Below are 230686 nucleotides of genomic sequence, written 5' to 3' on the forward strand. Positions count from 1 at the left end.
GAAAATCGCCTGATGTTCTGTGGCTACGATCCACGCGGTTTCAAGCTGTTTGTCTGGGTGTTGAGTGCAGTGCTGTGCGGCTTGGCGGGCGCGCTGTATGTGCCGCAAGTCGGGATTATCAACCCGAGTGAAATGTCGCCGACCAACTCCATCGAAGCGGCCGTTTGGGTGGCGCTGGGGGGGCGCGGCACGCTGATCGGCCCGCTGCTCGGCGCTGGTGTGGTCAACGGGATGAAGAGTTGGTTCACCGTGGCGTTTCCGGAGTACTGGCTGTTTTTCCTCGGCGCGCTGTTCATCGTCGTGACGTTGTACTTGCCCAAAGGCGTGATCGGGTTGCTGAAAAAGAGGGGTGAACAATGAGAATCACTGCGACGGCTGAATTCATGCTCGAACCGGCATTTTTCCCCGTAGAGCCCAACAAAGATGCAGGCAGCAGCCGCGATGCCATCGGCCTCGGCCAACGCGTCGGTCCCGGCCTGAATACCCGCCACGGCACCCTCCTGACCCTGGAAGACATCAGCGTCAGCTTCGATGGTTTCAAGGCGCTGAACGCTCTGAACCTGTACATCGGTGTCGGCGAATTGCGCTGCATCATCGGCCCCAACGGCGCGGGCAAGACCACGCTGATGGACGTGATCACCGGCAAGACCCGGCCCACTCACGGCAAAGCCTGGTTCGGTGAAACCCTCGATCTGACGCAGATGAGTGAAGTGCAGATTGCTCAGGCAGGTATTGGCCGCAAGTTCCAGAAGCCGACGGTGTTCGAGGCCTTGAGCGTGTTCGAAAACCTGGAGTTGGCGCAGAAGACCGACAAGTCGGTATGGGCCAGCCTGCGGGCTCGTCTCAGTGGCGAGCAGAAAGATCGCATCAGCGAAGTGCTGGAAACCATTCGCCTGACTGCCTCGGTCAATCGCCCGGCGGGTTTGTTGTCCCACGGTCAGAAACAGTTCCTGGAAATCGGCATGCTGCTGATGCAAGACCCACAACTGCTGCTGCTCGACGAACCGGTGGCGGGCATGACCGACGCCGAAACCGAATTCACTGCCGAGCTGTTCAAAAGCCTGGCGGGCAAGCATTCACTGATGGTGGTGGAACACGACATGGGCTTCGTCGGCTCGATTGCCGACCACGTCACCGTGTTGCACCAAGGCAGCGTGCTGGCCGAAGGGTCGCTGGAGCAGGTGCAGGCCGATGAGCGGGTGATCGAGGTGTATCTCGGCCGTTAGATTGCAAATACATTCCAATGTGGGAGCGGGCTTGCTCGCGAAGGCGGTGTGTCAGGCGACCCAAATGTTGAATGTGAATCCGTCTTCGCGAGCAAGCCCGCTCCCACAGGGGATTGAGGGGAATTTGAGAATGCTGCAAGTCGACAAGCTGCACCAGTACTACGGCGGTAGCCACATCCTGCGGGGCCTGACGTTTGAGGTGAAGGTCGGCGAAGTCACCTGCCTGCTCGGGCGCAATGGCGTGGGCAAGACCACCCTGCTCAAATGCCTGATGGGTTTGCTGCCGGCCAAGGAAGGCGCGGTGAACTGGGAAGGCAAACCGATCACCACGTTCAAGCCGCACCAACGGGTGCATGCTGGCATCGCTTACGTGCCTCAGGGCCGGGAAATCTTTGGCCGACTGACCGTGGAAGAAAACCTGCTGATGGGCCTCTCACGTTTTCCCGGCGCTGAAGCGAAGGAAGTCCCGGCGTTCATCTACGAGCTGTTCCCGGTGCTGCTGCAAATGAAACAACGGCGCGGTGGTGACTTGTCCGGGGGTCAGCAACAGCAGCTGGCGATCGGCAGAGCACTGGCCAGTCGTCCACGTTTGTTGATTCTCGATGAACCCACCGAAGGCATCCAGCCGTCGGTGATCAAGGAAATCGGCGCGGTGATCAAGCAGCTCGCGGCGCGCGGCGACATGGCGATTTTGCTGGTGGAGCAGTTCTATGATTTCGCCGCCGAACTGGCCGATCAGTACCTGGTCATGTCCCGGGGCGAGATCGTGCAGCAGGGTCGCGGTGAAAACATGGACGCCGAGGGTGTCCGTGGACTGGTTACGATCTAACCTGCAGCTTCCTGGCGATTAATTGAAATTATGAATTTACCTGCCCCTATCACGCTGTTCACCCCCAGCTGGCATGCCGAACTGGATCTGGGCTACGCCCGTTTCGGCGACAGCACGCGCCCGGTGCAGCGCCGCCACAAAGGCCCGCTGCGGGTGCAGAAGCATCTGTACGCCGAAGGCCCCGAGGTGTGTCAGCACATCATCGTCCACCCGCCGGGCGGGATTGCCGGTGGTGATCGGCTGGACATCTCGGCCAGCGTCGGCACGAACGCCTGGGCGCAAATCACCAGCCCCGGCGCCGCCAAGTGGTATCGCGCGGCAGGGCCGGCTTATCAGAAACTCGACCTGCGCGTGGCCGCCGGTGCTACGTTGGAATGGCTGCCGCAAGAGACGATTATCTTCAGCGACGCTCAGGCGGAACTCAGTACCCGCATCAACCTTGAGGGGGATGCGCGGTTGTTCTACTGGGACGTGGTGGCGCTGGGTCGCCCGGCCAGTGGCGAACGCTTTGACCTCGGGCATTTTCAGGCGCACCTGGATATCCGTCGCGACGGCCAGTTGCTCTGGCATGAACGCCAGCGCATTGTCGGCAATGATGGTTTGCTGGATTCGCCGATAGGGCTGGACGGCCAACCGGTGTTTGCGACGTTGCTGGTGACGGGTGAAATTGATAGCGAATTGCTGGAGAAGTGTCGCTCGCTGAGCAATGACGTGCGCGGAGATCTGACGCAATTGCCGGGGCTTTTGGTGGCTCGATGCCTGGCTGGTGAGGCGCTGTTGGCACGTGGTTGGCTGATTGATTTGTGGCGGTTGCTCAGGCCAGCATTGCTCGGCCGCGAAGCCGTTGCGCCCAGAATATGGAGCACCTGAACATGATCCACCCTGTTGAACCTGGGACCTGGAACCTGGAACCGTAGGAGCTGTCGAGTGAAACGAGGCTGCGATCTTTTGATCTTTGGCGGTGCCGAAAAAGATCAAGATCAAAAGATCGCAGCCTCGTTTCACTCGACAGCTCCTACACAGCTCCTACACAGCTCCTACATAGCGCCTGCATAGCGCCTGCAAAAGAGTGCAAGACCTTAGATTTTCATTCTGCCAAATATGGATTCCAAACGATGGACCTGACCCCACGCGAAAAAGACAAGCTGCTGATCTTCACCGCTGGCCTCGTGGCCGAGCGGCGTTTGGCTCGCGGCGTGAAGCTCAATTACCCGGAGGCCATGGCCTACATTTCCGCGGCGTTGCTCGAAGGCGCGCGTGACGGCCAGACCGTGGCCGAGCTGATGCATTTCGGCACCACCCTGCTCAGCCGCGAACAAGTGATGGAAGGCATCCCGGAAATGATCCCGGAGATCCAGGTCGAAGCGACGTTTCCCGACGGCACCAAACTGGTCACCGTTCACCAACCGATCGCCTGAGGTCGCGCCATGACTTACCACATCCGCGATGCGTTGCTCGCCGACCTGCCAGCGATCCGCGACATCTACAACGACGCCGTGCGGAGCACCACGGCGATCTGGAACGAACAGGCCGTGGACCTGGGCAACCGCCAGGCCTGGTTCAGCGCCCGGCAAGATCAGGGTTATCCGGTGCTGGTGATCGTCGACGGCGATAACAGCGTACTCGGCTACGCTTCATTCGGTGACTGGCGCCCGTTCGACGGGTTCCGCCACACGGTCGAGCACTCGGTGTACGTGCGCAACGATCAGCGGGGCAATGGCCTCGGGCCGCAACTGATGGAAGTGCTGATCGAACGCGCCAAAGGCTGCAACAAACACGTGATGGTCGCCGCCATAGAAAGCGGTAACGGCGCCTCGATCCGCCTGCACGACCGGGCCGGTTTTGTCGTCACCGGCCAAATGCCGCAGGTGGGCACCAAGTTCGGCCGCTGGCTGGACTTGACCTTCATGCAACTGATCCTCGACCCGGGCGCAATGCCGCCCGGTTCCCACAAGGAGTGATACCCCATGAACGCCGCCCAATTGCGCCGCGTCAATGTTGAAAGCTTTGCGCACTATCGTCAGGGACTGATTGATTTGCTGCTCGACGCCGTCGGCTATGGCGCCAGTGTCGGCTTCATGGCGGATCTGGATGCGATCCAGGCCCGAGCTTATTTCGATGAAGTCCAGGAGAACCTGAACAAAGGCAACGTGCTGCTCTGGGTGGTGGTCAAGGACGAACAGGTACAGGCCAGCGTGCAATTGACGTTGTGCCAGAAAGCCAATGGGCTGAATCGCGCCGAAGTGCAGAAATTGCTGGTGCGTGAACACGCCCGTCGTCGTGGTCTGGGCCAACAGATGATGCATGCGGTTGAGCTCGCGGCCCGCCAACACAAACGCGGCATGCTCTACCTCGACACCGAAGCCGGCTCCCCTGCCGAAGACTTCTACAAGGCTTTGGGTTACACCCGCGCCGGCGAAATCCCCGACTACGCCTGCGACCCGAACGGCCGCTACAAACCGACGGCCCTTTACTACAAGATTCTCCAAGGAGCCCATTGATGATTCCCGGTGAATACCAGATCCAGCCCGGCGACATCGAACTCAACGTCGGCCGCCGCACCCTCAGCCTGAAGGTGGCCAACAGCGGTGACCGGCCGATCCAGGTCGGCTCGCATTATCACTTCTTCGAAACCAACGACGCCCTGACCTTCGACCGCGCCGCCAGCCGCGGCATGCGCCTGAACATCCCCGCCGGCACCGCCGTACGCTTCGAGCCGGGGCAGAGCCGCGAGGTCGAGCTTGTCGAACTGGCGGGGTTGCGTCGGGTTTTTGGGTTTGCGGGAAGAGTCATGGGCGACCTCGATTAAAGATCAAAAGATCGCAGCCTCGCTTCGCTCGACAGCTCCTACAGGAAAACGCGATGAACAGGAAAACGCGATAGGCAGGGGAAACGCGATGAACAGGAAAATGCGATAGACAGGGGAAACGCGATAGACAGGAAAACACGATTCCCCTGTAGGAGCTGTCGAGCGGAGCGAGGCTGCGATAGCGAGCGACGCGAGCGGTCTCAAACACAATTGAATCCCAAGGCAAGCGCATGAAAATCTCAAGACAAGCCTACGCCGACATGTTCGGCCCCACCGTCGGTGACAAGGTCCGTCTGGCCGACACCGAGCTGTGGATCGAAGTGGAACAGGACTTCACCACCTACGGCGAAGAAGTGAAATTCGGCGGCGGCAAAGTCATTCGTGACGGCCAGGGCCAGAGCCAATTATTGGCCGCCGAAGTCGTCGACACCCTGATCACCAACGCCCTGATCATCGACCACTGGGGCATCGTCAAGGCCGACGTCGGCCTCAAGGACGGGCGCATCGCCGCAATCGGCAAGGCCGGCAACCCGGACATCCAACCCAACGTCACCATCGCCATCGGCGCCAGCACCGAAGTCATCGCCGGCGAAGGCATGATCCTCACCGCCGGCGGCATCGACACGCATATCCACTTCATCTGCCCGCAGCAGATCGAAGAAGCGTTGATGAGCGGCGTCACCACCATGATCGGCGGCGGTACTGGTCCGGCCACCGGCACCAACGCCACCACTTGCACCTCCGGGCCATGGCACCTGGCGCGCATGCTTCAGGCCGCCGATGCATTCCCGATGAACATCGGCTTCACCGGCAAGGGCAACGCCAGCCTGCCGGAGCCGTTGATCGAGCAGGTCAAGGCAGGTGCCATCGGCCTCAAGCTGCACGAAGACTGGGGCACCACCCCGGCGAGCATCGACAACTGCCTGAGCGTCGCCGACCAGTTCGACGTGCAGGTGGCGATCCACACCGACACCCTCAACGAGTCCGGCTTCGTCGAAACTACCCTCGCCGCCTTCAAGGGCCGCACCATCCATACCTATCACACCGAAGGTGCCGGCGGCGGCCATGCCCCGGACATCATCAAGGCCTGCGGTTTTGCCAACGTACTGCCGAGTTCGACCAACCCGACCCGACCGTTCACCCGCAACACCATCGACGAACACCTCGACATGCTGATGGTCTGCCACCACCTGGACCCGAGCATTGCCGAAGACGTGGCCTTCGCCGAAAGCCGCATCCGCCGCGAGACGATTGCCGCCGAAGACATCCTCCACGACCTCGGCGCCTTCTCGATGATCAGCTCCGACAGCCAGGCCATGGGCCGCGTAGGTGAGGTCATCACGCGCACCTGGCAGACCGCCGACAAAATGAAAAGGCAGCGTGGCCCGCTGCCCCAGGATGGCGAAGGCAACGACAACTTCCGGGCCAAACGCTACATCGCCAAATACACCATCAACCCGGCGATCACTCACGGCATCAGCCATGAAGTGGGATCGGTGGAAGTCGGCAAGTGGGCCGATCTGGTGCTTTGGCGTCCGGCGTTTTTCGGCGTCAAACCGACGCTGATCCTCAAGGGCGGCGCCATCGCGGCCAGCCTGATGGGCGATGCCAACGCCTCGATCCCGACCCCGCAACCGGTGCATTACCGCCCGATGTTCGCAAGCTACGGCGGCTCGTTGCATGCCACCAGCCTGACCTTCATCAGCCAGGCTGCGCAGGAGGCCGGGCTTGCCGAAGCCCTGGGTTTGAAGAAGAAAATCGCCGTGGTCAAAGGTTGCCGCGAGGTGCAGAAAACCGACTTGATCCACAACGACTACCTGCCGAATATCGATGTCGATCCGCAGACCTATCAGGTCAAGGCCGACGGCGTATTGCTGTGGTGCGAACCAGCGGACGTATTGCCGATGGCGCAGCGCTACTTCCTGTTCTGAATTTGCCTGCGTACGGCTCTGTAGCAGCTGTCGAGCGCAGGTTTCGTCAGTTGGTTTGTTTGGCGTTTATTGCCGCCATTTCCGGTCCATCCAGATGATCCAGCGCTTTATCCACCAGCAAATGCACGCCATCGGCCATGCGGCTGAGTGCCAGGGAACGGAGCGGCTTGAGCCTTGCACATGGTCGGCGAGGTCGGCGGCGATGGCACTGATGGACAGCAGGTCTTCCGAGGCGTTGGCCAGCAGTGATTCGGTGTTGACGCCCGGGCAGACGCTGAAGAACTGGCCCTTGCGTTTCGTTGGTTTTTTTTCGGTAGGTGGGAAGTGATGGTCGCAATGAAACACTGTTGGCCCATGCGAGTGAGTCATTGGCATCGGCGAGTGTGATGGCAAGTGAGTTTGCCGGGATGTTGGAAGGGGCGAGTCGCAACGCAATGTTGACGCTTCAGCAAGTCATCATGCTGAGTGAATGGGCGGTGAATCGGGCGCTGGATAATGTTGACGTTTCTCTGGGCACCTAAGCGCGAAACAGAAGTTTTGCAGACAAAAAAAGCCTCGATTCCCAAGGTCGAGGCTTTGTCCTTTTCAGTCTTTACTGACCGGGAGAAATTCCAAGCCGCTGCAATCCGGTACGTTCCATCGCTTGTCGGGTAAGCGTCAGAAGCCGTTGCCGGATCTGCTGGTCGATATCCTTCAGCGCCTGAGCGTAGGCATCGTCACTCAGAAGTCGACCATTGGCGAATTCGTTTTCGTCTCTGTCCAGCTCGCCGCAAAGCGTCTGGACCTGTTCCTCCAGAGCAGCCTTGGCTTCCAGATCCACCGTCTGACCCCGACGGTGCAACGCATCCTGCAACTCTGAGAGGGCGTCGATCGGTCTGGTCAAAACGTCGATTTCTTCACGGTTTTCAGACTCCAGCCAGGTTCGCCACAGCGGTTGGTCAAGAATCCGCTCCGCCAGCAAATCCGCCTCCTCCAGCGCCACGATCCGCTCGAACGCCGCGTCGATCATCGCTTTGCTGACCCCGGCGATAGTGCGGAACTGCATGCCCCGGGCCTGCCACGGCAGGTCGAGGCGCTCGGCCAGATCGGTCATATAAGCCAGATGCACCTCCACTTCGTCGACAGTGCCAGTGACATTCCCCAGATCATCGAGGCCGAGCAAGCGCTCGCCGGCCGCCACTCGTGCCACGATTGCGTGCCGGGCGATTGCCCCGAGTTCATCGAGCCGGGACTTGCCCAGCGCCAACTCCAGCAACTGCGCCTCGATCAGATCCGCGCGCTGCAAGGCATAGGCTTCCTGGATCAACACCTGCATGCCCATGGCATTGAACAATTGCGTGCCGCCATCCACGCATTGGGTGGGCGCAATGGCCTCGTTGAACAGCCTGACACGCAGATCACCGTCGCGGGCCATTGCTTCGATCATTCGCCAGACCTTGGCCGTCAGATCCACCTGATAGGCCCCTCCGGCCTTGAAGTCGGCGGACATCGTGAGCTTGCGTATTTCATCGAAAAACTTCAGCGAATCGAATTCATCCTCGACTTCATCCCAGGCTTGCTGCTTGAGCTGCCATTGCCGTTCGGTCAGGCCCGCGTACCAGTCCGCGCTGTCCACCGTGCCTCGGGGCGGATATTCACGCTCGGGATCCAGGCCGACCGACTCGATGTACATTTTGAGGGTCTCGAGGTCTTGCACCTCGATCCACTCGGGCTCGCGGCTGAGCAGCGTCCTGGCCAACAACTCGGCACGGAACGAACCGGGCGCGACTTTGGGGATGACGCTGATCCGGTTTTGGCGCAGATCGAGAAAAATATTGCGCGGCCGCGGCTGGGCGAACAGGCCGATGGGCCAACTGTCCAGGCTCGTACCATTGAGCAGCAATATTTGCAGGCGCGGCATCCGACTGATATCCGGGACGAGTTTCAGCGGGTTGTTGCGCAGCCCCAAGGATTGCAGGCGTGTCAGGTTTTTCAGACGACCCACTGCCTCGGCATCCAGTTCGATGCGATTGTCATTGAGGAACAGATTGGTCAGATGAGGCATGTCGCTGACCGCTGGCGGCACGGTGGTCAGCAGGTTGTCCTGCAGATTGAGGTACCTGACACGGCGGAACGATTTCAGAAAGGGCATCTGCTCGTCGCCAAGTTCGCCCGCGCGCAGGTTCAGGCTGGTGACGTGGTCGAAGTTGGCTTGCAGCTCAGGCAGGCTCGTCAGGTGTTGACGCAACATCGGGAAATTGTCCAGGTTCAATGCTTGTGGCAGTACCACACCCGGGGCCTCCACCCCGGCAGGGCCGGTTCGCTGCCAGCATTGTCGAATTGCCTTGTAGAGCCGCTCGCGCGCCTGCACCTCCAACCTTCCCGCTTTGCTGAAACGAAAAGAAGCGGTCGGTGACTCCACCCAATGTCGCAATGCCCGGTTCAATTGATTGAACTCGGTCTCCAGTACGTTCAGCCGCTGATGAACCGAACCGCCATTGTCCGTGAACCGCGTCAGCAACGTTTCGACCTGCTCGGGCGCGAAGCCCGGATACAGGGACTGCACCCGACGCCGCAACCCCATCCCGCGCGGCACTTGCTGCGCGTAGCCTTGCATGCCGCCGCGCAAGCGCATGACGGCCGGATCGTAAGCGGGTTTGAGGGCCGGGTTTTCCAACAGGATCGGTGCCAGTCGGTCACGGCTAAGCGGGTGAGCCTTGATCGTTTGTTCCAAACGGGCATCGTCATGAATCTGGAACCCCAGATCGACACGCGCGCGGTCGGGCAATGCGTGCAGCATGGCGGCATAAAACGAGTCGTCGCCGTGCAATTGCTGATCGAGCCCATCCCGCGCCTGATACTTTCCGTCCGGCCTTATCACCAGCACCTTGCGCTCTGATGCGCTCTGCGCACCGATGCTGCCGAGCAATGTACCCTGGGCGGAATACTCACGAAGTTCCAGACGCAGATCCGTGGACCAGCCCGGCAAGGTTTTGAGCGTGTGCAAGGCCAGGCGGTCGCTGTCGACGGTATGCAGCTCATCGAGGTAAAGCCCCTCATAAGCACGCGCCAGACGCACCTGGCGCTCAGCTTCCCGCGCCTGTTGCGCGAGTGTCAGGGGCACGCGCGGCTTTTCACTCAAGTGCTGCAAGTCGGAAGGTTGGGCATGCTGTAGAAGGTCTTCGGCCATGCCGGTCGTGAGCTGTGGATAGTCTCTTTTGAGCAATCGCACCGACGGATTGTCCGTGCGCTCGCGAAGTGCGTTCAGGTTGTCGAAAAGCCTTCTGCCGGACTTGCTCGCCTCTTTCGCCAGCAGCGCTCGTATAGCATCGATTCGCGCCTGACGTTCACCGGACAGCCATTGGCCAATCACCTCACGCAGCGCCTTCTCATCAAGAAAATCCACCACGCGCTCGGGCAGTTCTCCAGCGACAAGGTCTTGCTGCGTCACTTTTAACGTCTGCGCCGGTGGCGCATCCGCGTAGCCTCTCTTTGACCGATGCACCTGTCCCGTCCGCCCGTTCGAATATTTCGATGGCTTTGCCTTCGGGCCAACCTGGCAATTCAGTCATGAACCGCGGGACGAATGCGGCCCACTCCTCACCGATCCGACCATCGAGGATGAGTTGTTCACAGGCGGCCGCGTCGGCATGGGCCTTGAATCGCTTGAGCGTGTCGAGCAGCATGACCGGAGGGGTTTCGTGTTCCACATGCATCCGCCTGAGCACGTTCTCGTGCACGCCGCTAACGACCAGCGCTTGCTCGAGCTGCTCGTCGGAAAGCCCCTCTGTTGCCGCCCCCATGCGTTTGAGCAAGCGGTTTTTGTCCCACTCCAGCGGCTGATCGAGTTCAGTCTTCCACGCACCGGCACCGTTATGTTCCAGCATCGGCTGATAAGCATCGGCGCGGGTTGGGTGTTGCAGGTGATGCTGTCCGGTCGTCGGGTCCTGTTTCACGCTGTAGGTTTTGTCCTCCAGCCGCAGAAAGTACTGTTGCTGATGCGAGTACAGGCCGTGCTCGCTGATCGGTGCGTCCCCCGGCAGGGTCACGGCATGTTCATATGGGCCCAGTTGCGGGTTCCACAAGCGCTGTTTGCCGGCTACCTCCACCGGTTTCAGCCCTTCGACGAAGGGCGAAACCTTGATCGGTGTCGGCCCCCCGCTCGGCAAGACATGTCCGGCCCCCATCAGCGCCAATTGCGCGAAGTTGATCAATACGCCATTGAGGTACGCCGAGGCCTCTTCCTTGTCACCTTTGCTCCAGTCTTCGACGCCTTCGGCCAGTTCGGCGAGCATTTGCGCGACCATGACGCCAAGCATGGCTTCACCCAGGCCCGGCACCAGCACCGCGGCGAAATTGAAAATGTTCCAGCCGATCGACAGGTAGCTGGTCAAGCGCTTGAAGCGGGCTGTCGCATCCTCATCGTCGGTGGGCACGGCAATGTGGCGGGCGTCGGCGATGGCTTTACCACGCAGCTCGAAAAACAACGCCAGCCAGAGATCGCCGGTGATCAGAGTGGTGATCGGTTCGGCATTTGGACTTTCGACCGCCGTTTCACGCCACCACGGCCCCATGTCGAGCGGTTCGCGTTGGTGCCAGGTAAAGGTCGTGAGGCGTTCATTGATCCGGGCGAAAAAATGCCCTTTGTCCCTGTGGGCCACGAACCGGCTGAACCAGGCCTGGTACTCGGTATCGCGCAACTGGCCGATCAGCGTTTTCATGAACGCGGTCAGTGATGGATATTCCTTGAGTGGATGATCCGGGTCATCCGGCACATAAGCGATCACCGGGCCGGACAAACGGCTCTGCTGGTAGATCTCCTCGTTGCGCAGCATCTGGTCGGCCACACCTTGCGGGCCATTGGCAAAGAACGCCTGCAACAGCTTGTACTGCTCGTATTCGTGCCCCGGCAACACCGGAATGCGCCGCGACCAGTCGAGCCAGAACTTCAGGCTGTCGGAGGTCAACGCTTCAACAGCTCGCTTGACCTTTGAGGGCTCGCTGACCGCACTGAACAACACGATACCGGTCAGCCGGAAACCCATCAGCGATAGACGATGGCAGCGCAACGGCTGGTCGTACAGGCTGATATCGGCGCGGCTTTCCTGAATGTCTCGCAGCTTGACGTAAGCGTGAGCACTGATATCGCCCTTTAGCCGGGCGATCAGAGATGCCAAATGAAAAGCCGCTTTCTCGCTGGCAATCGAATCCCGCTGCAAGGTCTGCTGCGCCTTGCTGGTGTCGGGCAGCAGGATAGACTTGATGTGTTTCTGATACTGGCCGCCAATGTCCAGATCCCGGCACAGGGAGGCAAACCTTGACAGGGGAATTTCCGGCATCTGCGCAAGCCTGCCATGCGGGTCCTTGCGGTAAACGCTTGAACCGCTACGCCACGCGTCTTCAGCGGTTTCAGACGCCTCGAAGTTGTGCAATGCCGCTTCCAGCAACGTGGATTTGCGCACACGCGTGGCGCCGTTATCGATGACAAAGGCAATCTTGCTGGGCACTTCAAGTTCCACGCTCAGCTCGTTGGCTTTTGCGGTGGTGTTGAAGTTTGACTGCAATAGCGCGTCGAGCAACGGCTCGGCAAACGCATCGATGTCGTGCTGCAAGTGTCCCAGGGTCTTGTCCAGAACGCCTTGCAAGCGCCAGCGCTCGTCAATCAATTGCTTGAGGTAGTGGCGATCTGTTTCCCGCGCGCTGCCATACCATTCGGGTATTTGGGGTTGTAGGGTTTCAAGGGTTTTCAACCTCGTTGGCGAGGCGTTTTTGAGGGCGTCCGGTATCACGTCCAGAACGCGCTGGTAATGAATGCCGGTGTTGTCGGCGGGTGATGTTTCGGTGGTTCCTATCGAGTTGCTTCCATGCAAGTCAGTCATTGGTCGATCACTTTAAACCGAGGAAAAGAGCCAACAGCTTATTCGCCAGCGTCTGAAACAAAAGTCCAAATAGCTGCTTGGCAACACGCTGAAAGCGCCCGGACAGATCAAAAATCAAGGCGTTTTCGATACATACATACCGCCAGATTACCGGCTGTTTATGCCTGTGCATGAGCGGTCATGCTTTTCCCGTCAAAGAGGCTACTATTTCGACTCGCTGTCCTTCGACTCATGCTCAGGTAACCGCCATGCGTCTATCCGAATTCATCGTCTTACACATTGATCGCATCGTCGATGAGTGGGAGCAGTTCGCCAAAACCATCACCCCGGCCGCCGATGCCATGGACAGCCACGCGTTGCGTGACCATGCCAGGTCGATACTGCTGGCCGCGGCCCGGGACATGTGCAAACCCCAGACACCCACCGAACAAGCCGCCAAGGCACGCGGCGAAGGACCGGAGAAAACCCCGAGCCTGGACGAAGCCGGCGCCAGCCATGGTGAGCTGCGACATGCCGTGGGCTTCGACCTGGTGCAGATGACTAGCGAGTTTCGCCATTTGCGCGCGTGTGTGATCCGCCTGTGGGTCAATAGCCTGGACTCGCCGGACCTGGCCTATTTCCAGGACATGATCCGTTTCAACGAAGCCATCGACGAAGCCCTGGCCGAATCCACGGCGGCCTATGCCGAGCAGGTCAATCATTCCCGGGACATTTTTCTGGCAATTCTTGGCCATGACCTGCGCGCACCGCTTCAAGCGGTGAGCATGTCCACCGAAATACTGATGCGTAAAACCAACCTTGAGGGCGATGCATTGACCTGTGCGCTCCACATCAAGCGGGGCACCCGCCACATGGCGGCAATGGTCAGCGATTTGCTGGAGCTGGTCCGCAGTCGCCTGGGCAAGAGCCTGCCAATCGAACCGGCGCCCATGGATCTGGCCGATACGGCGCGTGAAGCGATTGCCCAGGCCTGCGCCGCTCATCCGCAATGCGATACGAGACTGAGCATCGAAGGCGACACCCAAGGTGTGTGGGATGGCCGAAGGCTCGATCAGATGCTGCAGAATCTGATCGGAAATGCCTTGCAACACGGTTCGAGCAACAACGCGGTCAAGCTGACCCTCAGGGGCGAAGCGGACAGCGTTCGGCTCACCGTACACAACGACGGTACGCCGATTCCACCCGAGGCGCTCCCCACGATTTTCGATCCGCTGGTACGCAGTGCCGACGAAGAACTCAACGGGTCGACCACCAGCCTGGGTCTGGGGCTGTTCATCGTCAAGGAAGTGGTCAAGGCCCATCAAGGGACGATCGACGTCAGCTCCAATGAGGCTGATGGCACGTTGTTTACCGTGGTGTTGCCCAGGAAGGTCTGACGGCGGTAGACCGCGTTATCGTTCTTCGCGAGCAAGCCCGCTCCCACATTTGATTTGTGTACGCCGCAAATCCCCTGTGGGAGCGGGCTTGCTCGCGAAAGCGACCTCTAGGGCAACACAAAAACACCAGAACGACTACTCGACCACCAACCGCCCCAACCGCTGCTTGAGCATTCGATTCTCCGCCCGCAGTTGCTGGACTTCTTCCAGAAGGTCGAGCGCCAGGGCGACGCCTTCCCATTCCAGCTCCAGGTCGCGCCGCAGCTTGGCAGCGCGCTTGGCCAGCAGCAGCTCATAATCGGTGAAGCGCCAATCCTTGGGTTGTGCTCCCTGAGGTTCGAGGATGCCGTGCTCGACGATCTCGATCACATGCACGTCCGAGAGTTCGGCCGCCTCACAGAATTCTGCCAGATCCAATAGAACGATCACGGGCTCGCTCATGATTGGCTCCTCCTTATCTCTATCTCGGAATCAAAAATTCTCTCGCGGATTGAAAGCGGCTTTTTTCGCCAGTTCCTCCCACAATTCTTTGACGTCATGGTCGAGTTTTTTCGGCATCACTGCCTTGAGCTGCACGAACAGGTAGCCGCGGTGACCATGCTTGTGCAGCAGGCCGTGGCCCTTGGCGCGCATGCGCTGGCCATTCTGGCTGCCGGCCGGAACCTTGAGGTTGATTTTGCCGGTGAGGGTCGGCACCGCCACTTCGGTACCCAATGCCAACTCCCACGGCGCCAGCGGCAAGGTGATGATCAGGTTCTCGTCTTCGACGTCGAATTTGGGGTGCGGCGCGAAACGGATGGTCAGGTACAAGTCGCCATTGGGTCCGCCACCGATGCCCGGAGCGCCCTGGCCCTTGAGGCGGATGCGCTCACCGTCGGTCACCCCGGCGGGGATCTTCACGTTCAGGCTTTTACTGGTGTTGCTGACATGCTGGCCGGCAGCGTTGTAATGCGGCACCTGGAAGCTGACTTTCTTCGATTCGGTCGAGAGGGTTTCTTCCAGAAAAACCGGTAATTCCATTTCCACGTCTTGCCCTCGACGTCCAGCGCTATGGCCCGACCGTCCACCACCACCGAAACCCGGACCCCGGTTGCCGAAGATCGAACTGAAAAAGTCCGAGAAATCGCCCGTGTCCTGACCACCCCCCCCGAAACCACCACGGCTCTGCCAACCCGGTGGGCCCTGAAAGGGCTGGCCGTGGTGGCCGTATTTGCGCAAGTCGTCGTATTCGGCGCGCTTGTCGGCGCTTTTCAGCGCTTCATAGGCTTCCGAAGCGTCCTTGAACTTGGCCTCGGCGTCCTTTTCCTTGCTGACGTCGGGGTGGTATTTGCGCGCCAGCTTTCGATAGGCGGCCTTGATCGCCTTATCGTCCGCGGTCGGCTCCACACCGAGAATCTTGTAATAGTCTTTGAAGTCCATCGAGGGAATCACCATCCATTATCGAAATCGCGCAGCCAGGCACAGCATGCTCTTGTTTGCAGCGTTTGGATTGACCGATCTCAAGGTTGTGACCGGGCAGCGCATCAGAAGTTTATCGGCAGCAGGGCGCGGTTCTTGCAGTCGCCCAAGGGGTTGCCAAGTCTATGCAGGGAAGTTTGGGGGTGATTGGCCATCTTTCAAGCGCTGAGCGCTGCGATTTAACGGATAGTCGGCCTTCGAATCTTCGCCGCACTGACATACACTGCGCGGCCGTTTTTTAACCGGAACTTGAAAGACATGAAAAACGCATCCCCAGCCCGTGCCTGTGGTATCGACTTCGGCACATCCAACTCCACCGTCGGCTGGTTGCGCCCCGGCATGGAAACGCTGATCGCGCTGGAGGACGACAAGATCACCCTGCCCTCGGTGGTCTTCTTCAATATGGAAGAACGCCGCCCGGTGTACGGCCGGCTGGCGCTGCACGAGTACCTGGAAGGCTACGAAGGCCGGCTGATGCGCTCGCTCAAGAGTCTGTTGGGTTCCAAACTGATCAAGCACGACACCAGCGTTCTTGGCACGGCGATGCCGTTCAAGGACCTGCTCGGGCTGTTCATCGGCCAGTTGAAGAAACGTGCCGAAGCCGCTGCCGGTCGGGAATTCGAGGAAGTGGTGCTGGGCCGTCCGGTGTTTTTCGTCGATGATGATGAAATGGCCGACCAGGAAGCGGAAAACACTCTGGTGGATGTAGCCCGCGCCATTGGTTTCAAGGATGTGTCTTTCCAGTACGAGCCGATTGCGGCGGCGTTCGACTATGAGTCGACCATCGAAAAAGAAGAGCTTGTCCTGATTGTGGACATCGGTGGTGGTACCTCGGACTTCTCGCTGGTGCGCCTGTCGCCTGAGCGCCGCAATCACGACAACCGTCACGACGACATTCTCGCCACCGGAGGCGTGCACATCGGCGGGACCGATTTCGACAAGCAGCTGAGTCTGCAAGGCCTGATGCCGCTGTTCGGCTACGGCAGCCGGATGAAGAGTGGCGCCTACATGCCCACCAGCCACCACATGAACCTGGCGACCTGGCACACCATCAACTCGGTGTACTCGCAGAAGTCGACCCTGGCCTTGGGCAGCATGCGTTACGACATCGAGGACACCGGCGGCATCGATCGCCTGTTCAAGCTGATCGACCAGCGCGCCGGGCATTGGCTGGCCATGGAAGTGGAAGAAACCAAGATCCAGCTGACCCACGCCGACAGCCGCCATGTACCACTGGATCGGATCGAGCCGGGTTTGAGTGTGGAACTGAGCCGGGCACTGTTCGAATCAGCCATTGATAGTCTGCTGGAGCGAGTGCGCAACAGCGTGACCCAATTGCTGGCGGACGCCAATGTGCGGGTCGATCAGGTGGACACCGTGTTCTTCACCGGCGGTTCGAGCGGAATTCCGGCGCTGCGCAACAGCGTCTCGGCGATGTTGCCGAATGCGCAGCATGTGGAAGGGAACATCTTCGGCAGTATCGGCAGTGGCTTGGCGATTGAAGCGGCCAAACGTTACGGCCCGATGGACTGACCTGAAAGACCGCGGCGCCTGCTTCGCGAGCAAGCCCGCTCCCACATTCGACCGCATTCCATCTGGAGGAACTCGGTCGAATGTGGGAGCGGGCTTGCTCGCGAAGGCGTCAGATCAGGCAATGCATTCGACCTGATCAAACCATCCCCGCCAGCTTCAATTCACTCTTCAGATACGCGTAATAAATCGGCCCCGCTACCACCCCCGGCAGGCCGAACGCGGCTTCGAACACCAGCATTGCCAGCAGCAACTCCCACGACTTGGCACTGATCTGCCCGCCGACGATGCGCGCGTTGAGGAAGTATTCCAGCTTGTGGATAACTATCAGATAACCCAGCGCCGCCACCGCCACCCAGATCGACAGCGACAAGCCGACGATGGTGATCAAGGTGTTGGAGATCAGGTTGCCGATCACCGGCAACAGGCCGAGCAGGAAAGTCAGCACGATCAGGGTTTTGGTCAGCGGCAGCTTGATCCCGAACATCGGCAAGACCACCGCGAGGAAAATCCCGGTGAAAAAGGTGTTGAGCAGGGAAATCTTGATCTGGGCGAAAACGATGTTGCGAAACGCCTGGACCAACAGGTGCAAACGGTCGAACAGCGCCGCGGCCAACGGTTTGCGCTTGGTCACATCCGGCGCTCGCTGCAAGGCAATGATCGCCCCCAGCACCATGCCGATCAGCAGCGTCACGAACATGTGCGCCGCGTCCTTGCCCACCAGTTGCAAGTCGCTGAGGTGCTTGCTCATCCACTCGCCGATGGCCACCCGGAACTCGGCGGCACTGGCCGGTAGATAAGCGTCGATGAATGGCGGCAACTGTCCGCGTGCGCGGTCGACCACGACCATGAATTTGTCGAGAGAAGCGCCAGGGTTTTCCGCCTCGTGCAGCAGAAAACTGATCGCACCGGCAAAGATCAGCGCCAGCACGCTGACCACCAATGTCCCCAGCAACGCCACCGCCAGCCAGCGCGCACGGCGGCCTTCGATCAGCCGCTGCAATTGCGGCGTGAGCATGTTGACCAGTTCGAACACCAACAACCCGGCCAGCAGGCTGGGCAGTAATCGCAGAGGGAGCACCAGCAGCAAACCACCAAAAATGATGACCCAGCTGATAAGCAACAAGACCTGACGCTGAGAAAACGCTGACATACAGCCTCAAAACGAACGACGTAAAAGGATTGGCAGTCTGCCAGCGATCCGGGGCGAGCACTAGGGATTGTGTCGGTCGACCTTACCGGCCCCTTCGCGAGCAAGCCCGCTCCCACACTGGATCTCCTGTGAACACACCTTCTGTGCACGCCTGAGAATAAATGTGGGAGCGGGCTTGCTCGCGAAGGGGCCAGCACAACCGCCACAAAGCCTCCTGAGCTGAGCGCGCTGCTTACTTGTTCTTCAGGCATTCGCTCATGAAGATTTTACGCGCATCACCCGTAAGGGCCTGGGCGGTCGCCGTGGCGTTGCAGGTTTTCATCTTTTCTTGCTGAGGGGTCATGGGCTTGGCGGCATCAGCGGCCGGCGCGGCTTTGAGGCAGGTGCTCATGAAGGCTTTGCGCTCATCGCCCTTGAGGCTTTTGGCGGTAGCCTCGGCATTGCAGGTGGTCATTTTGTTCTGTTGGGCAGTGGCGGCGAAACCCTGGGAGCAGAGCAGCAAACCGACCATCAACAACGGGGCACGCAACATCTTCATGGAGTGTTCTCCTTGTTACCGCACCGATGGATGCGGCCTCGTTTCGGAGTGTAGACAAAGCCTGTTACACGTTCACCTGCTATCGAGATGGCGGCGTCGATATTGCTCAGGCGTGCTCATTGCCGGCGTCTGATACAAAACCTGTGGGAGCGTGGCTTGCCCGCGAAGAACGAAAACGCGGTCCCATGCCATTCACACACCGGCCGCCTTCAACCGCGCTGCATGCTCGACAAACAACCGCACCGGCTCTGCGCCCTTGCCCACCAGCCCCAGCGATTGGTTGACGATATCGAAGTGATCCATCGGGTATTCATCACCGATCACCGTCCCCAAATGCGAGCTGTAACGCCCGACCATCCCGTCGCAATGCCCCGCTTCACGCACGAAGGTCCTGGCAAACAATCGGCAACTGCGGTTGGTGCCGTCGAACAGGTTGCACCCGCGATCGGTCTTGCCCGGTTGTAAAGTCCCGGACCAGGAGTAATAACGCACGCCATTGACCACTTCCGGGCCGTGCCCGCCCCAGGTTTCGGGCAGCCCCTGTGGATAACGCTGATTGAACAGCGCCACGCCCGCGGTGGTCAGGGATTGGTGCGAAGCCGGGATATCCACCGGCAGTCTTGGCCCGCGATAGCCGGTTTCCAGCAGGCACATCAGCGCGCTGATCAACCACAGTAAAAAGCTCAGGAGCCGGCCCTTGGCGCTGTCAGCCGGATAATGGGTGTGCAGATGGTCCGCCAGCTCCGAGCCATGATTCGGCCCGGCCACCGAGGTCACTGAAGCCACTTGATCCGGGCGTTTAGCCGCGGCGTAGCGGGCGGTCAGCGAGCCCTGGCTGTGGCCGATCAGGTTGACCTTCTCGGCCCCGGTTTCGCGCAGGATCTCCTCGATCCGTGCCAACAATTGCTCGCCGCGCACCTCGGTGGAGTTGAGCGGCGAGACCTGTACCGCAATCACAGTCGCCCCATCCCGGCGCAGCGCCGAAATGATTCCGTACCAATAGGGATAGAGCAGCAAACGGATAAACCCGAGCATCCCCGGGACCAATACCAATGGGTAACGCGTGGCGGAACCTTGCGACATGGATGAACATCCTTGTGATCGGTGAGATGAAGCAAGGCTGGATGCAAGGCGTCAGCCAAGCATCGTCACCCAAGATGGCAACTCAACGACCAGTCTATGACATCGCTTACTTCAACCCCACCACCCCTGCCACGATCAGCCCGACCGACACCAGCTTGAGCGCGGTCAGGCTTTCGCCCAGCAACGCAAAGCCCAGAAACACCGTGCCCAGTGAACCGATGGCGGTCCAGATCGGGTAGGCGATGCTCACCGGCAATTCGCGCATGGCCAACGTCAGGAAGTAAATTCCGCCTACCGCCGCCACAACGGTAATCACTGACGGCCAGAGCCGGGTGAAGCCTTCGGCGTACTTCATGCCCATGGCGAAGGTGACCTCGAACCCGGCGGCGATCAGCAAGAACAACCAGGCCATCTAGAATTCCCTGGCCAGCGCCAGCAAACGCTGCTCGGCCTCGGCCAGGGAGACCTGGAAGGTGCGCTCGGCGGACTCTTCACCCTCGGCGGCAACAACGGTGACGTCGGTGATGCCAATGAACCCCAATGCGGTGCGCAAAAACGGGTCGGCATGGTTCATCGTTTCAAGTTCACCGCCGGGGCCGAAGCCGAACCCGCCGCGACTGGTGACGATCAACGCCTTCTTGCCCTGCACCAGCGGTTCGTACTGCGCGATGCCGTTGTCCAGGGTGTGATTGAACGTCAGCCCGAGCCGCACGATCTGATCGACCCAGGCCTTGAGCCCGCTGGGCACGTTGAAGTTGTACATCGGGGTGGAAATCACCAACAGATCATGGCCTAGCAACTCCCCCACCAATTCATCGCTCAGTGCCAGATCGGCCTGCATCGACAGGGTTCGCGCCTCGGGTTCCGAGTGAAAAGCGGCCGCCACAAACGCTTCGTTGACGGCCGGAATCAACGCCCGACCAACTTCACGGCGAGTCAATTGCGACTGTGGGTTACGACCCTGCCAGGCCGAAAGAAACACCTCGGCCAGACGCCGCGAATGTGAACGGTCGCCACGGGGGCTGGCATGAATGGCAAGAATTCTGCTCATCTGAGTCTCCTGAAGGGCTAAACTGAAACGGCTTGCGGTTGCAGCTTGAAGCGCGTGACCGTCTATCTTCAAATGAACAAAAATCAGTCTGGATGAATCCATTTCATCCATGGAGTTTTAAAATGTTTGCCTCGTTGCCGCTGACCGCCCTGCGCGCCTTCGAATCCGCCTCGCGCCTGTTGAGTTTCAAGGCCGCCGCCGAAGAGCTCTCCGTGACGCCGACGGCGGTCTCGCACCAGATCCGCGCCCTGGAAAACTGGCTCGGCGTGCCGCTGTTCGAACGGTTGCCACGACAGGTGCGCCTCACCGAATGCGGCGAACGGCTGTTCCGCAGCCTGCACGGCGCCCTGCTGGAAGTGGCGCAAAGCGTCGATACCTTGCGCCCGCAACGCAGCGTCACGAACCTGACGATTTCCACCACAGCCGCCTTCGCCGCTCTCTGGCTGGTGCCTCGGCTGGGACGCTTTTACGCGCGCCATCCGAACATCAGCCTGCGCCTGGATACTCACTGCGAAGTGATCGATTTGCATCAGGACGCCAGCGTCGATCTGGTGGTGCGTTACAGCCTCGATGATTACCCGAACCTGTATGGTTTGTGCCTGTTCGACGAATGTTTCGGGGTCTATGGCTCGCCTGAACAAGTGGCCCTGGCGCCCAGTCGCGTACCGACCCTGATCAGCGTGCATTGGCACAACTCCAAGCTGTACGCCCATGGATGGGAGGCCTGGTGTGCGCAATCCGGCGAAACCTGGCTGACCGTGCAACCGACGGTTCGTGAGTACGACGAAGAACATTACGCCTTGCAAGCCGCCATCGCCGGACAAGGGCTGGTACTGGCGAGCAACATCCTGGTGTCGGAAAGTGTGGCCAACGGCTTGCTGCGGCCTTATCGAGGGGACATTCAGGTCGATGGGGCCGGATACAGCGCACTGTGCGTACCGGGACGTGAACGGCATCCGCCGGTGCGGGCATTTTTTGCGTGGTTGCAGGAGGAGACTCGATTGTCGGATCTATTGCCAAGATCGCAGCCTTCGGCAGCGCCGGCCAGAGCGCTTTCGCGAGCAAGCCCGCTCCCACATTAGACCGCGTTGCCTGTCTGAACGCGGTCTAATGTGGGAGCGGGCTTGCTCGCGAAGGCGTCATCGCAGACACCCAATTACTGGGTGGGCTTGACCGTCACCGGCGCCTTGCCCGCCTTCATCTGCTCCAGCAACGGCGCACACTGATTCGGCTCACCACCGCTGGGCGCTATCAGCGCCAGCAAGCCCGCCGCCGGCGCGGCAATCACGCCCAGCGCCACCATTCCGGCCCCCCGCAGCATCAGCGGCACCGGTTTGACGCCTGCATCCGGCTTGATGAATTTGCCCCGCACGTACAGCGGCGAGCGCAATGAAATCACGCGCCAGCCTTTCGATTCCGGGCTGATGGTCAGGTCCAGTTGCTCGGTTGCCATGTTCGCAGTGCCATCGACATAGACAATGGCAGTCTCGGTATCGAAAACAAAAAGCCGTGTCGTCGCCAGACCGCTTTTGATCTCAAAATCCGCCGCCGCACAGTTGATCCTCACCTCCCTGTCGCCAAAGATCTTGCCCACCACATAGTTGCCGACGTTGAGCCCCGCCAGCTCCATCAACTCGCGACTGATCGCGCCGTCGTTGATCAGCATCTTCAGATTGCCGTCGGCAGTACCCAGCAGTTTGGCTACCGAGTTGCCACGACCGCTAAGATCAGCGTCGCCATTAAGCTCACCAAAACTGGTTTTCATCCGTTCCAGAGTGGGGAACAGCTGCTTGAGCTTGAACTTGCGCGCCGTCAGTCTGGCCCGGCCTTCCAAAGGCTCGGTTCGCCCATTCAGACGAATCTGCGCATCCAGATTGCCGCCCGCCACGCCGAAACGCAGAGGCTCCAGATTGAGCACACCATCGGTCAGTACCACATGGGCGTAAAGATCGTTGAACGGCAGTCTTGCGCTGTGGACGATGCGCTTGCCGGTAAATTCCACATCGGCGTCCATGTCGCGCCAACGTTCAGTCCTGAACTCCTCAACCGGTAGCAGCTTGTCCGCTGGCTGCTTGCCTGCGCCGCCGCGGGCCTCTTGCCTGGCGTTGGAATCGGCACCGATCAAAGGGGCCAAGTCGGTAAACAGCAGTTGGTTGGACTCCAGCGCCCCGCTGAGTTTGGGCCTCGGCTGGCTGGCGACATAGGTCAGGTTACCGTGAATGTCACTTTCACCGATCGTGCCGTTGAAGTCCTCATAGCGGTACACCGCCCCGCCCGGCTCTTGCAGCTTGGCAATCAAGTGCCCGTCGGTGGTGTAAGGCGGAGTATCCGGCAGCGTCACGCCGATCAGCGGATAGAGATTGCCCAGGCTGGCACCGGCCAGTTTCAGGCGCAGATCCAGGGCACCGAGATTCAAGGGGTCGGTAAGCGTACCGGTCAGTTCGACGCGAGTGTCGGCGATCTTCATTTGCGCCTGAAGCGGGAATGGCTTGGAGGCGTCCTGTAAAGCCAGCAAACCGCCGGTCTTGCCCTCGCCCGCGAGATTCTGAGCGTGGTATTGGCCTTTGACCTTCCATGCGAAGGCGTAATCCTGCGGTGAACCACCCTTTTCAACGGTTTTTTTTGCCGCTTTGTCGCCAACAATGTCGCTGAACGGAATCGGTTTGCCCAACGGATCGATAAGCAGATCAAGCTGAGTCTTCAGCTTCTGGTCGTCGAGCATGACATGGCCCTTGTCGAAGCCGATGGCCCCGATGTCCAGCACCCAGTTCGAAGGCTCGGCGTTCGGGTCTTTGGGATCGAACTTGAACGTCCAGTTGGCGCGACCATCGGGCAGACGCTGCAGATTCGCATTGGGTTCACTCAGGTCGATACGCGGGATCACCACCCGCTGCGCCAGCAACGCCAGCGGCGAAATGCGCAGTTCAACGCGTTTGAGGGTGGCCATCTGCGGTTGTTTCGACCAGTCCGGATTGCCCAGGGTCAGGTCCTCAGCCACCACATGCGGCCACGGCACCCAGGCCCGCCAGCCGCCCTCGTCAGTCTCGCGCTGCCAGATCACCGCAAGATTGCCATTGATGGCGAACGAACGATGCAGTTCTTCGGACACTTTGGCGTTCAGGGGCGGCTTGATCCGGTTCCAGTCGAAGAACGCGATGATCAGCACCAGGACAGCCAGCAGGACAACGAGGCTGGCGAAGGTCCAGGCAAGAATTTTACGAGTGCGCGTCATTGCACAGGGCTCCTGAATACGACTGAGCGCCCCGACAGCGACGCACGGATGAAACGTTAGGCCAGAACCGGCCTGCCATAAAATTTAGGACTGGCAAATGGGGCGCAGGTTTAACCGAATAGGCACTTAACACTCAAATAATCGGCCGGGGACACTCTGCCTTCATCCGGCGTTACCGCATCCGCACTTTTGCGAGGCGAGAGTGGGTCGAAAATACCCACCTCAGTGCAGAAAAGCTCGCCGGAAACGCCCGTTCTAGAGCGCTGCGGCCGAACAATCAATTCTGTTGATTATTACCATTGCGTTTATGAACTTTTATATCGACTTATCGAGAGTAGCATTGATCTCGTACCCACTTTATCGCCCTCCCAAGGAGCAACCCATCATGAAACGCGAATTACTGCTTAGCCTGACCCTCTCGATGTTAGCCAGCACCGCTTTTGCTTTGCCGGCCGCCGATCAGGCCGCCCCCCAAGCCAAAGACAGCCACTCGGTGTTCAGCCAGACCGTTGCTGCCGATGGTTCCGACCGTACTCCACAAGGTCAAACTTTGGCTGAAGGTGGTTCCGACCGCACTCCACAGGGCCAAACGCTGGCCGCTGACGGTTCCGATCGCACTCCACAAGGCCAAACCCTGGCCGAAGGCGGTTCCGATCGCACCCCACAAGGCCAAACCCTGGCTGAAGGTGGTTCCGATCGCACTCCACAGGGGCAAACCCTGGCTGAAGGCGGTGGTGACCGTGTGATCGAACGCAACAGCGCTGTGAGCTAAGCCCATGGCGGCCCCGAAAAAAAGCCCAATCCCCGGATTGGGCTTTTGACTTTATAGACGCTGCATTTCCCCGCGTGATCTCCCGATAGTCGTTCGACGCCAGTGAAGCCGATTTGCTAGAGTGCGCCGCTGTCCTGTCCAGAAAACACCCTTGCGATGCTGCCCCGCGCCGAACAGAAACAACAGACCCGCAACGCCCTGATGGACGCTGCCCGCCACTTGATGGAAAGCGGCCGAGGATTCGGCAGCCTGAGCCTGCGAGAAGTGACCAGAACTGCCGGGATCGTACCCACCGGGTTCTACCGGCATTTCGCCGACATGGATGAACTGGGCCTGGTGCTGGTGAGCGAAGTCGGTCAGACCTTCCGTGAAACCATTCGCCTGGTGCGCCATAACGAGTTCGTCATGGGTGGCATTATCGATGCCTCGGTACGGATCTTTCTCGACGTGGTCACGGCCAATCGCTCGCAGTTCCTGTTTCTTGCCCGCGAACAGTACGGCGGCTCACTGCCGGTGCGCCAGGCCATTGGCCGTTTGCGCGAAGACATCAGCTCGGACCTGGCGGCGGACTTGTCGCTGATGCCGAAACTGCAGCATCTGGACCTCGCAGGTTTGAGCGTCATGGCTGATCTGATCGTCAAAAGCGTGTTCGCCACTTTGCCGGACATCATCGATCCACCGGCGCAGGCGTTACCGGAGCATCTGACGCCACAGGCGAAAATCACGCAGCAGCTGCGGTTTATCTTTATTGGCCTCAAACATTGGCAAGGCTTAGGCAGCACCGAATAATCCCTGTGGGAGCGGGCTTGCTCGCGAAGGCGTAGGTACATCCAGCATCTATGTGACTGGAAGACTGCCTTCGCGAGCAAGCCCGCTCCCACATGGCCCCTCTACTTCGCTGCAATTTGGTGCACTCGACAATAATTCGCACCAAGTTAATCCAGCTTCCCGCCCTCCCACTCCGCCCCGACAGGCATTTCCTACGCCTCACCCGATTGGCAAGCCCCTTGCTCTATCCCTGAGCATTGTCCATTGCTGGAAGCCTTCCGATGCTGGTGATTCATCGCAGAATCGACCCTCAACCCGTCTGGGCCGCCGAGTTGCACCTGACCTTCGAAGCCCGGAGCAAAAGCCGCTTGCGCTGTTTCAGTGCCGAGAATGAAGACGTCGGGTTGTTTCTGGAGCGCGGTCAGCCGCCGCTGTATGACGGCGAATGCCTACAGGCTGAAGACGGGCGCGTCGTTCGCGTCTGCGCTCGCCCCGAACACCTGCTGCACGTCACCTGCGCCAATGCCTTCGAGCTGACTCGCGCGGCCTATCACCTGGGCAACCGCCATGTAGCCCTGCAAGTCGGCGATGGCTGGCTGCGCCTGCTCGACGATTACGTGCTCAAGGCCATGCTCGAGCAACTGGGCGCCAATGCCGAGAACATCGAAGCGCCGTTCCAGCCGGAACACGGTGCCTACGGCGGCGGCCATCACCATTCGCGCCATGGTGACGAGGATTTCAACTATCCGCCGAAACTGCACCAGTTCGGCGTGCGTATATGAACCCGGCCTGGGCGCTGCTGCGTCTAGCCAGCCCGCAGCTGCCAATTGGCGGCTACAGCTATTCCCAGGGTCTGGAGATGGCTGTGGATAACGGCCGCGTGGACGATCCCGACAGCGCGCGGCGCTGGATCAGCGATCAGTTGCTGCTGAACCTGGCGCGCTTCGAAGCGCCGCTACTGCTCGCCCATTGCACCGCTGCGACCGAAGAAAACTGGGCCGAACTGCTGCAACGTTGCGAAGAACATCGCGCCAGCCGGGAAACCCGTGAGCTGCATCAGGAAAGTCGGCAAATGGGTTATTCGTTGAAGCAACTGCTCAACGGTTTACCGGAACTGGATGCGCCGGCCCGGGCCTTTCTCGACCAATGCCCTGAACCACATCTGGCCCTTGGCTGGGCGCTGGCGGCCCGCGCCTGGCAGATCAGCCCGCAAGATGCGCTGGCCGCCTGGCTCTGGAGCTGGCTGGAAAACCAATTGGCCGTGTTGATGAAAACCCTGCCCCTGGGCCAGCAAGCCGCCCAGCGCCTGACCAGCGAACTGCTGCCGCTGCTGCAACAGGCGCAGCAAGACGCCACCCGAATCAACCCCGAACACTCTGGCAGCGCTGCTTTTGGCCTGTCCCTGGCGTGCATGGCCCATGAGCGCCAGTACAGCCGTCTGTTCCGTTCCTAGGGCCTTTTATTTTGGAGAACCACATGAACACACAACCTCTGCGCGTCGGCATCGGCGGCCCGGTCGGTTCCGGCAAAACCGCCCTGACCCTGGCCCTGTGCCTGGCCCTGCGCGACCGCTACAACCTGGCCGTCGTGACCAACGACATCTACACCCGCGAAGACGCCGACTTCCTGGTGCGCAACGAAGCCTTGGCACCCGAGCGAATCATCGGCGTGGAGACCGGCGGCTGCCCGCACACGGCGATCCGCGAAGACGCCTCGATCAATCTGGAAGCGGTGGATCAACTGAACCGGCGCTTCCCGGGGCTGGACCTGATTCTGGTGGAGTCCGGTGGCGACAACCTCTCGGCGACCTTCAGCCCGGAACTGTCCGACCTGACTATTTACGTGATCGACGTCTCGGCCGGCGACAAGCTGCCGCGCAAGGGCGGGCCGGGGATCTGCAAATCCGATTTGCTGGTGATCAACAAGATCGACCTCGCGCCGCTGGTAGGCGCCTCGCTAGAGCTGATGGACAGCGACACCCAACGCATGCGCAACGGCAAACCGTTCGTCTTCAGCAACCAGAAAACCGGCCAGGGTCTGGAAGCGATCATCGCCTTCATCGAACGCCAGGGCTTGCTGACTGCGGCCTGATCACACTTATCAACAAGGAAGCTTATCCATGACACTGAAACGCATTCTGGGCGCCATGGCCCTGCTGCTGACCCCGGCCATAGCGCTCGCTCATCCGGGCCACGGCGACAATGGCTTGATCGCCGGTATCAGCCACCCGATGGGTGGTCTCGATCATTTGTTGGCGATGGTTGCCGTGGGGTTGTGGGCTGCGCAGCAGAAAGGTCCTGCACGCTGGGCACTGCCCTGCACGTTTGTGGGCACTATGCTGATCGGCGGACTGCTGGGCTTTGAAGGGCTGAACCTGCCGGCGCTGGAAAGCGGGATTGCAGCATCGGTATTGGCGTTGGGCCTGGCGGTGGCTTTGGCGGTGCGTCCGCCGTTGAGCGTGGCAGTGGCTGCGACCGCATTATTCGCGCTGTTTCATGGCGTGGCGCATGGCCTGGAATTGCCGGACATGTCCAGTCCTTGGGCGTATGCCGCAGGATTTGTGGTGGCGACGGCAGCGTTGCATGCCGCGGGTTATGCGCTGGTTCGCGTCTTGCCTCAGGCCGCCGCGCCACTGGTTCGACTGGCGGGTGCGGCTTCGGCGGCGACTGGGGGCTGGTTGTTGGCAGGCTGACCTTTTTATCGTCTGTTCCGGCCTCTTCGCGAGCAAGCCCGCTCCCACACTCGTCCTGCGTACCCAGATCGAGTGTGGGAGCGGGCTTGCTCGCGAAGACGGCCTGACAGACACCGCGTCTCTCAAGCCTGCCTCTCTGCTACCATGTCGCGCAATCGCCCCTGCCGTGACGACGCCAGCCAATGCCGCATGTTTCCCGCTCCGCTTCCCAGCCTGAATTGACCGCTTTGTTCGCCTCGGTGCAACAGCACTTTGAGAACGTGATCGTGCCGCTCTGGCAAGGCCCCGGCTGGAACGCCGACATGGCATTGCCGTATGAAGCGCTGGACGCCGAGCATCGGCCGCTGCCACCGCAGCGCTATCGGGCCATGGCTTGCGCGCGGCAGCTGTACCTGTTTTCCAGCCTGATCGGCCAAGTGCCTCAGGCCGAAGAACGTGCGGCGGCGCTGTTCCGCTCCTTGCAACAGCATTTCCACGATGCCGAGCATGGCGGCTGGTTCTACAGCATCGACCCGCAAGGTGCGCCGCTGGATCAGCGCAAAGACCTCTACACCCACGCCTTCATCCTGTTCGCCTGCGCCCATTACTGGGACAAGGTCCGCGAGCCGCTGGTGGAGTCGGTGCTCAACGCCACGCTGGAGGTGTTGGCGCAGCGCTTCGCCACAGGCGACGGCCTGTACGAAGCGAGCCTGGGCCGTGATTGGTCCGCGCTCAACGCCGGGCCGCTGCAAAATCCATTGATGCATTTGGCCGAAGCCTTCCTCGCCATTCTTTCGGTGCGCGAGGACGTTGCTGTGCAGAGTGCGCTTGTCGAGTTATGCACAGCCATGCAGAAGCGCTTTATCGATCCGCAACACGCGGTATTGATGGAAAAACCGCTGGGCGCTGTGGATAACTGGTTCGAGCCAGGCCATCAGTTCGAATGGTATTTCCTGCTGGAGTCCTCCGCGTTACTGCGCGGCTCCAAGCTGCATGCGTCGCTGGACCGCGCCTTTACGTTTACCGAGCAACGGGGCGTGGATCAGCACACAGGTGCTGTATGCGCGATGCTGGAACTGAACGATGCCCCTCGTGATGCTACCCAACGTATCTGGGCCCAGGCTGAATACCTGCGCGCCCTGACTTTGCGTCCGGGCAGCGAAGCCGCTGTGCAGTGCCAATTGCAGGCGCTGCAACAGCGCTTTTTGCATGCGGGCGGCTGGTATGAGTGTCGCGACGAGCAGGGCGAAGTGAGCCGCAAGGACATGCCTTCGACTACGCCTTATCACTTGGCGACCTGCTATCGCGGGTTGGTCGAGTATCTCGGCTGAGTTTTTTGTGGCGAGGGGGCTTGCCCCCGTTGGGCTGCGCAGCAGCCCTGATGATTTTTCAGTTGCATCGCAAGCGGCTGCTTCGCACCCGAACGGGGGCAAGCCCCCTCGCCACAATTAAGCCTTGCCACCCTTACGCTCAATCGCAAACCCGCTCCAGGTCTGGCTCACCGGCATCAGTTCAAGGCTGTTGATGTTGATATGGGCCGGGGCATTGAGCACCCAGAAAATGGTTTCGGCGATGTCTTGCGGCTGGATCGGCTCGGCCCCCGCATAAGTGGCGTTATAACGCTCCTGATCACCAGCGAAACGCACCAGCGAGAACTCGCTCTCGCACAAGCCCGGCTCGATATTGCTGACCCGCACGCCCGTCCCTTGCAGGTCACAGCGCAGGTTCAGGGAGAATTGTTTGACGAACGCCTTGCTCGCGCCATACACGTGGCTGCCCGGATACGGGTAGTTGCCGGCGATGGAACCGAGGTTGACGATGCTGGCGCCACGACCGTGAGCGATCAAACGCGGCAACAACAGGCGAGTGCTGTACATCAGCCCTTTGATGTTGGTGTCGACCATGGTGTCCCAATCATCAAGGTCGCACTTGGGAGCCGGGTCCACGCCCAAGGCCAGGCCGGCGTTGTTGATCAGCCCGCGCAGCTTGGCGAAGGACGGCGGCAGGTTGGCAATCGCTTCCTCCATGGCCTTGCGATCCCGTACGTCGAGCACCAGGCCATGAACCTCGGTCTGCTTCGACAACTCGGCACACAGGGCATTGAGGCGCTCTTCACGACGACCTGTCAGCACCAGTTTCCAGCCGGCTTCGGCAAAACGACGGGCGCAGGCTTCACCAAAACCGGAAGTCGCGCCGGTAATAAACAGGGTGTTGGACATCGTGTTCTCCTTGCTTCGGCTGATCGACAGCCCTTGGAATAGAAAATCAGTTGCCAGCATGCCCGGCCTTGTCCACAGCGGCAACCACCGCAAAAACCGTACAAAAAACAATCAACACCGGCAACGCCATATGGGCTGTGGCTTGCAGCCATGTACGCGCACCTTATCCACAGGCCGGTCCACAGTTTCCGGGGGCAAGTGCAAAAGCTGCAAGCCGCTGCCTATAAGGCTTTGCGGGCAGATTAGAAAGTTTTTTGCTTGACCCTCGAGTGCCTGCTGTGTAACCCCGGGCAATTTGCACGACCGGATGGTCAAACCGACGATGGCGCCAAGCCAGTAACTACGGCCCTCAGCCGACTCTTTCCAGAGTTTAACCACAGACTTATCCACAGGCTTGTCAACCTCAATTCATGCCAGGTTCGTGCCTAACAAAAAGGTTGACAAAGCCGGCTAGAGGTCCCGCAAAAACACCTGTTCAAAAAACAGTCACATCGCTACAAGCCACGGATTCAAAGGCTTACAGCCAGCTACTCCCACGTTATTCACAGCCAGCTCCACAGCAAACGGGGACAACTCAAAACCGTGATAAAACAGCAATTTGCAGCGGCTTTATGTCGCGCTTTGAGAGGTCGTGAATATTGTTTTCCACAATTTCCCTTTACCTCAAAGCGCCATCCTGTGTAGGAGCTGCCGAAGGCTGCGATCTTTTCCACAGACAACTCAAAGCAAGATCAAAAGATCGCAGCCTTCGGCAGCTCCTGCGGGGGATTCGGGCATAAAAAAACGCCCTGACGTTGAGTGCGTCAGAGCGTTTTTTGGGCTCTTCGGTTTAGTGGCCGCCGAGGTAGGCGTTACGCACCTCATCGTTCACCAGCAGCTCCTTGCCGGTGCCGCTGAGGCGGATCTCGCCGTTGACCATCACGTACGCCCGGTCTGACAACTTGAGAGCGTGGTTGGCGTTCTGCTCCACCAGGAAGATGGTCATGCCGGTGCTGGCCAGTTCCCGCAGGGTCGCGAAGATCTGTTTCACCACGATCGGCGCCAGCCCCAGGCTCGGCTCATCGAGCAGCAACAGCTTTGGCCGGCTCATGAGCGCCCGGGCGATGGCGAGCATTTGTTGCTCGCCGCCGGACATGGTCATCGCGCGTTGGGTGCGCCGCTCTTCGAGCCGTGGAAACAACTCGAACATGCGCTGCATGTCTTCCTTGGCGTACTTGTCACCGATTGGAATCGTACCCATCAACAGGTTTTCCTCGACGGTCATGTCAGGGAACACCCGCCGGCCTTCGGGCGATTGAGCGATACCGTTGGACGCGATGTAGTGGGACGATTTGTGCGTGATATCCACACCTTGATAGATAATTTGCCCGTCAGCGGCCCGTGGCTGGCCGAAGATCGACATCAGCAGGGTCGATTTGCCGGCGCCGTTGGAGCCGATCAGGCTGACGGTTTCACCTTCATTGATGTGCAACGAGACTTTTTTCAGGGCCTGGATCGGCCCGTAGAACACGTCCAGATTCTTGAGTTCGAGGATGGGTTTACTCATACCACTTCCTCTTCTTCGGCACCCAGGTAGGCGGCAATCACTTTCGGATCGTGTCGAATCGCTTCAGGCCCGCCCTCGGCGATGACAACGCCGTGGTCCAGCACCACGATGTGGTCGGAAATACTCATTACCATGCCCATGTCGTGTTCGATCAGCACCACGGTCAGATCGTGCTCGTCGCGCAGCAGCCGGATCATCGCGCTCAGCGCTTCGGTTTCCTGAGGGTTGAGGCCGGCGGCCGGTTCGTCGAGGCAGATGATCTGCGGCCGGGTACACATGGCCCGTGCGATCTCCAGACGGCGTTGCTGACCATAGGACAGCTCGCCGGCCAGGCGATTGGCGCAGTCCACCAGGTCCACCACTTCCAGCCAATAGAACGCATGGTCCAGCGCATCGCTTTCGGCTTTGCGGTAACCCTTGGTGTTGAGGATGCCCGAAAGCAGGTTGCGATTGACCCACATGTGCTGGGCCACCAGCAGGTTTTCCAGCACCGACATTTCCTTGAACAGGCGAATATTCTGGAAAGTCCGCGCCAGACCGGCACGGTTGATCAGGTGCGTGCCACCAAACATCTTGTAGTGGAGCCGGCTGATCAAGCTTTTTGGCGAAACGAAATCAACTGCCTTGAACGGTTCCCCGAGCATTTTGATGACGTCGGTTTTCATGCCATGGGCATTGAGCTCGATATGCCCACCGGACGCTTTATAGAAGCCGGTCAGGCAGTTGAACACCGTGGTCTTGCCCGCACCATTTGGACCGATCAACGCAAAAATCGAGTTGCGTTTGACTTGCAGGCTCACGTTATTGAGGGCTTTGATGCCGCCGAAGTGCATCATCAGATTTTCGACCGAGAGAACGATTTCTTCGCTCATGGCGCCACTCCTTTACGTGGGGTCACACCGGTACGGCTGATCCGGATCAAGCCGCGCGGTCGCCAGATCATCATCAACACCATCAGGATGCCGAACAGCAGCACGCGATATTCCGCGAAGCCACGCAGCAGTTCCGGGGCGACGGTCAGCACGAAGGCCGCGATCACCACGCCGATGGTCGAGCCCATACCGCCGAGCACCACGATGGCGAGGATCAGTGCCGATTCGAAGAAGGTGAATGAGGTCGGGTTGACGAATCCCTGATAGGTGGCGAAGAACACACCGGCCAGACCCGCCGTCGATGCGCCGATAGTGAACGCTGACAGCTTGACCAGTACGTGATTCAGGCCCATGGAGCGGCAGGCAATTTCGTCTTCGCGCAAGGCTTCCCACGCGCGACCGACCGGCATGCGGGTCAGACGGTGCTTGACGTACAGCACACCCAGTACCACCAGGAACAACACCGCGTAAATGAAGTAGTACTTCACGTCCGGGTTATAGGCGATGCCGAAGAACTCATGGAACGGAACACCTCCCTCCTTCGCTCTTTTGCCGAACTCCAGGCCGAAGAATGTTGGCAGCGGCGCGGCCATACCGTTCGGGCCGCCAGTCAGGGACAGCCAGTTATTGAGGATCAACCGGATGATTTCACCGAACCCCAGGGTCACGATCGCCAGGTAGTCACCGTGCAGACGCAGCACCGGGAAACCCAGAATGCACCCGGCTAACCCGGCAATGATTGCCGCCAGCGGCAGCACCGTCCAGAAACCCAGCCCCAGGTATTGATAACCGAGTGCCAGGCCGTAGGCACCAATGGCATAAAACGCCACGTAACCCAGGTCGAGCAGGCCGGCCAGGCCGACCACGATGTTCAGCCCCAGGCCCAGCAATACGTAGATCAGCCCGAGGATGACCACGCCCAGCAGGTAGGAGTTGGAGAAAAACGGGAACACCACGGCGATGACGATCATCACCGGAATGATCCAGCGCAACCGGGATTTGTAATCAGGCGGCAGAACATGAACCCCGGAGCCAGTGCTTTCAAAACCTTCAAGAATTGTCAGGCCCTTGGGGGTTTGCAGGAACAGGCTCAAGGCAAAGCGGCCGGCCATGACGATGGCGACAATCCATGCCACCCGGGTCGCTTCCAGATTGAAGCCGTAGCCGTCCAGGACCACGCCGACAATCGGGCCGAACACAATCAGGGCCACCAGGCCGGCAAGAATCGCGTCAACCAGGCTTGTTTTGAGATCAATGGTTTTTTTAGTGGTTGAAGACATCGCTTACACCTTCGACACAAGAGGACGGCCGAGCAGGCCTTGGGGCCGAAAGACCAGAACGAGAACGAGCAGCGAGAAGCTGAAAACGTCTTTGTAGTCCGAGTTGACCAATCCGGAGAACAGCGACTCGGAGATCCCGAGAATGATCCCGCCGAGCATCGCCCCAGGCAGCGAGCCGATCCCGCCAAGCACCGCAGCGGTGAACGCCTTGATGCCAATGATGAAGCCCGCGTAGAAGTCGAATGTGCCGTAGTTCATGGTGATCAGCACACCGGCCAGGGCGGCCATCGCGGCACCGATGATGAACACGTAGGAAATGACGCGATCGGTGTTGATCCCCAGGATCGAGGCCATCTTGCGGTCTTGCTGGGTGGCGCGGCACATCCGGCCGAGCTTGGTGTACTTGATGACGTAGGTCAGCAGGGCCATCCCGACAAACGCTGCAATCAGAATGAAGATTTTGGTGTAGGTGAGCTGGACGAAGCCGGTTCCGACTTCAACTCGCCATGCACCGGTCAGCAGTGTCGGTACGCCTTGTTGACGGGCGCCTTGGGAAATCTGTGCATAGTTTTGCAGGATCAGCGAAATACCGATGGCGCTGATCAGCGGTGCCAGTCGGGTGGAGTTGCGCAGCGGTTTGTAGGCGACGCGCTCGATGACCCAGCCATACACCGCCGTGACGATGATGGTGAAGACCAGTGTGCCAAGCATCAGCAGGGGGAAGGATTCAATACCGAAGTAAGCCAGCAGAGCCAGACTGATTGCCGCGAGGTAAGCGGAAATCATGTAAACCTCGCCGTGGGCGAAGTTGATCATGCCGATGATGCCATAGACCATTGTGTAGCCGATGGCGATCAGGCCATAGACCGACCCGAGGGTCAGGCCGTTGACCAGTTGCTGCAGGAAAATACCATCCATAACGCAATCTCACGCAGTGAGAACCTGCACACCAGTGATGTGCGGTTCTTCTAGGAAAAATACAGATTTACGTCGGAGTAATGTCAGCCACGATCAGCCTGGCCCCACTGATTCCGTGTGGGAGCAAGTCTGCTCGCGAAAACGGTTGAACAATCAACAAAGCCGCTGTCTGTCAGTCCGTCTTCGCGAGCAGGCTCGCTCCCACAGGGACTTGTGGGGTTCAACTGATCATGTCAGCCCTTACTTCTGTTTTTCCAGCTGGTGGTATTTGCCATCCTTGTCCCACTGGTAAACCACGTAGTCGGAGACTTTCAGGTCGCCCTTCTGGTCCCATTCCTTCTCGCCCATCACGGTTTTGACCTTGTTGGCTTTCAGCCATTTGGCCGCCGCTTCGCCATCATTCTTCTTGGCACCATTGAAGGCGGCAGCCAGGGCCTGGACCGAAGCATAGGCATACAGGGTGTAGCCTTCAGGCTCGGTGCCTTTCTTGCGGAACTCGTCCACTACAGTCTTGCTGTCTGGCAGCAGGCGTGGGTCGGCACCAAAGGTCATCAGCACGCCATCAACGAATTGCGGACCGCCAGCGGTGGTCACCAGTTCGTCGGTTACGATGCCGTCGTCGGACATGAACTTGACGTCTTTGAGGCCTTGCTCACGCAGTTGACGAACCAGAGGACCGGCTTCCGGGTGCAGGCCACCGAAGTAAACGACGTCGGCGCCAGCGCCGCGGATTTTGGTGACGATGGTGCTGAAGTCTTTTTCGCCACGGGTCAGGCCTTCATACAGCACTGGCGTTACACCGCGCTTGGCCAGTTGAGCCTTGGTGGCATCCGCCAGACCTTGGCCGTAGGTGTCCTTGTCGTGCAGGACCACCACTTTCTTGCCCTTGAGCACGTCGACGATGTAGTCGCCGGCCACGATGCCTTGCTGGTCGTCACGCCCGCACATACGGAACATCGCACTCAGGCCGCGTTCGGTAACAGCCGGGTTGGTGGAGCCTGGAGTGATCGCGATGATGCCGGCTTCGTCGTAGATCTCCGAGGCCGGGATGGTCGACGAGGAGCAGAAGTGACCGACTACGCCTGCGACTTTCTGGTTGGTCAGGTCCTTGGCGACCGTCACAGCCTGTTTTGGTTCGCAGGCGTCATCGCCTTTGACCAGTACGATTTTTTCCCCGTTGACGCCGCCCGCGGCGTTGACTGCATCAGCCGCTGCCTGCGCACCCTTCATGTACTGCTCGCCAAATGCGGCGTTGGCGCCTGTCATCGGCCCCGCCACACCAATTTTCACATCAGCCTGTGCAAACGCAGAAACACCCAACGCAGTTGCCACTGCGAGGGCCAGAAAGCCTTTCTTGTAAAACGTCTGGGACATGAGGTGGTGCTCCAAGGTTTTTTTTAGTTGGCACTGCGACTTCTCTGAATGCTCAGAGCAAGGGCCGTGCCATCGGTTTTTTATTCTGAAAAAAGTCGCTGCCTTATTGTTATTTCGACTGTTTCGGGCCCATTTTCATTGGGCGTGCAACCGTCTAAACCGCGGGAGGTAAAACCTTTTACATTTAAAGGTGCAACCCGTATGCGCCATCATTGCAACCGCAGCGCCAAACGATGTGCAACCAGCCTGTAACAGCCCGCGTCACCGAACTGCACACTGCTGGTGCGGGACTGCTACAACCCGCACCATTACAGGCTAGCCGCTTCGCTGAAAAGCGCCGCTTCCAGCAACATATTTCAACAATCAGATGACGATCCGCAGGCACTGGCCCGCGTGATACAACGAAAATCCGGCTTCATACAGGCAGCTTCGCAGCCCCGCACCCGCCAATGGCTGCATGGGCGCGAAGGGAATCGGCAGGGCTTGGGGATTTCCATTACACAAATAATCGGCAAAGGCTTTGCCGACCACTGTACCGGTGGTCACGCCTCGACCGTTGTAGCCGGTGACAGCCACCAGACCCGGTGCCGGCTCGAACAGGCGCATCAAATGATCGGGAGTGAAGGCGATACAACCGGTCCAGGTGCACTCCCACTCCACCGGCTTCAAGTATGGAAAGTAATGCTGCTGAACCCGGTCGGCCCAGGCTTTCAGGAACCAGGTCGGTTTCTGGTTGCCATTGCCGAGACTGCCGAGTAACAACCGCCCTTCGGCATCGCGACGGATGCTGCTGAGCACCTGCCGGGTGTCCCAGGAACCCTGGCCGCCGGGCAGAATCTGTTGCGCGGCGTCTTCGGTCAGCGGCACTGAGGCCACTTGATAGTAATAACCGGGGAAGAAATTGCGCCGCAGCTCTGTCCAGTCACCTTCGGTATAGGCGTTGGAGGCGATGACCACCTGCTCGGCCAGCACCGAACCCTGGGCGGTTTGCACCGACCAGCGCTGGCCCTGACGTTCGAGTCGGGTGACCGGGGAATGATCGAACAGCTGACCGCCGAGGCCGATGGCCGCGTTGGCCAGCCCCGTGGCGTAAGCCATCGGGTTGATCGTGCCGGCGCGCCGATCGAGCAAGGCGGCGGCGATCTTTTTAGTTCCGGTGGCTTGTTCGCAGGCTTGACCGGTTAACAGTTCCACCGGTGCACCGCGACGTTTCCATTGTTCTTCGCGACTGCGCAGATCCGCTTCGCCACGCGCGTTGTGCGCCATGTGCAGCGTGCCTTCGCGGCGTAACTGGCAATCGATGTTGTATTTGTCGACCAGGCTGAACACCAGCGACGGTGCCGCACCCAGCATGCGGTTGAGCTGACTGCCGACCGCCTCGCCGAAACCGGCTTCGATCTCATCCGGTGGAATCCACATCCCGGCATTGACCAGCCCGACGTTACGCCCCGAACCGCCATGCCCGGCGCGATGCGCTTCCAGCACACAGACACTTTTACCTTGTTCCAGCAGATGCACCGCCGCCGACAAACCGGTGAAACCGGCACCGATGACGCAGACATCCACCGTCACCTCGCCCTTGAGCGCCACGTTGTCGGGCCTTTGCGGCGTCAGTTTTTCCCACAGACACTCTTCGCGTAACGGCATTGCAAGCTCCTGTCGGAGCAGCTACAAGACGCAAGCTACAAGCTGCAAGCCAGTCTGCTTGAAGCTTGAAGCTTGTAGCTTGCCGCTGCTTAATCGAATGTAATCCCCTGAGCCAACGGCAACTCCAGCGAATAGTTCACGGTATTGGTCTGACGGCGCATGTACCCACGCCATGCATCCGAACCGGATTCACGACCACCGCCCGTCTCCTTCTCGCCGCCAAATGCACCACCGATTTCCGCACCGCTCGGGCCGATGTTGACGTTGGCGATGCCGCAATCACTGCCCACCGCCGACATGAACCGCTCGGCTTCACGCACGTCGGTGGTGAAGATGCACGACGACAGGCCTTGTGGCACGGCGTTGTTCAGGCGCAGCGCCTCTTCAAAATCGTTGTAACCGATCACGTACAGAATCGGCGCGAAGGTTTCGCTGCACACCACATCGCTCTGTTCCGGCATTTCGACGATGGCTGGCGAAACGTAGTAAGCGTTGGGGAATTTGTCTTCCAGCTGGCGCTTGCCGCCGAACACCCGACCGCCTTCGCTCAAGGCTTGCTCCAGCGCGTCCTGCATGTTTTCGAAGCTATGTTTGTCGATCAGAGGCCCAATCAGATTGCCTTCCAGCGGATGGCCGATGCGTACTTTGGAATAAGCGGCTTTCAGGCGGGTGACGATTTCTTCCTTCACCGACTCATGGGCGATCAGGCGACGCAACGTGGTGCAACGCTGACCGGCAGTGCCGACGGCGCTGAACAGAATCGCTCGTACGGCCATGTCCAGATCGGCGCTTGGGCCGAGGATCATCGCGTTGTTGCCGCCCAGCTCGAGAATGCTGCGGGCAAAACGTGCGGCGATTTTCGGCGCCACTTCGCGGCCCATGCGGGTGCTGCCGGTGGCGCTGACCAGTGCGACACGCGGGTCATCGACCAGCGCTTCGCCGGCATCGCGGCCGCCGATAATCACTTGGCTCAGGTGCGGTGGTGCGTCGCTGAAATTTTTCAGGACGCGATCAAACAGCGCCTGGCAGGCCAACGCGGTCAGCGGGGTTTTCTCCGACGGCTTCCAGATCACCGGGTTGCCGCAGACCAGCGCCAGCGTGGCGTTCCAGGCCCAAACGGCGACCGGGAAGTTGAACGCGCTGATCACGCCAACGATGCCCAGCGGGTGCCAGGTTTCGCGCATGTGGTGGCCAGGACGCTCGGAGGCGATGGTCAAACCGTACAGCTGACGGGACAGACCGACCGCAAAGTCGCAGATATCGATCATTTCCTGAACTTCACCCAGACCTTCCTGAGTGATCTTGCCGGCTTCCCAGGACACCAGTTCACCGAGGTCGGCTTTGTACTCGCGCAGGATGTCGCCCAATTGGCGCACCAATTCGCCACGACGCGGCGCCGGAACCTTGCGCCACAGTTCGAACGCATGATCTGCGCGACTGATGTGCTGCTCGACTTCAGCGGCGCCTTCCCAGTTCACGGCAGCGATACGGCTGCCATCGATAGGCGAATGCACCGGCACTTTGCCGTTCTGGTACAGGGCCGGGTTCACACCAAGACGATCAAGCAATGCGGCAACCATGGGTCACTCCTCAAGCAAAAAACAGAAAACGTGCAGCCGGATTTATTCGGCTGATCAGACCTGTAGTTTTAGCTCCCCGGAGGTTACCCAACAAACGACCTTTAAGAGAGATATCATTCCGTTTATTCATGCTGCGAATCTGCCGGTAAAAAAGAGCACAGAGAAACAAGAAAAAGGACCACCCATGCTGAATAAACGCTACTTGCCGTCGATCACCGCGTTGCAGTGCTTCGAGGCCGTGACCCGGCATTTGAGCTTCACCCGTGCCGCCGAGGAGCTGAACCTGACGCAGAGCGCCGTGAGCAAACAGGTGGCGCAACTTGAAGAGTTGTTGCAACACCTGCTGTTCCGCCGGGTGCGCCGACGTCTGCAAATGACCCCCGCCGGTGATTTGTATCTGGTGGAGGTAAGAAAAATCCTCACACAGGTCGAAATGTCCACCCATTACCTGCGCTCCTACGGCGGTGATACCGAAGTCTTGCGCGTCTCCACGCCTCCGACCTTCGGTGCACGCTGGCTGGTGCCACGTTTGAAAGGCTGGCGTCTGCGCCATCCGTCGATCCATCTGGACCTGTGCAGCGAACAGGAAGCGGATGATCTGCTGCAAGGTCGCAGCGACCTGGCGTTTTACTTTGGCCAGGGCTCTCGGCCCGGCACCGAATGCCTGAAGCTGTTTGGCGAGGAACTGGTGCCGGTCTGCGCACCGGGCAGCCTGCCGGACACGCCGTTCACCGATCCTACGCAACTCACCGACCTGGTCCTGCTGCAAAATGCTTCCCGGCCCCAGGCCTGGCACGACTGGTTCGACAGCCAGGGCTACCACACCGAACACAGCTACCACGGCCCGCGTTTCGAAACCTTCTACATGTGCATCCGCGCCGCCCAGGTCGGCTGCGGCGTGGCGCTGTTGCCACGGTTTCTAGTGGAAGAAGAATTGGCCGACGGCAAACTGGTCATTCCCTGGAAGCATGCGATGCCCAGCACCGACGCCTATTACCTGGCGTATCCGGAGCATTCGGCGGAAGTGCCCAAGGTGCGGGATTTTGTGAAGTGGATGCTGGAGCAGATCGACAATCCCACATCTAACGATTAACTCCCCATAGGAGCTATGTAGGAGCTATGTAGGAGCTGTCGAGTGCAACGAGGCTGCGATCTTTTGATTGTGATCTTAAAAGCAAGATCAAGAGATCGCAGCCTCGTTGCACTCGACAGCTCCTACAGAGGCAATTTGCGCTGATGCAAAAATCGCTGGCAATCCTTACCGCTGATATGCGCCACTAGCCCCATTCATTGAAACAGCTGCGACGTCGCTGCCACGGGCCGCGGCCAGCCTGGAGAACCGCGTTATGAGCGAGAGTGTGTTTGCCGATCGCATCGTGCAGAACCTGCTCGACACCGACTTCTACAAACTGACGATGATGCAGGCGGTGCTGCACAACTACCCGAACGTGGAAGTCGAATGGGAGTTTCGTTGCCGTAACAGCGAGGATCTGCGCCCGTACCTGGCGGAGATCCGTTTTCAGATCGAGCGTCTGGCCGAGTTGAGCCTGAGTGCCGATCAATTGAGTTTCCTGGAGCGTATCAGCTTCCTGAAACCGGACTTCCTGCGTTTTCTCGGTCTGTTCCGCTTCAATCTTCGCTACATCCACACCGGCATTGAAAACGGTGAGTTGTTCATCCGTCTGCGCGGGCCGTGGCTGCACGTGATTCTGTTCGAAGTGCCGCTACTGGCCATGGTCAGCGAAGTGCGCAACCGTTATCGCTACCGGGAAATCATTCTGGAACAGGCCCGCGAACAGCTCTATCGCAAGTTCGACTGGCTGACCGCCAACGCCAGCGCGGACGAATTGTCCGAATTGCAGGTAGCCGATTTCGGCACTCGCCGTCGCTTCTCGTACCGTGTACAGGAAGAAGTGGTGAACGTGCTCAAGCATGACTTCCCCGGTCGCTTCGTCGGTACCAGCAACGTGCACCTGTCCCGGGAGCTGGACATGAAGCCGCTGGGCACCATGGCGCACGAATGGATCATGGCCCATCAGCAACTCGGTCCACGGTTGATCGACAGCCAGATTGCCGCCCTCGACTGCTGGGTCCGCGAATACCGGGGTTTGCTGGGGATCGCCTTGACCGACTGCATCACTTTCGATGCCTTCCTTGGCGATTTCGACCTGTTCTTTGCCAAGCTCTTCGACGGCTTGCGCCACGATTCCGGTGACCCGGTGCAGTGGGCGGAAAAAGCCATCGCCCACTATCACAAGCTTGGCATCGACCCGATGAGCAAGACACTGGTGTTTTCCGACAGTCTGACGCTACCCAAATCTCTGGAGATTTTTCGCGCATTGCACGGTCGGATCAATGTCAGCTTCGGTATCGGCACTAACCTGACGTGTGACATTGCGGGTGTCGAACCGATGAGCATCGTGCTTAAAATGACGGCCTGCAATGGCCAGCCGGTGGCCAAGATTTCTGATGAGCCTGGCAAGACTCATTGCAACGATCCGAATTTCGTCGCCTATTTACGACATGTTTTCCAAGTACCTGCCGCCATTTCCAGCCCATCTAGCAAGGAGTGAATTCATGCAAGCCGTACAGCGTGAGATTGCTGAACAGCTCAAGGTCCAACCGCCGTTCGCGGATCAACTCGCCCTCGAGGCTGAAGTCGCCCGGCGGATTACCTTCATTCAGGACTGCCTGGTCAATGCCGGGCTCAAGACGCTGGTGCTGGGCATCAGTGGCGGCGTCGATTCCCTGACTGCCGGCCTGCTGGCCCAGCGCGCCATGCGTGAACTGCGCGAGCGCACCGGCGACGCCAGCTACAAGTTCATCGCCGTGCGTCTGCCTTATGGTGTCCAGTTCGACGAACATGATGCCCAGGCCTCAATGGACTTCATTGCCCCCGATGAGCGCCACACCGTAAACATTGGCCCGGCGGTCAAATCCCTGGCCAACGAAGTGGCGGCCTTCGAGGGTAAAGAGGCGGTGCAGAGGGATTTCGTGCTGGGCAACACCAAGGCGCGGATGCGCATGGTTGCGCAATACACCATCGCTGGCGCGGCTCATGGCCTGGTGATCGGCACCGACCATGCGGCAGAAGCAGTGATGGGTTTCTTCACCAAATTCGGTGATGGCGCCTGCGACCTCGCACCGCTGAGCGGCCTGGTGAAAAATCAGGTCCGGGCCATCGCCCGCAGCTTCGGCGCGCCGGAGTCGCTGGTGGAAAAAATACCGACCGCCGACCTCGAAGACCTCTCGCCGGGTAAACCGGACGAAGCGTCCCACGGTGTGACCTATGCCGAGATCGACGCCTTCCTGCACGGCGAGCCGGTGCGTGAGGAAGCGTTCAAGATCATCTGCGATACGTATAAAAAGACCCATCACAAGCGCGTGATGCCGTTCGCGCCTTAAGGACCTTGTAACTATATAGACCTGTAGGAGCTGTCGAGTGAAACGAGGCTGCGATCTTTTGATCTTGCTTTAAGATCACAATCAAAAGATCGCAGCCTCGTTTCACTCGACAGCTCCTACATCGGGTTGGCCCAAAAATGAGCACAAAAAAAGCGTCCCTAGCGGACGCTTTTTTTATGCGTTTGATTCGATTACTTCAGAGTAACCGTACCTTTCATCATCGAGATGTGGCCCGGGAACGAGCAGAAGAAACCGTACTTCTCAGCCGCATTGAGCTTCGATACATCGAAAGTCACCGAGTCGGTTTCCTTCGCGCCGATGAGTTTGGTGTGAGCAATGATGCGGGCATCACCGTCTTTCAGGTAGTTCTTATCGATACCTGCCGCCAGGCCGTCGGTAGCGATCGGCTGCATGTCGGCTTCTTTGCTCAGTACCCAGTTATGGCCCATGACGTTTTTTGGCAGGCTACCGGAGTGAGTCAGTTCAACGGTAAAGGTCTTGCAGCTTTTGTCGATTTCAATGGCCTTGGTGCTGAAGGACATCTGATCGGTGGAGTCGATGGTTGTCTTGCACTCGGCAGCCATCAATTGACTGCTGGCCAGTGTCAACAGGGATACCGCAACAAGTTTGGCAAACATGGTGAATCTCCAAGGCAGGGTTAACAAACGTTCTAATGGACAGAAGACTGCCTGAAATCTTCGCAAGTTCCTATGACCTGAATCAAAAATTGTATACAACTTTCGACCTATGACACTCATCGAAACAATCTACCGGCCAAGCGTCTGGCACGGCCCTATCATCAGAGCCGTCATCATTCATCTGGAGCGCCTGTCATGTCTTTCAACAGCTTGTTGTGCAGTTTGCTCGCCGCCTACGCCTGCGGCGCCAGTGGCACCTGTGAAACACCCAAACGCGAGGTGTAACCCTTGGAACCAGGCAAGCCAACCCTTACTCTGTGGCCCTGATGACCGTGGAGTAAGGCATGTCTTTAGCGTCCGTTTGTGTATTTTGCGGTGCCAGTACCGGCACCAATCCAGCTTATCGTGAAGCGGCTGTCGCCTTGGGGCGAACACTGGCCGAGCGCAAGCTGACTCTGGTCTATGGCGGCGGCGCCGTCGGGTTGATGGGGATTGTAGCCGATGCCGCACTGGCGGCCGGTGGTGAGGTGATCGGGATCATCCCGCAGAGCCTCAAGGACAAGGAAATCGGTCACAGCGGTCTGACTCGTCTGGAAGTGGTCGACGGCATGCATGCGCGCAAAGCACGAATGGCCGAGCTCAGCGATGCCTTTATTGCGCTACCCGGCGGCCTGGGCACGCTGGAAGAGCTGTTCGAAGTCTGGACCTGGGGCCAGCTCGGCTATCACGGCAAACCGCTGGGTTTGCTGGAAGTGAACGGTTTCTATAGCAAATTGACGTCTTTTCTTGATCATATCGTCGGCGAAGGCTTCGTTCGCGAAGCGCACCGTGACATGCTGCAAATGAGCGAATCGCCGCAAACCCTGCTCGATGCACTGGACGCCTGGCAACCCTCGGTACCGCCAAAATGGACCGAGCAAAAACCCAGCTAACGGCTCGGCATCGATACAGGGCAGAATATGCGCCGCTCAACCTCACCTTCGACCCCAGAGGATCGCCCATGGCTAAACCTAATTATTCCTTCGCCAAACGTCAGAGAGACTTGGCCAAGGAGCAGAAGAAAGAGGAAAAGCTTCAGCGCAAGAAAGCTACAGCTGAAGAAGAAGCAGCAGCACTGAACCCGGATACCGAAGGCGAAGTGGCGACAGACGAAACTGAAGCACCGAAAGATCAGGCGCCCGACGCCTGAGACCCTCAGGGCCCGATGATCTGATCAGGCCCACCGGATCTGTGTCCAGGGTCAGCAACGCTGTTGCTGACCCTCACAGGCCAGTCTGAAATCCCCCTCCAAAAACTGCACATTCCCTGTGGGAGCGGGCTTGCTCGCGAAAGCGGTGGGTCAGTCGACGTCAATGTTGAATGTTCAACCGCTTTCGCGAGCAAGCCCGCTCCCACACTGGATGTCGGTTACTCCAATGGCATTACTGTGACCCGAACCTCGGGATCGTGGCTGCCACCGCCCAAAATCACCCCACGCAACGGCGACACATCGGAAAAATCCCGCCCCCAGGCCAGGGTGATGTGCTCCAGCGCCGGTTGTACATTGTTGGTCGGGTCGAAATCCACCCACCCCAGCACCGGACAAAACACCGACACCCAGGCATGAGACGCATCGGCGCCGATCAGCCGTGGCTGGCCTGGCGGTGGCTGGGTCAGCAGGTAACCGCTGATGTACCGCGCCGCCAATCCCCGGGAGCGCACACAAGCGAGCATCAAATGCGCAAAGTCCTGGCAAACCCCGCGCCGCCTCTCCAGCACTTCCACCAGCGGCGTTGCCACTTGGGTCGCTTCGGCGTCGAAGGTGAATTCGCTGAAGATCTTCTCCATCAACGCCTGAACCCCCAGTAGCAATGGCCGGCCAGGAGGAAAGCAACTTTCCGAGAACTCGACGAAGTTGCGCTTCAAGTGCACGTAAGGCGATTCGAACCGGTACCGGCAGGCTTCGAGCAATTCAGCAGCGAGCGGCTGACTGTTGTAGGTCAGAGCGTTGCAGGTTTCTTCCCAGGCTGGTGATTGATTGAAGTCCAACGATGGCCGGGCCAGCACTTCGACCGTCAGACTGGCATTGACCAGCAACTCATCGTGGGGCCGCTCGAATGCCAGCCGGGTCAGCGGATTACCAAACACATCCAGCTCATCCCGGCGCGAGGTCGGATCGGGACTGATCTGCAATTGCTGATCGGTGCAGCGCTGCCAAACGCAAGCCCGCGGCCATAAATGCGCCAGTTGCTGGGCTAGGGATACCGGGCTGTCATAGTGATAATGGGTGTCGTGGAAAATCTGGTAACGGGCATTCATCAGACGGACACCGTGCGTTGGCTGACATCATCGACATGGGCGAAATGGCGCAAGGCCAGACGGTCCGATATTTGCCCGCTCGCATCGGCGATCTCCTGCAACAGATCGGCCAGTCCTTCGATGGCGGCGCGAACACTGGCCTCGCCAAACAGTGGGTTTTCCAGGCAACCCAGATCGAAGCGCGCCAGTCGCTCCAACAACTGCGGCAGACCGGTTTCACGCGGCGCACCAAAGTCGTCGTTCAAGCGTTTCAACGTGCGGGTCACCAGCTTCAACTGGAACAACACGGCGTGAGGGTTCTGCTCATCGAGCAATAACAGGTCCAGCACCGGGATCAATTGCGCCATCGCCAGATACCGCGAGCGGTAGGTGATGCTGCTGTTGCCCAGCTCCAGCAGCCATTCCAGCCCGGCCTGATCGAAAGCCCCGGCGCCACGCAGAAACGCTGCCAGGCTGCCGCTGAGAAACTGCAGCCGTTCGATCCGCCGCCCCATCATCAGGAAACGCCAGCCTTCGTCCCGGGTCATGTCGTCGAGGGCAAAACCGGACAGCGCCGCCAGTGACATCACCAATCGGTTGAGGAAATCCAGCAACTCGCCGAAATCCGGCTCTTCGGTTTCCAGTTCCATTGCCTCGCGCTGCAATTCCACCAGCGCTTGCCAGTTCTCTCGAGAGAGCTTGCCGCGTACTTGCGACGCCGCCCACTGCAAGCGTTGCAGGTTGGAGCGCAGGCTGAACGGCCAATTATCGCCGAGCAACGCCGCCAGCAAGCGCTCCGGCAACTCGCCCTCCTCCGGCAACAGATTCAAGCGTTCACCGAGATCAACTGCTGCTTCCAGGGCTTGCGGATCATCGCCATCGATATAGCGCGCCAACATAATGCGCAGCAGCCGCGCGCTGTCATCGCAGCGCTCACAATAACGGCCGAACCAGAACAGGTTTTCGACCACCCGCGATGGCAGATACGGATCGCGTCGCACCAGATCATGCACACCGATGTTGCGCTGGGCTTTCCATTGTTCGCCGCTGGGCGGGCGATCACCCAACACCCAAGTGTCCTTGCTTGCACCGCCGCGCTGCATCGACACCACTTCGGCGTCGGCCTCGGCGGCAACCCGGGTCAGCCCGCCGGGCAGTACCCGATAGCCATCCCGACTGGCCACCGCATACACGCGCATGCCAATGGCCCGCGGTTGCAACTGCCCCTTTTCGACCTGCCAGATCGGCGCCAGTGACAGTTGCGCCAATTCTTGCGCAACATAGGCGTAAGGCCGCGTCTGCATGCGCTCGGCCAGGGCATGGCGCTGTTTTTCACTCAAATCACGACCAAACACCGGCGTAAAGCTCTGCGACGGGAACGCCGGTTTGATCAACAGTTCCGGCAGTTTTTCCAGGGCCTGGGCCAGCACCGGCGCTTCACCGCACCACCAGGTCGCGATAGACGGCAGAATCAGCTCTTCGCCGAACAGATGCTGATTGATCTTCGGCAGGAAACCCAGCAAACCCGGCGACTCCAGCACGCCGCTGCCAAGGGCGTTGGCCACCAGCACCCGGCCCTGACGCACCGCTTCGAGCAGCCCGGGCACGCCGAGAGCCGAGTCGGTGCGCAGCTCCAGCGGGTCGCAAAAATCATCGTCGAGCCGGCGCATGATCGCGTGGACCCGACGCAGGCCGCTCAGGGTTTTCAGGTAGACCGTGGCATCCCGCACGGTCAGGTCGCCGCCCTCCACCAATGGATAACCGAGCTGGCGAGCCAGATACAGGTGTTCGAAATAGCTTTCGTTGAAACGCCCCGGCGTCAACAGCACCACCAGTGGTGCTTCGTCATCGCTCGGCGCCTGACGAGCGAGCGTTTCCTGAAGGGTGCGGAAGAACCCGGCCAGGTGCTGCACCTTCAAATCGCGGTACAGCTCGGGGAAGGCCCGGGACACGATGGTGCGGTTTTCCAGTGCGTAACCGGCACCGGATGGTGCTTGCGTGCGGTCCGCCGTCACCCACCAGCGGCCGTCAGGCGTGCGCGCCAGATCCACGGCATATAGATGCAAAAAGACCCCATCGGGCGGCGAAATGCCCTGACAGGGCCAGAGGAAGTTGTTGTGACCGAACACCAGCTCAGCCGGCAGCAGGCCTTCGGCGATCAAGCGCTGAGGGCCGTACAAATCCGCCAGCACAGCATTGAGCAAGCGCGCCCGTTGAGCGATCCCGGCCGACAACTGTTCCCACTCATCGGCGGCCATCACATGGGGCAGAAGGTCCAGCTCCCACGGCCGGTCGGCGCCCTTGGGGTCGGCGTAGACGTTATAGGTCATGCCGTTTTCCTGAATCTGGCGGGTCAGCAGCGCCTGACGCTGCATCCGTTGTGCTGGCGTGCTGCGTTGCAATTGATCGAACAGCCGCCGCCAGTGCGGGCGCACGGCGCCGCTGTCGTCGAGCAGTTCGTGATAAGTGCCCGCGGTGAACGGGTAATGATCAAGCAGGTCAGGCATGGAAAGCTCGGCAGACAGCAAAGAACGGTCAGACTAACGCAGGCTCATGACGCCCGGATATACGAAAAATCCGAGCGTCGTGTACGGTTTAGAAACGTCGTAAATCGAGAGTCATCGGCAGCTCGTCGTTAATTTCCAGATTCGGTATAGGAAGTTTCCCTGGCGTGTGTCCGACACGGAAGAAACGCGCCATCCGCCGGCTCTCGGCCTCATTCGCGTTCACCGGCAGGCTGTCGTAGTTGCGCCCGCCCGGGTGGGCGACGTGGTACTGACAACCGCCCAGCGAACGCCCCATCCAGGTGTCGAGCAGGTCGAACACCAGCGGCGCGTGGACCGGGATGGTCGGCTGCAGGCAGTTGGCCGGTTGCCAGGCGCGAAAGCGTACGCCGGCGACGAACTCACCGACCCGCCCCGTGGGTTGCAATGGCACCGGGATGCCGTTGCAGGTCAGCAGATAACGCTGAGGCGGCAGGCCGCTAAGCTTGACCTGCAAACGCTCCAACGACGAATCCACGTAACGCACCGTCCCCCCTGCCGCACCTTCCTCGCCGAGTACATGCCAAGGCTCCAGCGCCTGACGCAATTCCAGTTGGATGCCGCTGACCGCATAGTCGCCGACCTTGGGAAAACGGAACTCCAGATGCGCCGCGAACCACTCGGCCCGCACGGGATAACCGGCGGCATTGAGGTCGACGATGACGTCGGCGAAATCCTGCTCGATAAAGTGCGGCAGCAGGAACCGGTCGTGCAGCTCTGTGCCCCAGCGCGCCAGTTTCGGCGGTGCATAAGGCTCGCGCCAGAACCGCGCCACCAGCGCCCGCAGCAACAATTGCTGCGTCAGGCTCATGCGCGCATGGGGCGGCATTTCAAAGGCTCGCAGTTCCAGTAACCCGAGGCGCCCGGTGGCGCCGTCCGGCGAATAGAGTTTGTCGATGCAAAACTCGGCGCGGTGGGTGTTGCCGGTCACGTCGATCAGCAGATTGCGCAGCAGTCGATCCACCAGCCACGGCGCGCACTCTTCGCCCGGCTTCGGCATCTGGGCGAAGGCGATTTCCAGTTCATACAGCGAATCGTTGCGCGCCTCATCCACCCGTGGCGCCTGGGACGTCGGGCCGATGAACAATCCGGAAAACAGGTAGGACAAGGACGGATGGTTGTGCCAGTAACTGATCAGGCTGCGCAGCAGATCGGGACGACGCAGAAACGGGGAGTCAGCCGGAGTCGCGCCACCCAGCACGAAATGATTACCGCCGCCGGTGCCGGTGTGCCGGCCGTCGATCATGAACTTCTCGGTGGTCAGTCGCGTCTGGCGCGCCTCTTCGTAAAGAAATTCGGTGCGCTCCACCAATTCATCCCAGGTGGCGGACGGCTGGACGTTGACCTCGATCACGCCCGGATCGGGAGTAATGCGGAAGTTGCTCAGCCGCGGATCGCTCGGCGGTTCATAGCCTTCCAGCAACACCGGGCAGTGCAATTCCTCGGCGGTGGCTTCGATGGCGGTGACCAGTTCCAAATAGTCCTCGACCCGCTCCAGTGGCGGCATGAACAGGTATAACCGGCCTTCTCGCGCTTCGGCACAGAATGCGGTGCGGGTCAGCCAATCGGCGGACTCGTCGATCTTGGGCGCGCGCTCGTTGCCCGTTTGTGGTTGCGCGTGATGTTGTAGCTGGTCGGTGCCTGGCAGCTCAGGGAAATCCTGATTCGGGTCGACAGGGTGAATGAACGGGTACTCCGCCGCCTTCACCCAGGGCTGCGAACCGAGTGGCAAGCGATACCCCAGCGGCGAATCCCCCGGCACCAGTCGGCAATGTTCTTCCCGCAGATACCAGCGACCGCTTTGCCATTGATCGCCCTTGGCGGTACGCGCCAGCGGCAGGACCTGGCCGATCACCTTGTCCAGGCCCTGACTGAAGACTTTGCGCAGCCGCGCACGCTCCAAAGGTTCTTCCAGCCGTGAGTCTTCGGCGCTGACGTTCTGCGGCAAAGCGCCTTCGCGCCAGAGGTAATAGAAATTGTCTTCGTAGGCCGGGAACACGAAGCGTGTCGGAATTTTCAGGCGTTCGGCGACACTCGCCAGAAAACGCCCGGCCAACTCGCCATCGGCACCGTAGTCTTCCTGCTCATCAGCGATCAGCACGCTGTTGTGCCAGATCGGCACGCCGTCGCGGCGCCAGTAGCAGTTCAGCGACCAGCGCGGCAGTTGCTCGCCGGGATACCACTTGCCCTGACCGAAATGCACCAGTCCCTTGGGCGCGTAACGCTTGCGCATGCGCTGGAACAGTTCGGCCGACAAGCGACGTTTGTCCGGCCCGAGCGCCGCGGTATTCCACTCGGCGCCGTCAGGGTCATCGATGGAAACGAATGTCGGCTCGCCGCCCATGGTCAGGCGCACGTCGCCTTTGAGCAGGTCGGCATCGATCTGCCGGCCCAGCGCCTGAATCGCCAGCCATTGGTCTTCGGTGTAGGGCTTCGTGACTCGCGGCGCTTCCCAAATCCGCTCGACTGACATTTCGTGGGTGAATTCGCACTCGCACGGTTCCACCAAGCCACTGATCGGTGCCGCAGAGGACGGATCGGGACTACACGCCAACGGAATGTGTCCTTCACCGGCAAACAGCCCAGAAGTCGCGTCCAGGCCGATCCAGCCAGCGCCGGGCAAATAGACCTCGCACCAGGCGTGCAGGTCAGTGAAATCCACTTCGGTGCCCGAGGGGCCGTCGAGGCTTTTGACATCGGCGGTCAGCTGGATCAAGTAGCCGGACACAAAACGCGCCGCCAAACCGAGATTGCGCAGCAACTGCACCAGCAGCCACGCCGAGTCACGGCAAGAGCCGGAGGCCTGTTCGAGGGTGTGTTCCGGAGTCTGTACGCCTGGTTCCATGCGAATCAGGTAGCCAATGTCTTCGCTGAGGCGCTGGTTGAGCGCGACCAGGAAATCCACGCTCGGTAGCGGCGTGCGGTCGATGCCATCCAGATAGGCCTTGAACTTCGGCGTCAGGGGCAAGGTTTCCAGGTACGGCGCCAGCTCTTTGCGCTCATCCGCAGCGTAGGCGAAAGGGATTTTTTCGGCGTAGGGCTCGAGGAAGAAGTCGAACGGATTGAACACCGCCATCTCGGCCAGCAAGTCGACCTCGATCCGCAGCTCATCGGTTTTCTCCGGGAACACCAGGCGTGCCAGATAGTTGCCCTGGGGGTCCTGTTGCCAGTTGATGAAATGCTGCTCGGGCGAGACTTTCAGCGCATAGGACAGTATCCGCGTGCGGCTATGGGCAGCCGGGCGCAGGCGAACGATCTGCGGACCGAGCTCGACGGCGCGGTCGTAGCGGTAATGCGTGACGTGGTGCAATGCGACATGAATCGACACGGCGTGCCTCCTGCGAGCCTTAAGCGTTACCGAAAGCGCGCAAGACTTATGCCATTCCGGCAGGCCGGCGCTTTCCCAGATTTGCTCAGGGCAGTACAGCACCAAAATCGGGCGATGCGGGAATTTGGTTGGGGAGCGTTGCACGCAAATGTGGCGAAGATCAAAAGATCGCAGCCTTCGGCAGCTCCTACACGGGATTGTGTTCGACCGCGGTATGGCGGCGAACACCGAATCTGTAGGAGCTGCCGAAGGCTGCGATCTTTTGATCTTCAGGCCCAACGCAAAACGCCAACCCGAAGGTTGGCGTTTTGTTCAGATCAAACGAGACTTAGCGCGGCACTACCGGCTTGCGCGCAGGTTTTGGTCCCTTGCCTTTGGCCGCGTCCTTGCGCTCCTTGGCCGCCTGCTGGTTGCGGGCGAATGCCGCAGCCTTGGCCTGTTCACGCTTGTCCCACGGGTTACCGCCATCGCTGGCACGCGGTGGCAGACCGGTGTGCTGGGTCAGGATCTTGGTGGTCTTTTCCCCGGCCACTTTGTGGCTGCCGGCCGGTGTCGAGTTCTTGCGACGGGCACTCTGGTAGCTGTCGGTCGCCGGCTGATGCAGTGGGATCAACTGGTTCTTGCCCGGCCCGATCAGGTCGGCGCGGCCCATGCGGGTCAGCGCTTCGCGCAGCATCGGCCAGCCTTTGGGGTCGTGATAACGCAAGAACGCCTTGTGTAGACGACGCTGCTCTTCGCTCTTGACGATGGTCACGCCGTCACTCTTGTAAGTGACTTTGCGCAGCGGGTTCTTGCCCGAGTGGTACATCGCGGTGGCGGTGGCCATCGGCGACGGGTAGAACGCCTGCACCTGGTCGGCACGGAAACCATTGCCCTTGAGCCACAGGGCCAGGTTCATCATGTCTTCGTCGGTAGTGCCTGGGTGAGCGGCGATGAAGTACGGAATCAGGTACTGCTCTTTCCCAGCTTCCTTGGTGTACTTCTCGAACATGCGCTTGAACTTGTCATAGCTGCCGATGCCCGGTTTCATCATCTGGTTGAGCGGACCTTCCTCGGTGTGTTCCGGGGCGATCTTCAGGTATCCACCGACGTGGTGTGTCACCAGCTCCTTGACGTATTCCGGCGATTCGACCGCGAGGTCGTAACGCAAGCCGGATGCGATCAGGATCTTCTTCACACCCGGCAAGGCACGGGCGCTGCGATAAAGCTGAATCAGCGACGAGTGATCGGTGTTGAGGTTTTCACAGATGCCCGGGAACACGCAGGACGGCTTGCGGCACGCGGATTCGATGACCGGGCTCTTGCAGGCAATGCGATACATGTTCGCGGTCGGGCCGCCGAGGTCGGAGATCACTCCGGTGAAGCCTGGCACCTTGTCGCGGATCTCTTCGATTTCGCGAATGATCGATTCTTCGGAACGGTTCTGGATGATCCGGCCTTCGTGCTCGGTGATCGAGCAGAACGTACAGCCGCCGAAGCAGCCGCGCATGATGTTCACCGAGAAGCGGATCATGTCGTAGGCAGGAATCTTTTCCTTGCCATACGCCGGGTGCGGAACCCGTGCGTAAGGCATGCCGAACACATAGTCCATTTCTTCAGTGGTCATCGGAATCGGAGGCGGGTTGAACCAGACGTCCACTTCGCCATGCTTCTGCACCAGCGCACGGGCGTTGCCCGGGTTGGTTTCCAGGTGAAGCACGCGGTTGGCGTGGGCGTAGAGCACCGAGTCGCCACGGACTTTTTCCATCGACGGCAAACGGATGACCGTTTTCTCGCGGGTGAGGCGCGGGTTCGGCAGCAATTGCACGACCTTCGCTTCGTTCGGATCTTCGACCGGACCCTTTTCCTGCTCGATGGCGCAAGCCTGGGTGTCCTGGGTGTTCACGTAGGGGTTGATGATCTTGTCGACCTTGCCCGGACGATCGATACGCGTGGAGTCGATCTCGAACCAGTCTTTTGGCGTGTCACGACGAATGAACGCGGTGCCACGCACATCGGTGATGTCTTCGATTTTGTGGCCGAACGACAGGCGCTGGGCGACTTCGACGATCGCACGCTCGGCGTTGCCGTAGAGCAGGATATCGGCGCAAGCGTCGATCAGGATCGAGTTGCGCACCCGGTCCTGCCAGTAATCGTAGTGGGCGATGCGGCGCAGGGAGGCTTCGATGCCACCGAGCACGATCGGCACGTGCTTGTAGGCTTCCTTGCAGCGCTGGCTATAAACCAGGCTCGCGCGGTCCGGACGTTTGCCCGCCAGGCCACCGGGGGTGTAGGCGTCGTCGGAACGGATTTTCTTGTCGGCGGTGTAACGGTTGATCATCGAATCCATGTTGCCGGCCGCGACGCCGAAGAACAGGTTCGGCTCGCCGAGCTTCATGAAGTCGTCTTTGGACTGCCAGTTTGGCTGGGCAATGATCCCGACGCGGAAGCCCTGGGCCTCCAGCAGCCGGCCGATGATTGCCATGCCGAACGACGGGTGGTCGACGTAGGCATCACCGGTGACGATGATGATGTCGCAGGAATCCCAGCCAAGCTGATCCATCTCCTCCCTGCTCATCGGCAGGAATGGCGCTGGCCCGAAACATTCGGCCCAGTACTTGGGATAGTCAAATAACGGCTTGGCTGCTTGCATGTCGATAACCGGTGTTGGCTTTCATTGAATTTCGCGGGCGCGGAATATAGCACAAAATTTGACCAATTCCGACGGCTATGGTCGGAAATTGCGGCGACCGTTTCGCACAAAGATCCTGAGATCAGGCGCAACCCCTGTGGCGAGGGAGCTTGCTCCCGCTGGGCAGCGAAGCGGCCCCAAAACCTGCGACCGAATTTTTCCAGACGGACTGCATTTCTCAGCTTTGCGACTGCTGCGCAGTCGAGCGGGAGCAAGCTCCCTCGCCACAGGTCCACCATGTCCCCGGTCCAAACAGTTCTATCGGGTTACTCGTCGTCGAAATTGTAGCTGCCCGGCGCCAGGTTTTCGAAGCGGGTGTATTTACCGATGAACGCCAGTCGTGACGTGCCGATCGGGCCGTTCCGCTGTTTGCCGATGATGATCTCGGCGATGCCTTTATGCTCGGTTTCCGGGTGGTACACCTCATCCCGGTACACGAACATGATCACGTCAGCATCCTGCTCGATCGCTCCGGATTCCCGGAGGTCGGAGTTGATCGGGCGTTTGTTCGGTCGTTGCTCCAGGGAGCGGTTGAGCTGAGACAGCGCCACTACCGGGCAGTTGAATTCCTTGGCCAGGGCTTTCAAGGAACGGGAGATCTCGGAAATCTCGTTGGTCCGGTTGTCGCCACCGGAACCTGGAATCTGCATCAACTGCAGGTAGTCGATCATGATCAGGGCGATGTCGCCGTGTTCACGCACCAGACGCCGGGTCCGTGCGCGCATCTCCGAGGGGCTGATACCAGCCGTGTCGTCGATGAACAGCTTGCGATCGTTCAGCAGGTTGACCGCCGAGGTCAGGCGAGGCCAATCGTCATCGTCCAGGCGACCGGCCCGGACTTTGGTCTGGTCGATACGCCCAAGGGACGACAGCATACGCATGATCAGCGATTCGCCTGGCATCTCCAGCGAGTAAACCAGTACGCACTTGTCGCTGCGCAACACGGCATTTTCCACCAGGTTCATCGCAAAGGTGGTTTTACCCATGGACGGACGACCGGCAACGATGATCAGGTCGGCAGGCTGCAAGCCGCTGGTTTTCTCGTCGAGATCGGTATAACCGGTGGACAGGCCGGTAATGGCGTTGTCGGTGCTGAACAAGGTGTCGATGCGGTCGATAGCCTTGGTCAGCAGGTCATTCACGCTCACCGGGCCGCCGGTTTTTGGCCGGGCCTCGGCGATCTGGAAGATCTGCCGTTCAGCTTCGTCGAGAATTTCTTCAGCCGTGCGGCCTTCCGGGTTGAAAGCGCTGTCGGCAATTTCGGTAGCGATGCCGATCAACTGCCGCAACGTCGCCCGCGCACGAACGATTTGCGCATAGGCCTTGATGTTGGCTACGGACGGGGTGTTTTTCGCCAGCTCACCCAGGTAACCAAGGCCACCGACTTGCGAGGTCTGACCTTCCTTGTCCAATTGCTCGGCAAGGGTCACAACGTCGATCGGGGAGTTCTGGTCCGCCAGCTTGGCGATGGCCCGGAAAATCAGACGGTGGTCATGCCGATAGAAATCGCCGTCCGATACCTGATCGAGCACGCGTTCCCAGGCGTTGTTGTCCAGCATCAGACCACCGAGCACGGCCTGTTCGGCCTCGATGGAATGCGGCGGCACCTTCAGGGCAGCGGTTTGCAGATCGTATTGCTCGGGAGCGGAAATATCGTTCATGGCCACTTGGTTCTTTAGAAAAAGCAGGTTTGTAGAAAATCAGGAACCGCAGAAAGACAAAGGGCACGACCTGTAAACAGGATCGTGCCCGATGTTACCGGCAAGCACCCGAGGGTGCCAGCCGACAAGTGCTGCTTAAGCTGCTACCACGACAACGCGTACGGTGGCTTCAACTTCGGCGTGCAGGTGCACGGCTACGTCGAATTCGCCTACGTTGCGGATGGTGCCGTTCGGCAGACGAACTTCGCTTTTTGCAACTTCAACGCCAGAGGCGGTCAGTGCATCAGCGATGTCGTGGGTGCCGATCGAACCGAACAGCTTGCCTTCGTCACCAGCGGTGGCAGTGATAGTCACTTCCAGCTCAGCCAGTTGGGCGGCACGGCTTTCAGCCGAAGTTTTACGGTCTGCTGCGGCTTTTTCCAGCTCAGCGCGACGCTCTTCGAACGCAGCCAGGTTGGCAGCGGTCGCAGCGGTAGCTTTGCCGTAAGGCAGCAGGTAGTTACGACCGTAACCAGCCTTAACGTTCACTTTGTCACCCAGGTTGCCCAGGTTGGTGACTTTTTCCAGAAGGATCAGTTGCATGTGAAAATCCTCTTAACTTTTAACCTTCACCGTTCGCGTTATCGGCATCTTTCGGTGCCGAACGACCGCGAAAATCAATCAGGCTGTCGACGATGGCCAAGACCACCAGCAACGGATAGATCAGTTGCATGAACAGCAACAGCGTGACGTACAACCCCACCAGCCAGAATCCGGCCAGTCGCTTTTGCGCCACCAGCCCGTGAATCAGGGCCAGCCCGGCGAACACCAGCGGTACGCTGCACAACGGTGTCAACATGGCCATCTGCGAGCCTAAGTTAGGCCCCAGAAGCATCAACACCAGCAGCAACATCGCCGGTAAAAGCGGGATTCGGATGGCGCGAAACTCGCGACCAAAACCACCCGGGTTGTACAACAACGCCTGCCAGTAGCGCCCGACAATCAGGCTCAGCACACTGACGATTTGCAACAAGGCCGCAATCAGGCCGGTCAGGACCGGTGCAATCAGGGACGCGAAACGCGCTTGCTCGTCTACCGACAATTGCTGGTAGACATCACCGAGTAGCGACGGCATGACTTTTATCAAAGCCTGCGCCAGCATCTCGATCTGGGGCGCAAAAGCCGCCCCCAGCACCACTGAAAACACCAATCCCATCGCTATGCTGACCAGCAGCACGCGGTTCCAGGACTCACTTGCGCGCAAAACCAACGCAAGGCTCGAAGACCCCAGCAGCACCAGAAGTGCCCGTGGGTCATCAGAATAAAGCCACCAGATCAACGCCGGCAGCAGCCCCAGAGCAAGAACGCCCATGGCGTCCTTCAATCCGCGCCGCAGGAGCACAAGGCATCCTGCGGCAGCACCCAACCAATACAACAACGGCAACGTTGCGCATCCGGCCACTACCAGAGTGGCCTGCATACGGCCGCGCATGATGAACTCAGCTAAGGCGCGCATGCATTCAATCCTTTGCTACGTGTCGACTGCCCGGTCTCAGCGGCCGTGGCTGTCGGTGTAGGCCAGCAGGGCCAGGAAGCGGGCGCGCTTGATAGCGGTGGCCAGCTGACGCTGATAACGAGCTTTGGTACCGGTGATGCGGCTTGGAACGATTTTGCCGGTCTCGGATACGTAGGCTTTCAGAGTGTTGAGATCTTTGTAATCGATCTCTTTCACGTCTTCAGCGGTGAAGCGGCAGAATTTACGACGACGGAAGAAACGTGCCATGTAATAGGCTCCTCAAAAGGTCCGTGGATTACTCGTCAGCGTTATCGCTGGCGTCGCTGTCATCACCATCAACGCTATCAGCGTCGGAGTGCTCAGGACGGTCGCGACGCTCACGGCGCTCACTGCGGTTTTCTTCAGCCTTGAGCATCTCGGATTGGCCGGTAACGGCTTCTTCGCGACGGATGACCAGGTTACGGATCACTGCATCGTTGTAGCGGAAGTTGTCTTCCAGCTCGGCCAGGGCCTTGCCAGTGCACTCAACGTTCAGCATCACGTAGTGAGCCTTGTGAACATTGTTGATTGCGTAGGCCAGTTGACGACGGCCCCAATCTTCCAGACGGTGGATTTTGCCGCCGTCTTCTTCGATCAGCTTGGTGTAACGCTCAACCATGCCGCCGACTTGCTCGCTTTGATCCGGGTGGACCAAAAAGATGATTTCGTAATGACGCATGAATGCTCCTTACGGGTTGTAGCCTGCCGCTCAAAAGCGGTCAGACAAGGAGTGAATGACACTTATGGACTTGCTTGCGATAGACACATGCGTGCCTGCCGTCACAGCAAGGGGCGCAATTGTAGAGAAGGGACAAGAGAGGCGCAAGGCAATTGGTGATTATTTGAACAATCACCTGAACTTGAATCCGAGCGCCTTTAGGACTGTAGGAGCTGTCGAGTGAAACGAGGCTGCGATCTTTTGATTTTAAAAGTCAAAGTCAAAAGATCGCAGCCTCGTTTCACTCGTCAGCTCCTACACAGCCCCTATAGGAGTGTCAGGACTTTTTGCCGGCAGCTTTGATGCCGCGCTGGCGCAGGGCTTCGAACAGGCACACGCCAGTCGCCACGGACACATTGAGACTGCTGACGCTGCCCGCCATTGGCAGACGTACCAGATAATCGCAAAGATCGCGAGTCAGGCGACGCATTCCGCTGCCTTCAGCACCCATAATCAGGATGGTCGGGCCGGTGAGGTCTTGCTGATACAGACTCTGCTCAGCCTCGCCCGCCGTACCAACCACCCACAAGCCACGCTGCTTGAGTTTTTCCAGGGTGCGCGCCAGGTTGGTCACAGCCACCAACGGAATCACTTCTGCCGCACCGCAGGCCACTTTACGCACCGTCGGGGTCAGCGTGGCCGACTTGTCCTTCGGCACGATCACCGCCAGCGCGCCGGCCGCATCGGCCGAGCGCAGGCAAGCGCCAAGGTTATGCGGATCGGTCACGCCATCGAGCACCAGCAACAGCGGTGCGCCTTCGGTACGGTCGAGCAATTCGTCGAGCATCGCTTCGCCCCAGACCTGGCTCGGGCTCACTTCCGCGACAACGCCCTGGTGCACGCCTTCTACCCACGCATCCAGTTCACGACGCTCAGCCTGACCGACCGCCACGCGATTTTCGGCAGCGAGCCCGATCAGCGTCTGCACCCGCGGATCACTGCGGCCTTCAGCCAGCCAGATCTGCTTGACGCGTTTTGGATGGTGACGCAGCAACGCTTCTACAGCGTGCACGCCATAGATCTTTTCCAACTGACTCATGACTTGGCCTTAGGTTTACGCGCCCCGCCGCTTCTGGCGGCTGGAGCGGAACCCGCTTTTGGCGGGCCTTTACGGTGTTTGCTCGGTTTTGCTGGCTTCTCGCCGGAGGCCTTGTCAGGCGCCGACCGCCCGGTCTTTCCCCCAGACGCCGCTTTACCGCCGCTTTTCGCTTCAGACAGCAACGCCTGTTTCATTTCACGACTTTTACGCAACTCGGCGTTTTTTGCCGCGGCATCGCTCGGACGATAGGCTTCGACAGCCTTTTCCTTGGCAGGACGACGGCCGGTTTTCGCCGGTGCCGGTTCTGCGGCTGTTTTTGTAGAAGGCGCAGCAGTTTCAGCTCCACGCTTCTTGCGACCGATCGGCGCACTGATGGTTTTCTCAGCCATCTCGAAGTCGATCTTGCGCTCGTCGAGGTCGACGCGCATGACGCGAACTTCAACGGTGTCGCCCAGGCGGAAGCTGCGACCGGTACGCTCACCGGCCAGGCGATGGTGTACAGGATCGAAGTGGTAGTAATCGCCCGGCAGCGCGGTGACGTGCACCAGGCCTTCGACGTAGATATCGGTCAGTTCGACGAACAGACCGAAACCGGTCACGGCGGTGATCACACCCGGGAACGATTCGCCCACGCGGTCTTTCATGAACTCGCACTTGAGCCAGTTCACGACATCGCGGGTCGCTTCGTCGGCACGGCGTTCGCTCATCGAGCATTGCTCGCCGAGCTGCTCCAGGATCGCTTCGTCGTACGGATAGATGCGCGCTTTCGGAATGGTCATCGCGCCGGCACGGCGAACGTGCGGGGTGTCCATTTTCGAATGGATGACGCTACGAATCGCCCGGTGCGTGAGCAAGTCCGGGTAGCGACGAATCGGCGAAGTGAAGTGGGTATAGGCTTCGTAATTCAGGCCGAAGTGGCCCTGGTTATCAGCGCTGTACACCGCCTGGCTCAACGAACGCAGCATGACGGTCTGGATCAGATGGAAATCCGGACGGTCCTTGATGCTGGCCAGCAACGCCTGGTAATCCTTCGGCGACGGACCATCCTTGCCTTTGTGCAAGGACAGGCCGAGTTCGCCAAGGAAGGCGCGCAGTTTTTCCAGACGCTCCGGTGGCGGGCCGTCGTGGACGCGATACAGCGCAGGGATTTCGTGCTTCTTCAGGAACTCTGCAGTGGCCACGTTGGCCGCCAGCATGCATTCCTCGATCAGCTTGTGAGCGTCGTTGCGAACGGTCGGACGGATTTCGGCGATCTTGCGCTCGGAACCGAAGATGATCCGGGTTTCCTGCGTTTCGAAATCGATCGCGCCGCGCACGTGACGAGCCGCGAGCAGAACCTTGTACAGCGCATACAGCTGCTTGAGATGCGGCAGAACGTCGGTGTATTCACCACGAAGCTGACGCGCTTCGGTGGCTTTCGGCGTCTCCAGCATGGCGCTGACCTTGTTGTAGGTCAGGCGAGCGTGGGAGTGGATCACCGCTTCGTAGAAGCAGTAGTCGGTCATCTCGCCGGATTTGGAGATGGTCATCTCGCAGACCATCGCCAGGCGATCGACGTGCGGGTTCAGCGAGCACAGGCCGTTGGACAGTTGCTCTGGCAGCATCGGTACGACGCGCTCGGGGAAGTACACCGAGTTGCCACGAACCTGGGATTCGTTATCCAGCGCCGAACCGATTTTCACGTAGCTGGAAACGTCGGCAATCGCCACGTACAACTTCCAGCCACCGGAGAACAGGCGCAGCTTGCCCGGTTTGGCTTCGCAGTAGACCGCGTCATCGAAGTCGCGCGCATCTTCACCGTCGATGGTCACGAACGGCAGATGGCGCAGGTCAATGCGCTTCTCTTTGTCTTTCTCTTCAACTTCCGGCTTGAGCTTGGCGGCTTCCTTGAGCACCGCTTCAGGCCAGACGTGCGGAATATCGTAGGTGCGCAGGGCGACATCGATTTCCATGCCCGGCGCCATGTAGTTACCCACGACCTCGACCACGTCGCCTTGCGGCTGGAAGCGTGGCGTTGGCCAGTGAGTGATCTTCACTTCGACGAACTGACCGATTTGGGCGTTGGCGTTGCGGCCCGGCGTCACCAGCACTTCCTGCTGGATCTTCGGATTGTCCGCGACGACAAAACCGATACCGCCCTCTTCGAAGTAACGACCGACGATGGTCTCGTGGGCACGGGACACCACTTCGACGATCATGCCTTCACGGCGACCGCGACGGTCCAGACCGGAAACACGGGCCAGGGCACGGTCGCCATCGAACACCAGACGCATTTGCGCCGGGCTCATGAACAGGTCGTCACTGCCGTCGTCCGGGACCAGAAAGCCGAAACCGTCACGGTGACCGCTGATGCGGCCCAGGATCAGGTCAAGCTTGTCCACCGGCGCATAGGTGCCGCGACGGGTATAGATGAGTTGAGCGTCGCGCTCCATGGCGCGCAGGCGGCGACGCAGGGCTTCGATCTGGTCTTCTGTGGTCAGACCAAACTCTTCGACCAGTTGCTCGCGGTTAGCAGGCGAACCTCGATCAGCAAGGTGCTGAAGGATCAATTCGCGGCTAGGAATAGGGTTTTCATATTTTTCCGCTTCACGAGCGGCCTCGGGATCGAGGGACTGCCAATCGGCCATTAGAGAGTTTTCACCTTGTCTATATGCGGGTTAGTTTGGCATAGGCGTAATGAAACGGGAAATTTCAGGCTATGACAGCCCATCTAAAGCCCTTTATCGACATCGCAAAGCTGATTTGAATACCACTGGAGAAATTTTCCAGGTTTTTTCGATGCCGGGGGTTTACAGTTAAAAAGACGCTCCGTATAGTGCGCGCCATCGACGACGCACACGCGCTGCCGATACTGCCCAGATGGTGAAATTGGTAGACACGCCAGCTTCAGGTGCTGGTGACCGCAAGGTCGTGGAAGTTCGAGTCTTCTTCTGGGCACCAATTTCGAGCTTGAGATTAGATCAATTTCAAGGCTCACACAAAAACCCGCGAAAGCGGGTTTTTGCATTTCAGGCTTCCGGTTTATTAAAATTAAATCAGGGGTTTACAGATCAAAATGCTCTCCGTATAGTGCGCCACATCAACAGCGGCAACGCTTGCGATTATGCCCAGATGGTGAAATTGGTAGACACGCCAGCTTCAGGTGCTGGTGACCGCAAGGTCGTGGAAGTTCGAGTCTTCTTCTGGGCACCAATTCAAATTCAAGGTCATGATCTTGAATTTCACAGAAACCCGCGAAAGCGGGTTTTTGCGTTTCTGGCGTTCAAAAACTTAATAAATGTCAGCATGGCCTCTGTAGGAGCTGCCGAAGGCTGCGATCTTTTGATCTTGATTGTTGGCGCAACTGAAATCGCTGAAGATCAAAAGATCGCAGCCTTCGGCAGCTCCTACGGGAGATCAAGCGTTATGCAGCCTCTTGCAAACAAACTCTCCCTCTGCGCAGAGCCGCTGAAAAGCTTCGCGGGCAAGCCTCGCTCCTACGGTGTAGTGTCGTTCGCGAAATGTGCGCACGACGCAATTCCTGTAGGAGCGAGGCTAGCCCGCAAAGGCGTCAGACTTGCAGACGAAAAACCTAAGCCCGGAACTGCCCCAGGCTCGCCTTCAACTGAGCCGCCAAGCCATCCAGTACCTTGCCACTGGCCGTGGTTTCCACCACCGCCTGAGCAGCCTTCTCGGCCTGCGCATGGATGGTCTCAACCCGCCCGCGTACCGCCTGCGCACCTTGCGCCTGATGCGCCGCAGCCTGGGTCGCCAGACCGATTGCCGCATGCACCTGCTCGACCGACGCCTGCACCGACTGCTGCAACCGTGCACTGTCGCGCAATACCAGTAAACCTTCGCTGGCCTGACGCCCGGCCTGCCCAATTGCCGCGACGGCCTCTCGCGCGCCTTGCTGCAACGCAACGATGTGGGCCTGAATGTCGCCGGTTGAGCTTTGAGTCTTGCTCGCCAGTGCCCGCACCTCATCCGCCACCACGGCAAACCCGCGACCGGTCTCGCCGGCACGCGCCGCCTCGATGGCTGCGTTCAACGCCAGCAAGTTGGTTTGTTCGGCAATCCCGTGAATCACCGTCAGTACCACTTCAATCTGCTCACTTTGCTGCGCCAGGCGTTCGATGACTTTCGCGCCGGTGTCGACTTGTCCGGCCAATGCCTCAATGAGACTGCCAACTTTCGCCGAGGTCCGGGTGTTTTCATCCGTGGCCTGACGGATGCCCACCACCTGCTGCAAAGCGGCCTGCATGGCGTGGCTTTCAGACTGGGCTTCGTCAGCCATTTGCGACAACGCGCGCAAGCTTTCGGCCACCTCGTCGCGTTGCATGCCCGCCGCCGCATCGGCGCCGGCATTGCGCAGGGTCATGGCGCCGATTTCGACGCCGGTCCGCTGGGCCACATCGCCCGCCTCCCGCACGATCGGCTGCAATTTATCCACAAAGCGATTGACCGCCGAGGCCATGTCGCCAATCTCATCCTGGCTGTTGATCTGCACACGCTTGGTCAGATCGCCCTCACCCGCCGCCAGGTCATCCATGGCGGCGATCAGCAGCTTCAAGCGATTGACCACCCGACGACCCAGCACCACCGCCAACAACAGCAGCACACCAAAACCTACCAGCGCCAGGCCCATGCCGATGCGCCAACGCAAAGTCCCCGCCGCTTCCTGCACGGCTGTGGTGGTATTGGCTTTCATTTCAGTGGCAGTGGACTGTGCCGACTGCAGACGCCCGCGCATCGCCGTCGCGCTATCAGCTGCCGCACCCTTGAGGCTGTCACCCACCAGTTGATCGCTGCTGGCAATCAGCGCCGAGAATCGCTTGTCCAGCGCCGCCACATCGGTTTCCACGGAGGCGGTCGAGACGCCCATCAACACCTTGCCGATCTCCACCCCATTAGGATTGATCGGGGCTTCAAGGTAATAGACCGACGGATCGTTCTTCGCCGCATCCAGCACCTTGTCCAGCGCCCGTTCGCCCTGGCCTTTTTCCAGAAGCGCCTTGTTGATCGGGTTCTCCCGATTGAGGTAGCGCGTCAAGTGCTGGCCCGTGGCGTCGTCGTAGACCACGAACAACACATTGGGATTGCGCTGGGCGCGGCGAGCGAATTCGGACAGGGTGGGAATGTCGCTGTCCCACATGGCGCGGGGCGCGACCGAAGCCAGAAGCTGCGCCATGTCATTGGCCGAATCCTTCAGGTCCTTTTCCAGCGTCGCACGCAGTTGCGCCTGCTCGTCCTTCAGACGCGAAGACAGCCCGGCCGTCAGGCGCTGGCGGGTACTGGCGGACAGCCTATCCAGGCTCGACGTGACTTCACGACCTGCCTGTTCAAGTTCACCAGAGAGTTTTTGGCTATCGGCGTCCAACCGCATACCCAAATCAGCTTCCAGCGCAGTCACTGTGCTCCGGGTCAGAGCGACAGCTACCAGCACCTGCACCAAAAGGGCGATACCAAGGGTAACGAACACGGGCCGCAAGAGACGGCTTTGTAACAGTGAGAGAACGGCCGACACTGAAAATCCCTCTGCTTTGACGCCATCAAATTGATAGCACGTCAGAAACGATGCTTTTTCAATGTTCACAGCAAAGGTCATGCCGTTCGACAGGCATAAACGACAAAGGCCCCAATTAAGGGGCCTTTGTGTTTTACATCAACGACTTATTAAGCGAACGGGTGACGCAGAACGATGGTTTCGTTGCGGTCCGGGCCCGTCGAAATAATGTCGATCGGCGCACCGATCAGCTCTTCAACGCGCTTGATGTAAGCACGGGCGTTAGCTGGCAGTTCTTCCAGAGTTTTGGCACCCACGGTCGACTCTGTCCAGCCCAGCACTTCTTCGTACACCGGCTGCAGACCCATGTAGCTGTCAGCGTCAGTCGGGGCAACGTCCTTACCTTCTGCATCTTTGTAGCCGACGCAGATGTTGATGGTTTCCAGACCGTCGAGTACATCCAGCTTGGTCAGGCAGATGCCCGAGATGCTGTTCACATCGATAGCGCGACGCAGGATAACGGCATCAAACCAGCCACAACGACGAGCACGACCGGTAGTCGCGCCGAACTCGTGACCTTGTTTAGCCAGGTGCGCACCGACTTCGTCGAACAGCTCAGTCGGGAATGGACCCGAACCTACACGTGTGGTGTAAGCCTTGGTGATACCCAGGATGTAGTCCAAGAACATAGGACCAACGCCCGAACCGGTAGCAACGCCGCCAGCGGTGGTGTTAGAGCTGGTCACGTACGGGTAGGTGCCGTGGTCGATGTCCAGCAACGAACCTTGGGCGCCTTCGAACATGATGTCTTTGCCAGCACGACGCAGGTCGTGCAGCTCGGCAGTCACGTCCAGCATCAGCGGCTTGAGCAGTTCAGCGTATTCTTTGCACTCGGCCAGGGTCTTGTCGAAGTCAATGGCTGGTTCTTTGTAGAAACCGACCAACATGAAGTTGTGGTATTCCACCAGTTCACGCAGCTTGGCTTCAAAGCGCGGCATGTTGAGCAGATCACCTACGCGCAGACCGCGACGGGCAACCTTGTCTTCGTAAGCCGGGCCGATGCCGCGACCGGTAGTACCGATCTTCAGCTCGCCACGGGCCTTTTCACGGGCCTGGTCCAGCGCTACGTGGTAGGACAGGATCAGCGGGCAAGACGGGCTGATACGCAGGCGCTCGCGCACCGGCACGCCTTTCTCTTCCAGCTTGATGATTTCCCGCAGCAGGGCGTCGGGTGCAACCACCACGCCGTTACCGATCAGGCACTGCACGCCTTCGCGCAGCACGCCCGACGGAATCAGGTGCAAGACAGTTTTTTCGCCGTCGATCACCAGGGTGTGACCAGCGTTGTGGCCACCTTGGTAGCGCACTACGGCGGCAGCATGTTCGGTCAGCAGATCAACGATCTTGCCTTTGCCCTCATCACCCCATTGGGTGCCCAGGACTACGACATTCTTACCCATAACACTTGTCCTCATTCGCGCAAACTTGGTGCCGGCAGCGGCCGGCAGGAAAACTCAAGAAGCCAGCGGCAATACTTGCCAAAGCCCGTTCTGCTGAATCAATTGCCGGTCGCAGTCCGCTTCACGGGCGGCGGCCAAAAGCTGCCCAGGCAATGCCTGAACGACACGCTGACCCTCACTGCGCAACTGGCAAACCTGCTGCCAGAGTGCTGCATCTGTACTGTCAGGCATCCAGATACCGCCAGACGGTAGCTCGATTTCAGCACGCCCCAGGGTCACCAGGGTTTTCAAATCGGTAGAGAAACCAGTCGCCGGACGGGCACGACCGAAGTCGGCGCCGATGTCGTCGTAACGACCGCCCTGAGCAATGGACTGGCCAACCCCGGGTACGAACACGGCGAACACTACACCAGTGTGATAGTGGTAGCCGCGCAACTCGCCCAGGTCGAAATACAGCGGTAATTCCGGGAAACGCGTGGACAGACGTTCGGCAATTGCCAGCAAATCGTCCAGGGCCGCCAGCACGGGCGCCGGCGCATTGGCCAGACGCTCACGCGCTGCGCTCAACACCTCACGACCGCCACACAGGTCGACCAGCGCTCGCAGCATGCCCGACAGATCGGCAGGCAGGCCTTCGGTCAAGGTAATGACCTCGTCGATGGCTTTACGTTGCAACGCATCGAACAACTGTTGCTCGACTTCACCGGATAAACCGGCGGCGCGGGCCAGGCCGCGGTAGATGCCGACATGGCCGAGGTCCATGTGCACATCCGGCACATCGGCCAGTTGCAGCATGGCCAGCATCAGGCTGATGACTTCCACGTCGCTGCTCGGGCTGGCATCGCCGTACAACTCGGCGCCCAGTTGAATGGGGCTGCGCGAGGACGACAAGGCACGTGGCTGAGCGTGCAGCACGCTACCTGCATAGCACAGACGGCTCGGGCCTTCGCGACGCAGGGTGTGCGCATCGATGCGCGCCACTTGCGGCGTGATGTCGGCGCGGAAACCCATCTGCCGGCCCGACTGCGGGTCGATGACCTTGAAGGTACGCAGATCGAGGTCCGAGCCCGCGCCGGTCAGCAGGGATTCCAGGTACTCGATATGGGGAGTCACGACAAACTCGTAACCCCAGCTCTGGAACAGATCCAACACCTGGCGACGCGCTATTTCGATGCGCGCAGCTTCTGGTGGCAGTACTTCTTCGATGCCATCTGGCAGCAGCCAGCGGTCTACCGTTGCCATTACGCCATTCCCCTATGATCCGGGCGACAAGCCTTTGGGCGAGCCTTGAGTGAAGCAGAAAATGATCGGCCCATGCACACAAACCGCGCGCATGGACAACGGGGCGAAAAGCCTGAAACCGGCTTCGCCAACCACTTTCCTCGAAAAACCAGTCGAGTCATTCAACTCGGGTGCCTGCATAAAAACAGCAATCAAACGTGCAGACGCAAAAAAGCCGGGAATTTCCCGGCTGCCGCATCATACACACGTTTTCCCAAAGGATCACCCCGCCCGAGGTTTTAGCCGCCAGGCGGGGGATGATTCAGGTCAACGCCGTATCAAGGCTTGGCTTTTTCCAGGTATCGGAAGAAGTCGCTGCCCGGGTCCAGGACCATGACGTCGGATTTGTTCGCGAAGCTCTCACGGTAGGCACGCAGGCTACGGTAGAACGCGTAGAACTCCTGATCCTGACCGTAGGCCCTGGAGTAGATCGCAGCAGCCTGGGCATCACCATCACCGCGAACCTCTTCAGATTCACGATAGGCTTCAGCCAGCAGCACACGGCGTTGACGGTCGGCGTCGGCACGGATGCCTTCAGCCAGCTCGTTACCCTTGGCGCGGTGCTCGCGAGCCTCACGCTCACGCTCGGTGCTCATACGTTCGAACACGCTGCGGTTCACTTCCTTCGGCAGGTCGATGGTTTTGACCCGGACATCGACAACTTCGATGCCCAGCTCTTTTTCCGCCATCTTGTTCAGCGAATTGGTGATGTCAGCCATCAGCGCATCACGCTCACCGGACACGACTTCGTGCAGGGTGCGCTTACCGAACTGGTCACGCAGGCCCGATTCCAGACGACGGGAAAGACGCTCGTCGGCAATCTGCTTGAGGCCGGAAGTCGCGGTGTAGAAGCGCTCGGCATCTTTCACGCGCCACTTGGCGTAGGCATCGACCATTACGGCTTTCTTTTCCAGCGTCAGGAAGCGTTGTGTCGGTGCATCCAGTGTCATCAGGCGCGCGTCGAATTTGCGCACCTTGTTCACGTAAGGCACTTTCACATGCAGGCCCGGCTGAACATCGGCCTGGACCACGCGACCGAACTGCAGCATCACCGCGCGCTCGGTCTGAGCCACGATGTAGAAGCAGTTCCAGGCAACGATCGCCACGACGACGCCGATAATAAGGGCGATCAGCGATTTATTGCTCATCAGCGACTCTCCCTGGTACGTGCTTGCTGTTGCTGCAGATCTGCTGCCGCACGCGCATTCACTTCATTGCTGCTGGCTGCCGCACCGGTCACCGGAGCGCCGGGGCTGCGACCACTGTCGATCATCTTGTCCAGCGGCAAGTACAGCAGATTGTTCTGGCCATCCTTGTTGCCGGTCACGAGAACCTTGCTGGTGTTGCTGAAGATTTCCTGCATGGTGTCCAGATACAGACGCTGGCGGGTGACTTCAGGGGCCTTGCGATACTCGGCCACCAGCTTGGTGAAGCGATCGGCCTCACCCTTGGCGCGGGAGACGGTCTCGTCGCGGTAACCGTTGGCATCCTCGAGGATGCGCTGGGCCTGACCACGGGCTTCCGGCACGACGCCGTTGGCGTAGGTTTCAGCCTGGTTTCGCGAACGCTGCTCGTCTTCACGGGCGCGGATCACGTCATCGAAGGCTTCCTGGACTTCACGCGGTGCAGCTGCGCTCTGTACGTTGACCTGGGTAACGGTGATACCGGTGCGATAGGTATCGAGGAAACGTTGCAGACGCTCCTTGATTTCGCTGGCCATCAACTCACGACCTTCGGTCAGTACCTGATCCATGGCAGTAGAACCCACCACGTGACGCAAGGCACTGTCGGTCGCATGCTGCAGGCTGATTTCCGGCTGATCGACGTTCAACACGAAGTCTTGCAGGTTGCTGATCTTGTACTGCACGGTCAGCGGCACTTCGACGATGTTTTCGTCTTCAGTCAGCATTTGACCCTGCTTGGTATAGGCACGCTCACGCGTGACGTTTTCCATGTACTTGCGATCGATCGGCGGGAAATAGATGTTCAGGCCCGGGCCGACGGTTTCATAGTATTTGCCGAAGCGCAGCACTACGGCTTGCTCCTGCTCGTCGACCACGTAGACAGCGCTGTACAGCCACACAGCCGCCAGCACGAGCAGGCCGATGCCGAGCAGGCCGCCGAAGCCGCCACTCTTGCCCGGGCGACCGCCCTCGTCACCGCGTTTTCTACCACCACCGAACAACCCGTTCAGGCTTTCCTGCAGCTTTCGGAAGGCCTCGTCGAGATCCGGTGGTCCCTTGCGGTCGCCGTTATTGCGGCGCTTGCCACCCCAAGGATCCTGATTATTCGAGTTGCCACCCGGCTCATTCCAAGCCATAGCGCTCTCCATCTGATAAAGCAAAGACGCACCCACGGCGCGCCGACCAATGCTACAGAATGCCTGTCACCGCGGCACAACCGCTTTCTCAGGCTTTTATTGCAAAGTGTGTTGCTCGATGAATTCCATCGGCTGCAGACCTTCGCGGCTCACGAGTCGATTCAGTTCGATCCGTGGCAAGCGAACGGCCAGCAAGCTGATGCCTTCTTCGTCGTGTTCTTCTTTTTGCACCGCACCGAGTTCGAAAAACTGCGCACGCAGTCGAGCGAAACGTTGCGGCAAACGCAAGGTGCCAACAAACAAATCACTGCCTAACAGTTCGGCCACGGCCTGCTTGAGCAGGTCAAGACCGGTACCGTCCTTGGCCGACAACCAGACCCGCTGAGGTTTGCCATCGGCATCGCGCTGGATCTGCGGCTCAACACCCTCGAGCAAATCGAGTTTGTTGTATACCTCAAGGATCGGCAAGTCTTGTGCCCCAATCTCCCCTAGCACCACCATGACCTGTTCGATCTGGGCCATACGCTCAGGCTCATGTGCATCGATCACATGCAGGAGCAGGTCGGAGTTGCTCGATTCTTCGAGCGTAGCCCGAAATGCCTCGACCAGTTTGTGCGGCAGGTGGCGAATGAAGCCTACGGTGTCGGCCAGCACGATCGGCCCGAGGTCATCGAGTTCGAGCCGGCGTAAGGTCGGGTCGAGGGTCGCGAATAACTGGTCGGCGGCGAAGACGTCGGAATCGGTGACCGAGTTGAACAGCGTCGATTTGCCGGCATTGGTGTAACCCACCAGTGAAACCGTCGGGATGTCAGCCCGTTTGCGCCCGCGACGCGATTGCTCGCGCTGGCTGCGGACCTTTTCCAGGCGCCCCTTGATCTGCCGCAGGCGAACCCGCAACAGGCGCCGGTCGGTTTCCAGCTGGGTTTCACCCGGGCCGCGCAGACCGATACCGCCCTTCTGCCGCTCAAGGTGAGTCCAGCCACGAACCAGCCGCGTACTCATGTGTTCAAGCTGGGCCAGTTCAACCTGGAGCTTGCCTTCATGGGTGCGGGCGCGTTGGGCGAAGATATCGAGAATCAAACCCGTGCGGTCAATCACGCGGCACTCGAAAATACGTTCGAGGTTACGTTCCTGACTGGGCGTGAGGATGTGATTGAAAATCACCAGATCGACCTGTTCGGCGCTGACCAGGTCGCGTAACTCTTCGACCTTGCCGCTGCTGATCAGGGTTTTGGCGGTTGGCCGATGACGCGGCACGTTAAAAAACGCGACGGTCTCGGCGCCTGCCGAAATTGCCAACTCCTGAAACTCCTGCGGATCTTCGCGCGCCTCAGGGTCCTGACCATCCAAGTGAACGAGAATTGCCCGTTCACCACCACCGTGGCGCTCAAAGAACAAAGGAGACTCCTATCAGGCGTTACCTGGCTCAGCGTCACCTGCTTCGGATTCGGTTGCGCTAGGCAGACGAATTGGACGAACCGGCACCACTGTAGAGATAGCGTGTTTGTAAACCATTTGGCTAACGGTGTTTTTCAGCAGGATAACGAACTGGTCGAAAGACTCGATCGTGCCTTGCAGTTTGATCCCGTTGACCAGGTAGATGGAAACCCCCACTTTCTCTTTACGTAAAGTATTCAAGTAAGGGTCTTGTAGCGAATGCCCTTTTGACATGTGCCGCACTCCTTTAAGGATTCAATATAAAAAATAGGTAAACAGATGGCTTGGGGCCGTCACACCCCCAAGGATAGACGGCAATTGCAAGGACTCAGCTCAATATGGAGATGGTCCCAAGGTATTTCAAGGCGCGCGGCAGATTGTCGCAATCGAGGCTGTCCAGCCAGTGTAGATCAGCCCAACTGCGTAGCCAGGTGAACTGGCGCTTTGCCAATTGGCGCGTGGCAATGATTCCACGCTCCTGCATCTCGGCTTGCGTCAGCTTGCCATCCAGGTAATCCCAGACTTGTCGATAACCTACAGCACGTATAGACGGCATTCCCGAATGCAGGTCACCTCTATCTCGCAGGGCTACGACCTCGTCGATGAATCCCTGTTCCAACATATTTGTGAATCTTTGTTTAATGCGCTCGTGCAGTACCTGGCGATTTGCCGGGGCGATAGCCAAGTTCGCGACAGTATAGGGCAATTGTTGCAGTCCCGAAGCGGCTGCTTCAGTACTTTGCGCAGATTGTCGCAAGCGTAGCTCAGTCATGCTCTGACCACTGATGCGATAAACTTCCAGTGCGCGACTGAGGCGCTGCGGATCGTTCGGATGAATTCGCGCCGCGGATTGCGGATCGATCACCGCCAATTGATCGTGCAGGGCTTGCCAGCCAAGGCGTGCAGCCTCTTCTTCGATTTGCGCGCGCACCTGAGGATCGGCCGCCGGCATGTCGGCCAGACCTTCGAGCAAAGCCTTGTAGTAGAGCATTGTGCCGCCTACCAGCAGCGGAATTTTGCCCCGCGCGGTGATCTCGGCCATGGCCTCGAGCGCATCGTGGCGAAAATCGGCAGCCGAATAACTGTCGGCCGGGTCCAGAATATCGATCAACCGATGGGGAAATTCGGCCAATAACTCTTTCGACGGTTTGGCGGTGCCAATGTCCATGCCACGGTAAACCAGCGCTGAATCGACGCTGACCAGCTCGCAGGGCAGGACCTTGGTGAGCTCGATGGCCAGGTCGGTCTTGCCCGCAGCCGTCGGCCCCATCAGGAAAATCGCAGGAGGAAATTGGCTCATCAACGACCGCGCAAAAACAGTTTGTCCAGATCGTCCAGGCCCAATTGGGTCCAGGTTGGTCGGCCATGGTTGCATTGACCGCTGCGTTCGGTGTTTTCCATGTCCCGCAGCAGACCATTCATTTCCGGCAGGGCCAGACGCCGATTCGCGCGAACCGCGCCATGGCAGGCCATGGTGCCGAGCAGTTCGTTCAGGTGGGCCTGAATCCGGTCGCTGGTGCCGTATTCCATCAAATCCGCCAGAACGTCGCTGACCAGCCGATTGGCTTCAGCCTGTTTCAGCAACGCGGGAATTTGCCGGATGGCCAGGGTTTCCGGGCCCAAACGCTGCAATTCAAAGCCCAGTCGCTGGAACCAGGCGACGTGTTCCTCAGCGCAATCGGCTTCGCGCTGGCTGACCGCAAGGGACTCCGGCACCAACAGCGGCTGACCACTCAGACCTTCGCTGGCCATGGCGATTTTCAGGCGTTCGTACATGATCCGCTCATGGGCGGCGTGCATGTCCACCAGCACCAGGCCCTGGGCGTTTTCCGAAAGAATATAGATGCCCTTGAGTTGCGCCAACGCATAGCCCAGTGGCGGAATGTCGTCCTGCCCGGCCGGCAGCGCGACCGCGTTGGCTTCGGGCAACGGCGCGAAGAACTCACGGTAGGCCGCTTGAGCTTCGGCGACGGGCACGCCGGACTGAGGCCGCGGCGAGTACTGATATTGATAACCGGCGCCAGCGCCGGAGCCAGCCGGCGTGTTGAATGACGGTTGGGGCTGCGGTTGTTCCAGCAGCGCATTGGCCGCCAGACGCATTTCGCCCTGCGGACCGAACTCACCGGCGTCGAGCCCGGTGGGCCGGACAATGGCCGTCGCAACAGGCGCAGCCAGATGATCTTCCGGGCGCACATCGCCGAGAGCGCGGTGCAAAGTGCCATAGAGGAAATCGTGAACCATGCGCCCGTCACGGAAGCGCACTTCGTGCTTGGTCGGGTGCACGTTGACGTCGACGCCCGCCGGATCGACTTCGAAAAACAGCACGAACGTCGGGTGCCGACCGTTGAACAGCACGTCGCGATAAGCCTGGCGCACCGCGTGGGCCACCAGCTTGTCGCGCACCGCGCGGCCATTCACAAAGAAGTACTGCAAGTCCGCCTGACTGCGGTTGAAGGTCGGCAACCCGACCCAACCCCACAAATGCAGGCCATTTCGCTCGATTTCGATCGGCAGCGCCTGCTCCAGAAAACCCGCCCCGCAAATTGCCGCCACACGCCGGGCGCGGGCCGCGTCATCGTGGGCTTCGTGCAGGCTGAGGATGGTTTTGCCGTTGTGGCGCAGGTGGAACGCCACGTCGAACCGCGCCAGCGCCAGACGCTTGATCACTTCTTGCAGGTGATCGAATTCGGTTTTTTCGGTCTTGAGAAACTTGCGGCGCGCTGGCGTATTGAAGAACAAATCGCGCACTTCCACCGAAGTCCCCACCGGATGGGCCGCCGGTTGCACCCGCGGTGCCATGTCCCGACCTTCGGTTTCCACCTGCCAGGCCTGATCGGCATCGCGAGTGCGGGACGTCAGGGTCAGACGCGCCACGGAGCTGATAGACGCCAGCGCCTCACCACGAAACCCCAGGCTCATCACCTGCTCAAGGTCTTCCAGGTTACGAATCTTGCTGGTGGCGTGACGGGCCAGGGCCAGGGGCAGGTCATCGGCAGAAATGCCGCTGCCATCGTCGCGCACCCGCAGCAGCTTGACGCCGCCCTGCTCCACGTCGACATCAATGCGTTTGGCACCGGAGTCGAGGCTGTTCTCCAGCAACTCCTTGATCACCGAGGCCGGGCGTTCAACCACTTCACCGGCGGCAATCTGGTTCGCCAGCCGCGGGCTGAGCAGCTCGATGCGCGCAGTGTTGGTCAGCACCTGGTTCATTCTTTGGCCGCCAGTTCAGTGCCGGGAATGGTCAATGTCTGACCAATCTTCAGCTCATCGCTCCTGAGATTGTTGGCACTGCGCAAAGTGGCCGGAGACACTTGATAGCGCACGGCAATCATCGCCAGGGTTTCGCCGGGATTGACGCGATGATCACGGGGGCCCTGGGCGATTTTGCCGGAATCGCGCAGCCAGGCAATGTAGGTGCCCGGCGGTGGATTCTGCTGGAAGAACTGCCGCACGCCGCTGCTGATAGAACGCGCCAGCGCTTGCTGATGGTTCGCGGCAGTAAGCTTGGACGCTTCGTTGGCATTGGAGATGAACCCGGTTTCCACCAGGATCGACGGGATGTCCGGCGACTTCAGCACCATGAACCCGGCTTGCTCCACGCGCTGTTTGTGCAGCGGCGTGACGCGACCGATGTTGCTCAAGACTTTCTGGCCAACGTTGAGGCTGGACGTCAGGGAAGCGGTCATCGACAAATCGAGCAGCACGCCGGCCAGCATGCGGTCCTTGTCATCGAGGCTGACGTTGCCGGCACCGCCGATCAAGTCGGAACGGTTTTCGCTGTCGGCCAGCCAACGGGCGGTCTCCGACGTCGCGCCACGGTCAGACAAGGCGAACACCGAGGCACCGAACGCAGCAGCCGAAGGTGCGGCGTCAGCGTGGATGGAAACGAATAGATCGGCGCCCTTCTTGCGGGCAATTTCGGTACGACCACGCAACGGAATGAAGTAATCACCTGTACGCGTCAGTTCGGCGCGGAAGCCTTTCATGCCATTGACCTGACGCTGCAGTTCACGGGCGATGGCCAGCACCACGTCTTTTTCACGCTGACCGCGAGAGCCCGAGGCGCCGGGGTCTTCGCCACCGTGGCCGGCATCGATCACCACAATGATGTCGCGCTTGCCGGCGGGGGCAGGTGGCAATTTGATCGAAGGTTCTGAGGGTGCGACAGGGACCGCGGGCAACGTCGCCACAGACGGGGTTGGCGCAGGCGGTGGCGCGGCATCGGCCGCATTGTCGAACAGATCGACGACCAGGCGATTGCCGTATTGGGCATTCGGCGCCAAGGTGAAGCTTTTTGGTGTGACAGTTTTTTTCAGGTCGATGACCACCCGCAGGTCGGTCGGCGTTCGTTGAGCCGAGCGCATTGCGGTGATCGGAGTGTTCGAGGTGTTGACGTTCAGCGGCGCCCCCAGGGATGCGCCATTGATGTCGATCACCAGACGATCCGGTGCGGTCAGGGTAAAGACGCTGTGCTGGACAGGCCCTGTCAGGTCAAACACCAGTCGCGTGTTGTCCGGCGCCCGCCACAAGCGAACACTGTTGACCTTCGTCTCGGCCACAGCGTCGACGGTCACCGCCAGAAACAACAATCCTACGGCAGCAACCAACGCGCGAAAGCGCATACCTAACCCCATCATTTATTTGGATTCCAATGCCAAAGCGGCACACCACAACTCGCCACGCGAGCCCTGTGGCGAAATTTTCAGCGAACGCCCGCTGTCTTGCGGGCTAATGGTAATGGTCAGGTCGGGCTTTGGCAAAAAGCCTGCACCCTTCTGGGGCCATTCGATCAGGCACAGCGCATCGTCTTCGAAGTAATCGCGGATACCAAGGAACTCCAGCTCCTCCGGATCGACCAGTCGATACAGGTCGAAATGGAAAGCGCGGATGTCGCCGATCTCGTAGGGCTCGACCAAGGTGAACGTCGGACTTTTTACCGCGCCTGTATGTCCCAGGCCACGGATAATGCCCCGGGACAACGTGGTTTTCCCCGCCCCCAAATCCCCTTCGAGAAAAATCAGACCGTGCCCTCCAGTGGTTTGTGCGATGCGCGCACCAAATGCGGTCATCGCCTCTTCATCAGCCAGGTACAGGGTTACTTCAGACACGGTGCTTGCTCCTCCAACAACTGACGAATGGCTGGAATCAGATCACTGGCCGCCAGCCCGCGGCCGAATTTACCTTGTTGCTCACCGGCATTGGCGTGCAACCAGACCGCCAGGCATGCCGCGTCGTACGCGTCCATGCCTTGAGCGAGCAAGGCGCCGACCAGACCGGCCAGCACATCGCCCAAACCGGCAGATGCCATGGCCGGATGGCCCTGATGACACAGCGCCAGACGCCCGTCGGGGCTGGCGATCAGGCTGCCGGCGCCTTTGAGCACCACGACAGCTGTATATTTTTTGCTCAATGCATGGGCTGCGGCCGGACGATCGGCTTGAACTTCGGCCGTCGACAGCCCCAACAATCGCGCCGCCTCGCCAGGGTGCGGCGTGATAACACAATGGGCGGGCAAATTCACGCCACCTTCGGCCAGCAGGTTCAACGCATCGGCGTCCCAGACTTGCGGCAGCGGCGCATTGGACGCGGCCGACAACAGACTGCGCCCCCAGGCCGCCTGCCCCAGCCCTGGGCCGACGACCAGCACCGTGACCTTCTCAAGCAGCCCCATCAATTGATTGGCCGACGAAACGCCAAGCACCATCGCTTCCGGCAACCGCGCCAATGCAGCGGGAACATGCTCACTGCGAGTGGCCACCGACACCATGCCGGCGCCGCTGCGCAGGGTGCTTTGAGCGCTGAGCAGGATGGCGCCGCCAAAACCGCGATCACCGCCGATCAGCAATACGTGGCCAAATTTGCCTTTATGGGATGTTGGAGCACGATGGGCCAGGCGCGGCACATTATCGGCCGTCAGGCGACGAGCGTTGATCGTGGCCCCGATAAACGTCTCGGGGGCAACTTGCAGATCATTGAAGACCAAATCGCCAACCACATCCGCAGCGTCACCGGTGAACAGGCCCAGCTTCAAGCCGATGAATGTCACCGTGAGGTCCGCTCGAACCGCCATGCCGAGCTGGCGCCCCGTATCGGCGCACAACCCCGAGGGGATATCCACCGCTGCAACCGGTAGCCCACTGGCATTGATCGCGGCAATGACACTGGCGTATGGCTCGCGCACTTCACCGGTCAGGCCGGTGCCGAGCAAGGCATCCAGCACAATGCCACGCAATTCTGAATGCGCATTCCAGTCTTGAATCGCGACGCCTTCGGCTACTGCCTCGGCATGGGCCGCAGCGGCATCGCCCTGCAAACGCCCGGGATCCCCGGCGGCCAGCACCCGCACGTGCCAACCGGCACGTCGGGCCAACACGGCCACCAGGTAACCGTCGCCCGCATTATTGCCGTGGCCGGCCACCACGCTCAATTCGTGGGCCGTGGGCCAATGACGGACCAGCGCACGCCAGGTCGCCCGCGCCGCACGCTGCATCAATTCGAAGCCCGGTGTACCGGCCGCAATCAGGCTCGCATCGAGCCCTCGGACTTGCGCGGCGCTATACAGCGCGTCGGGTAATTCATCTTTAGTGTGCGGCATGCGTCTTCAGGCTCCGATGTCTGGCAGAATTATACGCACCTCAGCTCCGGTTTCTCTCGCCTCATGCCCGCTATTACTACAGACCTGTCCGCCCTCGCCCAATCCATCAAGGATTGGGGCCGCGAGCTGGGCTTTCAGCAAGTCGGCATCAGCGGCCTGGACCTGGCCGAGCATGAGCAGTACCTGGAGCGCTGGCTCGAAGCCGGCTACCACGGCGAAATGGAATATATGGGCGCCCATGGCAGCAAACGTTCGCACCCGGAAGAACTGGTGCCGGGCACCTTGCGAGTCGTTTCCCTGCGCATGGACTACCTGCCGGGCGACACCGAAATGGCCAAACGCCTGGCCCAACCGGAAAAAGCCTACGTCTCGCGTTATGCATTGGGTCGCGATTACCACAAATTGATCCGTAAACGCGTGCAGCAACTGGCGGAAAAAATTCAGGCGGTGATCGGCCCGTTTGGCTACCGCGCCTTTGTCGACAGCGCCCCGGTGCTGGAAAAAGCCATCGCCGAACAGGCCGGCCTGGGCTGGATCGGCAAAAACACGCTGGTCTTGAATCGCAAGGCCGGCAGCTACTTCTTCCTCAGCGAACTGTTCGTCGACCTGCCGCTGCCGGTCGACCCGCCCCACGCCACCGAGCACTGCGGCCGCTGCTCCGCCTGTCTGGACATCTGCCCGACCAACGCCTTCGTCGGTCCGTATGTACTGGACGCCCGACGCTGCATTTCGTACCTGACCATCGAACTGAAAAGTGCGATCCCTGAAGATTTGCGGCCGCTGATCGGCAATCGGGTGTTCGGTTGCGATGACTGTCAAATCGTCTGCCCGTGGAACCGCTTCGCCCGACCTTCCGGCGAAAGCGATTTCAAACCCCGGCACAATCTGGACAACGCCGAACTGGCCGAACTGTTCATGTGGGACGAAGAGAAGTTCCTCAGCAGCACCGAGGGTTCACCGCTCAGGCGCGCGGGTTATGAGCGCTGGCTGCGAAACCTGGCGGTTGGCCTGGGGAACGCGCCGTCGAGCATTCCGGTGCTGGAAGCGTTGAAGGCTCGCAAGGATTACCCGTCGGAGTTAGTGCGAGAGCATGTGGAGTGGGCGTTGAAACAACATGAGCGGCGCGCTGGCAACGATGGGACGAGCCCTTAGCGATGCAAGTTTATCCACTTGGCACTGCGCCCCTTCCCAGTCGACTCAATTAACCCTTCAGCTTTCAATGAACGCAAAACCATACGCACAGTGTCTCGACTCACGCCAGGGCAAGCCTCTTCAAGCTCAGTAATCGAAAACGGTAGGGTGCGCTTCAATGCCTCAACTCGAACTCGATCGCTTTTGCCTCCATGACGCTTTTCGATCTTACCGACACGCTCCTCAAACTCCTTGTAAGCGCGAAGTAGCGCGCCCCAGAAATAGTTGAGCCATGGCTGAACATCGTGCCTGCCTTCATGCCAACCTTGAGAGCTGACCTCAAGTGTTTCGTAATAGCTTTCCTTTGAGTCCTCGAAGATCCGTTCAAGACTGATAAAACGGCCTACGCGATAATCAAACTGGTAAAGCAACAACAAAGTAAGCAGTCGAGCTACACGCCCGTTGCCATCCGAGAAAGGGTGTATGCAGAGAAAGTCGAGAACACTCAGCGGGACCAATACGAGCGGGTCTGCCAGATTCTGATCCAGTGCTCTGCGGTACTGCATGACCATATCGACCATTGCAATGGGTGTCAGATGTGCAGCTACCGGCTGAAAGCGAACACGCGAACTGCCGTCCGGATGGCGCTCGATGATGTCATTGTTCGTTGCTTTCCACTCCCCGCCATCCTGTGGCAGATAGCGATAAAGCATGCCATGCAACTGCCGAATGACGCCCTCGGAGAATGGCATCCCCTCTGCCGCCTCATGGATAAGAGAAAGCGCATCGCGGTAACCCGCAACTTCTTGCTCAGAGCGACTTTTCGGGTCTGCATTTTTGATAATCAACGACTTCAACCGACTTGGTGAAACAACCACTCCCTCCAATCGGTTCGATGACTCTGCGGACTCGATGACTGCAAGCTGCTTCAGGTCCTGGAGAATTTCTGGGGACTGGGAAACGAACAATTGTTGCTTGCCACGGTACTCACCGAGAGCCCGCAACGTCGCGACCTGCGATCCGTTATAGCGAAGTGTTGAGAGAAATTCAGGAGTAAGTGACCGCATAGCTGTTTTTCCTGCCAAATAGGGTAACCCAGAACAAAATAGGGTAATTCAATAACAAACTGCCCTATTTATGAACTTTTTACCCTATTTCCACTGAGTGACCTAAATGACTTCCTCGACAGGATATTTCGAAGCACGCATTTATCCGATCATACATTCCGCTGAAATCAAGCCTCGTCGTTATAAACGAACTTGGGCATTTCCCAATGGAAACGGATCGCCAGCAAGCGCAGCAGGAAGCCGCCGAACAGGGTGATCAGAATCGCCTGTTCACCAGGTAATTGCAGGTAGATACAAAGCAGGTAGCACCATGCCGCGGCAAACGAGACGCTGGCGTAGAGTTCGCGGCGGAAGATCAGTGGGATGTCGTTGCAGAAAATATCCCGCAGGATGCCGCCAAATACGCCGGTGATCACACCGCTGACCGAGGCCACCAGCATGCCGTGGCCCATTTCCAGGGCTGTCATGCAACCGATCAGGGTAAACGCCACCAGACCCACCGCGTCGAGCACCAGAAACAGCGAACGCAGGTGGCGCATCCAGCGGGCGATGAAGATCGTCAACATTGCCGCGACGGAGGTTAGCACCAGGTACTCCGGGTGCTTGACCCAGGTCAGCGGGTAGTGGCCGAGCAGCACGTCACGCACCGAACCACCGCCCAGCGCCGTGACGCACGCGATCAGCACCACACCAAACCAGTCCATGCCGCGGCGTCCCGCCGACAGGGCACCCGTCATGGCTTCGGCAGTGATGGCGATCAGATAGAGCATCAGCAACATGGTGGCGGTCCTGGCAGAAAGGCGCGCAGTCTACTCACTTCACCGAAGCACCAAAAGAGGGCAGCTACACAACTTCCTGTAGGAGCTGCCGAAGGCAGCTCCTACAGAGGGAGGACCGTGGCGCGCAATCAGAACTTGATGAAGTTCTTGCGGTAGTGCTGCAGCTCGGCGATCGATTCGCGGATGTCATCCAGCGCCAGGTGAGTGCTGCCCTTTTTGAAGCTGTCGCGTACGTCTGGCGCCCAGCGCGCGGCCAGCTCTTTAAGGGTCGACACGTCGAGGTTGCGGTAGTGGAAGTAGCTTTCCAGCGATTTCATATGGGTATAAAGGAAGCGACGGTCCTGGCAGATGCTGTTGCCACAGATCGGCGACTTGCCCTTTGGCACCCATTTTTCCAGGAAGGCGATGGTCTCGGCTTCGGCTTCGGCCATGCTGATGCGGCTGTCGCGAACACGCTGGGTCAGCCCAGAGCCGCCGTGCTGACGGGTATTCCACTCGTCCATACCGGCGAGGATCTCGTCGCTGTGATGAATGGCGATCACCGGACCTTCGGCCAGGGTGTTCAAATCACTGTCGGTAACGATAGTGGCCATCTCGATGATGACGTCGGTATCAGGGTTCAGACCGGTCATTTCCAGGTCGATCCAGATCAGGTTCAGCGGGTTTTGCATGAGTCGGCTCCTCGGCGTAGATGCGCAGTTTAGCCTAGGGAGGCCACCGGGCGTGCTAAACTCGCGGCCGTTTTACCTAATCGCTGCATTCTCGATACGGAACACCCATGGCCAAACGCCAACTCAATCGTCGTCAAAACTGGCGCATCGAAAAGATTCAGGGCGAGCGCGCTGCCCGCGCCGCCAAACGCGAGTCCTCGGCTGTCGAGGCACTCGAAGGCGGCGACCTGGGCCCGGAACAGACGGGCCTGGTGATCGCGCACTTCGGTGTACAGGTCGAAGTCGAGGCCCTCGATGGCGAATTGGCTGGCCAGGTGTTCCGCTGCCATTTGCGCGCCAACCTGCCAGCGCTGGTGACCGGCGATCAGGTGGTGTGGCGTGCCGGCAACCAGGGCATCGGCGTGATCGTGGCGCAACTGCCACGTAAAACCGAACTCTGCCGTCCCGACAGCCGCGGCCAGCTCAAGCCGGTAGCGGCCAACGTCGACCTGATCGTGATCGTCTTCGCGCCGCTGCCCGAGCCTCACGCCAACCTGATCGACCGTTATCTGGTCGCTGCGGAACACGCCGGTATTCGGCCGTTACTGCTGCTGAACAAATTCGACTTGATCGACGAGCAGAACGCCCCGGCGCTGAATGCCTTGCTGGCGGTTTACCGCACGCTGGGTTACCCGGTGCTCGAAGTGTCGGCCCACCACGGCAATGGCATGGAGCAGCTGCAGAAGCAGCTGGACGGGCACATCAGCGTGTTCGTCGGCCAATCCGGCGTCGGCAAGTCGTCGCTGGTCAACAGCCTGCTGCCGGAAGTCGATACCCGCGTCGGCCCGCTGTCCGAGCTGTCGGGCCAAGGCACCCACACCACCACCACCGCGCGGTTGTTCCACTTCCCCGGTGGCGGTGAGCTGATCGACTCCCCGGGTATCCGCGAATTCGGCCTGGGTCACGTCAGCCGTGCCGACGTCGAAGCCGGCTTCATCGAGTTCAACGAACTGATCGGCACCTGCCGCTTCCGCGACTGCAAGCACGACCGCGAGCCGGGTTGCGCCTTGCTCAAGGCTCTTGAAGAAGGCCGCGTGCAGCAGCAGCGGATGAACAGCTACCGCTCGATCATCGCCAGTTTGCCTGAAAGCAGCTATTAAACAGACGTGCCAACCGCCCCTGACTATTACGGGGCGGTAGGTCGTTCGTGGCGTCCTACAAAAACTCCCTCAGTTAAACGTCAGACCTCTCTGTAAGGTTTCTTCGCGCCAGCCTGAAGGACGCTTCTCTTTAACCGCCAAGGCCTTGTTGCGGCCACTCAAGTGCATACATTCGAACCCTCATCGCATTTCTGGCGATACCGAGGGGACAGCCATGCAAACCTATCATTTGTTCATCAGTCACTCGTGGAACCACTCAGACGCCCACGACAATCTGGTCCGCTTGCTCAATGCAAAACCCGGCTTCACGTTCAAGAATTTTTCGGTGCCACCGGACAACCCGATCATCGGCGCGAAAACCGACAAACAACTTGAAGAAGCCATCGAAAACAAGATTCGGCTCTGCTCGGCAGTGCTGATCATGGCAGGGATGTATTCGACCTACAGCAAGTGGATCAACAAGGAAATCGAGATCGCCAAGCGCATGAACAAGGTGATTATCGCGGTCAAGCCGTTTGGCGCCGAACGGATTTCCACGGTGGTACGCCGGGCGGCGCATGCGGAGTGTGCGTGGAACACCAACAGCATCATCGATGCCATTCGCACTCACGCGGCGGGCTGAACCATGCGCAAGGGATTGTTCATCGGCATTAATAACTACAGCCATGTTTCACAATTAAGTGGCTGCAACAATGACGCGATGGCCATGGCTTCGGTGCTGAAAACCGACGCCAATGGCGATCCGAATTTCAAGAACCTGGTCCTGACCTCCGCCGAAGATTATCTGAGCCGCGAAAAGCTCGAAGGACATATCCAGGAATTGTTTTCAGGCGATTGCAGCGTTGCACTGCTGTACTTCGCCGGTCACGGCAACTTCGACGTCGATACAGACGAAGGCATGTTGATCCCCCAGGACTACAAATCCGCCAAGGATGGAATTCGCATCAGCGACATCCTGAACTGGGCGACCAAAGCCGTAAAAATCAAAAACAAAGTGATTATTCTCGACTGCTGCCAGGCGGGCTCGGCGGGCGAAGTGCGGGCGCTACGCAGCGAAAGCAGCATGGTGTGCGAAGGCATGACCATTCTGACTGCGTGCAAAAAAGCAGAGCCGGCCATGGAAGGCGCCAATCACGGCGTCTTCACAGGGCTGTTGCTGCAAGCACTGCACGGCGGCGCCGCGAACATATTGGGAAAGATAACTCCAGGCAGCCTCTATTCGTTTGTCGACAACGCTCTCGACGCGTGGGAACAGCGCCCGGTGTTCAAGACCAATGTGTCGCAGTTCATTTCATTGCGAGAAGTCTCGCCGCTGATCCCCAAAGAGATTCTGCGCAAACTGCCCGACTGGTTCGAAGAGGCGGAATCAATGTTCGCCCTCGACCCCAGCTATGAACCTACCGAAGCCATGTTCGACCCGGAGCACGGCGAAGTCTTCGCCCAACTGCAAAAGTGCAATCGCCACAGCCTGATCGAACCGGTGGACGCCGAACACATGTACTACGCGGCCCTCAACTCCACGGGCTGCCGCCTCACCGCCCTCGGCGCCTATTACCGTGAACTCGCGATCAAGGGACATTTCTGATGCCAGTGTTTATCAGCTACCGCCATAGCGATCGCCCCCACGCCATCGCAATCAACTCCCGTCTGAAGCAGGCAAACATCAAAACTTACCTGGATGTGCTGGATCCGGAGTCCCAGACAACCGACGACATCACTGGAGTGATCACCCGCAACATCACAGAATGCACACACTTGCTGGCAGTCGTTTCTGAGAGGACCGCACACTCCTGGTGGGTACCGTTCGAAATCGGCGAAGCGACCATCAGCAACCGGCGGATCTGCTCCTTCAAGACCGGACCGGCGGAACTGCCGCTATATCTCGATAAATGGCCAAAGCTCAGCACCGACAAGGATCTGGAGTTTTTCATTGATGCCTATCGTGAAGAAGTGGCGACCAAACGTTCAATGACGCTGGGTTCGATCAATGAATCCCTTTACCGCACCTATAGAAGCAATGCCGAGCTGTTTCATGACCAACTCAAGAGCCGCATCCGACGTGGTTTCTGACAGGCGCAAAAAAGCGGCGACTGCGATGTCTTGCATGCGCTGAGCTGCTGACGCACTGCATATGATGCTGTTGAGCAATAACCGCCTAGCGCCAAATAACAGGATTTATGCACGCTATCAGCGCTAGTGATAGCGTGCGAAAAAAATGAATTATTTGAGGCTGAAAGCTTCTTGAATGGTCTTGATCAAGCGGTCACCATCCACTCTTTTGTAACCTTGAGGGTTTGACGCAAGCTCAGCGTTCCAGATCGACAATCGCTGATCGCCTTTGCCGATCTCGATCATTTTCGTGACGCCACGAAAATGATTAGCGACATCCACTCCAGCGGTTTCGCCATTGCAGTTGTGGCCGGGATTGATGGTTCATAACGACTTCCTGATAAGAAGCCAGAAGATGTAAACCTTATTCAGGACGAGACAGCAGAGACAAAAAAGCCGACATCTCTGTCGGCTTTTTGTGGTCACTGCTTGGCTGGCTCACCCGGTTTCGGCACCGGATCATCAAACAGATTCAACCGCTCGCGAAGCTCATGAGCCGGCAGCGGTTCCTTATCCGCCGGCAAGGCATTCGGGTCGGCTGGCGGCGTGGGCACTTCGCCCGGGCCGCCCTGCTCTTGCGTCGGCACTGGCGCAGGCTCGGCACCTTGTGAACCTTCGATGGCACGCTGGGCTTTTTTGGTCAGCACAACGATATCGATGCGGCGGTTGACCGGGTTGAACGGGTTTTCCCGGTCGAATAGCGCCGACGAGGCGTAGCCCACGACTCGCGCTACTTGAGCGTCCGGATAGCTGCCGGCGATCAATGCACGGCGAGCCGCGTTCGCACGGTTGGCCGAGAGTTCCCAGTTGCCGAAGTCACCGGTGCCCGAGTACGGCTTGGCATCGGTGTGGCCGCTGATGCTGATCTTGTTCGGCACCGCTTTGATGGTGTCGGCCATGGCCAGCAGAATGTCTTCGAAATACGGCTTCAGACGCGCACTGCCGGAGTCGAACATCGGGCGGTTTTCGGCGTCCACGATCTGGATACGCAAACCGTCCTGGGTGATCTCGAAGAGGATCTGATCCTTGAACTTCTGCAGTTGCGGGTTTTCTTCGACCTTGTTCTGCAACTCTTGCAGCAGCAACTCCAGGCGCTCTTTCTCAACCTGCTCGGCCATGCCTTCGACCTGTTCGGAATCGATAGTCACCTTGTCCGGCTGAGGCTGGGATTTCACCTCGGGATTGAGCGTGTTCTCCGGTGCCAGGGTCGGCGAGCCGCCCAGATCGATGATGTACGGTGTGCCGCTTTCGCTGAAACCGACCGGGTCCTTGAAGTAACCGGCAATGGCGATTTTCTGTTCCGGCGTTGCCGTGGACAACAGCCACAACACCAGGAAGAACGCCATCATTGCCGTCGCGAAGTCCGCGAAGGCGATTTTCCAGGAGCCCCCGTGATGCCCGCCCGCGTACTTTTTGACGCGCTTGATGATGATCGGCTGGTTATTTTCCATGACTTAGCGACCGCGAACCGCTTGTTCCAGCTCAGCGAAGCTAGGACGGTGCGCCGGGTACAGAACCTTGCGACCGAATTCCACTGCCAGCGATGGCGGCATGCCGGAAGCCGAAGCCACCAGCGAGGCCTTGATGGCTTCGTAGACGTTCAGTTCTTCCTTGGCATCGTGGCCCAGCGCATGGGCCAGCGGGCCAAAGAAACCATAGGCCGCGAGAATACCGAAGAAGGTACCTACCAGCGCCGCACCTACGTGCAAGCCAATCATTTTCTGGTCGCTTTCACCCAGCGAAGCCATGGTCACCACGATACCCAATACCGCCGCAACGATACCGAAACCCGGCATGGCATCGGCGATGCCGTTGACTGCGTGAGAGGGGTGGTCCAGGTCTTCCTTGAGGCTGGTCAGTTCCATGTCGAACAAGCCTTCAAGCTCATGGGGAGCCATGTTGCCGGAAGACATGATGCGCAGGTAATCGCAGATGTACGCCGTCATGCGGTCATCTTTCAAGACTGACGGGTATTTGGCGAAGATCGGGCTCGCGGCGGCATCTTCGATGTCGCCTTCGATTGCCATCATGCCTTCGCGACGGCTCTTGTTGAGGATCTCGTAAATCAGCCCCAACACTTCCAGGTAGAAGGTGTGGTTGAAACGCGAACTGAACATGCCCAAGGATTTCTTGAGCACATGCATCGTCATATGACCGGGGTTGGCTTGCAGGAATGCACCAAGGGCCGCGCCACCGATAATCATCACCTCGAAAGGCTGTATGAGGGCGGCAATCTTGCCGTGGGAAAGCACGTATCCGCCGAGCACGCTCGCGAATACGACGATGATGCCGATAATTTTAGCCATAGGTAGGAGAGCACTTACTGAGTCGGGTTCAAGGTCATATTCGGAAGTTAAAAAATCTCTTCTTCTCCTTATCGGCAAAACTGCGCCAGACTATAGCCAGTTAAGGCGAAAAGCCAATTTGGCCCACGCAGGGATAGGTAAAGCAGCGTCCAGACATGGCTAACGAAACGAACGTTCCAACGCCAAAACCGACCACGCTCGAAGGCTGGGTCAAGCTGCTCGATGGTGTGCGCCTGCCGGTTCCGCAAGCCAGTCACGACCGCGTCTGCAAAGCCATCCGCGATAGCCGCAGCTCGCTGCGCGACATTGCCGAAATGATGCAGGACAGCCCGGCCCTGGCCTTGAGTGTGATTCGCGAAGCCAATCGCCACACTCATGGCAGCATGGCCACGCCTGCTGAAAATCTTGAAGTGGCAATCAATCGGCTCGGTTTGAAACGCACCGAAGAATTGCTCGAGCGCTTGCCCGCCGAACCCCAATCGCAGATCCCTGTTGCCCTGCGCCAGCTTCAGTTGATCAGCCAGCACGCCACTCAACAGGCCAATGGTTTTTTTGCCAGTCGCCTGGCGCGGTTGTGGCAGGACATCCACTGGGGCAGCCTGCTGTTTCTTTCGCCACTGTGGCCCATGGCGTTGACCCATCCGCAATTGCTTGAAGAGTGGGAACTGCGGGTCATTCATAAAGGCGAGTCGGCGCGCAACGTCGAGAAGCAATTGTTCGGCGTGCGTCTGCTGGAAATCTGTCTGGCGCTGGTGGATGTCTGGCGTTTGCCGATCTGGGTTCAGCAGGGTTATCGGCTGCTGCTCAATGAACAACGCGAACTGGTGAAAGTCCTGCGCATTGCACGGGACGATGATCACCCGCTACGCCAACAGAATCGTCTCGATGACGACCCTACATTGCGGCGCTGGCTTAATCAGCCCGCCAACACCGTGCTGTTGGCCAATGGTCTGGCGTTGTCGGCACAACAGGCCTGGGACAGTCCTCACTGTGAACGCTGGCAGTACCTGACCAGCCTTTATCTGCAAATGCCGATGGATGAAGTGCAGCAACAGTTGCACCAACAGGCCGCCAACAGCGCCCGGCAACATGCCATGCCGGACCTCTGGCACCCGGCCGAATCGCTGATCTGGCCGCAGGGCATGAACCGCGTTCACGCTGGTTTGCTACCGGCTCCGGCACCCACCGCCGAAGACTTGGCGAAGTGGCGTAAACAATGTGCCGAGTTGCTGCTGGAGCCGAGCCGGTTTACCAATGCCATGCACTTGACCACATCGGCCCGAGAAGCCCTGGTGGCGTGTGGCATGCGGCGAGTGATGATCCTGATGGCCGATCGCACACACGCCAATTTGCGTGTGCACCAGATTGCCGGGCTACCCAAAGAAATGGCCGGCCTGAATCTGGCGGTCAGCCAGAGTGCTGTGCTGCAGCGGCTGCTCGCACAACAGGCTCAGGTGCGCCTGACGCCGGCCAACAATGCCCAATTCTCGGCCCTGTTGCCGGCCAGCCTGCGTTCGCTATTCAGCGGTGAACACCTGCTACTGCGTTCTCTGGTCAACAATGGTCGGGTGATCATGATCGTGGTGGCGGATCAGGGCGGCGGGCCGTTCTCGGAAATCAGCATGCAGGCGTTCGGCAAAACCGCGCAATGCATTGAAAAAGCCCTGCACAGTTTTAGCCATCGCTAGGGCTTGATGCCAGTCAGTTAGTGAAGGCCAAAACCTGTGGCGAGGGGGCTTGCCCCCGCTGGACTGCGAAGCAGTCACAAAACCTGCAACCTCGTTCTGCCAGACACACCGCAGGCAGCGGATTTGCGACTGCTTCGCAGCCGAACGGGGGCAAGCCCCCTCGCCACAGGTTCTGCCCTTGCCGCGCCCTTTTCTTGACTGACATTAACTGCCATAGCCTGTCATCCATTGTTTCCCGTGCAGAAATAACTGATAACAGGCCCTCATGACGCTGCGCTACAATCCTCCCCTTTGTGCTCTGGAGACCTCACATGTCTGACTTCTCTGGCTTGGCGCTGGTGATCGAGCCGAGCGACCTGCTCCCGCGTCTCGACTCCCGCGAACTGATTCTGGTGGACCTCACCAGCAGCGCCCGCTATGCCGCCGGGCATATCCCCGGGGCACGCTTTGTCGACCCAAAACGTACTCAACTGGGTCAGGCGCCTGCGCCGGGCCTGCTGCCGACCCAAGCCGCGCTTGAAGCATTGTTCGGTGAACTGGGCCATAACCCCGATGCGGTCTATGTCGTCTATGACGATGAAGGCGGCGGTTGGGCCGGGCGCTTTATCTGGCTGCTGGATGTCATCGGCCACAGCAAGTATCACTATATCGATGGTGGCCTGAAGGCCTGGCTGGCGGAAGGCATGCCCATGTCGATCCAGATCCCGCCAACGGTCGGTGGACCAGTCGCCCTGACGCTGCACGACGAGCCCACCGCCACCCGCGAATACCTGCAAAGCCGTCTCGGTGCCGCCGACCTGGCGATCTGGGACGCACGCGGGCCGCTGGAATACTCCGGCGAGAAAGTGCTGGCGGCCAAGGGCGGGCATATTCCCGGTGCGGTCAATTTCGAGTGGACAGCGGGCATGGATCAGGCGCGCAACCTGCGCATCCGCACCGACATGCCAAAAATCCTGGAACAACTCGGTATCACCAAAGACAAAGAAGTCATTACCCACTGCCAGACTCATCATCGTTCTGGCTTCACGTATCTAGTAGCCAAGTCGCTCGGTTATCCGCGAGTCAAAGGTTACGCCGGCTCTTGGGGCGAATGGGGCAACCATCCCGACACGCCCGTAGAGATTTAAGTTTTTCAAGGACAGTCAATGAATAAGCGTTTGTTTATCCTCAGCCAATACCTGCTGCCCCATCACTTGCTCTCGCGACTGGCCGGCTGCATTGCCGAATGCCGCGTGCGCTGGTTCAAGAACGCCTTGACCACCTGGTTCGCCAAGCGTTATCAAGTGGACATGTCCCAGGCACTGGTCGAAGACCTGACGGCTTACGAGCATTTCAATGCGTTCTTCACTCGTGCCTTGAAAGACGGCGCTCGCCCGCTGGACCCAACCCCAGGCGCGATCCTCAGCCCGGCTGACGGTGCCGTCAGCCAGCTCGGCCCGATCGAACACGGTCGTGTTTTCCAGGCCAAGGGTCACAGCTTCAGCGTGCTGGAACTGCTCGGTGGTGACGCGGCCAACGCAGCGCCATTCATGGGCGGTGATTTCGCCACCATTTACCTGTCGCCCAAGGATTACCACCGCGTGCATATGCCACTGGCTGGCACTCTGCGCGAGATGGTTTACATCCCCGGCCGCATCTTCTCGGTCAACCAGACCACTGCTGAAAACGTACCGGAGCTGTTCGCGCGCAACGAGCGTGTGGCGTGTATTTTCGATACCGAGCGCGGGCCAATGGCCGTGGTGCTGGTAGGCGCGATGATTGTGGCGTCGATTGAAACTGTCTGGGCCGGGCTGATCACGCCGCCCAAGCGCGAGCTGAAAACCTTCCGTTACGACGAAGCCGCTCGTGCGCCGATCCATCTGGAAAAAGGCGCGGAACTGGGTCGCTTCAAACTCGGCTCTACAGCTGTCGTGCTATTCGGGCCGGATCAAGTGAAATGGGCTGAAGGACTGGGCGCTCTTTCGCCAGTGCAGATGGGCCAGGGCATCGGCTTGCCAAGCGCCTGATTCCGATTCGCCGCACCGGATTTTTCTTCCGGGCGGCGCATTCCCCTGTAGGAGCTGCCGAAGGCTGCGATCTTTTGATCTTGACCTACGGCGGTCTCTGAAAAAAGATCGCAGCCTTCGGCAGCTCCTACAAGGGCAAGCGTGACGTAAATATCGCGACATCCCCTCCGCGCTCATAGCTGCTACAGTCAAGTCATTCACTGCCCATTTCCCGGTCGGAGTTTGTCTACGGCATGAATGAGACCAATCCTGTCCTGCTGCTACGCGCACCGATCCCGACGCAGTCGCGTCTGTCTTTCTGCGAAGCCACGCCTCGCGACCTCAAGCGCTGGATCGCCAACCTGCCCAAAGCCAACATCGGCGAAACCGCTCGCCAGTTGTATCAAGGCTTGAGCGAACTGAATCAACTGCTCACACCCAGCGACAATCGCCTGCAATTGCTCGAACTGCTACGGCCCGAGGTGTATTACGTCTGCAAGCACCTGGAGCGGCATTTCCTGCATCAGGCGATTGTGCTCGACGAGCGCTCGCGCAAGATCGCCAACCTTTGCCAGGCGTTGCAGAGCCACTTGGCGATCGGCTACAAGCAAATTGTCATTCGCGTCACGCCGCGCTTCAGCAAGGATCGCGCGCCGCTGCTGACCCAGGCTTTGCAGCGGGCAATCCATTGCCTGAACGGCGCATTGATCCGCGCCACTGAACTCTATTGCCCGGTGCCCGAAAACCTGTGGCTGGAACTGCATCAGCTGTATCGGATTGGCTGTCAGTTCCAACTGCACAATCTGAGTGTGCGTGATGAACTGGCCAGCCAGACGCAAAAGCTGAGCATCGAGCAAACCTACGTCGTCGCCCTTCTGCTGGGTGCTTCACGCTGCAATCAGCTGCGCCAGAACCAGATCGCCCGGCTCGCCGAGGTGCTCGAACCCTGGAGCCAGTGGATCAAGCTGCAAGCGGCCAAACCGGACAACGGGCTGTTTGCCATCGCCCCGGATCTCGACTCCGGGCCGCGCTACCGCTCCAAGTTCCTCGCCGAACAACAGGGGGGTTTGCTGGTAATCGACCCGCAACCCTTGGTCATGGCCATCGAAAACCATCTGCAGCAGTCGGCCGACAAGGTATCGCCGTTGCCCGTGCCGGCGGGGCTGAATCTGGACACGCTGCAACACCTGCATGCCGCCTGGGGCCAGGCCGCCGAGCGCAGTTTCCAGCGCACTGTCGGCCACGGCACGTTGACCCTGTGCGTGGGTATGAGCGCTTTGCACTTTTATCTTGGCGGGCAACGCTCGTTCAACGACATCCTGAAAAAACCCGGCGCCCGCCCCGCGCAGTTCTCGGCGACCGATCCAACAGGTCGCGCCAAAGACCAATGGCGCCACGCCTTCGACGCCGCTCCTCATGGCACCGCAGATACGCTGCTGCCCTACGAAGAGATCGAATACCCGCACCTTCAAAACGATGACAGCCACGAGGCATCCGACCGCCAGCAGCATTTCCCGACCTATGCGCTGCCGGTGATCAATCACAGTCCTGGCGGCTATTGCCTGGCTTGGCCCGGCGCGGTGCCCGCCGAGCTACAGGCTGGCGAAATGGTCGGCATCGAGGATGCCGCCGGTCAAGGCTGGAGCATTGCAGTGGTGCGCTGGATCCGCCAGGTACGGGGCGGCGGCACGCAGATGGGTATCGAGCAAGTCGCACCTTGCGCCGAACCCTGCGGCCTGCAACTGATGCGTGCCCACGACGAGCATAGTCAGTACTTGCGCGGGCTGTTGCTGCCCGCCATCAGTGCCATCGACCTGCCGGCCACCCTGCTCACGCCGCGCCTGCCGTTCCAGGAAGGCAATAAGGTATTGATAAATACCAACGGCGAGGAACGCCGGGCCGGGCTGGAGCATCGGTTGGCGAGCACCAACAGTTTCAATCAGTTTGCCTACCGTTCGCTTGAGAAAACCAGAAACGAAAACGCCGCGGGGAGCGGCGTGGTGGGGGTAGCGGAGGAGTTTGATTCGTTGTGGAAGTCGCTTTGAGCGTACGTCTGTAAAACCGCGGCGCGCCCTTCGCGAGCAAGCCCGCTCCCACATTGGATCTATGTCGATCACACGATCAATGTGGGAGCGGGCTTGCCCGCGAAGAGGCCCGCCCAGACAATCTGAAACTCAGAGCTGCCCGTCGCGATCCCGGAAGCCCAGCAGATACAGCACGCCATCCAGCCCGAGGGTGGAAATCGCCTGTTTCGCCGATTGCTTGACTAGCGGCTTGGCACGGAACGCTACACCCAGCCCGGCAATCGCCAGCATCGGCAAGTCGTTGGCACCGTCACCGACGGCAATCGTCTGCTCCAGACGCAAACCTTCCTTATGCGCCAGTTCACGCAGCAGATCCGCCTTGCGTTGCGCATCGACAATCGGCTCAACCGCCACGCCAGTAACTTTGCCATCGACCACCGCCAGTTCGTTGGCGAACACATAGTCGATGCCCAGCTTGGCTTGCAGTTGCTTGGCGAAATAGCTGAAGCCGCCCGACAGAATCGCCGTCTTATAGCCCAGACGCTTGAGTTCGGCGAACAGGGTTTCGGCGCCTTCGGTCAGGCGCAGCGAGGCGCCGATGGAGTCCAGTACGCTGACGTCCAGCCCTTGCAGCAAGGCCAGGCGCTCTTTGAAGCTGGCGCGAAAGTCCAGCTCGCCGGCCATCGCCCGCTCGGTAATCGCAGACACCTGGTCGCCCACACCGGCGGCCTTGGCCAGTTCGTCGATGACTTCGGCTTCGATCAGCGTCGAGTCCATGTCGAATACCGCCAGACGGCGGTTACGGCGGAACAGCGAATCTTCCTGGAAGGCGATGTCGACGTTCAACTCTTGAGAGACGCTGAGGAATTCGGCCCGCAGCGCTTGCGGGTCGGCCGCCTCGCCGCGTACGGAAAACTCGATGCAGCCCTTGCCCTTGTCGGCCGGAGTGTCTAGCGGCATGCGCCCGGACAGGCGATCGATATGATCGATGTTCAGGCCATATTTGGCGGTGATCGAGCTCACGCGCTGCAATTGCTCGGCGGTCACTTTGCGGGTCAGCAGGGTGACGATGTGGCGTTTCTTGCCCTGATTGCCGACCCACAACTGGTAATCCTCTTCGGATACCGGTGTGAAACGCACCTGTTGCTCAAGCTCATAGCCTTTGAACAGGATGTCCTTGAGCACCGAATTACCTTTTTCGGTATCGGGAATTTCAACCAGGATGCCGAACGACAGGGTGTCGTGGATCACCGCCTGACCAATGTCGAGAATGTTCACACCACCCTGGGCCAGAACGCCGGTAATGGCCGCAGTCAGACCCGGACGGTCGACTCCCGTGATGTTTATCAGGACGATTTCGCGCAAGGCGCACCCCCGCAGGTGGAAAAAAACCGCATTCTACCCATTTTCAGTGACCATCGGGCACCGCGAGCGCTTTGACGGCCTAGGGCCTGTCGCTATACTGCGCGTCAACTTCACGGACAAAGAGCCGAGCTCAAAGTGAACCGGCCCACGCCAGTAAAAACCGATAACTTCTTTCTGCTGATCTTCCGGGCACTGCGTCATCGCCGTGTACCGATTGCATTGCGCATTGCCAGCCATAACGTGATCCTGGTCGCCCTGGCGCTGGTCATCTATGCCGGCGTGATGGGTTTGCAGTTCAAGCAGGCCATGCACGAGCAGGCGGATGCCCTGGGCGAAAGCCTGACCACCCAGACCGCAACCTCGGCCACGGAACTGTTGGTGTCCAATGACATCCTGAGCCTGAACGTGCTGCTCAACAACCTGACCAAGAACAAACTGGTGGCCCACGCCGCCATCTACAGCGTGGATAACCGCATCCTCGCCGAAGCCGGTCAGCGCCCCAAGCACGGCCTGCTGGGCGAAGCGGAAGGCATGTACCAGAGCAAAATCACTTTCCAGGACGTGACTGCCGGGCAACTGCGCATCAGCCTGGACATGGATCAGTTCCAGCAGCCGATGACCATCAGCCTGCAAAGCATGGGCATTCTGAGTGCGATTCTGCTGGCGCTGTCCCTGGCCTTGAGCCTGCGCCTGGGGCGCAATCTCTCCACGCCACTGATGCAATTGCGGGTATGGCTGCGCAATATCGACGAATACACCCCGGCCACCGAGCGTCAGGATGAGGTCGGCGACCTTGCTCGCCAGCTGCACGCCAATTTTGCACCGGAGCCGGCCGAGCCGGAACCTGCGCCGGAATCTGAATACGACGACAGCGACTACGAAGATGCCGACGATAACGAGCCGGCCTTCGAAGTGCGTAACCTGCGCGATCCAGGTTTTGACGAAACCAGGCCTGTCGCCGGCCTAAAACCTGCGCCGCGACGCACTGTCAGCACCGTCGAAGACGATGAGGACGACGAAGATCCGTTTGCCGATCTGCGTGACGACTCGACAGACAGCGCACCGAAACCAGTCATCAAGCCGAAGCTATCGAACCTGCCGCAGCACAGCGCGGTACTGGCCGTGCAACTGGGCGCACAAGATCAGCTGCGCCGCCTGCCCCGTGCACGCCTGGAAGAACTGCTGAAGCGCTACCGCGATTGCCTCGATCAGGCCGCCTCGCTTTACCAGAGTGAACTGCACACATTGAATGATGGCAGCACGCTGATGCTGTTCCACACCGAAGACAGCGGCGACGATTACCTGACCAACGCCATCTGCTGTGGTGAGTTGCTGCGCGCCTTGGGCCATCAGTTGCAGATCGAAGTCGCCGACAGCGGCATCACCCTGCAATTGCAGCTGGGCCTGACGCTGGGTGACGAGTTGTTCGGCTTGAGCCAGATCGACTTGCTGCTGACTGAAACCGCTCAGGATGCGCTGGCCCTGTCGCAACACAGCCGCAACCTGCTGCTGGTGGAGCGCAAGATCAGTGACGACGCGCTGATTCGCCAGCGTGCGCGTATCCGCCCGATTGCCAGCCCTGAAGGTGCATGCTGCGTAGAGCGCTTGATGGAGCCTTATCCGTCGATGCTGGAGCGGCAACTGGCGCGGATGCACGAACGCCGGGCGTAAACCCTAGCCCCCGCTGTAAAGAAGCCCGCAGATGAGTGATTGTCTGCGGGCTTTTTGGTGACTGTCTGAAAAGATCGCAGCCTTCGGCAGCTCCTACGAAGTTCGCATGCCCCTGCAAGGCCGCGGCCTAGGTCCCTGTAGGAGCTGCCGAAGGCTGCGATCTTTTGATCCGGTTTTTTTGTTGCCTGTCACGGCCTCTTCGCGAGCAAGCCCGCTCCCCACATTTATCTCGGTTGTCCATAAACGGTGTGCTCACTGAAGATCCACTGTGGGAGCGGGCTTGCTCGCGAAGAGGCCATCAGAAGCACTGAAGATTTCATTCCGCAGAAACAACAAAGCCCGCATCAATGGCGGGCTTTGCTTTGGATCAATCCAGGCTTAGAACCTGAACACTTCCATGTCCGTGCGAATCGGCGAAGCCATCGGAATTTTTTGCTGCTTCTCCGGTTCTGCTGCCGGTGTCACCGGTTTGGCAGCTGGTTTGCGAGGTGCTTCGGCGATCGGCGGCTGGTTCGCCAGTGGCTTGAGCGCCGTCGACAGCTGTTCGGCCAGACGCTGCAGCAACACACCCTGAGCCTGAACCTGAGCCGCAGTCCCGCCGGTGTGCTGTTCCTGCAGATGAATGATGCGGTTATCGCGCACCTGGCCACGACGGTCGATCAGCCGCCATTGAGCATCTAGGATTGCCGGTTGCGACACACCCGAATCCAGACGCGTGATCGTCAGCAGCACCTGAACATCCGGCGTGAAGCCTAATGTCGCTGGTGCCAGGACAACGCGCTGGCTGTCCAGATGGCCCGCGACCTGACGCAACAACAGCTGATCGATGTCGGACGACAGGCTGCCGGCCCAACGACCATCGACCGAAGCTTGCAGGCTGCCATCGGGCTGACGCTGCAACAAGGTTTCGCGTTGCAGATAGTCGGCAACCGTCACCGGGCCCAGCAATACCGCCATGCCGGCGCTTTGCGCAGGCTGAGCCGGACTTCCGCTGTCCAGCTGATACAGCGACACCGGTTGGTGAACGCTGCAACCCGCCAGGCCAAGTACGCCGGCGAGCATCAAAATAAAAGGAAGGCGCAGAGCAGTCATCGTCCCATCCAGGTGGCTGCCACAAGGCTAGCCACAGTGAAAATACTCAAAAAATATGAAGAACGCTCGGCTACACCGGCGCTTGAAAGGCCATATCATCCGTGAATATGCGTTCCGACTCCAGCGGCAAAGCGTCGACCTGCGCTTTAAATCGCAGATCGAGCGCTCTAGGACGCTTAATTGAGGTTTTCGACGAACAGCGCATCAACCCTCTGAAAGCCACGTGGCAGTTTGTTACCGCGGCGTCCACGCTCACCTTTGTAGTGTTCGAGGTCGTCCGCCTTCAGCGACAAGGTACGTTTCCCGGCCTGTAGCACCAAAGTGGCACCCTCGGGCAAAACGGCAATGTCCGTAACATATTCTTCGCGACTGGCAACACGCTCACCGGATATCCCGATGATCTTATTCCCTTTACCTTTACCTAATTGTGGCAGATCGCTGATTTTGAAAATCAGCAGGCGACCTTCGGTGGTCACCGAGGCCAGCCAGTTGTGCTCACGATCGGCTACCGGGCGCGGCAGAATCACTTTGGCGTTGTTCGGCAAACTCAACAACGCCTTGCCTGCCTTGTTCTTGGCTTGCAGGTCTTCTCCCTTGACCACGAAACCGTAACCGGCGTCGGAGGCGATCACGTACAGCGAATCGTCTTCCGGCATCAGCACGCATTCGAAACTGGCCCCTGGCGGCGGCGTCAAGCGACCGGTCAGCGGTTCACCCTGGCCACGGGCCGAGGGCAAGGTGTGGGCCGCGACCGAATAACTGCGACCGGTGGAGTCGATAAACACCGCAAACTGGTTGGAACGCCCGGCTGCCGAGGTCTTGAAGCCATCCCCGGCCTTGTAGGAAAGCCCGGTGGCGTCGATCTCATGACCTTTGGCGGAGCGAACCCAGCCTTTTTCTGACAGCACGACTGTCACTTTCTCGTTCGGCAACAGATCGTGTTCGGTCATTGCCTTGGCTTCGGCGCGCTCGATGATTGGCGAACGACGGTCGTCGCCATACGTTTCGGCGTCCTTGATCAGCTCGCTGCGTACCAGTTTTTTCAACTTGGCTTCGCTGCCCAGCAGGGCTTGCAGCTTGGCCTGTTCCTTGAGCAATTCATCCTGCTCGGCACGCAGCTTCATTTCTTCCAGTCGCGCCAACTGACGCAAACGGGTATCGAGAATGTAGTCGGCCTGGATTTCGCTCAGGGCGAAGCGCTCGATCAGGCTGGCCTTGGGGTGCTCCTCGGTGCGGATGATGTGGATCACTTCATCCAGGTTGAGGTAGGCAATCAGCAAACCGTCCAACAGGTGCAGGCGACGCTCGACCTTGTCCAGGCGAAATTGCAGACGTCGACGCACGGTCTGTACGCGGAACTCCAGCCATTCCACCAGCAACGCACGCAGGTTCTTGAGCTGCGGCTTGCCGTCGAGGCCGATGATGTTGATGTTGACCCGGTAGCTGGATTCCAGCTCGGTGGTCGCGAACAGGTGCTGCATCAGCGCGTCATGATCGACCCGGCTGTTGACCGGAATGATCACGATGCGGCATGGGTTCTCGTGGTCCGATTCGTCGCGCAAATCTGCGATCTGCGGCGCTTTCGACGGTTTGGCCTGCATCATCGCGGCGATCTGCTCGAGCACTTTCGCGCCAGAGACCTGATGCGGCAGCGCCGTCACGATGATGTCGCCGTCTTCGATGTGATAAACGGCGCGCATACGCACCGAACCGCGACCGGTTTCGTAGATTTTCAGCAGATCGGCACGCGGCGTGATGATTTCCGCTTCGGTCGGGTAATCCGGGCCCTGGATGTGCTCGCAGAGCTGCTCGACCGTGGCCTTGGGCTCATCGAGCAAGCGCACGCAAGCGGTCGCGACTTCGCGCAGGTTATGCGGCGGTACGTCGGTGGCCATGCCAACGGCGATACCGGTGGTGCCGTTAAGCAGGATATTCGGCAAACGGGCCGGCAATACCAAAGGCTCTTCCAGCGTGCCGTCGAAGTTCGGGCCCCAGTTCGCGGTGCCTTGGCCCAACTCGCTGAGCAGCACTTCGGAATAACGCGACAGCCGTGCTTCGGTGTACCGCATGGCGGCGAAGGACTTCGGATCGTCCGGCGCACCCCAGTTACCCTGGCCGTCGACCAGCGTGTAGCGGTAGCTGAACGGCTGGGCCATCAGGACCATGGCTTCGTAGCACGCGGAGTCGCCGTGCGGGTGGAACTTACCGAGCACGTCACCGACGGTACGCGCCGATTTCTTGTGCTTGGAATCGGCGTCCAGCCCCAACTCGCTCATCGCATAGATGATGCGTCGCTGTACCGGTTTCAGGCCGTCGCCGATATGCGGCAAGGCACGGTCCATGATCACGTACATGGAGTAGTTGAGGTAGGCATTTTCGGTGAAGTCAGCCAGTGACCGGCGTTCTACACCGTCCAGGCTGAGATCAAGGGAGTCGCTCATGCGGGCCTCATCGGTTCGTTGTCTGGCGCAGCAGCATGGTGCCACCGCGCTGGGTAAATTCAAGTTTGTTCAGTGCGCTCATGCCAAGCAGCACCTGATTGCCGTGCAAACCGGGCGCCACCAGCGCGCGAACGTCACGCAGCACGATGTCGCCCAGTTGAAGGCGGTCGAGCCGGGTTCGATAACCCTCGCTCAAGCCATTGGCCGTGCTCAGGGTCACCCCGAAGCCTTTTTCCAGTTTCAGTCGCTCGGCCAATTCGGCCGGGATCGCCACGTCGGTCGCGCCGGTGTCGAGCATGAAATCCACCGGCTGGCCGTTGATCTGGCCAGTGGCGACAAAATGTCCCTGACTGTTGCTGATCAGCTTCACTTCGATAAAACCATCGCCCTGCTCGGAGCTGACCACCCCATTCGGGTTTTGCTGGCGCTCTTCCCATTGACCGAAAAACCGTGTTGCCAGAAACAACGCCGCGCACCAGGCCAGCACCATCAATACTCGACCGGCGCGTTTGCCTGGCGGTTGCTGACTCATGGCTTCGCGCTCCAGCCACCTTCAGGTGCGGCAAAGCGCCAGACAATCGGGCGTTTCTCGCCATCGACGCGCGCGCCATTATTGTTGTCGATACCGATCCAGGCACCATCGGCGTCTACGATCAGCGCTTCCGTCAGCCCAAAGGGCTGTGAATAACGACGGTTTTCCTGCAAGGCCTCGGCGGCAAACGACCAGCAGCGCTCCACCTTGGCTGTCATTGCATCACGGCGGCAAACCTGAAAGACGTTGCGCTCAAGGGTAAACAGCTTGCCGTCGAACAATGACAGATCGGCAAAATCCCGGGAGCGCGTTCTGGCCTTGGTAAATTGCGCTGGCTGCATTTCCACCCCAGCCTCACTCAGCAGCACACATCTACCGTTGCAGTCCCAGACCGTTTGCTGGCGCTTGATCTCCAGCAAACCGCGACGCTCACGTTCGGCGGCCAGCCACAGCGTGTCACCGGCCGGATTGATCGCCAGCCCTTCAAACAACCCATTGAAGTGCAGCAACATACCGCTGGCCCGCGCTTCGCGTACCAGCATCGGCGAGATTTTCAGCCAGGACGCAGGCCCGATTGGCGGAACTTGCAGCACCGCAGCGTGCGCTTCGCTGACGATGTAACGATTGCCAGCGCTGTCGCAGGTGATGCCTTCGAAATCCAGGTTCCCACCCCGCACAAACGACGCCGCCCAGGTCCGCGAACGCAAGCCCCAAGGCAAGCCGCTGTCGGGCACCAAGGGTACATCGATGCGCACGGTTTCCGCTTGCCAGGTGTTGTTGCGGGTGTCGAGGCGATAGATTTGATCATCGTCCCGATCCGAAACGGTCCACAGGTCCGTGCCGCACTGGGCCAGCCCCGACAGATTGCCGCCGAGCATGCCGTCGACGGCATGCTCGGATAACAAGCGCAGCTCGGGTGCAGGCTCCGCCGAAACCGTTACCGAGGTCAGCAGCAACGCACACGCCAGGGCCCAGCCCAATCGCATCAGCCCAGAACCTCGGCCAGGTTGCCCTTGGACTCCAGCCAGGACTTGCGATCGCCCGCGCGTTTTTTCGCCAGTAGCATGTCCATCATTTCCGAGGTCGCGTCGAAATCTTCCAGCGTCAACTGCACCAGACGCCGCGTGTTCGGGTCCATGGTGGTTTCGCGCAACTGCGGCGGGTTCATTTCACCCAGACCTTTGAATCGGGTGACCTGTGGCTTGCCGCGCTTCTTCTCGGCGACCAGCCGATCGAGGATGCCATCGCGCTCGGCCTCGTCCAGGGCATAGTAAATTTCTTTGCCCAGGTCGATGCGGTACAGCGGCGGCATGGCGACGTAGACGTGACCGGCATCCACCAGCGGACGGAAATGCTGGACGAACAAGGCGCACAACAACGTGGCAATGTGCAGACCGTCGGAGTCGGCGTCGGCGAGGATGCAGATTTTGCCGTAACGCAGCTGGGCGATGTCCGCCGAGCCCGGATCGACACCGATGGCCACGGCGATGTTATGCACTTCCTGGCTGGCCAGCACTTCGCCGCCGTCGACTTCCCAGGTGTTCAGAATCTTGCCGCGCAATGGCAGGATCGCTTGAAATTCCTTGTCTCGCGCCTGCTTGGCCGAACCGCCTGCGGAGTCACCTTCCACCAGGAACAGCTCGGAACGCATCGGGTCTTGCCCGGCGCAGTCGGCGAGTTTGCCCGGCAGTGCCGGCCCTTGGGTAATGCGCTTGCGCTCGACCTTCTTGCTGGCCTTCAGACGACGGCCGGCGTTATTGATCGCCAGTTCCGCCAGCAGCATGCCCATTTCCGGGTGAGCATTGAGCCACAGGCTGAAGGCATCCTTGACCACACCGGAAACAAAAGCCGCCGCTTCACGGGATGACAGGCGCTCCTTGGTCTGACCGGAGAATTGCGGCTCCTGCATTTTCATCGACAGGACGAACGCGATGCGCTCCCAGACGTCTTCCGGCGCCAGCTTCACACCGCGCGGCAACAGGCTGCGGAACTCGCAGAACTCGCGCATCGCATCAAGCAAACCCTGTCGCAGACCATTGACGTGCGTACCGCCCTGGGCCGTCGGGATAAGGTTGACGTAGCTTTCCTGGACGCTGTCGCCGCCCTCGGGCAACCACAGCAACGCCCAATCGACTGCTTCTTTATTACCGGCCAGGCTGCCGCAGAACGGCTCGTTCGGCAGCCGTTCGAATTCGCTGACCGCATCCACCAGGTAGGAGCGCAGCCCGTCTTCGTAATGCCATTCGACTTTTTCGCCGGTGGCCTTGTCTTCAAAACTGACCAGCAGCCCCGGGCACAGAACAGCCTTGGCCTTGAGCACGTGCTTGAGGCGGCTGATAGAGAATTTCGGCGAATCGAAATACTTCGGGTCCGGCGCGAAAAACACGCTGGTGCCTGTGTTGCGCTTGCCGACAGTGCCGATCACTTCCAGATCGGTTTTCTTGTACCCATCGGCGAACGTCATCTGGTATTCGTTGCCGTCACGTTTTACACGCACCCGGACTTCGGTCGACAAGGCGTTGACCACGGAAATACCCACCCCGTGCAGACCGCCGGAGAACTGGTAGTTCTTGTTGGAAAACTTGCCGCCCGCATGAAGCTTGGTGAGGATCAGCTCGACACCCGAGACACCTTCTTCCGGGTGAATGTCCACCGGCATGCCACGGCCGTCATCGCTGACTTCCAGAGAGTGATCGGCATGCAGGATGACCTGCACCGATGTCGCATGCCCGGCCAAGGCTTCGTCGACGCTGTTGTCGATGACTTCCTGGGCAAGGTGGTTCGGCCGACTGGTGTCGGTGTACATGCCGGGGCGTTTGCGCACCGGGTCGAGGCCCGAGAGGACTTCGATGGCGTCTGCGTTATAAGAGCTAGCGCTGGGAGTGGCCATGGGGTCTCGTCGTCCGCCTGTAAAAAGTGTTTTGTGAAAAAGAGGCGACAAATCACAGTGCAGTGAAATCAATCGCCTGATACAAATCTGCGCCGATGCCGGCGAAACTCAGCATTGCCGGCAATCGCTCGGCAAAACCCTGGAAACTATGGTCGCCGCCCGCCTGGATACGCAAGGCACAGGCCCGGTAATACTGCTGGGCGAGGCGATAATCCAGCGTTTCGTCGCCGGTCTGCAACCATACTTGAAACCGCTGCGGATCCTTGGGCGCCGGCACTTCCAGCTCGGCCAGGGCCGTTATGTGGTCGTGGGTCAATTCCCAAGTCTCATCGGTATACAAATTTTTCTGCGTCCCCAGGAACCCGTCGAACATCCGGTGCGGGCTGACGGCAGGGTTGATCAACAGGGCTTTCAAGCCATGGCGCTCGGCCAGGTGAGTCGCATAGTAGCCGCCGAGGGAGCTGCCGACCAGCAGTGGCCGCCCCAGCTGGGCAATCGCCTGCTCCAGCTGATCGATGGCCTCGCGGGGATGATGATGCAAGGCCGGCACACGCAACTGATCGCTCAAGCCCAGCCGTTCCATCACATTGATCAACTGACAGGCCTTTTTTGAGGCAGGTGCGCTGTTGAAACCGTGGATATAAAGGATCGAACCAGACATTTGAGCGCCCTGTGCGTCGGGTAAAGAGGCGCAGTTTACTGTAGGAGCTGTCGAGTGCAACGAGGCTGCGATCTTTTGGCCTTGCTTTTAAAAACAAAGTCAAAAGATCGCAGCCTCGTTGCACTCGACAGCTCCTACAGCGGCTTTGTCAGTAGCCGTTGGAGCCGTAATCAACCTGAAAGTCGAAACCGGTGATGCGCTCAACACCTGTTTCGAGCTGGCCATCCGGCAACAACCGCAACCATCGATACCCCGGTGCCTGCGCGCTCACCTTGAAATCATCACTGCCCGGCTCGAACTGAATGCAGGTCGAGGGCGATGCGAGCAGGCGCACACCGTTGCGCACCTGGTCGATTTCCTGATGCACATGCCCCCACAGCACCGCACGCACCTGTGGAAAGCGATCCAGCACCGCAAACAGCGCCTCTGGATTGCGCAAGCCAATGGGCTCCATCCAGGCACAGCCGATCGACACTGGATGATGGTGCAAACACACCAGATGATGCCGCTGCGGCGCCTCACTCAAGGAACGAACCAGCAACTGCAACTGCTCATCCTGCAAGTACCCCGGCACCGACCCCGGTACTGCGGAGTCGAGCAACGTGACCCGCCAGTTGCCGATGTCCACCACCGGCTCCAGCAGCGCACTTTGCACCGCCGCCTCGGCCATGATCTTCGGCTCGTCATGATTCCCGGGAATCCAGCGCGCGGGAGCGTCGATCTGCCGGGTCAGGTCACGAAACAGCTGATACGACTCCAGCGTCCCGTCCTGTGAAAGATCGCCGCTGGCAATCATCAGATCAATCTGCGACTGCTGCTTCAAGACCAGCTCAATGACCTGTTGCAGGCTGTCGCGGGTATTCATGCCCAGCAATGTCCCGTCCGCCTCGGCAAACAGATGGCTGTCGGAGAGTTGCACCAGCAACGCAGGATCGGCGGTGGTTAATGTGGATACGCTCGGCAAGGCGTTCTCCCAGGGCGTGATCACGAGATTGATGAATGCCGCAATTATGCTGGGGGACAATCAAAAGAGGAAACCTGTGAACCGGACGCAGTTCACAACTACACAGGGCTCTTAGCGCACAACGGCGTACTCATGACCGCAAGCCAGACAATGGCTCAGCCATTCCCCCAGGAACAGATTGAGCTGAGCTTTTTCATCCGGCTGATGCATCGCGGCGTTCGGGTAAGGATAGATGCCCCGGAAGCGTCGTGCATGTTCGGCGCTGACCACTTCGGCCATGCACGCGTCGTGATACACCTGAACTTCCAGTTGCGGCACCGGCAGCCACGGCAGGCTGTGTTCCTGGCGGACTTGCAGGGTCGTGGTATACGGACAAACCTGCAGCACTTCGAGGGCCAGCACGCCCAGCATCTGGTCGCCGTGGGTCACGGCGATGCGCCGTGCCTGCGGTTCGCTACGCATATCCGGTAGCAGTCGCATCAGGCGCGCGTAATTGGCCTCGCAGGAGGCTTGCAGCCCCACGAGGTCGATCCGGTAGCGATCGCGCAGCTTGTTTACGACCATAACCCCCTCACTTCAACGCGGTTCAAAGCCAGCCATTGCAAGGCAATGATGCTTGGCGCGTTGGCAATACGTCCGTCGCGTACGGCTTGCAGGGCATCTTCGAACGCCCAGACCGTGACGCGAATATCTTCTGCCTCTTCCTCCAGCCCATGCAGGCCGCCAACCCCGGTTGTCTCGCAACGCCCCAGGTACAAGTGCACGAATTCGTTACTGCCACCCGGCGATGGAAAATATTTGGTGATCGGCCAGAGTGCCCCGAATACAAGCCCAGCTTCCTCCTGCGCTTCGCGGTGAGCAACTTCTTCCGGTACTTCATCCTTGTCGATCAGACCGGCGACCAGTTCGATCAGCCACGGATTGTCGGTCTTGCCCATGGCGCCAACGCGAAACTGTTCGATCAACACCACTTCATCACGCTGCGGATCGTAAGGCAGCACGCACACCGCATCATGGCGCACGAACAGTTCACGATTGATCTCGCGACTCATGCCACCGGCGAACAATTCGTGGCGCAAATGCACTCGGTCGAGCTTGTAGAAGCCCTCGTAGCACTTTTCGCGCCGAACGATATCAACGGCGGTCGGAATGGCGTTGGCAAAATCAGTCATGACAATCCTCGTTTACTGCAAATCCGATCCGAGGCTCCTTTTTGTTACTTGCAACCTCGACTTCGCGCCATCCTAACGCGCCCACGATGTTTGATGCAGCCCCTTTCCAGTCAGCGAGATAGACGGTGAGGATGAAACCAACTCTAATTAGCTTAGTGGCGAACTGACTGCTTCGTTGAGAGTCGAAGCGGGTAACTTTTCGCCTTTCCCTGTTTTATGAAGGACGCCCATGTCGCTTTTTAAAATCGCCTCCGTGACCGCAATCGCCCTGACCTTGGGCGCCTGCCAGAGTTTGTTCCAGCCCAACTATCGGGCGCCGCTGGAAACTACCCGCGACGCATCGGAACAGCTGAAACCAGGCTGCGCCAACCCTGAATGCCCGCTGGTGAATATCGATACGCTGCATTTCCCCGATGAGCCTGCACTTGACGGCATCATCGAAAAACGCCTCTTGCAAATGACCCGTACCTCACCCGAAGCCCCCGTAGCGCCAACGCTGGCGGCGTATCGCGAGCAGTTCTTGAGCAGTGCTGGTCCGCGCTACAGCAGTTATCTGCAAGCCAAGGTACGTGAGCAGCATGACGGCTTGGTGATCATTGAATTGTCCAGCTATCTGGACACTGGCGGTGCCCATGGCACGCCGGGCCGCGGTTTCATCAACTATTCGCGGCAGCAGCATAAAGTGCTGACCCTCTCGGACATGTTGGTCCCGGGGCAGGAAGAGGCGTTCTGGAAAGCGGCCCAAGTGGCGCACAACAGCTGGCTGATCAGCACCAAGCTCGATCAGGAACCGGAGTTCGTGAAGAGCTGGCCCTTCGTGAAAACCCAGAACGTAGCGTTAACCTATGGCGGGGTGATCCTCAAGTACGAAGTGAGCACCCTTGCGCCTTACGCATTGGGCCACGTCGAACTGAAGATCCCCTACCCGCGCCTGAACGGTATTCTCAAGCCCGAACTGTTTCCCGGCCGTAGCTGAAGGCTCGCCAGAGAGCAGAGACAAGCGTTGTGATCGTTCCCACGCTCCGCGTGGGAACGATCATCGCTTGTGGCTAGACTTTCTTGTACAACTGACTGCCTTCCTGCTTGAACCGCTCAGCCTGTTCGGCCAACCCCTGGGCGACTTCCGCATCCACCGTTTCGATCCGCTGGTTGGCCGCGTATTCGCGGACTTCCTGGGTGATTTTCATCGAGCAGAATTTCGGCCCGCACATGGAGCAGAAGTGTGCGACCTTGGCCGAATCCTTCGGTAGCGTTTCGTCGTGGTACGAGCGCGCGGTGTCCGGATCAAGGCCGAGGTTGAACTGGTCTTCCCAACGGAATTCGAAACGCGCCTTGCTCAAGGCGTTGTCGCGAATTTGCGCCCCCGGATGTCCCTTCGCCAGGTCGGCAGCGTGGGCCGCGATCTTGTAGGTGATGATCCCGGTTTTCACGTCATCCTTGTTCGGCAGGCCCAAGTGTTCCTTCGGCGTCACGTAGCAGAGCATGGCGCAACCGAACCAGCCGATCATCGCCGCACCGATACCGGAGGTGATGTGGTCGTAGCCTGGCGCAATGTCGGTGGTCAGCGGGCCGAGGGTGTAGAACGGCGCTTCGTCGCAGCACTCGAGCTGCTTGTCCATGTTCTCCTTGATCAACTGCATTGGCACGTGGCCCGGGCCTTCGATCATGGTTTGTACGTCATGCTTCCAGGCGATTTTGGTCAGCTCGCCGAGGGTTTCCAGCTCACCGAATTGTGCCGCGTCGTTGGCGTCGGCAATCGAGCCCGGACGCAGGCCATCGCCCAGCGAGAAGCTGACGTCGTAGGCCTTCATGATTTCGCAGATGTCTTCGAAATGGGTGTAGAGGAAGTTTTCCTTGTGATGCGCCAGGCACCACTTGGCCATGATCGAACCGCCACGGGAGACGATGCCGGTCACGCGTTTTGCGGTCAGCGGCACGTAGCGCAGCAACACGCCGGCGTGAATGGTGAAGTAGTCGACGCCCTGCTCGGCTTGCTCGATCAGCGTGTCGCGGAACAGTTCCCAGGTCAGGTCTTCAGCGGCGCCGCCGACTTTTTCCAGGGCCTGATAGATCGGCACGGTACCGATCGGCACCGGCGAGTTACGGATGATCCATTCACGGGTTTCGTGAATGTGTTTGCCGGTGGACAAGTCCATGACCGTGTCCGACCCCCAGCGAATGCCCCAGGTCAGTTTCGCCACTTCTTCTTCAATGGACGAACCCAAGGCACTGTTGCCGATGTTGCCGTTGATCTTCACCAGGAAGTTACGGCCGATGATCATCGGTTCCAGTTCGGTGTGGTTGATGTTGGCCGGGATAATCGCGCGACCACGGGCGATCTCTTCACGGACAAATTCCGGCGTGATGATTTTCGGCACGCTGGCGCCGAAGCTGTAGCCGGCGTGTTGCTGATCCAGCAAGCCTGCGGCACGAGCCACTTCAAGCTTCATGTTTTCGCGGATGGCGACGTATTCCATCTCGGCGGTGATGATGCCCTTACGGGCGTAGTGCATCTGGCTGACGTTGGCCCCGGGCTTGGCGCGGCGCGGGTTGTTCACGTGGGCGAAACGCAGTTTGGTCAGCTCGGCATCGGCCAGGCGTTCCTGACCGAAGTTGGAGCTCAGACCTGGCAGACGCTCGGTGTCGCCACGGGACTCGATCCAGGGTGAACGCACATCGGCCAGGCCTTTGCGCACGTCGATGATGACGTTGGGATCGGTGTACGGACCCGAGGTGTCATACACCACCACCGGGGCGTTGATTTCGCCGCCGAAGTCGGTCGGGGTCACGTCCAGGCTGATTTCGCGCATCGGCACGAGGATGTCGGGGCGAGTGCCCTGGACATAGATTTTTTGCGAGCGGGTAAACGGCTGAACCGATTGCTGATCGACCTTGGCCGAGTCACTCAGGTTGGTTTCGATTTTTGATTTTGTAGTCATCACGGGCTCTCCAGACACACATCCAGGCAGTGGATTTTTGTCGGAGCGAACCTGTAAACGAATGGACGCACGGGCGCTGGGGAAACCAGCTGGTGCTGTGCTCGGTGCTCGAGGGGTGTTCGATTGTCGAACAACATCCCGGACGAAGCACAAGAGGACTCGCCGGGTGACGAGAAATCTTGTTCCCTACGCAGGCGCTAACCTGATCAGGTTCAACGGGATCCGAAATTATTCGATCTCAGCCTCATAGCAAGGCACCCCGACAAGAACCCGGCCAGTCTAGACACAACCGGCAAAGAACGCCAACTCCGCAGCAAACACCATGATGAATGGCGCAATTGCAGGATTGTTGCCGTGCCTGCGTGCAACTACACTCGCTACGCCATGCCGCGCCTTGACGCTGCAGGGCGCCGCGCCGTAGCCTTGGCGCTCAAATTATCAGCGTAATTTTTTAGGGATGGCCTCATGCTGCGCAAACTCTCACTGGCCCTTGCCGTGTCTTGTGCGTCCAATGGAATGGCCTGGGCAGCTGAAGCGCCCTTATCGACCAAGACTGACCTGGTCAGCGTCTATCAGGAAGCGGTGGACAACAACGCCGATATCGCCGCTGCCCGCGCCCAATATGGCGCCCAGAAGGAAGTCGTGCCCCAGGCTCGCGCCGGCCTGTTGCCCAACCTGTCCGCCGGTGCCGACCTGAACAACACCCGCACCTCGCTCGACCAGCCATCGCTGACCTCGACCCGCAGTGGCGCGGTGTATCAGGCGACTCTCGCGCAACCGATTTTCCGCGCCGATCGCTGGTTCCAGTTACAGGCCGCCAAGGACGTTAACGAACAGGCAGCCTTGCAACTCTCGGCCACTGAACAGAACCTGATTCTGCAAAGTGCCGAAAGCTACTTCAACGTGCTGCGCAGCCAGGACACTTTGGCCTCGACCAAGGCTGAAGAAGCGGCGTTCAAACGTCAGCTCGACCAGTCCAACGAGCGCTTCGACGTCGGGCTGTCGGACAAGACCGACGTGCTGCAATCCCAGGCCAGTTACGACACGGCGCGGGCCAACCGGATTCTTGCCCAGCGCCAGGTGGACGACGCGTTCGAAGCGCTGATCACCCTGACCAATCGTCAATACAATTCGATCCAGGGCATCGTTCATACCTTGCCGATCCTGCCGCCGGCACCGAACGATGCCAAAGCCTGGGTCGACACCGCCGCCAAACAAAACCTGAATCTGCTGGCCAGCAATTACGCGGTGAGCGCCGCCGAGGAAACCCTCAAGCAGCGCAAGGCCGGGCATGCGCCCACCCTGGATGCGGTCGCGCAATACCAGAAAGGCGACAACGACGCCCTCGGCTTTACCAACCCGAACCCGAACGGCGTGCGTTACGGCGGTGATGTCGAGCAACGCACGGTTGGCCTGCAACTGAGCATCCCGCTCTACAGCGGCGGGCTGACCAGCTCGCAGGTGCGTGAGTCCTACTCGCGGCTGACTCAGTCCGAGCAGCAACGTGAGGCGCTGCGTCGTCAGGTCGTGGAAAACACCCGCAACCTGCACCGCGCCGTCAACACTGACGTCGAGCAGGTACAGGCTCGCCGGCAGTCGATCATCTCCAACCAGAGCGCGGTGGAGGCGACCGAAATCGGTTATCAGGTGGGAACGCGCAACATCGTCGACGTGCTCGATGCCCAGCGTCAGCTGTACACCTCGGTGCGTAACTACAACAACACCCGCTACGATTACATCCTCGACAACCTGCGCTTGAAGCAGGCCGCCGGCACCTTGAACCCGGGGGATTTGCAGGACCTGACGCGTTATCTCAAACCCGACTACAACCCGGACAAGGACTTCCTGCCGCCGGATCTGGCCAAGGCTGCGGCGGAGCAGTTGAGGGCTAATCCCGCCCAATAAAAGAAAACTCTGTGGCGAGGGAGCTTGCTCCCGCTGGGCTGCGAAGCGGCCCCAAACCCTGAGCATGCGGTCTGTCTGGGTAGACCACATCGGCTGATTCCACGACTGCTTCGCAGCCGAGCGGGAGCAAGCTCCCTCGCCACAAAGGAGCAGTGACAAATTCAGGACTTGTCGATCAACCTGCCCAACCCATCCAGCAACCGTTGCAACGCGCCCTGATTGGTGCGCATCACTTTCAGCCCCGCCTCTGCCATCCGTTGTGCATCGCTTGGCAGTTCGAACAGCTGCTGCACCGCCAGCGCCAGACCTTGGGCATCATCGACCTCGACCAACGCCCCGGCGCTGCGCAATTGCGTGGCGATCTCGAGGAAGTTGAACAGGTGTGGCCCGCTGAGCACCGGTTTGGCCAGGGCCGCCGGTTCCAGCAGGTTATGACCACCGTTGGGCACCAGGCTGCCGCCGACGAACGCGCTGTCGGCCAAGGCATAGAGAAACAGCAACTCGCCCATGGTGTCGCCCAGCAGCACCGAAGTACTGGCGGTAACCGGCTCGCCCGTCGAACGCCGTACGGTGGCGAAACCCTGCTGCCGACACAACTCGAATACCGGATTGAAACGCTCTGGATGACGCGGCACCAGAATCAGCAAGGCATCGGGATGATTGGCCAGCAGCCGACGATGGGCAGCCAGCACCACCTCGTCTTCGCCTTCATGGGTACTCGCAGCGATCCATACCGGACGATCCTGCGCCTGCCATTGCGCCCGCAACTCGGCGGCACGCTGCAACAGTCGCGGGTCGATGGTCAGGTCGAATTTGATCGAACCGGTCACTTCGACGGTTTCCGGGCGCGCGCCCAAATCCCGGAAGCGCTGCGCCTCGGCTTCGGTCTGCACCGCGAACAGGCTCATCTCGGCGAGCATCGGCCGGGTCAGTTTATGGAAGCGGCCATAGCCTTTGGCTGAGCGTTCGGACAGACGCGCATTGGCCAGCGCCACGGGAATCCCGCGTTTGGCGCATTGGTGGATATGGTTGGGCCAGAGCTCGGTTTCCATGATCACCGCCAGTTTCGGTCGGGCCCGATCAAGGAATCGCCTGGCTGCGCAAGGCAAGTCATAAGGCAGATAGCAGTGCTGAATGCGTGGCTCGTTGGCGAACAATGCCTGGATCCGCTCGGACCCGGTCGGGGTCATGCAGGTGACGGTGATCGGCAGCGTCGGATACCGTTGCAGCAACGCGCGGATCATCGGCGCGGCCGCGATGCTTTCGCCCACCGACACCGCGTGGACCCAGATACCGCCCGGCTTCATCGCCGGTAGCGCGAGGGAGAACCGTTCGCCAATGCGCTTGGCATACGCCGGCGCCTTGCGCGCCCGTAGCCAAAGCCGAATCGCTACCAACGGCAGCCCCAGATAAAACAGCGCGGTGTAGAGAGTTCTATTCATGGCGGCGGAGTTTATCGGTTTTTTAGCCGATCGCCTGCAAGTGCACGGCAAAACGTTCAGCCAACCAACGGGCCGCCGGGCCCAGGGGTTCGTCGCGGCGCCAGACCAATTCGACAATTAATGCCGGCGGCGTCCATTCGCTGGCCAGTTCGACCATCTGATTCTGATACGCCGGGTACTGCACCACATGGCGCGGCAACCAGGCCCAGCCAAGGCCGCGCATCACCCATTCAGCCATCACATAGAAACTGTCGGCGCGCCAGACCTGCGGACTGGCGGGCTCGCTGCCGGGATAGACGCTGGATTGCGTGGACATCAGCAATTGTCGATGCTGCGCCATTTGCTGGCAATCGACCTGCGCCTGCTTCGCCATGGGATGCCCCACGCCGCACACCGTAACCATTTCGACGCTACCCAGCACCCGCCGCTCAAGGGCTTCGGGAATTTGCTCGTGATAAAACAGCAAGCCCAGATCGGCCCGGCGTTCCACCAATTTGCGCGCGACATCGCCCTGGGCGGCACTGGTCAGCTGCACTTCGAGGCTGGGGAATTTTTCTGCCAGGGCCTCGAAGCTTTCAACCACTGCTTGATAAGGCATCGCCTCATCCTGAGCCACCCGCAGACTCGCTTCCTGGCCGCGCATCATCGCCAGCGCCCGGCCATTGAGACGCTCGCATTGGCGTAGTACTTCCCGCGCCTCTTCAAGCAGGGCGGTGCCGGCTTCGGTGAGTTTCGGCTGACGACCGCTGCTGCGATCGAACAGGCTGACGCCCAAGTCCTCTTCCAGCAGCGCGATCGAACTGCTGACCGCCGATTGCGCCTTGCGTTGATCCCGCGCCACCGCGGAAAACGAACGTTGTTCCGCGACACTGACAAACAAACGCAGTTGTTCCAGATTCCATTGCATGTTCATGGCTCAACCCATCTTCAAAACAGATAGGTAATGACTTTACCGCATCTGGCGAATCTCTAGAATGCCGACCTTAGAGAGCAACGCTTCATACGAGGATCGACCCATGACCGCTTACTACTACTTGGCCATCGCCATCTGCGCCGAAGTGATCGCTACCGTTTCGATGAAAGCGGTCAAGGGTTTCAGTACGCCACTGCCGCTGCTGTTAGTCATCGTCGGTTACGGCATTGCTTTCTGGATGCTGACCCTGGTGGTGCGCAGCGTTCCGGTGGGCGTGGCCTACGCGGTGTGGGCCGGCATGGGCATCGTGATGGTCAGCGTCGCGGCGCTGTTTATCTACGGGCAGAAGCTGGATGTGCCGGCGATGCTGGGGATGGCGCTGATTGTGCTGGGGGTTGTGGTTATTCAGCTGTTCTCGAAAACCGCGGGGCATTAAAACCCGAAGTGCGATCCATTGTGGGAGCGGGCTTGCTCGCGAAGAGGGGCTGTCAGTCGACATCTATGTTGCCTGACACACCGCATTCGCGAGCAAGCCCGCTCCCACAGGTTTTGCATCCATCCGATTGATCACCAACAATCCTCTTTTCTTCGAGTCTGTATACTGCGCCCTCGTCTTGAACACTGAGGTCGCTGCATGCCATCCGTTATTTCCACCGACGTTCTGATTGTCGGCGCTGGTGTCGCCGGCCTCTGGCTCAATGCACGCCTGCGCCGCCAGGGTTTTTCGACCGTGCTGGTGGAAAGCGCCAGCCTCGGTGGCGGGCAGAGCCTGAAGTCCCAAGGCATCATCCACGGCGGCGCCAAATACGCATTGCACGGCGCCCTGACCGGCGCCTCGGAAGCCATCGCCGACATGCCGCGTCGCTGGCGTGAAGCGCTGGCCGGCGACGGCGAGCTGGATCTGTCCGGCGTGCGTCTGCTGTCCGACGCCCATTACCTCTGGTCCCCCGGCACCCTCGCCGGCAACCTCACCAGTTTCTTTGCCAGCAAAGCCGTGCGCGGGCGGGTCGATCAGGTCAAGGGCGAACAACTGCCGCCAGCCCTGCAAGACAAGCGTTTCAAGGGCAAGGTCTATCGCCTGGCGGAATTGGTGGTTGACGTGCCAAGCCTGATCCAGCGCCTGGCCGATTTGGCCGGTGACGGTCTATTGGCCGGCCAGCACATCGAACCGCTGCTGGAAAACGGCGAACTGGTCGGCTTGAAAGTCGACGAACGCGAGATTCGCGCCCAGCGCATCGTTCTCAGCGCCGGTGCCGGCACCGCCGACCTGCTAACGGCGCTGGGCCTGAGCCAACCGGCCATGCAGCGCCGTCCCCTGCACATGATCATCGTCAAAGGCCCGGGCCTCAAACCGCTGTACGCCCATTGCCTGGGCGGCGGGTCGAAGCCACGCATCACTGTGACCACCCACCCGGCTGCCGATGGCCAATGGGTCTGGTACCTGGGAGGCGATATCGCCGAAGCCGAAGGCGTGGCCCGCGATCCTGCGGCGCAAATCGCCACGGCGAAAAAAGAACTCGGCAACCTGCTGCCATGGATCGACTTGAGTACCGCGCAGTGGGCGACCTTGCGAGTGGAGCGCGCCGAGCCGCTGCAATCAGGCCTGACTCGCCCGGATAATGCCTTCCTCGCCGAGCAGGACCGTCTGCTGGTGGGCTGGCCGACCAAACTGGCCCTGGCGCCGGACTTCGCGGACCGCGTCCTTGCCGCACTGCAACGCGACGGCATCCAGCCAAGCCATCCGGCGCCGCTGCCGGAACTGCCAAAACCGCCGAGGGGCGCCCCTGTCTGGGAGCAACTGCTGCCATGAGCCAACCGACCTTGCACGATCTGCATCGCCCTCTGGGCAGCACCGGCCTGCTGGTATCGCCACTGGGCTTGGGCACGGTGAAACTGGGTCGCGATCAAGGGGTGAAATACCCCAACGGCTTCCAGATCCCTGGTGACGATGAAGCGCGCATGTTGCTCAAACTCGCGCGCGACCTGGGCATCAACCTGATCGACACCGCGCCGGCCTATGGCCGCAGCGAAGAGCGTCTCGGCCCATTGTTGCGGGGTCAACGTCAGGATTGGGTGATCGTCAGCAAGGTGGGTGAAGAGTTTGCCGACGGCCAGTCGCGTCACGACTTCAGCGCCGCCCATACGCGCCTGTCGGTGGAACGCAGTCTGCAACGCCTGGAAACGGATGTTATCGATCTGGTGCTGGTGCACTCCGACGGCAACGACCTGGCAATCCTCAATGAATCCGAGGTCTACCCGACCCTCGCCGAGCTCAAGCGCGAAGGCAAGATTCGCGGTTTCGGTTTTTCCGGCAAAACCGTCGAAGGCGGCTTGAAGGCTCTGGAACAAGGTGATTGCGCGATGGTCACCTACAATCTGAACGAACAGAGCGAGAAACCAGTCATTGACTATGCTGCTGCTCACGGCAAAGCGATCCTGGTCAAAAAAGCCTTGGCCAGCGGCCACGTTTGCTTGAGCCCGGGCGTGGATCCGGTGCGCGCCAGCTTCGAGTTGTTGTTCGAACACCCAGGCGTGGCCAGTGCTATTGTCGGGACTATTAATCCGCTGCACCTCGCCCACAACGTCGCGACCGTTGCCCAGGTCCTTCGTAGGGTCTGTTGACGTTTGGTGACGACCGTGACGCCAAACGTCAACAGACCCTAGCCATTGATGCCGCCCACGCGGCCTTAAGCAGGAGCCGACATGCCGCGTACGTTAATAAGAAAGAACCCGAGCAACTTCAAGACCCTGCCGTTATTCGTCGAAGCGACACCCGAAGGCCTGAGCTACCAAAGCGTCGGGATGCCGCTGAATTTCTCCCAGACGTTGCAGCGCCGCCGTCCGGTAACGGTACCCGACGCCGAGCGGTTCGCCCTGGAGCTGGCAAATCTCGGGGTTTCGGTGCGCCTGACGCTGCATTGGCAGAATCGCGATTACTGGGTATTGGTGCGTCAACGTCGGCAGGACCGAGGCGATGTGGTGCTCAAGTTGATCTCAGGTTATGTGCCGGCCCATGAACTGAGCCTGCCGCTGCACACGGCAACCCAGGAAATTGCCGAGGAGTGCCTGCTGGAAACCCCGGAAGGCTGGCTCAGCGGGCGTTTCAACGACACTTGGCTTCCAGCGCCCTACTCGGCTGCCCTGCATTACCGCGAAGCCCTGCCGTTTCGCCTGACACCGCTGTCCGGCTCGGCGCGGCCGGTGCGCTGCGCCAGCATGCCACTGATCGAACGCCCGCGTGCCTACGTGCATTTGCCGACCGCGTCGCTGCAATTGATCTACGACTTACGCCTGGACGTGCCCAAGGAAGCCAAATCCTTGAGCCTGTTTCATGTCGACGAACGACTGGAAGGCGATCAACTGGTGGCTCGGCTCGATCGCAAACGGCCCGATTTGTACCTGATGCCATTGCAGGACGGCCAGCCGATGGCCGAGTTGTATACCTTGAAAAAAGATCGGTTGTATCCGGCGAGTACCCGCGGGCTATATCTGGCAGAGAGCTTTGCCCGGCAGGAAGGCTGGCTAGTGAAGGATGAGCGGATTCGCTGGAAAGACTGGATGCGACAGCAGGGTTTGAGCCCGCCGGGGCAGGATTCCGGTTTAGCCCGCTTGCATGGAAAAGCAAAGCAACTGCTGAAAAGAATCGTGCCGCGCAAGAAAGTCAGCTCTTAAAAGCAAAAGATCGCAGCCTCGTTTCACTCGACAGCTCCTACATAGAAATGCGATTCCCTGTAGGAGCTGTCGAGTGAAACGAGGCTGCGATCTTTTTGGGTGTTACTCGGATTTGCGGATCTTATCGACAATCGCCGTAGTCGAGCTGTTTTCTACCAGCCCCAGCACTTTCACAGTCCCGCCGTAAGCAGTGACGATGTCTGCGCCAACCACTTGCTCGATCCCGTAGTCGCCGCCCTTGACCAATACATCCGGCTTGACCTCGCGCAGCAGGTTTTCCGGGGTGCCTTCAGCGAAGCTGATGACCCAATCCACGGCGCCCAGACCGGCCAGTACGGCCATGCGACGGTCGACGCTGTTGATCGGCCGACCCGGACCTTTCAAGCGGCTCACCGACGCATCGTCGTTGACCGCCACGATCAGGCGATCGCCTTGGGCACGCGCTTGCTCGAGGTAGGTCACATGGCCGGCATGCAGGATGTCGAAGCAGCCGTTGGTGAACACAATCTTCTCGTTGTGTGCGCGTGCGTCGTCGACCGCCAGCAACAGCTGCTCCAGCCCCAACACACCACGCTCGGAACCTTCTTCACGCTGGATCGCACGACGCAATTCCGGGGCACTGATGGCCGCGGTACCAAGCTTGCCAACCACGATGCCCGCCGCCAGGTTGGCCAGGGCTACCGCGTGGGGCAGCTCTTCACCGGCGGCGATCGCCGCCGCCAGGGTAGAAATCACCGTGTCACCGGCGCCGGTCACGTCGAACACCTCACGGGCACGGGCCGGCAGGTGCAGCGCCGGATGATCCGGGCGCAGCAAGGTCATGCCGTGCTCACCACGGGTCACCAGCAAGGCGCCGAGGTCAAGGTCGTGCATCAGCTGCGCGCCCTTGCTCACCAACTCGTGCTCATCAGCGCACCCACCCACGATGGTTTCAAACTCGCTGAGGTTTGGAGTGATCAGACTCGCGCCACGGTAGATCGAGAAATCCTTGCCCTTGGGATCGGCCAGCACTGGAATGCCGCGGGCACGGGCAGCCTGGATCAGCACCTGATGGTTTTTCAGCGCGCCTTTGCCGTAGTCGGACAGTACCAGCACCTTGATGCCTTCAAGCAGTTCGTCGACTTGCTCGCCCAACGCCAAAGCGTCGGTGGAGAAAGGCTCTTCGAAGTCGATACGCAGCAATTGCTGGTGACGGCTCATGACCCGCAACTTGACGATGGTCGGCTGGTGCGCGATGCGCTGGAACAACGCCCGCACGCCGGCGCCTTTGAGGCTGTTGACCAGGCTGTCGGCAGCCTCGTCGTCACCGGTCACACCGACCAGCGAGGCCGGCGCACCGAGCGCGGCAATGTTCAGGGCAACGTTGGCGGCACCGCCCGGGCGATCCTCGATGTGCTCGACCTTGACTACCGGTACCGGTGCCTCAGGGGAAATCCGTGAGGTACCACCATGCCAGTAACGGTCGAGCATGACATCGCCGACCACCAGGACAGGGGCCTGATCGAATCGTGGCATGGATAACTTCATGGAAACTCCAGGGGCAATAAAAGCGTCGCGGATAATAACATAGCGAAAGGATGCGGCCGCACGCGAGCACACAGGCTCAGCGGCGGTCATTCTGTGGAGGGGCATCCAGCGGACGCACCCAGAAAAGTTCATGTCGGCGCACCGCTTTGCGGAAAAACTCGTCTTCACCGGTGCGAGGCCAGCAACGCCCGGCCAACAAGCGCTGAATCACCCGGCGCAGACGTTTTTTGAGCGGTGGACGACCCTGCAAGTCGTGCTGCATGCCCAAGGCCATGGCTTTGTCCATGCGGGTTGGCGCGTCCAGCAACGGACTCCATAACCCATCAGCCGGCAACGGCTCGATGGTCGGCGGCAAGGCAATGCCATAACCCGCCGGCCCCATCGGCCATCGGTCGTTGTCGTGCAGGTGATTGGCATAAAGCAGCAGAGTACGCGGGCGCCAGGTACTGAGCTTAATCGCCTCCATCAAGGCGCGTGTGCTGGCGACATGATCGCTGTGGGGATCCAGCTCGGGATGGGGCGTCAGCACCGCGTCGGGCCGGAAATGCTCAAGCAGACGGGCCAGATCAGCCACCAGGTTGCGCCAATGGGGCTGACCATCGACGTCACCTGGCAGGCTCAGGGCATTGTGCCGACGCACGTCACGTATGTCGCTCTCCCCCGATTCACGGGAGCCGAAGCTTTGCTCCGGCTGCTGCGCCATCGCATTCAGCTGTAAGCAGTAATAACCTAATTGCACACACCGTTGTTGCGGTACCCCGCCCCACAGCGGCACTGCCAGACTGTCCCAACTACGCAGGCGACCCTTCAGACGGGCGGCCTGAGCGGCGTCGAGGCCCATATTGCGATAGTGTTCGGCCTCAATCTCGCCTTGGGTCAGTGTGACGATAGCCACCTCGGACGCCCGGCTATAGAGACCAAAAGCTGCCAGTTCGGCATCATCGGCATGGGGGGCGATGATGAGCAGGCGCTGCTGGCCAAAATCCGGATTACTCAGGGCGTATAAAGTCGCCTGTGGCGCCAGGCTGCAAAAGCGTCCACGCAAGGTCAGGGTCCCGGCAGCCAGCGCCGAACCTTGCCCGGACAGATTGAGAAAACGCTCTCCCGCAACACCGCGTTCCAGATCCTGGCGGTCGTCACCGATCCATACCTGGGGGTCAAGAAAGCGACCCAGCCAATGGCTCTTGACCCGCACCTGCAAAACCAGGGTTTGCGCCACGCCAACGTCGCCCGTCACCTGCAATACACCCTTGGCCAGGGTGACGGGAAATTGCGGCGTACCTGCGGGGAAGTCATAGCGATAATCGTCGCCCGGGGCATAGAAAAGATGGTCGGCGAACCAGGCTTCATGGGCGATCCAGCCCAGCAGCAGGAACAACGGCAAAGGCCACCACGCGATAAAAATACCAAATAGTAATGCGACCAATAATGCACCGATCAGCACCACACGTTTGCGTTGGCGATGGCGTTTAAGCAATTGTTGCTTGCGTGCGCTCATGACTGCCTGTCCTCGCTCAAACCTGATAGACCGGAACCCGGTGACACCAGCGATCCTTGTATTCGCGATCTGCGCGGCCGAACGAGTAACGCAGCGGCTTGCCCACGGCGCGAGCCTGCTCCCACGCGGCTTGGGTGTTGACGAAACTGAGCACACTGCCAGGGCTGAACTCGCGGTTTTGCGGGTCGACACCGCCGTTAATGTATTCCAGGCTGACCCACTTGGGCGCCTCGACCCGGTACAGAATCTGGATTGCCACCGGTTCGTCGTTCAGGTAGATCAAGGACCCGGTCATGAACTCACGCAACAGGCTGAACACCTCAGAAAGACGCACCTTGCCCGGTGCTTCAAAGTTCCAGCGGCGCTGGAACAGGTCGGCATAGATGGTCGCCTGTTCGCTGGCGCTCAGCTCCAGCATCGGTCGAATAATGCCACCCGCCTCTTCAAGCAAACGCTGGTCACGACGTTGGTTGTAGCGAAACTTCTTGCTGTAGTCCTCTGGTTCACGAGCCAGCGCCAGGCCTTCCGGTTGCTCAGCGAGACCGGTGATGTTCGGGGCATTGAGTTCGGATACATAACGTGCGCGATGCCGCACACGAACCTGGACGTCTTCGGCAACCGGCAGGATGATCTCGGCATTGCCAAGATCGAGCAGGCCACGCTTGCCTTCACGCTTGAGCACGTCCTTGGACAAGGCCACATGACGCCCCCAGGTTGGCATCGCGGCGCACAATTCACCATCGACGAACCAGCCCAGATAACGCACCGGGATGCCTACCAGACCCGCCAGACGCTCAACCACGTCGGGATGAGTCGCCACGCTGCCGCCAAACTGTTGCCAGGCCTGCGTATAAGCCATTGCATCGATGGGCACCCAGCCGCTTTCTCTCCAGGCTCGCCAGTAACTCAAAATCAAACGTGAGACTCCGTCATTGCCTCGTCAGTGCTTTCGACGAAGTCCTTCTCGTGCAGGCGTGCGTAATGTCCGTTCAACGCCAACAACTCGGCGTGGGTGCCGCGTTCGACGATGCGGCCCTGGTCCATCAACAGGATCAGGTCAGCCTTCTCGATGGTCGACAAGCGGTGAGCGATCACCAGTGTGGTACGGCCCTTCATTACTTGTTCGAGAGCCGCCTGAATGTGGCGCTCGGATTCGGTATCGAGGGCCGAGGTAGCCTCATCGAGAATCAGCAATGGCGCATTCTTGAGCAGTGCCCGGGCAATCGCCAGACGCTGGCGCTGACCGCCGGAAAGCAGCACACCGTTTTCGCCCACAAGGGTGTCGTAGCCTTGAGGCATTTGCTCGATGAACTCGGCGGCATAGGCATCTTCGGCGGCCTTGCGCACGTCTTCAAACGGTGCGCCGGCGAGGTCGCCGTAGGCAATGTTGTTGGTGACGCTGTCGTTGAACAGGGTGACCTGCTGGGTCACCAGGGCAATGTGACGACGCAGATTGGTCAGCTTGTATTCCTCGACATCCACACCGTCGAGCAGGATCTGGCCCTTGTCGTGGTGATAGAAACGTGGAATCAGGTTGGCCAAGGTCGATTTGCCGCTGCCCGAACGCCCCACCAGAGCGACCATCTGGCCCTCTTCAGCGGTAAAGGAAATATCGTTGAGCACGATTTTCTCGGTGCCCGGGTACTGGAAGCTCAGGTTACGCACTTCCAGGCGACCACTGACGCGCTCCATTTCCTTGGTGCCCGTATCGACTTCCGGAACTTCGTCGAGCTGCTCGAAAATGCTCTCCGCGCCGGCCAGCCCTTTCTGGATCGTGGCGCTGACTTCCGACAACTGACGAATCGGCTTGGGCAACAAACCGGCAGCGGTGATGTAGGCAACCAGTTCGCCAGCAGAGGCATCGCCGCGAAGGTAAAGCACCAGATACATCAATACGGCCATACCGATGTAAATCACCAGTTGCAGCATTGGAGTGTAGATCGATTGGGTGCGGGTCATGCCCAGGCTGCGGTTCATATTGTCGGCGCTGGCCTTGTGGAAGCGCTCGATTTCGTAGGCCTCACCGCCAAAGCTGCGAACCACGCGGTAGCCCTGGATCGTCTCCGACGCCACATGGGTCACATCGCCCATCGCCACCTGGATTTTCTTGCTTTGCTTGCGAAATTTTTTGCTGGCGCTACTCACCAGAATCGCGATGACCGGCAGGATCGCCAGCAATACCAGGGTCATTTTCCAGTTGCTGTACAGCAGATAACCGAACAGGAACACCACCGTCAGGCCTTCACGGATCACTACTTTGATCGCATCGGTGGCGGCACCGGTGACCATGGTCACGTTATAGGTAATACGGGAAATCAGGTGGCCGGAGTTGTTGTTGTCGAAGTAACGGTTAGGCAGAGTCAACAGGTTGTCGAACAAGGCGCATCGCAGGTCGTGGACCACGCCCCGGGCAACCTTGGCCAGATAATAGTTGCCCAGAAATGAGCCGATACCCTGATAGACCGCAATCAGCACAATCAACAACGGCACGCCGAGTACCAGCGAGACACCCAGAAACTTGGTGTCATCAGGTTTTTGCAAGGCGTCGAGAAAATGTTTGAGCATGTCCGCCAGCATCGGCTGGCTGGATGCGAATAGCACGAAGCCGACGATACTGAGGGCGAAAGCGCCCCAGTACGGGAGCACGTATTTCAGCAACCGCAGGTAAATCTTCATGCTTGATTGCTGGTCGGAATTGGCCATTCGGCACGCCTCGTACGTTTGAAAAAAGACAGACAACCCGTGGATTGTAACAGCGAACGAATTACAACATCGGCTCAGCCCGGAGGAGGTGCCGAAAACGCTTTAGCACTTCGCTACCGCACCACGAGCTTCAGGGGTTGCAACACTCCAGACGAAGTCCTTGGTTGCATTGCTGCCACGAGTGGCCAACACGATACTCAAGGCAATCGGCAGCCAGGTGATCAACCAATCCGCATTGGGCTTGAGCCAGAGACCAATGCCATCGGTCATCAGTGACGCCCCGGAAAACACCCAGAGTGCCAGCAACACCTGCCCCAGTGGCTGCGCGCGCGAAATCCAGCCACGCCAGCCAGCCGCCAGCCACAACCAACCGAACAGCAGCAGGCCAGGCACTCCGAGACGCACTCCGATATCCAGGAACAGGTTGTGCGGATGCTTGAATGCCTGTCCGATTTCGGGGACAGGAATCAGGTATTCATGGAACCCCAACCCCATCGCCCAATGATCCAGCATCAATTGAACGCCGCCGTTCCATAGCTCGGGACGGAAAGAAACGCCGCGCTGCAAGAGAATTTCCGGCTTGAATACCGCAACGGACGCCAATCCCAGTACTACCAGAATGATCAGCCCAACTCCCAGGCGCGACGGTCGCGCCACTCCCATCACGAAGAGACAGGCCAGCAAGCCGATCCACACACCGCGGGTTTGGCTGAAACCCAGGAATAGCGCATATCCCAGCGCCGGAATCAGCACCAACACTGTTAGCCAGGGATTGAAGCGTTTGGTTTGTAACGTAAATACGCCAAGAATCAGCAAGGCACCCACCGCATGCGCGGCCATGATTGCAGTGTCCCACAAGCCAATGGCAATCAGCCTGCCGCTGAAAGGTTGAGCGGACACTTCATAAAAGTAGAACCAGGAAGCCGCAGCAAAGAAACCGCCCATGATCGATGCGTACAACAACATCGACTCCAACCGCCACCTGCGGTTCTGGGCAGCCAGTAGCACGCCCAACAGGGTAAGGGCCACATAGAGCGTTACCTTGCTTTTGCCCAGGATATTATTGCCACCCTCAACCATCAGCACCAATAACGTCCAGGCCACGAAAAAAACAAAAAGGACACACTCCGGCTGCTTGAGCATCAGGCGAAAATCCCGATGGAACAGTGCCAACAGGGCGGGCAACCACAGCAGGAAAATCATCATCTGGTGATATAGCTTGTTGTCCGGCAGTACCCACGCCCCACACAGCAGCACAAGAAAACCGATAGACGCCCACACTTCCAGGACTTCCTTACCGAAAAACTTCTTCATTCCTGTCAGCACTCGGCTTTACCCAGCATTCGATTGGCGACCCGCTGCAAATGGGCCTTGTCGGCGTTCTTCCACCCACCCTTGATGCAATAGTGCTCGGAGAGGTAGTGGAGAAAGTTACGCCTCAACCGCTCATCGAGTGGCCATTGCGGGAATGCACGCGCAATTTCCATCACCTGCTCGGCGTTGTCGGCATGCATTACCAAACCCTCGATATTGAAAAACGCCTGGCCCAGGGTCAGCACGGGCTTACCCAAAAGCAGGCTTTCCAGGCCAACCGTCGAGTTCAGGGTAATCACAAACTGGCTGGACTCGATCAACTGCTGAGTGGCGTTACCGTTGGCGAACAAAAGGCGATCGTGAGTACGCTCATGCAACTCAGGATACGTTTCGCGACTGGATGGATGCTCCTTGAACACCACTGTCAATCCAGTCTCTTTGGCCAAGCGCTCGCCCAAGGCGAACATCTCGCGCATGTTCTTGATCCAGGGAGAAAACAGCCGCACTTGACTATCACGGTCGTCCTGAAACGGAACAAAGACGAACTTCTCCGGCAGCACAATCGGTGCCGGGCCACTGGTACGAGGCTGGCGTGGAATCAGTACGGGCGCTGCCTGATTTTCAGGAACTGGATAAGGATAGTTGAGATAAAAACCGGCTTCGCGCGGAACGGCATTCAGGTAATTCACGCCCCGCGGATCAACGGTGGTGGTATCGGGCAACAAGCCGTTCTCGAAAAAGAACGTCTTGCAACCCGTCGGTGCCAAGGCCGTCAGCAATCGGCAGTAGCGGTGGGAGCCATTCCAGAACACCAGTGCATCGGGGCGCTCGCGATCAAGCAACGCCTGAGCGCGTAGCGCCATCCAGATCAGCTCAAGACGTAACAGCAGACGATACAAGCGACCGTCGTTTTTATTCTTGACGCGCCGTTCCTCGCATTTTTCTTCGATCAGGCTCGGCCAGTCGATTCGCGAAAGCACTCTGGTTATATGCGACAACCTTGGCCAGGGCATCTGTGGCGGGGTAACGACTTTACCTTGTAGCTCGGTCTCATTGAGTAACCGATTGAAATAAAGGCCTTGATGTTTGGCCAAGGAAATGAACAGCATTGTCGTCATAGGGTGTCCAAAAAATAGCCCGCATCCACCCGCCAAAGCGCAATATAACCACGTGCGACACGTCCGCAGACATCAACACCCTGTTATTCGCCCGTCCGCGTATAGAAATATAAAACCAGAAATCAGAAGCCAGCACTCTGTGGTTATCGCGTCAGGCAACCCAGTGAACGGGCAACTGCCTCTTAAAAAGTGAGGCGATTGTACCACAGCGGTTTTTTGCAGCATGCGCACTGCGGTAACATAGCCGGCTGCCCATCCCCATCGGGCCAAGCCTTGGAGCCTTGATGCAAACGCTCGACCATACCGCTTATCTCAACATGCGCGAGGGCGCCGACGTTCTCGAGGCCGATGGTAAAGGGGATAAAGTCTTGTGCCTGGCCGACGGCTCGATGCTCAAGCTGTTCCGCCGTAAACGCTTGCTGACTTCTGCGCTTTGGGCGCCTTACGCCCGGCGATTTGCCGACAACTGCCGAGCGCTGCACGAACGCAATATCGAATGCCCAACGGTTCGCCAGATCTATCGCATCCCCAGCATCGAGCGCGATGCCGTACATTACGACCCCCTGCCCGGTCGCACCCTGCGTCAGTTGCTAGGCACCGATGACAACGATTTTCTCCGGGCACAACTGGGTGAGTTCATTGCACGCCTGCATGAGCACGGCATTTACTTTCGCTCTGCGCACTTGGGCAATGTGGTTTTGACGCCTGAAAACACGTTGGGGCTGATCGATATCGCTGACCTGCGTACCTATCGAAAGCCGCTGCGCAAAGGCCTGCGTCTACGCAATTTCAAGCATATGTTGCGCTATCGCCAGGATCGCGAGTGGCTACTCAAGGACAACCAGTTCCTTGAGCACTACCTGAATCACCAACATGTGTGCAGTGGACGGGAACTGAGCCTGGCGCTCACTCCTTAAGCCTTTGAGCCGCCAATGTCAGCCAGCGGCAGTTAGCCTGAAGGTCTCGAAGTCACGCGCAGGGTCTACGCCTCGCAACAAGTTATCAACCAGTTGAATGGTCTTTCCCAAGCCCTGAGAACCGTACACCAGGTGATAATCGGCAAAGCGTCGGGCCTGGGCCACATGGCCCGGATAATCCTGCTCAAGCGCTTGCAATTGGCGGGAAAACTCATGCTCATCGCGCACTTGAGGCCCAAAAAACACCGAGTGAGAGAAGATATCCACATCGCTGCCCGCATTCACATGGATTACCGGCCGACCCGCCAGCCCTGCCTCGATACCCGCATTGGACATGATATTGACGACAACGCTGGCCTGCGCCAGAGCGTCCGCCAGTGAACACTTGCTATCCAGCAAGTCGATGTTGGCTAGCTGCGCAGCGGCATCGTTCCAGAATTGCGCCTTGCTGCGCGGATGACGCTTGAACAGCACGCGATAATGCGGATGCTGCTCGGCCCAGTCGCGCAATAACTGATAGGTGCGCTGGTAGCCCGGCTCTTTTTCCCGATCAGGGCCAACCCCTAGAATCAACAATGTATGGAGCGCAGGATCGGCAACTGGCAGATCATAGGTTTCATCGGCGAGGTAGGAGCCAATCAACACCACCGTTGACTCACCGAAGCGCAATGTTCTTTCCTGCAAGGCAACCAGCGAACTATGGCCAAAGACCCCGTAATAGTCGTAATCGTTCATCCCTAGTCGCCGTGAAGATTCCAGCGTCGTGGCATGGGCCAGCTGCAGCAATCGGCCGCCACGCGCAGCCAATGCCAGGCGCAGGAACGGCGCATGAAGACTACCGTTGCGTTCGTTGATCAGCACCTTGGGCGAATACGTCATCACCAACCATTGGGCATGGGCGGCGTATACAAGATAACGCAGCGGCACAGGCTGCGGCGGCGCCAGAAGCATGCGCTGGGCGCAGGCGTCCGACGGAGAACGTAACGCAGCCTCAGCCAAGTGATGCCCACGCTTGCGCAAGCCCTCGATCAGAATATTCTTGCGTTGCAACGCCATGGACTTCGGCGCCGAATGCAATAACAGCACCTCACAGGGTTCAGCCACCACTGAACCACTCAAACAGGCCTTGGCGCGGACTCCGACCGCCACATCCACCAGCACGTCACGAATCAGGCGCAAAAGACTGCCAAAGCGACCATGACGCTCGCGCAGCAACTTCCAGCGATAACGGTCCAGCTCACGCGCTTTTTGTGTCCAGCATCCCTCAGCCTGGAGCGCACTTGCCTCAGACGGTGGCGCGCTCACTTGACCAATAACCGGATGGCTTTGCGGGTATAGGACCAGCGCGTCAGAGAGCGCAGATCGGCGCGCACGGCGCGGGCATAAAAAGCCTTGGCGTTGACATAATCGCCGGCACTGTAGCAATCGCGGAACAACGACAGGCAGCGCTGAGCCAGGAAAGCCTGGCGCAGGTCCTGCAGTTCTCGAGGCATTCTGGCCGAGGAAAATACTTCATCAACCATCCCCACGCCCGCCGCCAGGCTTTGCTTGAGGTCATGGCGCATGCTGTCATCATGCTTGTAAATCAGCGCCAGCGGCTGATCGAGCACAGTGCACGGAAAACGCGCCAGCACCTGAGCAAAGACCGGAATGTCTTCAACGTTGCGCAAGTGCTCAGGATAGTTGCCTGGCGCAAACACTTCGCGATGCATCGCGCAGGCGCCGTTGGACAGCGATACCGTCTTGTCCAGCAAGTAGCCACGCACACGTTGGCGCGGGGTAGCTGGCAAGGGTTTTACGGCGTGCTGGACACGACGACCGTCGTCGAACACCGACCAGTGACCGCCAATGATCAAACGGCTGTCAGGGTTGCTGGAGATATGCCGGGTCAACGCAGCCAGCGCACCAGGCGCCATCTCATCATCGGCATCGAGGAAGATCAGGTATTGCCCCCGAGCCTCCTCGATCCCGCGATTACGCACCGAAGACAAACCGCCATTGGGTTTGCGCAGAGCTCTGAAGCACCCCGCATGTTCAGTCAGCAGCTGCTCCAGAACTTGTGGCGTCGCGTCAGTAGAACCGTCATCGATCACCAGCAGCTCAGCCTGGGCTTCACCCAACTGCGCCAACACCGAATTCACCGCACGCGGCAAGGTTTTGGCGTAGTTATAAGCAGGAATAACGATACTGATCAGCACGTCAGTCAACCGCATACTCGTTCGCACCTTCTTTGACCACCAGAATGTCTTCCATGATCAGGTACTGCAGGTCGGAACCGAAGAACATATTCAAGGCGTCGGTCGGCGAGCAGATCATTGGCTCGCCACGACGGTTAAGCGAGGTGTTCAGCGACACGCCGTTACCGGTCAGCACTTCCAGTGCCTTCATCATGTCGTAATAGCGCGGGTTGTATTCGCGCTTCAACACCTGGGCCCGGGAGGTGCCGTCTTCGTGAACGACTTCCGGCACGCGGGTTTTCCACTCTTCAGCCACTTCAAAAGTGAAGGTCATGAACGGCGCCGGGTGATCGATCTTGATCATCTGTGGCGCAACGGTGTCGAGCATCGACGGGCAGAAAGGCCTCCAGCGCTCGCGGAACTTGATCTGGTGGTTGATGCGGTCAGCCACGCCGGTCGCGCTAGGGCAACCGATGATCGAACGACCGCCCAAGGCGCGCGGACCGAACTCCATGCGGCCTTGGAACCAGGCCACCGGGTTGCCGTCGACCATGATTTTGGCGATCTGCTCCGGCATGTTCTCAAGCTTGCGCCACGCAGGTTTGTTGGGGTGACGGGCACAGGCCGCGAGCACGTCTTCGTTGCTGTACGACGGGCCGAGATAAACGTGTTCCATCTTCTCGACCGGCACGCCACGGGCGTGGGACACGTAAGCCGCCGCGCCGACCGCAGTACCGGCATCGCCGGACGCAGGCTGAACGAACAACTCTTTGATGTCATCGCGGGCAATAATCTTCTGGTTCAGCTTGACGTTCAATGCACAGCCACCGGCGAAAGCCAGTTTGCCGGTTTCCTTGAGCACGTCGCCCAGGTAGTGGTCGATCATCTGCAACGCCAGTTTCTCGAACAGCGCTTGCATGCTCGCGGCGTAGTGGATGTACGGCTCGTCGGCGATGTCGCCTTCGCGCTTGGGGCCCAGCCACTCGATCAGCTTCGGCGAAAAATAGAAACCCTTGCCCTTCTCTTTATAACGGCGCAGGCCGATGACGTTGGCGTAGTCGGTGTTGATCACCAGTTCGCCGTTTTCGAACGAGGCCAGACGCGAGAAATCGTATTTGCTGGCGTCGCCGTACGGCGCCATGCCCATGACCTTGAACTCACCATCGAGCATCTCGAAACCGAGGAACTCGGTGATCGCGCCGTACAGGCCGCCGAGGGAGTCAGGGTCGAAGAATTCCTTGATCTTGTGGATTTTGCCGTTTTCGCCGTAACCAAAGAAAGTCGTGGCGTACTCACCCTTGCCATCGATCCCCAGGATCGCGGTTTTCTCTTTGAAACCGGAGCAGTGATAGGCACTGGAGGCGTGGGCCAGGTGGTGCTCGACCGGCTCGATCTTGATTTTCTTCGGATCGAAGCCCAGTTGCTCGAGGCACCAGACAATCTTGTTGCGATAGCGCTTGTAGCGACGGTTGCCCATCAGAATCGCGTCGAGGGCGCGGTCCGGGGCGTACCAGTAACGCTTGGCGTAGTGCCAGCGAGCCTTGCCGAACAGGCTGATCGGCGCGAATGGAATCGCTACCACATCAACGTCGGATGGCTTGATACCCGCTTGTTCGAGGCAGAACTTCGCCGATTCGTAAGGCATGCGGTTCTTTGCATGTTTATCGCGCACGAAGCGCTCTTCTTCAGCCGCCGCGACCAGCTTGCCGTCGATATACAGGGCTGCTGAAGGATCATGGCTAAGGGCGCCGGACAGGCCAAGAATCGTCAATGCCACAGGGGTCTAGCCTCTTTAGTCTGCATGCAGGCGCAAGGCGCCTTGAAAATTGATGTGCCCTCGCACCGGCGAGAGACAGCTAAAGGGCGGGATTATAGCGTAAAGATGACGGGAATGACCCAGAGGTTAATTGACACGGGGAGAACGCTTTCGCCTTGCCTGAGCGACAGGCAGGCATGTCCACGCCAGGCGCCGTCCCTTCGCACTCTTTCTGAAGAGCTTCTTTGGCGAGTAGCGATAACAAATATTGCTTAAATACCGCTGGTCGCGACTGTCATTTCTGACAGTAGCCAACTACAAAACATTACGTTCATATTCACAGGGGAGGTATTGCCACTTGTGCAATTGTTATTGGCCAAATAAAGGAAAGCCGACAATGAACTCACTCAATAGCCATCAAAACAACAACGCCCCCGACCCGACTTTTGATAATGACGGGAAGGTACTTTACAATATTCCAGGCACAACAACTTTCGGCTCTTCCATATTACAGACCGATGGAAAAATCCTCAGCGTCACTCGAGCCGGAGAGCGCCTGGTGCTCGTGCGACATCTGGATACCGGCGTTGTAGACAGTCTTTTTGGCGATCAGGGAATAAAGTACATCGACCTTGTCCCTGGACAATTCATCCTACAAGCATCGATTACCCTGCAGCCCGATGGCAAAGCCGTTATAGCGGGGTCTTTCGGCAATTCAGGCGAGCCCGTGCATAAGGCGTATCTGATCAGGGTTCTGCCTGAAGGCGAATTTGACGTCACGTTTGGCACGAATGGCCGACTCATCTTTGAGCAACAGTCCGGATTGGAACAGCTTCATGGTCTTGCAATACAGGACGACCGGAAAATTGTGCTCGTGAGCGCAATTACTTACGGCTTTGATATCAGGACGGTATTTATCCGACGTCTTTGCGATAACGGTGAGCCTGATATCAACTTTGGCACGTATGGAGTCGTGAAGCCCGGCAATATTTACATCGGGCCAACACTCACATTGGCGCTTGGTCGATTGCTGTTCGCAGGCTCACTAAACAACAAGCTGATGTTTACCCGCTACTTGGAAAATGGCGAGATAGATACCCACTTTGGCGACGCTGGAGTTGCCATCATTCCTGTAGAAGGCAGCTCCGCAGCGGGAATCACAGACATTGCACAACAATCGGATGGAAAGATTGTCGCCTCGGGTGTCGCCTACTTTGAGAGCGAGGGTCGGCCTCTGGTAATTCGCATCCATCCAGATGGAAAGCCGGACAATGCATTTTACGGAGGGAAACCTAACATGGAAGGGTATGATCGCGCAGCCCTGCACTTTGCAGTTGCCATACAGTCCGACAACAAAGTTGTAGCTGCTGGATCGTCGTTCGGAGATTCCGAGAGATCCAACTTCACGCTGATGCGCTATCTCGAAAATGGAAACGTAGACTCCACCTTTGGCAACGACGGGCGGATCATGACGGACCTTGGAGGGATTGATATGGCCCGTCGCATCCATATACAAAACGACGGCAAGCTTCTGGTAACAGGGGACGTGATTGCACACCTAAACGGAAGCCACGTAGGAATGGTGCGCTATCTGAACACGTAAAAAAACAGAACAGGCGTCGCCTTTTAAGAGAGGCGCAAGCCGCACCGCCGCCATCGCGAGCAAACCCGCTCCCACAGGGAGTTCTGAACGACCGGAACGACTGTGGAAGCGGCCTTGCCCGCAACAGGACCGATATTCCTGATTCAGCCAGCGCTAGAGCTGTCCTTGGGAAGACGTTGGTCAATGACTTGATAAAGCGCACTTCCTTCAGGCCAATTGCGCATGAACCGCGCGCGATCCCTGGCATATGCGGGGGCAAAGCTGCCGGAAGAACCGTGCTGACACATCGAATCCAGATCGATCAGCGCCCAGCGATCCTCCTGCCAGAACAGGTTGTGGCCCTTGAAATCGCCGTGGCTGATGCGTTCGCCAATCAGTTCGGCAAACAAATGATCCAGCGCCAGCAACTCAGCCTCGGGTGCATCACCACTTTCAACATACGGCGCAAAGCGCTCGATGATGTCCGGCCCCGGCAGGTGCTCGGTGATCAGGTAGGCCCGGCTACGCAACCAGAGGAAACGCTTCTCCAGCAACGCCAGGGGTTTGGGCGTGGCAATGCCGAGAAACGCCAGGCGATTGCCTTCGCGCCAGGAATGCCAGGCACGGCTCGGGCGCCAGAAGCGTTTGAACCAATGGGCGAAGCCCTTGATGTTGTAGCGCTTGATCACCAGCGTGCGACCGTCCACCTCGACCTTGCCGACGCTCGCCGCGCCGCCGGTCTTGTACAGGTGGCCCTTGTCCAGCAGCGCATCGGCCTGCGCCAGAACCGGCAACATCGCCGCTTCTTCCTCGCGACGGATCGCCTGCAAACCAAACGCACCGCGCCGGACGCTGAACAGCGAGCATTCACGACCGACCTTGATCAGAAAGTCTTTGAGGCGCCAGCTGCGGACCTTGTCGATCTGCTTCTGCAAGGCTTCCATGGGCAAGGCGTGCTCACCGTTGCTCAGCAGGTAGTACACCAGCAATTCTTCGGTAAACGGCTCCAGCGACTTGGGCAACTGGGCAAAAAATACCCCGAGGTTTTCCAGGACTTTCTGCCGGGACAAGGGCTGGCCAAGCGTTTCGCTGCGGATCCCGGCACCATCGATCAAATACAGACGATTGCCCTGACGCAGCAGGTTGTCCAGATGCAGGTCTTCCTGCCACAGGCCTTTGCTGTGCAGATGCGCGATCGCACCCAACGCCTCGGCCAGCACGGCTGATTGTTCATCCGCCAGCACTGGCAAGTGTTCGACCTGTTTCCAGGCGTCTCCCAGGCTCTCGGCGCCCTCAAGGAAATCGAACAACAGCCAGCCGCCCTCGCCGTCTTTCAGGCCATCCGCCAATAACAACGGCGTGGTCAGCCCCTGAGCGGCGAGCAAGCGCACGCCGTCCAGCTCACGCTGAAAATGCCGCGCCGCTTTACCACCGACCAGCAATTTGGCCAGCACCGGCCGGCCGCGCCAGACGCCGGCGCCCACATAACGCTGCCCTGGCAATACCCGCAGCAGGCTCAGCAATTGCAACTCTGCAGGCCCTGCGGCATCGGCCAGTGGAATGCTTAGAGGCAGGCTTGGGCTGCGGCCCGCGTGTTTCATTTCGGACAAACGCATCAGCGCGTCTCCTTGTGACTGCGCCGCGCACCCAGGCGCAATACCCAACTGTTTACCAGCGAACTGTTCAAGGGTTGATCCAGATAAGCCGCCAACAACTCGCGCAGTTGACTTTCGCTCCATTCCGGCGCCCGACGCAGCAAAGGCTCCAGGTCCTTGACCCGATCACGCTGGCCGAACAGCAATGGCCGGGTTTTTTCCAGGTCGATCAACTGAGCCTGGTAACCGTCACCGGTGGCCTGGAGAAAAATATGCTTGGGATAGAAGCACCCGTGCAGTTGACGCACCTGATGCAGGCGTCGCGCCAGTTGCCCACAGGCTTTCAGAATTGCCGAGTGCTGCGCCGCGCTCAGGTCGGACCAGCGCTGCAACAGTGAATCCAGATCATCCCAACCGTCCAGCGCACGGGTCAGCAGAATCGCCCGGACTTCGCCGTCAACTTTACGTTCACCGAAGAACGCCGCCCGCAACGCCGGAATGCCCAGTTTCTGATAACGACTGATGGTGCGAAACTCGCGGGCAAAACTTGGCTCGCCAAAGGGAGAATGCAATGTACGCGTCAGGTAGTTGCACTGGCGCTTTAGGTAATAACCATGACCTTCCAGCTCTAGCCGAAATACACTGCTCCAGCCACCACCGACGGTGTTGGGTTCATCCACCGCCTCGAGCTCTTTGGCCCAGAGTGCGTCGAAGGTGCCGAGGCCATGACGCTCAAGCAGCGCACGGTCTTCAGCAGCCAGGAAATCAGTCATTCGCGTCCCTCGAAAAATCTCACCACGTGCCGAATCCGTTTCTTGTCGGCGGCATCGAGCCGGGTGCTTTGGCGGTATTGCAGGTAGAAGCGCAGGCGCTGGGTGGCCGACAGATGATATTTAGCCACTTTGTCCAGACACGCCAGATCCTTGGTAATCCGGTACTTGAGCCAGAAGCCGCGCCAGAAATCACCGTTGGGGCAGTCGATCAGAAACAACCGCGCCTCATCGTCGATGAGCAGGTTGCGCCATTTCAAATCATTGTGGGTAAAACGATGATGGTGCATGGTCCGGGTATAGCCCGCCAGCTGCTGACTGATGTTGTCGACCCAGGCGCGATCCGCCAGTTTCGGGTCATGTCGGTCAGCCAGGGCCGACAGGTCTTCGGTATTAGGCAGTTCGCGCGTGATCATCGCCCCACGGCTGTATGCCACGCCGCGTCGTTCAAGTCCCCAGGCCACTACTTCGGCGGTGGGAATTCCCCACTTGGCAAAACGCTTGAGGTTCTGCCACTCGGCCTTCACCCGCGGCTTGCCCAGATAACGGCGCAGGCCTTTGCCGGCGCCGACATAGCGCTTGACGTAATAGTTGACGCCATTGCGCTGGACGCGAATGACCTCGGACAGTGGATCGCGGGTCAGTCGCTCGCCCTTGAGCGCGAACACCGCGTCTAGACTGCCGAAGTCTTCTGCCAGATCGCTGTAAGCAGGTTCCAGAGTCCAACCCGACATCAGAGCGCATCCCCATATCGCTGTTTACGCTCGTAGAGCTTGTTGGCCTTGCCTTCGAGCCATGCCAGCAATCCTGCTTCTTCAGCCAGTATCTGGCGTAATGGCTGCTGGAAGTAACCCTTGAGGAAACGCAGTTTGTCGCGACGGGTCAAGCCAATGTCGAGCGCCGAAAAATACAGCGCCGCCAAGTCCTTGTTACGCCAGCGCCGGGTAATCGTCGAACGGGTCTGGGCACGGTGCAGATCGATCACCGACAGCTTGAAGTCGTCGGCGGTCACTGGTTTATCGGTGTGCAGCAGGAAGTGACAGATGTAGCAGTCGCGGTGGTTAACCCCGGCCCGGTGCATCATGCCGGTCATGCGCGCAACTTCGGCGATCAGGGCGCGCTTGAGTGTTGGCTCGGGCGGTTGCTTGACCCAGTCAATGCTGAAATCTTCGAGGCTGACGGTGGGCGCCAGCTCTTGCGTGACGATGAACGAATGCTGGTCCGCCGGGTTGCTGCCTTTTTCGCCATAAGCGACAGCGGTCATGGTCGGCACGCCGACTTCTTGCAGGCGCTGAAGGGCCTTCCATTCCTGGCCTGCGCCAAGCACTGGCAGCTTGGCGGTCAGCAGGTTTTTGAAAATCTCGCCCCAGCCGATGCCACGGTGAATTTTCACGAAGAACCCGTGACCGTCCACTTCAGTACGCAGTGTCCGACGCGCTTCAAGCTCGCGGTACACCTCGCCCTTGAGACCCTCGACTTCGGCGAACGGATCGCGCCCGGCCCAGAGGCTCTTGAACGGTTCAGCCAGCATCAACTTCATTAAGCGTGCTCCGCCAGAATCACATCGGCCGCGTGCTGCGGCATGCTGTAGAGGTCGGCCGTCTCGGCAAAAGCCAGACCGTTGCGGCTCCAGGCCGCCCGTGCATTTGCGTCATTCAACATGCCGATCAGGTATTGCGTCAGTTGCGCCTGATCGAAGGGTTCGTCCAGCACCAGGCCGGCATCGGCCTCGGCGATGTAATGGGCATAGCCGCAAACCGCACTTACCAGCACCGGCAAGCCAGCCACCACCGCTTCAAGTAGCACCGTCCCGGTATTCTCGTTGTACGCCGGGTGGATCAACAGATCGGCACCGAGCAGGAAACGCGGGATATCGCTGCGGCCCTTGAGAAACTGCACGTTGTCGCCCAGCCCCAGTGTGGCGCTCTGCAACTGGAATACTTTGGGGTCGTCCTGGCCAATTACAAATAATCGGGTGCGCTTTTTCAGCTCCGAGGGTAAGGCAGCCAGTGCCTTGAGACTGCGGTCCACGCCTTTTGTCTTGAACCCGGAGCCGATTTGCACCAGCAATAGTTCATCCTCTTTCAGGTTGAACTCGCGACGAAACCCGGCACGGACCTCGGCAGCATTGGCCGGCGCGCGACGGTCCAGAGAAATACCCGGCGGCAGTAAATGGAAACGCGCAAGCGGCGTGTCGTAATGCTTGATGAACAGCGGCTGCTGGACTTCGGAAATCATCAGCACTTCGGTTTTGGCGTCCTTGGCGAACACCGCACGCTCGTACTCGGCGAAGTGCCGGTAGCGGCCCCAGCGACGGTACAGCGAGTTGCGCAGGTTCTGCGCCTTGTCTTCGAAGCAGCCGTCGGCGGCGTAGTAAACGTCCAGACCCGGCATCTTGTTGAAACCGATCAAGCGATCCACCGGACGCTTGGCCAGATCGGCTTCCATCCACTCAGTGAGTTTTTCGTTGCGACGATGATTGAAGAACGCCTTGACCGGCGCCACCAGCACTTCGAAACCTGGTGGAATGTCGCCTTCCCAGATCAGCGTATAAACACGAATCTGATGGCCGCGTTGCTGACACTCCAGGGCAATGCGCATGAAGTCGCGCTGCAAGCCACCGAACGGAAAATATTTGTACAAGACAAATGCCAATTGCATCAGCGCAGCTCCTCAGCCAGTAACAACGTGCTCAGTCGGCTCGCGACACGCTCGGGATTCAGACGCGTGAAGCACAGGGGCCACTCGCGTTTCAGGTCGAACCGACGGGCATCGTCGGCCGTCGGTTGATAGGTGCATTTCTTTTGCAGGCACGGTGCGCAAGGGAAGTCGCTGGCCATGTGAATCTGCGACTTGCCGTACGCGCCGGTCAGGCCCGGGTTGGTCGGGCCGAACAGCGACAAGGTCGGCACATCCAGCGCCGCAGCGAGGTGACCGAGACCGGTGTCCACCGCTACGCAGGCTTGCGCTGCGGCCAGGACTTTGCCGACACCCGCCAGGTTCAGTTTAGGCAGCACCTCGACATGTCTCATGTCTTTGGCGATGCGCTCGGCGCGGGCCTTTTCGACCGGATTACCCCACGGCAGCTTCACCGCCACGCCAAGGTAACCCACCCGCTCGGCCAACTCGCGCCAATAGGCTTCAGGCCAGTGCTTGGTGTCCCAGGTGGTGCCATGGAGAAACACCACGTATGGATTCTTGCGCGGCAATTCCACCAGTCGTTCGACGTTCAGGCCATAGTCGCCCAGCCCCTTAGGCAGATCGTAACCAAGTGCCACCGCGAACAGCTGGCGCACTCGCTCTACCGCGTGCTGCCCACGGGCCACGGCCAGACGTCGGGAATAGAAGCGCGCAGCGATCGGTTCGCGGGCCGAATTCTTATCCAGCCCCGCCACTGGCGCTTTGGCGTAGCGAGTCAGCAACGCGCTTTTCAACAAGCCCTGGGCATCGATCACCAAGTCGTATTGGGTCGCGCGAATGCTTTGCTTGAAGCGCTTCCACTCGCCACTCTTGATGGTCTGCCAGATGTTCTTGCGCCAGCGGCGGATCGCCACCGGAATCACCTTGCCCACAGCCGGGTGCCAGGTCGGAATCTCGGCGAAGCCTTCTTCCACCACCCAGTCGAACGTGATGCCGGGGATCGCCCGCGCCGCGTCGGTCAACGCTGGCAACGCGTGAATCACATCACCCAGCGAAGAAGTCTTGATCAACAGTACCCGCAAACTATTTGACCTCGACCACAGTGCCCAGCAACCGCTGCAAGGCTTCGTTCACCGCTTTGGGCATGAGTTGGCGCAAGCAATTGTAATGACCGAAACGGCAGGTGCGATCGAAGCACGGACTGCATTCGATGCCCAGGCGCACGATCTCGACGTGCTCGGCCAACGGTGGTGTGAACCCCGGCGACGTCGAGCCGTACACCGCCACCAACGGACGGTTCAGCGCGGCAGCCACGTGCATCAGGCCGGAGTCGTTGGAGACCACTGCATCGGCGCAAGACAACAGATCGATAGCCTCGGCCAGGGACGTGTCGCCACTGAGGTTGACCGACTCTTCACGCAGACCGGGAATCAGCCGCGCACGAATGTCTTCGCCCACCGCATGATCGTTTTTCGAGCCGAACAACCAGACCTGCCAGCCTTCACGGATCTTCGCTTCAGCGACCTTGGCGTAGTGCTCGGACGGCCAGCGCTTGGACTCGCCGAACTCGGCACCGGGACACAGCGCCAACACCGGGCGATCGAGGGCCAGACCGAACTTGGCCAGCGCGCCGTCGCGGGTCACCGGGTCGATCCGCAGGCTCGGCCGTGGATACGGCTTCGGCAACTCGACGCCGGGCTCGAAGGCCAGGGCCATGAAGCGTTCGATCATCAGCGGGTAACGTTCTTTGTCGAGCGTGCGCACGTCATTGAGCAAGCCATAGCGGAATTCGCCACGCCAGCCGGTGCGTTTCGGGATACCGGCAAAAAACGGTACCAGTGCCGACTTCAGGGAGTTGGGCAGCAGGATGGCCTGGTCGTACTCGCCGGCCAGGGATTTACCGATGCGCCGACGCGTCGCCAGCTCCAGCACGCCGTGGCCGAGCGGGAAGCTCAAGGCCTGGCGTACTTCGGGCATGCGCTCGAGAATCGGCCGGCTCCACTCGGGGGCCAGCACGTCGATTTCGCACTGCGGGTGGCGCTGCTTGAGACACTGAAAAAGTGTCTGCGCCATCACCATGTCACCGACCCAACTGGGCCCAACGATCAGAATTTTCATGTGGTTTCCAAAAACGAGCCGGGGAGGCATACGCCTCCCCGCCTCGAGAATCCAGCACCATCGGGGTGAACCGTCAGGTCATTTGGACGAGCCGATTGGGGCTCGTCGGATCAATTTAATACACATTCATGTCAGTCAGCATAAACCTCTGTGGCGAGGGAGCTTGCTCCCGCTGGGCTGCGCAGCAGCCCCAAAACTTGCCACCGCATTCTCACTGACAGACTACACAAGCTGATTTGGGAGCGCTGCGCACTCCAGCGGGAGCAAGCTCCCTCGCCACAAAAGCCCGCATCCACAATTTCGTTGCTCAGCTTAACCCCAGCTCGCGCCAGATTCGCATGACCTGCTGTCGTTCCTCCACGAACTGGTCGCCCGGTATGACGCCGGAGTCCTTCTGCAAGGCCTCCCGGTGAGCGGCGGAGCGGTAGGCCTTATAGGCTTCACGCAACAGGCTGGCGTCTTCGGCGGGCATCAGCCCGACCTCCTCCAACCCTTCCAGAATGCGGATATTGTCGGTATAGCGCAGCAATGACGGATGCGTCTCAGACCATGCCAGAGCCGCGTATTGCACCATAAATTCAATATCGACGATACCTCCGGCATCCTGCTTGAGATCGAACGGCGCCGTGGCCTCGAAGGCATTTGCCGCCGTACCCGCCGCCGTGCTCTTGCTGCCAAGGTTATCGCGCATCTTGGCGCGCATCTCGCTGACCTCCTGGCGCAAGGTCGGCAAGTCCCGCGGCTTGGCCAATACCGCCGCGCGAACCTTCTCGAACGCCTGGCCGACATCCTGACTGCCCACCAGCACCCGCGCCCGCACCAGCGCCTGGTGTTCCCAGGTCCAGGCTTCGTTTTCCTGATACCGGGCAAACGCCCCCAGGGAACTCACCAGCAAACCGGAGGCACCGGACGGCCGCAGACGCATGTCCACTTCATACAGCTGACCGGAGTTGGTCTGCGCCGTCAGCAAATGAATGATGCGCTGCCCGAGTCGGGTAAAAAACTGTGCACCATCGATAGGCTTCGGCCCGTCGGTTTCCGCCTGCGGATCGCCGTCGTGGATGAACACCAGATCCAGGTCCGAACTATGCCCCAGCTCCAGGCCGCCGACTTTCCCGTAACCGACAATGATGAAACCAGGGTCGCACAAGCTGCCGTCAGTGCGCAGCGGCGTACCGTACTTGGCCACGGTCTGGCGCCAGGCCAGGGCCAGCACTTGTTCGAGGATCGCTTCGGCAAGCCAGGTCAGGTAATCACTGACCTTCATCAAAGGCAAGCTGCCGGCGATTTCCGAGGCGGCGACGCGCAAGCGATGCGCCAGTTTGAAATGCCGCAGGGCTTCCATTTGTTGTTCGAGATCGTCTTCGGGAATCCGCGTCAGACGCTCGCGCAATTCGGCGGCCAATTCCGGCGCCAGTGGTGGCTTGAACAACCGGCCTTCGTTGAGCAACTCATCGAGCAGCAGCGGAAAGCGCGTGATCTGTTCGGCAATCCACGGGCTCGCGGCGCACAGCGTCAGCAGACGGCGCAGGGCCCCGGGGTTCTCGGTCAACAACACCAGATAGGCGGATCGACGCGCCACGGCTTCTACCAGTGGCAGCACTCGCTCCAGCACCAGATCAGGATTGGCATGTTCCACCGCCTGAGCCAGCAAGCGCGGAATAAAAGCATCGAGGCGCTCCCGCCCCAGGCGCTGCATGGCGCGCAATTGCGGACTGCCGCGCAGACTGGCCAAGGCTTTCAGCGCTTTAGAGGCATCGGCGAAGCCACCCTCTTGCAGTTGACGGCACGCGGCCTCCTCGTCCTGGGCCTCTTCCCACAGCGGCAGCCATTCCCCGCCGACTACCACTTCGCTCTCGGCGCCGTCCTCTTCATCAGGATCGGCAATCACCTGAGCAAAGTGCCAGGCCACCCGGCCACGCCAGTACATCAGCTGTTCATGGAACGCCGTCCAGTTGGCAAAGCCGAGCATAAAGGCAATGCGCGCCTGATCCTGTTCGCCATCCGGGAGCATCTGGGTCTGGCGGTCGGCAATCGCCTGGATCGCGTGTTCGGTGTAACGCAGAAATTCGTAGGCTTCGCGCAACTCGCTGACCACCGCCGCCGGCAGGTAACCCTGACCTTCGAGGGTGCTCAGTACTTTTAATAGAGGACGCTGCTGCAGGCTCAGGTCGCGGCCACCGTGAATCAGCTGGAAAGCCTGGGCGATAAATTCGACTTCACGAATGCCGCCGGAACCCAGCTTGATGTTGTCGGCCATGCCCTTGCGCCGAACTTCCTGCTGGATCAACTGCTTCATGGTGCGCAGCGCTTCGATGGCCGAGAAGTCCAGGTAACGCCGGTAAACGAACGGGCGCAGCATCTCCTGCAGTTGCGCGCCCGCCACTTGATCGCCGGCCACCACGCGTGACTTGATCATCGCGTAGCGTTCCCAGTCGCGGCCCTGATCCTGGTAATACTGCTCTAGCGCATTGAAGCTCAGCACCAACGCGCCGGACGAACCGTAAGGCCGCAAGCGCATGTCGACGCGGAACACGAAACCGTCGACGGTCATCGGGTCCAGGGCCTTGATCAGACGCTGGCCGAGACGAATGAAAAATTCCTGATTATCCAGCGACCGCTTCACGCCCACGGTTTCGCCGCCCTCGGGATACGCGAAGATCAGGTCAATGTCCGATGACAGGTTCAGCTCCACGGCGCCGAGCTTGCCCATGCCGAGGATGACCATCTGCTGCGGCTCGCCGCTACGCCGGCCGGTAGGCGTGCCGAATTGCTGGCAATGGCGCTGATACAACCACTGATAGGCCTGATCGATGCTGGCATCGGCCATGTCCGAGAGGTCGCGGCAGGTCTGGATCAGATCAGCCTGACGGGTCAGATCGCGCCAGATGATCCGCACTTGGTGGCGTGCGCGCTGACGACGCAGGGCGCGGCCGAGCTGGTCGTCGGTTTCGGCACTGCTCACCGCCGTCGCAATCTGTGCGCACAATTCGCCCGGCGCAAAGCCACGGTCCAGCTCGCCGGACTGCACCAGCTCCAGCAACATCAAAGGGTCACGCACACTCTGTTCAATGACAAAGTCGCTGGCCGCGGTGACGCGGGCAAATTGCGCCCAGCGCTCAGGCGTCCAGGCAGCCAGGCCATGATCGTCGGGAAGAAGCCCGACGGCCGTACGGAACGACTGCTCGGCACGGGTGACGAAGGGCAGGAGTACGCCGGGCAGTTCGGCAAGCGAAGGGAGGCTCATGGTCTATCCTTGATCGGCGTGTGAAGGGCTGCATGTAGTGATTCGTGAAAATACGCTACCTGACCGACTGTCGAACAAAGGTTAGAAATAGCTGAAATTTGTTTATTTTTGGCAGCGATCATCAAGCCTTCACCTTTTCTGGTTGGCAAAAGACCAACCTTAACGATTATTCTCACAACGCAGCCGGAGGCCACAAGCCGATCTTCTGTAGTTTTACTACTCGTCTATACATTCGAAAGGCTGAAATGCCCGATGATTTGTAGTAAAACTACACGCCGCCGGAACAACCTCTCGGCAATCCAAGAATTTATATCGTCTGCCCACAAGGCCAGTCGCAAACTCAGGCAACCGATTCTGGAAGCCTTTCCGCCCTGGAGCAAGCCATGCAAGACCTCGATCCCGTCGAAACCCAGGAATGGCTGGACGCCCTGGAATCGGTTCTCGACAAAGAAGGCGAAGACCGTGCTCACTATCTGATGACCCGTATGGGCGAACTCGCGACCCGTAGCGGCTCGCAGCTCCCTTACGCCATCACCACGCCTTACCGCAACACGATCCCCGTTACCCACGAAGCACGCATGCCTGGCGACCTGTTCATGGAACGCCGCATTCGCTCGTTGGTACGCTGGAACGCGATGGCCATGGTAATGCGTACGAACCTGAAAGATTCTGACCTGGGTGGTCACATCTCCAGCTTCGCCTCCAGTGCGACCCTGTATGACATCGGCTTCAACTACTTCTTCCAGGCCCCGACCGACGAGCACGGCGGCGATCTGATCTACTTCCAGGGCCATACCTCGCCAGGCGTTTACGCCCGCGCATTCATGGAAGGCCGCATCACCGAAGACCAGATGAACAACTTCCGCCAGGAAGTGGACGGTCAGGGCCTGTCGTCCTACCCGCACCCTTGGCTGATGCCTGATTTCTGGCAGTTCCCGACCGTATCCATGGGTCTGGGCCCGATCCAGGCGATCTACCAGGCACGTTTCATGAAGTACCTGGAAGCCCGTGGCTTCATCCCGGAAGGCAAGCAAAAAGTCTGGTGCTTCCTGGGCGACGGCGAGTGCGACGAACCGGAATCCCTGGGCGCCATCTCGCTGGCCGGCCGCGAGAAGCTGGACAACCTGATCTTCGTCATCAACTGCAACCTGCAGCGCCTCGACGGCCCGGTTCGCGGCAACGGCAAGATCATCCAGGAACTCGAAGGCGTGTTCCGCGGTGCGCACTGGAACGTGACCAAAGTCATCTGGGGCCGTTTCTGGGACCCACTGCTGGCCAAGGACGTCGACGGTATCCTGCAACGCCGCATGGACGAAGTCATCGACGGCGAGTATCAGAACTACAAAGCCAAAGACGGCGCGTTCGTGCGTGAACACTTCTTCAACACGCCAGAACTCAAGGCGATGGTTGCAGACTTGTCCGACGACGAGATCTGGAAACTCAACCGTGGCGGCCACGACCCGTACAAGGTCTACGCGGCGTACCACGAAGCGGTCAACCATAAAGAACAACCAACCGTCATCCTGGCCAAGACCATCAAGGGTTATGGCACCGGTGCCGGCGAAGCGAAAAACACTGCGCACAACACCAAGAAAGTCGATGTCGACAGCCTGAAGTTGTTCCGTGATCGCTTCGACATTCCGGTCAAAGATGAAGAGCTGGAAAACCTGCCATTCTTCAAGCCGGAACCCAACAGCGCCGAAGCCCGCTACCTGAGCGAACGCCGCACTGCACTGGGCGGTTTCGTGCCACAGCGCCGCGCCAAAAGCTTCGACATCCCGACGCCACCACTGGATACCCTCAAGGCAATCCTGGACGGCTCGGGCGACCGTGAAATTTCCACCACCATGGCCTTCGTGCGGATCCTCGCGCAGCTGGTCAAGGACAAGGAAATCGGTTCGCGCATCGTACCGATCATCCCGGACGAAGCCCGTACCTTCGGTATGGAAGGCATGTTCCGTCAGTTGGGCATCTACTCCTCCGTCGGCCAGCTCTACGAGCCAGTCGATAAAGACCAGGTGATGTTCTACAAAGAAGACAAGAAGGGCCAGATCCTCGAAGAAGGCATCAACGAAGCGGGCGCCATGAGCTCCTTCATCGCTGCCGGTACTTCGTACTCCAGCCACAACCAGCCAATGCTGCCGTTCTACATCTTCTACTCGATGTTCGGCTTCCAGCGTATCGGTGACCTGGCCTGGGCCGCTGGCGACAGCCGCACCCGTGGCTTCCTGATCGGCGGCACCGCCGGCCGGACCACGCTGAACGGCGAAGGCCTGCAACACGAAGACGGTCACAGCCACATCCTGGCTGCCACCATCCCGAACTGCCGCACCTACGATCCAACCTACGGCTACGAGCTGGCGGTGATCATTCAGGACGGCATGAAGAAGATGACCGAAGAGCAACAGGACGTCTTCTACTACATCACCGTAATGAACGAATCCTACCAGCAGCCCGCCATGCCGGCCGGTGCCGAAGAAGGCATCAAGAAAGGCATGTACCTGCTCGAGGAAGACACCCGCGAAGCGGCGCACCACGTTCAGCTGATGGGCTCCGGCACCATCCTGCGTGAAGTCCGTGAAGCGGCGAAGATCCTGCGTGAACAGTTCAATGTCGGCGCTGACGTGTGGAGCGTTACCAGCTTCAACGAACTGCGTCGCGATGGCTTGGCCGTCGAGCGCAGCAACCGTCTGCACCCGGGCCAGAAGCCTAAACTGAGCTACGTCGAAGAGTGCCTGAACGGCCGTAAAGGTCCGGTCATCGCCTCTACCGACTACATGAAGCTGTTCGCTGAGCAAATTCGTCAGTGGGTCCCGTCCAAGGAATTCAAAGTCCTGGGCACCGATGGTTTCGGCCGCAGTGACAGCCGCAAGAAGCTGCGTCACTTCTTCGAAGTCGACCGTCATTTCGTGGTGTTGGCAGCCCTGGAAGCCTTGGCTGACCGTGGTGACATCGAACCTAAAGTGGTGGCTGAAGCCATCGCCAAGTTCGGTATCAATCCGGAAAAACGCAACCCACTGGACTGCTGAGGAGACACTCTGTGAGCGAACTCATTCGCGTACCTGACATCGGCAGCGGTGAAGGTGAAGTAATTGAACTGTTTGTGAAGGTCGGCGACCGTATCGAAGCCGACCAGAGCATCCTGACACTTGAGTCGGACAAGGCGAGCATGGAAGTGCCTGCGCCGAAGGCCGGCATCATCAAGAGTCTGAAAGTGAAGCTGGGCGATCGCCTGAAAGAAGGCGACGAATTGCTGGAACTGGAAGTCGAAGGTGCCGCCGCGCCAGCCCCTGCGGCTGCCGCTGCGCCGGCTGCCAAAGCTGAAGCTGCGCCTGCTGCCGCCAAAGCGCCGGCCGCTCCAGCCGCAGCGCCTGCTGCTGCCAGCGTTCAGCAAGTGCACGTGCCGGACATCGGTTCGTCGGGCAAGGCCCAGATCATCGAGATCCAGGTCAAGGTCGGCGACACCGTCGCGGCTGATCAGTCGCTGATCACTTTGGAATCCGACAAGGCGAGCATGGAAATTCCATCGCCAGCCGCTGGCGTGGTCAAGGCCATCAACGTCAAGCTCAACGACGAAGTCGGCACCGGCGACCTGATTCTGGACCTGGAAGTGGCGGGTGCTGCTGCACCGGCCGCGGCCGCGCCAGCCCAGGCTGCTGCGCCTGCTCCGGCAGCCGCTCCGGCGCCAGCTGCCGCGCCTGCTGCTCCGGTAGCCGATTCGGTTCAGGACATTCACGTCCCGGACATCGGCTCGTCGGGCAAGGCCAAGATCATTGAAGTACTGGTCAAGGCTGGCGACACCGTCACTGCCGACCAGTCGCTGATCACCCTGGAATCCGACAAGGCAAGCATGGAAATTCCATCGCCAGCCGCTGGCGTGGTGGAAAGCGTTGCCGTCAAGCTGGATGACGAAGTTGGTACCGGCGACCTGATCCTGAAGCTGAAAGTCAAAGGCGCGGCACCTGCTGCTGCCCCGGCTCCAGCCGCTGCTGCTCCGAGCGCACCTGCCTCTGCACCTGCTGCTCAAGCTGCGGTCGCACCTGCTGCACCTGCCGCTGCTCCAGCCAAACCTGGTGCAAAAGTTCACGCCGGCCCTGCCGTGCGTCAACTGGCCCGCGAATTCGGCGTCGAGCTGAGCGCCGTTGGCGCCAGCGGTCCGCACGGTCGCATCCTGAAAGAAGACGTGCAGGTTTACGTCAAGGCCATGATGCAGAAGGCCAAGGAAGCACCGGCCGCTGCTGGCGCAACCGGTGGCGCGGGCATCCCGCCGATTCCGGTCGTGGACTTCAGCCGTTTCGGTGAAACCGAAGAAGTGCCGATGACTCGCCTGATGCAAATCGGCGCATCGAGCCTGCATCGCAGCTGGCTGAACATTCCTCACGTGACTCAGTTCGATTCGGCTGATATCACCGAACTGGAAGCGTTCCGTGTTGCTCAGAAAGCCGTTGCAGAGAAGGCTGGCGTCAAGCTGACCATCCTGCCGCTGCTGCTCAAATCCTGCGCGCACCTGCTCAAGGAACTGCCGGACTTCAACAGTTCGCTGGCGCCAAGCGGCAAGGCGATCATCCGCAAGAAGTACGTGAACATCGGCTTCGCAGTCGACACCCCTGAAGGCCTGCTGGTACCGGTCATCAAGAACGTCGACCAGAAGAGCCTGTTGCAACTGGCAGCCGAAGCCGCTGCGCTGGCCGCCAAAGCCCGGGACAAAAAGCTCACCGCTGACGACATGCAAGGCGCCTGCTTCACCATTTCCAGCCTCGGCCACATTGGCGGCACCGGCTTCACGCCGATCGTCAACGCGCCGGAAGTGGCGATCCTCGGTGTTTCCAAGGCAACCATCCAGCCAGTCTGGGACGGCAAAGCCTTCCAGCCGAAACTGATGCTGCCGCTGTCGTTGTCCTACGATCACCGTGTGATCAACGGCGCCGCTGCTGCACGCTTCACCAAGCGTCTGAGCGACCTGCTGGCGGACATCCGCACCATCCTGCTGTAACACGGGCCGGCCCTCCCTCATCGGAGGGCCAGTCGCGTTCCATGTTTTCCGAGCGCCACGCTCGTACCTCAACCCCGCCAATTTGGCGGGGCTTTTTTTGTCCCGAGAAAAGCCCTTCTCCACCTTATTCCTACACTCATGGCTTACACCGCCTACAACTCGAGTCCACTTCCGCCCGATATTTTTTGCGAGCCAATAACTAGTCTCAGTTAGGAGAGTTTCTAATAGAAACTTCGACAACTTATTCCGCTTAGTTAGCATTACTTCGAATGGATTCGAACATGTTCAAACCGACTGTTGGCCCTATTGTTGGCCACACTACAACTAATCACACCCGTATTTTCTTGCGCGGTGAATTGCAGAATGATGCCTTGGTATTTGCAGGTATTCGTTATCGACGCGCCGGCGAGGAACAGTGGTCCAAGGGCGTATTTGCAAAACTGAGCATCTTGCGCGACATGTCCGATGTGATTGCCCTCAACGATCTCATCACTGATACCGCTTATGAATATCAGGCGGGCTGGTTCAGCCCCATGAGCCCGGTGCATACCGTGGAGACGATCCAGGAACTGCCCCTGCAATGGCCGCGAGAGATCTACCGCTTTCGCACGCAATCCAGCAAAACCACCATGCCACGGGCCTATATCGCAGGTTCATGCCGTTACCTGCGCATGACGGCCGGCATTGCGTCGGCCCCGCATTTGGGCGACCGGATCTTTGCCTCGATCACAAGGCTGGCGGAACGCGCCGAGCCGCCGATCAGCGCCATGCTGATGACTGGCGACCAAATCTACGTCGATGACCTGAACTTCGTGGCTCCCGACCGGGAATACAAGGACATCCTCAGCAAATACCGCACCGCGTTTTCTCAGCCGCATATTTCGAAGTTAATGTCCGGCGTGCCCACTTACATGATCCTCGATGACCATGAAATTGAAGACAACTGGCCCGCCAATGAAAGCAAAAAGGATGCTTACTTATACAAAAACGCCATGGCGGCTTATGAGTTATATCAAGCCAGCCACAGCCCTGCACATGAACTGCTCGCCAACGGACAAGTAAGCAAACAACGGGAACAGTATTGGTATCAATTCTCCGATGGCGATATCGAATGGTTTATCACCGACAGCCGAACCCGACGCAATCTGTCGACCAGCGACCGGCGCATCCTTGATGAAGAACAGGAACAGGCGCTGCTCAAATGGCTGATCAACAGCCCGGCCCGGGTAAAATTCGTGGTCACCAGCGTCATGTTCTACCCCGATCGCAAACTTAATGGCCATGACGCCTGGAAAGCCTTTCCGGAACAACGACTACGGCTGCTGGAGACGATTCGTATGCACGGCATCAAAAACGTCTTGTTCATTTCTGGCGACGTCCACGGCTCGCTGACCAGTCGTCTGACTCACAGCGCCGACCCGGATTTTGAAGTTCACACCATCGTGTCTTCACCGCTATGCAACAGCAAACTGCTGCCGTATGCCAAGGCATCGACCTTCATCCTCGACCAGGCGTTGGCCCGAACGGCCGCGGGAGATTATCGGCATGAGCTGACCAGTGAGGTGATCAGCCAGGATAACTTTGCGCATCTGGTCGTCGATGCTGAACAGGTCCGCGTCAATTATCACGATCGGGATGGCAAGCAGCTGCAGTCGATAACCATAAAGTTACGTTGATTCCGGAAAAGATCGCAGCCTTGTAGGAGCTGCCGAAGGCTGCGATCTTTTGGCTGTTAACATTACTTTCACGCCCTCGCTGGAGAAATCTTCGCGCCTGCCGACATATTCTTATAGCACTTGGCCTTCATGTCTCTTGTCAGTCGGTATTGCAATGATGCAACCTTGCCGCAGACAACCGTAAAGAGGGCGAGAGCCCGGCGCGATCAGCCTATTCGAAGCGAGTTTCCCTCCATATGAAGAGCCAACCCGATGCCGCCAGCCGTATGGTGGCCGAGGTAGTGACGCAGTTGCCCGTGCCCTCGCGGCTCGGCATGCTGCGTTTCGAACGGCTGAATGAACCGAGCTGGGCGCTGTTGTTTCTCGATCCCAATTGCGAACGACAGTTCGGCCTGCCGGCAGTGGAACTCTGCGCCTTGGTCGGCTCGCCTTACGCCAGCCTGATGGAGCCCGAGGCGCGCTATCAACTGCATGACACGATCCAGCAGCAACTCACCGAAAGTTCGCATTACCTGATCCGCTACACCTTGCACACCGCCGCAGGTGTACTGAGCCTGCTGGAACTGGGCGAAGCTTACAAACAACACAATCGACACCTGCTGCGTGGCTACCTGATGGTGGTGGACGGTCTATTCGACGGCGAACCATTGCTGCCGATACTGGACCTGGAAACCCAGAATTCACGCCTGCAAATTGCCCTGGAACTCAATCAGCGCGCCCAGCAGGAACAACTGCAGCATCTGGACCGGGTGCGTGCCCAGCAAGATCTGATTCTGCTGCTGACCCGCCAGCGCTACAGCACCAACAATTCCCTGCAAGAAGCCGCCGAGCTGATCACCCGCAGCGCTTGCGACATCTATGAAATCGACTGCGCCAGCCTGTGGAACCTCGACGGCTCGCTATTGACGCCGATTTCAGCCTATCACCGCGCCACCCGCAATCACCGACTGCCGGAGCCGATTGATGCCAGTGGTTTCCCCGATTACCTCGAAGCCTTGCACACCGGTCGCGCCATCGACGCGCATAACGCCATGCGCGACCCACGCACCCGGGAAATTGCCGAGAGCCTGCGCCCGCGCGACGTCAACGCCATGCTCGACGCCAGTATCCGCGTCGATGGCCAAGTAGTCGGCGTGCTCTGCCTGGAGCAAATCGGCGCGACCCGCGCCTGGCAATCGGACGAAATCGCCTTTGCTGGCGAACTGGCGGATCAATTCGCCCAAGTCATCAACAACCACAACCGTCGCACCGCCACCAATGCCCTGCACTTGTTCCAGCGTGCGGTGGAACAAAGCGCCAACGCCTTTCTGCTGGTCAATTGCGATGGCGTGGTGGAGTACGTCAATCCAAGTTTCACGGCGATCACCCAGTACACCACCGAGGAAGTCCACGGCCAGCGGCTGTCGGAACTGCCAGCGCTGGAAAACCTCAGCGAACTGTTGTTCGACGCGCCGTCGGCACTGGCCAAGAGCAATAGCTGGCAGGGCGAGTTCAAGAGCCGGCGCAAAAACCTCGAACCCTACTGGGGCCAGCTGTCGATTTCCAAGGTCTACGGCGACAATCGTGAGCTGACGCACTACATCGGCATCTACGAAGACATCACCCAGACCAAGCTCGCCCAGCAGCGCATCGAGCGCCTGGCTTACACCGACAATCTGACCAACCTCGGCAACCGCCCAGCGTTCATCCGCAACCTCGACGAACGCTTCGCCCGAGACAGCGACACGCCGATCAGCCTGCTGTTGGTGGACATCGACAATTTCAAACGCATCAACGACAGCCTCGGCCACCAGACCGGCGACAAACTGCTGATCAGCCTGGCCCGGCGCTTGCGCAATAGCCTGAGCCCGAGCGGCAGTCTGGCGCGTTTCGCCAGCAACGAATTTGCAGTGCTGCTGGACGACACTGACCTCCTGGCTGGCCAGCAGGTCGCCAACCAATTGCTGGCGACTCTCGACAAACCGATGTTCGTCGACAACCAACTGATCAGCGTCACCGGCTCCGTGGGCCTGGCCTGCGCGCCGCTGCACGGCCGCGATCCCCAGACGTTGATGCGCAACGCCGGCCTGGCGCTGCACAAGGCCAAGGCCAACGGCAAACACCAGGTGCAAGTGTTCACCGAAGCGCTGAACGCCGAGGCCAGCTACAAACTGTTCGTCGAGAATAACCTGCGCCGCGCCCTGACCCAGAACGAGCTGGACGTGTTCTACCAGCCCAAGCTGTGCCTGCGCAGCGGTCGCTTGCTGGGGATGGAAGCGCTGCTGCGCTGGAACCATCCGGAAAAAGGCATGATTCGTCCGGACCAGTTCATCAGCGTCGCCGAAGAAACCGGGTTGATCATCCCGATCGGCAAATGGATCGCCCGCCAGGCCTGCCGCATGAGCAAAGAGCTGACGGCCACCGGCCTGGGTAATCTGCAAGTGGCGATCAACCTGTCGCCCAAGCAGTTCTCCGACCCGGATCTGGTCGCGTCCATCGCCAACATCCTCAAGGAAGAAGAACTGCCGGCGAATCTGCTGGAACTGGAACTGACCGAAGGCCTGCTGCTGGAAGCCACCGAAGACACCCACCTGCAGCTCGATCAGCTCAAGCGTCTGGGCCTGACCTTGGCGATGGACGACTTCGGCACCGGTTACTCGTCGCTCAGTTATCTGAAAAAATTCCCGATCGACATCATCAAGATCGATCGCAGCTTCATCCACGAAATCCCGGACAACCAGGACGACATGGAAATCACCTCCGCGGTGATCGCCATGGCCCACAACCTGAAACTCAAGGTCGTGGCTGAAGGCATCGAGACGGCCGAGCAGCTTGCGTTCTTGCGCCGCCACCGTTGCGACGTCGGTCAGGGTTACCTGTTCGACCGACCAATCCCCGGTTCCGAGCTGATTGAAAAGCTCAAACGCTATCCGCGTGGCCCAATCGCCTGAATAAGGCCGAATGCTCTTTCTGCCTGGACACAAAACCCTGTGGGAGCGGGCTTGCTCGCGAAAGCGGCGTGACCGTCGACATCATTGTTGCCTGACACACCGCCTTCGCGAGCAAGCCCGCTCCCACAGAGGTAGTGATTAACTTGGCATCATTGGGCACACTGGCAGTCTGTTTATTTACATCTCAACCTGACTGAGAGGACTGATCATGGTTCTGCGCTCGGAAATCCTGGTGAACAAAAACGTGCTCCCAACTAAAGAACAAGCTCTGCCCGGCCGCGAAACCCCAATGACCGTGCCGGAAAAACACTTCGTCCACGACGCCCCGCTGCTGGGCCCGTTCGCGATGGACGTGGATTTCGCGATCTTCGGCCTGGGCTGCTTCTGGGGCGCGGAGCGCAAGTTCTGGCAGCGCGAAGGCGTGGTCAGTACAGCGGTGGGTTACGCGGGCGGCTTTACGCCGAATCCGACGTACGAAGAAGTCTGCTCAGGTCTGACCGGCCACAGCGAAGTGGTGCTGGTGGTCTACGAGCCGGCAAAAGTCAGTTATGAAGAATTGCTGAAGATGTTCTGGGAACTGCACAACCCGACCCAGGGCATGCGCCAGGGCAATGACATCGGTACCCAGTACCGCTCGGTGATCTATGCCACCAACCCGGCACAATTGGCCGCCGCCAAGCACAGCGAGCAAGTGTTCCAGGCTGAATTGACCAAGGCTGGCAAAGGCACCATCACCACCGAAATCGAAGAAGCGCCAACGTTCTACTTCGCCGAGGCGTATCACCAGCAATACCTGGCCAAGAACCCTGAAGGGTATTGCGGAATTGGCGGTACAGGCGTGACCTGCCCTATATAAGCAGTGACAAGCTGCAAGCCTCAAGCTGCAAGCCCTGTGTTCGCAGCTTTAACTTGCAGCTTGTAGCTTGAAACTTACAGCTGCTACTCAGCAATCAACCAATCCATCTGCCACCCACCCTGTGTCTGCCCAAGCTTCTTGGACAACCACGGCAGCAACTCACGCAATTCCTCTTCAAGCCCCCACGGCGGATTGGCAATCGCCAACCCCGAACCATTCAGGCTATTGGGCGTATCCAGCGGATGCACCAGCAACTCCACCCGCAACAACTTCGGCGCGCCCGTACCCGCCAAATCCTGATAGAACCGCCGCAACATGCGCTGATCCTTCACCGGGTACCAGATCGCCGCCACCGTCTGGCGCATCCGGCCAATCGCCTCTTTCAACGACGCCGCACAACGCTGCATCTCATCGAGCTGCTCGAACGGCGGATCAATCAACATCACCGCCCGCTTCTCCTGCACCGGCAACATCGCCCGCGGCACATGCCAGCCTTCCCCCAAATGCACCTTCACCCGACGATCACCGGCCATGTTGTCCTTGAGCAGCAAGCCATCTTCGGGGTGCTTCTCGTTGAGCATCACCCGATCCTTGGGCCGCGTCAGCCGCCGCGCCAACTCCGGCGACCCCGGGTAATAGCGCAACTGGCCATCGGGGTTCATGTCGTGCAGCACCTTCATGTAATCGGCAGTCAGCGCCGGCAAATCCGGCTGATCCCACAACCGCGCGATCCCTTCCAGGTACTCGCCGGTACGACTGGCCTGATCGCCCTGCAGGTCATACAGACCAATACCGGCGTGAGTGTCGAGATAGGCAAACGGCTGCTCCTTGCGCGACATCAAGGCGATGAGGCGGGTCAAAGTCAGGTGTTTGAACACATCGGCGTGATTGCCGGCATGGAAGGCGTGACGATAATTCATGATTGCTCCTGCGAAGGCCGGGAAGTTTACCTTGTACGGGGCCGAACGTCAGGACCTCACGGCTAAGCGGGCATTCTCACCGTGATCGCCCTTCTGTAGGAGCTGCCGAAGGCTGCGATCTTTTGATCTTGCTGCTAATGTGGCGAGTAACATCAAGTCACATTTTGCCAAAGACTTGCCGTCGTGGAGCTTACTCATGAGTGCGAAGATCGGACCGACCTGACGCCCGTAAAACGGAGATTTACATGGGACGGAAAATGATTGGTATCGGTGCGCCTACTTCAACTGGCGGCTCCGTACTGGAAGGGAATGTCGGTATCAACATCGATTGCGCTGTTAGCACCTCATCTATTGGACATTTGGCAAGTTGCCCAGCCTGTAGCAAAGGAAAAGGGCCCATCGTCGCGGTCGGGCCCAGAACCATCACATTACCGGCCGGATTGGTTGCCCTGGAAGGTGATTACGTTGCCTGCGGTTGCCCCCCACAATCCAACAAGGTGATGTCCGCTCAGTCATCTGTATATGGCGGAGCCGAACACAACAAAGCAGATTTTTCAGGTATCACTGCCCTGCTCAATCGCCCCAAGACCATCACTGACATTTCCTTGTCCTATGGTGATGAGCAGGTGCCTGTTGAGTCAGTTTCCCGGTTTTACACCGACTTGAATATTCATGTGAAAACTTCGGGTTATTTGCCCGGCGAGACGGTTACCGTCAACATTAGCGGCCCCACCGAAAAAGCGTTGACAGGGGTAGTCGGGGCCAAAGGCGTAGCTATCATTCAAAACGCATTTGGAAGCGAAATCATTGACATGGAAGGGGAAGCATAATGGCTAAAGTTGTCATCAATGCCGGCGGAGTGTCTTCCAGCATCTCGGTTAAAAGACCTCGCTTCAGCACTCTATGGAACGCATACGCAGAAGTAGGTCATAAAGGCTCAGTCGAGGTTTACGGACTTGTCGGAGGCGGAGTCGAAGCGGCAAGAGCGGAGAAGCCTGATGCTTATGCGAATGCCTGCGCATTGAGGATAAGCAGAGCCTTTAATTACGGCGGATATAAAATCCCCAAAGGCACGATCATAAAAAACCAGCCCATCTATCGACTGAGTGGAGCGGACCAGCTTCCCTACATAATGAAGGTGGTAGATTTCCTCGCTTTTCTTAGACATAACTGGGGCGAGCCCGATCATACGCTGACGCAAACCAATTCGAATTTTATAAATGGAAAAAAAGGCGTCATTGTTATGGAAATCACCGGATGGAGCGACGCGTCAGGCCACGCAACCCTCTGGAACGGGAGCGTGACCGGTGATGACAGTGACTACCACAGGCAAGACAGCCATACCTATGAAAATCCAAGGGTAAAGCTGGAAAAAATAAACTTTTGGGAATTGAAGGGATGACGCACTCTCGGCTAATTGTGCTGGCACTGCTACTCGTTGCAGGGCGAGCCATATCTGCTGAAATCGATATTGATAAGGCTCGAGAAGTGCTAAAGGATTATGGGCTGGCAAACTGTATCTCCAGCCAATTCAAGGGTGAGTCAGAAATCCAATCTGATATCGGACTTGCGATTGGCGCCTACTCGTCGATGGGTAAAGGTCAGCATCTGATCATTCAAAACGAGGACACCCTCGAGGTCACACATGACCCTTACGCAGAAACCGAGAAATATATGCGTAATGCCTATGCAAAGACCTCATCCGTCAGCAAGCATTCTGATAAAAAAATGGTCTTTTATGGTTGCCTCGAGGTTTACAACTCCAGGGAATTCGACGCATTCATTCAGTCTCAGGATCAATACCTACCAAAGTAGATCATCCAAATGAGTAAGGACGATCCTTCCTACAATCAAACAGGAAGGATCACTCTTTATTCAAATACTAGGACCGAGCCCGCAACCGCCGCCCAATCACATCCAGCACATCACAGCCATCCCTCAGAGGAATGGAGCAGAGCAAGGCAAAGTCACTGAGAATGAAGGATTCGCACTCGACCGAACCGCGCATCGACATGTTCTCAAGCACCTGCGTGACGGCGCGAATTCGATAGTTGGCAGCGTCATATAGAACATCAAGTGGGGCGTGGGTATCGACGAACAGGGTGGGCATGTCGGTGCAGTTGCTGGTGAGGGCCATGAAGCGGTTTTCGGGATGAGGGATTATTTTTTCGTAGGGTGGGTCGGGATGAAGGGTTTTCATATTCAGTTCCAAAGGCAAAAAATAGGAACTGCCATCAGCCTTCCTACAGGCTGGGGTGGCAGCTATGCGCGGGGTAGGAATATCGAGGCCTTTGGAAAACTCGACCACGCCGAAGCGTGCCCGCGCACAACCGCCGCAACTGATCTTACGGACGTACGTTAACGGCCGCAAACCAAGCTTCGACGCCAATACATTTCCAACGACTTTGAAGGGTTCCTACACCCCGTCACTGAGTTTTCAGTGACCACCAAAGACTATCGATGGAAAACATTTCACACCAGTTCATGGAAACCGCTACGACTTGAAGGAAACTTCCGACAACCTTGCCCAGAAATTTCGCTCAAAAAAAGCAAAGGTGACGAAAGGCTTCACTGAAGCTTGGCTTGATTTCGCCACCTGTTGAATCCACATCCTATAGCTGCCACTCAGCAAAGACAGAATTCGGCCCAGAGTGTGTAAAAACGCCTGCCACTCTCTTGCCGCCGACTTCAGACGGTGCAGAATGCCAAGCTATCAAGATCGATCTCGGCGTAGCGCCCCAAATCGCCTTTGTAGAGATAGATCTTGGACACTCTTAGCTCGGATTGTAAGAACTCAACAAGCTTTCTAAGGCTACCGTTTTTAGACATTGTAGTCGGACGTACTACCGTTGCCTGTCCGGATTCATCATCGTAAATTCTGATCAGAAACACATCCTCTTCGTTCTGTATTTCGTAGTTACAACCACGGTACTCATATCCAACATCGTGGTCGACATCATCAAAGCGAGTAGATTTCACTATCTTCAAAGTAGCAGCCCGTTAAACATCACTGATAAACGTGGATGGATATATTTATCTTGCAAGTATACTTTCAGGTTAGTTTTCCGCCGCATACCCACTGACCACTATCGCCAAAACAACAACATGACTGTCGCGAGCAAAAGTAAAGCAGTAGCTAATTCCTACTTTAAAAAAACCAAGCAGATTCATTCTTGCATCAGCTTTCTTAACCACAAGTCGACACACCATCCCAATTCAAACAAAAGTGGACATATTGGGATGCGACAACAAAACGCGACAAACCAAAAAAGCTTCCTACTCAAACAACTTAAGATCTAATCTAGAGCGACACTCGCAGTAGAACCTAGAGTCACTGTCGCGTTGATCATGCCTAAAATCCAGAACCTGCTTGTATAGAGACTGAATTGCAGGATCATTAATAACCCGCATACTATCCAGAACCAAACAAAGCTCATATATTTCGTCTTCACGCTTTACAAGCTCTTGCCTATATTCATCTCTCGACATAATTCCGCGAAATCTAGAAAAATGAAAAGGCAATTTAGTACCGCGCCTAAACATCCATAAGAAAGAGTGCGACAACAACCCAGCAAAATACAACCTACTCGGACATTTTGGATCTGCAGCAAACTCCAGCGCCCCCTTCGCACCAAAAATACTTCTTACTGTACTTTCGAAAATTGCAGCATCACCATCATCGCCACTTTCATACATATCAATAACGACGTCATCGTTATACGCCCACTCCAGTATCAACTCTCGGGTTATATTATCAGACACTACAAATCACCAATCAGATTGATCTTCGAGACTAGCTTTTTGAAGATCATTCTTCCACTCTTCGCTGGCCAGTCTATATATATCCTCAAAAAAACCGCGAGCGTCATCTATTTGCGTTTCACCCCATGCAACACAAGTATTCTCATTATAATTACTTTCGAATTATCCAAAAAAATCAAACTCCGGAAGCTTTAATGACGCCTCAAGCAGCTTAACCATTAAAAATCTATGCCTATAAGTAAGATCATCAAAACGAGTTAATATAAAGCCTCTTATAACTACTTCTCTATCGGCTCCATCGTTCGGATCGTACGCCGACAAAGCAACGCCCAGAGTTTCTTCAATATCATATATAGAAATACCTCCCAGCCAATATGAAAGCAGGGGCTCAAATGGTAGATCGAACATAGGCCACTTCAACATCTCAACATCCTAATCTGGGAACGCCGTATAATGCTTTTTATATCCTGCCGACGAAATCCAACTTCAGAAGAATTTAGCACATCTACATATCTTGGATTGTTTCTGTCCCTATTATTTGGTTTATACCCTCTACCAGCATTTTAGAAAAAATGGGACAGATCTACTTATTTTCATAAATTCGCTATCTACGACTTATCTGAGCGTGAGCTCCCTTCACCAAGTCGCTCGATCTTCCTGGCTGGCTTTGAGCAAGTCATCTTTCCAAACCTCCTGCGCCAGCGTATAGACATGCTGAAGAAAACCACGAGGATCCTTTAATTCGTACCATTCACCCCGAGCCCAGCTCGCAGCCTCGTCCTCGTCAATATCGAACAAGCCCTGAAAGTCATAGCTTTCGTCGTTCAGCTTATCTGCCAGAGACTCCATCAAAACGAGCTTATGCCGATAGGTCAAATACCCTAAATTAAGACTGTACTTCCTGATCAGCTCAGCTCTATCGTCCTTATTATTAGGATCATAAACTTCAAGTTCTGCCCCAAGCGTCTCTTCACGATCATAAACACCAAAAAACCCCAATAAACCACATTAAGTCGGGCCGAAATTCCTCATCTAAAAAAGGGTCTCGCAACATCATTTCTTCTCCGAAGGAAAACCTGTATAGGGCCGAGTCACATCATCTTTATCAAACTTAACTTCAAACCAATTCAGATCCTCATTTAACTTAGGATTACTTTGATCTATTCTATTTGGCCTATACCCACGACCAGCGCCAGGAAGCTCCATCCTTACAATCGGGTCTCTGTTGTGATCTGTACCCGTATGGGGGCTCAGCCCCAACCTCTCTCTAGTTAATGCCTTATTCAATGCATTGAAATGAACCCTCCAGCTACTGAACTGAGAGCTTAAATTCCCCCTCGCTCCATTCGGGATCCTCCCTGTATTAGGGTCCGCTCCGTTAATGGCTCGCTGTTTTAGTGCGGTATCCGATATTTCTGAACTGTGCTTTTTGACGGTATGCATGTCGTATTTATCCTCCATTGCCATAACCCGTCCCTTGGCGTTCGCCTCAGCCAGCTCATCAATCCGCGCCCTCCGCTGCTCCGCCGTCATCTTCGGCAGCGCTGGCTCACCCTCATCAACCTTAACGCCAGTCGTATCCCCCGGCACTTTACAATCCGACTTATTCGGCGGCGGGCAATTTCCGCTCAACCCCAACGGATCAACCCACCCCGTCGGATTCGGCGTGTACTGGTACTGGTTCAGCCCACCCGCCAACTTGATCGGATCCGGCGTCAGGTACCGACCCACCTCCGGATCATAGTACCGATGCCGGTTGTAGTGCAGGCCACTCTCGGCGTCGAAGTACTGCCCCTGGAACCGCAGCGGCTGGTCGAGCTGCTCGCCCCCGCCGAACGCCAAATGCGTGACCTTGCCGTAGGCGTTGTACTTCGCCGACCACACGATCTCGCCACCGAAATCGGTCAGCTCCTGAGGCGTCCCAAGGTGATCGAGCTGGTAGTAGAACGGGCAGGCCTTGCGCGGGCCTTTGCCGTCGAGCATGGCGAGGGGGCGGAAGCTGCCGGGTTCGTAGACGTAGCTGCGGTAATGCTCGCGGCTGCTTTCGGCGACGAGATTGTCGCCCTGCCAGAAGAACTCGGTGGTTTTGCCGTCGACGGTTTTCTTGATGCGGCGGCCGAAGGCGTCGTAGCGGTAGCTGGCGGTGCGACCGTCCGGGCTGGTGACGCCGACCAGTCGGTGCTGGCAGTCGTAGCGGTATTCGGTGACGAGTTTTTGCGCGGTGCCGCGGCGCTCGCGGATGAGATTGCCGAAGGCGTCGTAGTCGTAGTGGCGGTCGCCTTGCATCAGCAGGCGATTACCCAGCACCTTCGCAACGCCGGGGCGGTCCTGCATCAGCAAGTTGCCCGCCGGGTCGTGGGCGAAGCTTTCCGGCGGGTCGTCGCGGGTGTGGCGCACGCGGGTCAGGCGGTTGAGCGGGTCGTATTGGTAATTGCGCTGGCCGTGGCGGGTGTCGGCGATGTGGTCGAGATTGCCGTTGAGGCTGTAGGCATAGTCGCGGCGGTACAGGTTTTTTTGCTGTTGGCTGACGGCGTGGGCCTTCAGCCGGCCCTGGTCGTCGTAGGCATATTCGCTGAGCAGCAGGCCCTGCTGGCGGTTTTGTTCGCGACCGGCGAGGAAGGTGTGCGTCGTAAGCCGCGCGCCATTAAGGTCGATGGCCGTCAGCGCGCCGCCCTTGGCGTGCTGGTAGTCGAGTTTGCTGCCGTCCGGCAGGCGCAGGCGGTTGAGCTGGCCGCAGGCGTCGTAGCCGTAACGCAAGGTGCCCCAGCCCTGGTGTTCGGTGATCAAGCGGTCCTGCTGGTCGTACTCGAATTCCAGCGGATGATCGTGGCCGTCGTCGACGCTGATCAATCGGCCCAGCGAGTCGTAGCGGTATTCGACCTGGATGCCATCGGGCAGGGTCTTGACCAACAGGCGCCCGGCCGAGTCCCGCTCGTAAGACGTGACCAACTGCGAACCGTCATCGCCGAACTCGGTTTTCTCCTGCAAGTGGCCATTGAGGTCGTAGCTATAAGCGGTGCGCTGGCCGTCGAAGCCGGTTTCCTGTCGGATCAATCCGCCAGGGGTGTAGTCCAGGCGATAGTGTTCGCCGGCTTCGTTTTCGATGTCCGTGAGCAGCAGCTGCGCGTTGTCGTAGCGGTACTGGAGCTGCGTGCCGTCGGGGCTGATGCGGCGGCTGACCAGGTGCAGGTCGTCGAGGTATTCGTAGCGGGTGACGCGGCCCAGTTCATCGCGTTCGGCGGTGATCTGGCCGTAGGTGTTGTAGCTGAAGCCGCGCGTGGCGCCGGTCGGCAGGGTGGTTTGAATCAGTCGGCCGACGGCGTCCCATTGGTAACGAGTAACGGCACCGTGTTCGTCCTGACAGGTAATCCTTCGCCCCAGTACGTCGTAGGAAAACTTCCGCTGCCCGCCATCCGGCAAGGTCTCTTCGAGCAACTGCCCCAAGGCATTCCAGACGAACACATGGCGGCTGGTGTCCGGGTAACGGATCGACAGCAAACGCCCCTGAGCATCGTAGTGATAATGGGTGACCTGGCCGTCGGGATCGGTCGCTTCGGTGACATCCCCCTGGGCATTGCGCTGATATTTCCACACCGCTTTGCCGTGATAGCGCGTATGCAGGAAACCGTTGCGGTACTCGTAGGCCGTTGGCTCGTCTTCCGATGGAATCAGCGCCACCAACCGTCCGACTTCGTCATAGCGATATTCGGTAACAGCGCCTAGCGGGTCCTGCTCGGCAATCAGCCGGCCGTTGTCGTCATAGGCCTTGAGCTGTTCGCCGCCATCCAGTTCGACCTTGCGCACCAGCCGCGCCCGGTCGTCGTGGACGTAAACCTCTTCGCTGCCATCGATGTTCTGGACGGTGACACTGCCCTCGTCATCCCAGACATAACGCGTGTCCATCTGCGAAAACGACGCCCAGTGGCGAACACATCTGGCCGCTTTGCCGGACCGTTCCCACTCCCAGAAGAAACTCGCCCCGCCGGCCAGTTGCCGCTGCAGGATCACGTGCTGATCGTCGTAGTCGTAACGCTCGCTTTCGCCGGCGGCGTTGCTCGCCTCGACCAATTGAGCGCATTCGTCGTAGCGGTAACTGACCAGCGTCTGCTCGGTGTGCCAGGCCTCGGCGAGGGTCTGCGCGGGGACAAACACCTGATAGTCGACGGCGATCAGATGCGCGCGGTCATAGCGCAACAGCAAGGCGCGACCGGCACCGTTGTCGAGGCGTTGGATGCGCTGCTGGCGGTCGCGAGTGATGCGCAGGCGGTTGTCGTACGCGTCGCTGATCGCGGTCAGAAAACCGTTATGAAAGTGGTAGAAACAAGTTTCTTCGCCAGCCTGGGCGAGGATCAATTCCTCGGGGTCATCGCCGAGATAAATCGCCGCGCGTGACAGGCCGTTGTGGATCGCCGGGCGTTCGTGGTTCGGCAGCGGGAAGGTGATGCGGCGGTTTTCGTGGTCGATCCAGATGACCTGATCACCCTCGATTTCCAGCCGATGGGCGAGCGAATGGCTCCAGCCGAAGCCCAGCCCACAATCGATCTCGGCGGCACTGGTGCGATAGAGCCGGGTGAAGTCGAACGGCAGGATTCCGTCCAACGAACCATCAGTGAGAGTCAGCAGTTCTTCGCCGGTGATCATCGACACCGGGCATTTGTTGGTCGCGGTTTTATCCGCGGAGTCGGCGCTGTCGCCGTTGGGGTTTGTGGCTTGTTTTGAGACATCGTCGTGGTGTTCGTTTTGCTTGAGCGTGGTGTTGCGTTTGGCATCCCAGCGCAGTTGCATCCGACCCTTTTTCAGTCCCGCTGCAACACCGCGCGCGGCGACTTTCTTATAGCGGTCGACGTACTCCATGAAGTTGTTGATGATCGCGACCATCGACTTCACGAAGCCCATTACGGCCTGAAAAATCTGCGCGCTGTACTTGGCCAGACGCACTGTCAGCCAGGCAATGCCTACCCCAACGACACTCAGCACCACGCCAATCAACAAGTCGATGACCAAACCGACCACAACTTTGGAAATGGCTTCAGCCGAGGATCCGGCAAGTTGCGAAGGCGGCAATGCTTCGAGCCATAGCACTGCGGTGCGCATCAGCAAACACAGCGCTGCCTCGTCGCTGGCCAGCAACATGGCTTTTTCCATCATGCCTGGAGCAGTTACGGCCAGCCTGGCAAGTTGACCCGCACTTTCACCGAGCTTTTCGGCAAAGGCGTTGGGGTCTTTCAGGATGTCGGTGAGTTCACCAATGCCATCCCAAACAGCCTGAATCGCTGCCCAACTTCCCGCCAGCATTCCATTGCCCACTGCTGCCAATGAAGCTGAAGCCGATTGCTGCGACCACTGCGGTTTGAACCCCTCCCACTCTTTGCGCAGCCAGCCTTCCAGCTCTGAGGTCAAGCCATCGTAAGACGAGAAAAGATCATCGATTTGAGCCGGGGTAACTTCACCCTGGACATGAACGCGATAGAACTTGCCGGGTAAGCCTTCGAACTGTCCTTTACCGTTTTCATCGAGCGTCACAGGCGTCGACTTACCGCCATCCTGGGCAATCACATCGACCCGAATATTCCCCAGCGGAACGTCATAAACCGATTCAAACTTGCTCTCGATTTCCAGAATTCCGCTGTCCGGACACTGCGCAACGCTGGAGAAGAAATCGTCATCGCGACTACTGACCGACTTGCTGGTATTTCCCAGCTTGATCTTGCGTTCCATGTCCATCAGCGACGGCATATCCGTAGCCCGGCTAACCCTGTCCGCATTCCGGCTCAAGAAGCTGCCAAGTTGCTGGCGATACAAGCTCAAGGTGTCTTTGAAACCGTCGAGCTCCTGCTCGATCCGTACGATCTGATCCATCAGTCCAGCTCCGTCATCAGGTAATCCACCAACGCTGATTTCGGCACTTGAGGCATGTCCGGCGTCTCAAGAAAACTCGCGACTTTGTGCCGCAAAACACTTTCGGAAAACACCTCATAAAGATCAGGGCGGTCCTCGCTCAACCACTTCAGCAGGTTGTTGATGCGGGTTGTGGCGGACTCAGTGGCGAGGTGTTTGAGCAGCGATTCAGAAACTTCCCACCACGGGAAAACCCTGGAGGTTTTCAATGCACTGCCGCCAATATCGAGCGGCAAACCATTGATCAAACAACGGTCAATGACAGGCATTAACTGCGTGGCGTTAACCTCGGCTGACTGAAGAATCGACAACAAATAACGCCCATCCCAGAAACGGAAAAACACCGCGTTGCCGTTGGGCAAAAGAACTTGAGTGAGGCTGCGCAAATGCTCGACCAGCACTTCTTGAGAAGCAGAAGAAACCGCCAGCCAACCCCAATCGCGGGACTCGGTCGTAGCGACCCACTCCAAAAACTCACCGCCGACAGCGACGATTCCGACGTAGGGCATCACCGCATCCCACTCGGCATACGCGGTATCAGCCCAGATCGGGCTCGGCGCTTGAGCGGTGATCGAGCGTTGCCAGGCTTTGAACGGTTCAGCAGCACCGGCACTGCTGAAAATCGCGAACAGTTGCTCCCGCGGCTTCAGCGGCTGGCGCTCCAGCCAGGCGTGAGGCGACAAGGGATCAGGCTGCACAAACACCGTCCTTGCAGCGCTCGCATTCTTCACAGAACGGCGCATCACTTTTCAGGCTGAGAATCTGTGCGGCACTGAGCAGCGCCGCCGGGGCGGCGGCGGCGAGTTTCAACGGAACATCCGGCAAGCTCGGGGCAGCGGCCATAGCTGCCATCGGTGCGCCACCGACCTGGATCGGCACGCTGCTGAAAATCCCGCCGGGGCCGATGTTGATCCACTGCCCGCCCGCCTGAATTGTCGCGCTGGCGCCGCCGTCGATGACCACTTGCTGGCCGGCGCTGACGTGGAATTGCTGGCTGGCGTTGAGGGCCTGACTGGTCACGCGAATGTGCCGGTCGCCGACCACCACCAAATGATCATCAAGTCGCACTTCGGTCTGGCGCTGACCGTGGGTGATGCGTTTTTCGTCAGCCTTCAGCTCATGACGGGCGGTGCCGGTGACGACGATGCTGCGCTGGTTGTCGACCTGCACCTGCTGATCATTCAGTACATGCTGAGTCCAGTTTCGCTGGGCGCGCAGGTAGATTTCCTCGCCGCCCTTGCGATCCTCGATGCGCAATTCGTTGTAACCACCGCCACCGGGACTACTTTGGCTGCGGAAAATGCTGCGAGTCTTGTCCGCCGGCAGATCGAGCGGCACCGGAGTCGCGGCGTTGGGCAGGCACCCCATGACCAGCGGCTTGTCGGCATCGGCGTCGACGAATCCCACCAGCACTTCCATGCCGACGCGCGGAATCATCACGCTGCCATAGCGATCCTGCGCCCAGCCAGTGGCGACACGCAGCCAGCAACTGGAATGCTCGTTGAGCTGACCGTCACGGTCCCAGGCCAGTTGAACCTTGACCCGACCGTACTCGTCGCAATGGATTTCGCTGTCAGTCGGGCCGGTGACCACGGCAGGTTGATAGCCGAGCATGCGGGGCTTTTCCGGCCCCAGCGCGGGGCGAAAAGCAACGTCCCACGGCGTCGCCAGAAAGGCATTGCGATAACCCTGGAAATCATCCGGGCTGTCGCTGGTGGCCGACTCTTCAAGGACCTGCGGCTGCCGACCACGGTGTTCAATTTCAGTGATCAACCACAGGTCATTCCACGTCTGACGCGGGTGTTCGGCGAGGTGTAGGAAATGCCCACTGACCAAAGCAGATTCGTCGCCGCGACCTTCGGCCTGGCGGTAATCTGCGCCGTGGCGCTCCAAGGCCCTTTGCGCCAGACGTTTGCCGTTTTCGCGGTCGGTGAATTGGCCAGGGAAGTGGTAGTCCTCCAGCACCGGGCGCTGTTCGCTGTCGAGGCGGCTTTCGAGTTGCAGGCGTGGTTTGTGGAAGTCGTAATCCCGGCGAGTGACCGCGGTAGTACGGGTTTCCAGGCGCACGTTGAACCGCTTGATCGCTGGCGCATCCGCTGCCATCCCGCTGCCTGGCAAGTACAGCGTCGGCTCGGGTAGTCGAGGGAAAACCGTCTGGTCATCGCCGAACACCAGCAAGTGCCCGTCGGGGCTGTGCTGGAAGTGGTAGTGAATGCCAATCTCGGCACACAGACGCTGAATGAATGCCAGATCGCTTTCGGCGTATTGCACGCAGTACTCGCGCTCGGGGTAGTCGCTGCCGAGCCGAAACTCGAAGGCATCGCGCTGGATCCCGTGGTCTTTGAGGATTTGCGTGACGATCGCCGGCACGCTTTTATGCTGGAAAATCCGCTGATTGATACGCTGACCGAGATACGTCAGGCGCGGCACGAGACTGATTTGATAGCCCGTCAGACGTTTCCCGGAGTCGCTTTGGCCGACGCGAAAAATCTGACCGTGAATACCGGAACCTTGCGCATCGAAACTCAGAAATGCCTGACGGTGCAGCAGGCTTTCGAGTTCCAGGTCCGGGCGCTCGCTGACCAGTTCCAGGTCAAAACGGTAGGGTTGGCTGATGGCTTCCTTGCCCGTGAACTCAAGTACCTTGAGCTCATTCTGGACGCCGTCGAGGGTCAACGTGAAACGCGGTTGATTGGCAGGCGCGAACATCCGATGTGTCTCTGCAGAATGAAGGCGGGCGATTCTGCATGAGCGACAAGGGGTGTTGACTGTGGGACAAGAAAATCAGATTTGCCCTACTTTTTATGAAGATTCCCCCTTCATAAAACAGAATTTTTGACTACATACATTCCCTTCAGAAGCACCACCGAACAAATGTGGGAGCGGGCTTGCTCGCGAAGGCGGTGTGACAGACAACGTTGATGTCGACTGATTTACCGCATTCGCGAGCAAGCCCGCTCCCACAGTGGAACTTCGATGCCTCAAGATCTGCGCCATAAAAAAACGGCCCGCCTCCAAAAGGAAGCGGGCCGTTTTTCATGTAGCCGAAAGGTCAGAGCATCAGCTCATCCCCATCACTTGTTCAGGCGGAAATCTGCTTCGGCAGCCGCAAAGCGCTGAAGCATGCCGTGAGTCGGCGTGCCCAGCTTGCTGACGATGTAAATCGCCAGGCTGGCGAAGATGAAACCTGGGATGATTTCGTACAGGCCCAGCAGTTCGAAGTGTTTCCAGACGATCACGGTGATCGCGCCGACCAGGATGCCGGCCAGTGCGCCGTTGCGGGTCATGTCTTTCCAGATCACAGAGATCAGGACAACCGGACCGAACGCAGCACCAAAACCAGCCCAAGCGTAGCTGACCAGACCCAGTACACGGTTTTCCGGGTTAGCCGCCATCGCAATGGCGATCAGGGCAACCAGCAGCACCATGGCGCGACCGACCCAGACCAGTTCAACCTGGGAAGCGCTTTTACGCAGGAAGGTTTTGTAGAAGTCTTCGGTCAGGGCGCTCGAGCACACCAGCAGCTGGCAGCTCAGGGTACTCATCACCGCTGCCAGAATGGCCGACAGCAGTACACCGGCAACCCACGGGTTGAACAGGATTTTTGCCAGTTCGATGAACACACGCTCGTGGTTTTCACTCACTGGCATCGCTACGGCAGGGTTTGCCGAGAAGTAAGCGATGCCGAAGAAACCTACCGCGACGGTGCCGCCCAGGCACAGGATCATCCAGGTCATGGAGATGCGACGAGCGTTAGCGATCGACTTGACCGAATCCGCCGCCATGAAACGCGCCAGGATGTGTGGTTGGCCGAAGTAGCCCAGACCCCAGCCCATCAGCGAGATGATGCCGATGAAAGTGGTGTTTTTCAGCATGTCGAAGTTGCTTGGGTCTTGTGCTTCGATGGCCAGGAACGTGGTGTCGATGCCGCCAGTCGCCAGCAGCACGATGATCGGCGTCAGCAGCAGGGCGAAGATCATCAATGTGGCTTGTACGGTGTCCGTCCAGCTCACTGCCAGGAAACCACCGACGAAGGTGTAGGCAATCGTCGCCGCAGCACCGGCCCACAGCGCGGTCTCGTAAGACATGCCGAAGGTACTTTCGAACAGACGGGCGCCGGCCACGATGCCGGAAGCGCAGTAGATGGTGAAGAACACCAGAATCACGACCGCGGAGATGATCCGCAGCAGGCCGCTTTTATCTTCGAAACGGCTGGAGAAGTAATCCGGCAGGGTCAGTGCATCGCCGTTGTGCTCGGTCTGCACGCGCAGACGACCGGCGACGAACAACCAGTTCAGGTAAGCACCGATGATCAGGCCGATAGCGATCCAGCTTTCAGAAAGACCGGACATGTAGATAGCGCCCGGCAGGCCCATCAACAACCAGCCGCTCATGTCGGAAGCACCGGCGGAAAGTGCTGTCACGACGCTGCCCAGGCTACGACCGCCCAGAATGTAGTCAGAAAGGTTGTTGGTGGAGCGATAGGCCATGAAGCCGATCAGCACCATTGCTGCGATGTAGATCACGAACGTGATCAGGGTTGGATTGCTTACGCTCATTGAGTTACGCCCTGGCATTGTTTTTATGTAGCAGCGGCTGGTGAACCGCTCGCAAACGGCGACGTTTGACGGACGATTCGGGGTCCCGCGCATTTATGACTGATGTTTCCCCAGGAAAGCCATCAGCCGGCGCACCGATCTTTTTGACCGGTTGCACCTTGGCCGCGAATGCTATTCAACAAAGCAAATAAGGTGCAACCAGTTTCTTGCGAATAAGTTGCACCTAGTCGGATTTTCTTGCAAAGAGTCGGTTTTTGCTCCTTTTTAGGGCGTTTTCCGGGTTGCGCTAGAAGTAAAAGCACCAAGCAGGTACGGGAGGGATGTACCAGAATTCATTTCCTGACGAGCTGCTTATTATTCTGACAAAAAAAGGGTTGCACCCGGTTGCACCTCGACCGACGCACAGCTAATCTTGCCGCCAGCTGATGCCACGCGGTCGTGGCAAACATGAGGATAAAAATATGGCTACCACCACTCTTGGGGTCAAACTTGACGACCCGACCCGCGAACGCCTCAAGGCCGCCGCGACCTCGATTGATCGCACGCCGCACTGGCTGATCAAGCAGGCAATTTTCAATTACCTGGAAAAACTCGAGGGTGGTGCAACCCTGTCCGAGCTGAACGGTTTGAATGGCAAGGAAGTTGACGAAGCGGGCGAGATCCACGTCGATCACGCCCATCAGTGCTTCCTGGAATTCGCCGAAAGCATCCTGCCGCAATCGGTGCTGCGCGCCTCTATCACTGCCGCCTACCGTCGCCCGGAACCTGAAGTGGTACCGATGCTGATCGAGCAGGCGCGCCTGCCGGCCCCGATGGCGGAAGCCACCAACAAGCTCGCCGCCTCGATTGCCGAAAAACTGCGCAATCAGAAAAGCGCCGGCGGCCGTGCCGGGATTGTTCAGGGCCTGTTGCAGGAATTTTCCTTGTCGTCCCAGGAAGGCGTAGCGCTGATGTGCCTGGCCGAAGCGCTGTTGCGTATTCCGGACAAAGGCACCCGTGACGCGCTGATCCGCGACAAAATCAGCACCGGCAACTGGCACCCGCACCTGGGTAATAGCCCGTCGCTGTTCGTCAACGCCGCCACCTGGGGCTTGCTGCTGACCGGCAAACTGGTCGCCACCCACAACGAAGCCGGCCTGACTTCATCGCTGAGCCGCATCATCGGCAAGAGCGGCGAGCCGATGATCCGCAAGGGCGTCGACATGGCCATGCGCCTGATGGGCGAGCAGTTCGTCACCGGCGAAACCATCGCCGAAGCCTTGGCCAACGCCAGCAAATTCGAAGCCAAAGGCTTCCGCTATTCCTACGACATGCTGGGTGAAGCCGCACTCACCGAGCACGACGCCCAGAAATACCTGGCCTCGTACGAACAAGCCATTCACTCGATCGGCAAAGCCTCCCACGGTCGTGGGATTTATGAAGGCCCGGGCATTTCTATCAAGCTGTCCGCACTGCACCCGCGCTACAGCCGCGCCCAGTACGAGCGCGTGATGGACGAGCTGTACCCGCGCCTGCTGTCGCTGACCCTGCTGGCCAAGCAATACGACATCGGCCTGAACATCGACGCCGAAGAAGCCGACCGCCTCGAGCTGTCGCTGGATCTGCTGGAGCGCCTGTGCTTCGAGCCGCAACTGACCGGCTGGAACGGCATCGGTTTCGTGATCCAGGCGTACCAGAAGCGTTGCCCGTATGTGATCGACTACGTGATTGACTTGGCTCGCCGCAGCCGTCATCGCCTGATGATCCGTCTGGTGAAAGGCGCGTATTGGGACAGCGAAATCAAGCGCGCTCAGGTCGAAGGCCTGGAAGGCTATCCGGTCTACACCCGCAAGGTGTACACCGACGTGTCCTACATCGCTTGCGCACGCAAACTGCTGTCGGTGCCGGAAGTCATTTATCCGCAGTTCGCCACGCACAACGCCCACACCTTGTCGGCCATTTACCACATTGCCGGTCAGAACTATTACCCGGGTCAGTACGAGTTCCAGTGCCTGCACGGCATGGGTGAACCGCTGTACGAACAGGTTGTAGGTAAAGTTTCCGAAGGCAAGCTGAACCGTCCGTGCCGCGTGTACGCACCGGTTGGCACGCACGAAACATTGTTGGCGTACCTGGTGCGTCGTCTGCTGGAAAACGGCGCGAACACTTCGTTCGTCAACCGCATCGCCGACCAGTCCATTTCGATTCAGGAGCTGGTGGCCGATCCAGTGGCCAGCATCGAGCAGATGGCGACGCTGGAAGGCGGCTTCGGCCTGCCGCACCCGCGTATCCCGCTGCCGCGTGATCTTTATGGTGCCGAGCGCGCCAACTCCAGCGGCATCGACATGGCCAACGAACATCGTCTGGCTTCCTTGTCCTGCGCCCTGCTGGCCACCGCTCACAACAACTGGAAAGCGGCGCCGATGCTCGGCTGCGCCTCCAGCAGCGAAACCCCTGCGCCCGTCCTGAACCCGTCCGACCTGCGTGACGTGGTGGGTCACGTGCAAGAAGCCACCGTCGAAGACGTCGACAACGCGATCCAGTGCGCCCTGAACGCCGCACCGATCTGGCAGGCCACCCCGCCGGCCGAACGCGCCGCGATTCTGGAACGCGCCGCCGACTTGATGGAAGGCGAGATCCAGCCGTTGATGGGCCTGTTGGCTCGTGAAGCTGGCAAGACCTTCGCCAACGCCATCGCCGAAGTGCGTGAAGCCGTAGATTTCCTGCGTTATTACGCGGTGCAGGCGCGCAACGATTTCACCAACGACGCCCACCGTCCATTGGGTCCGGTGGTTTGCATCAGCCCGTGGAACTTCCCGTTGGCGATCTTCAGCGGCCAAGTCGCTGCGGCACTGGCTGCCGGTAACCCGGTTTTGGCCAAACCTGCGGAACAAACCCCGCTGGTAGCCGCTCAAGCCGTGCGTTTGCTGCTCGAAGCCGGGATTCCGGAAGGCGTGCTGCAACTGCTGCCGGGCCGTGGCGAAACCGTTGGCGCTCGCTTGGTCGGTGACGATCGGGTCAAAGGCGTGATGTTCACCGGTTCCACCGAAGTCGCTCGTCTGCTGCAACGCAACGTCGCCGGTCGTCTGGATGCTCAGGGCCGTCCGATTCCGCTGATCGCCGAAACTGGCGGCCAGAATGCGATGATCGTTGACTCCTCGGCGCTGACCGAACAGGTGGTGATCGACGTGGTGTCCTCAGCCTTCGACAGCGCCGGTCAGCGTTGCTCGGCGTTGCGGGTCCTGTGCCTGCAGGAAGATTCCGCTGACCGTGTCATCGAAATGCTCAAGGGCGCCATGGCTGAATGCCGTCTTGGCAACCCTGAGCGCCTGTCCGTGGACATCGGTCCGGTGATCGACGCCGAAGCCAAGGCGGGCATCGAGAAGCACATCCAGGCCATGCGCGACAAAGGTCGCAACGTGTACCAGGTGGCCATCGCCAACAGCGAAGAAGTCAAACGCGGCACATTCGTGATGCCGACCCTGATCGAACTGGAAAGCTTCGACGAACTGCAACGGGAGATCTTTGGCCCGGTGCTGCACGTGGTGCGCTACAAACGCAAAGACATCGATCAACTGATCGGTCAGATCAATGCTTCCGGCTATGGCCTGACGCTGGGCGTACACACTCGCATCGACGAGACCATTGCCAAGGTGATCGACAACGTCAACGCCGGTAACATCTACGTGAACCGCAACATCGTCGGCGCGGTGGTTGGCGTGCAGCCATTCGGCGGTGAAGGCCTGTCGGGTACTGGCCCGAAAGCCGGTGGTCCGTTGTACCTGTACCGTTTGCTGTCGACGCGTCCTACCGATGCAATCGAACAATCCTTCGCTCGCGGCGACGCTCTCGCTGCACCGGACGTCCGTCTGCGTGATGCCATGAGCAAACCGCTGACTGCGCTGAAAGCCTGGGCCGACAGCAACAAGTTCGCTGACTTGAGCACCCTGTGCGTACAGTTCGCGGCGCAATCGCAGAGCGGGATCACCCGTGTTCTGGCTGGCCCGACCGGCGAGCGCAACAGCTACGCCATCCTGCCGCGCGAACACGTGCTGTGCCTGGCGGACGTCGAAGGCGATCTGCTGACTCAATTGGCTGCGGTATTGGCCGTGGGCGGTTCGGCAGTATGGCCGGACGCTGAACCGGGCAAGGCCCTGTTCGCACGCCTGCCGAAAGAAGTTCAGGTGCGGATCAAGCGGGTTGCCGACTGGACCAAGGACGAAGTGGTGATTGATGCGGTTCTGCATCATGGCCATTCCGACCAGTTGCGTGCGGTCTGCCAGCAAGTGGCCAAGCGTGCCGGGGCGATTGTCGGGGTTCATGGTTTGTCGCAAGGCGAAACCAACATTGCGTTGGAGCGCCTGGTGATCGAACGTGCGTTGAGCGTTAACACTGCTGCGGCGGGTGGTAATGCCAGTTTGATGACGATCGGCTAAACCGCAATAAGGCCGGGCACCTGCAATGGGTGCCTGGTGTTTTAGAAGCAAGATCAAAAGATCGCAGCCTTCGGCAGCTCCTACAGGGGATCGTGTTTCTCTGTAGGAGCTGCCGAAGGCTGCGATCTTTTGCTTCTCCATCACCAAGATCAATCATCCTGTTCAGCCTCTATTCCCACGCCTAGACTCGGTCCATTCCAAAAAAAGGTAGGCCGCCATGTCCGAGACGTTGCTCAGTTCCCGCAATCTGGCTTTCGAGCTGTATGAAGTCCTTGATGCCGAGGGCCTGACTCAGCGTGAGCGATTCGCCGAGCACAACCGCGAGACCTTCGATGCGGCTATCGGCACTGCCCGCAGCATCGCCGAGAAGTTCTTCGCCCCGCACAACCGCAAGGGCGACGAGAACGAACCGCGCTATGAGGACGGGCAGGCAATTCTGATTCCGGAAGTGAAACCGGCGGTGGATGCCTTCCTCGAAGCCGGTTTCCTCAACGCCGCGCGCAGTTTCGACGCCGGCGGCATGCAACTTCCTACACTGTTGTCCCAGGCGTGCTTTGCGCACTTTCAGTCGGCCAACGCGGCGTCGACCTCCTACCCGTTCCTGACCATGGGCGCGGCGAACCTGATTGAAAGCTTCGGCACCGATGAGCAGAAGCAGCGCTTCCTGCAACCGATGATCGACGGTCGTTTCTTCGGCACCATGGCCCTCACCGAGCCCCATGCTGGCTCGTCGTTGTCGGATATTCGTACACGCGCGGAGTCTGCATCCGACGGCACGTATCGACTCAAGGGCAACAAGATTTTCATTTCCGGCGGCGATCACCCGCTGTCGGAGAACATCGTGCACATGGTGCTGGCCAAATTGCCGGACGCACCGGCCGGCGTGAAGGGCATTTCGTTGTTTATCGTGCCCAAGTTTCTGGTCAACGATGACGGCAGTCTCGGCAAGCGCAACGACGTGTTGCTGGCCGGGTTGTTCCACAAGATGGGCTGGCGCGGCACCACGTCCACCGCGCTGAATTTCGGCGACAACGGCGAGTGTGTCGGCTATCTGGTGGGCAAGCCGCACCACGGTTTGAGCTACATGTTCCAGATGATGAACGAGGCGCGGATCGGCGTCGGCATGGGCGCGGTGATGCTGGGTTATGCCGGTTACCTGTATTCCCTGGAATACGCCCGCGAGCGGCCGCAAGGTCGAGTGCCGGATAGCAAGGATCCGTCCACCGCACCGGTGGCAATCATTCAGCATGCCGACGTCAAACGCATGCTGTTGACCCAGAAGGCTTATGTCGAAGGCGCGTTCGACCTTGGGTTGTACGCGGCGCGACTGTTCGACGACACCACCACGCTTGAGACTGAAGCCGAACGCAAACAAGCCCATGAGCTGCTGGATTTACTGACGCCGATCGTCAAATCCTGGCCGTCGGAGTTTTGCCTGAAGGCCAACGAACTGGCAATCCAGATTCTCGGTGGCCACGGTTACACCCGTGAGTACCCGGTGGAGCAGTATTACCGCGACAACCGTCTGAACCCGATTCATGAAGGCACTCATGGCATTCAGTCGCTGGACTTGCTGGGTCGCAAACTGGCGCAGAACGGGGGCGCAGGGCTCAAGCAATTGATCCGCCTGATTGCCGACACCGCCGGGCGCGCACAGGCGTATGAATCGCTGACGCCGCTGCGTGAGCCGTTGGAGAAACTGGTGGCCCGCCTGCAAACCGTGACCATCGGCCTGCTGACCGATCTGGCTCAAGGCAAGGTCAATAGCAGCCTGGCGAATTCGGCGCTGTACCTGAAAGTGTTCGGGCATACGGTGATCGGCTGGCGCTGGCTGGAACAGGCGATTCGTGCCGAGGAAGGGTTGGCCAAAGGGAACGCGGCGGACGTGAGTTTCTATAGAGGCAAACTGCAGGCGGCGCGGTATTTTCTGACGTGGGAAGTACCGGGTTGTCACCATGAGCTGGCGATTCTTGAGGCGCGGGATGATGTGTGTCTGGGCATGCAGGATGAGTGGTTTTGATCGGGCGTAAATTGGCGTAACGGCCACAAAAAAGATCGCAGCCTGCGGCAGCTCCTACAGGAAAATACATTCCAAATGAAGGAGCTGCCGCAGGCTGCGATCTTTAGATCTTGATTTTCTAACCGGATTATACCCAATACTCTGTTACGCCAAATCATGCACCAACCCGTGAAGCGCTTGTTCTGACTTTACGCATTATCTCGGGCGAAATCGGCCCCCCTGCACTCCGATATGCATTTTCCGTCACTGCTTTTCTTGAGTTATAGCCAACAGTAAGCAAGAAATTCGTTATCCATAGTCGCTTACAGCCTGCCTCAAATCTCTTGAAATTTAACAAGCATCAGCACCCTTAACTCGCCAACGATATTTAACCCCAGATGTCAACTATCAGCTCTGTTAGTTGTTGTCGGCAGATCCAGATGCTAGATTTTTATTGTATTTTTGATCACATGCTCAACTGATCAAATGCACGTCTATCATCTCGACAATTAAAAGACAGGCAAAAAAAATGGATATCCAAGCACGCATTCCTGCCGAAGGCTCTATCGTCGCACGAAGTCACTGCATCTTGTCGTCAGTTCCAGTTCATACGATTTTCGCTCTTAGAGACCAGGATCTTCGAAGCGTCATAGCAAAAAATTATTTTGTAGATGAAAGTAATATCAGCGATGTCAGACTGATGCTTCTACCTATAACTCAAAATCACGCCTCTGATGAAAGCGAAAATGAAGAAGTTGTCATCTCGAACGTCTCCTTTTCAGAGATGTTAGAGTCAATTGCAGAAAAGGAGACACTCACAAGAAACGGTACAGTTTATCCGTTATTGAGAAAAGTATTTTATCAAGACGGTGAAAACTGGGTATGCGAACTGATTGTACGCAACAACAATGATGAAGTAATCTTCAGAAGGGACAACATTTCGAACGACCAGTTTACTCGGATAGCCAAAGTCGAAGATCGGATTGCAACAACAAACAGCACAATCAATAAAAGAACATTTACGCAAGTACAAGGCCTGTATAGCATCACTTTAGAAGCAGGAGGATCTATTTATCGAAGCGTTCGAAATATAGACTTCAACCATGTATTCTTTATTGCAAACCAAAAAGATCACGTTAAAATTAGCGAAAAAATCTACACGATAGAATCAAAATATTGCAATAAAATTCACACCAGCGGTAGCGACCTTCACTACATTTACCTTAATCTAAAATAAGTGGAACCCTCACAGCATGATCAACTAAAATTCATCATGCTGTGAGAATCGTTTAAATTTAAAAAACCCTTAATCTAATCTGCACTTGGACAATGGAGAAGTCCCCATCGGCTTCGTTTATTTAAGTCTAAATCCCCCCATCTGCCGCGTCAGATCATCCGCCAACCGCTGCAACGTCTGACAATCCTCCCGGCAAGCTCTCACCTCCCCCGCCGTCGCCCGCGCCAGATCGGAAATCCCCTGCACATTGCGGTTGATTTCCTCGGTCACCGCCGACTGCTCTTCCGTCGCCGTCGCCACTTGATGGTTCATGTCGCTGATGTGTTCGACCTGCCCGGTAATTGCAGCCAGCGACGCGCCGGTGCGCTGGCTCGATTCGACACCGGTGCCGGTCGCCGCTTGCCCGGTGTGCATCGACGACACCGCATTCTCCGCGCCCTGCTTGAGGCTGCCGATCATTTGCTGAATCTCGTCCGTAGAAGACTGAGTACGCCTGGCTAACGTGCGCACTTCATCGGCAACCACCGCAAACCCGCGCCCCATGTCCCCGGCGCGAGCTGCTTCGATAGCGGCGTTCAACGCCAGCAAATTGGTCTGCTCGGAAATCCCGCGAATCACCGCCAGTACCTGATCGATCGACGCCACTTGATCGGCGAGCTCACCGACCGCACTGGCGGCGAGGCCGATTTCGTCGGACATGCTTTCAATATGCCGGATCGAGCCACCGACCACTTCCCGCGCCTGCATCGCCTCATCCCGGGCATTCTGCGACGCGACGGCGGCGTTGCCAGCATTCTGCGCAATTTCTTGCACGGTCAGGCCCATCTCATGAACGGCGGTGGCGACCATGTCGGTCATTTCCTGCTGACGCCCGGAACGCTCTGCGGTGTTATCCACAACCCGCGCCACCTGGCCGACCGCCGTGCGCAGTTGCTCGCTGGTGGTCAGCACTTCGCCAATCATCTCGCGCTGACTGTCGAGGAATCGATTGAAGCCCCGCGCCAGGTCACCGAGCTCATCGGCGCGACTGGCATCCAGCCGATGGGTCAAATCTCCACCGCCGCTACCGATGGCCACCAGCGCGGCTGTTACCTGACGAATCGGTCGCACCAGCCCGCGAGCCAGTAACACCACCAGCAACAGGCACACCAACGCCACCGCCAGGCCGATGCCACTGCTCATCCACATGGCGCGACGGGCTTCGGCGTAGATCTGCGACTGTGGCACTTCGGCCACCAAGGTCCAGCCCAGATCCCGGAGCGGCAGGCTCAAAGCCAGAAACTCTTCGCCATCGCGTTGGAAGGTGGCAGTTTTTTGACCCATGACCGCCTGTGCTCCCGCGTCGCCAATCTGCTCGGTCAAGGTACGCTTGCCGCTGAACTGCGCCTCGGGATGAACCTGGATCAAACCGTCGGAACGCACGAGATAGACCTTGCCGCGCTCACCGAAACTGAAGTTGTGGATCAACTCCGAGAGCTCTTTCATGCTCAAACCGAGCCCGGCGACGCCCACGACTTTGCCGGCCTGCTCGACCTTGAGGTCGATGAACAGCGCCAACTCACCGGTGGCGGTGTCATTGTCGATATTGAGGGTGCGCGGCTGGTTGCTGTCGAGGAACGAATAGAACCAGGCGTCGTTGGGATTGGAACGGCTGAGCGTGCGGTCCAGGCCTTTTTCATTGAAGTAATGGCTGGTCGCGGCCCCGATAATCAGCGCGGTAAAGGCTTTATGCTCGGCGCGGATGCCTTCCAGATAGTTCACGAAGGTGTCGGTCTGGGCGCTGTTCTCGCCCCTGGCCAACCAGTCGCGCACCATGCTGTTACTGGCGATGTCCTTGGCGGCGGTGAGGGGCTGAACGAGGATTCGTTCGATGTCGTTGCGCATCGCTTCGATGCTCGACGGCAGCGCTTGTTCGACCAGATAGCGCTGGGCGAGGCGGTCGACCACGAGGGTATAAACGCCAACCACGATCAGAATACTGACCAGCAGGGCGGTGCCCATGCTCAGGATCAACTGCCATTGAATACTGCGACGCCAGAACTGCATGGAGCACCCCCAAAGAATAAGAGGCTGAAACACTGCAACAGCCATGCCGATTGTATACAACTCAAACGACAATTTATTCTTTGGTTGTGCGCAAAGCTGATCAGGCCTGATTGATGGTCTTGGCGATCACTTCAACCGTGGCGCTGACTTGCTCTTGGTAACGGTCGAGTTCTTGCTGGTGACGCTTTTGCATTTCGATCTGCTGCGAACACAGATTCATCGCCGCCAGCACCAGCAAGCGGTCACCGATCAGCGTCGGGTATTTCTTTTTGGTCTCGGCCAGGGCGGCCTTCAACATTAAAGCGGCGTCCAGCAGGGTCTGCTCTTCCCCGGCCGGCGCCTTGATCGAATAGTCTTCCCCCAGAATCGAGACGACTTTTACCCCCGGGGCGCCATAACTCATGCGCTGACAGGGCCGGCGCTGACGCGCTCAACCAAGGCCTGAATACGTGCGGCAGTGGCGCCTTGTTTCTCTTCCTGTTCCATCAGGCTCAGTTGCAGGCTTTCGTTTTCATCCTTGACCTGGGACAGTTCCGCGCTCAGGGATTGATTGGTGCCGAGCAGAGTCTGGTTCTGCTGCACCAGGTCGCTGACCAGTTGTTCCAATTGGCTTAGGGATGCTTCCAACATTTTGATTTTCCGGGCATTTTCAAAGGGCGCGTACGATAAAGAAAAGTCACCATTGACGCCAGGGTTATTCGGGCGCAAGGCCTTGATTTTGCTGGCGGGCGACCGTCCTCGCGAGTCTTAGAGACTGTGTTTGGCGGCTCTGGTTCCTGCACTTCGTCGCCGCGGCCTTTCTGCGACAAAAGCGCGCAGCGTCTCAAGACTTTAGTCGTATGACCGATAAGCCATGCATACAGCAGTCTCAGCCCCGCACGGATGCGTTTTTTTCGGTGAACACCATGTCTTTACGAAATATGAATATCGCACCGCGGGCATTCCTCGGTTTTGCCTTGATTGGCAGCTTGATGCTGGTTCTGGGGGTGTTCGCGCTGAACCAGATGAGCAAGATTCGCGGCGCCGCTGAGGAAATCACCTCGAACAGCGTACCGAGCATCAAAAGCCTCGATGAGTTCACTCAGCTGACCCTGCGCCTGCGCGTATTGTCTTACCGCCTGTTGGTCAATCGTGAGCCGGACGTCCAGCAGAAAACCATGGACCTGCTGGACACCCGTAATCAGCAGATTCGAGCCGCTCAAGCCATTTACGAAAAACTGATCGCCAGCCCGCAGGAACGTGCGACCTATGATCAGTATGTGCAGTTGCTGGGGCAGTATCGCCAGATCGAAGACCGGATGAAGAGCCTGTCGCGCAACAATCAGATCGACGAGCTGCGCACGCTGCTCAATACCGATTTGCTGACGAACTCTGAAGCCGTCAACTCCGTGCTCAACCGTTTGCTGGAGATCAATACTCAGCAGACCCTCGACACCAATCAGCAAGCCGTCGACCAATACGCCTCGGCCTTCAACCTGACGGTAACCCTGCTGGTGATCGCCACCGGCCTGACCCTGCTGTTTGCCTGGCTGCTGACCAACAGCATCACCAAGCCAATCGCCAACGCCCTGAGCGCCGCCGAAGAAATCGCCGAAGGCAACCTGACGCGGCCGATCACGGTCGATGGCGAAGACGAAGCCGGTCGTTTGCTGGCCGCGATGGCGAAGATGCAGGACAAACTGCGCGACACCTTGCAACAGATTTCCGGTTCGGCCACGCAATTGGCGTCCGCCGCGGAAGAGCTCAACAGCGTCACCGACGAAAGCGCTCGCGGCCTGACCCAGCAGAACAACGAAATCGAACAGGCCGCCACCGCCGTCAATGAAATGACCAGCGCCGTGGAAGAAGTCGCGCGCAACGCCGTGAGCACCTCCGAAGCCTCGAAAAACGCCACCACGTCGGCTGGCGACGGCCGTGATCTGGTGCAGGAAACCGTCAGTGCGATCGAGCGTATGAGCGCCGACGTGCAGAGCACCGCCTCCCTGATCGGTGATCTGGCCAACGAGTCGCGCGACATCGGCAAGGTGCTGGACGTGATTCGCGGCCTGGCGGACCAGACCAACCTGTTGGCGTTGAACGCCGCCATCGAAGCCGCCCGTGCCGGTGAAGCCGGTCGTGGTTTCGCAGTCGTTGCCGACGAAGTGCGTGCCCTGGCCCATCGCACCCAGCAGTCGACCAGCGAAATCGAACGCATGATCGGCAGTATCCAGAGCGGCACCGAACACGCCGTGGATTCGATGCGTAACAGTACCGAACGCGCCGAATCGACCTTGAACATCGCCCGTGGTGCAGGCCTGTCGCTGGACACCATCAACAGTGCCATCGTCGAGATCAACGAGCGCAACCTGGTGATCGCCAGCGCGGCCGAAGAGCAGGCACAGGTGGCCCGTGAAGTGGACCGCAATCTGGTGAACATTCGTGACCTGTCGGTGCAATCGGCCACGGGCGCCAACCAGACGAGCGCGGCCAGCAACGAGCTGTCGCGCCTGGCGCTGGACCTGAACAACATGGTTGGGCGGTTTAGCCTGTAACGGCTACACCACCTCTGTGGCGAGGGAGCTTGCTCCCGCTCGGCTGCGGAGCAGTCGCAATGAACCCACGGGCTGAACCTGACGCACCGTAGCGTCGGTTTGGGGTCGCTACGCGACCCAGCGGGAGCAAGCTCCCTCGCCACAGTTATCTCACCCGGCTCAAGCGGGTGTGCATGATCGCTGTCAAAAGCTTTTTGACAGCATCACATTTCAACAGGTTAGAATCGCTGGCACGCAGACTGCATGGTCAGTTTGTGCCCGCCTTTAGCTTTCTGGAGTACTGCCTTTGAATGCGACGACCATCAACAGCCTGTTCTTGATCGGCGCGTTGCTGGTAGGTGCGAGCATTCTGGTGAGCTCACTTTCATCGCGCCTCGGGATCCCGATTCTGGTGATCATCCTCGCGGTGGGCATGTTGGCCGGTGTCGACGGTGCCGGCATTATTTTCGATAACTACCCAACGGCTTATCTGGTTGGCAACCTCGCCCTGGCAGTGATCCTGCTCGACGGTGGCTTGCGCACCCGGGTGGCGAGTTTCCGCGTGGCGTTATGGCCGGCGCTGTCGCTGGCCACGGTCGGCGTGTTGATCACCACCGGACTGACCGGAATGGCGGCGGCGTGGTTGTTCGACCTCAATATGATTCAGGGTCTGCTGATTGGCGCCATCGTCGGCTCCACCGACGCCGCGGCCGTGTTCTCGCTGCTGGGCGGCAAGGGTCTGAACGAACGGGTGAGCGCGAGCCTGGAAATTGAATCCGGCAGCAACGATCCGATGGCGGTATTCCTCACCGTGACGCTGATCGACATGCTCGCCAGCGGCGAAACCGGCCTGCACTGGAGTCTGCTGGGGCATTTGGTACGTGAATTCGGCATCGGCGGCGTGATCGGCCTCGGCGGTGGCTGGCTGATGCTGCAACTGGTCAACCGTATCAACCTGGCCAACGGCCTTTATCCGATTCTGGTGATTGCTGGCGGTCTGGTGGTGTTTTCCCTGACCAACGCCCTGCACGGCAGCGGCTTTTTGGCGGTGTACTTGTGTGGCCTGGTGGTCGGTAACCGCCCGGTACGCAGTCGTCACGGCATTTTGCACATGCTCGACGGCATGGCCTGGCTGGCGCAGATCGGCATGTTCCTGGTGCTGGGGCTGTTGGTTACGCCCCATGACCTGCTGCCGATTGCCTTGCCCGCACTGGGCCTGGCGTTGTGGATGATTCTGTTTGCCCGCCCGCTGTCAGTGCTGGTCGGCCTGTTGCCCTTCAAGGCATTCCATGGCCGCGAAAAGGCATTCATTTCCTGGGTTGGCCTGCGCGGTGCCGTACCGATCATTCTGGCGGTGTTCCCGCTGATGGCGGGGCTACCCCATGCTCAGCTGTATTTCAATCTGGCGTTCTTTATCGTGCTGGTGTCGCTGCTGGTGCAAGGCACGAGCCTGCCCTGGGTCGCCAAGCTATTGAAAGTGACCGTCCCGCCGGAGCCCTTGCCGATTTCCCGATCGGCGCTGGAAGTGAATGTCACCAGTGAATGGGAGCTGTTCGTGTATCGCCTCGGTGCCGAGAAATGGTGCATTGGATCCCCTCTTCGCGAGCTGAAAATGCCCGAAGGCACCCGCATCGCGGCCCTGTTTCGTGGTCAACAACTGCTCCATCCGTCGGGTAGTACGGTGCTGGAAGTCGATGATTTGCTCTGCGTAATCGGCCATGAACACAACCTTCCGGCCCTCGGAAAACTCTTCAGTCAGGCCCCGCAACGGGGGCAGGATTTGCGCTTCTTCGGCGACTTCGTACTCGAAGGAGATGCCCAGCTGGCCGCGGTTGCTGCCCTGTACGGGTTGAAAGTCGAAGGCATCGATCCAAACATGTCCCTGGGCCACTTCATTGCCCAGAAAGTGGGCGGTGCACCCGTAGTGGGCGACCAGGTGGAATGGAACAACACGCTTTGGACCGTCGCTGTCATGGAAGGGAACAAGATTGGTAAGGTAGGCGTCAGATTCCCCGAAGGAAGTCGCCCGGGTCCCGGCTTGTTCCTCTAAACTCCACTCTTCGTCAGTTTCCGATCGGTCTTTATGTCAACCCTGCGCACTGTTTTCATCATGGCCCTGCTGGGCTTGAGTCTTTCCATCAACACATTGCAAGCCGCCGAACCGCCCTCCAGCGCAGCCGTGCAGGCGAGCCTGGACAAGATCGCCGAGCGCAAACTGCCGGAAGCCGATCAGAAGGCCCTGCAGGGCATTTTGCAAGGCACGTTGACGCAACTGGCCAACAAGCGTGATTACGAGCAAAAGCTGGTTGATCTCAAGCAGCAGCTGGCTAGCGCGCCAAAGCAGAACATCGAAAACCAGCGTGAACTGGCTCGCCTGAAGGTCAACCATGTGGTGCCGGTGGCGCAACGCTACGCCAAAGAAACCATTCAGCAGCTTGAGCAGTTATTGACCGAACGCTCGACTCAGCAAAGCGATCTGCAAAAAGCACTGGCCGAGGCCAACAGTCTGGTGATTACCGCCCAGACCCGTCCCGAGCGTGCCCAGGCGGAAATTTCCACCAGCCAGACGCGCATTCAGCAAATCAACAACATCCTCAAAATCGGAAAAGACAACGGCAAGACGCTGAGCGCTGAACAGCGTGACCAGCTCAACGCCGAGCTCGCGGCGCTGAATGCTCTGATCCCGTTGCGTCGCCAGGAACTGGCCGGTAACAGTCAGCTGCAGGATTTGGGCAACAGCCAGCATGACCTGCTCACGGAAAAATCCAATCGCCTGGATCAGGAAATCCAGGAGCTGCAAACCCTGATCAACCAGAAGCGCCTGGCCCAGTCTCAAGAGACCGTCACTCAGCAGTCCATCGAAGCGCAGAAGGCCGGCGGCAGCAGCCTGCTGGCCACCGAAAGCGCGGCCAACCTGAAGCTCTCCGACTACCTGCTCAAAAGCACCGATCGCCTCAATGAAGTCACCCAACAGAACCTGCAGACCAAGCAGCAACTGGACAGCGTGACCCAGAGCGACTCGGCGCTGGAGGAACAGATCAACGTGCTCAAGGGCAGCCTGCTGCTCTCCAAGATTCTGTACAAACAGAAACAGGCCCTGCCGCGTCTCAGGGTGGACCGCGACCTGGCGGACCAGATTGCCGACATTCGCCTGTATCAGTTCGAAGTCAGCCAGCAACGGGAACTGCTCAGCAACCCGACAACCTATGTCGACAATCTGCTGGCGACTCAACAGCCCGAGCAAATCACCCCGCAACTGCGCAAGAGCCTGCTGGAACTGGCCACCACCCGCGCGGACCTGCTGGAGCGTTTGAATCGCGAATTGAGCGCGGTGCTCAACGAATCCATCACGTTGCAACTCAATCAGAAACAACTGCTCAGCACCGCGCAAAGTCTGAGGGCGACGCTGGATGAGCAAATGTTCTGGATTCCCAGCAACAAGCCGCTGGATCTTGAGTGGATATACGCCGTGCCGGAACGCCTGGAACGTCAGGTCACTACCCTGCCATGGTCCTCGAGCCTGAGTGAGCTGACCGATGGCCTGACCCAGCGGCCGCTGCTGTTCCTGCCGCTGGCGTTTCTGATCGGGGCGCTGCTGTGGCGCCGAAAAAACCTGTATACCCGCCTGAACAAGGTTCATCTGGACATCGGCCATTTCAAGCGCGACAGCCAGTGGCACACACCGCAAGCGATTCTGATCAACATCCTGCTGGCGATGCCCGTTTCCCTGGCGCTGGCCCTATGCGGCCTGGCGCTGCAGATCGACGCCCGCGGGCAGAACGCCAATATGGGCGCGGCGCTGCTGCAAATGGCCCAGGCCTGGCTGGTGTTCTACACCGCCTACCGCATCCTCGCGCCGGGCGGCGTCGCCGAATTGCATTTCCGCTGGGAAAAACCTCAGGTCGAATTCCTGCAAGGCTGGATACGCCGACTCGGCCTGGTAGTGATGGCCCTGGTGGCGGTGGTGGCGGTCGCCGAGTTGCAACCGGCGATACTGGCCGATGACGTGCTCGGCATGCCAGTGGTGCTGACTTGCTACGCCTTGATGGCCTGGCTTCTCAGCCGCCTGCTGGTCAGCAGCCCGACTCACCAGAACGCTTCACTGTTCCGCAAGGCCGTGGGGGTTCTGTTCACAGCCCTGCCAATCGCGTTGTTCGTCGCCGTCTGCTTTGGCTACTACTACACCGCGCTGAAACTCAGCGACCGGTTGATCAATACGCTGTACTTGCTGATGTTCTGGCTGGTGATCGAAGCGACCTTCGTCCGTGGTCTCAGCGTTGCCGCACGGCGCCTGGCCTATCAACGCGCCCTGGCCAAACGTCAGGCCGCCAAAGAGGCCGGCGACGGCGAAGCGGTGATCGAAGAGCCGACCCTGGACATCGAAAAGGTCAACGAGCAGTCCCTGCGCCTGATCCGTCTGGCCCTGCTCGGCGGATTCATCGCGGCGCTGTATTGGGTCTGGTCGGACCTGATTTCGGTGTTCTCGTACCTGGACAACATCACCCTCTACGAATACACCAGCGGCACCGGCGCCAACATGAGCATGGTGCCGATCAGTATTGGCGACATGCTCGGCGCGCTGATCATCATCGGCATCACCTTTGCGCTGGCGCGCAACCTGCCGGGCTTGCTGGAAGTATTTGTGCTGTCGAAGCTGAACCTGGCCCAAGGCAGTTCCTACGCCACGACCACGCTGCTGTCCTATGTGATTGCCGGCGTCGGTTTCGTCTCGACCCTGTCCACGCTCGGCGTGAGCTGGGACAAATTGCAATGGCTGGTGGCCGCGCTGTCGGTCGGCCTCGGTTTCGGGATGCAGGAGATCTTCGCCAACTTCATCTCCGGCATCATGATCCTGTTCGAACGCCCGGTGCGGATCGGCGACACCATCACCATCGGCAACCTGTCGGGCACGGTGAGCAAGATCCGCATTCGCGCCACGACCATCACCGATTTCGACCGCAAGGACATCATCGTCCCGAACAAGACGTTCATCACCGGACAACTGATCAACTGGTCCCTGACCGACACCATCACCCGGGTAACCCTCAAGCTCGGCGTCGACTACGGCTCGGACCTGGACCTGGTGAAAGAGCTGCTGCTCAAGGCCGCCCGGGATAACCCGCGCGTGCTGAAGGATCCGGAACCCCACGTGTACTTCCTGAACTTCGGCGAAAGCACCCTCGACCACGAGTTGCGTATGCATGTGCGCGACCTCGGCGACCGCAACCCGGTGCTCGATGAGGTCAACCGCTTCATCAATCGCGAGTTCAAGAAGCAGCACATCAACATCTCGTTCCGACAGATGGAGGTCTACCTCAAGAACCTTCACGGCCAGGAATACAAGATGGTGCCGATCGAGCCGGAAGCCAAAACCATCGTGCCGGTGGTCGACAGCAAACCGCGGCGCGAACCGCCACCTGTCGAACTCGACTAACCGCGCTATCCCTAGCAGAATGCTCGGACATTCTGCTGGAGATGGCCGTTGAAAGCCCTCGACGAACTGACCTTCGACAATCGCTTCGCCCGCCTGGGCGATGCGTTCTCAACCCATGTGCTGCCCGAGCCCATCGCCGCTCCGCGACTGGTAGTCGCCAGCCCCGCCGCCATGGCGCTGCTGGACCTGGACCCGGCCGAGGCCGAAACACCGGTGTTCGCCGAGCTGTTCAGTGGTCACAAGCTCTGGGCCGAGGCCGAGCCACGGGCGATGGTCTATTCCGGGCATCAGTTCGGCTCCTACAACCCGCAGTTGGGCGACGGTCGCGGCTTGTTACTGGGCGAGGTCTATAACGACGCCGGCGAGCATTGGGACCTGCACCTCAAGGGCGCCGGTCAGACGCCCTACTCACGCATGGGCGATGGACGGGCGGTGCTGCGTTCGTCGATCCGCGAATTTCTCGCCTCCGAAGCCCTGCATGCGCTGAACATTCCCACCACTCGCGCGCTGTGCGTGATCGGCTCCGACACACCGGTCTGGCGCGAGAAACAGGAACGCGCGGCCATGGTCCTGCGCCTGGCGCCGAGCCATGTACGTTTCGGGCATTTCGAATTTTTCTACTACACCAAGCGTCCCGAGCAACAGAAAGAACTTGGCGACCATGTGCTGGCCATGCATTTCCCGCATTGCCTGGAACAGCCGGAACCGTACCTGGCGATGTTCCGCGAAATCGTCGAGCGCAACGCCGAACTGATCGCCAAATGGCAGGCCTACGGGTTCTGCCATGGCGTGATGAACACCGACAATATGTCGATCCTGGGCATCACTTTCGACTTCGGCCCGTTTGCCTTTCTCGACGACTTCGATGCCCACTTCATCTGCAACCACTCCGATGATCAGGGCCGCTACTCTTTCAGCAATCAGGTACCGATCGGCCAGTGGAATCTCAGCGCCCTCGCCCAGGCCCTGACGCCGTTCATCAGCGTCGAAGCCCTGCGCGAAGCCCTCGGCCTGTACCTGCCACTGTTCCAGGCCCACTACCTGGACCTGATGCGCCGCCGTCTCGGCTTGACCACTGCCGAAGACGACGACCAGAAACTGCTGGAGCATCTGCTGCAACTGATGCAGAACAGCGGCGTCGACTACAGCCTGTTCTTCCGCCGCCTCGGCGACGAATCACCGGAGCAGGCCCTCGCCCGTTTACGCGATGACTTCGTCGATCTCAAAGGTTTCGATGCGTGGGGCGAGCTTTACGTCGCCCGGGTTGCCCGTGAAGGCGAGGTTGATCAGGAACAACGCCGCACGCGCATGCATGCGGTCAATCCGCTGTACATCCTGCGTAACTATCTGGCGCAGAACGCCATCGATGCGGCAGAGAGTGGCGACTACTCGGAAGTTCGCCGCTTGCACGCGGTGCTGAGCAATCCGTTCGAGGAGCAGCCTGGAATGGAGCGCTATGCCGAGCGGCCGCCGGAGTGGGGCAAGCATCTGGAGATCAGTTGTTCGTCGTGAGTGCAGATAGGCCCTTTTCGCAACCGAATAAGAGAGTGGTCTAAAACCTATCTCCTTGATAAAGACCACCTTCAACTCCAGATCAGTTCCATAGACTGCCCAACTGAGAGCCAATCATGACCGACCCACTCCTCATCCCCTGCCCCCACTGCAACGGACTCAACCGCATCCCCGCTGAGCGTCTCAACGACCATCCAAAATGCGGTCGCTGCAAGGCCGAGGTCTTGCTGAACAAACCGTTCGAATTGAAACAAGGCGATTACGCCAGTCAGATCAAGGGCGACCTGCCATTGCTGGTAGATGTGTGGGCGGACTGGTGCGGGCCGTGCAAGTCGTTTGCTCCGGTGTTCGCGCAGGCGGCGGGGCAGTTGGCGGGCAAGTGTCGGTTGGCCAAGCTGGACAGCGAGGCAAATCAGCAGCTGTCGGCGCAGCTGGGGATTCGCTCGATCCCGAGCCTGATTCTGTTCAAGAACGGCCGGGAAGTGGCTCGCCAGAGTGGGGCCTTCCCTTTACCGCAGTTGATGAGCTGGTTGCGTAGTCAGGGGATTTGAATACAACACGATGCCAAATGTGGGAGCGGGCTTGCTCGCGAAAGCGGTCTATCAATCAGCGATGACGTTGACTGTTATGACCCCTTCGCGAGCAAGCCCGCTCCCACATGGGTTCTGCGCCAACAACAGCGACTCAGGCATTTTCCAGCAGGTTGTGCAGATCGACGAACTGCAGAGTCAGTTTGTGCCGTGGGTCGAGATGGATCAGCGGCGTGTTGGCCTGATGGGATTCACGCATTCGCACTGAACTGGCCAGGTACACCGGCAACACCGGCAGCCCTTCGGCGATCAGTTCGTCGAGAATTTGCTGGGGCAGACTGGCGCGAGCCTGGAACTGGTTGACGACAATCCCTTCGACTTCCAGCCCTTCGTTGTGGTCTTCCTTCAATTCTTCGATTTCCGCCAGCAGCCCATATAGCGCCTGACGGGAGAAACTGTCGCAATCGAAGGGAATCAGCACGCGATCAGCGGCGATTAACGCAGAGACAGCATAGAAATTCAACGCTGGCGGTGTATCGAGGTAGATTCGATCGTAATCGCCGTCCAGCTCCTCGAGCAATTTTCGCAGTTTGTTGATCTTGTGCTTGGCCTCAAGCTTGGGCTGCAAGTCAGCCAGCTCGGCGGTAGCGGTTACGACGTGAAGGTTGTCGAATGGGGTTTCGTAGATGTCGACCTGGTTTTTCTTCGAGAACGGCCCGGAGGACAGCGTCTGCTTGAAGAAGTCAGCGATCCCCATCGGGATATCGTCACCGGTGAGTCCCGTCAGGTATTGAGTGGAGTTGGCCTGGGCATCGAGATCCACCAATAGCGTGCGATAGCCTTCGCTGGCGCTGACCGCCGCCAGATTGCAGGCAATGCTTGACTTGCCCACGCCACCTTTCTGATTGAACACCACACGCCGCATGTCAAAACCTCCGTGTATCAAAGAATGACCGAGTGTAGTAGTCCACGGCGTTGCTTAGCTACCTCGCCGGCATCGGGACTACACAGTCATTGGTAATTTCCGTCGGAAAAAGCCGCCAACTCGCCCATCGACAGCCGATAGCGCTGACAGACAAGTCCGACGCAACGTGGATAATGGCCAAACGACAGCTTTCTGGCGAACCAGACGGTACATTTCGTTGCACAAAATGTAACCAGCATTTGCTACACGCCCGTCGCACCGGGATAATGCGCGCCACTCGGCGTTAAGCGCCACGTAAGGTCTGCCGCGATTTTTTGCGACTCACCGCGTCAAAAAGAAGCCCGCAGGGGCGGGATGAATGTCTGTGATCAACTTCAACATCGCCCAATGGCGCGCGTGGGCCCCCGGGCTTGAAAGCGTGGCTGACTGGCAGTCCTGGAGCCGGCAACCGGTCGTGCTCGAGCGCAGCGATGCCGCCCCCGATGTGTCGTTTCTGCCGGCCATGCAGCGTCGGCGACTCAGCCGTCTGGCGCGGATGGCGTTCAGTGTCGGCTGGCCTTTGGCCGATGGTCGCCAAGACCTACCGTTGGTCTTTATTTCCCGTCATGGCGAAACCCCACGCACCTTCGACATTCTCAGCGATCTGGCGACGGATCAACCGTTGTCGCCCACTCAGTTCAGCTTGTCGGTGCACAACGCGGTGATCGGTCTGTGGTCGATCATGCGTGGCGAAACCAGCGAAATGACCGCCCTCGCCGCGGCTGGCGATGGCCTTGAACACGGCATATTAGAGGCAGCGGCGCTGCTCGAGGAAGGCGCGCCCGCGGTACTGCTGATAGTGACAGAAGAGCAACCGCCCGCAGCCTACTCGGCCTGGATCGACGATGTGCCATTCCCCTACGCGGTGGGCCTGTTGATTACGCCTGGCAATCAATGGCAGCTGTCGCTGAACAGCACCTCGCAAGCGTTGTCCAAAACCCACTGGCCCCATGCCCTGAATCTGTTGCGTACCCTGCTCGGCCAGCAAACGACCTGCCAACATGCCTGGAAAAATCGTGTATGGACCTGGCAACGCAACCTGTGACCGATAAAAACCGCGACGCCTATTACTGGCGCCTGCTGGCCACTGCCGCAAGCTTCAGCCTGTTCGGGTTGGGCGGGCTATGCCTGCGATTGGTGGTATTCCCGCTGCTGAGTTGCTTGCCGGGGGACGCCCAGGCCCATCGTCAGCGGGCGCGTCAGACAGTGAGCCGCTGTTTCTGGTTCTTCATTCGTTTCATGGCTCGCACGGGTGTGCTGACTTATGACATCCAGGGCGCGGAAAAACTCGGACGGCCAGGCCAGATGATCGTTGCCAATCACCCCTCGCTCATCGACGTGGTGTTTTTGATCGGCCTGGTGGGCCACTCCAACTGTGTGGTCAAGAAAAGCCTCTGGGAAAACCCGTTCACCCGCGCCCCGTTACGCCGCACCGATTACATCAGCAACGACGGCAGCATGGACATGCTCGACGCCGCTGCCGACGCGCTGAAAAGCGGTCAGACCCTGATCATCTTTCCCGAGGGCACCCGCACCCAACCCGGTAAACCGCCGGCCTTTCATCGGGGGGGCGCGGCAATCGCCCTGCGCGGTGCGAGAATCCTCACCCCGGTGATCATCAAGGTCAGCCCGACCACATTGACCAAGGCCGAACCCTGGTATCGGATCCCCAAACGCCGCGTGCACTTCAGTTTTCGCGTTGGGGCCGATATAGACCCACAGGCCTTCGCTACGCAGGGGCCTGCACCTCAGGCCTCGCGCAAGCTCAATGATTATTTGCACCATTACTTTATTAAGGAGCTCGCCGAAGATGAGCGATCTGCACCGTGAGATAAAAGAACTGATCATCGAAGCACTGGGCCTCGAAGACATCAGCGTCGACGACATCGGCGACAACCAGGCGCTGTTCGGCGAAGGTTTGGGCCTGGACTCGGTAGACGCCCTGGAACTCGGCCTGGCCATCCAGAAAAAGTACGGCATCAAAATCGATGCCGACGCCAAGGACACCCGTAATCACTTCACCAACGTGGCGAGCCTTGCGGCGTTCGTCACTGCAAAACAGGCAGCTTGAGACCGGACCATGCAAACTCGTGACGATATTTTCAATACCCTGCGCGATGCTCTGGTCGAACTCTTCGAGCTGGAGCCCGAGCGCATCAGCCTGGGGTCCAACCTGTATCAGGATCTGGAAATCGACAGCATCGATGCGGTCGACCTGATCGATCACATCAAACGCCAGACCGGCAAGAAAATCGCTGCCGAAGAATTCAAATCGGTGCGTACCGTCAGCGACGTGGTCGAGGCGGTCTACCGTCTGGTTCAACCCGCCGCATGAGCCGACTGATCGGCCTCGGCCTGCTGCTGGCAGGCCTGTTGTACCCCTTTGCGGTGTATTTCGGCATGGCGCATTTTGCCCCGTGGCAGTTCGGTCTGCTGCTGGGTAGCCTGTGGCTGGCGCGGGCGCTGACTGGCGAGCGGCGGCCTGAAAGCCTGTGGATGGCCGTGGTCGCCATCGCGTTCTGCCTGTTGCTGGCGTTGTTCGACAGCCCGGTGCTGCTGCGCTGGTACCCGGTGCTGATCAGCGCGTTCATGCTGGCGCTGTTCGGCCTGAGCCTGAAATATGGCCCGCCGATGATTGAACGCCTGGCCCGTTTGCGAGAGCCGGAGTTGCCGGCCAGGGCCATTCGCTACACACGTCAGGTGACGATTGCCTGGAGCGTGTTTTTTCTCTGCAACGGCTTGTGCGCCGCTGCCCTGACCCTTTGGGCGCCGCTGAGTTGGTGGATGTTGTACACCGGCCTGATCTCCTATGGATTGATCGGCCTGATGTTTGCCATTGAATGGCTGATACGACAACGGGTAAGAGGCCGCCCATGAATTGGATAACACTTGAGCAACTGTTGCTCAAGGCTCAGCCAGACCGTGCCGTGACGGCCGAACCTGCGTTGAATCATGCGCAATTGTGCGAACAGGCCCTGAGCCTGGCTGCCGGCCTGCAAGCGCACGGCGTGCAGCGCATCGCCGTGCACCTTGAAGACGCTGCCGACCTCGCCATTGCCCTGCTCGGCGCCTGGCGTGCCGGGGTCAGCGTGCTGCTGCCCGCCGACCTGCAAGCGCAGACGCGTCAGCGCTGGTCGACTGAAGTCGAACTGTGGCTGACCGATCAGACTGACGATGCGCACCTGAGCGATTATCGGTATCCACCGCTGCCGGCCAGCCCTCTGGATCTGGATCGCTGTCAGCTGAGCCTGTGCACTTCCGGTTCCAGTGGTGAACCCAAGCGTATCGACAAAACCCTGCGCCAACTGGCCAATGAAGTCGAAGCGCTGGAGCACCTGTGGGGCGCAGATCTGGGCGAGGCCTGCATCATTGGCAGCGTTGCCACGCAGCACATCTACGGCTTGCTGTTTCGGGTGCTGTGGCCGTTGTGCGCCGGGCGCTCGTTCGTCCGCAAGCAATTGGCCTTCCCGGAAGACTTGCAACGCGCCAGCCGCGAACACCCGGCCTTCGCCTGGGTCGCCAGCCCGGCGCTGCTCAAGCGCATGGGCGACAACCTCGACTGGCCAGCGCTGAGCGCGGTGCGCCGAGTGTTTTCCTCCGGTGGCGCGCTGCCCGCCGAAGCGGCGCAAAGCCTGCATGAGCGCCTGCAACAATGGCCGACAGAAATCTTCGGCAGTTCGGAAACCGGCGGCATCGCCTGGCGTCAGGGCCAGCATCTCTGGCAGCCCTTCGCCGATGTCGCGCTGAGCCAGGACAGCGATGGCGCCCTGCTTATCGCCTCACCGTACTTGCCGGCCGGCCATATTGAACACACCGCCGATGCCGCGCGCATCGCCGCCGACGGCCGTTTCGAGCTGTTGGGTCGGCTGGACCGAATCGTCAAACTGGAAGAAAAACGTATTTCGCTACCGATGCTCGAACAAGCACTGATGGCTCACGACTGGGTCGCCGAAGCGCGCCTCGGTGTGGTTCAGGAAAACCGCGCTTCATTAGGGGCGCTGCTGGTACTCAGCGAGCGAGGCCTGCGTGCCTTGCGCAATCAGGGTCGACGCAGCCTGACTCAAGCCTTGCGTCAGCATCTGAGTCAGCATTGTGAAACGCTCGCCCTGCCACGCCGCTGGCGCTTGTTGCGACAACTGCCGCTGAACGCACAAGGCAAACTGCCCCAGGCCGAGGTGGAAGCCTTGCTGCTGGCGCCACGTCCAAAAGCGCCGCAAGTGCTTGAGCAGCTTGAAGTCGATGGCGAATGGAGCCTGCAACTGGCTGTCCCGCCGGACCTGGCGTATTTCAGCGGCCATTTTCCCCTAGCGCCGGTATTGCCCGGTGTGGTGCAGGTGGATTGGGCATTGAGCCTGAGCCAGCAATTGATGGACCTGCCGGCAAAATTCGTCGGCATGGAAGTGCTGAAATTCCAGCAACTGGTACGTCCCGGTGATGAAATCCAGTTGCACCTGCGCTTCGACGCGGCGCGCAGCAAATTGTATTTCTCCTATCGCAATGAAACCGCCACCTGCTCCAGCGGGCGGATTTTGCTGGAGGCGTCAAGCGATGCATAACCTGTGGCGAGGGAGCTTGCTCCCGCTGGGCTGCGAAGCGGCCCCAAAACCATCCGACGCAAACTTCATGGCGAGCGCTTCGCACTCGAACGGGAGCAAGCTCCCTCGCCACAGCAAGCTCCCTCGCCACAGTAAACTCCCTCACAACAAGGGTTCTGTGGAGGTTGCTGACCATGCATAACCCCTGCGCCGTAATCCCGGTCTACAACCACGAAACCGCAATCACCGCCGTGGTCGATGCACTGCTTGCCAGTGGCTTGCCCTGCATTCTGGTGGACGATGCCAGCAGTCCTGCCTGCGCCAAGGTGCTTGACCGACTGGCCCGGCGGGACCGGGTTTACCTGATCAGGCTCACCGTCAATCAAGGCAAGGGCGGCGCGGTGATGACCGGCTTGCGCGAAGCGTCGCGCCTGGGCTTCAGCCACGCTTTGCAGGTGGACGCCGACGGCCAACACGACCTGCAAGACGTTAAAGTCTTCATCGAACATTCACGCGCCCACCCCGACGCGGTGATTTGCGGTTATCCGCAATACGACGCCAGCGTGCCGAAGGGCCGTTTATACGCCCGCTACCTGACCCATGTGATGGTCTGGATCAACACTCTGTCGTTGCAGATTCGCGACTCGATGTGCGGCTTCCGTGTCTACCCATTGCCACCGACCCTGGCACTGATCGACTCGGCCAGGATCGGCAAGCGCATGGACTTCGACTCCGACATTCTGGTGCGCCTGGCCTGGCGCAATCAGCCGATGCAGTGGCTGAAAACCAGGGTTCATTACCCGCTGGATGGCGTCTCGCATTTCCGCCTGTTCCACGACAACGTACTGATTTCGAGCATGCACACCCGGCTGTTCTTCGGCATGTTGCTGCGGGCACCAGTGATCCTCTGGCGGCGGTGGCGAACATGAGCGACAACGCAGACAAACAGCACTGGGCCGACCGTCAGGAGCGTGGCAGCTTCTGGTTGATGAAGTTCACTGCGCTTTGCGCAAAAGTCTTGGGTCGCCGACTGCTGAGCCCGTTGCTGTACGGCATCGTGCTGTACTTTTTCCTGTTCGGACGCAGTGCCCGCCAAAGCGCCTGGCAATACCAGCAGCGGCTTGCCGACTGGAGCGGTCGCAGCGACTTGCGCCCAACCCATTGGCGGGTGTTTGGCCAGTTCATGGCCTTCGCCGACTCCATGCTCGACAAACTCGATGTGTGGAACGGCAAGCTGAGCATCGACCAAATCGAAATCATCGACCCGGCGCTGCTGCGCAATAAACTGCGCGGCACACGCGGGCAAATGCTGGTAGGCGCGCACTTGGGCAATCTCGAAGTCTGCCGGGCGCTGGCCGAGATCGGTGAGAAAGTCACCATGAACGTGCTGGTGCACACCAAGCACGCCGAACAATTCAACCGCCTGCTGGGCGAAGCCGGGGCGACCAATCTGCGGCTGATTCAGGTCAGCGAGCTGGACCCGGTAATCATGCTGCAACTGCATGAACGCCTGGAGCGCGGCGAATGGCTGGCGATTGCTGGCGACCGTGTACCGCTGCATGGCGGACGCAGCGTGAGCGTGGATTTCCTCGGTCATCAAGCCGCGTTCCCTCAGGGCCCATGGTTGCTGGCCGGCCTGCTGAAATGCCCGATCAACCTGATGCTATGCCTGAAGAAACCCACTGGCGACTACCGGCTGACCCTCGAACCGTTCGCCGACGCCATCGTGTGGAAACGCAGCGACCGCGAACAGGTCATTCATCAGTGGGCCTCCCGCTACGCCGAACGCCTGAGTCACTATTGCCTCGAAGCGCCCCAACAATGGTTCAACTTTTACCCTTTCTGGAAGACCGATGACGACGCCAACGCTTGAGCCGGTAACCTTCGGCGAACTCCCTTTGCGCATCGAAGACGTGCTGGCCCTGGCCAACCGTCAGGTGCCGACGCAATTGCAGGGCGATCCCGAGTTTCGCCAGCGCATCGCCAAAGGCCCGCAATTCCTTGATTCCCTGCTGGACAAGGAAGGCGTGATTTATGGCGTGACCACCGGTTATGGCGACTCCTGCGTGGTGGCGGTACCGCTGCACCATGTCGAAGCCCTGCCCCGTCATCTGTATACCTTCCACGGTTGCGGCCTTGGCAAACTGCTCGACGCCCAAGCCACCCGTGCGGTGCTGGCGGCGCGTTTGCAGTCGCTGTGCCAAGGTGTTTCCGGGGTACGCGTGGAACTGCTGGAGCGCCTGCAAGCCTTTCTCGAATACGACATCCTGCCGCTGATTCCAGAAGAAGGTTCGGTAGGCGCCAGCGGCGATCTGACGCCGCTGTCCTATGTCGCCGCAACCTTGTCCGGCGAGCGCGAAGTGATGTTCCGCGGTGAGCGTCGACAAGCCGCCGATGTACACAGCGAACTGGGCTGGGAGCCGCTGGTATTGCGCCCCAAAGAAGCGCTGGCGCTGATGAACGGCACCGCCGTGATGACCGGCCTCGCTTGCCTGGCTTACGCCCGCGCCGATTACCTGTTGCAACTGGCCACGCGCATTACCGCGCTGAACGTGGTCGCGTTGCAGGGCAACCCGGAGCACTTCGACGAGCGTCTGTTCGCCGCCAAACCGCATCCGGGGCAGATGCAAGTCGCTGCCTGGTTGCGCAAGGATCTGGCGATCGATGCGCCGACCGCGCCGCTGCATCGCCTGCAAGACCGCTATTCCCTGCGTTGTGCGCCGCACGTGCTCGGGGTGCTGGCCGACAGCCTGAACTGGCTGCGCTCGTTCATCGAGATCGAACTCAACAGCGCCAACGACAACCCGATCATCGACGCCGAAGCCGAACGCGTGCTGCACGGCGGGCACTTCTACGGCGGCCACATTGCCTTCGCCATGGACAGTCTGAAAACCCTGGTGGCGAATGTCGCCGACTTGCTCGACCGCCAGCTCGCGCTGCTGGTGGACGAGCGTTACAACCATGGCTTGCCGAGCAACCTGTCTGGCGCCACCGCCGACCGCGCGATGCTCAATCACGGCTTCAAGGCCGTGCAGATCGGCACCAGCGCCTGGACCGCCGAAGCCCTGAAAAACACCATGCCGGCCAGCGTCTTCTCGCGCTCCACCGAGTGCCACAACCAGGACAAAGTCAGCATGGGCACCATCGCCGCCCGCGACGCCATCCGCGTGCTGGAGCTGACCGAGCAGGTCGCCGCCGCCACGCTGCTGGCCGCCAACCAAGGAGTCTGGCTGCGCGGCCAGGCTGAAGACGCTCGGCCATTGCCACCGGCCCTGGCCGCGATGCACGAAGAGTTGACCAAGGACTTCCCACCGGTCATCGAAGACCGTGCCCTGGAAGGTGAATTGCGCATGTGCCTGCAGCGCATCGCCGAACAACACTGGAGGCTGCATGCGTAGCAAGGGAGTGCTGCACACCGACACGGAAATCCTCGTACCGTTCTTTGACGTCGACACCATGAACGTGGTCTGGCACGGCCATTACGTCAAATACCTGGAAGTCGCCCGCTGTGCGCTGCTGGACAGGATCGGCCACAACTACGACGCCATGGTGGCATCGGGTTACGCGTGGCCGGTGATCGACTTGCAGCTGCGCTATGTGCGCGGCGCGGTGTTCGGCCAGAAGCTGAATGTGCGCGCCAGCCTGGTGGAGTGGGAAAACCGCCTGAAGATCAATTACCTGATCAGCGATCTGGCCACCGGCGAACGCCTGACCCGCGCCTGCTCCGTGCAGGTCGCCGTCGACATGAGCAGCCGAGAAATGCAGCTGGCGTCACCGAAAGTGTTCACCGATGCGGTTGAAAGGATGCTGCCATGAATTCGCTGTTCAAATGCCTTGGCGCTTTAGCGTTGCTCGGGCTCTCATCATTGGCACAGGCCTTCGATCTGCAACAGCTCAGCGATCAACTGGCCAAACCCGATGTGATCCACGGCAACTTCATCCAGGAAAAACATCTGCGCGCCCTGCCCCAGCCGTTGACCAGCAAGGGCACCTTCGTTCTGGCAAAAAACCATGGTCTGCTCTGGCTGCTGAAAACCCCGCTGCAACAGGACTACCGCATCAGCGACAAAGGCATTGCCCGGCGTGATGCTAGCGGCTGGCAAATGCTGCCGAACAAGAGTGCCGGCGCCGAACAGAACCGCTTGTTCCTCGCGGTGCTGCAAGGTGACAGCAGTGGCCTGCAACGGGATTTCGAGCTTTCGCTGAGCGGCGACGCACAGCGCTGGAAACTGACCCTGATCCCGCGCTCGATGCTGCTCAAGCAGGTGTTCAATCAGATCAACATTGATGGCGGCGAACTGGTGCACAGCATCGAGCTGCTCGAAACCCAGGGTGACCGAACCCTGTTGCGCATGCAGGACAGCACCAGCGCACAACCTTTGAGCGATGCGGAGCAACATGACTTTGCCGAGTGAACGGATGCTGCCGCGGCTGTTTCTGATCCTGCTGCTGGCGGTGCTCGCGCTCGCCGGCTGGCAATGGCGTGACGGTGCACCGCTGTCGGCCAATCTGATGGAACTGGTGCCAGGCACCGCGCCGGACGCGCTGGAACTGCGCGCCGAACAGCGCATGCAAGAACCGCTGAACCGGGAAATGCTGGTGCTGGTCGGCCATCAAGACCGCCAGCAGGCCATCGCCATGGCACAAAAACTCGGCGAGCAATGGCAGGCCAGCGGCGTCTTCGAAAAGGTCCAGTGGAACCTGCAAGCCGACTTGCCCGCATTGCGCAGCCAATTGCTGCAAGGCCGACTGGCGATGCTGTCCGCGGCCGACCGGCAGCAACTCATCGAGCAACCTGACGCCTTTATCCAGCAACGGGTACAAGCCCTGTTCGACCCATTCACCGGCTTCAGCCTGGTGCCGAGCCAGGACGACTGGCTCGGCCTGACCGGGCGCATCCAGAACAGCCAGCCACAACACGGCTCGGTGCAACTGGACATCGGCAGCGGTACGCTGGTTGCCGATGCCGACGGTAAGAGTTGGGTGATGCTGCGGGCGCGAACCGCCGGCAACGCGTTCGACATGAACCTGCCGCTGCAAGTGGCTGACCTGCTCCAACACAGTCGCGAAGAAGCCGCCCAGGCGGATGTGCAACTGCTCGCCGCCAGTGGCTTGCTGTATGCCGCCAGCGGTCAACGGCAAGCCGCGCGGGAAATGACCTGGGTCGGCGGCGGCGCCACGGTCGGGATTCTGTTGCTGCTGTTGCTGGCCTTCCGGCGCTGGCGGGTATTGCTGGCGTTCGTCCCGGTGCTGGTGGGCATGTTGTTCGGTGCGGTGGCCTGCGTGGCGCTGTTCGGCCACATGCATGTGATGACGCTGGTGCTGGGCTCAAGCCTGATCGGCGTGGCAGTGGATTACCCGCTGCATTACCTGTCCAAAAGCTGGAGCCTGAAACCCTGGCACAGCTGGCCGGCGTTACGCCTGACCCTGCCGGGGCTGACCCTGAGCCTGATCACCAGTTGCATCGGCTACCTGGCCCTGGCCTGGACACCGTTCCCGGCCCTGACCCAAATTGCCGTGTTCTCCGCGGCCGGCCTGCTTGGCGCCTACCTGTCGGCAGTGTGCCTGTTGCCGGCGCTGCTCAAGGGCGTGGATCTGCGGCCAGCGCAATGGCCGATGCGCATCGCCGAGAAATTGCTGGAGCTGCGAGAATCGCTGCTGAAATACTTGCGCACACCGGTCCTGCTGGCACTGCTGATCGCCTTCTGTGTTGGCGGTCTGTTGCAGTTGCAGAGCAAAAACGACATTCGCCAATGGGTCGGCACGCCGCAGCAACTGACTGACGAAGCCCAGGCCATCGCCCGTATCACCGGCTATCAACCTACCAGCCAGTTTTTTCTGGTGCGTGCGGCCAATCAGCAGGCGTTGCTCGAACGTTTGACGGCACTGAGCGAGCGTCTGGATCAACTGGTCAATCTGGAAAAACTCCAGGGTTATCTGTCGCTCAATCAACTGGTCAGCCAGCCGAGCGAACAGCGCAAAGTGCGTGAAGCACTGAACAAGCTGCCGCAGTTCTGGCAACCGTTGCTCGACCTCGGCGTACCGGCCGCCGCGTTGCAGGCCGAGTTGGCAACGTTGCAGGCGCTGCCCACCGAAGACATCGACACAGCGCTGGCCGGTCCATTGGCCGAGCCCTACCGCACCCTGTGGCTGGGGCCGACCGATGACGGCGTGGCCGCGATGGTCAGCCTGCAAGGCTTGAACAATCCCACGCTGTTGCGGGTTCAGGCGCTGGACTTGCCGGGTGTGGAACTGGTGGATCGCCTCGGCGAACTGAACCAGGTTTTCGCCGCCACTCAAATCAGCGCCGCTGAATTGAAACTCGCCTCCTGCGTGTTGATCGTGCTGGTGCTGATCCTGCCATTCGGTTTCGGTGGCGCGTTGCGAATCGTTTCCCTGCCGTTGCTGGCGGCCCTGTGCAGCCTGGCAAGCCTCGGTTGGCTCGGTCAGCCGCTGACACTGTTCAGCCTGTTCGGCCTGTTGCTGGTGACGGCCATCAGCGTCGATTACGCGATCCTCATGCGCGAACAGATCGGCGGCGCCGCGGCGAGTCTGCTGGGCACCTTGCTGGCGGCGGTGACCACTTGGTTGTCGTTTGGCCTGTTGGCGGTGTCCAGCACGCCAGCGGTGAGCAACTTCGGCCTGTCGGTGAGCCTCGGCCTGGCGTTCAGTTTCATTCTTGCGCCGTGGGCCGGACGCCAAGTCCATGCCGCTCCAGTTACGGAGCCGGCAGCATGATGGTCGCGGTGTTCTGGGTGATGGCCCTGGTGTTGTTCGCCGTGGCCACTCGTATCGGTCGTCATTTCGGTCTGATTCCGATCGTCAGCCAGTTGCTGCTGGCGACCTTCGGCCTGCCGTTGTTGATGTATTTCTGGATCGAACCGGGCTGGCACCTAAGCGGCGTCGACCTGATTTCGCCGGGCTGGCTGAAGAGCCTCTACAGCCTGAGTTTTGCCTTGCTGCTGGGGCACATTCTCAGCGACGTGATCGACCTGCGCCTGGAACGCCACAGCCTGAAAATCGCCCTGCCGAGTTTCTGTATTCCGTTTGCGTGCGGGCTGGCGACAGCGTTCTGGCTGTTGCCGCCGCAGCCGTGGATCAGCTCGCTGGCGGTCGGCCTGCTGTTCGCCATCACCGCAATTCCGGTGTTGTATCTGTACCTGAGACACATCAACTACCCGCCCGCCGCCACCCGGCGTCTGGTGCAAACAGCGATCCTGATCGACCTGACCTGCTGGACCCTGTTTGCGTTCGCCCAGGGCAGCCTGCACCTGAGCAGCCTCCTGCTGCCGCTGGCCGGCGCCTGTCTGCCGTTGTTGCTGCGCCTGCTCGGGTTGCGCCAACCGTTGCTGCACAGCGGCTGCTTCTTCGCGCTGCTGGTGGTCGCCGAGCACTTCAAACTCAATGCGCTGATTTTCGGTATCGGCTATCTGCTGTGCATGGCCACGCTCAAGGTGCCATTGGTGCTGCCATTGTCGGCGGTGTGGATGAGCCGTTTGCAGACCTGGATCGCCATTCCGCTGATCCTCACATTCGGTATCGTGCAGATCAATGTGCACAGCGCCATCGACAGTCTCAGCGGGATGCAACTGACCGCGCTCCTGCTGTTGCCAATCGCCAGCAAACTGTTGGGCAACTGGCTGGGCCTCGGCTGGGCTGGCGCCTCGTTTGAAGGTGCCAGCCGCTGGCGGGAAAGCCTTTTACTGAATATTCGCGGTTTGAGCGAGATCGTCTTTCTCAACCTGCTGCTGCAACAACAGCTCATCAGCCCGGCGCTGTATTTCGCGCTGATGTTGATGGGCCTGATCGCAACCCTGCTGCCGGCGCTCGCCGGCATGCACCGAATCCCTTTGAACATCGCCGCCCCGGCAAGGAGCACCCGTGCCAACAGTTGAAATGGAACGTCGTCAGGTACTGGTCATCGGCGCCGGCCCTTCGGGTGCCATCGCCGCCGCGCTGCTCAAACGTAAAGGTCATGATGTACTGATGATCGAGCGCCAGCATTTCCCACGGTTTTCCATCGGTGAAAGCCTGCTGTCCCACTGCCTGGATTTCGTCGAAGAAGCGGGCATGCTCGAGGCGGTCAATGCAGCTGGTTTCCAACGCAAAAACGGTGCAGCGTTCGCTTGGGGCGATCAGTACAGCACCTTCGATTTCGGCGACACGTTCACCAAAGGCAAGCCGACGACGTTCCAGGTCCAGCGCGCCGACTTCGATAAGCTGCTGGCCGATCAGGCTGAGCTGCAAGGTGTCGATGTCCGTTATGGCGAAGCCATCGTCAGCGCCGATTTCAGCCTGGCGAAACCGCAGCTCGATGTGCTTCGCGAAGACGGTAGCCAATACCGCGTCGAAGCCGACTTCGTGCTCGATGCCAGCGGCTACGGTCGCGTGCTACCACGCTTGCTCGACCTTGAAGCACCGTCGAGTTTCCCGGTGCGCCAGGCCGTGTTCACCCACGTCGAAGACTGTATCGACAACCCGGCTTTCGACCGGGAGAAAATCCTCATCACCACCCATCCGACCCAGCGCGATATCTGGTTCTGGACCATCCCGTTCAGCAACGGCCGTTGCTCGGTGGGCGTAGTGGCGGCCGCCGAACACTTTGCAGGCCGCACCGAGAATCTGGACGACTGCCTGCGCGGCTTCATTGCTGAAACGCCAAGCCTGGCCGGTGTGCTGAACAATGCCGTGTGGGATACGCCCGCGCGAACCATCGGCGGCTATTCGGCCAACGTCAAAACCCTGCACGGCCCAGGTTTCGCCCTGCTGGGCAACGCGGCGGAATTTCTCGACCCGGTGTTCTCCTCCGGTGTGACCATCGCCATGCGTTCGGCAAGCATGGCCGCCGGGGTGCTGCACCGCCAACTGCAAGGTGAAAGCGTCAACTGGCAGACCGAGTTCGCCGAACCGCTCAAGCGCGGCGTCGACACCTTCCGTTGCTATGTCGAAGGCTGGTATGCCGGGACCTTTCAGGATGTGATTTTCTATCAGGGCGGCGCAGCGGAAATCCGCCGCATGATCAGCTCGATCCTCGCGGGTTACGCCTGGGATGAACGCAACCCGTTCGTCAGCGAACCCAAACGTCGGCTGCGGATGATCTCGGACCTGTGCGCACAGGACCCGACATGAGTTACCTGAGCGACAACTACGTCGAAGAAACCCGTTTCGGTTTCTGGTTTCTGCGCAGTCATACCTGGCAGCACCATGTACTGCGAGTGGCGATCAATGATTTGCGCGACCTGTTCAGCGCGCCATTGCCCGCCAACCCGGTATTGCTGGATGCCGGTTGCGGCCAGGGCAAGTCGTTCCAGTACCTGCGCCAGACCTTCGCGCCTCAACGCCTGATCGGGCTGGATGCCGATCCTCACAGCCTGAACCTGAGCGGTGAAGAAGCGATGCGTCAGGGCATGGATGTAGAACTGATCGGCAGTGACTGCGCGAGCATCAACGTGCCGGACGCCAGCGTCGATCTGCTGTTCTGTCACCAGACCTTCCATCACCTTGTCGAGCAGGACCGAGCCCTGGCCGAGTTCTATCGGGTGCTAAAACCGGGCGGCTATTTGCTGTTCGCCGAGTCCACCGAGGCTTACATTGATACGTGGGGGATTCGTTGGCTGTTTCGCCACCCGATGCACGTGCAGAAGAGCGCCGCCGGCTACCTGGACATGATTCGTCGGCAGGGTTTTGAATTCGGCCCGCAGAACGTGTCTTACCCTTACTTGTGGTGGAGTCGCGCCAAGGATTTCGGCCTGCTCGAACGCTTCGGCTGGCGCCAGCCAAAACCCTTTGGCCAACGGGAAGAAACCCTGGTCAATGTGGTCGCGCGCAAGCCTCTTGAAGGGTGTGCCTGATGATCCGTTTCCTGCTTCTGGGTTGTGTCCTGTTGCTGAGCGCTTGCGCCAGCCAGGCACCGCTGCCCGAGCGAACCCCGAACCTGGCGTTGCCGCTGCAACTACACATCGAACGGCAGATGGCCGAACAGCGTCAGGACTGGCTGCTGGTGATCCAGCGTGAAGGCCCGGGCATTCGCTGGTCGATGATGGACCCCTTGGGGATTCCCGTGGCACGGCAGAAACTGATCGATGGCCAGTGGCAGGCCGACGGCCTGCTGCCGCCCAATCCGGAAGCCAGGGAGCTGTTCGCTGCCTTATTGTTTGCGTTGACCCCTGCGGGCGAGTTGCATCGCAACTATCCCGCCGCCCGGCAGGATGGTGGGCAACGATCCTTGTCACCACGCTGGAACATCCGCTATTCACAACCACTGAGCTTTGAATTGAACGTATCCCAAGGCCCGCACTATCGCGTCACTCCGTTAGGCGAGCACACGCCATGACGGCCTATCTGAATGCCCTCGGGGTAATCTGCGCCCTGGGTCGCGACAAGCAGGAAGTCGCCCGCAACCTGTTTGCCGGCGATTGCTCGGGCATGCGTAGCGAGGCCGGCTGGGTGGTGGAACGCTCGCTGCCGGTCGCGGCGGTGCGCGGCGAGCTGGCGCCGATTCCGCCTGAGCTGGCCCATCAAAGCAGTCGCAACAATCAATTGCTGCTGGAGGCTGCGCTGCAAATTCGCGAAGACATCGAGCAGGCGATCCAGACCTACGGCCGCGACCGTATCGGCGTCATCCTGGGCACCAGCACCTCGGGCATTCACGAGGCCAGCAGCGGTCTGGCCCATTACATCCGCGAGCATCAGTTCCCCGCCGATTATGACTATCAGCAACAGGAACTCGGCGCACCAGCGACGTTTCTCGCCGACTGGCTGCAATTGAGCGGCCCGGCCTATGTGATTTCCACCGCCTGCACCTCTAGCGCCCGCGCGCTGATGAGCGCCCAACGACTGCTGGACCTGGGCATGTGCGACGCCGTGTTGTGCGGCGGTGTCGACAGTTTGTGCAAGCTGACCCTCAACGGTTTCTCGGCTCTGGAAGCGGTGTCCGAGCAGCGCTGCAATCCGTTTTCGGCCAACCGCAACGGCATCAATATCGGCGAAGCGGCGGTGCTGTTTTTGATGAGCAAAAGCGCCGGCAACCGCCAACCGATTGCCCTGCTCGGCAGCGGTGCCAGTTCCGATGCACACCATATTTCCGCACCGGAACCGACCGGCCGTGGCGCCCTGCAAGCGATGCGCAAAGCCTTGAGCCGCGCAGGGCTGCAACCCCGGCAGATCGGTTACCTGAACCTGCACGGCACCGCCACGCAACACAACGACGCCATGGAAAGCCTGGCCGTGACGACACTCTTCCCGCAAGGCGTGCCCTGCTCATCGACCAAACCGATGACCGGCCATACCCTCGGCGCTGCAGGTGCCCTGGAAGCGGCATTCTGCTGGCTGAGCCTGAGCGTGGACAACCGCGAGCACGCCCTGCCGCCCCACGTCTGGGACGGCCAGCCCGACCCCGACTTGCCGGCCCTGCATTGGGTGACCCCGACTGACCACCTGACGTCCATTGCACCTCGCTACCTGATGAGCAATTCCTTTGCCTTCGGTGGCAATAACGTCAGCCTGATTATCGGAGACGCCCCATGATTACCTGGCCGCTCGCCGAACTGCTGCCCCACGCTGGCGACATGATCCTCATCGACCAGATCCTGTCGTTCGATGACGAACAGATTCACACCCGACTCACCGTCAAACCCGGCGGCCTGTTCAATCGCCCCGACGGCAGCCTGCCGGCCTGGGTCGGCATCGAGCTGATGGCCCAAAGCGTCGCCGCATACGCCGGCTGCCATGCACGCCAGAAAGGCAATGCGGTGGAGTTGGGTTTCCTGCTCGGCACCCGCAAATTCGAATGCAACGTGGAACACTTCCCCGCTGGCACCGAGTTGACCATTCATGGGATACGCTCGCTGGAAGACGACAACGGCATGGGTGTGTTCGAATGCCACCTCACTGCCCCCGGCATCCACGCCACCGCCCGGCTGAACGTGTTTCGCCCGCCTCAGGCCGCGCACTATCTTCATGAACCCCAAGGAGTCGAGTGATGACTGAATCCGTACTGGTCACCGGCTCCAGCCGTGGTATTGGCCGCGCCATTGCGTTGCGTCTGGCCCGGGCCGGGCATGACATCGTGCTGCACTGCCGCAGCGGTCTGGCGGACGCTATCGCGGTGAAGGCCGAGGTGGAAGCCTTGGGCCGCAACGCGCGCATCCTGCAATTCGACGTGTCCGACCGTGCCCGTTGCAAAGCTGTTCTCGAAGCCGATGTCGAAACCCACGGCGCCTATTACGGCGTGGTGCTCAACGCAGGCCTGACCCGCGACGGTGCTTTCCCGGCCCTGAGCGAGGAGGATTGGGATCTGGTGATGCGCACCAATCTCGACGGTTTCTACAACGTGCTGCACCCGGTAATGATGCCAATGATCCGTCGTCGCGCCGCCGGCCGGATTGTCTGCATCACCTCTGTTTCCGGGTTGATCGGCAATCGCGGACAAGTCAATTACAGCGCGTCCAAGGCCGGTTTGATCGGCGCAGCCAAGGCGTTGGCGATCGAACTGGGCAAGCGCAAAATCACCGTCAACTGTGTCGCACCCGGCCTGATCGACACGGCGATGCTCGACGAAAACGTGCCGGTGGAAGAACTGATGAAAATGATCCCCGCACAACGCATGGGCACCCCGGAAGAGGTGGCTGGTGCAGTTAATTTCCTGATGTCGGCGGAAGCGTCGTACATCACCCGGCAGGTTCTGGCCGTCAACGGAGGCCTGTGCTGATGAAGCGCGTCGTCGTCACCGGCATGGCCGGCATCACCTCACTGGGCAGCGACTGGGACACCATCGCCGGTAACTTCGCCGCCAACCGCAGCGGCATCCGCCGCATGGACGAGTGGGATCGTTTTACCGAACTCAGCACGCGCCTGGCCGGGCCGATCGATGACTTCAAAGTGCCGGGCCACTGGACCCGCAAACAACTGCGCAGCATGGGCCGCGTCTCGCGGCTCGCTGTTGGTGCTGCTGAGCAAGCGTTGGCGGACGCCGGTCTGCTGGGTGACGAATCGATCAAGGACGGGCGCATGGGCGTTTCCTGCGGCTCGTCCACCGGCAGCACCGACGAGATCAAGGCGTTCGGCAATATGCTGCTCAACTCGGTGGCCGAAGGCTTGAACGCCAACTCCTACGTGCGGATGATGCCGCACACCACAGCGGCCAATGTCAGCATCTTCTTCGGCCTCACCGGCCGACTGATCCCGACCTCCAGCGCCTGCACCAGCGGCAGCCAGGGCATCGGTTACGCCTACGAATCAATCAAGTTCGGCCGCCTGCCGCTGATGCTCGCCGGCGGCGCCGAAGAGCTGTGCCCGACCGAAGCCATGGTGTTCGATGCGCTCTACGCCACCAGCCTGAAAAACGACGCCCCGCAAACCAGCCCTCGCCCCTACGACACCGGCCGCGATGGCCTGGTGATCGGTGAAGGCGGCGGCATGCTGGTGCTCGAAGAGCTCGAACACGCCTTGGCGCGCGGTGCCCGCATCCACGCCGAAATCGTCGGTTTCGGCAGCAACGCCGACGGCCAGCACGCCACCCGCCCGGAGCAGCTCACCATGCGCCGGGCCATGGAGCTGGCGCTGGAAGACGCCGGGCTGCAGCCTTCCGACATCGGCTACGTGAACGGTCACGGCACCGCGACAGAACAGGGCGACATTGCCGAAACACTGGCCACCAGTGCGTTGTTCGGCGAACACATGCCGATCAGTTCGCAGAAGAGTTTCCTCGGTCACACCCTGGGAGCCTGCGGCGCGCTGGAGTCCTGGTTCAGCATCGAAATGATGAACCGCGATGTGTATGTGCACACCTTCAACCTCGACGAGGTCGATCCGCAATGCGGCAAACTCGACTATCTGCGCGGTGAATTCCGGCAGATGAGCAATGAGTACGTGATGAACAACAATTTCGCTTTTGGTGGGGTCAACACCTCGTTGATTTTCCGCCGCTGGTCGTAAATCGAATTACTCAGGGTCAAGGAGACCTTCATGCACTTCAAGAAACTCGCTGCCGCTACCGCCCTGCTGATCTGCGCGTTGCCGAGCATCAGCCAGGCCCGTGACACCTCGGTGTATCTACCTTTTGACAAAGCAGTCGCCGAAGCCACCCGCGCCGGCAAAATCGATGGCAGCGTGAAGTTCTACCTGGCAGGCAATACACCGACTGGCAACGTCACCGTCCTCAGCGCCGGCGCTGTAACCAACAAGAAAACCAACGCCTTCAACAAGTCTGACGAAGTGGCCTGCGAATGGGTCGCGCAATCGGCAATCATCAGCCTGCACCAGGCAGCGAAAAACGCCGGCGCCAACGCCGTGACCAACATCGTCAGTTACTACAAGAAAAATGAGCGTAAGGATGCCAAGACCTATGAGTGCCACGCTGGGGCGCTCATGGCGGGCGTTGCGTTGAAAGGGGATTTGGCGAAGGTTCAGTAACGCCTGGCGCGGATTAGCCGCGACACACTCAGGTCACCGATTGCGTTGATGCTTGGGGGCTGGCGCAGTGCGTTGAACCTTAGGATCAAAAGATCGCAGCCTGCGGCAGCTCCTACAGAGATCGGCGTAGGAGCTGCCGCAGGCTGCGATCTTTTAAAGGCTTATCACATTCCTTCAACCTTACGCGTCAACAACTCCACAAACGCCTTGGCCATCGGCGACTTCTGATCCTTGCGCTGCACCAGCCACACCGCCGACACCGCTTCCGGGTCAAGCAAAGGCCGATAGACAACACCATCAATACGCATCCGCTGATACGACGCCGGCAACACCGACACTCCCAGACCTGCCGCCACCAATCCGATAATGGTCATTGCCTCGCCAGCCTCTTGCGCGAAGTGCGGGCTGAAACCGGCATCCCGCGCCAGGCTGAGCAGCTGTGCATACAAACCACTGCCATAGCTGCGCGGGAAAAATACGAATGGTTCGAGGGCTAGCGCCGAGAGGAATAAACCTTCTTCGCTGCCATTCACCAGCGGATGCTTGGAGCTGAGCACAGCCACCAGTGGCTCACGCATCAATTCCACTACGCTGAGCGAGTCCGGCAGCCCAAGCGGCCGCATGATCCCGACTTCAATCGACTCATCCACCAACGCATCGGCGACCTGGGTGCTGCTCATTTCCCGCAGGTTGAGATGCACCGCCGGGAAGCGCTGGCGAAACGAAAAGATCGCCTGGGGAATGGTGGTGTTGAACGGTGCCGACGAGGTGAAGCCGATCTTCAGTTCACCCAATTCACCGAGTTGTGCCCGCCGTGCCACATCGGCCGCTTTGTCGACCTGAGCCAGCACCAACCGCGCCTCTTCCAGAAACAACCGCCCCGCCTCACTGAGTTCGACCCGACGATTGGTTCGTTCGAAAAGCCGCGCGCCGACCTCTTGCTCCAGCGCCTGAATCTGCTGGCTCAGCGGCGGTTGGGAAATGCCCAAGACTTGAGCGGCGCGGCCGAAATGCAGTTCTTCGGCGACGGCAATGAAGTAGCGCAGGTGGCGCAATTCCATGAAAACTCCATTAGGTCGTTTAACCTATCAAACAGGTCGAACAATATATTGGATTGAATCATTAGCCAGCTATATGATTTTTTCATTGCCTGACCGGCTGCGCCCCTCCGAGGTCCGAAGTGAAAACTGCTGTCGCCCCACTCGCCCATGAAATTCCGCCCACGATCCCGGACGATATCGTCGCCGAGCGGAGCGAGATCCATATCGAAAAAGGTACGCCGTTGTTCATGCGCACGGTGCTGGCGCTGTTCTCGGGCGGTTTCGCGACCTTTGCCCTGCTGTATTGCGTGCAGCCGATGATGCCGCTGCTTTCCCGTGAATTTTCCATCAATGCTGCGCAGAGCAGCCTGATCCTGTCGGTCGCCACCGGCATGCTCGCCATCGGCTTGCTGATCACCGGCCCCCTCTCTGATCGCATCGGGCGTAAATCGGTGATGGTCGCCGCGCTGTTCGCCGCCGCTCTTTGCACCATGGCCAGCGCAATGATTCCAAGCTGGCAAGGCGTGCTGGTGATGCGGGCGCTGGTGGGGCTGTCGTTAAGCGGTCTGGCGGCGGTGGCGATGACTTACCTGAGCGAAGAGATTCATCCGCAGCACCTTGGTCTGGCCATGGGTTTGTACATCGCCGGCAACGCCATCGGCGGCATGAGTGGACGATTGATCGTCGGGGTATTGATCGACTTCGTCAGCTGGCACACGGCGATGCTGGTCATCGGCGGCCTGGCGCTGATAGCCGCAGCGCTGTTCTGGAAGATCCTTCCCGAGTCGCGCAATTTCCGCGCCCGCTCGTTGCATCCGCGCAGCCTGCTCGACGGCTTCACCATGCACTTTCGCGATGCCGGCCTACCACTGCTGTTCCTTGAGGCGTTCGTGCTGATGGGTGCGTTCGTCACGCTGTTCAACTACATCGGTTATCGCCTGCTGGCCGAGCCGTACCACATGGACCAGGCTTTCGTCGGGTTGCTCTCGGTGGTGTACCTGTCGGGTATCTATAGCTCGGCGAAAATCGGCGCCCTGGCCGACCAGCTCGGCCGGCGCAAAGTGCTGTGGGCAACTATTGTGCTGATGATCGCTGGCCTCGCCCTGACCCTGCTCACGCCGTTATCGGTGGTGATCATCGGCATGCTGATTTTTACCTTCGGCTTCTTCGGCGCGCATTCGGTGGCCAGTAGCTGGATTGGCCGTCGTGCTATCAAGGCCAGAGGACAGGCGTCGTCGCTGTACCTGTTCAGCTATTACGCCGGGTCGAGTATCGCGGGTACGGCGGGTGGCGTGGCCTGGCACTTGGGTGGATGGAATGGGATCGGGCTGTTTATTGGTGGGTTGTTGGTGGTGGCGCTGTTGATTGCGTTGAAACTGGCTCGTCTTCCATTACTGCCGGGTAGCGGCTCAACTACCTGAGCACCACCCGCGCCTCAAGGACCACATCGCGTTTTTCCAATGTCAGCGATTGCAGTGCGGCGCCTTCGCGCTCGGCGTGGTCGAGCCATTGCAGCAGCGCCTTTGCATTGCCGCTGAGGGTCAGGCGCAAGAGGTCGTTGTCGGCTTCCATCTGTTGCAATTCGAGCCCCGCCGCGGTGGTGCTTTCGCTGACTCGCAGAGACAAGGGCTGATCCGTGACAACGCGCGCGATGCGTCGGGGTTGTGCGCGTTGCAGCTGTGCAGTCAGGGCCAGTTGCTGCTGATACTCGCGCTCGACGGTTTCCAGGCGTTGGCGTGTCGGCTGCCAGATCAGGCTGAACGCTACGACGGCGAGTAAAAATGCGCCCATGCCCAGCAACAGACGTTGTTCGCGAATGGATAGGCGTTGCCATGCGGTTTTCATAGGTTGTCCTCTACAGCCAGCGTTGCCTGCACGCGGTTGCGCTCTTTGCTTGCGTTGTCGAGCCTGAGCGCCACACCTTGCTGTCGCCCGCGCTCACGCAATTGCTCAAGCTCGGCGAAACTGTTGGCGGTCAACTGGATTTTCCAACCGTCGCCCGCGCGATATTCGATGCGACGCACTTCGACAGAGCTCGCGCCGATGACCTGTTCGATCAGATTCACCAGATCGGCGATACGCGTGTTTTCTGATTCAGCGGTTTGGCTTTGCAACACTTTGACCTGTGTCGCCAGATCGACGATGCGGCTCTGGTCAGGGTAAAGCGCCTTGAATCGCTGCTCGTTCTGGCTGTACAGCCGGCGTGTTTCACTCTCGAGAAAATGCACGCGCGTAGCGCTGGCGCCCCACGTCAGCAGGGCCAGCATCAGCAAAGCCATTGCGCCGAAATGCCAGGGCAGGCGTTTGCTGCGCGGGGCGAATTCACCTTGCAACAGGTTGATGGCCTGCGAGGGACGCAGCGTCAGGCAGTGATCGACATTAAGCGCATTCTGGCGCTCATCGATCCATTGAGTTTCCACGGGCAAGGTCGATCCGAGCAGCGTCAACCCGTCATTCGGCATTGCCATGCGGGCCGGCATTGCGCCGCCCAACAACCATCGACCGAACCATTGGACAGCCATCGGCCGAGACCCGGGCAACACATCGGCATCGACATACACTGAACGGACTTCAATGCCCGATTCGGCCAGCCGCGCGAGCACCGTGACCAAGCACTCACGAGCCACCACCATCACCGGATAGCGGCCCTCCCGGTCGCGTGCACCGATGCTCAGGTGCAGCTTTTCCAGCGGTTCGCTCAGTTGATCTTCCACGGCAAACGCGATGGCTTGCGCGCCGGGGTGGCGCCTGGAAGGCCACGGATCACTGCGCACCCAACTGCACAATTCCATGGGTAACAGCAGATCAACCGCCTGCCCATTCAATGCCTGCGCGGCCTGGCTCAATGGCATGAGCTGTCGTTGCCCGGTTGAGGACCATACGCAGCAAGGCCAATCGGTCGACGCTGTGACCAGACCCTCGGCGGTCAGGTAAAGCCAGTGGTTCATCGCGGCATCTCGGGGGTACTCGAAGGAAGAAGACGTCGTTGCACAAGGGTGAATTGATGGGTGTCGAGGTCGCGTTGGACATCAGTGGCCAGCCGCAGACGGCTGCGCCCCTGGATGACCTGCACCGTGATTCGGAACCAGCGGCTGCTGGTGCCCAGGCCGTGACCGCTCAGGCCTGAGCCGGACAGCAGCGGATCCTGAGTGAAGGCCTGAACGCTGGTCCATGGCGCGGTCGAACGCTGCTGGATTAGAGTGTCGGCCATCGTCGCCTCCACGCCATCAAGCACCCTCAGTACCAGCGCCGGCGCGGTGTTGATGTTTAGCGCGGCGTCTGCAGGCAACAACGCGACCCAGGGCTCCAGTTGACGCAACACCCGACCGTCAACACCCGGCAGCAAGCGCAACTGGCTCAGTTCTTGTAATGCACCGACCTGACTCAGTTCCAGCGGCGCGAGATCAAGCACGCCAAGCAAGCGTTCCCACCGGTTGCGGGTGACCTGATCGATCTGCCCCTGACCCAACATCAAATTAAGGTTGAACCGTCCGGCAAGGTCTTCGATATCGACGCGCAGTTGCGCGTCTTCAACGTCCAAGTCAGGTGTAGCCCGTGCCCATTCCTGGGTCAGGTCGACGGTTTTTTGCGTGCCCTGCGCAGTCTCCTGCAAGCGCAACAGCGCCCAGGTTTCCCCGGCAACCGCGAGTTGGCGCAAGTGGACGTGCTGCAACGCTTGCCCGCTGCTTTGCAGCGACAGGCGATGGCTGCGCAGCAAACCGCTGGTGATCAGCAGTGCCAGGCTCATGACCAGCAACACACTGATCAGTGCGATGCCGCGTTGACGCCCGTTCATGGCAACGCGCCCGGCAACAGCAACACCCGACGAATCTCTTGGAAGCGGCCCACCGACACTTGCAGTTCCACGGCCTTGGGCGCCTTCACATCACGACCGGACGGCCAATCGTTGCGCCAGCCGGACTGCGCGTCGGACAGTCGCCAGCTCAAGTCCCGGACCTCGGCCAGTAGCTTTTGCCGCTGCACAGTCTGAGAGCCTTCGCCCTGGCTTTCACGCCATAGCGCGCCGTTGTCGAGTCGATACGTCAGTGTCTGTCGTTCGCTGCGAGGTTGATCCAGCGGATTGCGCCAGTGGCTGCGCTGCAATTGCAGTACCGCTTGTTGAAGCACGACAGGCTGTTCAGTGACGTGCAGCAGATCCCGCTCGATCACCGCCACCGCCCGTTGCAGGCTTCTGAACGCTCGTTCGTGCGCCGTTTTGCTCTGCTGTACGCGTATCACGCTATCAAACAGCCCCCAACTGGCCAGACCCAGTAAGGTAAATATCGCCAGGGCGATCACCAATTCGAGCAGGGTGAACCCGGCCTGTTTAATCATGGCGATCAGGTATCCAGCCACTGGCGCGGTGGAGGGTTTGCTCGCGACCGGAAAGGCTCACGTCAACCTCGACTTGCAGCAGACGCGGTTCGGTCGAAGCGCTGATGTGCTGACGCAGCAACCAATCGCGGCGATCCATCTGCACGACTCGCTGTTGCTGGCCGACGGTCAACACGGGTTGCAGGCGCAGTTCATTCAGAAGGTTGTCTGCCAGCCACGCAGCGAAGAGTCGCTCTTCGACCGCACCGGTCTGCTTCACCACGTATTGGCTCGCGGACATTACCGCCGCCGCCAGCGTCGAGAAGACCGCCAGGGCCACCATGATTTCCAGCAAAGTGAAGCCGCGCATGCGTGACGTCGACGCTCCCTTAGTCATCGATCAGCACCTCGCCGAGGCCGTCGCTCGACAGGCTCAGCGACATCCGGCCAGCGGTCGCGAACGTCAGCGTGAAGGGGCTGGTTTCGTCACTGCTGAACATCAGCAGCTGCGGCGGTCCTTCGTCAGCCCCCAGGACCAAGGCATGCCCGTCCTGCTCAAGCCGCAGCCGCAGGTTATCGGGCCATGGGTGCAGCGCCGCCATCGGCTCCCAGCCGTAAGCAGTGAGCCGCATCGCGCGATAGCCGGCGTTACTCAGCCGTATGCCGAACTCATCGCCATCGAGCACCGCCCGCTCACGCAAATGTTGAATCACACTGATGAAACCGTGCACTTCGTGCCGGGCCTGGCGCGCCGGGTTCGGGCCGGTGGCGAAGCTGACCATGCCCAGCAACACGCCAATCAGGACGATCACAATCATCAACTCAAGCAAGGTAAACCCCTGGCACCGTCGCCGCATGAGTCAGTCGCTCCAGTTGCCGATATCGGCCGCATGCCCTTCGCCTCCTATTGCGCCATCGGAGCCCAGGGAATACAGGTCGTAGCTGCCGTCAATCGATTGCACGCCGGGATTGAGGAACTGATAAGGCGTGCCCCAGGGGTCAACGGGCAGGTTTTTCAAATAACCCTGAGGGTTCCAGTTTCTCGCCGCCGGCATGCCCGACGGCCGCTTGCTCAACGCTTCCAGCCCTTGCTGCGTCGAGGGGTAATGGAAGTTATCGAGGCGGTATATTTCCAGGGCGGTGGTAATGGCCTGGATGTCTATTTTGGCGGCGGTGACTTTGGCCTGATCGGGCCGGCTCATGAACTGCGGCACCACGATGGCCCCCAATACGCCGATGATGACCACCACCACCATGATTTCGATCAGGGTAAAACCGCGTTGGGCGGCAGGTTTGCTGTTGCATAAGGATTGCATGATCAATTCACCAATTGGTTGAGGCTGAGAATCGGTAGGAGGATGGCCATCACGATCAGCAGCACGACACCGCCCATCAGCACCAGCACGGCCGGTTCGAAAAGGCTCACGACCAGTGCGATGCGCGCCGCCAGGCTGTTTTCCTGTTGCTCGGCCGCTCGCACCAGCATGCGATCGAGTTCGCCGGCGCGTTCGCCGCTGGCAATCATGTGCAGCATCATCGGCGGGATGTCGCCGCTGAGTTCCAGGCCACGGGTCAGCGTTCCACCTTCGCGGACCGAGCGGGCGACATCGACCATGCGCGCACGAATGGTCAGGTTGCCGATGACGGCGGCAGCGATTTCCAGCGCGTCCACCAGGGGCACCGCACTTTTGCCGAGGATCGCCAGGGTGCTGGCAAATCGTGCAGCTTCCATCGCCCGTAACACCTCGCCCGCTACCGGCATGTTCAACGCCAGTCGATGCCAGCGCAGGCGCCAGAGCGGTTGGCGCAGACTCCAGCGCCACAGACCGATCAGCGCTGCCATCACGCCCGCCAACGGTAGGAAGTGACTACGCAGCCCATCGCTCAAACCGATCAGCGCCCGGGTCAGCCAGGGCAATGGCTGGCCGCTGTCGACGAAGATTTTCACCACGTCCGGCACCACATAACCCAGCAGAAACCCGACGATCGCCACGCTGGCAAACATCAGGATCAGCGGGTAAACCAGGGCCATCTGGATTTTCTGCCGCGATGCCTGACGGGCCTGGGTGTAAGCCGCCAGTTGCTCCAGCACATGTCCCAGGTGCCCGGATCGTTCGCCGGCCGCAACGGTGGCGCGAAACAATTCAGGGAACGCTTTGGGAAACAGACCCAGCGCCGTTGACAGGGCATGCCCCTCCATCACCCGGCTCCTGACGGCCGACAACAGACCGGCAACCTTTCGCCTGGCACTCTGTTTCGCCACCGCGTCGAGGGCTTCCTCAAGGGGCAAGCCGGCCTGAACGAGGGTGGACAGTTGCAACGTCAGCAGCGCCAGGTCGCCGGCACCCAAGCGTCCGCCACGAGGCTGCGTCCCGGCGTCGCCTCCGGTCCTGACCTCGTTCAATTCGCGAGGCCACAAACTCCGCTCACGCAGGAGTTGCCGGGCATGACGCGGGCCATCGGCTTCCAGCCGTCCCTTGCAACGTCGGCCCCGGGCATCGTCAGCACGGTAATCAAACGTCGGCATGCGCTAGTCCTCCTGTATCACGCGCAGCAACTCATCAAGGCTGGTCACGCCGTCCAGCACCCGTTGCCGACCATCCTGAAACAGACTGCGTGACAGCTTGCGTGCCTCCTCGATCAACGCCTGTTCGCCGACACCTTGATGAATCAGCGTCGACACGGCCGGTGTCACGCTGATCAGTTCGTAGATGCCGATGCGTCCGCGATAACCGTGTTGACAGTGCTCACAACCCACTGCCTTAAACAATTGGTGCAACGCCGCAGGATCGAGCCCGAGGCGCTGACACGTCGCGGCATCGGCGCTATACGCCACCTTGCAATGGGGGCACAACGTGCGCAGTAATCGTTGAGCCAGAATGCCCACCAGCGACGACGCCAACAGGTAGGCATCGACCCCCATATCCACCAGCCGCGTCACGGCGCCCACCGCGCTGTTGGTATGCAACGTCGAGAGCACCAGATGCCCGGTCAGCGATGCCTGAACGGCGATCTCCGCCGTCTCGCGATCACGGATTTCACCGACCATCACCACGTCCGGGTCCTGACGCAAGATCGCCCGCAGACCCCGAGCAAACGTCATGTCGACTTTCGGGTTGACCGGCATCTGGCCAACACCCGGCAGGTGATATTCGATGGGATCTTCGACGGTGAGAATGTTGCGAGTGTGGTCATTCAGGCTGCTCAGCGCAGCGTAAAGACTGGTGGTTTTGCCGGAGCCGGTGGGGCCAGTCACCAGCAGAATACCGTGAGGTTTGCCGAGCAATTGGCGTAGCGACGCAAGGGTTTCATCCGGCATGCCCAATCGCTGTAGCTCCAGGCGTCCGGCCTGCTTGTCGAGCAGCCGCAGCACTACCCGTTCACCGTGCGCCGAGGGCAATGTCGAAACCCGTACATCGACTTCATGGCCGGCCAGTCGCAGGGCCATTCGCCCGTCCTGAGGGACACGTTTTTCGGCGATGTCCAGACGCGCCATGACCTTGATGCGCGACACCAGCAGGGTCGCCAGTTCGCGCCGGGGCCTGAGCATTTCTCGCAGTTGCCCGTCGACCCGCATGCGCACCGACAAATACTGTTCGAACGTTTCCAGGTGCACGTCCGAGGCGTGCTCGCGCACCGCTTCGCTGAGTAATGCGTTGATCAGCCGGATGATCGGCGCATCACCCTGTTGCTCTAGCAGGTCGGCAGTTTGCGGCACCTGATCCACCAGACTCAGCAGGTCCAGTTCTTCGTCCAGCCCTTGGGCAACCTGTTGCGCCGCGCTCTGACCTTCACGGTAAGCGGCGGCCAGACGCGCGGCGAATTCGGCCGGTTCCAGAATCCGCATCGGCAGGTCCCGACCGCACACCCGGCGCGCTTCGGACAATACCGTGAGCGATGTATCAGCACGCAGCGAAAGGTTGAAATCGGCACCTTCGCGCTCCAGCAGCACGCCGAAACGCCGGGCGAAACCGAAGGGCAACAACTCGGGAATTTCGCTCGATCGGCTCATGGCGTTACCGGTGCTCGCTTGCGTAAATCGAACACCGGTGCAGTAGGCTCCGAATCGAACAACTGGCGCGCCTCAGCAGGCAGAAGCAGCGAATTGTTGCCCCGCGCGCCAGGCTTGCTCAACTCGCGCAGCGCGTCGTAACGCTGATGGCTCACGTCGGCCAGGTCTTCTTTGCTGCGGACAATTGTGGGCCGCAAAAAGACCATCAGATTGCTTTTGGTTTGCGTATCCCGGGTCCAGCGAAACAGCGCACCCAGGTAAGGAATGTCGCGCAGCAGCGGTACGCCGCTTTGCTGAGTACGTACGCTGTCGCGGATCAGGCCGCCGATCACAATGATCTCGCCGTCGTCTGCGAGGATGGTGCTTTTGAGCGCACGTTTATTGGTGATCAGGTCCGAGGAGTCAATACCTGACACAGAGGGTGCGATGTCCGAAACCTCCTGTTCGACCTCCAGGCGTAACGTCGAACCTTCGTTGATATAGGGCTTGATCTTCAGGCTGATACCCACGTCTTTGCGCTCGACGGTGGTAAACGGATTGTCCGCGCCGTTGCTGTTGGTGGCGTAGGAGCCGGTCTTGAACGGGACGTTCTGGCCAACGATGATTTCTGCTTCCTGATTATCCAGGGTCAGCAGGCTTGGCGTGGACAGCAGATTGCTTCGCGTATTGCTCGCCAATGCCGAAATCAACGCGCCGAAGCGGTCACTGCCCAGTTGCAGCACCGCTCCTTCCGGCGCTGATTTTTTCTCGTCGAAGGTCAGCCCGCCGATGATCGGAATGTCGGTGCCGGGAAAGTTGATGAAGCCTTTCGCGTCGCCGCTGCTGACGCCCCACTGCACACCCACGGCTTCGGCAATGTCTCCGGAGATTTCGACAATGGCGGCGTGGATCAGCACCTGCGCCCGAGGCTGGTCCAATTGGCGCACGATGTTTTCGATGGTGCGGATTTGCGCCGGTTCGGCAATTACCACCAGCGCATTTTGGCTCTCGTCGGCCTTGATCATGAACGTGGTGTTGGCCGAAGGGTCCTTGGCGCCGCTGAGGGCGGCAGCCTGTTTTCTGCCTTGGCCCATCGCTTCCACTTCAGCCATTTGCTTGGCGTCGCTATGACGCAGGCGAATCACCCGGGCATTGTCGAGGGAAGCGGTACCGGGCGTATCGAGGCTGCGAGCGAGATCGACCAGGCGTTGGCGCACTGACGGTGGACCGATGAGAATCAGTCGATTGGTTCTGGCGTCGGCCAACACTTGAATCGCCGTATCGGCGTTGCGTTTGCCCTGCGCGTGTTGCATTTGCACCACGGCATGCCGGTTGTTCTGACCGGCGTCCAGTTGCCGAATGACTTGAGAGATACGGTTTACATTGGCAGCGGTATCGGTGACGACCAGTGCATTGGCCGACACCGACGGGCCGACATAACCGTTGACCGATACCAATGGCCGCACCAGCCCGGCAATGTCGGACGCGCTGCTGGTGTTCAGCGCGATGACCTGAGTGATGAATTGCGACGCCGTGGCATTTTTTGCAACGCCCTGACCGGCGCGGGTTTTGGCTTCGGCGACTGGCGTAATGAGGATGCGGTCGCCCTCGTCGATCACGGTGAAGTTGTGCGCATCCAACACCGAATAAAACAACCGGCGAACACCCTCACGGTCGAGGGCCTGACGGGACATGACCGTGACACGCCCGGTGACTCTGGGATCGAGCACGACCGTGGTGCCGAGAATGGTGGAAATTTCTTCGACGATGTCGCGCAGTTCCGCGTTGTTCATCGCCAGTTGCCATTTTTCTTCCTCGCTGCGCAACACGTCATGAAAGAACACTGTCGCGAAAGCAGCAAGAAAAAGCAGGGGGCGCAACATAGGTGCGCGGAGGGAGCCGTTCATAGGTTGATCACTCTGACTGCCCGGGGAGCGAGCGTAGGAAATGCGTAGACTTCGCGGGTGTCGGCGCCTCGGCTGATGCGCCGAAGCGACGCAGGAAACGCGATACGGGCGTTTGCAGCGTCAACACCTCTTCTCGCCCCTTGTTCCACAACACCGCTTGATTCGCCTCGACGCGGCGCAGCACGCTGCCACCCGGCAACGAGTCGCCGACCTGGTATATCCGCGAGCCTTGAGTGCCTGCCAGTAACGCTCTGGACAGTCCGGTGCCGACGACAAAACTGGCGTGCAAAGTCAGCGGCTCGGCGCTGGGCAGCAACGTGGTTTCAGCCACCAGACCAAGCACCGTTGCGACCGCAGTCGTATCGAGAGGCTCACGGGGCGATGCTGTCGTGTCCGTCGCGGCGAATGACAATGGCGCAGCAAGGCTTTTGCGAAAAGCCGACTCTTGCCACGACAAAAAACCTCCGTAGCCGGCGCAGATCACCAACAGGCAGAGCTTGCAAAAGCGCGTACTCACTCGAGTCGTTCACTTCGAACAAGGCTGCACAAGGACATTCGCCGCAGAACGCGGTGGCCGCATGCCTCGTGGACAATCACCGCGCCGACATGCATCACGATCAGCAGCAAAAGGACCAGGGATGAGCCGATGTGAATCGTGACAAATCGGGAGATGAGCACAGGATCAGCCAGTGGCTGCGCAATCTCGAACACACCGAAGACATCAATCGGGCGATCCATCATCAACACACCGGTTACCAGCACGACTGTCACGGCGATGTAAATCAGCGTATGGGCGAACAGTGCGAGCTTTTCCATCAACGACAAAGTGCTCACGCTCGTGGAGCGGGCGTGAACCCCAAAAATAAACAGACGCCAGGCAAAAAACGGAATGAACACCGTCGTCAGCGAGACGTTCATGAAGGCGACCCACTCACTCACGCGAACAGGCATTTCGACACAGGCCACATAAAATCCCGACGCCAGCGTCCAGATGATCACAGCCGCCGATAACCAGTGCAGCCATACACGCTGCCTGGAGTAACCCATAACGGACATTTTTCAACTCGACTTTCAAACAGCAAATGAGCTTCAGGCGATCCGTTACAGATCGCCTGAAGTGTTACTGAGAGGACTTAAAGCTTGTTCCAGGCCATGTGCCAATGTTCACCGTTGCCAGGCTCGAATCCATTGGCGGTCGGGCTGTATTGCTTGCAGTAACCGGACGCGGGGAATGGCTTGCACTCGTAGACTTCGTTGGTCTTCGGTTGCAGCACTTTGGTGCCGGCGGTGTATTCGCTCAGGCCTTCAGGAAATACGAAATCGTATTCGATACCGACACCTTCACCGGTCATGTTGGTGGGCTGGGTGTCCTGGCGCGTAGTACGGCCATCCAGCGTGGTACCCACCAGTGTCAGGGTGTGCTTGCCGGGATTGCTGCGCACGTCCATGGCCAGCCATGTCGAGCCGCTGTCCACCTGGGCCGTTGTCGAGCCAACCGGTTTGTTGTGCTCATCGAACAAGGTCGCTTCGACGTTCATTTTGCGGTTGGAGATCATGCCGAACTCGACCTTGGCCCGGCCTTTTTCCAGCACGTATTCGGGTTGCTGGGACGCGACGGACATGCGAGCTGCAGCGTCCTCTTGCATCGCCAGCTGTACTTCGTAACGCACGACGCCACTTTCTTTTTGAGCGTACAGGGTGTTGTTGCCCCGTACCGGTTCGATGGTGCCGCTTTCATCACGAATGCCTGCACGGATCAGCGTGTGAATCTTGTTGATTTTCTCTGCCAGCTTGAATGCCCAGTTGTTTGGCAAACCGTCTTCGGCGGTATCGATGGAGATATCAACGCTGTATTCCGCGCTCTCGCCGTTAGCGGTGAATGCACGAGCCTTCACCTTGTCACCGACCAGTAATTGAGTCGACGCAGCGATGCCGCCGACAGACGACCAGCCACCAGGCAATTGCGCTTCCGCGATGATGTTCACATCGGTCGCATTGTAAAAGGCCGCGTCGGTGTCGCCGACCGTCCAGATCGCCAGGATCACATGCTGGCCGGACTTGTCGGCCGGGATGTTGCAGTTGTGTTTGGCACCGGATTCGGGCTTTTGATTACCGCCGTCGATGGTGCAGAACGGCGTGCTTTCGAAGGTGGCGCGTTTCAGCGCTTCGTTCGGATTCCAGCCGTTGCGAGAGATGAAATACTCATGCTTGGTCGCAGGGTGAACAGCGGTGTAACGCCATTGGAAATCGATGTTGCGATCCTTGATTTCCGACAAATGCCAACGGGTGGCGGACTGAGCATCCATAGCGGAGAACAACGAGTGACCGCCACTGGCAATCTTGCCGTCGACCGGTCCCTGAAGAGGAGCGCCGCCATTACCGGCCGGAAAACCCTTGAAGGTTTCGCCAACACTTTGTGGTTCGTATTGCGCGCCGCCACAGTTGGTATTCAAGCCTTTCTGGCAAAGCAGCGCACGCGAGGGGGGCACTTCCAGATACCCGTGTGCGGAAACACTCTGAGACGCCAACATTGCCGATAACAGGATCATTGAGGAAGTACACGCGGTTAATGCACCTCCCTTATAAAAGGTATTTTTCATGATATGTATTCCAGACTGCTTATCGAAATTAGGGCGCGTTTACTGGCGCCAATGTTCGTAATCTCGTTCGGCGGTACACCGAACGAAGGTCTGGAACCTTACCGGGATGAAGCACAGTTCTATGTAGGACAAGTCATCACTGACCTGAGGATTAATCTCTGTCTTCACTTATCTGACAAGGAGAGAAAACATTCTTACAGGCAGTAATCTTTAAATGGACACTATTTCAACAAGAACAAAAAAGCCTGCCCGACTTCACGCCGGGCAGGCTTTTGATTATTGCAATCTGCGTTACTCGTGATACTGCGCCGACAGTTCATGCACCGCACGCAGGAAGGCGCCAGCATGTTCGGGGTCAACTTCCGGGGTGATGCCATGACCGAGGTTGAACACGTGGCCGCTGCCCTTGCCGTAGCTGGCGAGAATGCGACCAACTTCGGCGCGGATGGCTTCTGGCTTGGCGTAAAGGACGGTCGGGTCCATGTTGCCTTGCAGGGCGACTTTGCTGCCGACGCGTTGGCGGGCTTCGCCAATGTCACAGGTCCAATCCAGGCCCAATGCGTCGGCGCCAGCGTCGGCAATGCTTTCCAGCCACAGGCCACCGTTCTTGGTGAACAGGATGACCGGCACTTTACGCCCTTCGTGCTCGCGGATCAGGCCACTGACGATTTTACGCATGTAGGCCAGGGAGAATTCCTGGTAAGCCGCCGCGGAAAGGTTACCGCCCCAGGTGTCGAAGATCTGCACCGCTTGCGCGCCGGCCATGATCTGGCCGTTGAGGTACGAGGTGACCGACTGCGCGAGTTTATCCAGCAGCAAATGCATGGCTTGCGGGTTGTCGTAGAGCATGGCTTTGGTCTTGCGGAAGTCTTTCGACGAGCCGCCTTCGACCATGTAGGTCGCCAACGTCCATGGGCTGCCGGAGAAGCCGATCAGCGGCACGCGGCCGTTCAGTTCGCGACGGATGGTGCTGACCGCGTCCATGACGTAACCGAGGTCTTTGTGCGGATCAGGAATCGGCAGGGCTTCGATATCGGCCAGGGTGCTGATGACTTTCTTGAAGCGCGGACCTTCACCGGTTTCGAAGTACAGGCCTTGGCCCATGGCATCGGGAATGGTGAGGATGTCGGAGAACAGGATCGCCGCGTCCAGTTGCGGATAGCGGTCGAGCGGCTGCATCGTGACTTCGCAAGCGAACGCCGGGTTCATGCACAGGCTCATGAAGTCACCGGCCTTGGCACGGCTGGCGCGGTATTCAGGCAGGTAGCGACCGGCCTGACGCATCATCCACACAGGGGTGACGTCTACGGGTTGCTTGAGCAGGGCGCGAAGGAAACGGTCGTTCTTCAGGGCAGTCATGTCGGCATCCGGAAAAAAAGTGCGGGCATTTTCTCAGAGCCGGGCGCAAAAGGCACGGCAAGAGCCGCTCCTTTTGTCTATCGGGTCAATTGGTCGCAGGGGGAGCAGCTGCAAGTTTCAAGCTACAAGCCGCAAGCGCCGTGGCTTGTAGCTTGCAACTTGTAGCTTGAAGCTGAGGTCTTCAGACCCCCAGGTAATCCAGGATCCCTTCAGCCGCATTGCGGCCTTCGAAGATCGCCGTTACCACCAGGTCGGAACCGCGCACCATATCGCCACCGGCGAAGATTTTCGGGTTGCTGGTCTGGTGCTTGTATTGGCCTTGTTCCGGTGCCACGACGCGGCCCTGGCTGTCGGTCTGGATGTCAAACTGCTCGAACCACGATGCCGGGCTTGGACGGAAGCCGAAGGCGATGACCACGGCGTCGGCCGGGATGATCTCTTCGGAACCCGGGATCGGCTCGGGGCTGCGACGGCCACGGGCGTCCGGTTCGCCGAGACGGGTCTCGACCACCTTCACCCCTTCAACACGATCTTCACCGACGATCGCGATCGGCTGGCGGTTGTAGAGGAATTTCACGCCTTCTTCCTTGGCGTTCTTCACCTCTTTGCGCGAGCCCGGCATGTTCGCTTCGTCGCGACGATAGGCACAGGTCACCGACTTGGCGCCCTGGCGAATCGAAGTACGGTTGCAGTCCATCGCTGTATCGCCACCACCCAGCACCACGACCTTCTTGCCTTTCATGTCGACGAAATCTTCCGGCGACTTTTCAAAGCCCAGGTTGCGGTTGACGTTGGCGATCAGGAAGTCCAGTGCGTCATACACGCCCGGCAGATCCTCACCGGCAAAACCGCCTTTCATGTAAGTGTAGGTGCCCATGCCCATGAACACGGCATCGTATTCTTCGAGCAGTTGCTCGATGGTCACGTCTTTGCCGATTTCGGTGTTCAGGCGGAACTCGATGCCCATGCCGGTGAAGACTTCGCGGCGATTGCTCAGCACGGTCTTTTCCAGCTTGAACTCGGGGATGCCGAAGGTCAGCAGACCGCCGATTTCCGGGTTCTTGTCGAACACCACCGGGGTCACGCCGCCACGTACCAACACGTCGGCACAACCCAGGCCGGCAGGACCCGCGCCGATTACCGCGACACGCTTGCCGGTCGGTTTGACCTTGGACATGTCCGGGCGCCAGCCCATGGCGAACGCGGTGTCGGTGATGTACTTCTCGACCGAGCCGATGGTCACCGCACCAAAGCCGTCGTTGAGGGTGCACGCACCCTCACACAGACGATCCTGAGGACACACCCGGCCGCAGACTTCCGGCAGGGTGTTGGTCTGGTGCGACAGCTCGGCGGCCTGCAGGATGTTGCCCTCGGCCACCAGTTTCAGCCAGTTGGGAATGAAGTTGTGCACCGGGCACTTCCATTCGCAATACGGGTTACCGCAACCCAGGCAGCGGTGGGCCTGGTCGGCCGACTGCTGGGGTTTGAAGGGTTCGTAGATTTCCACGAACTCTTTCTTGCGTTGACGCAACAGTTTCTTCTTCGGATCTTTGCGCCCGACATCGATGAATTGGAAGTCGTTGTTGAGACGTTCGCCCATCTTCAAAACCTCTTACACGACAGCTTCAAGCTATAAGCTTCAAGCTGCAAGAAAATCACATTAATCCGGCACACCGCGCACTGCATTGAGCTTGCCGCTTGAAGCTTGCGACTTGCCGCTGCGTCGTTACTTGTGGACTGGCACGAGTACTGGAGAGCAATGTTTTCAGGCTCGCCGCCTTAGGTTTGACGAGCCAGAAACGACGCAAATAGTCATCGAGGTTTTCAGCGAGGTTACGACCCCACTCGCTGTCGGTTTCCTCGACGTATTCGTTCAGCACGCGTTGCAAGTGGCTGCGATAGGCTTCCATCGCCTCACCGCTGATCCGCTGGATTTCCACCAGTTCGTGGTTGACCCGGTCAACGAAGGTGTTGTCCTGGTCGAGCACGTAGGCGAAACCGCCGGTCATGCCGGAGCCGAAGTTGTAACCGGTCTTGCCCAACACGCAGACGAAACCACCGGTCATGTACTCGCAGCAGTGATCGCCAGTGCCTTCCACGACGGTGTGAGCACCGGAGTTACGCACCGCGAAACGCTCGCCCGCGGTACCGGCGGCGAACAGCTTGCCGCCGGTGGCGCCATACAGGCAGGTGTTGCCGATAATGGCGCTGTCCTGAGTCTTGTAGATACTGCCCTTCGGCGGAACGATGACCAGCTTGCCGCCGGTCATGCCCTTGCCGACGTAGTCGTTGGCATCGCCTTCCAGGTACATGTTCAGGCCGCCGGCGTTCCACACACCGAAGCTCTGACCCGCCGTGCCTTTGAAGCGGAAAGTGATCGGCGCGTTGGCCATGCCCTGGTTGCCATGTTTGCGAGCAATTTCACCGGAAATCCGTGCGCCGATGGAACGGTCGCAGTTGCAGATGTCTAGGGCGAAATCGGCGCCGCTCATGTCGTTGATGGCCGAAGTGGCCAGGTCGACCATTTTCTCGGCCAGCAGTCCTTTGTCGAACGGCGGGTTGCGGTCGACCTGACAGAACTGAGGCTTGTCTGCCGGGATGTGATCGCTGCCCAGCAACGGGGTCAGATCCAGGTGGTTCTGCTTTGCGGTCTGGCCTTCGAGGATTTCCAGTAGATCGGTACGGCCGATCAGCTCTTCGAGGGAGCGCACGCCCAGCTTGGCCAGCCACTCACGGGTTTCTTCGGCAACGTAGGTGAAGAAATTCACCACCATGTCGACGGTACCGATGTAGTGATCCTTGCGCAGCTTCTCGTTTTGAGTCGCGACGCCGGTGGCGCAGTTGTTCAGGTGGCAAATACGCAGGTACTTGCAGCCCAGGGCGATCATTGGCGCGGTGCCGAAGCCGAAGCTTTCAGCGCCGAGAATCGCCGCCTTGATCACGTCGAGGCCGGTTTTCAGACCGCCGTCGGTCTGCACCCGGACCTTGCCGCGCAGGTCGTTGCCGCGCAGGGTCTGGTGGGTTTCGGCCAGGCCGAGTTCCCACGGTGCGCCCGCGTATTTGATCGAGGTCAGTGGCGATGCACCAGTACCGCCGTCGTAGCCGGAGATGGTGATCAAGTCCGCGTAGGCCTTGGCCACACCGGCAGCGATGGTGCCGACGCCGGCTTCTGCCACCAGCTTCACCGAGACCAGCGCCTTCGGGTTGACTTGTTTCAGGTCGAAAATCAGCTGCGACAAGTCTTCGATCGAGTAGATGTCGTGGTGCGGCGGAGGCGAGATCAGGGTCACGCCCGGCACTGCGTAACGCAGTTTGGCGATCAGACCGTTGACCTTGCCACCTGGCAGCTGACCGCCTTCGCCGGGCTTGGCGCCCTGAGCGACCTTGATCTGCAGCACTTCAGCGTTGACCAGGTATTCCGGGGTCACACCGAAACGACCGGTGGCGACCTGCTTGATTTTCGAGCTCTTGATGGTGCCGTAGCGCGCCGGGTCTTCGCCGCCTTCGCCGGAGTTGGACCGCGCACCGAGGCGGTTCATGGCTTCGGCCAAGGCTTCGTGAGCTTCCGGCGACAATGCGCCCAAAGAGATGCCCGCGGAGTCAAAGCGCTTGAGCACCGACTCCAACGGCTCGATCTCGCTGATGTCCAGCGGCGTATCCAGGGTCTTGACCTTGAACAGATCGCGGATCATCGACACCGGACGGTTGTCCACCAGCGCCGTGTATTCCTTGAACTTGCTGTAGTCGCCCTGCTGCACAGCGGCTTGCAGGGTGCTGACCACGTCCGGGTTGTAGGCGTGATATTCGCCACCATGGACGAACTTCAGCAGACCGCCTTGCTGGATCGGCTTGCGCGGGCTCCAGGCTTCGGCCGCCAAAGCTTTCTGCTCGGCTTCGATGTCGACGAAACGCGCGCCCTTGATGCGGCTTGGCACACCACGGAAGCTCAGGTCGCAGACTTCTTCGGACAGGCCGATCGCCTCGAACAGTTGCGCACCGCGATAGGACGCGATGGTGGAGATGCCCATCTTCGACAGGATCTTCAGCAGGCCTTTGGTGATGCCTTTACGGTAGTTCTTGAACACCTCATAGAGGTCGCCCAGCACTTCACCGGTGCGGATCAGGTCGCCCAGTACTTCGTAAGCCAGGAACGGATAGACCGCCGAAGCACCGAAACCGATCAGTACCGCAAAGTGATGCGGATCGCGAGCGGTAGCAGTTTCCACCAGGATGTTGGAGTCGCACCGCAGGCCTTTTTCGGTCAGGCGGTGATGCACCGCACCGGTGGCGAGCGAAGCGTGGATCGGCAACTTGCCCGGGGCAATGTGACGGTCACTCAGCACGATCTGGGTACGACCGGCGCGAACGGCTTCTTCAGCCTGATCGGCAACATTGCGCACTGCGGCTTCGAGGCCAACGCTCTCGTCGTAGTTGAGGTCGATGACCTGGCGTTCGAAGCCCGGACGATCGAGGTTCATCAGCGAGCGCCACTTGGCCGGGGAAATGACCGGCGAGCTGAGAATCACGCGTGAGGCGTGTTCCGGCGACTCCTGGAAAATGTTGCGCTCGGCACCGAGGCAGATTTCCAGCGACATGACGATGGCTTCACGCAGCGGGTCGATCGGCGGGTTGGTGACCTGCGCGAACTGCTGACGGAAATAGTCGTACGGCGTACGCACACGCTGGGACAGCACGGCCATCGGCGTATCGTCGCCCATCGAGCCAACGGCTTCATAGCCTTGTTCGCCGAGCGGACGCAGCACCTGGTCACGCTCTTCGAACGTGACCTGATACATCTTCATGTACTGCTTGAGCTGATCAACATCGTAGAACGCCGAACCATGGTCGTTGTCTTCCATGGTCGCCTGGATGCGCAGGGCATTCTTGCGCAGCCATTGCTTGTACGGATGGCGGGACTTCAAACGGTTGTCGATGGCGTCGGTGTCGAGGATCTGGCCGGTTTCGGTGTCCACGGCAAAGATCTGGCCAGGGCCAACGCGGCCCTTGGCAATCACGTCTTCAGGCTGGTAGTTCCAGACACCGATTTCCGAGGCCAGGGTAATGAAGCCGTTCTTGGTGGTGACCCAACGCGCAGGACGCAGACCGTTACGGTCGAGCAGGCACACCGCGTAACGACCGTCAGTCATTACCACGCCGGCCGGGCCGTCCCACGGTTCCATGTGCATCGAGTTGTATTCGTAGAATGCACGCAGATCCGGGTCCATGGTTTCGACGTTCTGCCACGCAGGCGGAATGATCATCCGCACGCCACGGAACAGGTCGATGCCACCGGTGACCATCAACTCGAGCATGTTGTCCATGCTGGAGGAGTCGGAACCTACGCGATTCACCAGCGGGCCGAGTTCTTCCAGATCCATCAGATCATTGGTGAACTTGGTGCGACGGGCCTGAGCCCAGTTGCGGTTGCCGGTGATGGTGTTGATCTCGCCGTTGTGGGCGAGGAAGCGGAACGGCTGAGCCAGCGGCCATTTCGGCAAGGTGTTGGTGGAGAAGCGCTGGTGGAACACGCAGATTGCGGTTTGCAGGCGCTGGTCGCTGAGGTCTGGATAGAAGGCGGTCAAGTCCGCCGGCATCATCAGGCCTTTATAAATGATGGTCTTGTGGGAAAAGCTGCAGATGTAGTGATCGACGTCGGCGGCGTTGGCCACGGACGAACGACGACGGGCGCTGAACAGCTTGATCGCCATGTCCTGATCGCTCAGGCCTTCACCGGCGATGAACACTTGTTCGATCTGCGGCAGGCGCTCGAGGGCCAGGCGGCCGAGGACGCTGGTGTCGATCGGCACTTTGCGCCAGCCGACCAGTTGCAGGCCTTCGGCCAGGATCTCGCGGTTCATGTTCTCGCGAGCGGCTTCGGCTTTGACCGGGTCCTGGTTGAAAAAAACCATGCCCACGGCATATTGCTTGGGCAGTTCGACGCCGAAGGTTTCCTGGGTAATTGCACGCAGGAATACATCCGGCTTTTGAATCAGCAGACCGCAACCGTCACCGGTCTTGCCGTCGGCGTTGATCCCACCGCGGTGGGTCATGCAGGTCAGGGCCTCAATGGCCGTTTGCAAAAGGGTATGACTGGGCTCGCCCTGCATATGGGCTATCAGGCCGAAACCGCAGTTATCCTTGAATTCATCTGGTTGGTACAGACCTGCTTTCATAGACACTTTCTCACCAGGCTGCCTCTTATCGAGGCAAATTTCTTTTCAATTCAGCCAGTTACCATCCACGCCGAACGTACGCCAGCTTTGCGGGGGCAAAAGGGAGGTCATTGTACACACCGACACTGAGGCTCACAAATTTGACGACGAACTGTCGCAAATCTATGTCGCATTTGTGAAAGGTTTAAAGCGATATGCTGTGCTAGTCAAAACTTTTTTAATTTTGACCGCAACGACTCAAAGACCACTGTGACGCAGACACCGCAAGGCACGCGGTCTGTAGAGATCGGCATGCGCTTGCAGAAATTTTGAGGTGCTTGGAGAGGCGGCCTGGGTAAGGCCGCCGAATCTTCAGCGAGTTGTTGCCAGTTCCTGTTGGACGCTGGCGACAGTGCGAGGCCAAGGTTTACCAGCCTGAACCTTCGCTGGCAAGGCCTTGATGGCGGTAACGGCTGCATCGCGGTTGGCGAAACTACCGTAGGTGATGACGTAAAGCGGCTTGCCGTTGAGTACTTTCTTGAAATAGCGGTACTCGCCGCCCTGCTCCTTGACGAAGCTTTGCGCGGCCGATTCGGAGCTGGTGCCAAGGATTTGCACCACGTAGTTACCCGGCGCTTGGCCGGCGTACCAGCTGCCACCGGCGGCTTTAGCCACGGCGACTGGCTTCTCGGCAGGTTTGACGGCGGCGACTGGCTTGGCAGGCGCTGGAGCCGGTTTGGCAACAGGTGCAGGCGCTGGCTTGGCGGTCGCGACCTGAGTCGGCGCTGGAACCGGTTTGGCCGCAGGTGTTGGCGCCGGGCCCGGCTGGATGCCCGCAGGCGGTGCAATGGTGGTCACGGTTGGCGGTGTAGCGCTGGAACCTTCGACCGGCACGCCGTCGTCGCCTTCGGTGATCCCACCGGCCGCTTCGGCCAACGGGCCACGCATCACCGGCTGCGAGTTGCCGACCAACGGCAATGGCGTCGGTTGTGAATTACCGGCGAACTCTACGGCGGGAGCACCACTGCTGTCAGGTTGTGGCGTGCCCTGGCCCAGCGGCAGTTGCGCCTGTTCATTGGCAGGCGCGCCGGTGGTCGGTGCTTTGCTGCGACCCGGCATCAACCAGGCGGCGGCTACCGCGACCACGACTACGGCGGAAATCGCCAATACGTGTTTCTTCGGCATGTTGAACCCCATACTTGGACGCTTCACCGCTGAGCGGCTGGCAATCATGGCTTCGATCATTGCATCGCGGGCGACCTGGTTGATGTTGCCAGGCCAACCGTCGGAGCTTTCGTGAATATCAGAGATCTGATCCGCGGTGAAAAGTTCGATACCCCGGCCAGCGCCTTCAAGACGCTGATCCAGGTATTCGCGGGTTTCTTCTTCGGTGTAAGGCTGCAATTCGATGACGTGGAAACGCTCTTCCTCAAGGCTCAGCGCGTCAAGTTGAGCAATCAGCGATGACTCGCCGAACAGGAACACGTGCGGGCGACCTTCCGGCGCACCCGCGGCCAAAGCCAGCAAGGCTTCCAGCGCGGATTCGTCGAGTTGCTCGGCATCATCCACCAGCAAATAGACTTCCTGCCCCGTGAGGGCAAGCTGTACCACCTGGGCCAGGATGGCGCCGATTTCGGCCTGTTCGACATTCAGCGCCTGAGCCACTTGATGCAGCACACCCGCCGCATCGCCGGCACCACGGGCGGAAACCACCACGCTCTGCACTGACTGTTTGTTGGTGCTGGCCACCAGGGCCTGACGCAACAGGGTTTTGCCGCTGCCTTGAGGGCCAGTGACCACCAGCAGCAACTGGCTGTAACGGGCCAGATGATGCAGTTGCCCCAGCACCGGTTTGCGCTGGGCCGGGAAAAATTTGAAGCCAGGCACCCGTGGAGCGAAAGGGTCATGACTTAACTGGTAATGGCCGAGGAAAGCCTCGTCGGCATGCAAACTAGTCATCGGGATCTTATTAACCTTTAAGCTGAGCCAGGGCGCGGTAATCCGCTCCCAGCGTGGCCTGTAAAATCTCTTTCGGATAATCGTCGGTCACCACTGCTTCGCCTATGTGGCGCAGCAGCACCAGGCGCAAACGACCGTCGATCACTTTCTTGTCAATCGCCATGTGCTCGAGAAAATCGGCTTCGCTCATCTCTTGCGGCGGGACAACCGGCAGGCCGGCTCGCTGGAACAGGCGAATACCGCGATCACGCTCCTGTTCGCTGATCCAGCCCAGGCGCGCGGACATTTCCAAAGCCATTACGGTGCCAGCAGCGACTGCTTCACCATGAAGCCAGACACCATAGCCCATGTGAGTTTCGATCGCGTGGCCGAAGGTATGGCCCAGGTTCAATGTGGCGCGTACGCCCGTCTCTTTTTCGTCGGCACCGACCACCGCAGCCTTGGCCGAGCAGGAGCGTTCGATAGCGTAAGTCAGGGCAGTCTGGTCCAGCGCTCGCAGGCGATCGACGTTTTCTTCGAGCCAGGTCAGGAATGGCTCGTCGC

At 59.3% G+C, this 230686-nt stretch carries 189 protein-coding genes, 2 tRNA genes, 4 pseudogenes and 1 riboswitch (2 of these 196 only partly in view); of the genes and pseudogenes, 84 read left to right on the forward strand and 111 right to left on the reverse strand.

Translation table 11 applies throughout. The annotated features are described in order from the left end of the window. The 9 genes from urtC to ureC form a co-directional block, all read left to right on the forward strand. A protein-coding gene (gene urtC / locus ABH909_RS00535; RefSeq protein ID WP_429429670.1) for an urea ABC transporter permease subunit UrtC crosses the window boundary here: on the forward strand, positions 1 to 360 show its 3' end. 720 nt of this gene lie to the left of the window's left edge; only the last 360 of its 1080 coding nucleotides appear in the window; its start codon lies off the left edge, out of view; its stop codon occupies positions 358 to 360. Then, positions 357 to 1226: an urea ABC transporter ATP-binding protein UrtD gene (gene urtD, locus ABH909_RS00540; RefSeq protein WP_429429672.1), complete on the forward strand. Its 870-nt coding sequence runs from the start codon at positions 357 to 359 to the stop codon at positions 1224 to 1226. The genes urtC and urtD overlap by 4 nt, the downstream gene beginning before the upstream one ends. 130 nt (positions 1227 to 1356) lie before the next feature. After that, the gene (gene urtE, locus ABH909_RS00545; RefSeq protein WP_429429674.1) at positions 1357 to 2055 is read left to right on the forward strand and encodes an urea ABC transporter ATP-binding subunit UrtE; all 699 of its coding nucleotides are present in this window, start codon (positions 1357 to 1359) and stop codon (positions 2053 to 2055) included. A gap of 30 nt (positions 2056 to 2085) precedes the next feature. Next, the gene (locus ABH909_RS00550; protein ID WP_429429676.1) at positions 2086 to 2925 is read left to right on the forward strand and encodes an urease accessory protein UreD; all 840 of its coding nucleotides are present in this window, start codon (positions 2086 to 2088) and stop codon (positions 2923 to 2925) included. 245 nt (positions 2926 to 3170) lie between these two features. Further along, positions 3171 to 3473, forward strand: a complete 303-nt coding sequence (gene ureA, locus ABH909_RS00555) for an urease subunit gamma (RefSeq protein WP_007907366.1) — start codon at positions 3171 to 3173, stop codon at positions 3471 to 3473. A 9-nt stretch (positions 3474 to 3482) separates the two neighbouring features. Further along, a complete protein-coding gene (locus ABH909_RS00560; RefSeq protein WP_429429678.1) occupies positions 3483 to 4016 on the forward strand; it encodes an N-acetyltransferase family protein in 534 nt (177 codons plus the stop codon). 6 nt (positions 4017 to 4022) lie between these two features. Continuing rightward, positions 4023 to 4556, forward strand: a complete 534-nt coding sequence (locus ABH909_RS00565) for a GNAT family N-acetyltransferase (RefSeq protein ID WP_429429680.1) — start codon at positions 4023 to 4025, stop codon at positions 4554 to 4556. Then, entirely contained in the window at positions 4556 to 4864 is a 309-nt protein-coding gene (locus tag ABH909_RS00570; RefSeq protein WP_429429682.1) for an urease subunit beta, read from the forward strand. The genes ABH909_RS00565 and ABH909_RS00570 overlap by 1 nt, the downstream gene beginning before the upstream one ends. A 230-nt stretch (positions 4865 to 5094) precedes the next feature. Beyond that, complete coding sequence (gene ureC / locus ABH909_RS00575) at positions 5095 to 6795, forward strand: urease subunit alpha (RefSeq protein ID WP_429429684.1); 1701 nt, start codon at positions 5095 to 5097, stop codon at positions 6793 to 6795. Positions 6796 to 6841: 46 nt separating this feature from the next. Here the strand turns inward: ureC and ABH909_RS00580 are convergent. After that, a pseudogene (locus ABH909_RS00580) lies at positions 6842 to 7164 on the reverse strand (DUF6124 family protein). On the opposite strand from ABH909_RS00580, the pseudogene ABH909_RS00585 reads away from it, so the two are divergent. Then, positions 7128 to 7316: pseudogene (locus ABH909_RS00585) on the forward strand (DUF6124 family protein); the annotation flags it as partial. The pseudogenes ABH909_RS00580 and ABH909_RS00585 sit on opposite strands and share 37 nt — an antisense overlap. A gap of 71 nt (positions 7317 to 7387) precedes the next feature. On the opposite strand, the gene ABH909_RS00590 reads toward ABH909_RS00585, so the two are convergent. Continuing rightward, the gene (locus tag ABH909_RS00590; protein WP_429429686.1) at positions 7388 to 10225 is read right to left on the reverse strand and encodes an NEL-type E3 ubiquitin ligase domain-containing protein; all 2838 of its coding nucleotides are present in this window, start codon (positions 10223 to 10225) and stop codon (positions 7388 to 7390) included. After that, positions 10167 to 12653, reverse strand: a complete 2487-nt coding sequence (locus ABH909_RS00595) for a dermonecrotic toxin domain-containing protein (protein WP_429429687.1) — start codon at positions 12651 to 12653, stop codon at positions 10167 to 10169. Before ABH909_RS00595 ends, ABH909_RS00590 begins: the two co-directional genes overlap by 59 nt. Before the next feature lie 248 nt (positions 12654 to 12901). On the opposite strand from ABH909_RS00595, the gene ABH909_RS00600 reads away from it, so the two are divergent. Continuing rightward, positions 12902 to 14029, forward strand: coding sequence for a sensor histidine kinase (locus ABH909_RS00600; RefSeq protein WP_429429689.1), 1128 nt, complete (start codon positions 12902 to 12904; stop codon positions 14027 to 14029). A 135-nt stretch (positions 14030 to 14164) separates the two neighbouring features. Here ABH909_RS00600 and ABH909_RS00605 read toward each other — a convergent pair whose 3' ends face one another. Together ABH909_RS00605 and ABH909_RS00610 are read right to left on the reverse strand one after the other, a co-directional pair. Beyond that, on the reverse strand, positions 14165 to 14470 hold the full coding sequence (locus tag ABH909_RS00605) for a chaperone modulator CbpM (protein WP_429429691.1): 306 nt from the start codon (positions 14468 to 14470) through the stop codon (positions 14165 to 14167). 30 nt (positions 14471 to 14500) lie between these two features. Then, a complete protein-coding gene (locus tag ABH909_RS00610) occupies positions 14501 to 15448 on the reverse strand; it encodes a DnaJ C-terminal domain-containing protein (protein ID WP_429429693.1) in 948 nt (315 codons plus the stop codon). Between the two features lie 297 nt (positions 15449 to 15745). Here ABH909_RS00610 and ABH909_RS00615 point away from each other — a divergent pair, with 297 nt between their 5' ends. Next, positions 15746 to 17020: an Hsp70 family protein gene (locus tag ABH909_RS00615; protein WP_429429695.1), complete on the forward strand. Its 1275-nt coding sequence runs from the start codon at positions 15746 to 15748 to the stop codon at positions 17018 to 17020. A 136-nt stretch (positions 17021 to 17156) separates the two neighbouring features. Here ABH909_RS00615 and ABH909_RS00620 read toward each other — a convergent pair whose 3' ends face one another. From ABH909_RS00620 to ABH909_RS00640, 5 genes are all read right to left on the reverse strand, one after another. Then, positions 17157 to 18170: an AI-2E family transporter gene (locus ABH909_RS00620; protein WP_429429697.1), complete on the reverse strand. Its 1014-nt coding sequence runs from the start codon at positions 18168 to 18170 to the stop codon at positions 17157 to 17159. A gap of 232 nt (positions 18171 to 18402) precedes the next feature. Next, a complete protein-coding gene (locus ABH909_RS00625; RefSeq protein WP_429429699.1) occupies positions 18403 to 18708 on the reverse strand; it encodes a PsiF family protein in 306 nt (101 codons plus the stop codon). 192 nt (positions 18709 to 18900) lie between these two features. Next, positions 18901 to 19791 carry an alpha/beta fold hydrolase gene (locus ABH909_RS00630; RefSeq protein WP_429375487.1) on the reverse strand — a complete coding sequence of 297 codons (891 nt, stop codon included), beginning with the start codon at positions 19789 to 19791 and terminating at the stop codon, positions 18901 to 18903. Positions 19792 to 19897: 106 nt separating this feature from the next. Beyond that, a complete protein-coding gene (locus ABH909_RS00635) occupies positions 19898 to 20203 on the reverse strand; it encodes a DMT family transporter (protein ID WP_007903452.1) in 306 nt (101 codons plus the stop codon). Beyond that, the gene (locus ABH909_RS00640; protein WP_429429702.1) at positions 20204 to 20842 is read right to left on the reverse strand and encodes an FMN-dependent NADH-azoreductase; all 639 of its coding nucleotides are present in this window, start codon (positions 20840 to 20842) and stop codon (positions 20204 to 20206) included. A 122-nt stretch (positions 20843 to 20964) separates the two neighbouring features. Here ABH909_RS00640 and ABH909_RS00645 point away from each other — a divergent pair, with 122 nt between their 5' ends. Continuing rightward, on the forward strand, positions 20965 to 21924 hold the full coding sequence (locus ABH909_RS00645; RefSeq protein WP_429429703.1) for a LysR substrate-binding domain-containing protein: 960 nt from the start codon (positions 20965 to 20967) through the stop codon (positions 21922 to 21924). Between the two features lie 74 nt (positions 21925 to 21998). Here the strand turns inward: ABH909_RS00645 and ABH909_RS00650 are convergent, their stop codons facing one another. Further along, complete coding sequence (locus tag ABH909_RS00650; protein WP_429429705.1) at positions 21999 to 24074, reverse strand: AsmA family protein; 2076 nt, start codon at positions 24072 to 24074, stop codon at positions 21999 to 22001. Positions 24075 to 24459: 385 nt separating this feature from the next. Here ABH909_RS00650 and ABH909_RS00655 point away from each other — a divergent pair, with 385 nt between their 5' ends. The 7 genes from ABH909_RS00655 to ABH909_RS00685 all read left to right on the forward strand — a co-directional run bounded on the left by ABH909_RS00655 (position 24460) and on the right by ABH909_RS00685 (position 29616). Next, positions 24460 to 24846, forward strand: coding sequence for a hypothetical protein (locus ABH909_RS00655; protein ID WP_429429707.1), 387 nt, complete (start codon positions 24460 to 24462; stop codon positions 24844 to 24846). Between the two features lie 156 nt (positions 24847 to 25002). After that, positions 25003 to 25635, forward strand: coding sequence for a TetR family transcriptional regulator (locus ABH909_RS00660; RefSeq protein WP_192345927.1), 633 nt, complete (start codon positions 25003 to 25005; stop codon positions 25633 to 25635). A 260-nt stretch (positions 25636 to 25895) separates the two neighbouring features. Beyond that, positions 25896 to 26396 (forward strand): urease accessory protein UreE, encoded by a 501-nt coding sequence (ureE, locus tag ABH909_RS00665; protein ID WP_429429709.1) that lies wholly within the window; start codon positions 25896 to 25898, stop codon positions 26394 to 26396. Further along, positions 26393 to 27067 (forward strand): urease accessory protein UreF, encoded by a 675-nt coding sequence (locus ABH909_RS00670; protein WP_429429711.1) that lies wholly within the window; start codon positions 26393 to 26395, stop codon positions 27065 to 27067. The genes ureE and ABH909_RS00670 overlap by 4 nt, the downstream gene beginning before the upstream one ends. 23 nt (positions 27068 to 27090) lie before the next feature. After that, positions 27091 to 27705 (forward strand): urease accessory protein UreG, encoded by a 615-nt coding sequence (ureG, locus tag ABH909_RS00675; protein ID WP_007902730.1) that lies wholly within the window; start codon positions 27091 to 27093, stop codon positions 27703 to 27705. A 28-nt stretch (positions 27706 to 27733) separates the two neighbouring features. Next, the gene (locus ABH909_RS00680; protein ID WP_429429713.1) at positions 27734 to 28306 is read left to right on the forward strand and encodes a HupE/UreJ family protein; all 573 of its coding nucleotides are present in this window, start codon (positions 27734 to 27736) and stop codon (positions 28304 to 28306) included. Positions 28307 to 28488: 182 nt separating this feature from the next. Beyond that, positions 28489 to 29616: an AGE family epimerase/isomerase gene (locus tag ABH909_RS00685; RefSeq protein WP_429429715.1), complete on the forward strand. Its 1128-nt coding sequence runs from the start codon at positions 28489 to 28491 to the stop codon at positions 29614 to 29616. 117 nt (positions 29617 to 29733) lie between these two features. Here ABH909_RS00685 and ABH909_RS00690 read toward each other — a convergent pair whose 3' ends face one another. The 8 genes from ABH909_RS00690 to amaB form a co-directional block, all read right to left on the reverse strand. Beyond that, on the reverse strand, positions 29734 to 30504 hold the full coding sequence (locus ABH909_RS00690; RefSeq protein ID WP_429429717.1) for an SDR family oxidoreductase: 771 nt from the start codon (positions 30502 to 30504) through the stop codon (positions 29734 to 29736). 829 nt (positions 30505 to 31333) lie between these two features. Then, on the reverse strand, positions 31334 to 32050 hold the full coding sequence (locus tag ABH909_RS00695) for an ABC transporter ATP-binding protein (protein ID WP_429429719.1): 717 nt from the start codon (positions 32048 to 32050) through the stop codon (positions 31334 to 31336). Continuing rightward, positions 32047 to 32922, reverse strand: coding sequence for an ABC transporter ATP-binding protein (locus ABH909_RS00700; RefSeq protein ID WP_429429721.1), 876 nt, complete (start codon positions 32920 to 32922; stop codon positions 32047 to 32049). The genes ABH909_RS00695 and ABH909_RS00700 overlap by 4 nt, the downstream gene beginning before the upstream one ends. Further along, entirely contained in the window at positions 32919 to 34202 is a 1284-nt protein-coding gene (gene livM / locus ABH909_RS00705; RefSeq protein WP_429429723.1) for a high-affinity branched-chain amino acid ABC transporter permease LivM, read from the reverse strand. The genes ABH909_RS00700 and livM overlap by 4 nt, the downstream gene beginning before the upstream one ends. A 3-nt stretch (positions 34203 to 34205) precedes the next feature. Next, positions 34206 to 35120: an ABC transporter permease subunit gene (locus ABH909_RS00710; RefSeq protein WP_030128310.1), complete on the reverse strand. Its 915-nt coding sequence runs from the start codon at positions 35118 to 35120 to the stop codon at positions 34206 to 34208. A 240-nt stretch (positions 35121 to 35360) separates the two neighbouring features. Further along, positions 35361 to 36494, reverse strand: coding sequence for an ABC transporter substrate-binding protein (locus ABH909_RS00715; RefSeq protein WP_429429725.1), 1134 nt, complete (start codon positions 36492 to 36494; stop codon positions 35361 to 35363). Between the two features lie 363 nt (positions 36495 to 36857). Then, a complete protein-coding gene (gene amaA / locus ABH909_RS00720) occupies positions 36858 to 38141 on the reverse strand; it encodes an L-pipecolate oxidase (protein ID WP_429429727.1) in 1284 nt (427 codons plus the stop codon). A gap of 89 nt (positions 38142 to 38230) precedes the next feature. After that, positions 38231 to 39721 (reverse strand): L-piperidine-6-carboxylate dehydrogenase, encoded by a 1491-nt coding sequence (gene amaB / locus ABH909_RS00725; RefSeq protein WP_429429729.1) that lies wholly within the window; start codon positions 39719 to 39721, stop codon positions 38231 to 38233. A 184-nt stretch (positions 39722 to 39905) separates the two neighbouring features. On the opposite strand from amaB, the gene ABH909_RS00730 reads away from it, so the two are divergent. The 3 genes from ABH909_RS00730 (at position 39906) to nadE (ending at position 43126) form a co-directional block, all read left to right on the forward strand. Continuing rightward, positions 39906 to 40814 (forward strand): LysR family transcriptional regulator, encoded by a 909-nt coding sequence (locus tag ABH909_RS00730; protein WP_429429731.1) that lies wholly within the window; start codon positions 39906 to 39908, stop codon positions 40812 to 40814. A 253-nt stretch (positions 40815 to 41067) separates the two neighbouring features. Further along, positions 41068 to 42294 carry a nicotinate phosphoribosyltransferase gene (pncB, locus tag ABH909_RS00735; protein ID WP_429429733.1) on the forward strand — a complete coding sequence of 409 codons (1227 nt, stop codon included), beginning with the start codon at positions 41068 to 41070 and terminating at the stop codon, positions 42292 to 42294. A 4-nt stretch (positions 42295 to 42298) separates the two neighbouring features. After that, a complete protein-coding gene (gene nadE / locus ABH909_RS00740) occupies positions 42299 to 43126 on the forward strand; it encodes an ammonia-dependent NAD(+) synthetase (protein WP_429429735.1) in 828 nt (275 codons plus the stop codon). 191 nt (positions 43127 to 43317) lie between these two features. Here nadE and azu read toward each other — a convergent pair whose 3' ends face one another. Beyond that, positions 43318 to 43764: an azurin gene (azu, locus tag ABH909_RS00745; RefSeq protein WP_429429737.1), complete on the reverse strand. Its 447-nt coding sequence runs from the start codon at positions 43762 to 43764 to the stop codon at positions 43318 to 43320. Positions 43765 to 44108: 344 nt separating this feature from the next. Here azu and ABH909_RS00750 point away from each other — a divergent pair, with 344 nt between their 5' ends. Together ABH909_RS00750 and ABH909_RS00755 are read left to right on the forward strand one after the other, a co-directional pair. After that, on the forward strand, positions 44109 to 44696 hold the full coding sequence (locus ABH909_RS00750) for a TIGR00730 family Rossman fold protein (RefSeq protein ID WP_429429739.1): 588 nt from the start codon (positions 44109 to 44111) through the stop codon (positions 44694 to 44696). A gap of 68 nt (positions 44697 to 44764) precedes the next feature. Beyond that, positions 44765 to 44953: a hypothetical protein gene (locus tag ABH909_RS00755; RefSeq protein WP_007902706.1), complete on the forward strand. Its 189-nt coding sequence runs from the start codon at positions 44765 to 44767 to the stop codon at positions 44951 to 44953. A 218-nt stretch (positions 44954 to 45171) separates the two neighbouring features. Here ABH909_RS00755 and ABH909_RS00760 read toward each other — a convergent pair whose 3' ends face one another. The 11 genes from ABH909_RS00760 to rnr all read right to left on the reverse strand — a co-directional run bounded on the left by ABH909_RS00760 (position 45172) and on the right by rnr (position 62162). After that, complete coding sequence (locus ABH909_RS00760; protein WP_429429741.1) at positions 45172 to 46062, reverse strand: transglutaminase family protein; 891 nt, start codon at positions 46060 to 46062, stop codon at positions 45172 to 45174. Beyond that, positions 46062 to 48548: a circularly permuted type 2 ATP-grasp protein gene (locus ABH909_RS00765; RefSeq protein ID WP_429429743.1), complete on the reverse strand. Its 2487-nt coding sequence runs from the start codon at positions 48546 to 48548 to the stop codon at positions 46062 to 46064. Before ABH909_RS00765 ends, ABH909_RS00760 begins: the two co-directional genes overlap by 1 nt. 88 nt (positions 48549 to 48636) lie before the next feature. Continuing rightward, positions 48637 to 51912 carry a DUF2126 domain-containing protein gene (locus ABH909_RS00770; RefSeq protein WP_429429745.1) on the reverse strand — a complete coding sequence of 1092 codons (3276 nt, stop codon included), beginning with the start codon at positions 51910 to 51912 and terminating at the stop codon, positions 48637 to 48639. 328 nt (positions 51913 to 52240) lie between these two features. Then, positions 52241 to 54544 carry a YgiQ family radical SAM protein gene (locus ABH909_RS00775; RefSeq protein WP_008068886.1) on the reverse strand — a complete coding sequence of 768 codons (2304 nt, stop codon included), beginning with the start codon at positions 54542 to 54544 and terminating at the stop codon, positions 52241 to 52243. Positions 54545 to 54849: 305 nt separating this feature from the next. After that, positions 54850 to 56244 carry a replicative DNA helicase gene (dnaB, locus tag ABH909_RS00780; protein ID WP_429429747.1) on the reverse strand — a complete coding sequence of 465 codons (1395 nt, stop codon included), beginning with the start codon at positions 56242 to 56244 and terminating at the stop codon, positions 54850 to 54852. 135 nt (positions 56245 to 56379) lie between these two features. Beyond that, positions 56380 to 56826 (reverse strand): 50S ribosomal protein L9, encoded by a 447-nt coding sequence (gene rplI / locus ABH909_RS00785; RefSeq protein ID WP_003197251.1) that lies wholly within the window; start codon positions 56824 to 56826, stop codon positions 56380 to 56382. A gap of 19 nt (positions 56827 to 56845) precedes the next feature. Continuing rightward, the gene (locus tag ABH909_RS00790) at positions 56846 to 57739 is read right to left on the reverse strand and encodes a hypothetical protein (RefSeq protein ID WP_429429749.1); all 894 of its coding nucleotides are present in this window, start codon (positions 57737 to 57739) and stop codon (positions 56846 to 56848) included. Between the two features lie 36 nt (positions 57740 to 57775). Then, positions 57776 to 58006 carry a 30S ribosomal protein S18 gene (rpsR, locus tag ABH909_RS00795; RefSeq protein ID WP_002551829.1) on the reverse strand — a complete coding sequence of 77 codons (231 nt, stop codon included), beginning with the start codon at positions 58004 to 58006 and terminating at the stop codon, positions 57776 to 57778. A gap of 28 nt (positions 58007 to 58034) precedes the next feature. Continuing rightward, positions 58035 to 58457 (reverse strand): 30S ribosomal protein S6, encoded by a 423-nt coding sequence (gene rpsF / locus ABH909_RS00800; RefSeq protein ID WP_095052890.1) that lies wholly within the window; start codon positions 58455 to 58457, stop codon positions 58035 to 58037. Between the two features lie 316 nt (positions 58458 to 58773). Next, the gene (rlmB, locus tag ABH909_RS00805; protein WP_429429751.1) at positions 58774 to 59535 is read right to left on the reverse strand and encodes a 23S rRNA (guanosine(2251)-2'-O)-methyltransferase RlmB; all 762 of its coding nucleotides are present in this window, start codon (positions 59533 to 59535) and stop codon (positions 58774 to 58776) included. Continuing rightward, a complete protein-coding gene (gene rnr / locus ABH909_RS00810) occupies positions 59532 to 62162 on the reverse strand; it encodes a ribonuclease R (RefSeq protein ID WP_429429753.1) in 2631 nt (876 codons plus the stop codon). Before rnr ends, rlmB begins: the two co-directional genes overlap by 4 nt. A 226-nt stretch (positions 62163 to 62388) precedes the next feature. On the opposite strand from rnr, the gene ABH909_RS00815 reads away from it, so the two are divergent. After that, positions 62389 to 62475: transfer RNA gene (locus ABH909_RS00815), tRNA-Leu, on the forward strand. A 165-nt stretch (positions 62476 to 62640) separates the two neighbouring features. Further along, a tRNA-Leu gene (locus ABH909_RS00820) sits at positions 62641 to 62727 on the forward strand. 379 nt (positions 62728 to 63106) lie between these two features. On the opposite strand, the gene ABH909_RS00825 is transcribed toward ABH909_RS00820, so the two are convergent. From ABH909_RS00825 to ABH909_RS00880, 12 genes are all read right to left on the reverse strand, one after another. Next, a complete protein-coding gene (locus ABH909_RS00825) occupies positions 63107 to 65041 on the reverse strand; it encodes a methyl-accepting chemotaxis protein (RefSeq protein ID WP_429429755.1) in 1935 nt (644 codons plus the stop codon). A 149-nt stretch (positions 65042 to 65190) separates the two neighbouring features. Continuing rightward, positions 65191 to 66480: an adenylosuccinate synthase gene (locus ABH909_RS00830; RefSeq protein ID WP_007902666.1), complete on the reverse strand. Its 1290-nt coding sequence runs from the start codon at positions 66478 to 66480 to the stop codon at positions 65191 to 65193. A gap of 54 nt (positions 66481 to 66534) precedes the next feature. Beyond that, on the reverse strand, positions 66535 to 67722 hold the full coding sequence (locus ABH909_RS00835; RefSeq protein ID WP_008068877.1) for an ATP phosphoribosyltransferase regulatory subunit: 1188 nt from the start codon (positions 67720 to 67722) through the stop codon (positions 66535 to 66537). A gap of 317 nt (positions 67723 to 68039) precedes the next feature. After that, complete coding sequence (gene hflC, locus ABH909_RS00840; protein ID WP_429429757.1) at positions 68040 to 68909, reverse strand: protease modulator HflC; 870 nt, start codon at positions 68907 to 68909, stop codon at positions 68040 to 68042. After that, the gene (hflK, locus tag ABH909_RS00845; RefSeq protein ID WP_429429759.1) at positions 68909 to 70081 is read right to left on the reverse strand and encodes an FtsH protease activity modulator HflK; all 1173 of its coding nucleotides are present in this window, start codon (positions 70079 to 70081) and stop codon (positions 68909 to 68911) included. The genes hflC and hflK overlap by 1 nt, the downstream gene beginning before the upstream one ends. A 96-nt stretch (positions 70082 to 70177) precedes the next feature. Then, a complete protein-coding gene (hflX, locus tag ABH909_RS00850) occupies positions 70178 to 71479 on the reverse strand; it encodes a ribosome rescue GTPase HflX (RefSeq protein WP_008009827.1) in 1302 nt (433 codons plus the stop codon). Between the two features lie 12 nt (positions 71480 to 71491). Then, positions 71492 to 71752, reverse strand: a complete 261-nt coding sequence (hfq, locus tag ABH909_RS00855; protein WP_007902656.1) for an RNA chaperone Hfq — start codon at positions 71750 to 71752, stop codon at positions 71492 to 71494. Between the two features lie 94 nt (positions 71753 to 71846). Continuing rightward, a complete protein-coding gene (gene miaA, locus ABH909_RS00860; RefSeq protein ID WP_429429760.1) occupies positions 71847 to 72818 on the reverse strand; it encodes a tRNA (adenosine(37)-N6)-dimethylallyltransferase MiaA in 972 nt (323 codons plus the stop codon). Then, the gene (gene mutL / locus ABH909_RS00865) at positions 72818 to 74728 is read right to left on the reverse strand and encodes a DNA mismatch repair endonuclease MutL (RefSeq protein ID WP_429429762.1); all 1911 of its coding nucleotides are present in this window, start codon (positions 74726 to 74728) and stop codon (positions 72818 to 72820) included. The genes miaA and mutL overlap by 1 nt, the downstream gene beginning before the upstream one ends. Next, positions 74725 to 76155, reverse strand: a complete 1431-nt coding sequence (locus tag ABH909_RS00870) for an N-acetylmuramoyl-L-alanine amidase (protein ID WP_429429764.1) — start codon at positions 76153 to 76155, stop codon at positions 74725 to 74727. The genes mutL and ABH909_RS00870 overlap by 4 nt, the downstream gene beginning before the upstream one ends. Next, positions 76156 to 76626 carry a tRNA (adenosine(37)-N6)-threonylcarbamoyltransferase complex ATPase subunit type 1 TsaE gene (tsaE, locus tag ABH909_RS00875; RefSeq protein ID WP_429429766.1) on the reverse strand — a complete coding sequence of 157 codons (471 nt, stop codon included), beginning with the start codon at positions 76624 to 76626 and terminating at the stop codon, positions 76156 to 76158. Continuing rightward, on the reverse strand, positions 76614 to 78113 hold the full coding sequence (locus tag ABH909_RS00880; protein WP_429429768.1) for an NAD(P)H-hydrate dehydratase: 1500 nt from the start codon (positions 78111 to 78113) through the stop codon (positions 76614 to 76616). Before ABH909_RS00880 ends, tsaE begins: the two co-directional genes overlap by 13 nt. A gap of 63 nt (positions 78114 to 78176) precedes the next feature. Here ABH909_RS00880 and queG point away from each other — a divergent pair, with 63 nt between their 5' ends. After that, complete coding sequence (queG, locus tag ABH909_RS00885; RefSeq protein WP_429429770.1) at positions 78177 to 79265, forward strand: tRNA epoxyqueuosine(34) reductase QueG; 1089 nt, start codon at positions 78177 to 78179, stop codon at positions 79263 to 79265. Here the strand turns inward: queG and ABH909_RS00890 are convergent. The 3 genes from ABH909_RS00890 to orn all read right to left on the reverse strand — a co-directional run bounded on the left by ABH909_RS00890 (position 79262) and on the right by orn (position 81761). Next, positions 79262 to 80311, reverse strand: coding sequence for a Fic family protein (locus ABH909_RS00890; protein WP_429429772.1), 1050 nt, complete (start codon positions 80309 to 80311; stop codon positions 79262 to 79264). The genes queG and ABH909_RS00890 overlap by 4 nt on opposite strands. A gap of 167 nt (positions 80312 to 80478) precedes the next feature. Beyond that, positions 80479 to 81090 carry a trimeric intracellular cation channel family protein gene (locus tag ABH909_RS00895; RefSeq protein WP_030128339.1) on the reverse strand — a complete coding sequence of 204 codons (612 nt, stop codon included), beginning with the start codon at positions 81088 to 81090 and terminating at the stop codon, positions 80479 to 80481. Between the two features lie 128 nt (positions 81091 to 81218). Further along, a complete protein-coding gene (gene orn, locus ABH909_RS00900; RefSeq protein ID WP_315866585.1) occupies positions 81219 to 81761 on the reverse strand; it encodes an oligoribonuclease in 543 nt (180 codons plus the stop codon). Positions 81762 to 81868: 107 nt separating this feature from the next. Here orn and rsgA point away from each other — a divergent pair, with 107 nt between their 5' ends. The 4 genes from rsgA (at position 81869) to ABH909_RS00920 (ending at position 84970) form a co-directional block, all read left to right on the forward strand. Next, positions 81869 to 82900 (forward strand): small ribosomal subunit biogenesis GTPase RsgA, encoded by a 1032-nt coding sequence (gene rsgA, locus ABH909_RS00905; RefSeq protein ID WP_429429774.1) that lies wholly within the window; start codon positions 81869 to 81871, stop codon positions 82898 to 82900. 214 nt (positions 82901 to 83114) lie between these two features. Then, positions 83115 to 83522, forward strand: a complete 408-nt coding sequence (locus ABH909_RS00910) for a TIR domain-containing protein (RefSeq protein ID WP_429429776.1) — start codon at positions 83115 to 83117, stop codon at positions 83520 to 83522. 3 nt (positions 83523 to 83525) lie between these two features. Continuing rightward, positions 83526 to 84485, forward strand: coding sequence for a caspase family protein (locus tag ABH909_RS00915; RefSeq protein ID WP_429429778.1), 960 nt, complete (start codon positions 83526 to 83528; stop codon positions 84483 to 84485). Next, positions 84485 to 84970: a toll/interleukin-1 receptor domain-containing protein gene (locus ABH909_RS00920; protein WP_429429780.1), complete on the forward strand. Its 486-nt coding sequence runs from the start codon at positions 84485 to 84487 to the stop codon at positions 84968 to 84970. Before ABH909_RS00915 ends, ABH909_RS00920 begins: the two co-directional genes overlap by 1 nt. 150 nt (positions 84971 to 85120) lie before the next feature. On the opposite strand, the gene ABH909_RS00925 is transcribed toward ABH909_RS00920, so the two are convergent. The 3 genes from ABH909_RS00925 to motA all read right to left on the reverse strand — a co-directional run bounded on the left by ABH909_RS00925 (position 85121) and on the right by motA (position 87315). Continuing rightward, the gene (locus ABH909_RS00925; RefSeq protein WP_429429782.1) at positions 85121 to 85255 is read right to left on the reverse strand and encodes a hypothetical protein; all 135 of its coding nucleotides are present in this window, start codon (positions 85253 to 85255) and stop codon (positions 85121 to 85123) included. A gap of 176 nt (positions 85256 to 85431) precedes the next feature. Then, positions 85432 to 86460 carry a flagellar motor protein MotB gene (gene motB / locus ABH909_RS00930; RefSeq protein WP_429429784.1) on the reverse strand — a complete coding sequence of 343 codons (1029 nt, stop codon included), beginning with the start codon at positions 86458 to 86460 and terminating at the stop codon, positions 85432 to 85434. Between the two features lie 3 nt (positions 86461 to 86463). Continuing rightward, the gene (gene motA, locus ABH909_RS00935; RefSeq protein ID WP_429429786.1) at positions 86464 to 87315 is read right to left on the reverse strand and encodes a flagellar motor stator protein MotA; all 852 of its coding nucleotides are present in this window, start codon (positions 87313 to 87315) and stop codon (positions 86464 to 86466) included. Positions 87316 to 87470: 155 nt separating this feature from the next. Here motA and ABH909_RS00940 point away from each other — a divergent pair, with 155 nt between their 5' ends. The 4 genes from ABH909_RS00940 (at position 87471) to ABH909_RS00955 (ending at position 93033) form a co-directional block, all read left to right on the forward strand. Beyond that, complete coding sequence (locus ABH909_RS00940; RefSeq protein ID WP_429429788.1) at positions 87471 to 89003, forward strand: HDOD domain-containing protein; 1533 nt, start codon at positions 87471 to 87473, stop codon at positions 89001 to 89003. A gap of 311 nt (positions 89004 to 89314) precedes the next feature. Next, positions 89315 to 90130 (forward strand): rhodanese-like domain-containing protein, encoded by an 816-nt coding sequence (locus ABH909_RS00945; RefSeq protein WP_429429790.1) that lies wholly within the window; start codon positions 89315 to 89317, stop codon positions 90128 to 90130. Positions 90131 to 90148: 18 nt separating this feature from the next. Beyond that, the gene (gene asd, locus ABH909_RS00950) at positions 90149 to 91009 is read left to right on the forward strand and encodes an archaetidylserine decarboxylase (RefSeq protein WP_429429792.1); all 861 of its coding nucleotides are present in this window, start codon (positions 90149 to 90151) and stop codon (positions 91007 to 91009) included. 233 nt (positions 91010 to 91242) lie between these two features. Beyond that, positions 91243 to 93033: a molecular chaperone gene (locus ABH909_RS00955; RefSeq protein ID WP_429429794.1), complete on the forward strand. Its 1791-nt coding sequence runs from the start codon at positions 91243 to 91245 to the stop codon at positions 93031 to 93033. A gap of 129 nt (positions 93034 to 93162) precedes the next feature. Here ABH909_RS00955 and serB read toward each other — a convergent pair whose 3' ends face one another. Then, the gene (gene serB / locus ABH909_RS00960) at positions 93163 to 94377 is read right to left on the reverse strand and encodes a phosphoserine phosphatase SerB (RefSeq protein WP_429429796.1); all 1215 of its coding nucleotides are present in this window, start codon (positions 94375 to 94377) and stop codon (positions 93163 to 93165) included. Positions 94378 to 94512: 135 nt separating this feature from the next. On the opposite strand from serB, the gene ABH909_RS00965 reads away from it, so the two are divergent. After that, entirely contained in the window at positions 94513 to 96048 is a 1536-nt protein-coding gene (locus ABH909_RS00965) for an AhpA/YtjB family protein (protein ID WP_429429797.1), read from the forward strand. A gap of 378 nt (positions 96049 to 96426) precedes the next feature. On the opposite strand, the gene ABH909_RS00970 is transcribed toward ABH909_RS00965, so the two are convergent. From ABH909_RS00970 to ABH909_RS01010, 9 genes are all read right to left on the reverse strand, one after another. After that, positions 96427 to 97140, reverse strand: a complete 714-nt coding sequence (locus tag ABH909_RS00970) for a PqiC family protein (protein WP_429429799.1) — start codon at positions 97138 to 97140, stop codon at positions 96427 to 96429. A gap of 176 nt (positions 97141 to 97316) precedes the next feature. Then, positions 97317 to 99581: a DNA topoisomerase IV subunit A gene (parC, locus tag ABH909_RS00975; RefSeq protein WP_429429801.1), complete on the reverse strand. Its 2265-nt coding sequence runs from the start codon at positions 99579 to 99581 to the stop codon at positions 97317 to 97319. Between the two features lie 7 nt (positions 99582 to 99588). Beyond that, positions 99589 to 100113 carry a retropepsin-like aspartic protease family protein gene (locus ABH909_RS00980; protein WP_429429803.1) on the reverse strand — a complete coding sequence of 175 codons (525 nt, stop codon included), beginning with the start codon at positions 100111 to 100113 and terminating at the stop codon, positions 99589 to 99591. Continuing rightward, positions 100110 to 101099, reverse strand: a complete 990-nt coding sequence (locus ABH909_RS00985) for an esterase-like activity of phytase family protein (protein WP_429429805.1) — start codon at positions 101097 to 101099, stop codon at positions 100110 to 100112. The genes ABH909_RS00980 and ABH909_RS00985 overlap by 4 nt, the downstream gene beginning before the upstream one ends. Continuing rightward, entirely contained in the window at positions 101099 to 103003 is a 1905-nt protein-coding gene (gene parE / locus ABH909_RS00990; protein WP_429429807.1) for a DNA topoisomerase IV subunit B, read from the reverse strand. The genes ABH909_RS00985 and parE overlap by 1 nt, the downstream gene beginning before the upstream one ends. Before the next feature lie 52 nt (positions 103004 to 103055). After that, positions 103056 to 103664, reverse strand: coding sequence for a YqiA/YcfP family alpha/beta fold hydrolase (locus ABH909_RS00995; RefSeq protein WP_429429809.1), 609 nt, complete (start codon positions 103662 to 103664; stop codon positions 103056 to 103058). Between the two features lie 148 nt (positions 103665 to 103812). Further along, entirely contained in the window at positions 103813 to 104628 is an 816-nt protein-coding gene (cpdA, locus tag ABH909_RS01000; RefSeq protein ID WP_429439704.1) for a 3',5'-cyclic-AMP phosphodiesterase, read from the reverse strand. A gap of 111 nt (positions 104629 to 104739) precedes the next feature. After that, complete coding sequence (locus ABH909_RS01005) at positions 104740 to 105192, reverse strand: DUF1249 domain-containing protein (RefSeq protein ID WP_007902592.1); 453 nt, start codon at positions 105190 to 105192, stop codon at positions 104740 to 104742. Beyond that, positions 105183 to 105800 carry an NUDIX domain-containing protein gene (locus ABH909_RS01010; RefSeq protein ID WP_429429811.1) on the reverse strand — a complete coding sequence of 206 codons (618 nt, stop codon included), beginning with the start codon at positions 105798 to 105800 and terminating at the stop codon, positions 105183 to 105185. Before ABH909_RS01010 ends, ABH909_RS01005 begins: the two co-directional genes overlap by 10 nt. A 229-nt stretch (positions 105801 to 106029) precedes the next feature. Here ABH909_RS01010 and ABH909_RS01015 point away from each other — a divergent pair, with 229 nt between their 5' ends. After that, complete coding sequence (locus ABH909_RS01015) at positions 106030 to 106776, forward strand: RsiV family protein (protein ID WP_429429813.1); 747 nt, start codon at positions 106030 to 106032, stop codon at positions 106774 to 106776. Positions 106777 to 106849: 73 nt separating this feature from the next. On the opposite strand, the gene thiC is transcribed toward ABH909_RS01015, so the two are convergent. After that, entirely contained in the window at positions 106850 to 108739 is a 1890-nt protein-coding gene (thiC, locus tag ABH909_RS01020; protein ID WP_429429815.1) for a phosphomethylpyrimidine synthase ThiC, read from the reverse strand. Between the two features lie 166 nt (positions 108740 to 108905). Next, positions 108906 to 109011: riboswitch (TPP riboswitch) on the reverse strand. A gap of 193 nt (positions 109012 to 109204) precedes the next feature. On the opposite strand from thiC, the gene ABH909_RS01025 reads away from it, so the two are divergent. Further along, positions 109205 to 110644 carry a TolC family outer membrane protein gene (locus tag ABH909_RS01025; RefSeq protein WP_429429817.1) on the forward strand — a complete coding sequence of 480 codons (1440 nt, stop codon included), beginning with the start codon at positions 109205 to 109207 and terminating at the stop codon, positions 110642 to 110644. Between the two features lie 161 nt (positions 110645 to 110805). On the opposite strand, the gene waaA is transcribed toward ABH909_RS01025, so the two are convergent. Continuing rightward, on the reverse strand, positions 110806 to 112086 hold the full coding sequence (gene waaA, locus ABH909_RS01030; RefSeq protein WP_429429819.1) for a lipid IV(A) 3-deoxy-D-manno-octulosonic acid transferase: 1281 nt from the start codon (positions 112084 to 112086) through the stop codon (positions 110806 to 110808). Between the two features lie 22 nt (positions 112087 to 112108). Further along, a complete protein-coding gene (locus ABH909_RS01035; RefSeq protein WP_063341763.1) occupies positions 112109 to 112999 on the reverse strand; it encodes a LysR family transcriptional regulator in 891 nt (296 codons plus the stop codon). A 103-nt stretch (positions 113000 to 113102) separates the two neighbouring features. Between ABH909_RS01035 and ABH909_RS01040 the strand changes: the two genes are divergently transcribed. The 4 genes from ABH909_RS01040 to ABH909_RS01055 all read left to right on the forward strand — a co-directional run bounded on the left by ABH909_RS01040 (position 113103) and on the right by ABH909_RS01055 (position 116671). Beyond that, positions 113103 to 113435: a DMT family transporter gene (locus ABH909_RS01040; protein WP_008004867.1), complete on the forward strand. Its 333-nt coding sequence runs from the start codon at positions 113103 to 113105 to the stop codon at positions 113433 to 113435. Between the two features lie 198 nt (positions 113436 to 113633). Next, on the forward strand, positions 113634 to 114809 hold the full coding sequence (locus ABH909_RS01045) for an NAD(P)/FAD-dependent oxidoreductase (RefSeq protein WP_429429821.1): 1176 nt from the start codon (positions 113634 to 113636) through the stop codon (positions 114807 to 114809). Further along, entirely contained in the window at positions 114806 to 115621 is an 816-nt protein-coding gene (locus tag ABH909_RS01050) for an aldo/keto reductase (RefSeq protein WP_429429823.1), read from the forward strand. The genes ABH909_RS01045 and ABH909_RS01050 overlap by 4 nt, the downstream gene beginning before the upstream one ends. An 81-nt stretch (positions 115622 to 115702) precedes the next feature. Beyond that, positions 115703 to 116671: a metal ABC transporter ATPase gene (locus ABH909_RS01055; protein WP_429429825.1), complete on the forward strand. Its 969-nt coding sequence runs from the start codon at positions 115703 to 115705 to the stop codon at positions 116669 to 116671. A gap of 102 nt (positions 116672 to 116773) precedes the next feature. Here the strand turns inward: ABH909_RS01055 and hldE are convergent, their stop codons facing one another. The 6 genes from hldE to ABH909_RS01085 form a co-directional block, all read right to left on the reverse strand. Further along, positions 116774 to 118198 (reverse strand): bifunctional D-glycero-beta-D-manno-heptose-7-phosphate kinase/D-glycero-beta-D-manno-heptose 1-phosphate adenylyltransferase HldE, encoded by a 1425-nt coding sequence (hldE, locus tag ABH909_RS01060; RefSeq protein WP_429429827.1) that lies wholly within the window; start codon positions 118196 to 118198, stop codon positions 116774 to 116776. Positions 118199 to 118274: 76 nt separating this feature from the next. Continuing rightward, positions 118275 to 119696 carry a PIG-L deacetylase family protein gene (locus ABH909_RS01065; protein WP_429429829.1) on the reverse strand — a complete coding sequence of 474 codons (1422 nt, stop codon included), beginning with the start codon at positions 119694 to 119696 and terminating at the stop codon, positions 118275 to 118277. A 16-nt stretch (positions 119697 to 119712) separates the two neighbouring features. Further along, the gene (locus ABH909_RS01070; RefSeq protein WP_429439707.1) at positions 119713 to 120555 is read right to left on the reverse strand and encodes a GNAT family N-acetyltransferase; all 843 of its coding nucleotides are present in this window, start codon (positions 120553 to 120555) and stop codon (positions 119713 to 119715) included. Between the two features lie 53 nt (positions 120556 to 120608). Continuing rightward, positions 120609 to 122399 carry a lipid A export permease/ATP-binding protein MsbA gene (gene msbA, locus ABH909_RS01075; protein ID WP_429429831.1) on the reverse strand — a complete coding sequence of 597 codons (1791 nt, stop codon included), beginning with the start codon at positions 122397 to 122399 and terminating at the stop codon, positions 120609 to 120611. A gap of 102 nt (positions 122400 to 122501) precedes the next feature. Next, positions 122502 to 123713, reverse strand: a complete 1212-nt coding sequence (locus ABH909_RS01080; RefSeq protein ID WP_429429833.1) for an O-antigen ligase family protein — start codon at positions 123711 to 123713, stop codon at positions 122502 to 122504. A gap of 5 nt (positions 123714 to 123718) precedes the next feature. Continuing rightward, entirely contained in the window at positions 123719 to 124831 is a 1113-nt protein-coding gene (locus tag ABH909_RS01085; protein WP_429429835.1) for a capsular biosynthesis protein, read from the reverse strand. Between the two features lie 284 nt (positions 124832 to 125115). Here ABH909_RS01085 and ABH909_RS01090 point away from each other — a divergent pair, with 284 nt between their 5' ends. Then, positions 125116 to 125748, forward strand: a complete 633-nt coding sequence (locus ABH909_RS01090) for a toluene tolerance protein (protein WP_429429837.1) — start codon at positions 125116 to 125118, stop codon at positions 125746 to 125748. Between the two features lie 18 nt (positions 125749 to 125766). On the opposite strand, the gene ABH909_RS01095 is transcribed toward ABH909_RS01090, so the two are convergent. From ABH909_RS01095 to ABH909_RS01105, 3 genes are read right to left on the reverse strand one after another with little or no spacing between them, the layout of a single operon-like run. Continuing rightward, positions 125767 to 127053 carry a capsule biosynthesis protein gene (locus tag ABH909_RS01095; protein ID WP_429429839.1) on the reverse strand — a complete coding sequence of 429 codons (1287 nt, stop codon included), beginning with the start codon at positions 127051 to 127053 and terminating at the stop codon, positions 125767 to 125769. Beyond that, the gene (locus ABH909_RS01100) at positions 127050 to 127961 is read right to left on the reverse strand and encodes a glycosyltransferase family 2 protein (RefSeq protein ID WP_429429841.1); all 912 of its coding nucleotides are present in this window, start codon (positions 127959 to 127961) and stop codon (positions 127050 to 127052) included. Before ABH909_RS01100 ends, ABH909_RS01095 begins: the two co-directional genes overlap by 4 nt. Further along, on the reverse strand, positions 127948 to 129702 hold the full coding sequence (locus tag ABH909_RS01105; protein ID WP_429429843.1) for a carbamoyltransferase family protein: 1755 nt from the start codon (positions 129700 to 129702) through the stop codon (positions 127948 to 127950). The genes ABH909_RS01100 and ABH909_RS01105 overlap by 14 nt, the downstream gene beginning before the upstream one ends. Before the next feature lie 376 nt (positions 129703 to 130078). Between ABH909_RS01105 and ABH909_RS01110 the strand changes: the two genes are divergently transcribed. Beyond that, entirely contained in the window at positions 130079 to 131284 is a 1206-nt protein-coding gene (locus ABH909_RS01110; protein WP_429429845.1) for a hypothetical protein, read from the forward strand. Between the two features lie 143 nt (positions 131285 to 131427). On the opposite strand, the gene ABH909_RS01115 is transcribed toward ABH909_RS01110, so the two are convergent. The 8 genes from ABH909_RS01115 to glnE form a co-directional block, all read right to left on the reverse strand. Beyond that, a complete protein-coding gene (locus tag ABH909_RS01115) occupies positions 131428 to 132879 on the reverse strand; it encodes a lipopolysaccharide kinase InaA family protein (protein ID WP_429429846.1) in 1452 nt (483 codons plus the stop codon). Next, positions 132879 to 133631 carry a lipopolysaccharide kinase InaA family protein gene (locus ABH909_RS01120; RefSeq protein ID WP_429429848.1) on the reverse strand — a complete coding sequence of 251 codons (753 nt, stop codon included), beginning with the start codon at positions 133629 to 133631 and terminating at the stop codon, positions 132879 to 132881. The genes ABH909_RS01115 and ABH909_RS01120 overlap by 1 nt, the downstream gene beginning before the upstream one ends. Further along, on the reverse strand, positions 133628 to 134362 hold the full coding sequence (locus ABH909_RS01125) for a lipopolysaccharide kinase InaA family protein (protein WP_429429850.1): 735 nt from the start codon (positions 134360 to 134362) through the stop codon (positions 133628 to 133630). The genes ABH909_RS01120 and ABH909_RS01125 overlap by 4 nt, the downstream gene beginning before the upstream one ends. After that, the gene (gene rfaP, locus ABH909_RS01130; RefSeq protein WP_429429852.1) at positions 134362 to 135168 is read right to left on the reverse strand and encodes a lipopolysaccharide core heptose(I) kinase RfaP; all 807 of its coding nucleotides are present in this window, start codon (positions 135166 to 135168) and stop codon (positions 134362 to 134364) included. The genes ABH909_RS01125 and rfaP overlap by 1 nt, the downstream gene beginning before the upstream one ends. Continuing rightward, the gene (locus ABH909_RS01135; protein ID WP_429429854.1) at positions 135168 to 136289 is read right to left on the reverse strand and encodes a glycosyltransferase family 4 protein; all 1122 of its coding nucleotides are present in this window, start codon (positions 136287 to 136289) and stop codon (positions 135168 to 135170) included. The genes rfaP and ABH909_RS01135 overlap by 1 nt, the downstream gene beginning before the upstream one ends. Further along, complete coding sequence (gene waaC, locus ABH909_RS01140) at positions 136289 to 137350, reverse strand: lipopolysaccharide heptosyltransferase I (RefSeq protein ID WP_429429856.1); 1062 nt, start codon at positions 137348 to 137350, stop codon at positions 136289 to 136291. The genes ABH909_RS01135 and waaC overlap by 1 nt, the downstream gene beginning before the upstream one ends. A gap of 1 nt (position 137351) precedes the next feature. Next, the gene (waaF, locus tag ABH909_RS01145; RefSeq protein WP_429429858.1) at positions 137352 to 138386 is read right to left on the reverse strand and encodes a lipopolysaccharide heptosyltransferase II; all 1035 of its coding nucleotides are present in this window, start codon (positions 138384 to 138386) and stop codon (positions 137352 to 137354) included. Positions 138387 to 138693: 307 nt separating this feature from the next. Then, positions 138694 to 141633, reverse strand: coding sequence for a bifunctional [glutamate--ammonia ligase]-adenylyl-L-tyrosine phosphorylase/[glutamate--ammonia-ligase] adenylyltransferase (glnE, locus tag ABH909_RS01150; protein WP_429429859.1), 2940 nt, complete (start codon positions 141631 to 141633; stop codon positions 138694 to 138696). Positions 141634 to 142016: 383 nt separating this feature from the next. Between glnE and aceE the strand changes: the two genes are divergently transcribed. From aceE to msrA, 5 genes are all read left to right on the forward strand, one after another. Beyond that, positions 142017 to 144662 (forward strand): pyruvate dehydrogenase (acetyl-transferring), homodimeric type, encoded by a 2646-nt coding sequence (gene aceE / locus ABH909_RS01155; RefSeq protein ID WP_429429861.1) that lies wholly within the window; start codon positions 142017 to 142019, stop codon positions 144660 to 144662. An 11-nt stretch (positions 144663 to 144673) separates the two neighbouring features. Next, positions 144674 to 146626 carry a dihydrolipoyllysine-residue acetyltransferase gene (gene aceF, locus ABH909_RS01160; protein WP_429429863.1) on the forward strand — a complete coding sequence of 651 codons (1953 nt, stop codon included), beginning with the start codon at positions 144674 to 144676 and terminating at the stop codon, positions 146624 to 146626. Positions 146627 to 146907: 281 nt separating this feature from the next. Continuing rightward, positions 146908 to 148302 carry an alkaline phosphatase D family protein gene (locus ABH909_RS01165; protein ID WP_429429865.1) on the forward strand — a complete coding sequence of 465 codons (1395 nt, stop codon included), beginning with the start codon at positions 146908 to 146910 and terminating at the stop codon, positions 148300 to 148302. 236 nt (positions 148303 to 148538) lie between these two features. Then, positions 148539 to 151232 carry a putative bifunctional diguanylate cyclase/phosphodiesterase gene (locus tag ABH909_RS01170; RefSeq protein WP_429429867.1) on the forward strand — a complete coding sequence of 898 codons (2694 nt, stop codon included), beginning with the start codon at positions 148539 to 148541 and terminating at the stop codon, positions 151230 to 151232. 208 nt (positions 151233 to 151440) lie between these two features. Beyond that, a complete protein-coding gene (msrA, locus tag ABH909_RS01175; RefSeq protein WP_007903246.1) occupies positions 151441 to 152088 on the forward strand; it encodes a peptide-methionine (S)-S-oxide reductase MsrA in 648 nt (215 codons plus the stop codon). A gap of 83 nt (positions 152089 to 152171) precedes the next feature. Here the strand turns inward: msrA and ABH909_RS01180 are convergent, their stop codons facing one another. Next, positions 152172 to 153008 (reverse strand): 23S rRNA (adenine(2030)-N(6))-methyltransferase RlmJ, encoded by an 837-nt coding sequence (locus tag ABH909_RS01180; protein WP_429429868.1) that lies wholly within the window; start codon positions 153006 to 153008, stop codon positions 152172 to 152174. A 245-nt stretch (positions 153009 to 153253) separates the two neighbouring features. On the opposite strand from ABH909_RS01180, the gene ABH909_RS01185 reads away from it, so the two are divergent. The 3 genes from ABH909_RS01185 to ABH909_RS01195 are packed head-to-tail and all read left to right on the forward strand — an operon-like array spanning position 153254 to position 154823. Then, positions 153254 to 153838 (forward strand): PAAR domain-containing protein, encoded by a 585-nt coding sequence (locus tag ABH909_RS01185; protein WP_183681152.1) that lies wholly within the window; start codon positions 153254 to 153256, stop codon positions 153836 to 153838. After that, positions 153838 to 154410, forward strand: a complete 573-nt coding sequence (locus ABH909_RS01190) for a type VI secretion system amidase effector protein Tae4 (protein ID WP_429429871.1) — start codon at positions 153838 to 153840, stop codon at positions 154408 to 154410. The genes ABH909_RS01185 and ABH909_RS01190 overlap by 1 nt, the downstream gene beginning before the upstream one ends. Further along, positions 154407 to 154823 (forward strand): hypothetical protein, encoded by a 417-nt coding sequence (locus ABH909_RS01195; protein ID WP_429429873.1) that lies wholly within the window; start codon positions 154407 to 154409, stop codon positions 154821 to 154823. The genes ABH909_RS01190 and ABH909_RS01195 overlap by 4 nt, the downstream gene beginning before the upstream one ends. Positions 154824 to 154890: 67 nt before the next feature. Here ABH909_RS01195 and ABH909_RS01200 read toward each other — a convergent pair whose 3' ends face one another. The 8 genes from ABH909_RS01200 to putP all read right to left on the reverse strand — a co-directional run bounded on the left by ABH909_RS01200 (position 154891) and on the right by putP (position 167227). Continuing rightward, positions 154891 to 155208 (reverse strand): hypothetical protein, encoded by a 318-nt coding sequence (locus ABH909_RS01200; RefSeq protein ID WP_429429874.1) that lies wholly within the window; start codon positions 155206 to 155208, stop codon positions 154891 to 154893. Positions 155209 to 156284: 1076 nt separating this feature from the next. Further along, positions 156285 to 156770: a hypothetical protein gene (locus ABH909_RS01205; protein WP_429429876.1), complete on the reverse strand. Its 486-nt coding sequence runs from the start codon at positions 156768 to 156770 to the stop codon at positions 156285 to 156287. A 162-nt stretch (positions 156771 to 156932) separates the two neighbouring features. Next, positions 156933 to 157193 carry a hypothetical protein gene (locus ABH909_RS01210; protein WP_429429878.1) on the reverse strand — a complete coding sequence of 87 codons (261 nt, stop codon included), beginning with the start codon at positions 157191 to 157193 and terminating at the stop codon, positions 156933 to 156935. Positions 157194 to 157406: 213 nt separating this feature from the next. Next, complete coding sequence (locus tag ABH909_RS01215; protein ID WP_429429880.1) at positions 157407 to 157769, reverse strand: hypothetical protein; 363 nt, start codon at positions 157767 to 157769, stop codon at positions 157407 to 157409. A 54-nt stretch (positions 157770 to 157823) separates the two neighbouring features. Then, entirely contained in the window at positions 157824 to 162629 is a 4806-nt protein-coding gene (locus ABH909_RS01220) for an RHS repeat-associated core domain-containing protein (protein ID WP_429429882.1), read from the reverse strand. Continuing rightward, positions 162629 to 163366, reverse strand: a complete 738-nt coding sequence (locus ABH909_RS01225; RefSeq protein WP_429429884.1) for a DUF4123 domain-containing protein — start codon at positions 163364 to 163366, stop codon at positions 162629 to 162631. The genes ABH909_RS01220 and ABH909_RS01225 overlap by 1 nt, the downstream gene beginning before the upstream one ends. After that, complete coding sequence (locus tag ABH909_RS01230) at positions 163356 to 165377, reverse strand: type VI secretion system tip protein VgrG (protein WP_429429886.1); 2022 nt, start codon at positions 165375 to 165377, stop codon at positions 163356 to 163358. The genes ABH909_RS01225 and ABH909_RS01230 overlap by 11 nt, the downstream gene beginning before the upstream one ends. A 365-nt stretch (positions 165378 to 165742) precedes the next feature. Further along, positions 165743 to 167227, reverse strand: a complete 1485-nt coding sequence (gene putP / locus ABH909_RS01235) for a sodium/proline symporter PutP (protein WP_123499875.1) — start codon at positions 167225 to 167227, stop codon at positions 165743 to 165745. 461 nt (positions 167228 to 167688) lie between these two features. Here putP and putA point away from each other — a divergent pair, with 461 nt between their 5' ends. The 3 genes from putA to ABH909_RS01250 all read left to right on the forward strand — a co-directional run bounded on the left by putA (position 167689) and on the right by ABH909_RS01250 (position 174878). Further along, positions 167689 to 171642: a trifunctional transcriptional regulator/proline dehydrogenase/L-glutamate gamma-semialdehyde dehydrogenase gene (gene putA, locus ABH909_RS01240; protein WP_429429887.1), complete on the forward strand. Its 3954-nt coding sequence runs from the start codon at positions 167689 to 167691 to the stop codon at positions 171640 to 171642. Positions 171643 to 171859: 217 nt separating this feature from the next. Then, on the forward strand, positions 171860 to 173662 hold the full coding sequence (locus ABH909_RS01245) for an acyl-CoA dehydrogenase (RefSeq protein ID WP_429429889.1): 1803 nt from the start codon (positions 171860 to 171862) through the stop codon (positions 173660 to 173662). Between the two features lie 508 nt (positions 173663 to 174170). Continuing rightward, a complete protein-coding gene (locus tag ABH909_RS01250; protein WP_429429891.1) occupies positions 174171 to 174878 on the forward strand; it encodes a hypothetical protein in 708 nt (235 codons plus the stop codon). A gap of 117 nt (positions 174879 to 174995) precedes the next feature. On the opposite strand, the gene ABH909_RS01255 is transcribed toward ABH909_RS01250, so the two are convergent. The 3 genes from ABH909_RS01255 to ABH909_RS01265 form a co-directional block, all read right to left on the reverse strand. Further along, positions 174996 to 176924 carry a methyl-accepting chemotaxis protein gene (locus ABH909_RS01255; RefSeq protein ID WP_429429893.1) on the reverse strand — a complete coding sequence of 643 codons (1929 nt, stop codon included), beginning with the start codon at positions 176922 to 176924 and terminating at the stop codon, positions 174996 to 174998. 100 nt (positions 176925 to 177024) lie between these two features. Further along, positions 177025 to 177327, reverse strand: coding sequence for a cell division protein ZapA (locus ABH909_RS01260; protein WP_008071056.1), 303 nt, complete (start codon positions 177325 to 177327; stop codon positions 177025 to 177027). Beyond that, positions 177324 to 177554 (reverse strand): hypothetical protein, encoded by a 231-nt coding sequence (locus ABH909_RS01265; RefSeq protein ID WP_429429895.1) that lies wholly within the window; start codon positions 177552 to 177554, stop codon positions 177324 to 177326. Before ABH909_RS01265 ends, ABH909_RS01260 begins: the two co-directional genes overlap by 4 nt. 290 nt (positions 177555 to 177844) lie before the next feature. Between ABH909_RS01265 and ABH909_RS01270 the strand changes: the two are divergent. From ABH909_RS01270 to trxC, 6 genes and pseudogenes are all read left to right on the forward strand, one after another. Then, positions 177845 to 178600: pseudogene (locus tag ABH909_RS01270) on the forward strand (MCP four helix bundle domain-containing protein); the annotation flags it as partial. Beyond that, positions 178592 to 179455: a methyl-accepting chemotaxis protein gene (locus ABH909_RS01275; RefSeq protein WP_429439710.1), complete on the forward strand. Its 864-nt coding sequence runs from the start codon at positions 178592 to 178594 to the stop codon at positions 179453 to 179455. The pseudogene ABH909_RS01270 and the gene ABH909_RS01275, both read left to right, overlap by 9 nt. Positions 179456 to 179741: 286 nt before the next feature. Continuing rightward, positions 179742 to 181484, forward strand: coding sequence for a potassium/proton antiporter (locus ABH909_RS01280; RefSeq protein WP_429429897.1), 1743 nt, complete (start codon positions 179742 to 179744; stop codon positions 181482 to 181484). A 33-nt stretch (positions 181485 to 181517) separates the two neighbouring features. Beyond that, positions 181518 to 184868: a mechanosensitive channel MscK gene (mscK, locus tag ABH909_RS01285; RefSeq protein ID WP_429429899.1), complete on the forward strand. Its 3351-nt coding sequence runs from the start codon at positions 181518 to 181520 to the stop codon at positions 184866 to 184868. A gap of 48 nt (positions 184869 to 184916) precedes the next feature. Beyond that, positions 184917 to 186380, forward strand: a complete 1464-nt coding sequence (selO, locus tag ABH909_RS01290) for a protein adenylyltransferase SelO (RefSeq protein ID WP_429429901.1) — start codon at positions 184917 to 184919, stop codon at positions 186378 to 186380. A 116-nt stretch (positions 186381 to 186496) separates the two neighbouring features. Next, entirely contained in the window at positions 186497 to 186931 is a 435-nt protein-coding gene (trxC, locus tag ABH909_RS01295) for a thioredoxin TrxC (RefSeq protein WP_218397084.1), read from the forward strand. A gap of 133 nt (positions 186932 to 187064) precedes the next feature. Here trxC and ABH909_RS01300 read toward each other — a convergent pair whose 3' ends face one another. After that, entirely contained in the window at positions 187065 to 187835 is a 771-nt protein-coding gene (locus ABH909_RS01300) for a ParA family protein (RefSeq protein WP_123499893.1), read from the reverse strand. 358 nt (positions 187836 to 188193) lie between these two features. Here ABH909_RS01300 and ABH909_RS01305 point away from each other — a divergent pair, with 358 nt between their 5' ends. The 21 genes from ABH909_RS01305 to ABH909_RS01405 all read left to right on the forward strand — a co-directional run bounded on the left by ABH909_RS01305 (position 188194) and on the right by ABH909_RS01405 (position 206821). Further along, complete coding sequence (locus tag ABH909_RS01305; protein ID WP_429429903.1) at positions 188194 to 188919, forward strand: beta-ketoacyl synthase chain length factor; 726 nt, start codon at positions 188194 to 188196, stop codon at positions 188917 to 188919. Further along, positions 188895 to 189704: a lysophospholipid acyltransferase family protein gene (locus tag ABH909_RS01310; RefSeq protein ID WP_429429905.1), complete on the forward strand. Its 810-nt coding sequence runs from the start codon at positions 188895 to 188897 to the stop codon at positions 189702 to 189704. The genes ABH909_RS01305 and ABH909_RS01310 overlap by 25 nt, the downstream gene beginning before the upstream one ends. Next, a complete protein-coding gene (locus tag ABH909_RS01315) occupies positions 189685 to 189945 on the forward strand; it encodes a phosphopantetheine-binding protein (protein ID WP_429429907.1) in 261 nt (86 codons plus the stop codon). Before ABH909_RS01310 ends, ABH909_RS01315 begins: the two co-directional genes overlap by 20 nt. Before the next feature lie 9 nt (positions 189946 to 189954). Then, on the forward strand, positions 189955 to 190209 hold the full coding sequence (locus tag ABH909_RS01320) for an acyl carrier protein (protein WP_007903178.1): 255 nt from the start codon (positions 189955 to 189957) through the stop codon (positions 190207 to 190209). Beyond that, entirely contained in the window at positions 190206 to 190751 is a 546-nt protein-coding gene (locus tag ABH909_RS01325; protein WP_429429909.1) for a hypothetical protein, read from the forward strand. Before ABH909_RS01320 ends, ABH909_RS01325 begins: the two co-directional genes overlap by 4 nt. Continuing rightward, positions 190748 to 192430 carry an AMP-binding protein gene (locus ABH909_RS01330; protein ID WP_429429911.1) on the forward strand — a complete coding sequence of 561 codons (1683 nt, stop codon included), beginning with the start codon at positions 190748 to 190750 and terminating at the stop codon, positions 192428 to 192430. Before ABH909_RS01325 ends, ABH909_RS01330 begins: the two co-directional genes overlap by 4 nt. A 173-nt stretch (positions 192431 to 192603) precedes the next feature. Beyond that, the gene (locus ABH909_RS01335; RefSeq protein ID WP_429429913.1) at positions 192604 to 193338 is read left to right on the forward strand and encodes a glycosyltransferase family 2 protein; all 735 of its coding nucleotides are present in this window, start codon (positions 192604 to 192606) and stop codon (positions 193336 to 193338) included. Continuing rightward, positions 193335 to 194282 carry a glycosyl transferase gene (locus ABH909_RS01340; protein WP_429429915.1) on the forward strand — a complete coding sequence of 316 codons (948 nt, stop codon included), beginning with the start codon at positions 193335 to 193337 and terminating at the stop codon, positions 194280 to 194282. Before ABH909_RS01335 ends, ABH909_RS01340 begins: the two co-directional genes overlap by 4 nt. Continuing rightward, positions 194263 to 195807, forward strand: a complete 1545-nt coding sequence (locus ABH909_RS01345) for an HAL/PAL/TAL family ammonia-lyase (protein WP_429429917.1) — start codon at positions 194263 to 194265, stop codon at positions 195805 to 195807. The genes ABH909_RS01340 and ABH909_RS01345 overlap by 20 nt, the downstream gene beginning before the upstream one ends. Continuing rightward, positions 195800 to 196225, forward strand: coding sequence for an acyl-CoA thioesterase (locus tag ABH909_RS01350; protein WP_007903171.1), 426 nt, complete (start codon positions 195800 to 195802; stop codon positions 196223 to 196225). The genes ABH909_RS01345 and ABH909_RS01350 overlap by 8 nt, the downstream gene beginning before the upstream one ends. Next, positions 196222 to 196824 (forward strand): outer membrane lipoprotein carrier protein LolA, encoded by a 603-nt coding sequence (locus ABH909_RS01355; RefSeq protein WP_429429919.1) that lies wholly within the window; start codon positions 196222 to 196224, stop codon positions 196822 to 196824. Before ABH909_RS01350 ends, ABH909_RS01355 begins: the two co-directional genes overlap by 4 nt. Next, positions 196808 to 199147 (forward strand): MMPL family transporter, encoded by a 2340-nt coding sequence (locus tag ABH909_RS01360; RefSeq protein ID WP_429429921.1) that lies wholly within the window; start codon positions 196808 to 196810, stop codon positions 199145 to 199147. Before ABH909_RS01355 ends, ABH909_RS01360 begins: the two co-directional genes overlap by 17 nt. Continuing rightward, positions 199144 to 200304, forward strand: a complete 1161-nt coding sequence (locus ABH909_RS01365) for a sodium:proton antiporter (RefSeq protein ID WP_429429923.1) — start codon at positions 199144 to 199146, stop codon at positions 200302 to 200304. Before ABH909_RS01360 ends, ABH909_RS01365 begins: the two co-directional genes overlap by 4 nt. Then, entirely contained in the window at positions 200291 to 201538 is a 1248-nt protein-coding gene (locus ABH909_RS01370) for an NAD(P)/FAD-dependent oxidoreductase (protein ID WP_429429925.1), read from the forward strand. The genes ABH909_RS01365 and ABH909_RS01370 overlap by 14 nt, the downstream gene beginning before the upstream one ends. Then, positions 201535 to 202260 carry a class I SAM-dependent methyltransferase gene (locus tag ABH909_RS01375; protein WP_429429927.1) on the forward strand — a complete coding sequence of 242 codons (726 nt, stop codon included), beginning with the start codon at positions 201535 to 201537 and terminating at the stop codon, positions 202258 to 202260. Before ABH909_RS01370 ends, ABH909_RS01375 begins: the two co-directional genes overlap by 4 nt. Further along, on the forward strand, positions 202260 to 202742 hold the full coding sequence (locus ABH909_RS01380; protein ID WP_401173047.1) for a hypothetical protein: 483 nt from the start codon (positions 202260 to 202262) through the stop codon (positions 202740 to 202742). The genes ABH909_RS01375 and ABH909_RS01380 overlap by 1 nt, the downstream gene beginning before the upstream one ends. Continuing rightward, on the forward strand, positions 202739 to 203935 hold the full coding sequence (locus tag ABH909_RS01385; RefSeq protein WP_429429929.1) for a beta-ketoacyl-[acyl-carrier-protein] synthase family protein: 1197 nt from the start codon (positions 202739 to 202741) through the stop codon (positions 203933 to 203935). Before ABH909_RS01380 ends, ABH909_RS01385 begins: the two co-directional genes overlap by 4 nt. Beyond that, complete coding sequence (locus ABH909_RS01390) at positions 203932 to 204390, forward strand: hotdog family protein (RefSeq protein ID WP_429429931.1); 459 nt, start codon at positions 203932 to 203934, stop codon at positions 204388 to 204390. The genes ABH909_RS01385 and ABH909_RS01390 overlap by 4 nt, the downstream gene beginning before the upstream one ends. Continuing rightward, the gene (gene fabG, locus ABH909_RS01395; RefSeq protein ID WP_429429933.1) at positions 204390 to 205118 is read left to right on the forward strand and encodes a 3-oxoacyl-ACP reductase FabG; all 729 of its coding nucleotides are present in this window, start codon (positions 204390 to 204392) and stop codon (positions 205116 to 205118) included. The genes ABH909_RS01390 and fabG overlap by 1 nt, the downstream gene beginning before the upstream one ends. Further along, positions 205118 to 206344, forward strand: a complete 1227-nt coding sequence (locus ABH909_RS01400; protein ID WP_429429934.1) for a beta-ketoacyl-ACP synthase — start codon at positions 205118 to 205120, stop codon at positions 206342 to 206344. Before fabG ends, ABH909_RS01400 begins: the two co-directional genes overlap by 1 nt. A 30-nt stretch (positions 206345 to 206374) precedes the next feature. Further along, positions 206375 to 206821, forward strand: a complete 447-nt coding sequence (locus tag ABH909_RS01405) for an excinuclease (protein ID WP_429429936.1) — start codon at positions 206375 to 206377, stop codon at positions 206819 to 206821. A gap of 164 nt (positions 206822 to 206985) precedes the next feature. Here ABH909_RS01405 and ABH909_RS01410 read toward each other — a convergent pair whose 3' ends face one another. Then, the gene (locus ABH909_RS01410; RefSeq protein ID WP_429429938.1) at positions 206986 to 207882 is read right to left on the reverse strand and encodes a LysR substrate-binding domain-containing protein; all 897 of its coding nucleotides are present in this window, start codon (positions 207880 to 207882) and stop codon (positions 206986 to 206988) included. A gap of 152 nt (positions 207883 to 208034) precedes the next feature. Between ABH909_RS01410 and ABH909_RS01415 the strand changes: the two genes are divergently transcribed. After that, entirely contained in the window at positions 208035 to 209282 is a 1248-nt protein-coding gene (locus tag ABH909_RS01415) for an MFS transporter (protein WP_429439712.1), read from the forward strand. Here ABH909_RS01415 and gspM read toward each other — a convergent pair. The 18 genes and pseudogenes from gspM to aroB form a co-directional block, all read right to left on the reverse strand. Next, on the reverse strand, positions 209275 to 209706 hold the full coding sequence (gene gspM, locus ABH909_RS01420; RefSeq protein ID WP_429429940.1) for a type II secretion system protein GspM: 432 nt from the start codon (positions 209704 to 209706) through the stop codon (positions 209275 to 209277). The two genes, ABH909_RS01415 and gspM, sit on opposite strands and share 8 nt — an antisense overlap. Beyond that, a complete protein-coding gene (gspL, locus tag ABH909_RS01425; RefSeq protein WP_429429942.1) occupies positions 209703 to 210809 on the reverse strand; it encodes a type II secretion system protein GspL in 1107 nt (368 codons plus the stop codon). The genes gspM and gspL overlap by 4 nt, the downstream gene beginning before the upstream one ends. Then, the gene (locus tag ABH909_RS01430) at positions 210806 to 211657 is read right to left on the reverse strand and encodes a type II secretion system protein GspK (protein WP_429429944.1); all 852 of its coding nucleotides are present in this window, start codon (positions 211655 to 211657) and stop codon (positions 210806 to 210808) included. Before ABH909_RS01430 ends, gspL begins: the two co-directional genes overlap by 4 nt. Next, positions 211654 to 212196 carry a type II secretion system protein GspJ gene (locus tag ABH909_RS01435; RefSeq protein WP_429429946.1) on the reverse strand — a complete coding sequence of 181 codons (543 nt, stop codon included), beginning with the start codon at positions 212194 to 212196 and terminating at the stop codon, positions 211654 to 211656. The genes ABH909_RS01430 and ABH909_RS01435 overlap by 4 nt, the downstream gene beginning before the upstream one ends. Beyond that, positions 212189 to 212572, reverse strand: a complete 384-nt coding sequence (gene gspI, locus ABH909_RS01440; RefSeq protein ID WP_429429948.1) for a type II secretion system minor pseudopilin GspI — start codon at positions 212570 to 212572, stop codon at positions 212189 to 212191. Before gspI ends, ABH909_RS01435 begins: the two co-directional genes overlap by 8 nt. Continuing rightward, complete coding sequence (gene gspH, locus ABH909_RS01445) at positions 212565 to 213032, reverse strand: type II secretion system minor pseudopilin GspH (RefSeq protein ID WP_429429950.1); 468 nt, start codon at positions 213030 to 213032, stop codon at positions 212565 to 212567. Before gspH ends, gspI begins: the two co-directional genes overlap by 8 nt. A gap of 3 nt (positions 213033 to 213035) precedes the next feature. Beyond that, positions 213036 to 213491: a type II secretion system major pseudopilin GspG gene (gene gspG, locus ABH909_RS01450; protein ID WP_429429952.1), complete on the reverse strand. Its 456-nt coding sequence runs from the start codon at positions 213489 to 213491 to the stop codon at positions 213036 to 213038. Between the two features lie 2 nt (positions 213492 to 213493). After that, positions 213494 to 214702, reverse strand: a complete 1209-nt coding sequence (gene gspF, locus ABH909_RS01455; RefSeq protein WP_429429954.1) for a type II secretion system inner membrane protein GspF — start codon at positions 214700 to 214702, stop codon at positions 213494 to 213496. Between the two features lie 3 nt (positions 214703 to 214705). Beyond that, entirely contained in the window at positions 214706 to 216187 is a 1482-nt protein-coding gene (gspE, locus tag ABH909_RS01460; RefSeq protein ID WP_429429955.1) for a type II secretion system ATPase GspE, read from the reverse strand. Beyond that, positions 216184 to 218073, reverse strand: coding sequence for a type II secretion system secretin GspD (gene gspD / locus ABH909_RS01465; RefSeq protein WP_429429957.1), 1890 nt, complete (start codon positions 218071 to 218073; stop codon positions 216184 to 216186). Before gspD ends, gspE begins: the two co-directional genes overlap by 4 nt. 7 nt (positions 218074 to 218080) lie before the next feature. Beyond that, on the reverse strand, positions 218081 to 218590 hold the full coding sequence (locus tag ABH909_RS01470; protein ID WP_429429959.1) for a hypothetical protein: 510 nt from the start codon (positions 218588 to 218590) through the stop codon (positions 218081 to 218083). Further along, entirely contained in the window at positions 218587 to 219129 is a 543-nt protein-coding gene (locus ABH909_RS01475; protein WP_429429961.1) for a cytochrome b, read from the reverse strand. Before ABH909_RS01475 ends, ABH909_RS01470 begins: the two co-directional genes overlap by 4 nt. Positions 219130 to 219206: 77 nt before the next feature. Continuing rightward, positions 219207 to 220673: an N-acetylglucosamine-binding protein GbpA gene (gbpA, locus tag ABH909_RS01480; RefSeq protein WP_429429963.1), complete on the reverse strand. Its 1467-nt coding sequence runs from the start codon at positions 220671 to 220673 to the stop codon at positions 219207 to 219209. 291 nt (positions 220674 to 220964) lie between these two features. After that, the gene (gene hemE / locus ABH909_RS01485; RefSeq protein WP_237883736.1) at positions 220965 to 222032 is read right to left on the reverse strand and encodes a uroporphyrinogen decarboxylase; all 1068 of its coding nucleotides are present in this window, start codon (positions 222030 to 222032) and stop codon (positions 220965 to 220967) included. 181 nt (positions 222033 to 222213) lie between these two features. Further along, a complete protein-coding gene (locus tag ABH909_RS01490) occupies positions 222214 to 223632 on the reverse strand; it encodes an FAD-dependent oxidoreductase (protein ID WP_095633480.1) in 1419 nt (472 codons plus the stop codon). Positions 223633 to 223762: 130 nt separating this feature from the next. Continuing rightward, positions 223763 to 228205, reverse strand: a pseudogene (gene gltB, locus ABH909_RS01495) (glutamate synthase large subunit); the annotation flags it as partial. A gap of 351 nt (positions 228206 to 228556) precedes the next feature. After that, a complete protein-coding gene (locus ABH909_RS01500; RefSeq protein ID WP_429429965.1) occupies positions 228557 to 230143 on the reverse strand; it encodes an SPOR domain-containing protein in 1587 nt (528 codons plus the stop codon). Between the two features lie 10 nt (positions 230144 to 230153). Further along, a protein-coding gene (gene aroB, locus ABH909_RS01505) for a 3-dehydroquinate synthase (RefSeq protein ID WP_429429967.1) crosses the window boundary here: on the reverse strand, positions 230154 to 230686 show its final stretch. 568 nt of this gene lie beyond the right edge of the window; the window shows 533 of its 1101 coding nt (coding positions 569–1101); its start codon lies off the right edge, out of view — the gene reads right to left on this strand; the stop codon is at positions 230154 to 230156.

This window comes from Pseudomonas sp. BS3782 TE3695 (genome assembly GCF_050435305.1).
In the GTDB taxonomy this organism is placed as follows: Bacteria; Pseudomonadota; Gammaproteobacteria; order Pseudomonadales; family Pseudomonadaceae; genus Aquipseudomonas.

Coding starts and splice junctions, on each gene's coding strand:
- parC (WP_429429801.1), bottom strand. CDS start 99,581: ATGAGCGACTCCCTTGATCTCAGCCTGGACGGTGTAGAACGCCGGTCA.
- ABH909_RS01250 (WP_429429891.1), top strand. CDS start 174,171: ATGGATATCCAAGCACGCATTCCTGCCGAAGGCTCTATCGTCGCACGA.
- amaB (WP_429429729.1), bottom strand. CDS start 39,721: ATGGTTGCCGCATTGCTTGATCGTCTTGGTGTGAACCCGGCCCTGTAC.
- ABH909_RS01200 (WP_429429874.1), bottom strand. CDS start 155,208: ATGAAAACCCTTCATCCCGACCCACCCTACGAAAAAATAATCCCTCAT.
- ABH909_RS01170 (WP_429429867.1), top strand. CDS start 148,539: ATGAAGAGCCAACCCGATGCCGCCAGCCGTATGGTGGCCGAGGTAGTG.
- urtD (WP_429429672.1), top strand. CDS start 357: ATGAGAATCACTGCGACGGCTGAATTCATGCTCGAACCGGCATTTTTC.
- ABH909_RS00640 (WP_429429702.1), bottom strand. CDS start 20,842: ATGAGCAGAATTCTTGCCATTCATGCCAGCCCCCGTGGCGACCGTTCA.
- ABH909_RS01045 (WP_429429821.1), top strand. CDS start 113,634: ATGCCATCCGTTATTTCCACCGACGTTCTGATTGTCGGCGCTGGTGTC.
- ABH909_RS01310 (WP_429429905.1), top strand. CDS start 188,895: ATGGACCTGGCAACGCAACCTGTGACCGATAAAAACCGCGACGCCTAT.
- ABH909_RS01125 (WP_429429850.1), bottom strand. CDS start 134,362: ATGTCGGGTTGGACTCTGGAACCTGCTTACAGCGATCTGGCAGAAGAC.
- ABH909_RS01400 (WP_429429934.1), top strand. CDS start 205,118: ATGAAGCGCGTCGTCGTCACCGGCATGGCCGGCATCACCTCACTGGGC.
- ABH909_RS00635 (WP_007903452.1), bottom strand. CDS start 20,203: ATGGCCTGGTTGTTCTTGCTGATCGCCGCCGGGTTCGAGGTCACCTTC.
- ABH909_RS00970 (WP_429429799.1), bottom strand. CDS start 97,140: ATGACTGCTCTGCGCCTTCCTTTTATTTTGATGCTCGCCGGCGTACTT.
- ABH909_RS01265 (WP_429429895.1), bottom strand. CDS start 177,554: ATGTTGGAAGCATCCCTAAGCCAATTGGAACAACTGGTCAGCGACCTG.
- ABH909_RS00560 (WP_429429678.1), top strand. CDS start 3,483: ATGACTTACCACATCCGCGATGCGTTGCTCGCCGACCTGCCAGCGATC.
- ABH909_RS01025 (WP_429429817.1), top strand. CDS start 109,205: ATGCTGCGCAAACTCTCACTGGCCCTTGCCGTGTCTTGTGCGTCCAAT.
- ABH909_RS00680 (WP_429429713.1), top strand. CDS start 27,734: ATGACACTGAAACGCATTCTGGGCGCCATGGCCCTGCTGCTGACCCCG.
- ABH909_RS01080 (WP_429429833.1), bottom strand. CDS start 123,713: ATGAAGAAGTTTTTCGGTAAGGAAGTCCTGGAAGTGTGGGCGTCTATC.
- ABH909_RS01365 (WP_429429923.1), top strand. CDS start 199,144: ATGATGGTCGCGGTGTTCTGGGTGATGGCCCTGGTGTTGTTCGCCGTG.
- ABH909_RS01335 (WP_429429913.1), top strand. CDS start 192,604: ATGCATAACCCCTGCGCCGTAATCCCGGTCTACAACCACGAAACCGCA.
- dnaB (WP_429429747.1), bottom strand. CDS start 56,244: ATGAACGATATTTCCGCTCCCGAGCAATACGATCTGCAAACCGCTGCC.
- ABH909_RS00605 (WP_429429691.1), bottom strand. CDS start 14,470: ATGAGCGAGCCCGTGATCGTTCTATTGGATCTGGCAGAATTCTGTGAG.
- ABH909_RS01260 (WP_008071056.1), bottom strand. CDS start 177,327: ATGAGTTATGGCGCCCCGGGGGTAAAAGTCGTCTCGATTCTGGGGGAA.
- rplI (WP_003197251.1), bottom strand. CDS start 56,826: ATGCAACTGATCCTTCTGGAAAAAGTCACCAACCTGGGCAACCTGGGT.
- motA (WP_429429786.1), bottom strand. CDS start 87,315: ATGGCTAAAATTATCGGCATCATCGTCGTATTCGCGAGCGTGCTCGGC.
- ABH909_RS01065 (WP_429429829.1), bottom strand. CDS start 119,696: ATGAGCGCACGCAAGCAACAATTGCTTAAACGCCATCGCCAACGCAAA.
- ABH909_RS01035 (WP_063341763.1), bottom strand. CDS start 112,999: ATGAACATGCAATGGAATCTGGAACAACTGCGTTTGTTTGTCAGTGTC.
- ABH909_RS00610 (WP_429429693.1), bottom strand. CDS start 15,448: ATGGACTTCAAAGACTATTACAAGATTCTCGGTGTGGAGCCGACCGCG.
- waaF (WP_429429858.1), bottom strand. CDS start 138,386: ATGAAAATTCTGATCGTTGGGCCCAGTTGGGTCGGTGACATGGTGATG.
- ABH909_RS00750 (WP_429429739.1), top strand. CDS start 44,109: ATGTCTTTAGCGTCCGTTTGTGTATTTTGCGGTGCCAGTACCGGCACC.
- ABH909_RS01120 (WP_429429848.1), bottom strand. CDS start 133,631: ATGACTGATTTCCTGGCTGCTGAAGACCGTGCGCTGCTTGAGCGTCAT.
- urtE (WP_429429674.1), top strand. CDS start 1,357: ATGCTGCAAGTCGACAAGCTGCACCAGTACTACGGCGGTAGCCACATC.
- ABH909_RS00755 (WP_007902706.1), top strand. CDS start 44,765: ATGGCTAAACCTAATTATTCCTTCGCCAAACGTCAGAGAGACTTGGCC.
- ABH909_RS00980 (WP_429429803.1), bottom strand. CDS start 100,113: ATGAGTCAGCAACCGCCAGGCAAACGCGCCGGTCGAGTATTGATGGTG.
- rpsR (WP_002551829.1), bottom strand. CDS start 58,006: ATGGCACGTTTCTTCCGTCGTCGTAAATTCTGCCGCTTCACCGCTGAA.
- ABH909_RS00890 (WP_429429772.1), bottom strand. CDS start 80,311: ATGCGGTCACTTACTCCTGAATTTCTCTCAACACTTCGCTATAACGGA.
- ABH909_RS00670 (WP_429429711.1), top strand. CDS start 26,393: ATGAACCCGGCCTGGGCGCTGCTGCGTCTAGCCAGCCCGCAGCTGCCA.
- livM (WP_429429723.1), bottom strand. CDS start 34,202: ATGTCTTCAACCACTAAAAAAACCATTGATCTCAAAACAAGCCTGGTT.
- ABH909_RS01190 (WP_429429871.1), top strand. CDS start 153,838: ATGGCTAAAGTTGTCATCAATGCCGGCGGAGTGTCTTCCAGCATCTCG.
- ABH909_RS01305 (WP_429429903.1), top strand. CDS start 188,194: ATGTCTGTGATCAACTTCAACATCGCCCAATGGCGCGCGTGGGCCCCC.
- ABH909_RS00650 (WP_429429705.1), bottom strand. CDS start 24,074: ATGACGCGCACTCGTAAAATTCTTGCCTGGACCTTCGCCAGCCTCGTT.
- ABH909_RS00895 (WP_030128339.1), bottom strand. CDS start 81,090: ATGTTGCTGATGCTCTATCTGATCGCCATCACTGCCGAAGCCATGACG.
- gspD (WP_429429957.1), bottom strand. CDS start 218,073: ATGAACGGCTCCCTCCGCGCACCTATGTTGCGCCCCCTGCTTTTTCTT.
- ABH909_RS00600 (WP_429429689.1), top strand. CDS start 12,902: ATGCGTCTATCCGAATTCATCGTCTTACACATTGATCGCATCGTCGAT.
- ABH909_RS00940 (WP_429429788.1), top strand. CDS start 87,471: ATGGCTAACGAAACGAACGTTCCAACGCCAAAACCGACCACGCTCGAA.
- ABH909_RS00630 (WP_429375487.1), bottom strand. CDS start 19,791: ATGTCGCAAGGTTCCGCCACGCGTTACCCATTGGTATTGGTCCCGGGG.
- ureC (WP_429429684.1), top strand. CDS start 5,095: ATGAAAATCTCAAGACAAGCCTACGCCGACATGTTCGGCCCCACCGTC.
- ABH909_RS01385 (WP_429429929.1), top strand. CDS start 202,739: ATGACGGCCTATCTGAATGCCCTCGGGGTAATCTGCGCCCTGGGTCGC.
- ABH909_RS00695 (WP_429429719.1), bottom strand. CDS start 32,050: ATGAGTAAACCCATCCTCGAACTCAAGAATCTGGACGTGTTCTACGGG.
- ABH909_RS01015 (WP_429429813.1), top strand. CDS start 106,030: ATGTCGCTTTTTAAAATCGCCTCCGTGACCGCAATCGCCCTGACCTTG.
- ABH909_RS01185 (WP_183681152.1), top strand. CDS start 153,254: ATGGGACGGAAAATGATTGGTATCGGTGCGCCTACTTCAACTGGCGGC.
- hflK (WP_429429759.1), bottom strand. CDS start 70,081: ATGGCTTGGAATGAGCCGGGTGGCAACTCGAATAATCAGGATCCTTGG.
- ABH909_RS01050 (WP_429429823.1), top strand. CDS start 114,806: ATGAGCCAACCGACCTTGCACGATCTGCATCGCCCTCTGGGCAGCACC.
- gspL (WP_429429942.1), bottom strand. CDS start 210,809: ATGAACCACTGGCTTTACCTGACCGCCGAGGGTCTGGTCACAGCGTCG.
- ABH909_RS01375 (WP_429429927.1), top strand. CDS start 201,535: ATGAGTTACCTGAGCGACAACTACGTCGAAGAAACCCGTTTCGGTTTC.
- ABH909_RS01330 (WP_429429911.1), top strand. CDS start 190,748: ATGAATTGGATAACACTTGAGCAACTGTTGCTCAAGGCTCAGCCAGAC.
- ABH909_RS00700 (WP_429429721.1), bottom strand. CDS start 32,922: ATGAGCGAAGAAATCGTTCTCTCGGTCGAAAATCTGATGATGCACTTC.
- hemE (WP_237883736.1), bottom strand. CDS start 222,032: ATGACTGCCCTGAAGAACGACCGTTTCCTTCGCGCCCTGCTCAAGCAA.
- ABH909_RS01040 (WP_008004867.1), top strand. CDS start 113,103: ATGACCGCTTACTACTACTTGGCCATCGCCATCTGCGCCGAAGTGATC.
- asd (WP_429429792.1), top strand. CDS start 90,149: ATGAATAAGCGTTTGTTTATCCTCAGCCAATACCTGCTGCCCCATCAC.
- ABH909_RS00655 (WP_429429707.1), top strand. CDS start 24,460: ATGAAACGCGAATTACTGCTTAGCCTGACCCTCTCGATGTTAGCCAGC.
- gspH (WP_429429950.1), bottom strand. CDS start 213,032: ATGCGGCGACGGTGCCAGGGGTTTACCTTGCTTGAGTTGATGATTGTG.
- aceE (WP_429429861.1), top strand. CDS start 142,017: ATGCAAGACCTCGATCCCGTCGAAACCCAGGAATGGCTGGACGCCCTG.
- ABH909_RS00760 (WP_429429741.1), bottom strand. CDS start 46,062: ATGAATGCCCGTTACCAGATTTTCCACGACACCCATTATCACTATGAC.
- ABH909_RS01355 (WP_429429919.1), top strand. CDS start 196,222: ATGAATTCGCTGTTCAAATGCCTTGGCGCTTTAGCGTTGCTCGGGCTC.
- ABH909_RS01210 (WP_429429878.1), bottom strand. CDS start 157,193: ATGTTGAAGTGGCCTATGTTCGATCTACCATTTGAGCCCCTGCTTTCA.
- msbA (WP_429429831.1), bottom strand. CDS start 122,399: ATGGCCAATTCCGACCAGCAATCAAGCATGAAGATTTACCTGCGGTTG.
- ABH909_RS00775 (WP_008068886.1), bottom strand. CDS start 54,544: ATGCAAGCAGCCAAGCCGTTATTTGACTATCCCAAGTACTGGGCCGAA.
- ABH909_RS00835 (WP_008068877.1), bottom strand. CDS start 67,722: ATGGCAACGGTAGACCGCTGGCTGCTGCCAGATGGCATCGAAGAAGTA.
- trxC (WP_218397084.1), top strand. CDS start 186,497: ATGACCGACCCACTCCTCATCCCCTGCCCCCACTGCAACGGACTCAAC.
- ABH909_RS01180 (WP_429429868.1), bottom strand. CDS start 153,008: ATGAATTATCGTCACGCCTTCCATGCCGGCAATCACGCCGATGTGTTC.
- msrA (WP_007903246.1), top strand. CDS start 151,441: ATGGTTCTGCGCTCGGAAATCCTGGTGAACAAAAACGTGCTCCCAACT.
- ureE (WP_429429709.1), top strand. CDS start 25,896: ATGCTGGTGATTCATCGCAGAATCGACCCTCAACCCGTCTGGGCCGCC.
- ABH909_RS01300 (WP_123499893.1), bottom strand. CDS start 187,835: ATGCGGCGTGTGGTGTTCAATCAGAAAGGTGGCGTGGGCAAGTCAAGC.
- ABH909_RS00715 (WP_429429725.1), bottom strand. CDS start 36,494: ATGTCCCAGACGTTTTACAAGAAAGGCTTTCTGGCCCTCGCAGTGGCA.
- ABH909_RS00925 (WP_429429782.1), bottom strand. CDS start 85,255: ATGATCGAGATCGGCAAAGGCGATCAGCGATTGTCGATCTGGAACGCT.
- ABH909_RS00955 (WP_429429794.1), top strand. CDS start 91,243: ATGAATGAGACCAATCCTGTCCTGCTGCTACGCGCACCGATCCCGACG.
- ABH909_RS00685 (WP_429429715.1), top strand. CDS start 28,489: ATGCCGCATGTTTCCCGCTCCGCTTCCCAGCCTGAATTGACCGCTTTG.
- ABH909_RS01255 (WP_429429893.1), bottom strand. CDS start 176,924: ATGCAGTTCTGGCGTCGCAGTATTCAATGGCAGTTGATCCTGAGCATG.
- ABH909_RS00880 (WP_429429768.1), bottom strand. CDS start 78,113: ATGCCGCACACTAAAGATGAATTACCCGACGCGCTGTATAGCGCCGCG.
- ABH909_RS00985 (WP_429429805.1), bottom strand. CDS start 101,099: ATGCGATTGGGCTGGGCCCTGGCGTGTGCGTTGCTGCTGACCTCGGTA.
- rpsF (WP_095052890.1), bottom strand. CDS start 58,457: ATGCGTCATTACGAAATCATCTTTTTGGTCCACCCGGATCAAAGCGAG.
- rsgA (WP_429429774.1), top strand. CDS start 81,869: ATGGCCAAACGCCAACTCAATCGTCGTCAAAACTGGCGCATCGAAAAG.
- orn (WP_315866585.1), bottom strand. CDS start 81,761: ATGCAAAACCCGCTGAACCTGATCTGGATCGACCTGGAAATGACCGGT.
- ABH909_RS00595 (WP_429429687.1), bottom strand. CDS start 12,653: ATGACTGACTTGCATGGAAGCAACTCGATAGGAACCACCGAAACATCA.
- ABH909_RS01005 (WP_007902592.1), bottom strand. CDS start 105,192: ATGGTCGTAAACAAGCTGCGCGATCGCTACCGGATCGACCTCGTGGGG.
- ABH909_RS01360 (WP_429429921.1), top strand. CDS start 196,808: ATGACTTTGCCGAGTGAACGGATGCTGCCGCGGCTGTTTCTGATCCTG.
- amaA (WP_429429727.1), bottom strand. CDS start 38,141: ATGCCGTTACGCGAAGAGTGTCTGTGGGAAAAACTGACGCCGCAAAGG.
- nadE (WP_429429735.1), top strand. CDS start 42,299: ATGCAAGCCGTACAGCGTGAGATTGCTGAACAGCTCAAGGTCCAACCG.
- gspE (WP_429429955.1), bottom strand. CDS start 216,187: ATGAGCCGATCGAGCGAAATTCCCGAGTTGTTGCCCTTCGGTTTCGCC.
- gspI (WP_429429948.1), bottom strand. CDS start 212,572: ATGACTAAGGGAGCGTCGACGTCACGCATGCGCGGCTTCACTTTGCTG.
- ABH909_RS00690 (WP_429429717.1), bottom strand. CDS start 30,504: ATGTCCAACACCCTGTTTATTACCGGCGCGACTTCCGGTTTTGGTGAA.
- ABH909_RS00945 (WP_429429790.1), top strand. CDS start 89,315: ATGTCTGACTTCTCTGGCTTGGCGCTGGTGATCGAGCCGAGCGACCTG.
- ABH909_RS01115 (WP_429429846.1), bottom strand. CDS start 132,879: ATGCGTTTGTCCGAAATGAAACACGCGGGCCGCAGCCCAAGCCTGCCT.
- ABH909_RS01435 (WP_429429946.1), bottom strand. CDS start 212,196: ATGATTAAACAGGCCGGGTTCACCCTGCTCGAATTGGTGATCGCCCTG.
- fabG (WP_429429933.1), top strand. CDS start 204,390: ATGACTGAATCCGTACTGGTCACCGGCTCCAGCCGTGGTATTGGCCGC.
- ABH909_RS01055 (WP_429429825.1), top strand. CDS start 115,703: ATGCCGCGTACGTTAATAAGAAAGAACCCGAGCAACTTCAAGACCCTG.
- ABH909_RS01245 (WP_429429889.1), top strand. CDS start 171,860: ATGTCCGAGACGTTGCTCAGTTCCCGCAATCTGGCTTTCGAGCTGTAT.
- putA (WP_429429887.1), top strand. CDS start 167,689: ATGGCTACCACCACTCTTGGGGTCAAACTTGACGACCCGACCCGCGAA.
- ABH909_RS00790 (WP_429429749.1), bottom strand. CDS start 57,739: ATGCGCGCCTTAGCTGAGTTCATCATGCGCGGCCGTATGCAGGCCACT.
- rfaP (WP_429429852.1), bottom strand. CDS start 135,168: ATGAAGTTGATGCTGGCTGAACCGTTCAAGAGCCTCTGGGCCGGGCGC.
- rnr (WP_429429753.1), bottom strand. CDS start 62,162: ATGGCCGATTGGCAGTCCCTCGATCCCGAGGCCGCTCGTGAAGCGGAA.
- ABH909_RS01070 (WP_429439707.1), bottom strand. CDS start 120,555: ATGGCTTATACGCAGGCCTGGCAACAGTTTGGCGGCAGCGTGGCGACT.
- ABH909_RS01110 (WP_429429845.1), top strand. CDS start 130,079: ATGAACTCACTCAATAGCCATCAAAACAACAACGCCCCCGACCCGACT.
- ABH909_RS01085 (WP_429429835.1), bottom strand. CDS start 124,831: ATGACGACAATGCTGTTCATTTCCTTGGCCAAACATCAAGGCCTTTAT.
- ABH909_RS01350 (WP_007903171.1), top strand. CDS start 195,800: ATGCGTAGCAAGGGAGTGCTGCACACCGACACGGAAATCCTCGTACCG.
- ABH909_RS01320 (WP_007903178.1), top strand. CDS start 189,955: ATGCAAACTCGTGACGATATTTTCAATACCCTGCGCGATGCTCTGGTC.
- hflC (WP_429429757.1), bottom strand. CDS start 68,909: ATGAGCAATAAATCGCTGATCGCCCTTATTATCGGCGTCGTCGTGGCG.
- hfq (WP_007902656.1), bottom strand. CDS start 71,752: ATGTCAAAAGGGCATTCGCTACAAGACCCTTACTTGAATACTTTACGT.
- ABH909_RS01410 (WP_429429938.1), bottom strand. CDS start 207,882: ATGGAATTGCGCCACCTGCGCTACTTCATTGCCGTCGCCGAAGAACTG.
- ABH909_RS01195 (WP_429429873.1), top strand. CDS start 154,407: ATGACGCACTCTCGGCTAATTGTGCTGGCACTGCTACTCGTTGCAGGG.
- mutL (WP_429429762.1), bottom strand. CDS start 74,728: ATGAACCAGGTGCTGACCAACACTGCGCGCATCGAGCTGCTCAGCCCG.
- ABH909_RS00615 (WP_429429695.1), top strand. CDS start 15,746: ATGAAAAACGCATCCCCAGCCCGTGCCTGTGGTATCGACTTCGGCACA.
- glnE (WP_429429859.1), bottom strand. CDS start 141,633: ATGAGCCTCCCTTCGCTTGCCGAACTGCCCGGCGTACTCCTGCCCTTC.
- ABH909_RS01475 (WP_429429961.1), bottom strand. CDS start 219,129: ATGTCCGTTATGGGTTACTCCAGGCAGCGTGTATGGCTGCACTGGTTA.
- ABH909_RS01490 (WP_095633480.1), bottom strand. CDS start 223,632: ATGGGCGAACGTCTCAACAACGACTTCCAATTCATCGATGTCGGGCGC.
- ABH909_RS00570 (WP_429429682.1), top strand. CDS start 4,556: ATGATTCCCGGTGAATACCAGATCCAGCCCGGCGACATCGAACTCAAC.
- putP (WP_123499875.1), bottom strand. CDS start 167,227: ATGAGCGTAAGCAATCCAACCCTGATCACGTTCGTGATCTACATCGCA.
- thiC (WP_429429815.1), bottom strand. CDS start 108,739: ATGACTACAAAATCAAAAATCGAAACCAACCTGAGTGACTCGGCCAAG.
- pncB (WP_429429733.1), top strand. CDS start 41,068: ATGAGCGAGAGTGTGTTTGCCGATCGCATCGTGCAGAACCTGCTCGAC.
- ABH909_RS01165 (WP_429429865.1), top strand. CDS start 146,908: ATGTTCAAACCGACTGTTGGCCCTATTGTTGGCCACACTACAACTAAT.
- ABH909_RS01230 (WP_429429886.1), bottom strand. CDS start 165,377: ATGTTCGCGCCTGCCAATCAACCGCGTTTCACGTTGACCCTCGACGGC.
- ABH909_RS01220 (WP_429429882.1), bottom strand. CDS start 162,629: ATGGATCAGATCGTACGGATCGAGCAGGAGCTCGACGGTTTCAAAGAC.
- ABH909_RS00830 (WP_007902666.1), bottom strand. CDS start 66,480: ATGGGTAAGAATGTCGTAGTCCTGGGCACCCAATGGGGTGATGAGGGC.
- hldE (WP_429429827.1), bottom strand. CDS start 118,198: ATGAAGTTATCCATGCCACGATTCGATCAGGCCCCTGTCCTGGTGGTC.
- ABH909_RS00765 (WP_429429743.1), bottom strand. CDS start 48,548: ATGCCTGACCTGCTTGATCATTACCCGTTCACCGCGGGCACTTATCAC.
- ABH909_RS00660 (WP_192345927.1), top strand. CDS start 25,003: ATGCTGCCCCGCGCCGAACAGAAACAACAGACCCGCAACGCCCTGATG.
- ABH909_RS01390 (WP_429429931.1), top strand. CDS start 203,932: ATGATTACCTGGCCGCTCGCCGAACTGCTGCCCCACGCTGGCGACATG.
- ABH909_RS01090 (WP_429429837.1), top strand. CDS start 125,116: ATGCAAACGCTCGACCATACCGCTTATCTCAACATGCGCGAGGGCGCC.
- ABH909_RS01275 (WP_429439710.1), top strand. CDS start 178,592: ATGCAGGACAAACTGCGCGACACCTTGCAACAGATTTCCGGTTCGGCC.
- ABH909_RS00870 (WP_429429764.1), bottom strand. CDS start 76,155: ATGATGGGGTTAGGTATGCGCTTTCGCGCGTTGGTTGCTGCCGTAGGA.
- ABH909_RS01380 (WP_401173047.1), top strand. CDS start 202,260: ATGATCCGTTTCCTGCTTCTGGGTTGTGTCCTGTTGCTGAGCGCTTGC.
- ABH909_RS01100 (WP_429429841.1), bottom strand. CDS start 127,961: ATGCGGTTGACTGACGTGCTGATCAGTATCGTTATTCCTGCTTATAAC.
- ABH909_RS01500 (WP_429429965.1), bottom strand. CDS start 230,143: ATGACTAGTTTGCATGCCGACGAGGCTTTCCTCGGCCATTACCAGTTA.
- ABH909_RS00565 (WP_429429680.1), top strand. CDS start 4,023: ATGAACGCCGCCCAATTGCGCCGCGTCAATGTTGAAAGCTTTGCGCAC.
- gspM (WP_429429940.1), bottom strand. CDS start 209,706: ATGAAAACCGCATGGCAACGCCTATCCATTCGCGAACAACGTCTGTTG.
- ABH909_RS00915 (WP_429429778.1), top strand. CDS start 83,526: ATGCGCAAGGGATTGTTCATCGGCATTAATAACTACAGCCATGTTTCA.
- ABH909_RS00645 (WP_429429703.1), top strand. CDS start 20,965: ATGTTTGCCTCGTTGCCGCTGACCGCCCTGCGCGCCTTCGAATCCGCC.
- ureG (WP_007902730.1), top strand. CDS start 27,091: ATGAACACACAACCTCTGCGCGTCGGCATCGGCGGCCCGGTCGGTTCC.
- queG (WP_429429770.1), top strand. CDS start 78,177: ATGCCCGCTATTACTACAGACCTGTCCGCCCTCGCCCAATCCATCAAG.
- rlmB (WP_429429751.1), bottom strand. CDS start 59,535: ATGAGTCAGTTGGAAAAGATCTATGGCGTGCACGCTGTAGAAGCGTTG.
- azu (WP_429429737.1), bottom strand. CDS start 43,764: ATGTTTGCCAAACTTGTTGCGGTATCCCTGTTGACACTGGCCAGCAGT.
- miaA (WP_429429760.1), bottom strand. CDS start 72,818: ATGAGCCAATTTCCTCCTGCGATTTTCCTGATGGGGCCGACGGCTGCG.
- ABH909_RS00550 (WP_429429676.1), top strand. CDS start 2,086: ATGAATTTACCTGCCCCTATCACGCTGTTCACCCCCAGCTGGCATGCC.
- ABH909_RS01010 (WP_429429811.1), bottom strand. CDS start 105,800: ATGACTGATTTTGCCAACGCCATTCCGACCGCCGTTGATATCGTTCGG.
- gbpA (WP_429429963.1), bottom strand. CDS start 220,673: ATGAAAAATACCTTTTATAAGGGAGGTGCATTAACCGCGTGTACTTCC.
- ABH909_RS01430 (WP_429429944.1), bottom strand. CDS start 211,657: ATGAACGGGCGTCAACGCGGCATCGCACTGATCAGTGTGTTGCTGGTC.
- ABH909_RS01340 (WP_429429915.1), top strand. CDS start 193,335: ATGAGCGACAACGCAGACAAACAGCACTGGGCCGACCGTCAGGAGCGT.
- ABH909_RS00910 (WP_429429776.1), top strand. CDS start 83,115: ATGCAAACCTATCATTTGTTCATCAGTCACTCGTGGAACCACTCAGAC.
- ABH909_RS00920 (WP_429429780.1), top strand. CDS start 84,485: ATGCCAGTGTTTATCAGCTACCGCCATAGCGATCGCCCCCACGCCATC.
- ABH909_RS01345 (WP_429429917.1), top strand. CDS start 194,263: ATGACGACGCCAACGCTTGAGCCGGTAACCTTCGGCGAACTCCCTTTG.
- mscK (WP_429429899.1), top strand. CDS start 181,518: ATGTCAACCCTGCGCACTGTTTTCATCATGGCCCTGCTGGGCTTGAGT.
- ABH909_RS00620 (WP_429429697.1), bottom strand. CDS start 18,170: ATGTCAGCGTTTTCTCAGCGTCAGGTCTTGTTGCTTATCAGCTGGGTC.
- ABH909_RS01315 (WP_429429907.1), top strand. CDS start 189,685: ATGAGCGATCTGCACCGTGAGATAAAAGAACTGATCATCGAAGCACTG.
- ABH909_RS01325 (WP_429429909.1), top strand. CDS start 190,206: ATGAGCCGACTGATCGGCCTCGGCCTGCTGCTGGCAGGCCTGTTGTAC.
- ABH909_RS00730 (WP_429429731.1), top strand. CDS start 39,906: ATGCTGAATAAACGCTACTTGCCGTCGATCACCGCGTTGCAGTGCTTC.
- parE (WP_429429807.1), bottom strand. CDS start 103,003: ATGGCCACTCCCAGCGCTAGCTCTTATAACGCAGACGCCATCGAAGTC.
- ABH909_RS00995 (WP_429429809.1), bottom strand. CDS start 103,664: ATGTCTGGTTCGATCCTTTATATCCACGGTTTCAACAGCGCACCTGCC.
- ABH909_RS01135 (WP_429429854.1), bottom strand. CDS start 136,289: ATGCAATTGGCATTTGTCTTGTACAAATATTTTCCGTTCGGTGGCTTG.
- ABH909_RS00710 (WP_030128310.1), bottom strand. CDS start 35,120: ATGGATGGTATTTTCCTGCAGCAACTGGTCAACGGCCTGACCCTCGGG.
- motB (WP_429429784.1), bottom strand. CDS start 86,460: ATGGAAAATAACCAGCCGATCATCATCAAGCGCGTCAAAAAGTACGCG.
- ureA (WP_007907366.1), top strand. CDS start 3,171: ATGGACCTGACCCCACGCGAAAAAGACAAGCTGCTGATCTTCACCGCT.
- ABH909_RS00625 (WP_429429699.1), bottom strand. CDS start 18,708: ATGAAGATGTTGCGTGCCCCGTTGTTGATGGTCGGTTTGCTGCTCTGC.
- gspF (WP_429429954.1), bottom strand. CDS start 214,702: ATGCCGACGTTTGATTACCGTGCTGACGATGCCCGGGGCCGACGTTGC.
- ABH909_RS01405 (WP_429429936.1), top strand. CDS start 206,375: ATGCACTTCAAGAAACTCGCTGCCGCTACCGCCCTGCTGATCTGCGCG.
- waaA (WP_429429819.1), bottom strand. CDS start 112,086: ATGAATAGAACTCTCTACACCGCGCTGTTTTATCTGGGGCTGCCGTTG.
- gspG (WP_429429952.1), bottom strand. CDS start 213,491: ATGCAATCCTTATGCAACAGCAAACCTGCCGCCCAACGCGGTTTTACC.